The 230,686-nt window shown below is 42.9% G+C and carries 209 protein-coding genes, 23 tRNA genes, 3 rRNA genes, 2 pseudogenes and 4 riboswitches (2 of these 241 cut by a window edge); of the genes and pseudogenes, 41 read left to right on the top strand and 196 right to left on the bottom strand.

Annotated elements, in window-relative coordinates; translation table 11 throughout:
• The 12 genes from ACY8D0_RS23415 to ACY8D0_RS23360 all read right to left on the bottom strand — a co-directional run.
• Positions 1-394: the 5' end (the start) of a LysR family transcriptional regulator gene (locus tag ACY8D0_RS23415; protein ID WP_462413159.1), read on the bottom strand. Its footprint begins 524 nt before the window's first position; only the first 394 of its 918 coding nucleotides appear in the window; the start codon lies at positions 392-394; its stop codon lies off the left edge, out of view.
• Between the two features lie 98 nt (positions 395-492).
• A complete protein-coding gene (locus tag ACY8D0_RS23410; protein ID WP_462412856.1) occupies positions 493-1,311 on the bottom strand; it encodes a class I SAM-dependent methyltransferase in 819 nt (272 codons plus the stop codon).
• A 23-nt stretch (positions 1,312-1,334) separates the two neighbouring features.
• The gene (locus ACY8D0_RS23405; RefSeq protein WP_462412855.1) at positions 1,335-2,651 is read right to left on the bottom strand and encodes a glycoside hydrolase family 28 protein; all 1,317 of its coding nucleotides are present in this window, start codon (positions 2,649-2,651) and stop codon (positions 1,335-1,337) included.
• Between the two features lie 233 nt (positions 2,652-2,884).
• Positions 2,885-4,216: an amidohydrolase gene (locus tag ACY8D0_RS23400; protein WP_462412854.1), complete on the bottom strand. Its 1,332-nt coding sequence runs from the start codon at positions 4,214-4,216 to the stop codon at positions 2,885-2,887.
• A complete protein-coding gene (locus ACY8D0_RS23395) occupies positions 4,213-5,925 on the bottom strand; it encodes an adenine deaminase C-terminal domain-containing protein (RefSeq protein ID WP_462412853.1) in 1,713 nt (570 codons plus the stop codon). Before ACY8D0_RS23395 ends, ACY8D0_RS23400 begins: the two co-directional genes overlap by 4 nt.
• Positions 5,926-6,005: 80 nt before the next feature.
• A complete protein-coding gene (locus ACY8D0_RS23390) occupies positions 6,006-7,070 on the bottom strand; it encodes an ABC transporter substrate-binding protein (protein WP_462412852.1) in 1,065 nt (354 codons plus the stop codon).
• A 54-nt stretch (positions 7,071-7,124) separates the two neighbouring features.
• Positions 7,125-8,165, bottom strand: coding sequence for an ABC transporter ATP-binding protein (locus tag ACY8D0_RS23385; protein ID WP_462412851.1), 1,041 nt, complete (start codon positions 8,163-8,165; stop codon positions 7,125-7,127).
• A gap of 41 nt (positions 8,166-8,206) precedes the next feature.
• Positions 8,207-8,986 (bottom strand): ABC transporter permease, encoded by a 780-nt coding sequence (locus ACY8D0_RS23380; protein ID WP_462412850.1) that lies wholly within the window; start codon positions 8,984-8,986, stop codon positions 8,207-8,209.
• On the bottom strand, positions 8,979-9,815 hold the full coding sequence (locus tag ACY8D0_RS23375) for an ABC transporter permease (RefSeq protein WP_462412849.1): 837 nt from the start codon (positions 9,813-9,815) through the stop codon (positions 8,979-8,981). Before ACY8D0_RS23375 ends, ACY8D0_RS23380 begins: the two co-directional genes overlap by 8 nt.
• Positions 9,816-10,186: 371 nt before the next feature.
• On the bottom strand, positions 10,187-11,617 hold the full coding sequence (locus ACY8D0_RS23370) for a Na+/H+ antiporter NhaC family protein (RefSeq protein WP_462412848.1): 1,431 nt from the start codon (positions 11,615-11,617) through the stop codon (positions 10,187-10,189).
• 58 nt (positions 11,618-11,675) lie between these two features.
• Positions 11,676-12,719: an aldo/keto reductase gene (locus ACY8D0_RS23365; RefSeq protein WP_462412847.1), complete on the bottom strand. Its 1,044-nt coding sequence runs from the start codon at positions 12,717-12,719 to the stop codon at positions 11,676-11,678.
• Positions 12,719-13,063 carry a TIGR04076 family protein gene (locus ACY8D0_RS23360; RefSeq protein ID WP_462412846.1) on the bottom strand — a complete coding sequence of 115 codons (345 nt, stop codon included), beginning with the start codon at positions 13,061-13,063 and terminating at the stop codon, positions 12,719-12,721. Before ACY8D0_RS23360 ends, ACY8D0_RS23365 begins: the two co-directional genes overlap by 1 nt.
• 461 nt (positions 13,064-13,524) lie before the next feature.
• On the opposite strand from ACY8D0_RS23360, the gene ACY8D0_RS23355 reads away from it, so the two are divergent.
• Positions 13,525-14,121 carry a DUF485 domain-containing protein gene (locus ACY8D0_RS23355; RefSeq protein ID WP_462412845.1) on the top strand — a complete coding sequence of 199 codons (597 nt, stop codon included), beginning with the start codon at positions 13,525-13,527 and terminating at the stop codon, positions 14,119-14,121.
• Positions 14,122-14,250: 129 nt separating this feature from the next.
• On the opposite strand, the pseudogene ACY8D0_RS23350 reads toward ACY8D0_RS23355, so the two are convergent.
• The 6 genes and pseudogenes from ACY8D0_RS23350 to ACY8D0_RS23325 form a co-directional block, all read right to left on the bottom strand.
• A pseudogene (locus ACY8D0_RS23350) lies at positions 14,251-15,009 on the bottom strand (Gfo/Idh/MocA family protein); the annotation flags it as partial.
• Positions 15,010-15,257: 248 nt separating this feature from the next.
• Complete coding sequence (locus ACY8D0_RS23345) at positions 15,258-16,742, bottom strand: nuclease/transposase family protein (RefSeq protein ID WP_462412844.1); 1,485 nt, start codon at positions 16,740-16,742, stop codon at positions 15,258-15,260.
• 16 nt (positions 16,743-16,758) lie between these two features.
• Positions 16,759-17,157, bottom strand: a complete 399-nt coding sequence (gene tnpA / locus ACY8D0_RS23340) for an IS200/IS605 family transposase (RefSeq protein ID WP_462412843.1) — start codon at positions 17,155-17,157, stop codon at positions 16,759-16,761.
• Positions 17,158-17,252: 95 nt separating this feature from the next.
• A complete protein-coding gene (locus tag ACY8D0_RS23335; RefSeq protein ID WP_462412842.1) occupies positions 17,253-17,678 on the bottom strand; it encodes a Gfo/Idh/MocA family oxidoreductase in 426 nt (141 codons plus the stop codon).
• Positions 17,665-18,042, bottom strand: a complete 378-nt coding sequence (locus ACY8D0_RS23330) for a Gfo/Idh/MocA family oxidoreductase (protein ID WP_462412841.1) — start codon at positions 18,040-18,042, stop codon at positions 17,665-17,667. The genes ACY8D0_RS23335 and ACY8D0_RS23330 overlap by 14 nt, the downstream gene beginning before the upstream one ends.
• 276 nt (positions 18,043-18,318) lie before the next feature.
• Positions 18,319-18,978, bottom strand: coding sequence for a response regulator transcription factor (locus ACY8D0_RS23325; RefSeq protein ID WP_462412840.1), 660 nt, complete (start codon positions 18,976-18,978; stop codon positions 18,319-18,321).
• Between the two features lie 333 nt (positions 18,979-19,311).
• Here ACY8D0_RS23325 and ACY8D0_RS23320 point away from each other — a divergent pair, with 333 nt between their 5' ends.
• The 3 genes from ACY8D0_RS23320 to ACY8D0_RS23310 all read left to right on the top strand — a co-directional run bounded on the left by ACY8D0_RS23320 (position 19,312) and on the right by ACY8D0_RS23310 (position 21,463).
• Positions 19,312-19,932: a hypothetical protein gene (locus ACY8D0_RS23320; RefSeq protein WP_462412839.1), complete on the top strand. Its 621-nt coding sequence runs from the start codon at positions 19,312-19,314 to the stop codon at positions 19,930-19,932.
• 350 nt (positions 19,933-20,282) lie between these two features.
• Complete coding sequence (locus tag ACY8D0_RS23315; protein WP_462408624.1) at positions 20,283-20,576, top strand: transposase; 294 nt, start codon at positions 20,283-20,285, stop codon at positions 20,574-20,576.
• Entirely contained in the window at positions 20,573-21,463 is an 891-nt protein-coding gene (locus tag ACY8D0_RS23310) for an IS3 family transposase (RefSeq protein WP_462408623.1), read from the top strand. The genes ACY8D0_RS23315 and ACY8D0_RS23310 overlap by 4 nt, the downstream gene beginning before the upstream one ends.
• Before the next feature lie 168 nt (positions 21,464-21,631).
• On the opposite strand, the gene ACY8D0_RS23305 is transcribed toward ACY8D0_RS23310, so the two are convergent.
• The 8 genes from ACY8D0_RS23305 to ACY8D0_RS23270 form a co-directional block, all read right to left on the bottom strand.
• On the bottom strand, positions 21,632-22,831 hold the full coding sequence (locus ACY8D0_RS23305; RefSeq protein ID WP_462412838.1) for an IS256 family transposase: 1,200 nt from the start codon (positions 22,829-22,831) through the stop codon (positions 21,632-21,634).
• 169 nt (positions 22,832-23,000) lie between these two features.
• Positions 23,001-24,053, bottom strand: coding sequence for an inorganic phosphate transporter (locus ACY8D0_RS23300; RefSeq protein WP_462412837.1), 1,053 nt, complete (start codon positions 24,051-24,053; stop codon positions 23,001-23,003).
• 400 nt (positions 24,054-24,453) lie between these two features.
• Positions 24,454-25,107: a permease prefix domain 1-containing protein gene (locus tag ACY8D0_RS23295; protein WP_462412836.1), complete on the bottom strand. Its 654-nt coding sequence runs from the start codon at positions 25,105-25,107 to the stop codon at positions 24,454-24,456.
• Complete coding sequence (locus ACY8D0_RS23290; RefSeq protein WP_462412835.1) at positions 25,104-25,430, bottom strand: PadR family transcriptional regulator; 327 nt, start codon at positions 25,428-25,430, stop codon at positions 25,104-25,106. The genes ACY8D0_RS23295 and ACY8D0_RS23290 overlap by 4 nt, the downstream gene beginning before the upstream one ends.
• 151 nt (positions 25,431-25,581) lie before the next feature.
• Positions 25,582-26,193, bottom strand: a complete 612-nt coding sequence (locus ACY8D0_RS23285) for an FMN-binding negative transcriptional regulator (RefSeq protein WP_462413158.1) — start codon at positions 26,191-26,193, stop codon at positions 25,582-25,584.
• Between the two features lie 24 nt (positions 26,194-26,217).
• Positions 26,218-26,736 (bottom strand): spermidine/spermine N(1)-acetyltransferase, encoded by a 519-nt coding sequence (locus ACY8D0_RS23280; protein WP_462412834.1) that lies wholly within the window; start codon positions 26,734-26,736, stop codon positions 26,218-26,220.
• A 19-nt stretch (positions 26,737-26,755) separates the two neighbouring features.
• A complete protein-coding gene (locus ACY8D0_RS23275; protein WP_462412833.1) occupies positions 26,756-27,208 on the bottom strand; it encodes a MarR family winged helix-turn-helix transcriptional regulator in 453 nt (150 codons plus the stop codon).
• Between the two features lie 214 nt (positions 27,209-27,422).
• Positions 27,423-27,989, bottom strand: coding sequence for a DUF4256 domain-containing protein (locus ACY8D0_RS23270; protein WP_462412832.1), 567 nt, complete (start codon positions 27,987-27,989; stop codon positions 27,423-27,425).
• Between the two features lie 423 nt (positions 27,990-28,412).
• On the opposite strand from ACY8D0_RS23270, the gene katG reads away from it, so the two are divergent.
• Positions 28,413-30,629, top strand: coding sequence for a catalase/peroxidase HPI (gene katG / locus ACY8D0_RS23265; RefSeq protein WP_462412831.1), 2,217 nt, complete (start codon positions 28,413-28,415; stop codon positions 30,627-30,629).
• A 63-nt stretch (positions 30,630-30,692) separates the two neighbouring features.
• Here katG and ACY8D0_RS23260 read toward each other — a convergent pair whose 3' ends face one another.
• The 6 genes from ACY8D0_RS23260 to ACY8D0_RS23235 form a co-directional block, all read right to left on the bottom strand.
• Positions 30,693-31,604, bottom strand: a complete 912-nt coding sequence (locus tag ACY8D0_RS23260) for a PTS system mannose/fructose/sorbose family transporter subunit IID (protein WP_462412830.1) — start codon at positions 31,602-31,604, stop codon at positions 30,693-30,695.
• 18 nt (positions 31,605-31,622) lie between these two features.
• Positions 31,623-32,429 (bottom strand): PTS mannose/fructose/sorbose transporter subunit IIC, encoded by an 807-nt coding sequence (locus tag ACY8D0_RS23255; RefSeq protein WP_462412829.1) that lies wholly within the window; start codon positions 32,427-32,429, stop codon positions 31,623-31,625.
• Positions 32,430-32,457: 28 nt separating this feature from the next.
• Positions 32,458-33,432, bottom strand: a complete 975-nt coding sequence (locus tag ACY8D0_RS23250; protein WP_462412828.1) for a mannose/fructose/sorbose PTS transporter subunit IIA — start codon at positions 33,430-33,432, stop codon at positions 32,458-32,460.
• Positions 33,433-34,153: 721 nt separating this feature from the next.
• Positions 34,154-34,525: a DUF956 family protein gene (locus ACY8D0_RS23245; RefSeq protein ID WP_462412827.1), complete on the bottom strand. Its 372-nt coding sequence runs from the start codon at positions 34,523-34,525 to the stop codon at positions 34,154-34,156.
• A 194-nt stretch (positions 34,526-34,719) separates the two neighbouring features.
• The gene (locus ACY8D0_RS23240; RefSeq protein WP_462412826.1) at positions 34,720-35,736 is read right to left on the bottom strand and encodes an oxidoreductase; all 1,017 of its coding nucleotides are present in this window, start codon (positions 35,734-35,736) and stop codon (positions 34,720-34,722) included.
• Between the two features lie 136 nt (positions 35,737-35,872).
• Complete coding sequence (locus ACY8D0_RS23235) at positions 35,873-36,817, bottom strand: tRNA dihydrouridine synthase (protein WP_462412825.1); 945 nt, start codon at positions 36,815-36,817, stop codon at positions 35,873-35,875.
• Between the two features lie 304 nt (positions 36,818-37,121).
• Here ACY8D0_RS23235 and ACY8D0_RS23230 point away from each other — a divergent pair, with 304 nt between their 5' ends.
• The 4 genes from ACY8D0_RS23230 to ACY8D0_RS23215 all read left to right on the top strand — a co-directional run bounded on the left by ACY8D0_RS23230 (position 37,122) and on the right by ACY8D0_RS23215 (position 40,419).
• On the top strand, positions 37,122-37,817 hold the full coding sequence (locus ACY8D0_RS23230; protein ID WP_462412824.1) for a response regulator transcription factor: 696 nt from the start codon (positions 37,122-37,124) through the stop codon (positions 37,815-37,817).
• Positions 37,814-39,160 (top strand): sensor histidine kinase, encoded by a 1,347-nt coding sequence (locus ACY8D0_RS23225; RefSeq protein WP_462412823.1) that lies wholly within the window; start codon positions 37,814-37,816, stop codon positions 39,158-39,160. Before ACY8D0_RS23230 ends, ACY8D0_RS23225 begins: the two co-directional genes overlap by 4 nt.
• Before the next feature lie 86 nt (positions 39,161-39,246).
• Positions 39,247-39,969, top strand: coding sequence for a PepSY domain-containing protein (locus tag ACY8D0_RS23220; protein WP_462412822.1), 723 nt, complete (start codon positions 39,247-39,249; stop codon positions 39,967-39,969).
• 93 nt (positions 39,970-40,062) lie between these two features.
• Entirely contained in the window at positions 40,063-40,419 is a 357-nt protein-coding gene (locus tag ACY8D0_RS23215; RefSeq protein WP_462412821.1) for a hypothetical protein, read from the top strand.
• A gap of 87 nt (positions 40,420-40,506) precedes the next feature.
• On the opposite strand, the gene ACY8D0_RS23210 is transcribed toward ACY8D0_RS23215, so the two are convergent.
• The 16 genes from ACY8D0_RS23210 to ACY8D0_RS23135 form a co-directional block, all read right to left on the bottom strand.
• Positions 40,507-40,854 carry a c-type cytochrome gene (locus tag ACY8D0_RS23210; protein WP_462412820.1) on the bottom strand — a complete coding sequence of 116 codons (348 nt, stop codon included), beginning with the start codon at positions 40,852-40,854 and terminating at the stop codon, positions 40,507-40,509.
• A gap of 287 nt (positions 40,855-41,141) precedes the next feature.
• Positions 41,142-41,945 (bottom strand): metallophosphoesterase, encoded by an 804-nt coding sequence (locus ACY8D0_RS23205; protein WP_462412819.1) that lies wholly within the window; start codon positions 41,943-41,945, stop codon positions 41,142-41,144.
• A gap of 128 nt (positions 41,946-42,073) precedes the next feature.
• Complete coding sequence (locus ACY8D0_RS23200) at positions 42,074-43,663, bottom strand: NAD(P)/FAD-dependent oxidoreductase (RefSeq protein WP_462412818.1); 1,590 nt, start codon at positions 43,661-43,663, stop codon at positions 42,074-42,076.
• 233 nt (positions 43,664-43,896) lie between these two features.
• Positions 43,897-45,387, bottom strand: a complete 1,491-nt coding sequence (locus tag ACY8D0_RS23195) for an amino acid permease (protein WP_462412817.1) — start codon at positions 45,385-45,387, stop codon at positions 43,897-43,899.
• Between the two features lie 234 nt (positions 45,388-45,621).
• Entirely contained in the window at positions 45,622-46,137 is a 516-nt protein-coding gene (speG, locus tag ACY8D0_RS23190) for a spermidine N1-acetyltransferase (protein WP_462412816.1), read from the bottom strand.
• A 363-nt stretch (positions 46,138-46,500) separates the two neighbouring features.
• Positions 46,501-47,880, bottom strand: coding sequence for a 23S rRNA (uracil(1939)-C(5))-methyltransferase RlmD (rlmD, locus tag ACY8D0_RS23185; RefSeq protein ID WP_462412815.1), 1,380 nt, complete (start codon positions 47,878-47,880; stop codon positions 46,501-46,503).
• Positions 47,881-48,019: 139 nt separating this feature from the next.
• The gene (locus ACY8D0_RS23180) at positions 48,020-48,676 is read right to left on the bottom strand and encodes a potassium channel family protein (protein ID WP_462412814.1); all 657 of its coding nucleotides are present in this window, start codon (positions 48,674-48,676) and stop codon (positions 48,020-48,022) included.
• Positions 48,677-48,703: 27 nt separating this feature from the next.
• Positions 48,704-50,041, bottom strand: coding sequence for a TrkH family potassium uptake protein (locus ACY8D0_RS23175; RefSeq protein WP_462412813.1), 1,338 nt, complete (start codon positions 50,039-50,041; stop codon positions 48,704-48,706).
• A gap of 165 nt (positions 50,042-50,206) precedes the next feature.
• On the bottom strand, positions 50,207-52,534 hold the full coding sequence (locus ACY8D0_RS23170; protein WP_462412812.1) for a putative bifunctional diguanylate cyclase/phosphodiesterase: 2,328 nt from the start codon (positions 52,532-52,534) through the stop codon (positions 50,207-50,209).
• 509 nt (positions 52,535-53,043) lie between these two features.
• Complete coding sequence (gene guaC, locus ACY8D0_RS23165) at positions 53,044-54,027, bottom strand: GMP reductase (protein WP_462412811.1); 984 nt, start codon at positions 54,025-54,027, stop codon at positions 53,044-53,046.
• A 308-nt stretch (positions 54,028-54,335) separates the two neighbouring features.
• Positions 54,336-54,524: a glutaredoxin family protein gene (locus ACY8D0_RS23160; RefSeq protein WP_462412810.1), complete on the bottom strand. Its 189-nt coding sequence runs from the start codon at positions 54,522-54,524 to the stop codon at positions 54,336-54,338.
• Between the two features lie 115 nt (positions 54,525-54,639).
• Positions 54,640-55,230, bottom strand: coding sequence for a molybdopterin-dependent oxidoreductase (locus tag ACY8D0_RS23155; protein WP_462413157.1), 591 nt, complete (start codon positions 55,228-55,230; stop codon positions 54,640-54,642).
• Between the two features lie 138 nt (positions 55,231-55,368).
• Entirely contained in the window at positions 55,369-56,010 is a 642-nt protein-coding gene (trhA, locus tag ACY8D0_RS23150; RefSeq protein WP_462412809.1) for a PAQR family membrane homeostasis protein TrhA, read from the bottom strand.
• A gap of 259 nt (positions 56,011-56,269) precedes the next feature.
• Positions 56,270-56,467 (bottom strand): hypothetical protein, encoded by a 198-nt coding sequence (locus tag ACY8D0_RS23145; RefSeq protein ID WP_462412808.1) that lies wholly within the window; start codon positions 56,465-56,467, stop codon positions 56,270-56,272.
• Between the two features lie 225 nt (positions 56,468-56,692).
• Positions 56,693-57,199, bottom strand: coding sequence for a CBO0543 family protein (locus tag ACY8D0_RS23140; protein WP_462412807.1), 507 nt, complete (start codon positions 57,197-57,199; stop codon positions 56,693-56,695).
• Positions 57,200-57,219: 20 nt separating this feature from the next.
• Positions 57,220-57,681: a CBO0543 family protein gene (locus ACY8D0_RS23135; RefSeq protein WP_462412806.1), complete on the bottom strand. Its 462-nt coding sequence runs from the start codon at positions 57,679-57,681 to the stop codon at positions 57,220-57,222.
• A 202-nt stretch (positions 57,682-57,883) separates the two neighbouring features.
• Here ACY8D0_RS23135 and ACY8D0_RS23130 point away from each other — a divergent pair, with 202 nt between their 5' ends.
• Positions 57,884-58,387 (top strand): CBO0543 family protein, encoded by a 504-nt coding sequence (locus ACY8D0_RS23130; protein ID WP_462412805.1) that lies wholly within the window; start codon positions 57,884-57,886, stop codon positions 58,385-58,387.
• A complete protein-coding gene (locus ACY8D0_RS23125) occupies positions 58,377-58,838 on the top strand; it encodes a CBO0543 family protein (RefSeq protein WP_462412804.1) in 462 nt (153 codons plus the stop codon). The genes ACY8D0_RS23130 and ACY8D0_RS23125 overlap by 11 nt, the downstream gene beginning before the upstream one ends.
• 75 nt (positions 58,839-58,913) lie before the next feature.
• On the opposite strand, the gene ACY8D0_RS23120 is transcribed toward ACY8D0_RS23125, so the two are convergent.
• Genes ACY8D0_RS23120 through ACY8D0_RS23110 form a run of 3 tightly spaced genes read right to left on the bottom strand, consistent with a single transcriptional unit; the run spans position 58,914 to position 62,298 of the window.
• Complete coding sequence (locus ACY8D0_RS23120) at positions 58,914-60,284, bottom strand: sensor histidine kinase (RefSeq protein ID WP_462412803.1); 1,371 nt, start codon at positions 60,282-60,284, stop codon at positions 58,914-58,916.
• Entirely contained in the window at positions 60,262-60,975 is a 714-nt protein-coding gene (locus ACY8D0_RS23115; protein WP_462412802.1) for a response regulator transcription factor, read from the bottom strand. The genes ACY8D0_RS23120 and ACY8D0_RS23115 overlap by 23 nt, the downstream gene beginning before the upstream one ends.
• A gap of 45 nt (positions 60,976-61,020) precedes the next feature.
• A complete protein-coding gene (locus ACY8D0_RS23110; protein ID WP_462412801.1) occupies positions 61,021-62,298 on the bottom strand; it encodes a DedA family protein in 1,278 nt (425 codons plus the stop codon).
• A 248-nt stretch (positions 62,299-62,546) separates the two neighbouring features.
• Here ACY8D0_RS23110 and ACY8D0_RS23105 point away from each other — a divergent pair, with 248 nt between their 5' ends.
• Complete coding sequence (locus tag ACY8D0_RS23105) at positions 62,547-65,669, top strand: efflux RND transporter permease subunit (protein WP_462412800.1); 3,123 nt, start codon at positions 62,547-62,549, stop codon at positions 65,667-65,669.
• A gap of 151 nt (positions 65,670-65,820) precedes the next feature.
• Positions 65,821-66,477 (top strand): cysteine hydrolase family protein, encoded by a 657-nt coding sequence (locus tag ACY8D0_RS23100; protein WP_462412799.1) that lies wholly within the window; start codon positions 65,821-65,823, stop codon positions 66,475-66,477.
• Positions 66,478-66,617: 140 nt separating this feature from the next.
• Here the strand turns inward: ACY8D0_RS23100 and ACY8D0_RS23095 are convergent, their stop codons facing one another.
• Positions 66,618-67,778, bottom strand: a complete 1,161-nt coding sequence (locus ACY8D0_RS23095; RefSeq protein ID WP_462412798.1) for a DUF4317 domain-containing protein — start codon at positions 67,776-67,778, stop codon at positions 66,618-66,620.
• A 196-nt stretch (positions 67,779-67,974) separates the two neighbouring features.
• Between ACY8D0_RS23095 and ACY8D0_RS23090 the strand changes: the two genes are divergently transcribed.
• Entirely contained in the window at positions 67,975-68,889 is a 915-nt protein-coding gene (locus ACY8D0_RS23090) for a class I SAM-dependent methyltransferase (RefSeq protein ID WP_462412797.1), read from the top strand.
• A 138-nt stretch (positions 68,890-69,027) separates the two neighbouring features.
• On the opposite strand, the gene ACY8D0_RS23085 is transcribed toward ACY8D0_RS23090, so the two are convergent.
• On the bottom strand, positions 69,028-69,912 hold the full coding sequence (locus ACY8D0_RS23085; protein WP_462412796.1) for a PhzF family phenazine biosynthesis protein: 885 nt from the start codon (positions 69,910-69,912) through the stop codon (positions 69,028-69,030).
• Positions 69,913-70,101: 189 nt separating this feature from the next.
• On the opposite strand from ACY8D0_RS23085, the gene ACY8D0_RS23080 reads away from it, so the two are divergent.
• Positions 70,102-70,428 (top strand): hypothetical protein, encoded by a 327-nt coding sequence (locus ACY8D0_RS23080; protein ID WP_462412795.1) that lies wholly within the window; start codon positions 70,102-70,104, stop codon positions 70,426-70,428.
• A gap of 321 nt (positions 70,429-70,749) precedes the next feature.
• Here the strand turns inward: ACY8D0_RS23080 and ACY8D0_RS23075 are convergent, their stop codons facing one another.
• The 9 genes from ACY8D0_RS23075 to ACY8D0_RS23035 form a co-directional block, all read right to left on the bottom strand.
• A complete protein-coding gene (locus tag ACY8D0_RS23075; RefSeq protein WP_462412794.1) occupies positions 70,750-72,210 on the bottom strand; it encodes a nicotinate phosphoribosyltransferase in 1,461 nt (486 codons plus the stop codon).
• A 64-nt stretch (positions 72,211-72,274) separates the two neighbouring features.
• Entirely contained in the window at positions 72,275-72,820 is a 546-nt protein-coding gene (locus ACY8D0_RS23070; RefSeq protein WP_462412793.1) for a cysteine hydrolase family protein, read from the bottom strand.
• Positions 72,821-73,035: 215 nt separating this feature from the next.
• Positions 73,036-73,539, bottom strand: a complete 504-nt coding sequence (locus ACY8D0_RS23065) for a DinB family protein (RefSeq protein ID WP_462412792.1) — start codon at positions 73,537-73,539, stop codon at positions 73,036-73,038.
• Between the two features lie 137 nt (positions 73,540-73,676).
• Positions 73,677-74,618: a diacylglycerol kinase gene (locus ACY8D0_RS23060; RefSeq protein WP_462412791.1), complete on the bottom strand. Its 942-nt coding sequence runs from the start codon at positions 74,616-74,618 to the stop codon at positions 73,677-73,679.
• Between the two features lie 256 nt (positions 74,619-74,874).
• Positions 74,875-75,798, bottom strand: coding sequence for a hypothetical protein (locus tag ACY8D0_RS23055; protein ID WP_462412790.1), 924 nt, complete (start codon positions 75,796-75,798; stop codon positions 74,875-74,877).
• An 88-nt stretch (positions 75,799-75,886) separates the two neighbouring features.
• The gene (locus tag ACY8D0_RS23050; protein ID WP_462412789.1) at positions 75,887-76,966 is read right to left on the bottom strand and encodes a hypothetical protein; all 1,080 of its coding nucleotides are present in this window, start codon (positions 76,964-76,966) and stop codon (positions 75,887-75,889) included.
• Positions 76,963-77,463, bottom strand: coding sequence for an anti-sigma factor (locus ACY8D0_RS23045; protein ID WP_462412788.1), 501 nt, complete (start codon positions 77,461-77,463; stop codon positions 76,963-76,965). Before ACY8D0_RS23045 ends, ACY8D0_RS23050 begins: the two co-directional genes overlap by 4 nt.
• Positions 77,460-78,005, bottom strand: a complete 546-nt coding sequence (locus ACY8D0_RS23040; protein WP_462413156.1) for an RNA polymerase sigma factor — start codon at positions 78,003-78,005, stop codon at positions 77,460-77,462. The genes ACY8D0_RS23045 and ACY8D0_RS23040 overlap by 4 nt, the downstream gene beginning before the upstream one ends.
• A gap of 181 nt (positions 78,006-78,186) precedes the next feature.
• Entirely contained in the window at positions 78,187-78,966 is a 780-nt protein-coding gene (locus ACY8D0_RS23035) for a class I SAM-dependent methyltransferase (RefSeq protein ID WP_462412787.1), read from the bottom strand.
• Positions 78,967-79,068: 102 nt separating this feature from the next.
• Here ACY8D0_RS23035 and plsY point away from each other — a divergent pair, with 102 nt between their 5' ends.
• Positions 79,069-79,695, top strand: coding sequence for a glycerol-3-phosphate 1-O-acyltransferase PlsY (gene plsY / locus ACY8D0_RS23030; protein ID WP_462412786.1), 627 nt, complete (start codon positions 79,069-79,071; stop codon positions 79,693-79,695).
• A 45-nt stretch (positions 79,696-79,740) separates the two neighbouring features.
• Here the strand turns inward: plsY and ACY8D0_RS23025 are convergent, their stop codons facing one another.
• Entirely contained in the window at positions 79,741-80,289 is a 549-nt protein-coding gene (locus ACY8D0_RS23025; RefSeq protein ID WP_462412785.1) for a thioredoxin family protein, read from the bottom strand.
• A 213-nt stretch (positions 80,290-80,502) separates the two neighbouring features.
• Here ACY8D0_RS23025 and putP point away from each other — a divergent pair, with 213 nt between their 5' ends.
• The 3 genes from putP (at position 80,503) to ACY8D0_RS23010 (ending at position 82,844) form a co-directional block, all read left to right on the top strand.
• Positions 80,503-81,996: a sodium/proline symporter PutP gene (putP, locus tag ACY8D0_RS23020; RefSeq protein WP_462412784.1), complete on the top strand. Its 1,494-nt coding sequence runs from the start codon at positions 80,503-80,505 to the stop codon at positions 81,994-81,996.
• A 176-nt stretch (positions 81,997-82,172) separates the two neighbouring features.
• A complete protein-coding gene (locus ACY8D0_RS23015; RefSeq protein ID WP_462412783.1) occupies positions 82,173-82,364 on the top strand; it encodes a hypothetical protein in 192 nt (63 codons plus the stop codon).
• 33 nt (positions 82,365-82,397) lie between these two features.
• Positions 82,398-82,844, top strand: a complete 447-nt coding sequence (locus tag ACY8D0_RS23010) for a YfmQ family protein (RefSeq protein ID WP_462412782.1) — start codon at positions 82,398-82,400, stop codon at positions 82,842-82,844.
• A 69-nt stretch (positions 82,845-82,913) separates the two neighbouring features.
• Here the strand turns inward: ACY8D0_RS23010 and pdxR are convergent, their stop codons facing one another.
• The 3 genes and pseudogenes from pdxR to ACY8D0_RS22995 form a co-directional block, all read right to left on the bottom strand.
• Positions 82,914-84,350, bottom strand: coding sequence for a MocR-like pyridoxine biosynthesis transcription factor PdxR (pdxR, locus tag ACY8D0_RS23005; protein WP_462412781.1), 1,437 nt, complete (start codon positions 84,348-84,350; stop codon positions 82,914-82,916).
• Positions 84,351-84,418: 68 nt separating this feature from the next.
• Positions 84,419-84,955, bottom strand: a complete 537-nt coding sequence (locus ACY8D0_RS23000) for a DUF1697 domain-containing protein (RefSeq protein ID WP_462412780.1) — start codon at positions 84,953-84,955, stop codon at positions 84,419-84,421.
• Between the two features lie 104 nt (positions 84,956-85,059).
• Positions 85,060-85,308 (bottom strand): annotated as a pseudogene (locus ACY8D0_RS22995) (rhamnogalacturonan lyase family protein); the annotation flags it as partial.
• A gap of 131 nt (positions 85,309-85,439) precedes the next feature.
• On the opposite strand from ACY8D0_RS22995, the gene ACY8D0_RS22990 reads away from it, so the two are divergent.
• Both ACY8D0_RS22990 and ACY8D0_RS22985 read left to right on the top strand, forming a co-directional pair.
• Positions 85,440-85,871 carry a VOC family protein gene (locus ACY8D0_RS22990; RefSeq protein ID WP_462412779.1) on the top strand — a complete coding sequence of 144 codons (432 nt, stop codon included), beginning with the start codon at positions 85,440-85,442 and terminating at the stop codon, positions 85,869-85,871.
• 106 nt (positions 85,872-85,977) lie between these two features.
• Positions 85,978-86,397: a hypothetical protein gene (locus tag ACY8D0_RS22985; RefSeq protein ID WP_462412778.1), complete on the top strand. Its 420-nt coding sequence runs from the start codon at positions 85,978-85,980 to the stop codon at positions 86,395-86,397.
• A gap of 104 nt (positions 86,398-86,501) precedes the next feature.
• On the opposite strand, the gene ACY8D0_RS22980 is transcribed toward ACY8D0_RS22985, so the two are convergent.
• From ACY8D0_RS22980 to ACY8D0_RS22960, 5 genes are all read right to left on the bottom strand, one after another.
• A complete protein-coding gene (locus ACY8D0_RS22980; RefSeq protein ID WP_462412777.1) occupies positions 86,502-86,681 on the bottom strand; it encodes an SE1832 family protein in 180 nt (59 codons plus the stop codon).
• Between the two features lie 364 nt (positions 86,682-87,045).
• Entirely contained in the window at positions 87,046-88,473 is a 1,428-nt protein-coding gene (gatB, locus tag ACY8D0_RS22975; RefSeq protein ID WP_462412776.1) for an Asp-tRNA(Asn)/Glu-tRNA(Gln) amidotransferase subunit GatB, read from the bottom strand.
• Positions 88,474-88,486: 13 nt separating this feature from the next.
• Complete coding sequence (gene gatA, locus ACY8D0_RS22970) at positions 88,487-89,944, bottom strand: Asp-tRNA(Asn)/Glu-tRNA(Gln) amidotransferase subunit GatA (protein WP_462412775.1); 1,458 nt, start codon at positions 89,942-89,944, stop codon at positions 88,487-88,489.
• Between the two features lie 15 nt (positions 89,945-89,959).
• Complete coding sequence (gatC, locus tag ACY8D0_RS22965) at positions 89,960-90,253, bottom strand: Asp-tRNA(Asn)/Glu-tRNA(Gln) amidotransferase subunit GatC (protein WP_462412774.1); 294 nt, start codon at positions 90,251-90,253, stop codon at positions 89,960-89,962.
• Positions 90,254-90,396: 143 nt separating this feature from the next.
• A complete protein-coding gene (locus ACY8D0_RS22960) occupies positions 90,397-90,888 on the bottom strand; it encodes a VanZ family protein (RefSeq protein ID WP_462412773.1) in 492 nt (163 codons plus the stop codon).
• A gap of 97 nt (positions 90,889-90,985) precedes the next feature.
• Here ACY8D0_RS22960 and ACY8D0_RS22955 point away from each other — a divergent pair, with 97 nt between their 5' ends.
• A complete protein-coding gene (locus ACY8D0_RS22955; protein ID WP_462412772.1) occupies positions 90,986-91,435 on the top strand; it encodes an OsmC family protein in 450 nt (149 codons plus the stop codon).
• A 28-nt stretch (positions 91,436-91,463) separates the two neighbouring features.
• On the top strand, positions 91,464-92,117 hold the full coding sequence (locus ACY8D0_RS22950) for a lysozyme family protein (RefSeq protein ID WP_462412771.1): 654 nt from the start codon (positions 91,464-91,466) through the stop codon (positions 92,115-92,117).
• Between the two features lie 21 nt (positions 92,118-92,138).
• Here the strand turns inward: ACY8D0_RS22950 and fosM are convergent, their stop codons facing one another.
• A complete protein-coding gene (gene fosM, locus ACY8D0_RS22945; RefSeq protein ID WP_462412770.1) occupies positions 92,139-92,561 on the bottom strand; it encodes a FosM family fosfomycin resistance protein in 423 nt (140 codons plus the stop codon).
• Between the two features lie 181 nt (positions 92,562-92,742).
• On the opposite strand from fosM, the gene ACY8D0_RS22940 reads away from it, so the two are divergent.
• Complete coding sequence (locus ACY8D0_RS22940; RefSeq protein WP_462412769.1) at positions 92,743-92,961, top strand: hypothetical protein; 219 nt, start codon at positions 92,743-92,745, stop codon at positions 92,959-92,961.
• 235 nt (positions 92,962-93,196) lie between these two features.
• On the opposite strand, the gene ACY8D0_RS22935 is transcribed toward ACY8D0_RS22940, so the two are convergent.
• The 7 genes from ACY8D0_RS22935 to nirB all read right to left on the bottom strand — a co-directional run bounded on the left by ACY8D0_RS22935 (position 93,197) and on the right by nirB (position 102,174).
• Positions 93,197-93,628 (bottom strand): YueI family protein, encoded by a 432-nt coding sequence (locus ACY8D0_RS22935; RefSeq protein ID WP_462412768.1) that lies wholly within the window; start codon positions 93,626-93,628, stop codon positions 93,197-93,199.
• A gap of 232 nt (positions 93,629-93,860) precedes the next feature.
• Complete coding sequence (gene aceA, locus ACY8D0_RS22930; protein ID WP_462412767.1) at positions 93,861-95,144, bottom strand: isocitrate lyase; 1,284 nt, start codon at positions 95,142-95,144, stop codon at positions 93,861-93,863.
• Positions 95,145-95,181: 37 nt separating this feature from the next.
• Entirely contained in the window at positions 95,182-96,774 is a 1,593-nt protein-coding gene (gene aceB / locus ACY8D0_RS22925) for a malate synthase A (RefSeq protein WP_462412766.1), read from the bottom strand.
• A 517-nt stretch (positions 96,775-97,291) separates the two neighbouring features.
• Positions 97,292-97,909 carry a precorrin-2 dehydrogenase/sirohydrochlorin ferrochelatase family protein gene (locus ACY8D0_RS22920; RefSeq protein ID WP_462412765.1) on the bottom strand — a complete coding sequence of 206 codons (618 nt, stop codon included), beginning with the start codon at positions 97,907-97,909 and terminating at the stop codon, positions 97,292-97,294.
• Positions 97,906-99,357 (bottom strand): uroporphyrinogen-III C-methyltransferase, encoded by a 1,452-nt coding sequence (cobA, locus tag ACY8D0_RS22915; RefSeq protein WP_462412764.1) that lies wholly within the window; start codon positions 99,355-99,357, stop codon positions 97,906-97,908. Before cobA ends, ACY8D0_RS22920 begins: the two co-directional genes overlap by 4 nt.
• Positions 99,358-99,433: 76 nt before the next feature.
• A complete protein-coding gene (gene nirD, locus ACY8D0_RS22910) occupies positions 99,434-99,754 on the bottom strand; it encodes a nitrite reductase small subunit NirD (RefSeq protein ID WP_462412763.1) in 321 nt (106 codons plus the stop codon).
• A gap of 5 nt (positions 99,755-99,759) precedes the next feature.
• On the bottom strand, positions 99,760-102,174 hold the full coding sequence (gene nirB, locus ACY8D0_RS22905; RefSeq protein ID WP_462412762.1) for a nitrite reductase large subunit NirB: 2,415 nt from the start codon (positions 102,172-102,174) through the stop codon (positions 99,760-99,762).
• A gap of 204 nt (positions 102,175-102,378) precedes the next feature.
• Here nirB and ACY8D0_RS22900 point away from each other — a divergent pair, with 204 nt between their 5' ends.
• Entirely contained in the window at positions 102,379-103,530 is a 1,152-nt protein-coding gene (locus ACY8D0_RS22900) for an acyltransferase family protein (protein ID WP_462412761.1), read from the top strand.
• A 33-nt stretch (positions 103,531-103,563) separates the two neighbouring features.
• On the opposite strand, the gene ACY8D0_RS22895 is transcribed toward ACY8D0_RS22900, so the two are convergent.
• The 4 genes from ACY8D0_RS22895 to ACY8D0_RS22880 all read right to left on the bottom strand — a co-directional run bounded on the left by ACY8D0_RS22895 (position 103,564) and on the right by ACY8D0_RS22880 (position 106,665).
• The gene (locus ACY8D0_RS22895; RefSeq protein ID WP_462412760.1) at positions 103,564-104,055 is read right to left on the bottom strand and encodes a hypothetical protein; all 492 of its coding nucleotides are present in this window, start codon (positions 104,053-104,055) and stop codon (positions 103,564-103,566) included.
• A gap of 263 nt (positions 104,056-104,318) precedes the next feature.
• Entirely contained in the window at positions 104,319-104,585 is a 267-nt protein-coding gene (locus ACY8D0_RS22890; RefSeq protein WP_462412759.1) for a hypothetical protein, read from the bottom strand.
• An 846-nt stretch (positions 104,586-105,431) separates the two neighbouring features.
• Positions 105,432-106,418: a hypothetical protein gene (locus tag ACY8D0_RS22885; protein WP_462412758.1), complete on the bottom strand. Its 987-nt coding sequence runs from the start codon at positions 106,416-106,418 to the stop codon at positions 105,432-105,434.
• Positions 106,419-106,437: 19 nt separating this feature from the next.
• Positions 106,438-106,665 carry a hypothetical protein gene (locus tag ACY8D0_RS22880; RefSeq protein WP_462412757.1) on the bottom strand — a complete coding sequence of 76 codons (228 nt, stop codon included), beginning with the start codon at positions 106,663-106,665 and terminating at the stop codon, positions 106,438-106,440.
• Positions 106,666-106,901: 236 nt separating this feature from the next.
• Between ACY8D0_RS22880 and ACY8D0_RS22875 the strand changes: the two genes are divergently transcribed.
• A complete protein-coding gene (locus ACY8D0_RS22875; protein WP_462412756.1) occupies positions 106,902-107,711 on the top strand; it encodes a DUF8832 domain-containing protein in 810 nt (269 codons plus the stop codon).
• A 54-nt stretch (positions 107,712-107,765) separates the two neighbouring features.
• On the opposite strand, the gene pruA is transcribed toward ACY8D0_RS22875, so the two are convergent.
• From pruA to ACY8D0_RS22825, 10 genes are all read right to left on the bottom strand, one after another.
• Positions 107,766-109,313 (bottom strand): L-glutamate gamma-semialdehyde dehydrogenase, encoded by a 1,548-nt coding sequence (gene pruA / locus ACY8D0_RS22870; RefSeq protein ID WP_462412755.1) that lies wholly within the window; start codon positions 109,311-109,313, stop codon positions 107,766-107,768.
• 211 nt (positions 109,314-109,524) lie between these two features.
• A complete protein-coding gene (locus ACY8D0_RS22865) occupies positions 109,525-110,688 on the bottom strand; it encodes a CamS family sex pheromone protein (protein ID WP_462412754.1) in 1,164 nt (387 codons plus the stop codon).
• 12 nt (positions 110,689-110,700) lie between these two features.
• Complete coding sequence (ligA, locus tag ACY8D0_RS22860; RefSeq protein WP_462412753.1) at positions 110,701-112,707, bottom strand: NAD-dependent DNA ligase LigA; 2,007 nt, start codon at positions 112,705-112,707, stop codon at positions 110,701-110,703.
• A 108-nt stretch (positions 112,708-112,815) separates the two neighbouring features.
• Positions 112,816-115,071 (bottom strand): DNA helicase PcrA, encoded by a 2,256-nt coding sequence (gene pcrA / locus ACY8D0_RS22855; RefSeq protein WP_462412752.1) that lies wholly within the window; start codon positions 115,069-115,071, stop codon positions 112,816-112,818.
• Between the two features lie 71 nt (positions 115,072-115,142).
• Positions 115,143-115,832 carry a heptaprenylglyceryl phosphate synthase gene (gene pcrB / locus ACY8D0_RS22850; protein ID WP_462412751.1) on the bottom strand — a complete coding sequence of 230 codons (690 nt, stop codon included), beginning with the start codon at positions 115,830-115,832 and terminating at the stop codon, positions 115,143-115,145.
• 298 nt (positions 115,833-116,130) lie between these two features.
• The gene (locus ACY8D0_RS22845) at positions 116,131-117,021 is read right to left on the bottom strand and encodes an IS3 family transposase (protein ID WP_462408623.1); all 891 of its coding nucleotides are present in this window, start codon (positions 117,019-117,021) and stop codon (positions 116,131-116,133) included.
• Positions 117,018-117,311, bottom strand: a complete 294-nt coding sequence (locus ACY8D0_RS22840; protein ID WP_462408624.1) for a transposase — start codon at positions 117,309-117,311, stop codon at positions 117,018-117,020. Before ACY8D0_RS22840 ends, ACY8D0_RS22845 begins: the two co-directional genes overlap by 4 nt.
• A 268-nt stretch (positions 117,312-117,579) precedes the next feature.
• Positions 117,580-117,897 carry a YerC/YecD family TrpR-related protein gene (locus ACY8D0_RS22835; RefSeq protein ID WP_462412750.1) on the bottom strand — a complete coding sequence of 106 codons (318 nt, stop codon included), beginning with the start codon at positions 117,895-117,897 and terminating at the stop codon, positions 117,580-117,582.
• Positions 117,898-117,927: 30 nt separating this feature from the next.
• On the bottom strand, positions 117,928-118,983 hold the full coding sequence (locus ACY8D0_RS22830) for a DUF3048 domain-containing protein (protein ID WP_462412749.1): 1,056 nt from the start codon (positions 118,981-118,983) through the stop codon (positions 117,928-117,930).
• 69 nt (positions 118,984-119,052) lie between these two features.
• Positions 119,053-120,798 (bottom strand): adenine deaminase C-terminal domain-containing protein, encoded by a 1,746-nt coding sequence (locus ACY8D0_RS22825; RefSeq protein ID WP_462412748.1) that lies wholly within the window; start codon positions 120,796-120,798, stop codon positions 119,053-119,055.
• A 162-nt stretch (positions 120,799-120,960) separates the two neighbouring features.
• Here ACY8D0_RS22825 and ACY8D0_RS22820 point away from each other — a divergent pair, with 162 nt between their 5' ends.
• Complete coding sequence (locus ACY8D0_RS22820; protein ID WP_462412747.1) at positions 120,961-121,296, top strand: YgaP family membrane protein; 336 nt, start codon at positions 120,961-120,963, stop codon at positions 121,294-121,296.
• 231 nt (positions 121,297-121,527) lie between these two features.
• On the opposite strand, the gene purD is transcribed toward ACY8D0_RS22820, so the two are convergent.
• From purD to ACY8D0_RS22720, 20 genes are all read right to left on the bottom strand, one after another.
• Positions 121,528-122,796, bottom strand: coding sequence for a phosphoribosylamine--glycine ligase (purD, locus tag ACY8D0_RS22815; protein ID WP_462412746.1), 1,269 nt, complete (start codon positions 122,794-122,796; stop codon positions 121,528-121,530).
• A gap of 16 nt (positions 122,797-122,812) precedes the next feature.
• Positions 122,813-124,351 carry a bifunctional phosphoribosylaminoimidazolecarboxamide formyltransferase/IMP cyclohydrolase gene (purH, locus tag ACY8D0_RS22810; protein ID WP_462412745.1) on the bottom strand — a complete coding sequence of 513 codons (1,539 nt, stop codon included), beginning with the start codon at positions 124,349-124,351 and terminating at the stop codon, positions 122,813-122,815.
• Positions 124,326-124,928 carry a phosphoribosylglycinamide formyltransferase gene (gene purN, locus ACY8D0_RS22805; RefSeq protein WP_462412744.1) on the bottom strand — a complete coding sequence of 201 codons (603 nt, stop codon included), beginning with the start codon at positions 124,926-124,928 and terminating at the stop codon, positions 124,326-124,328. The genes purH and purN overlap by 26 nt, the downstream gene beginning before the upstream one ends.
• Complete coding sequence (gene purM / locus ACY8D0_RS22800; protein WP_462412743.1) at positions 124,925-125,959, bottom strand: phosphoribosylformylglycinamidine cyclo-ligase; 1,035 nt, start codon at positions 125,957-125,959, stop codon at positions 124,925-124,927. Before purM ends, purN begins: the two co-directional genes overlap by 4 nt.
• A gap of 5 nt (positions 125,960-125,964) precedes the next feature.
• A complete protein-coding gene (purF, locus tag ACY8D0_RS22795; RefSeq protein ID WP_462412742.1) occupies positions 125,965-127,374 on the bottom strand; it encodes an amidophosphoribosyltransferase in 1,410 nt (469 codons plus the stop codon).
• Complete coding sequence (purL, locus tag ACY8D0_RS22790) at positions 127,350-129,578, bottom strand: phosphoribosylformylglycinamidine synthase subunit PurL (RefSeq protein ID WP_462412741.1); 2,229 nt, start codon at positions 129,576-129,578, stop codon at positions 127,350-127,352. The genes purF and purL overlap by 25 nt, the downstream gene beginning before the upstream one ends.
• Positions 129,562-130,245, bottom strand: a complete 684-nt coding sequence (purQ, locus tag ACY8D0_RS22785) for a phosphoribosylformylglycinamidine synthase subunit PurQ (RefSeq protein WP_462412740.1) — start codon at positions 130,243-130,245, stop codon at positions 129,562-129,564. Before purQ ends, purL begins: the two co-directional genes overlap by 17 nt.
• Positions 130,242-130,496 carry a phosphoribosylformylglycinamidine synthase subunit PurS gene (gene purS / locus ACY8D0_RS22780; protein WP_462412739.1) on the bottom strand — a complete coding sequence of 85 codons (255 nt, stop codon included), beginning with the start codon at positions 130,494-130,496 and terminating at the stop codon, positions 130,242-130,244. Before purS ends, purQ begins: the two co-directional genes overlap by 4 nt.
• Positions 130,489-131,202 carry a phosphoribosylaminoimidazolesuccinocarboxamide synthase gene (gene purC, locus ACY8D0_RS22775; RefSeq protein WP_462412738.1) on the bottom strand — a complete coding sequence of 238 codons (714 nt, stop codon included), beginning with the start codon at positions 131,200-131,202 and terminating at the stop codon, positions 130,489-130,491. The genes purS and purC overlap by 8 nt, the downstream gene beginning before the upstream one ends.
• A gap of 288 nt (positions 131,203-131,490) precedes the next feature.
• Complete coding sequence (gene purB, locus ACY8D0_RS22770) at positions 131,491-132,786, bottom strand: adenylosuccinate lyase (protein WP_462412737.1); 1,296 nt, start codon at positions 132,784-132,786, stop codon at positions 131,491-131,493.
• Positions 132,787-132,789: 3 nt separating this feature from the next.
• Positions 132,790-133,944, bottom strand: coding sequence for a 5-(carboxyamino)imidazole ribonucleotide synthase (gene purK / locus ACY8D0_RS22765; protein ID WP_462412736.1), 1,155 nt, complete (start codon positions 133,942-133,944; stop codon positions 132,790-132,792).
• A complete protein-coding gene (gene purE, locus ACY8D0_RS22760; RefSeq protein WP_462412735.1) occupies positions 133,931-134,419 on the bottom strand; it encodes a 5-(carboxyamino)imidazole ribonucleotide mutase in 489 nt (162 codons plus the stop codon). The genes purK and purE overlap by 14 nt, the downstream gene beginning before the upstream one ends.
• A gap of 130 nt (positions 134,420-134,549) precedes the next feature.
• Positions 134,550-134,651, bottom strand: a riboswitch (purine riboswitch).
• Positions 134,652-134,737: 86 nt separating this feature from the next.
• Entirely contained in the window at positions 134,738-134,935 is a 198-nt protein-coding gene (locus ACY8D0_RS22755) for an NETI motif-containing protein (RefSeq protein WP_462412734.1), read from the bottom strand.
• A gap of 124 nt (positions 134,936-135,059) precedes the next feature.
• The gene (locus ACY8D0_RS22750; RefSeq protein WP_462412733.1) at positions 135,060-135,803 is read right to left on the bottom strand and encodes a response regulator transcription factor; all 744 of its coding nucleotides are present in this window, start codon (positions 135,801-135,803) and stop codon (positions 135,060-135,062) included.
• Positions 135,804-135,835: 32 nt separating this feature from the next.
• The gene (locus ACY8D0_RS22745) at positions 135,836-137,674 is read right to left on the bottom strand and encodes a sensor histidine kinase (RefSeq protein ID WP_462412732.1); all 1,839 of its coding nucleotides are present in this window, start codon (positions 137,672-137,674) and stop codon (positions 135,836-135,838) included.
• A gap of 83 nt (positions 137,675-137,757) precedes the next feature.
• Positions 137,758-138,792, bottom strand: coding sequence for a TRAP transporter substrate-binding protein (locus ACY8D0_RS22740; protein WP_462412731.1), 1,035 nt, complete (start codon positions 138,790-138,792; stop codon positions 137,758-137,760).
• A 57-nt stretch (positions 138,793-138,849) separates the two neighbouring features.
• Positions 138,850-140,145 carry a TRAP transporter large permease gene (locus tag ACY8D0_RS22735; protein WP_462412730.1) on the bottom strand — a complete coding sequence of 432 codons (1,296 nt, stop codon included), beginning with the start codon at positions 140,143-140,145 and terminating at the stop codon, positions 138,850-138,852.
• Positions 140,146-140,147: 2 nt separating this feature from the next.
• A complete protein-coding gene (locus ACY8D0_RS22730; protein ID WP_462412729.1) occupies positions 140,148-140,645 on the bottom strand; it encodes a TRAP transporter small permease in 498 nt (165 codons plus the stop codon).
• Between the two features lie 771 nt (positions 140,646-141,416).
• The gene (locus ACY8D0_RS22725) at positions 141,417-141,704 is read right to left on the bottom strand and encodes a hypothetical protein (protein WP_462412728.1); all 288 of its coding nucleotides are present in this window, start codon (positions 141,702-141,704) and stop codon (positions 141,417-141,419) included.
• Between the two features lie 81 nt (positions 141,705-141,785).
• Positions 141,786-142,328 carry a DUF2179 domain-containing protein gene (locus ACY8D0_RS22720; protein ID WP_462413155.1) on the bottom strand — a complete coding sequence of 181 codons (543 nt, stop codon included), beginning with the start codon at positions 142,326-142,328 and terminating at the stop codon, positions 141,786-141,788.
• A gap of 147 nt (positions 142,329-142,475) precedes the next feature.
• Here ACY8D0_RS22720 and ACY8D0_RS22715 point away from each other — a divergent pair, with 147 nt between their 5' ends.
• Positions 142,476-143,711, top strand: a complete 1,236-nt coding sequence (locus tag ACY8D0_RS22715) for a translocation protein TolB (RefSeq protein ID WP_462412727.1) — start codon at positions 142,476-142,478, stop codon at positions 143,709-143,711.
• 68 nt (positions 143,712-143,779) lie between these two features.
• On the opposite strand, the gene ACY8D0_RS22710 is transcribed toward ACY8D0_RS22715, so the two are convergent.
• The 30 genes from ACY8D0_RS22710 to ACY8D0_RS22565 form a co-directional block, all read right to left on the bottom strand.
• Positions 143,780-143,854, bottom strand: a tRNA-Asn gene (locus ACY8D0_RS22710).
• A 13-nt stretch (positions 143,855-143,867) separates the two neighbouring features.
• Positions 143,868-143,941, bottom strand: a tRNA-Ile gene (locus tag ACY8D0_RS22705).
• A gap of 31 nt (positions 143,942-143,972) precedes the next feature.
• A tRNA-Gly gene (locus tag ACY8D0_RS22700) sits at positions 143,973-144,046 on the bottom strand.
• 4 nt (positions 144,047-144,050) lie between these two features.
• Positions 144,051-144,135, bottom strand: a tRNA-Leu gene (locus tag ACY8D0_RS22695).
• A gap of 10 nt (positions 144,136-144,145) precedes the next feature.
• Positions 144,146-144,219: transfer RNA gene (locus tag ACY8D0_RS22690), tRNA-Cys, on the bottom strand.
• Between the two features lie 7 nt (positions 144,220-144,226).
• Positions 144,227-144,301: transfer RNA gene (locus tag ACY8D0_RS22685), tRNA-Gly, on the bottom strand.
• 7 nt (positions 144,302-144,308) lie between these two features.
• Positions 144,309-144,380, bottom strand: a tRNA-Gln gene (locus tag ACY8D0_RS22680).
• Between the two features lie 27 nt (positions 144,381-144,407).
• Positions 144,408-144,483: transfer RNA gene (locus tag ACY8D0_RS22675), tRNA-His, on the bottom strand.
• Positions 144,484-144,506: 23 nt separating this feature from the next.
• A tRNA-Tyr gene (locus tag ACY8D0_RS22670) sits at positions 144,507-144,591 on the bottom strand.
• Positions 144,592-144,601: 10 nt separating this feature from the next.
• A tRNA-Phe gene (locus ACY8D0_RS22665) sits at positions 144,602-144,674 on the bottom strand.
• A 38-nt stretch (positions 144,675-144,712) separates the two neighbouring features.
• Positions 144,713-144,786: transfer RNA gene (locus tag ACY8D0_RS22660), tRNA-Asp, on the bottom strand.
• Between the two features lie 2 nt (positions 144,787-144,788).
• Positions 144,789-144,862: transfer RNA gene (locus ACY8D0_RS22655), tRNA-Met, on the bottom strand.
• Positions 144,863-145,021: 159 nt separating this feature from the next.
• Positions 145,022-145,114: transfer RNA gene (locus ACY8D0_RS22650), tRNA-Ser, on the bottom strand.
• A gap of 8 nt (positions 145,115-145,122) precedes the next feature.
• Positions 145,123-145,196 (bottom strand) — tRNA-Ile (locus ACY8D0_RS22645).
• 15 nt (positions 145,197-145,211) lie between these two features.
• Positions 145,212-145,285: transfer RNA gene (locus ACY8D0_RS22640), tRNA-Met, on the bottom strand.
• Positions 145,286-145,305: 20 nt separating this feature from the next.
• Positions 145,306-145,378 (bottom strand) — tRNA-Ala (locus ACY8D0_RS22635).
• A gap of 9 nt (positions 145,379-145,387) precedes the next feature.
• A tRNA-Pro gene (locus ACY8D0_RS22630) sits at positions 145,388-145,464 on the bottom strand.
• 6 nt (positions 145,465-145,470) lie between these two features.
• A tRNA-Arg gene (locus tag ACY8D0_RS22625) sits at positions 145,471-145,544 on the bottom strand.
• Positions 145,545-145,553: 9 nt separating this feature from the next.
• Positions 145,554-145,628, bottom strand: a tRNA-Gly gene (locus ACY8D0_RS22620).
• A gap of 7 nt (positions 145,629-145,635) precedes the next feature.
• Positions 145,636-145,720 (bottom strand) — tRNA-Leu (locus ACY8D0_RS22615).
• Positions 145,721-145,730: 10 nt separating this feature from the next.
• Positions 145,731-145,806, bottom strand: a tRNA-Lys gene (locus ACY8D0_RS22610).
• 9 nt (positions 145,807-145,815) lie between these two features.
• Positions 145,816-145,891, bottom strand: a tRNA-Val gene (locus ACY8D0_RS22605).
• Between the two features lie 4 nt (positions 145,892-145,895).
• Positions 145,896-145,970: transfer RNA gene (locus ACY8D0_RS22600), tRNA-Glu, on the bottom strand.
• A 30-nt stretch (positions 145,971-146,000) separates the two neighbouring features.
• Positions 146,001-146,117 (bottom strand): 5S ribosomal RNA (gene rrf / locus ACY8D0_RS22595).
• An 86-nt stretch (positions 146,118-146,203) separates the two neighbouring features.
• A 23S ribosomal RNA gene (locus ACY8D0_RS22590) occupies positions 146,204-149,141 on the bottom strand.
• Positions 149,142-149,357: 216 nt separating this feature from the next.
• Positions 149,358-150,908, bottom strand: a 16S ribosomal RNA gene (locus ACY8D0_RS22585).
• Together the 16S, 23S and 5S rRNA genes with 23 tRNA genes alongside form the textbook arrangement of a ribosomal RNA operon.
• A 490-nt stretch (positions 150,909-151,398) precedes the next feature.
• The gene (locus ACY8D0_RS22580; RefSeq protein WP_462412726.1) at positions 151,399-152,529 is read right to left on the bottom strand and encodes an ABC transporter permease; all 1,131 of its coding nucleotides are present in this window, start codon (positions 152,527-152,529) and stop codon (positions 151,399-151,401) included.
• The gene (locus ACY8D0_RS22575; RefSeq protein WP_462412725.1) at positions 152,522-153,712 is read right to left on the bottom strand and encodes an ABC transporter permease; all 1,191 of its coding nucleotides are present in this window, start codon (positions 153,710-153,712) and stop codon (positions 152,522-152,524) included. Before ACY8D0_RS22575 ends, ACY8D0_RS22580 begins: the two co-directional genes overlap by 8 nt.
• A 14-nt stretch (positions 153,713-153,726) precedes the next feature.
• Positions 153,727-154,677, bottom strand: a complete 951-nt coding sequence (locus tag ACY8D0_RS22570) for an ABC transporter ATP-binding protein (protein ID WP_462412724.1) — start codon at positions 154,675-154,677, stop codon at positions 153,727-153,729.
• A gap of 153 nt (positions 154,678-154,830) precedes the next feature.
• Positions 154,831-156,159 carry an NCS2 family permease gene (locus ACY8D0_RS22565; RefSeq protein ID WP_462412723.1) on the bottom strand — a complete coding sequence of 443 codons (1,329 nt, stop codon included), beginning with the start codon at positions 156,157-156,159 and terminating at the stop codon, positions 154,831-154,833.
• A 102-nt stretch (positions 156,160-156,261) separates the two neighbouring features.
• Positions 156,262-156,363: riboswitch (purine riboswitch) on the bottom strand.
• Between the two features lie 227 nt (positions 156,364-156,590).
• On the opposite strand from ACY8D0_RS22565, the gene ACY8D0_RS22560 reads away from it, so the two are divergent.
• Positions 156,591-157,586, top strand: coding sequence for a quinone oxidoreductase family protein (locus ACY8D0_RS22560; RefSeq protein ID WP_462412722.1), 996 nt, complete (start codon positions 156,591-156,593; stop codon positions 157,584-157,586).
• A 78-nt stretch (positions 157,587-157,664) separates the two neighbouring features.
• Here ACY8D0_RS22560 and guaA read toward each other — a convergent pair whose 3' ends face one another.
• The 4 genes from guaA to ACY8D0_RS22540 all read right to left on the bottom strand — a co-directional run bounded on the left by guaA (position 157,665) and on the right by ACY8D0_RS22540 (position 163,861).
• A complete protein-coding gene (gene guaA, locus ACY8D0_RS22555; protein WP_462413154.1) occupies positions 157,665-159,185 on the bottom strand; it encodes a glutamine-hydrolyzing GMP synthase in 1,521 nt (506 codons plus the stop codon).
• Between the two features lie 135 nt (positions 159,186-159,320).
• A riboswitch (purine riboswitch) is annotated at positions 159,321-159,422 on the bottom strand.
• A gap of 81 nt (positions 159,423-159,503) precedes the next feature.
• Positions 159,504-161,705 carry a transglutaminase TgpA family protein gene (locus ACY8D0_RS22550; RefSeq protein WP_462412721.1) on the bottom strand — a complete coding sequence of 734 codons (2,202 nt, stop codon included), beginning with the start codon at positions 161,703-161,705 and terminating at the stop codon, positions 159,504-159,506.
• Positions 161,702-162,919, bottom strand: coding sequence for a DUF58 domain-containing protein (locus ACY8D0_RS22545; RefSeq protein WP_462412720.1), 1,218 nt, complete (start codon positions 162,917-162,919; stop codon positions 161,702-161,704). The genes ACY8D0_RS22550 and ACY8D0_RS22545 overlap by 4 nt, the downstream gene beginning before the upstream one ends.
• On the bottom strand, positions 162,920-163,861 hold the full coding sequence (locus ACY8D0_RS22540) for an AAA family ATPase (RefSeq protein WP_462413153.1): 942 nt from the start codon (positions 163,859-163,861) through the stop codon (positions 162,920-162,922). It lies immediately after the preceding gene.
• A gap of 289 nt (positions 163,862-164,150) precedes the next feature.
• Here ACY8D0_RS22540 and ACY8D0_RS22535 point away from each other — a divergent pair, with 289 nt between their 5' ends.
• The 5 genes from ACY8D0_RS22535 to ACY8D0_RS22515 all read left to right on the top strand — a co-directional run bounded on the left by ACY8D0_RS22535 (position 164,151) and on the right by ACY8D0_RS22515 (position 168,804).
• On the top strand, positions 164,151-164,711 hold the full coding sequence (locus tag ACY8D0_RS22535) for an RNA polymerase sigma factor (RefSeq protein WP_462412719.1): 561 nt from the start codon (positions 164,151-164,153) through the stop codon (positions 164,709-164,711).
• A complete protein-coding gene (locus ACY8D0_RS22530) occupies positions 164,692-165,462 on the top strand; it encodes a hypothetical protein (RefSeq protein WP_462412718.1) in 771 nt (256 codons plus the stop codon). Before ACY8D0_RS22535 ends, ACY8D0_RS22530 begins: the two co-directional genes overlap by 20 nt.
• Positions 165,459-166,331, top strand: coding sequence for an ABC transporter ATP-binding protein (locus tag ACY8D0_RS22525; RefSeq protein WP_462412717.1), 873 nt, complete (start codon positions 165,459-165,461; stop codon positions 166,329-166,331). Before ACY8D0_RS22530 ends, ACY8D0_RS22525 begins: the two co-directional genes overlap by 4 nt.
• The gene (locus ACY8D0_RS22520; RefSeq protein ID WP_462412716.1) at positions 166,328-167,446 is read left to right on the top strand and encodes a hypothetical protein; all 1,119 of its coding nucleotides are present in this window, start codon (positions 166,328-166,330) and stop codon (positions 167,444-167,446) included. The genes ACY8D0_RS22525 and ACY8D0_RS22520 overlap by 4 nt, the downstream gene beginning before the upstream one ends.
• 86 nt (positions 167,447-167,532) lie before the next feature.
• Positions 167,533-168,804, top strand: a complete 1,272-nt coding sequence (locus ACY8D0_RS22515) for an erythromycin esterase family protein (protein WP_462412715.1) — start codon at positions 167,533-167,535, stop codon at positions 168,802-168,804.
• Positions 168,805-169,450: 646 nt separating this feature from the next.
• On the opposite strand, the gene ACY8D0_RS22510 is transcribed toward ACY8D0_RS22515, so the two are convergent.
• From ACY8D0_RS22510 to ACY8D0_RS22485, 6 genes are all read right to left on the bottom strand, one after another.
• Complete coding sequence (locus tag ACY8D0_RS22510) at positions 169,451-169,585, bottom strand: BA3454 family stress response protein (protein ID WP_462412714.1); 135 nt, start codon at positions 169,583-169,585, stop codon at positions 169,451-169,453.
• A gap of 22 nt (positions 169,586-169,607) precedes the next feature.
• A complete protein-coding gene (gene spxA / locus ACY8D0_RS22505; RefSeq protein WP_462412713.1) occupies positions 169,608-170,012 on the bottom strand; it encodes a transcriptional regulator SpxA in 405 nt (134 codons plus the stop codon).
• An 84-nt stretch (positions 170,013-170,096) separates the two neighbouring features.
• On the bottom strand, positions 170,097-170,501 hold the full coding sequence (locus ACY8D0_RS22500) for an IDEAL domain-containing protein (protein WP_462412712.1): 405 nt from the start codon (positions 170,499-170,501) through the stop codon (positions 170,097-170,099).
• Positions 170,502-170,620: 119 nt separating this feature from the next.
• Positions 170,621-171,043 carry an RrF2 family transcriptional regulator gene (locus ACY8D0_RS22495; RefSeq protein ID WP_462412711.1) on the bottom strand — a complete coding sequence of 141 codons (423 nt, stop codon included), beginning with the start codon at positions 171,041-171,043 and terminating at the stop codon, positions 170,621-170,623.
• A 159-nt stretch (positions 171,044-171,202) separates the two neighbouring features.
• Positions 171,203-172,471 carry an NO-inducible flavohemoprotein gene (gene hmpA / locus ACY8D0_RS22490; protein WP_462412710.1) on the bottom strand — a complete coding sequence of 423 codons (1,269 nt, stop codon included), beginning with the start codon at positions 172,469-172,471 and terminating at the stop codon, positions 171,203-171,205.
• Positions 172,472-172,622: 151 nt separating this feature from the next.
• Positions 172,623-173,822: a CynX/NimT family MFS transporter gene (locus tag ACY8D0_RS22485; protein WP_462412709.1), complete on the bottom strand. Its 1,200-nt coding sequence runs from the start codon at positions 173,820-173,822 to the stop codon at positions 172,623-172,625.
• A 307-nt stretch (positions 173,823-174,129) separates the two neighbouring features.
• Between ACY8D0_RS22485 and ACY8D0_RS22480 the strand changes: the two genes are divergently transcribed.
• Entirely contained in the window at positions 174,130-174,594 is a 465-nt protein-coding gene (locus ACY8D0_RS22480) for a GreA/GreB family elongation factor (protein WP_462412708.1), read from the top strand.
• Positions 174,595-174,686: 92 nt separating this feature from the next.
• On the opposite strand, the gene crcB (ACY8D0_RS22475) is transcribed toward ACY8D0_RS22480, so the two are convergent.
• The 12 genes from crcB (ACY8D0_RS22475) to ACY8D0_RS22420 all read right to left on the bottom strand — a co-directional run bounded on the left by crcB (ACY8D0_RS22475) (position 174,687) and on the right by ACY8D0_RS22420 (position 189,171).
• Positions 174,687-175,052, bottom strand: coding sequence for a fluoride efflux transporter CrcB (crcB, locus tag ACY8D0_RS22475; protein ID WP_462412707.1), 366 nt, complete (start codon positions 175,050-175,052; stop codon positions 174,687-174,689).
• Positions 175,052-175,465 (bottom strand): fluoride efflux transporter CrcB, encoded by a 414-nt coding sequence (gene crcB / locus ACY8D0_RS22470; protein WP_462412706.1) that lies wholly within the window; start codon positions 175,463-175,465, stop codon positions 175,052-175,054. The genes crcB (ACY8D0_RS22475) and crcB (ACY8D0_RS22470) overlap by 1 nt, the downstream gene beginning before the upstream one ends.
• A 55-nt stretch (positions 175,466-175,520) precedes the next feature.
• A riboswitch (Fluoride riboswitch) is annotated at positions 175,521-175,580 on the bottom strand.
• Positions 175,581-175,633: 53 nt separating this feature from the next.
• Positions 175,634-177,496: a CocE/NonD family hydrolase gene (locus tag ACY8D0_RS22465; RefSeq protein ID WP_462412705.1), complete on the bottom strand. Its 1,863-nt coding sequence runs from the start codon at positions 177,494-177,496 to the stop codon at positions 175,634-175,636.
• Between the two features lie 214 nt (positions 177,497-177,710).
• Positions 177,711-179,129, bottom strand: coding sequence for a dipeptidase PepV (pepV, locus tag ACY8D0_RS22460; protein WP_462412704.1), 1,419 nt, complete (start codon positions 179,127-179,129; stop codon positions 177,711-177,713).
• Positions 179,130-179,151: 22 nt separating this feature from the next.
• Positions 179,152-180,132, bottom strand: a complete 981-nt coding sequence (locus tag ACY8D0_RS22455) for an ABC transporter ATP-binding protein (protein WP_462412703.1) — start codon at positions 180,130-180,132, stop codon at positions 179,152-179,154.
• On the bottom strand, positions 180,125-181,129 hold the full coding sequence (locus ACY8D0_RS22450; RefSeq protein ID WP_462412702.1) for an ABC transporter ATP-binding protein: 1,005 nt from the start codon (positions 181,127-181,129) through the stop codon (positions 180,125-180,127). Before ACY8D0_RS22450 ends, ACY8D0_RS22455 begins: the two co-directional genes overlap by 8 nt.
• Before the next feature lie 39 nt (positions 181,130-181,168).
• Positions 181,169-182,062 (bottom strand): ABC transporter permease, encoded by an 894-nt coding sequence (locus ACY8D0_RS22445; RefSeq protein WP_462412701.1) that lies wholly within the window; start codon positions 182,060-182,062, stop codon positions 181,169-181,171.
• Between the two features lie 21 nt (positions 182,063-182,083).
• Positions 182,084-183,025 (bottom strand): ABC transporter permease, encoded by a 942-nt coding sequence (locus ACY8D0_RS22440; protein ID WP_462412700.1) that lies wholly within the window; start codon positions 183,023-183,025, stop codon positions 182,084-182,086.
• Positions 183,026-183,200: 175 nt separating this feature from the next.
• Complete coding sequence (locus ACY8D0_RS22435; RefSeq protein ID WP_462412699.1) at positions 183,201-184,775, bottom strand: ABC transporter substrate-binding protein; 1,575 nt, start codon at positions 184,773-184,775, stop codon at positions 183,201-183,203.
• 63 nt (positions 184,776-184,838) lie between these two features.
• Positions 184,839-186,143 (bottom strand): aspartate aminotransferase family protein, encoded by a 1,305-nt coding sequence (locus ACY8D0_RS22430; RefSeq protein WP_462412698.1) that lies wholly within the window; start codon positions 186,141-186,143, stop codon positions 184,839-184,841.
• 280 nt (positions 186,144-186,423) lie between these two features.
• Positions 186,424-187,779, bottom strand: a complete 1,356-nt coding sequence (locus ACY8D0_RS22425; RefSeq protein WP_462412697.1) for an FAD-binding oxidoreductase — start codon at positions 187,777-187,779, stop codon at positions 186,424-186,426.
• A gap of 60 nt (positions 187,780-187,839) precedes the next feature.
• Entirely contained in the window at positions 187,840-189,171 is a 1,332-nt protein-coding gene (locus ACY8D0_RS22420) for a sigma 54-interacting transcriptional regulator (protein WP_462412696.1), read from the bottom strand.
• 374 nt (positions 189,172-189,545) lie between these two features.
• Here ACY8D0_RS22420 and ACY8D0_RS22415 point away from each other — a divergent pair, with 374 nt between their 5' ends.
• Positions 189,546-190,067, top strand: a complete 522-nt coding sequence (locus tag ACY8D0_RS22415) for a GNAT family N-acetyltransferase (protein ID WP_462412695.1) — start codon at positions 189,546-189,548, stop codon at positions 190,065-190,067.
• An 89-nt stretch (positions 190,068-190,156) separates the two neighbouring features.
• Here ACY8D0_RS22415 and ACY8D0_RS22410 read toward each other — a convergent pair whose 3' ends face one another.
• From ACY8D0_RS22410 to ACY8D0_RS22360, 11 genes are all read right to left on the bottom strand, one after another.
• Positions 190,157-191,356 (bottom strand): MFS transporter, encoded by a 1,200-nt coding sequence (locus tag ACY8D0_RS22410; RefSeq protein ID WP_462412694.1) that lies wholly within the window; start codon positions 191,354-191,356, stop codon positions 190,157-190,159.
• Positions 191,357-191,368: 12 nt separating this feature from the next.
• Positions 191,369-191,788, bottom strand: coding sequence for a MarR family winged helix-turn-helix transcriptional regulator (locus tag ACY8D0_RS22405; protein ID WP_462412693.1), 420 nt, complete (start codon positions 191,786-191,788; stop codon positions 191,369-191,371).
• A 279-nt stretch (positions 191,789-192,067) separates the two neighbouring features.
• Positions 192,068-192,895 carry an MIP/aquaporin family protein gene (locus ACY8D0_RS22400; RefSeq protein ID WP_462412692.1) on the bottom strand — a complete coding sequence of 276 codons (828 nt, stop codon included), beginning with the start codon at positions 192,893-192,895 and terminating at the stop codon, positions 192,068-192,070.
• Between the two features lie 80 nt (positions 192,896-192,975).
• Positions 192,976-194,415, bottom strand: coding sequence for a glycoside hydrolase family 1 protein (locus ACY8D0_RS22395; protein WP_462412691.1), 1,440 nt, complete (start codon positions 194,413-194,415; stop codon positions 192,976-192,978).
• A 77-nt stretch (positions 194,416-194,492) separates the two neighbouring features.
• Positions 194,493-194,813: a PTS sugar transporter subunit IIA gene (locus tag ACY8D0_RS22390; protein ID WP_462412690.1), complete on the bottom strand. Its 321-nt coding sequence runs from the start codon at positions 194,811-194,813 to the stop codon at positions 194,493-194,495.
• 150 nt (positions 194,814-194,963) lie between these two features.
• Positions 194,964-196,295 (bottom strand): PTS cellobiose transporter subunit IIC, encoded by a 1,332-nt coding sequence (gene celB / locus ACY8D0_RS22385; protein WP_462412689.1) that lies wholly within the window; start codon positions 196,293-196,295, stop codon positions 194,964-194,966.
• Between the two features lie 35 nt (positions 196,296-196,330).
• Positions 196,331-196,639 (bottom strand): PTS sugar transporter subunit IIB, encoded by a 309-nt coding sequence (locus ACY8D0_RS22380; RefSeq protein ID WP_462412688.1) that lies wholly within the window; start codon positions 196,637-196,639, stop codon positions 196,331-196,333.
• 287 nt (positions 196,640-196,926) lie between these two features.
• The gene (locus ACY8D0_RS22375) at positions 196,927-198,369 is read right to left on the bottom strand and encodes a 6-phospho-beta-glucosidase (protein ID WP_462412687.1); all 1,443 of its coding nucleotides are present in this window, start codon (positions 198,367-198,369) and stop codon (positions 196,927-196,929) included.
• Positions 198,370-198,419: 50 nt separating this feature from the next.
• Positions 198,420-200,345, bottom strand: coding sequence for a BglG family transcription antiterminator (locus ACY8D0_RS22370; RefSeq protein WP_462412686.1), 1,926 nt, complete (start codon positions 200,343-200,345; stop codon positions 198,420-198,422).
• A 190-nt stretch (positions 200,346-200,535) separates the two neighbouring features.
• Positions 200,536-202,005, bottom strand: coding sequence for an alanine/glycine:cation symporter family protein (locus ACY8D0_RS22365; protein WP_462412685.1), 1,470 nt, complete (start codon positions 202,003-202,005; stop codon positions 200,536-200,538).
• Between the two features lie 407 nt (positions 202,006-202,412).
• Positions 202,413-205,334, bottom strand: a complete 2,922-nt coding sequence (locus tag ACY8D0_RS22360) for a glycosyl hydrolase 115 family protein (RefSeq protein ID WP_462412684.1) — start codon at positions 205,332-205,334, stop codon at positions 202,413-202,415.
• Between the two features lie 183 nt (positions 205,335-205,517).
• On the opposite strand from ACY8D0_RS22360, the gene ACY8D0_RS22355 reads away from it, so the two are divergent.
• Positions 205,518-206,324 carry an AraC family transcriptional regulator gene (locus ACY8D0_RS22355; protein ID WP_462412683.1) on the top strand — a complete coding sequence of 269 codons (807 nt, stop codon included), beginning with the start codon at positions 205,518-205,520 and terminating at the stop codon, positions 206,322-206,324.
• 650 nt (positions 206,325-206,974) lie between these two features.
• Here the strand turns inward: ACY8D0_RS22355 and ACY8D0_RS22350 are convergent.
• The 10 genes from ACY8D0_RS22350 to groES all read right to left on the bottom strand — a co-directional run bounded on the left by ACY8D0_RS22350 (position 206,975) and on the right by groES (position 217,901).
• On the bottom strand, positions 206,975-207,229 hold the full coding sequence (locus tag ACY8D0_RS22350; RefSeq protein ID WP_462412682.1) for a replicative helicase loader/inhibitor: 255 nt from the start codon (positions 207,227-207,229) through the stop codon (positions 206,975-206,977).
• Positions 207,219-207,938 (bottom strand): conserved phage C-terminal domain-containing protein, encoded by a 720-nt coding sequence (locus ACY8D0_RS22345; RefSeq protein WP_462412681.1) that lies wholly within the window; start codon positions 207,936-207,938, stop codon positions 207,219-207,221. Before ACY8D0_RS22345 ends, ACY8D0_RS22350 begins: the two co-directional genes overlap by 11 nt.
• Before the next feature lie 868 nt (positions 207,939-208,806).
• A complete protein-coding gene (locus ACY8D0_RS22340; RefSeq protein ID WP_462412680.1) occupies positions 208,807-208,998 on the bottom strand; it encodes a hypothetical protein in 192 nt (63 codons plus the stop codon).
• Between the two features lie 36 nt (positions 208,999-209,034).
• The gene (locus ACY8D0_RS22335; RefSeq protein ID WP_462412679.1) at positions 209,035-209,481 is read right to left on the bottom strand and encodes a YaiI/YqxD family protein; all 447 of its coding nucleotides are present in this window, start codon (positions 209,479-209,481) and stop codon (positions 209,035-209,037) included.
• Positions 209,482-210,495: 1,014 nt separating this feature from the next.
• Positions 210,496-211,425 (bottom strand): SIR2 family NAD-dependent protein deacylase, encoded by a 930-nt coding sequence (locus ACY8D0_RS22330; RefSeq protein ID WP_462412678.1) that lies wholly within the window; start codon positions 211,423-211,425, stop codon positions 210,496-210,498.
• 89 nt (positions 211,426-211,514) lie between these two features.
• Positions 211,515-211,817, bottom strand: coding sequence for a hypothetical protein (locus ACY8D0_RS22325; protein WP_462412677.1), 303 nt, complete (start codon positions 211,815-211,817; stop codon positions 211,515-211,517).
• A 301-nt stretch (positions 211,818-212,118) separates the two neighbouring features.
• On the bottom strand, positions 212,119-212,673 hold the full coding sequence (locus tag ACY8D0_RS22320; protein ID WP_462412676.1) for a hypothetical protein: 555 nt from the start codon (positions 212,671-212,673) through the stop codon (positions 212,119-212,121).
• A gap of 161 nt (positions 212,674-212,834) precedes the next feature.
• A complete protein-coding gene (locus ACY8D0_RS22315; RefSeq protein ID WP_462412675.1) occupies positions 212,835-215,705 on the bottom strand; it encodes a UvrD-helicase domain-containing protein in 2,871 nt (956 codons plus the stop codon).
• 229 nt (positions 215,706-215,934) lie between these two features.
• Positions 215,935-217,563, bottom strand: coding sequence for a chaperonin GroEL (gene groL, locus ACY8D0_RS22310; RefSeq protein WP_462412674.1), 1,629 nt, complete (start codon positions 217,561-217,563; stop codon positions 215,935-215,937).
• 53 nt (positions 217,564-217,616) lie between these two features.
• On the bottom strand, positions 217,617-217,901 hold the full coding sequence (gene groES / locus ACY8D0_RS22305) for a co-chaperone GroES (protein WP_462412673.1): 285 nt from the start codon (positions 217,899-217,901) through the stop codon (positions 217,617-217,619).
• 371 nt (positions 217,902-218,272) lie between these two features.
• Here groES and ACY8D0_RS22300 point away from each other — a divergent pair, with 371 nt between their 5' ends.
• Both ACY8D0_RS22300 and ACY8D0_RS22295 read left to right on the top strand, forming a co-directional pair.
• Complete coding sequence (locus ACY8D0_RS22300) at positions 218,273-218,989, top strand: CPBP family intramembrane glutamic endopeptidase (protein WP_462412672.1); 717 nt, start codon at positions 218,273-218,275, stop codon at positions 218,987-218,989.
• Entirely contained in the window at positions 218,986-219,186 is a 201-nt protein-coding gene (locus tag ACY8D0_RS22295) for a YdiK family protein (protein WP_462412671.1), read from the top strand. Before ACY8D0_RS22300 ends, ACY8D0_RS22295 begins: the two co-directional genes overlap by 4 nt.
• 37 nt (positions 219,187-219,223) lie before the next feature.
• Here the strand turns inward: ACY8D0_RS22295 and ACY8D0_RS22290 are convergent, their stop codons facing one another.
• The 5 genes from ACY8D0_RS22290 to ACY8D0_RS22270 form a co-directional block, all read right to left on the bottom strand.
• Positions 219,224-219,931 (bottom strand): cytoplasmic protein, encoded by a 708-nt coding sequence (locus ACY8D0_RS22290; protein ID WP_462412670.1) that lies wholly within the window; start codon positions 219,929-219,931, stop codon positions 219,224-219,226.
• Between the two features lie 15 nt (positions 219,932-219,946).
• A complete protein-coding gene (locus tag ACY8D0_RS22285) occupies positions 219,947-220,663 on the bottom strand; it encodes a polymer-forming cytoskeletal protein (protein WP_462412669.1) in 717 nt (238 codons plus the stop codon).
• Positions 220,664-220,678: 15 nt separating this feature from the next.
• Positions 220,679-221,299, bottom strand: coding sequence for a YhbD family protein (locus ACY8D0_RS22280; RefSeq protein ID WP_462412668.1), 621 nt, complete (start codon positions 221,297-221,299; stop codon positions 220,679-220,681).
• A 104-nt stretch (positions 221,300-221,403) separates the two neighbouring features.
• Entirely contained in the window at positions 221,404-223,017 is a 1,614-nt protein-coding gene (locus ACY8D0_RS22275; RefSeq protein ID WP_462412667.1) for an acyl-CoA dehydrogenase family protein, read from the bottom strand.
• A 363-nt stretch (positions 223,018-223,380) separates the two neighbouring features.
• Positions 223,381-223,809: a DUF4395 domain-containing protein gene (locus tag ACY8D0_RS22270; RefSeq protein WP_462412666.1), complete on the bottom strand. Its 429-nt coding sequence runs from the start codon at positions 223,807-223,809 to the stop codon at positions 223,381-223,383.
• Between the two features lie 163 nt (positions 223,810-223,972).
• Here ACY8D0_RS22270 and ACY8D0_RS22265 point away from each other — a divergent pair, with 163 nt between their 5' ends.
• Positions 223,973-224,800, top strand: a complete 828-nt coding sequence (locus ACY8D0_RS22265) for a DegV family protein (protein WP_462412665.1) — start codon at positions 223,973-223,975, stop codon at positions 224,798-224,800.
• A gap of 115 nt (positions 224,801-224,915) precedes the next feature.
• Here ACY8D0_RS22265 and ACY8D0_RS22260 read toward each other — a convergent pair whose 3' ends face one another.
• Both ACY8D0_RS22260 and moaC read right to left on the bottom strand, forming a co-directional pair.
• Positions 224,916-225,581, bottom strand: a complete 666-nt coding sequence (locus tag ACY8D0_RS22260; protein WP_462412664.1) for a redox-sensing transcriptional repressor Rex — start codon at positions 225,579-225,581, stop codon at positions 224,916-224,918.
• Between the two features lie 5 nt (positions 225,582-225,586).
• Entirely contained in the window at positions 225,587-226,093 is a 507-nt protein-coding gene (moaC, locus tag ACY8D0_RS22255; protein ID WP_462412663.1) for a cyclic pyranopterin monophosphate synthase MoaC, read from the bottom strand.
• A gap of 173 nt (positions 226,094-226,266) precedes the next feature.
• Between moaC and ACY8D0_RS22250 the strand changes: the two genes are divergently transcribed.
• Positions 226,267-228,186 carry an ABC-F family ATP-binding cassette domain-containing protein gene (locus ACY8D0_RS22250; RefSeq protein WP_462412662.1) on the top strand — a complete coding sequence of 640 codons (1,920 nt, stop codon included), beginning with the start codon at positions 226,267-226,269 and terminating at the stop codon, positions 228,184-228,186.
• Between the two features lie 612 nt (positions 228,187-228,798).
• Here the strand turns inward: ACY8D0_RS22250 and tsaD are convergent.
• The 3 genes in view from tsaD to tsaB are tightly spaced (at most 10 nt apart) and all read right to left on the bottom strand, a layout consistent with a single transcriptional unit that may run on beyond the window.
• On the bottom strand, positions 228,799-229,818 hold the full coding sequence (tsaD, locus tag ACY8D0_RS22245) for a tRNA (adenosine(37)-N6)-threonylcarbamoyltransferase complex transferase subunit TsaD (protein ID WP_462412661.1): 1,020 nt from the start codon (positions 229,816-229,818) through the stop codon (positions 228,799-228,801).
• On the bottom strand, positions 229,818-230,267 hold the full coding sequence (gene rimI / locus ACY8D0_RS22240; protein ID WP_462412660.1) for a ribosomal protein S18-alanine N-acetyltransferase: 450 nt from the start codon (positions 230,265-230,267) through the stop codon (positions 229,818-229,820). Before rimI ends, tsaD begins: the two co-directional genes overlap by 1 nt.
• A 10-nt stretch (positions 230,268-230,277) precedes the next feature.
• Positions 230,278-230,686 carry the 3' portion of a tRNA (adenosine(37)-N6)-threonylcarbamoyltransferase complex dimerization subunit type 1 TsaB gene (gene tsaB, locus ACY8D0_RS22235; protein ID WP_462412659.1) on the bottom strand. The gene runs 299 nt beyond the window's last position, so only the last 409 of its 708 coding nucleotides appear in the window; the start codon falls outside the window, past its right edge; its stop codon occupies positions 230,278-230,280.

Genomic DNA, 230,686 nt, shown 5'->3' with positions numbered 1-230,686 from the left:
CAATAATTTCATAGGTCTTGGTTTCTCGTAAGGTGAACTCATATTCCTCCCGGTCATACTCCTGTAAGAGCCGGACAAAGGCACTTACCGCAAAGGCATAGTGCTGGGCGGATACAGAAAAGTTTTGCTGCGGCGACCGTGTATTGGTATAGCGATTCTCAAGGAGTTCTGCCTGTTCCACTACCTGCCTTGCGTAACCTAAAAACTCCGTTCCCTCAGGGGTAATCACGATTCCCTTATTAGTCCTCGAAAAGATCGTAATTCCTATTTCTTCTTCCAGCTCTTTTAGTGCGTTTGAAAGGCTCGGCTGGCTAATAAAAAGCCTCTGCGCCGCTTTGTTAATCGACCGGCTTTTGGCTACTTCAATCACATACTTTAATTGTTGTAATGTCATCATCATTCCCTTTTCTATGCACGGTTTTAAAAGTGCCTGTCACCGCTCGAAGTACGTCTTTGAGAATACGACCATTTACGGGTAGTGACAGGCACCTGCTAGCCTTTTATTCCTAATCGCATTCGGTAACTGAATAGAATATCTTTCGTTTCTCCCGAAAAAACCTCTTCAACATGGTTTTTAAAATCTTGGAATGCGGTTTCGAGCTCTTGTACACCCATTTTTAATGCCGTTTGGAGTCCACCTTGGCTTAATGCAATATTGGCATAACGGGCAGCATCACATTTTTCCCAGTGATGGAAGACAATTTCTTTTGTAAACGAAAATAAGCCGGATTGTTGGATTTGTTGCAGATGATTCTCTTTCTTCCATTTATGCGCCTGCCTCTCAGAAGGAAGCAATTGGGAAAGACGAGCGTCTGCAAGGTCATATAATTTCATAAACTGCTGTTCCAAATTCCAGTCGCAAGTTGGCGGCCAATCACAATCGTAAGCGGCGAATATTCCATTTGGGCGCAAGACCCGGGCAAATTCTTTTAAAGTGGGTTGCGGCTCCATCCAATGAAAGGATTGTGAGCAAGTAATAATATCTGCCGTTTCATTGGACATGCCAAGCTGATGTGATAATGCTTTGACAAATGTAAGTCCAGATGGCTTTTGGGCTTCTTCCCAGTGCCATTCTGCAACCTTACGCATATCATCATTCGGTTCTACTCCTATGACCTTTTCCGCTTCATCGAGCCAGATAAAGGTAGAAAGGCCGGAACCGCAGCCAACATCAACCACCAGTTTGGGCCTGTCTTTCAAGTAAGTGGTGACTATTTTTACCACTTCATTCGGTGCACTTGGACGATTTTGATCGTATAGCGAACTAAACCCGTTAAAACGCTCGACATTATTCCGATTCGATTCTGTCATTGACTTAACCTCATATTCTAACTCTATCTATTATCATAAGAGTCATTTTCTTCTTCCCTCGCACCAAAAACGGACACCGTCACATCTTCAAACCGGACTCCTTTTGTATAATTAATGACCCCATATTCCTTGCATGATAGGGACATATTTTTAAAAGTAAGACCCTCAATCGGTGTATCTTCAAAGCCTTCAATATGAAAAGCCCGACTGATGCCATCATACCCGCTTTCATTATAAGCTTTTACATTTTGAATGGTGATATCACTGACAGTTGTCTTAGGTGAACCTTCCGGCAGGGGTTCAGTCAACGTTTTCCAGTGTTTTGGGATTTCCCCGGTATAATCTTTTGGAAGTTCACAGTAACTATAAGCCGGGTTCCAATTTAAATACAAGTGGAACAAGTATTTGACATTGACCATTTCCAATCCGTCCACTAATACATTTTTAATATAGCCACTTCTGGTTACAGCTGATTTAATACGGAAACCACAGTCTGTTCCATGGTAGCGCAAATTTTTTAAAGTAATGTCGTAAACGCCGCCGGAAACTTCACTCCCAATGGTGACGCCAAAACCGGATCTAATCTCGCAATTTTGCACGGTAATATCATAGCATGGACGGTTTACCCGCAAGCCGTCATAGTCCCTTCCAGACTTGATGCAGATACTGTCATCGTTGCAGGAAGTGATACAATTTTCTACCAGAACATGCTGGCAGGAGTCAATATCAATACCATCGGTACTTGGGCTGTGAACATCTCCTGATGCTATTTTAATCCCATCTATATGAACGTGACTGCTGTAACAAACGTGGATATTCCAGAATCCAGAACGCGTGGACGTAAAATCCTTTAGGGTAATATTGGACGATTCCATCACGACAACATTTCTCACACGCATGCAGTCGTAGTCGCAGGCCCAGCGAAGCCCTTTCGCATCATACTCCTTTCGCATGCCGCCTTTCATATCATCGCCCCAATACTTGTTCCACCAGTACTCCCCTTGACCGTCAATGGTACCGTTTCCACTAATGGTTACATCAGTCTGGTGATTGCAGTTCAAAATTCCCGGATACCAGTCCATCTCAATGCCAGCCGCGCGGGTCGGGATAATAGGATAATAAGATTCGTCTGTGGTTCCTAGTAAGACAGCCCCGTCCTCAAAATGGAATTCCATGCTGCTTTTTAGAAATAAAGATGCTGTCAGGTAAATTCCTTTTTCCAGAACTAGGATTCCCCCTGCAAGCGCTGTCTCATCAATCAAATCTTGAAGCTCTTTTGTAACTAGCCTATTGCCAGTATTATCAATGCGTTTCTCCGATGATTTAAAAATGGGTTTCATTTCAAATTGACTTCCTTTTCATCGATATTTTCTAATCATAGTTTACTGCGATACTCCTTATATAAAAAAATACCACATTATGAAGGACTGTGTTGTGGCAAAATTTATACTTTTCAACTAAACAGGCTACAAAACTCTTGTTTAGTTAGAAAGTGCCTGTCATTCACCCAAATCATATCGATAAAGATTCAACAAATGACGGGTAGTGACAGGCACATTCTTCTCTATATTTCCTATTTACCTTCCATTGCTTTTAGGGCATTTCTTTTAAATCCGCATTCTTCCATGGCGTAATTTAGTTCCGCCCTTAATTGCTTTACATCAAAATCTACTAATTGTTTTTCTGCTACGACTTGCTTTCCCGCGATGAACACGTCTCTTACATTTCCGGCATTTGCAGAATACACTAAAGCCGAATACGGGTCAAAAATAGGAAACATATTGACAGAATCGGTTTCCACCAGAATAAAGTCAGCCTGTTTTCCTGCCTCAATGGAGCCAATTTGCTCCTCCATTCCTAAAACTTTCGCTCCTCCGATGGTTGCTAGCTTCACAATGTCTTCCGCTGGAAATGCACTGCGGTCTTGCAAATATGTTTTATGGAAATTAGCAAACAATCGCATTTGGAAAAATAAATCCAGCGTATTGCCGCTGCTTGGGCCATCTGTTCCTAACCCAACTGTCACACCCGCAGACAATAAATCCTGGACACGGGCAACCCCTTTAGCCGATTTCGTGTTGGCACCAATACAATGAGCCACCTTCACATCATACTTCTTCAACAACTCAATATCATGGTCTGATAAATGGATACAGTGTGCAGCAACGAGCCTTGAACTTAATACCCCAATCTCTTCTAAAAATTCAATCGGCGTTTGATTATGCTCATTGCGATACTTCTCCATTTCAAAATCCATTTCACTGACATGCATCATCCATGGCACATTGTACGTTCGTGACAGAGCATCCACTTGCTGGAGCACTTCAACGGTATTCGTGTAAGGAGCATGCGGTGCCACGGTTGCCCGAATCCTGCTATGTCCTTGCCATCTTGGCAGAAAACCTTCGGCATAGTCCAATCCGCCCATTGGCTCTGGCACATCAACGGTCACAGAGTCAATGACGGTTTCTGCTAAAAGTCCGCGGCTGTGCATTTCCTCTGCCGCTTCTGCCAATTGCTGCTCAAAGTAATACATATCAAAGAAAGTGGTAACGCCGGCTAGCTGCATTTCAGCAATCGCATATTTTCCGCTTGTGTACGCCAGCTGTTCATTCATGCATTCATTTTCCAATGGAAATAAGAAGCGGCGCAGCCGGTCTGGATAGTCATCACCCAATGATCGAAACGGAATCATGCCGATATGTGTGTGGGTATTGACCATACCTGGCAGCAAAATCGCCCCTCTGGCATCAAGGCAGCGGTCGAAGGTTATATCCTTTGGCAGGGAATCCATTGGACCGGCGTCAAAAATCTTTCCCTTGTCCACTATTAAATACCCGTCTTGAAACTGCTCCATACTTTCATTCATGGTTAATATCCATGCATTTTTAATGACTATTTTCAACTTTTTAAACCCTCCACCAATGGGATCATCATTTGAGAGCGCACATTCATCATCCCTTTGTCGGTAATTTTAATGGCAGGTGACACCGGTAAGGATAAAGTCGAGAACGACATAATTTCATTGGTATTATGATAGCCTAACTTGACCATCGCCTGCCTGACTTCCTTTAATTGCGCACCTAGTTCTTGGATCGGCGCATCGCTGATAATTCCGCCAACCGGAAGCGGGCAGATCGCCTGCACCTTTCCGTGCTGCGCCACAACATATCCACCCTGCATGTCCAATAATTGTTGCTGAGCCGCTATCATATCCTCGATACTTGTTCCCATGACCATCAAATTATGATGGTCATGCGCCCAAGTAGTAGCGACTGCTCCTTTTTCATACAAAGCTTTGTCAACAAATCCGTAAGCAAGATTGCCTGTTTTTCCATACCGTTCCATCACGACAATTAAGGCCAGCCCGCTATTCTCCCAATCTAAATAACCATCTGTAACCCTCATCTCCCGCTGTACATGTTCGGTAAAGGTACCCACTTCAGATATTTGGATCACATTGACCACAGCCTTCTCAGATGCACTTACCCTAAAATGTAAATCCTCTGGAGTTAGTGCCCTGCAATGTAAGGATTGATAAAAATGTTTCGGAAAGTCAGGTTTCGCAGCTGGGTACCGAATCAACTCTCCCCGTTCGTGCACCAAGTTTCCATCCTTATAGACTGCCGCAATATCAAGCCTTTCCATATCATCTACTAATAGAAAGTCCGCTTTGAATCCAGAGACAATGGCGCCGCGGTCCTGGAATCCCATTCTTCTGGCAGGTGTATAGGTAGAACAATAAATGGCCTGTTCTGCTGGCATGCCGCAAGCAATGGCCAATCGCACGTTGGCATCCAAATGCCCTTCCAGCAAGTCGTCCGCCATGACATCATCCGTAATGATTGCCATGTATCCATAGAATTGATTTTCAACAATGACTCCAATGTTTTCCGGTGTTATCGATTTCTTTTGAAATTCTAAAAACATCCCACTGGTGATTTTCTCATAAATCGATTCTGGCGACTGATGGGTATGGTCAGCTGTTATACCCGCATATAAAAATTGGGCTAGTTCTAATCCGGAAACCCTTGGTACATGCCCTTCTAACGGCATAAACGGCCGCTCTGTTTGAACAGTATGCAATATCTGCCGAATCAATGAATCCGGCTCATTGACGATACCGTTGAAGTTCATCGCTTCCCCTAAAGCGATGACTTTGGGATGCTTGAGAAGCTGCTTTACTTCTTCCACTCCAATAAAGCCGCCTGTGGTTTCAAGTTCTGGTGTCGTCGATGGCACCGAGGAAGGGATTGCATAGAAAATATCCATTGTACTCGGCTGGGAGAAGAACACCTCCAGCCCCTCCATCCCAAATACATTGGCAATCTCATGCGCATCAGCGGTAACGGTTGTTACCCCATGGGCCAACGCCGCCTCCGAAAAAATAGCAGGGGAGGTCATCGAGCTTTCAATATGCATGTGGATATCCATTAAGCCCGGAACCAGATACTGATTCTCAGCATCTATTACTTTTTCAGCTTGTAAATCCACCATTTCTTCTGCTGTCACATAATAAAATTTATCCCCGAGAATATAGACATTTTTCTCTTCAAACTTTTTGGTAAAAGTGTTAAAAACCTGCCCATTTATAATCGCCAAATCGACTTTCATTTTGATGTTCCCACCTTTTGAAGTTTCTTCTTAAAAGAAAAAGGCCAAGGATGATCCTCAGCCTCTTTTAAAACTTCTGCTTATTTGTTCAAAATTCTATTCCACTGATTAATCCAAGATTCAAGGTTTTTATTGACTAATGTTGAATCCACTTTGTTTGTACGTTCTGCCACATCACCGTACGTTTTATTTTTCGCTGTTTCTTCGTCTAGTTCGACTTTTTTATTGGTTGGAGCTTCATTTAGAGATACGGCCGTTTTCTCTTGTACTTCCTGGCTTAATCTCCAGTTGATATATTTATAAGCTAAATCTTTGTTTTTAGAGTTTTTGTTAATGTTAATGGTGTTGAAGTTAGCATATGTTCCAGATTGCGGTACAACATACGCTACATCAGGATTGGATTCTGTAATCATTGGAACAGCAAAGTCACCGACAACCGCTGCTGTGATTTCTCCCGATTGGAACATGTTAGCTAAATCGGAGGATTTGCTGTATGTTTTAACCACGTTTGGCGCCAAATCCGTAATACCTTTAAATGCTGCTTTACCATTATCCTTCGTAATATCACCATTTGTATGGTTATTTGCTAAATAAAGCATCGCAGGGCCAAAGGTTGTGGCAATATCAGGAATGGAAACTTTCCCTTTCAGTGAAGAATCCCACAGATCATCCCACTCTTTGATTTCCTTACCAGCTGCCTTTTTATTGTAGACAATCCCGATACTGTTCAACGTATAAGCCGGGCCAGAACCATCACTAGATAATTCTTTAGCACTGTCAATTAAGTTGTCCATGTTAGAAACCTTGCTGCTGTCGATTTTTTCAAAAAGGCCTGCTGATACCCCTTCTGCTGCGTTCGATTGGGACAACTCGATGACATCAACCGTTGAGTTTGGATTACTTTTCAATTTCGTTAAACGCTCAGAGCTTGTACCCGTTTCTAACACAATGTCTACATTGTATTTTTTCTCAAATGGTTTAAAGACATCTTCTTGCATTTTATCTTCTTCCAAACCAAATGTGGAAATCACCAATGTTTTCGGTTTTTCCTTGCCAGAAGCGCTATTTTCATTACCGCCGCCGCATGCAGCCAATACACTGGCAGCCGCCAAAGTTAAACTTACTAAACCTAATGCCTTTTTCATTTTTCCTGTCCCCTTTTCTTAGATGTAGTTTTTATGAAATATTTTTATGAACTATTAAACTATGATTAGCTTGTGAGCCGGGATGGTCAATGTAACCGTCTCTCCCACTTGATAGATCTCATCATCGGCTTTATTGACAAGTAATGTTCCTATTGTCGTTTCAACCTCATATTGGTAAGCTTTGCCCAAGAACGTACGGACCTTTATGCTCCCTGATACCGTGTTATTAGCATTCGGCTCAGCACTTTCTCTAACCTCAATATCATCTGGGCGAATGGTACCTGTACGTTTTGCCGGTCCCCATTTGCGGGTACTTTCGAAAAGCGTTCCATCTACCGCTTTATACTTCCAGTCTTCTGTTGGTGTTAACTCAAAAAAGTTATCAAATCCGATAAAACGGGCCACAAACTCCGTTTTTGGATTATTATAAATTTCTTCAGGGGTGTCAAATTGTTCAATCACGCCTTTATTCATAACGGCTACCTTGTCCGAAATCGAGAAACATTCCTCTTGATCATGCGTGACAAACACCGATGTGATCCCCAATTGACTTTGGATCCGTTTAATTTCAATTCGCATCTGCAGGCGCAATTTCGCATCCAGGTTACTGAGGGGTTCATCTAATAATAATAATTTCGGTTCAATAACTAAGGCACGTGCTAATGCTACACGCTGTCTCTGCCCTCCGGAGAGCTGCTTTGGATAACGATCGCCCAGCTCTTCCAGCCCCGTAATCGCTAAAATATCCTTTACCTTTTTTTCAATGGTCTGCTTTTTTTCCTTGCGTAATTTCAAGCCGAACGCAACATTTTCTTTAATCGTTAGATGGGGAAACAAGGCATAGCTTTGGAACACCATTCCAAATTCCCGTTTATGAACGGGCACTTTAGTTAAGTTTTGATTATCAACCAAGAACTCTCCATCATTTGGCTCAATTAAGCCGGCAATGACCCTTAAAGTCGTCGTTTTCCCGCAGCCAGATGGCCCCAATAAGGAGACTAATTCGCCTTTTTCAATCGATAAATTCAAATCTTTTAATATATTAGCTATATTATCATAACTGACACGAATATCTTTTAATTCAACATAGGACATAATGCTGTTATAACCCCTTCGCTGTTGGATTGTCTCTTTTCCTATGAAATACTGGCTAACCCTAATGTTTTTTCAATAATAAACATTAAAACAATCGTCCCAAGCATCAACACAACGGATAATGCCGAAACCGATGGGTCGTAGTTGTATTCAATATAATTCATTAAGCTGGTTGGCAGCATCGTAACACCCGGTCCGGATAAAAACTGCGAAACCGGGATGTTATTGAAGGAATTAATGAACGCCAGCATGAAGGAGGCAAAAATTCCTGAAGTAATGTTCGGCAGCACAACTTTGATAAATGCCTGTAATTTTGTGCAGCCTAACGTCCACGAAACCTCTTCAATTGAAAAATCCAGCTGCTCAATTGTTGAACCCACTACCCGAATGACATAAGGCAGGCAAACTAAGAAATGCCCTAATAGCAATCCTTGGATAATCGGGAATTGGAACTTAATGACAATAAATTGATACATGGCATATCCCACAACCAAACCAGGAACGATGGTTGGCGAAAGAAAAAAACTCTTAATCCAATTTCGTCCGAACACCTTATGGCGCGCCAAAGAATAGGCAGCTGGAACGCCAATAACCAATGCCAAGAGTGTCGCAAGAAAAGCTACTTTTAAACTGAGAAAAAAGCTGTCCATAAAGGATTCATTGCTAAACACCTTGCCATACCAATCAAAGGTAAAACCTTTAATCGGAAATTGGATGGTTGAATTGGTTCCAAAGGAAGTCACAATAATAATCAGTAAAGGTACTAGCAGGAACGCAAAAACCAGTCCCGCAAAGATTGTTAAACCAACATTTTTACGCACTTGCCTCACCTCTCTTATCCATGCGGCCCGCCACCCAGTTGAATAACTTCATCACGATTAATGTCGCGGCAATCATAATCAAAGCAATGACACTGGCACCTTGCCAGTTACCTAATGCCGTTGCATTTTGATATAAGAAGGTTGCTAACATAATGTTCCGGTTTCCTCCTAATAATTGCGGAGTCGTATAGGCTGTCATACTTCCTGTGAAAACCAAAATACTCCCAACTATAATTCCCGGCACACTTAATGGCAAAATAACCTTCATAAAAGCAACCAAGCGATTTGCGCCTAACGTTTCCGCGGCTTCCATAATTTCCGAATCAATGTTTTCTAATATACCCACTAAAGTAATCACCATTAAAGGTAAGAAGAGATACACAGAGCCAATCACAATGGCGAATTCTGTATAAAGTAATGTAAGCGGCTTTGATATGAACCCGAGGCTCATTAAAGTATGATTCACAATACCTGCTTGTCCTAAAATGGTGATCCATGCAAAACTTCGCACAACCGAATTCGTTAACAACGGAAACAGCGTAATCGACATTAACAGGCCACGCCATTTTTTTGGACTTTTTGAAATATAATAGGCTGTCGGAACTCCTATCAGCACACTAATCAAAGTGGCAATCAGTGAAATCTTTATTGTCCGCCAAAAAATACTAAAATTATATTCATCCAAAAAGAACGAAGTATAATTCGCCAAGGTGAATCCTCCATCAAAGAATGTTGGGAAAATGGCGGAAATAAGTGGTAACACCAAGAATACAATCAAAAGAATCAGTCCTGGAGCCAAGATGATGTAAGGGATTCTTCGTTGTGTCATATCTGGCCTCACTTTCTATTAAAAAAGCATTATTTAATGTTCGTTTTTTCTTCCCTTCGATACCTTTATTATTATAGTTAAATAGAATTTATTTTGCAACAAAAACACGAATATTATTATATGAAATAATAAAATCATTCGTAAATAGATAAATAAAATCAAGTTTATTCTTAGAATAAGGGCATAATCCCACATTTAACAAATGAAGCAATCAAAATGAGAATACTTTATTTTTTGTAAATCACGAACTTCTCTTTGCGTTTTTCGCTCATCGTTCGTGATTTGTTATTTTGAAAAAGCACCTGTCATCTCCTAGCAAAACAAAAAGGCTCTCACCATATGATGAGAGCCTGAATGGGTATCAAGTTTTGCTATTCTTGAGGCTGGCTGACCGCCTTCCCTTCCGCGCCTTCATATTCGCGGCCCCATCCCGTTATGATGGAGAACAATAGAACCAAGAACAACACCATGCAATAAATCATACCGCTGCTGACTTGAGTTAGTAAAAGCGGTGCGACAAAATCATAACCTTTTGACAACAAAGCACCCAGGAATACAAACACACTTAAAAAGGGAATTACCAGTACGATTGCATTAGCAAAACCATCAAGTAGATTGGAACGGCGGTATGGATGCAAACCAACACGTTTGCCAATCTCATTTTGTACTTTTCCAAATGTCGTCATCGATGCACTGGTCACACCACCGAAAATCAAAGTGGTAAACGAAATGCCTAACATCATCGCGATTTCAGCTCCGACAACCGTCTTGCCCATTTTGCTGTTAAGGATGGCATTTGTGACTTTCTCCAGCACTCCCGCACCGTTAAGCACACCCATTATACCGTAAACCGAAATCACCAAGGTGACTGTTGCCATCATGTTGCTGATGCCTCCCGTTAAAAATCCCTTCGGAGCCCCATCGACAACGGATATAACATTATCGAAAGTTAAGAGGTTAAACGACAGGCCAGTTATGGTCCCTAAAACAACACCTATAGTAATAGCTATATAAATATTGCGGGTTTTGACTGATACGATTAACATGACGGCTACCGGAACCAGCATGACCAATGTGGTTGGATTCATGTTCTTGGCAAGGATATCCGCAGCGCCCGCGCCTACCGTACCGCCTCCGCCGAAAATCCAGAACAGAACAAAAGAGATAGTACCTGCGACCAAGGAATATTTTAGCCGGGTAGCAACACAGCCGCCAACCTCAGCAAAACCCTCTTTTTTTGTGTATTCCTGAGTTCCTGCCGAGATGATGGTGGTATCGGATATTGGAGCCAAGTTATCACCAAAAATAGAAGCACTGACGATTGCACCCGCAAGAACAGCAGGATCGCTTCCCAACAATACTCCTGCCGGGTAAAAAATAGGGAAGCAGGTAAACATGGTTCCAATAGATGATCCAGTAGCAGTGGAAATGACACAAACTGCCAAGAATGTAAAGGCGGTAAATAATCCCCCATCTACGCCAAGCAAGCTGGCAAGCCATACGAAACCTGACGAAATATTAGTGGTTTTAATAAGCTCCGAAAACATCCCAATGGCGAACAGGAGGATTAAAATCGGTACAGCTTCCTTTACACCATCATAGACTGAATCCCAGAAGCGATCATAGTTACCTTTTTTTACAAAAACCGCACCCACCATAAGTGCGACGAAGGCGCCCATTGCAAGAGCATACATTTCAAACGCTTTAAAAACGATAAAATACAATATGCAAAAAAACAAAAAAATCACGACGGGAATAAACGCAGCTCCCCAGCCGCCTTTAAATTCAAGTCTCTTATTCATATGGCAACTCCCTCTCCTACACTAAGCTATCTCTCCTAAACTCAACATACACGCTCTCTTATTCTTCATTTAAGTTCATCTTCATAATATCCCGATATTTAGAGCCAATCGTACGCTCTAACTCAAAAGGTTCACCGTCTAATATTGGATAGTTGTCTAAGAATTGCTTTATTTCTTTTATATCGGAAGGTTCGAGTTCGAAAGAAAATATTTGCGCATTTGACTCAACATGCCTGCTATTTCTAACTCCAATAATAGAAGCCCCGACACCTTGTTGGCTCAATATATATTTTGTAGCGACTTGAGCGACATTGACTGAATGCTTTTTAGCTTGCTTTTTCAGCAATGACAATAATTCTTGGTAGCCGTCCCAACCCAAGGTATCCTCAATGACCTGAAAATATTTAACATGTGAACGTGTTTCGGGTTGAATAGTGGTTTGGCCAATCCATTTATCCGCTAATAAACCTCCTGATAACGTACCGTAGCATAGCAGGGATACCCCATTGTCTTTGCAAAAATCTAATAATTCTTTTTCTGGCCGTCTATCAAAAACCGAGTATTGACTCTGACAGGACACAACCGGTATACCGGCATCCACGAGTTCGGCTAAATGCTTCGTATCAAAGTTTGTCACGCCGATATTGCGGATTTTCCCTTTTTCTTTAAGTTTCAACAGGTCTCCTGCTGTCTCAATATAGCCAGGCACATCGTAATCCCACCAATGAAATTGCACAAGATCCAATACATCCTTTTTTTGACGTTTGAGGCTTCTGTCAATTATTTTTTCAGTGTATTGATAATCGACCTCCTTAAGCAAATTGATGTCCGGCACATACTTGGTATGAACCTGAACATCATGTGGCGAAAGGGTGCTCCCGTGTTTTAGCTGCGTTAAGAATTCACCCAGGAATTCTTCAGAACCGGTATAGATATCCGCGCAATCAAATGTTGTGAACCCTTCTTCGACAAGCATATGGAAGGCCTTCATGATATCTAGCTGGTCTAAATGAGTGAAGCTGTGGCCCTCCGATATTTGCCAACAGCCGTTGATCACCCTGCTGATCGTATAATCTTTTGCTAATTCGAATCGTTCTGCCATTATGGTTGATCTCCTTTGTGTATAGGTTCTATTGTGCATTCAGCATGACTAAATTCTTGGGTTCCGATACGGGTTATTTTAAACCTGGCACCACAGTTTGGATCCGGGCAGGCAATGAGGCTGTCAGACAACATCCAGTCATTCACGTGCAATGCTCGCTGCTTTGCAGGGAGTAATGGCAAAATAGCACTTAAGGCGTACATGGAAAATGTATTATTTTCTGGAAAGACAAGGTTTTCTCCTATAACTAAGAAATAGTCGCCTTCCTTATGACTGCATACCATTGGTTTATCTGTAGCTGCAACCTCTACTTTTAAGTTAAATAGCGTAAATTGATCATCCATGGCATCTACTCCTATTCTAAAAAAAAATAAAAAACACTTGTCCTTAAATAATAATTCAAGGACAAGTGTTAACTTGCGGTACCACCTTGTTTGATATGTATCAACATACCCACTCTGCAGAGTGCTCACACACCCTTAGCCCCATAACGCTGGCTTTGCGTCTAAGCTACTAAAAAATTTCGTTCACTTTGCCCTCTGAGGCCCATTTACTGCGACTGCATCTGTCCGGCTTACACCATCCCGGATTCGCTGAGAGACCGTTTAGCAGTTTTACTCCCTCGTCTACGGTTTATAAAAATGTTAGCATCCTGGTTTTCTATTGTCAATATTAATCAAATATTATGATAATTAGGTATACTACCTAACTACCATTCTGAGATGTTGCAAGTACCTTCCATAGCTGTATTCATTTTGTACCTTAACTGATAAAATAGAAACAAACCCTATTAACGGAGGATTTTATGGTTTGGTATTTACTGCTTGTCGGTCTATTTGCTTTTTTAATGGGTTTTTTCAATGTCCCCATTTGGATTATGTTTGGCCTATTGATTGTCGTGCTTGTTTTTATCGTTCTTCGAAACCCGCTTTTATTTGAAAAAGATCCTGAAAAAATGATAGAGCACCTAAAAAAGTCCAAAGCGCCTTATATGCAATTCCTCTATCATTTTCTTCAAGGCGACCTTTCTGCGGCAGAACAAGCGATAGGAAGAATTCGTTCCAAGAAATCAAAACTACACACCGAGTCTATGATCTTAATTGAGCAGCAACAATACAGAAAAGCAAAAGAGCTTCTTACGGAAATGGGCGAACATAAAACTAAGTGGTACGCTTTGGCAGATATCGCCATTAACGAAGGCGACAGTCAAGCATTCAAACAAAATCAAGAAAAGATCACAGATACCTTCTTATTAGAAATGTTGGAAGTCGACCAAGCAGTTTATGATGGAAAAAAGGAAGAGGCGATTGGGCTGCTCGATAACATGATTCCTAAGCTTAAAGGTTATAAATTGCTGACAGCCGCCCAGTATCGAAAGAGAATACTTGAAGGAAGAGTCTGATTGAAAAAATATGCCTGTCACCATCAGAAAAAAATTACTCGTTAAATTATGGGTGGTGATAGGCTGATATTTAAATACCTTCCACTATACTTTTGAATTCTGCTGTATCAATTATAAGAGGAAGTCTATTTAATTTGTTACTGCCTCTGTCCCCGTCTCAATTCTTATCGCTTGATCCTGAGCATCAATACAAAGTTCAGCAGCCTTAAATGCATGTTCTTGAGTCGTCGCATTTTCCGTTCCATTTAAGCAGTCTAAAATAAACTGGCCAAAGAATGGATATCCTACCTTACCGGATAGCTCAAAGTGTTTTTCGCCCTCTTGGTTCACTAAGTACAGATGATTGGAGGTATTGCTGCGAGCGATATCAATATACTTCCTTACTTCTATATAGCCTTCTGTTCCAAGGATTAAGACACGTCCATCTCCCCATGTTCCCAGTCCATCTGGTGTAAACCAATCCACTCGAAAAAAGAAGGTGGCACCATTATCCGCTACAAGGGTCGCATCTCCATAATCCTCAAAGTCTGGATAATCCTTAAAACTATAATTGGCCACTTTACTATGCAATACCTTTGCATCCTTCGCGCCTGCATAATGTAAAAACTGTTCAATTTGGTGACTTCCAATATCACATAGGATTCCTCCATAGTACTTTGGATCAAAAAACCAATCTGGCCGGCCGCTAGGATTTGCACGATGTGGTCCAAAGCCTGTTACTTGAATCACTCGGCCAATGGCTCCCTCTTCGATTAATTGTCCAGCAAATATGGCACTTTCCACATGCAATCGCTCGCTATAGTAGATGCCCCATTTCAAGCCAGTTTCAGCTGTTTTCTGCCGAGCTTTTTTAACCTGCTCCTTTGTTGTGAAAGCAGGTTTATCGCTGACAACTCCCACCGCTAAAGCAGTGGGGTTCTAGGGTATAATGGCAACCACTGCCTAGTGCACTTCTCACCGATACCCTTATCTTTCCTTACGAAAAGAGTTTCTACCGGAGCACTAGTGTACGTTCTCCTAGAACATTAACGGACGTATTGCATTTCGCAAGGCACTTCTCCAAGCAGGCGCTATACCCCTTGTATGCTTGTCGTTCCGCTTCTTTTGGGCGCTGTCACGACCAATCAGGTTTATTATCATGCGACAAACCAACGCAATAGTTTACTAGTTGATTTTTTTAATCGTTCAATCTCTTGAAGATGATAGTTAACAAAGCAATCCCATTGTGAATTGCATAAATCTATGTCTACGGACTGAAGATTTTCTTGGGTGTTGCAGATCAAGAAGGCACTATATAAATCACGTTGGATACGGAAATTCCCAAGGTCATTCCATCGTTCCGAGAGTGACTTTTTCTTATATTCCCCCGATAAATGGTCAAATTGACTGGCCTTTAAAGCATAGGTATCTATTTTCTTGATTGTACGCCCTTGATAACCAAGTTTGCGCTCAATGATGGATAGAAGCATGGCGGGTGCATGATTAGAAATCGAATTTCCATACCTTTTCTTTCGGTTTATTTTCCCATTTCTTTTATTACGGGTTGTTTTCTTCGCCCGCTTTTGCAGCGATTGAAACCTCATGGTTTCCACTCGGATATCAGAACCGAGTGCTAGAATATCGTTCGCCAACTTTTCGTGTGACATTTTCCGACGGACCGCCATTTTTCTGTATAGTTCTTTTCGTTCCCGGCGCATTTTCTCGTAGCTTCTGGAGTAGTTCCACTTTAATTTACCTTTCTTAACCGTGCCATTTTCATTGAAATGTTCCGGATTGGCAGCTCGTTTTGACCTGTCCATTTTCCGTTGAATCCGTCGCAGTTTGGCTCCATCTACCTTACACTCGGGTGCAAGTTCACGAAGCTCTACCCCTTGATTACTACATAGTGCAATGGTTGATGGACCAATGTCAATCCCTACGCGTCTAGTTTCATCATCTGCAATCTTGCGGTTACGTTTTGTTGGAGGATACCCTTCTTGAATGAGTTGGACGAAGTAGCGAATCTTTCGACGCACTTGTCGTTTTAAAATCCTCACATACTTTGTCTTATCCATTAAAGCCAGGTGGGCGTATTCATCTTTGGATTTCGGTACAACCGGGATACATAGCCAACTCTTGGGTTTGGGACGTTTCTTTGTCGGTTTATCACCCCAGAGAATATGGCCATCTGCATACCTCAAGCCCGTTGTATTGGATTTGTTTTCAACAGAAATGTTATCGTCCATTGATTTGAAATGAACTCTTTTGGCTTTTCCAAAATGGAGTCTCTCTACTGTTTGGAACGCTCTTGTGGCCAGTTTTTGTGCTTCAAAGCTTCCGATATTTTCTTTAAACTTCTGTTGGGTAGACTTCACAAAATGGTGCAGTCCGTATTCAGAAAAGCCGTACGATAAACGTATATCTGCGAGGCTCTTATCACGTTCTTTCGACTTGGGTTCATTAAGCAATGTGCGATAGGTTACATCTGCTTTTACGGCTTTGTGTCGTTTTAGAGCTTCACCTAGACAAGTATTGTAGACCATTCTAGCAATCTTCCATTTCTTTTCCAGGCGGTGTTGTTGCCAAACAGGTATGCTTAGAGGAAATTCTATCGTATAAGTAGGTGTACTCTTCCTTGCCATAGGTTACAGCTCCTTTCTAGTCATGTTTTTTCTGGTTTTCTACGTACCGTTTAATGGTTTCACTCGAAACATTCCCTGCGGTAGACACAAAATAGGAACGTGTCCACAAACTCTGCAAGTGTCGGAGGTGTGGGAATTCCTCTCTTAACTTTTTAGATGTCACTCCTTTTATTTTGGCCATTATGTCTGCAGGGCTGAATGTTGGCAATGCATTTAGGAACATGTGCGTATGGTCTTTGTCACATTCTAAAGCAATCACTTCAACGTTTAATGACTCGCATATGTCATGTACCAATTCTTTAAAGCGTTGTTCCACCCTTGAGTCTAGGAAAATTTTCCTTCTGTACCGAGGGCAGAACACAAAATGATAGTTTATTAATGAAACAGTAGTTTTGATTCGTCTGTATTCGTTCATACTTAAATTATATCAATCCCTCCCAAAAACTGCTAAATTCAAGCACAACAAAATAATAAGATTTTCAAATACTTGAAGTACCACAAACCTTTGGTTTACCAGTGGTACTCCGTATTTGACCTCACTTTCATCCCATGTCTAAAGACGGGCTGCGCCCTGCATGGGCTTTCCCGTTCGGAAAATCTGTAATGCTTTACGGAATCTAACACTCTAAGCCCCAGCTCACACCGGTCTACTGGAATACATGCACTTGCAACAAGATGAATCGATGAATTCTGCAGGATTTCCTGTTCAGAGGCTGCTGGCATTGCACTCGAAAATGTCTCGCAAAAAGCAGCTACTTTTTCCGAATCTAGGTCATATACAGCCACTAATTCTCCACCCGCTTCGATTAACCCATTACACATTCCATAGATATGGCCATGATCAAGACCCATTGCCGCAAATTGAAACTCACCTTTTTCTACCACCTTATTGACATTACCTTTAGGTGCATAATTCATTCCGTCATTTTTGCTCAACGTAATCGCCTCCATATATAAATTTTATAGTTTGCGAAATGAATAAAGAATTTAATCCTTCATACTTTCCACCGGTCGTAATCACATTATCTGAAAAGTTTTCCACTATATTTTTCTTTTCATCGAAATGCTTTGCATTTTTAAGAATTCCTTCTCTTGTGAAGGAAGGATCTTCTTTGGTTAACGGCAGTTTTACAGTCTTGCCGGTGTTAGCCGATTGATAGATGGCTGTAATCAATTCCAGTGTTTGCAGCCCCTGAATACCATCAACCAGAACTTCCTTTTCCCCATTTATAGCTAGAAGGACGTTATGAATTTGTCCTGTATGACCTTCATAAGGGATTGGCAGCTCTGCATCATACACTTTTTGAATCTCTGCTTCTAATTCTGGATGATCTACCGTTGGATTTGGAGATTATTCGACATTCTTTAAGGCATATCAAAAAATTACTGGCTTGTCTCCCAAAAAATATAATAGACAGTAATTGGCCATTTAGAAAAGCTACAGTTGATAGAGCTACTACCAAATTGATATATTCGAGGGGGTCAGTATTACCCAAGTAATGATTGTAAACGTAATGACTTTTGAATCGATTTAGCCATAAAAAATGAGGCCCTCCTTTTGGAAAGCCCCAGCGCTTTAGCGTTGATCCCGTGGCAGCAAGCATTCATCCATTGCCTTCATGACGGCCTCGGAACGGTTCTTCACCTCTAATTTCGAATAGATGCTCGAAATATAATTTTTGACCGTGCCCAACGATAAAAACAGTCTCTCGGCAATTGCCTTATTTTGCAGCCCCTGCGACAAATACCGAAGCACTTTCAATTCCTGTTGGCTCAAATCATAAGGATTATCCCCAATATCTTGCCCTTCCTTCGAATCAACGGCCAAACTTTGGAAAACCTCTTTAGCCAAATGCTGTGGGACAAGTGAACCGCCATGGTGGATTAACTCGATCCCCTTAATTAAAAACGGAGGGTCAACCGCTTTGAGGATATATCCTTCTGCACCAGCATTCAAAGCAATGCGTACATAATGAATATCTTCAAAGGTTGTTAGGATGATAACCTTTGAGTCCGGCCATCTTTCTTTTATGATTTTTGTGGCTTCAACACCATCCATTTCAGGCATTTGAATATCCATTAGGATGATATCCGGCAACTCCTGCTCACAATTTTTGATTGCCATCTGCCCGTTTTCTGCTAATGAGATGACTTTAAAGTCTGCCATGCTCTCTAAAACAATTTTTAAACTTTTTCGAATTAATTCCTGATCTTCCACAATCATGATCGTGATCATCTTTTTTTCACCTCTCCCGCGAGCGGGACGATGCAGGTTACCAAACGTCCCTTTTTTGGATCCAATTTGAAAACTTCCGTCAACTGTCCTCATCCGCTCTTTCTCGGAAAAATAAGCATACTGAGGAACCTCGGTCTCTTTTCTATATTATGGTATCTTTGGAATAGAACCGTCAATAAATAATGGTAAATCCTCCCCACAAGAATTAAGACATGCTTTAGTCAAAAAAGGTCAAATTAATGATTGACTTTATCAAGCGTAGGGTGTATAACAAAACTGTAGAAGGTCAAAGTTAGTCAAGGTCAAACAATTCACTTTTAGGAGGTATTTCATATGTTCCCATTTTTTAATAAGGACTTCTTCAAATCCATGTTGGATGTTCAAAAAGAATTGGAAATGAAGGCCCCAAATGGCGTTGTTTACCGATTTTCAACCAACGCCATCGATGAAAAAACGTTCGATAGCTTTCGAAAAAAACTAGAAGAAGCAGCTACAAATAAGGACCAATCTGCATTTGACCAAGCTTGGAATGAATTAACTGCTCAGAATCAGTTGTTACCCAATATCGAAAACGAATTTAAAATGCTTCAGGATCATGTTCAACAATTCTTCCGAGAAACAAGTCCATTCTTTAACAATGGTTTCTCTTTATTAAAAGATTCACTTTTCACAGAACCTAAAACATTATCGGAAGAATCAATTGATAAACAGATTCAACAATATCAACAAAAAATTGAAGAACTTCAAAACAAGAAAAATAATATGGATACGGAAAAAAGAAAACTGCAAGTCAAGGAAAAAATCACCAGTAAGAAAAGAAGCATCGATGCGAAATTGGATGAATTTGCGAAAAACCTTGATAATGATGAAATGAAGAAAAAGCTGACAGATGAAATGACAAGCTTAAATAAAGAAATTAAACAACTAGAAGACGAGTTACAAAAGTTACAATAAACAAGAAGGCCTTCTATAAACTAGAAGGCCTTTTTGTTTAGGGTCTGCGGAAAATCTTGTGTAAGTATTATTTGACAATCTTCGCAAGGCAAGAATAAATAGGTATAAAAAAACATCGTTTGTCAAAAATAATATTGGCTTTTACCATAAAACAGGATAGGGCAATGCAGAAGTGCAACCTGAGCGGTTTTATGGATTTTACCCTAAAACGGACGGACTTAGTGCGGTCCGTTTTTTTGTCCGTTTTAGGGAAAACAAAAGCGATAAACTGAGGTTAGTCTTAAAAGTGGACACGTTAAAATGAGATTTAGTTTATAATACAATCATCATTAATAAGGGACGTGTTCACTATGGGTAAGCACCATACTCAAGAATACAGGGATTATGTTTGTAAATTAATTGTTGAAGAAGGCAGGAAAGCTACAGATGTCGCATACGAGCTTGAAATATCCACTAAGACGATTAGCCGGTGGGTGACAGTTTATAGAGCGAAAATAAATGCTGGGAAGACAAGTGAGAACTATATTACACCCACAGAACTAGAAAAACTAAAAAAGCAACATGAGAAAGAGCTTCAACAGTTAAAAGAGGAGAATGAAATTCTAAAAAAGGCCATGCACATCTTCACGAAAAACCAAGCGTGATTTATAAATTTATTCAAGCCCACTCTGATGAACACACTGTGGCGAAGATGTGCAAAGTTCTTAAAGTATCATCAAGTGGCTACTATAAATGGGTCAAAAATCTGAACAATCCTCTTTCTGAGAAGGAGGACTATCGTTTAGAGCTCCAGCAGAAGATTAGTAAGTCCTATCATGAAAGTTTTGGAACGTACGGTAGTCCTAGAGTGCATTCTGATCTTCTGGACTGGGGATATATCATTTCCCAAAAAACGGTCGCTCGAATGATGAAAGAAATGGGATTAAAAGCCATTCCAACAGAAAAGTTTGTGGTTACTACGGATTCCAATCATGACTTAAATATTTATCCTAACCTTTTAGATCGCCAATTCAACGTAAAGGAGCCTAATCAAGCCTGGGTAGCTGATATTACGTATATTTGGACACTTGAAGGATGGGTTTATTTATCATCGGTCATGGATTTATTTTCTAGAAAAATTGTAGGGTGGAGTATGGCTTCACACATGAAGAAAGAGTTATCCATTCAAGCGTTAAATATGGCGATTGTTTCAAGGCAGCCTGGAGAAGGCTTAATTCATCACTCGGATCGTGGTTCTCAGTATTGTTCGCATGATTATGTTGATATTTTGAAAGAGAAAAAATTGCAAATCAGTATGAGTAAAAAAGGCGACCCGTACGATAATGCTTGTATTGAATCGTTTCACGCAACTATCAAGAAAGAGCTAATTTACAGGAGACGCTTTACTACAAGGGCTGAAGCTATAAAAGCCATTAATTATTATATTAGTGGTTTTTATAACGAAAGACGAAAGCATTCGACCTTAGGAAACCAATCACCGAATCAATTCGAGAGAAGTCACCAACAAAATGAAGTAGAAAAAATCTCGTAATATAGCCATTTGGTGTTAGAAATAGTCAATCATGTTTTTCGATTGACTACTTCTAATACGGACCAAACGAAGTGCGGTAGTGGTTTTGTTTAATAATGTCTCAAATTTTATTGTCCACTTTCTTGACAGAAGACCAAAACTTCAGGGGTTTGGGGACAGAGTCCCCAATTATGATGTTTGGTTCAGAATCTCAAGCTGATTTAAAATCATATCCCAGTTTCGATAACGCATGGTCCATTTTTTCGAAATGTTTTGAGATGCCAAGTAAAGCATTTTTCTTAAGCTATCATCAGTTGGAAAAATAGACCTGGTTTTTGTTACTTTTCTAAATTGACGGTGAAGTCCTTCAATAATATTCGTAGTATATATTATTTTCCTAATTTCCTGCGGATATGCGAAAAAGGTAGCTAAAATATCCCAATTTTCCTCCCATGACCTAACCGCAGAGGGATATTCTTTGCCCCATTTATCCTTAAATTCAATGAGTCTTTCTAAAGCAGACTCTTCGTTAATTGAAGAATATATTTTTTTAAGGTCAGCGACAAACTCTTTTAAATGTTTATAAGAAACATATTTGGTACTTGAACGGATTTGATGAATGATACAACGCTGAATACCGGCAAAAGGATACACAGCTTGGATGGCCTCTTTAAGCCCTGAAAGCCCATCCACACAGAAAAGATTGACCGTTTTGACTCCTCTGGTTTTCAAATCATTCAACACGCCTAACCAAAACTTACTACTCTCGTTTGCCCCAACCCAGATGCCAAGAATTTCTTTATACCCTTCATTATTGATTCCTAGAACAACATATGCTGCTTTCGAAACAATTTGATGATTATCTCGAATTTTATAATGAATGGCATCCATGAAAATAAAAGGATAATAGGCTTCAAGTGCTCGATTTTGCCACTCGTTCACTTGTGGCATAATTTTCTCACTGATTTTACTAACTAACTCGGAGGAAATCTCAATATTATAGAGATCTTTGACCTGTTCCTGGATATCTCTTGTGGACATGCCATGAGCGTATAGTGACAGTATTTTATCTTCCATTCCGTCGGTATTCCTTTGATATTTGTCCAAGATTTGTGGCTCGTACGAGCCCTTTCTGTCCCGAGGAACATTTACTTCCACTTCGCCAAATTGTGTTTTTAATTTCCTTTTGGTTGATCCGTTTCTGTAATTGTTAGGTTCATTACCACGACGTTGGTGTTTTTCGTATCCTAGCTGCTCTTCAATTTCACATTGGAGCACTTCCTCTAGGATATCTGCAAACATTTCTTTAATGGTATCCATGATTTGATTGGTGCTTGTGAACTTCTGTTCCTTTATGATTTCTTTGATCAATTCCTTTGGAATTTTCATGTCGAAAAATCCTCCTTAGCAAGTATTATTTATCCTAATTCTTGCCAGGGAGGATTGATAACAAACTTATTTACACCACTTTTTCCGCACTGTCCCCAAATAAAAAAACATCTGTCACATTTTGTGAAACGGATGTCTTCATGATATTTCGGTGTCGTTATTTCCCTTTTTAAAAAGCCCAGATGAACAGCTTTGCGATTAAGAACCCGACCAATCCACAGCAGGGGAATGTCAGCACCCAGGTCAGGACCATTTCACGAACAATGCCTAGATTGATATTCCTGACGTGCCTTGCAGCTCCAACGCCCATAATGGCAGTTGTTTTTGTATGTGTTGTGGAAACCGGTATCCCACTGGCAGTTGAAAGAAATAGACATATAACCCCAGCCAAATCTGCAGAAAACCCCTGATATTTTTCCAGCTTGACCATATCCATGCCTACAGACTTGATAATGCGACAGCCGCCAATAGATGTGCCAAGCCCCATAACTGCTGCACAAAGTACCATGAGCCATATTGGAATGATCACTTCGGCGGTTTTCGTCTGACCCTTTGCAAGAAACATTCCAAGTAAGAATACACTAATAAATTTTTGACCGTCCTGTGCACCATGCATAAAAGCCATGCCAGCTGCGGACAAAATTTGAGCTTTCCCAAAAAACCTGCTCGTTTTGTAATGATCCATACCCCTGCAGAAAAGTTCAACCAGCTTCACCACCACAGATCCCAACACAAATCCCAGCGCGGTGGAAAGTATTAACCCATAGAGAACCTTGACCCACTCATTGCCATTAATTCCAGAGAATCCTCCCTGTAATGCAATGGCCGCTCCTGAAAGCCCGGCAATTAACGCGTGACTCTCACTTGTTGGAATTCCAAATATCCATGCTGCTGTTGCCCAAAGTACAATCGCTGTCAATGCTGCACATAACGCAACCAATGCATCATTGACATTGCCGTGAAAATCAACCATATTGTAAATGGTCTCTGCCACTTTTTGAGTTACGATGGTCATGGTAATGACACCAAATAAATTAAATACTGCCGCCATGAAAATGGCTGAACCCAGCCGCATGGCACGTGTGGAAACACAGGTGGCGATTGCGTTAGGAGCATCCGTCCACCCATTGACAATGATTACAGCCAATGTAAGTACTGTCGTGATGATTAATGCCGGATATAGGCATAATTCAGAAATGAAATCCAAGAAAGTTATTTCCATATGATTCGACCTCCGTTCAAGCACAATTTCCATTGTGCCGTCCGAATTGCAAGCATCATCATCATCTTCCTTCGGTTCAATTTTCATTTTTCCGAGTTATGATTCTGTTTTGCCCGATCGTGTCGATCAAATGAAAAGCTAACCTTGATTCCTGAATATAGCCTAATATCGTTATGGGTAACCAGGAAGGCTATTTGAAAATAGTAATATTAAGTAAATTTGCTTCTACCAAAATTATACCATATATCCGCCACACAACTATGAATATTCCAATAAATGCATCGAATAGCTTTCACATTACTTTCGAAAAAAATTATTCAAGTGGAACTGATATTCAAGATTAAATTTGGATACATTGGTGCTTTACAATTACAATGCACAGGTACCTTACCCTCAACAATCAAATTGCTTTTTTTCCATTAAACAATTGATTCTTTCTTGGGAATACAAAGTTGAACAGCTGCCTGGCGAATAAATAGAGTACAGTTGAAATAGGGATTGCGAATAAATCCAGCCAAAATCCCTCCTGATAAGGTTCCGGATTTTCAATCAGAGTCAAGCTCTGGATACCGGCAATCACCAGTGCCGGCGGCAAGAAGACAAGCCACGGATTGGCCAGCCATCTCCATTTGAACAAGTCCAGCACCCCTTCATAAATGGCCTCAACCGCTGCCGCAATAAGGAAGATAATAAAGAAACCCATGAGAACACTATACAAAGGGACCGTATTTTCAAATTCCGGATGGTAATATTCTGTGACCAAATAAGAAATGAGACATAAGCAACCCGTAACAAAAACCACATTCCAGAAAAACCGTACCAGTTTATAAAACGGGAAAATTGCCTTTCTAAGCTCCCAATTTATTTGATCCTCATGTCCAAAAGCCTTCATCGCCTGCCGAATCGCTTCTTCCTCCGGGAGTCCCTTAACCATGAGTTCCTTCACATGCTCCTCTAAGTGAACGGAAAGCTCCTCCTGTAAATCCATTCTTTCCTCATCGGTCATCGGCAAATCCGAGACAATTTTTTCAACATACTGCTCCAGTTTTTTCATGAAAAACCCTCCAGCGCTTTGTCGATTAACTGATTGATTTGTTTCCAGCTGTGCAGCTTATCAGCCAACATCTTTCGTCCCGTATCCTTGATGGTATAGTACTTCCTCCTGCTGCCATCCAGCCCTTCCTGCCAATACGAAACCACGCAATCCTTCGTTTCCAGCCTCTTCAGGGCAGGGTAAAGCGTTCCCTCATTCATATGATACGTATCATCACTCAACTGCCGCAGCTTCTTGGTCATTTCGTAACCATAACAATCCTGCTCGGCTAACAAGGATAGCAATAATATCTCAATGCTCCCTTTCAAAAGTTCCCTGTCCATATGGATTCCTCCAATTTTTCCTAATACCATTGTATAACAAGGTATATTGTAAGACAATGCACATAATCATTTTCCTTACCATAAAAGGAACAAAGCATAAACAACGGCTTAGGTTGTTTGCCTAAGCCGTTGTTTATTGCTTTTCACTATTTTATTTTTGTAGATTTTTCCTCATCAATGATGCCACTTGTATGTTATCCTGTTGAGATGTGTTTTCCAGGTTCTTAATAATTAGCTCTTGCCGTTCCACAGGGTGATTTTGGCTTAATTTAGCTTTTGCTTCGATTTTTGTGATGTCTATTTTGAACGCTGCAATTCCTTTGCTCATTCCCTCGATAAAATCCGGGTCTACATCCTTTAATTTGTATGGACTATCTGGACGTTCATACTTAATGACTAAGTCATTCAAAGAATCAAATATTACCTTTTCATCTTCGATTATCTCCATCTTTCCATATACATGGATCGACACATAATTCCAAGTAGGCACTGCTTTTGTTGTTTCGTACCAGGATGGTGAAATATAACAGTGGGGGCCTTGGAAAACCACAAGAACTTGTTGGTTTTCAGCATCCTTCCATTGTCCGTTCGGACGGGCAAAGTGGCCATATAAAGCATATTCAGATTTATTTAGTATCAGTGGAAGATGGGTAGCATACGGCTCTCCATTATGCTGAGAAAATAAAGTGGCAAAGCTGTGCTTTTCGATAAAGTCATATATAATCTCTTCATCATCGATTTTAAAATGTTTAGGTATATACATCATGATTCCACCTTTTTAATACAATTATATGAGTACCTTGGTCATAATATAGTCCGTTTGTTCTTCATCCCCCATATAAAAAGAGTGGGCTCCAGTTTGAACAAATCCCATTTTCTTATAAAAAGCAATCGCATTTTCGTTTTTTTCCCATACGCCCAGCCAGACTTGCTTTTTATTGTTTTCCTTCGCCATTTCTAAAGCTTTATTTAGCAAAACCATGCCAAGCCCATGTTTTTGAAATTTTCCTTTTATATAAATCCTTTCCACTTCAAGTGATTCCTCGCCCATTTCTTCAGTTTGTGCCTCATTGATATTAACCTTTAGATATCCAGCCACTTCGTCATTAAAATAAACAAAAAAGAATCGCGAAGAAGGATTGGCTAATTCTTTTTCTAATTGTTCTAATTTATATGCCCTTTCCAAATAGGCATTTAGATTTTCGGGTGAATTCTGTTCCTTAAATGTCTCTACAAATGTTTCATAACTAATATCTTGAAGTATGCGTGAATCCTCGATAGTGCATTGTTTTATCATTACAGACATTTAATATGGCGCTCCTTTATCAATAATTTCTCTTATTTCCTTTTTTAACAAATTCCCAGTCTATCTCAATATTTTTTCTAACCCTTTGAAGAAGACTGAAAATGGTTTCTGCTTCTATTTCGGAAAACCCCTCTAATGCCACGCTATTAGAGTATTCATTTTCTCTTTTTATATATGGGTACACATGTCTCCCTTTTTCTGTTGGAAACAGCCTTTTAATTTTTTTGTTATGTTCATCGTCTTTCTTTTCAATAAAGCCATTTATTTCAAGTTTTTTTATCGCACGGGATGCTGTGGTTCGGTCTACTTTTATCATTTCAGCTACTTTTTCTTGAATGATTCCTGGATTTTCACATATTCGTACCAGGTATAAATACTGGCCTTTTGTAAGGTCATATTCTTTAAATTCTATATTGCTTATGGAATCTAATGCCCTTGCAATCATTCCAATTTCACGTAGAATCTCTTTCATAATGAACTCCCCATTATCTACTTTGTTGTAAATGCATTAAAAATGGAACATATTAAACTTACCCTAAATTGGTTGCATTTGCAATAAAAAAACAATAAAGATGCCTGTCGCCACCCTAATACTGTCGAGAGAAATTCGACGAATTACGGTTAGTGACAGGCACCCTTAGCAAGCACCCTATATAATATTGAGACACTTATACGTTCAAAAAAAATTAGATCCTTAGCGATCCACGGAAGCCCCTGGCGGCATAGTAGGATTCTGCACCATTATGGTACACAAAGATTGTGTCATAACGACGATCACAAAATAAGGCCCCGCCGAGTTTTCTAATAGGATCCGGTGTTTTCACCCAGCTCGATGTTTTCGAATCGAAATTTCCAAGTTTCTGCAGCTCCCGATATTGTTCTTCCGTTAAAATCTCGATTCCCATGTCAGCAGCCATATCCATAGCGTTGTTTTGCGGTTTATGTTGTTTCCTCGACTCCAGTGCTTCACGATCGTAACAAACACTTCTGCGTCCTTTAGGACTTTCCGCTGAACAATCATAAAAAAGGTATTCGTCTGTTCTTTTATCATAACCAACCACATCCGGCTCACCGCCGGATCGTTCCATCTCATGGAGCGACCAAAGTTTTGCCGTATTAGCTTCGAGCCTTGCTTGTACTTTGGCCCATTCAAGTCCTTCATGACGACTCATGTTTTTCTCAAAACGGGCCTTCAATGTATGGAGTATTTCTTCCCCTTGTTCTGGCGGCAACTTCCTTTCTTCCGTTTTCACACTAAAACCTCCTCAAATCGAAATTTTATTAAACTTCATTTTTTTGATTGATAAATCTACTTAAATTCAGTTATTAAGGATTTCATAAAGAGTATCTTTATAGCTTGCCTAATATCACTCCTTTTTATTATAATGTTAATATCTGGATTTTATATAAATTCTATAAGCTCCAGTGCAATATTCTCAGCAAGTTCTTCTAAAGTTTCCGTACATTTCTATTTTCAATTATTATTTTTATTTTCCTCTACGATTATAACTTCTTTTGTTAGATAAAAGTATGAATTCCTTTTTCTTTCTCATAGTTAGTGCTTCTTTGATTGGATTCATAACATTATAGGGATTGCATTATCATCATTATTATCATTCTAGTTTTCTAAAAACTAGTTTAGATACTATAAATTCCATAGGAGGAGAGATAAAAAAATGGATCATAAAGAAAACGCTAACATTGAAGGCTGCCCATTTCATGGTGGTGCTACTAGTAACAAATCAAGTGGTACGACAAATCGAGAGTGGTGGCCAAACGCGTTAAACCTGAGTATTCTCCGTCAGCATGACAGAAAGTCCAACCCTCTGGGAGAAGACTTTGATTATGCAGAAGAGTTTCAAAAGCTAGACTATGATGCTCTAAAGCAGGATCTTCAGAATCTAATGACAGAAAGTCAAGATTGGTGGCCTGCTGACTACGGAAATTATGGTCCCTTCTTTATCCGTATGTCTTGGCACGCGGCAGGTACATACCGTTCAGGTGATGGCCGAGGAGGCGGCGGCACTGGCAACCAGCGCTTTGCCCCGCTTAACAGCTGGCCGGACAACACTAGCCTTGATAAGGCCCGCCGACTCCTATGGCCGATTAAGCAAAAGTATGGCAACAACATCTCTTGGGCTGACTTGCTTGTCCTAGCAGGTAATGTTGCGATTGAATCCATGGGCGGCCCGACAGTCGGTTTTGGAGCAGGACGTCCAGACATTTGGCATCCGGAAGAGGACATCTATTGGGGAACTGAAACGGAATGGCTGGGTGATAATCGTTATACAGGCGAACGTGAGCTCGAAAACCCTCTTGCTGCTGTTCAGATGGGGCTTATCTATGTGAACCCAGAAGGTCCAAACGGAAAACCCGATCCTATTGCTGCGGCTCGCGACATTCGTGAAACCTTTGGACGCATGGGAATGAATGATGAAGAAACTGTTGCCTTAATCGCAGGCGGCCATACTTTTGGTAAGGCACACGGTGCAGGGGATGCGGCTCAAGTTGGTCCAGAGCCAGAAGCTGCTCCTATTGAAGCACAAGGTCTTGGCTGGCAAAACACTTACGGCAAGGGCTTTGGACGTGACACCATCACCAGTGGTCTTGAAGGGGCTTGGACTCCGAATCCTACTGAATGGGATAATGGTTATTTTGATATGTTGTTTGGATATGAATGGTGGCTTACCAAGAGTCCTGCTGGTGCATGGCAGTGGCTTGCTGTAGACCCAGATGAGGAGCATCTTGCACCAGACGTAGAAGATTCATCAGTTAAAGTACCAACCGTGATGTTTACCACAGATCTTGCATTGCGTCATGATCCAGATTACGAAAAAATTTCTCGCCGATTCCATCAGAATCCAGAGGAGTTTGGAGATGCATTTGCCCGCGCATGGTTCAAACTTTTACACCGTGACATGGGTCCTAAAGCAAGATATCTAGGTCCAGAAGTTCCAGAAGAAGATTTCATCTGGCAAGACCCTGTACCAACTGGTAATTATGATTTAACAGATAATGAAATAGCTGAGATTAAAGCAAAGATTCTAAACTCAGGACTTACGGTCAGCAAGCTCGTCACTACGGCTTGGGCTTCTGCTAGTACCTACCGTGGGTCGGATCATCGCGGCGGCGCGAATGGTGCCCGCATCCGTCTTGCTCCACAAAAGGATTGGGAAGTGAATCAGCCAGAGCAACTGGCACAAGTGCTTCAAGTTCTTGAAGGCATTCAAAAAGATTTAAATAAAAAAATAAGTATGGCAGATTTGATTGTACTAGGCGGTAGTGCGGCAATTGAAAAAGCTGCACAAGATGCAGGCTTTGATGTTACAGTTCCATTTGCTCCTGGACGCGGCGATGCGGCACAAGAGCAAACGGATGCAGAAAGCTTTGATGTACTAGAGCCTGTCGCTGATGGTTTCCGCAACTATCAAAAGAAACAGTATAGCGTAAGTCCAGAAGAGCTTTTAGTAGATAAAGCGCAGCTCTTAAACCTAACTGCACCAGAAATGACTGTACTTATCGGCGGTATGCGTGTTCTAGGCACTAACTATGGCGGCACGGGGCACGGCGTATTCACTGATCGTGTCGGCACACTTACTAATGACTTCTTTGTTAACTTGCTTGACATGGGAGTGGAGTGGAAGCCTGCAAGTGCAAATCACTATGAAGGACGCGACCGCAAGACAGGTGAAGTCGTGCGAACCGCTACTAGAGTGGACCTCGTGTTCGGTTCAAATTCCGTTCTACGTGCCATTGCAGAAGTCTATGCTCAAGATGATAACAAAGAGAAGTTTGTACGTGACTTTATCGCCGCTTGGGTCAAAGTCATGAATGCAGATCGCTTCGATCTGAAGGCGATTGACCGTAAGAAAATTCAACTTACCAGTAAATAAGCATAAGAAAAACCACCATCGTATTGTACCGATGGTGGTTTTTACTTTTGATTTTATTGAAAATTACATTAAGTGAATTAAGTGGAATACGATACCAACCACGAACAATCCAAGAATCATAACGATTGGAGAAACTTTCTTCTTAAGCAGCCACATGCAAAGGAATGTGATTAAGAGTCCAGCTAGTCCAGGAATTAAGCTATCCAAGTTGTTTTGTAAAGTGGTTACTTTAACAGGCGCTAATGAAAGACCCGCAGCTTGCTGTTCCAATGCAGTTCTGATGCCTTTTGCTCCCGCAGGTAAATTACTCCAGTCAATATAAGCACCTTTGGAAAGTTTAACCTCGGATACAACCGGCGTAAATCTTACAGATACCCAACGGTTAACTAATGCACCCAGGATGAACATACCCAGGATGGATGCACCTTTCGTAATATCTTGAAGTAGTCCGCCAGATAAATCGTCCGTAATTTTAGAACCAGCTTTGTAACCAAATTCTTGCGTATACCAAGTGAATCCCATACGAATGAGGTTCCATAATACGAAGAAAATAATCGGCCCAAGAATGTTACCTGTCAATGCAAGAGACGCACCTAATGCACCAAGGATTGGTCTAACCGTGAACCAGAAAACTGGATCACCGATACCTGCTAAAGGCCCCATCATACCGACTTTAACCCCTTGAATGGCTGTGTCATCAACCGGCGCGCCATTGGCACGTTCCTCTTCAAGCGCTAAAGTTACACCAATAATAGGTGAAGCTACATATGGGTGTGTATTAAAGAACTCTAGGTGACGTTTTAGTGCAGCCGAGCGATCTTCTTGTGATTTATATAATTTTTTGATTGCAGGAATCATCGTATAGGCCCAGCCGCCGTTTTGCATACGTTCATAGTTCCAAGAACCTTGAAGGAAAGTGGAACGCCACCAAACAGAAATACGATCTTTTTTTGATAATCTCAATTCATTTGCCATTTTTATGCGCCCTCCTTCTTAGTAACTATCAATAATATCGCCTAGTGGATCACCGGTATTAGAGTTTCCGCCATTACCTGAGCCGCCTTGTTTAGAAAGCGCTAAATAGATAAGTGCGAGAGCCACACCGATTGCACCAAGGCCGATAAGTGTAATTTGTGAAATACATGCTAATACAAAACCAATCACGAAGAATGGCCATACTTCTTTTGTAGCCATCATGTTAATAACCATTGCATAACCAACGGCTACGACCATTCCCCCACCGATTGCTAAACCATCTGTCAACCAAGTTGGCATAGAGGTAAGTAAGTCTCTAACCGGGCCAGCACCAACTGCTACGATTAAGGCAGCTGGGATCGCAATACGTAATCCCTGTAGGCAGATAGCAGCGATTTGCCAAAATTCAACTTTTCTGATGTTTCCTTCTTGTGCTGCAGCATCCATAAAGTGTACGATGGCTGTTGCTAGCGTACGAACGATGATGGTTAATAAAAGACCAGCAACTGCAAGCGGAACAGCAATTGCAATGGCAGAAGCCACACCAGCTTTACCTTGTCCACCTAAAACTAAAATAATGGCAGAGGCAACTGATGCTAACGCAGCATCCGGTGCTACGGCAGCTCCGATGTTAGCCCAGCCTAACGCGATCAATTGAAGGGTACCGCCTAAGATAAGACATGGTACTAAGTTTCCTGTTACTAAGCCAATTAACGTACAAGCAACGAGTGGTTGGTGGAATTGGAATTCATCCAAAATTCCTTCCATACCAGCTAAAAATGCTACGATAAAGACTAATATTATTTGAATCACATTCAAATCCATGTTTATTAATCCTCCGTTTTCTCTGGATTTATTTTTGTTTGTTTAACTCCTCTTGAGCCTTCTTGATGATTTCGTTCATGTCGCCTTTTGAATCGTTCGGAACTTTACGTACATCGAAGTTCAAGCCAAGTTCTTTCAACTTATTGAAAGTGTTAATATCATCTTGGTTAAAGGCCAACACCTTATTCGGTTGAACCTTACCAGGTGAGTGTGCCATCGAACCAACGTTAATTGTCTTCAATGGAACGCCGCCTTCAACCGCTCTAAGAGCATCTTGCGGGTTTTCGAAAAGAAGCAACGCACGCTGGCCGCCGAAGTGTTGATCATCTTTTGCAAGATCGATCATTTTTTTGACTGGAACAACGTGTGCCTTTACACCTGGAGGAGCAGCTTGTTGGATCAATTTCTTCCGAAGGTCATCCTTAGCTACTGCATCCGATACAACGATGATACGTGTAGGCTGCGTCGTTTTTGTCCAAGCAGTCGCAACTTGTCCGTGAAGCAAACGAGAGTCAATACGTGCTAGCACATATTCAAATTTACCTGGGGCGCCTGCATTATTTGCTGGCTTAGCAGAAGCGGCTGCTGGTGCTGATGCTGGTTCTAATTCTTCCGGTCTTACTTTAACCCCTTCTTTAGCTGGGCTTAAAATATTCGCAGCAATTTCATGCGCTGTATTCATGGAGAAGCGTGATGCAAAAGCTTCAATCAGCATTGGTAAGTTCATACCAGCAACGATTGCCCATTTATCTTTGTGTTCTTCAAACAAGCTGTTGGCTTGATTGAAAGGAGTTCCCCCCCAAAGATCGACTAAGAATAATACTTCGTCTTGGTTATCGAAAGAGGCGACTGCTTCTATCATTTTTGCCTTTACATCATCAGGTCCTTCGCTCGGCATCAATGTAACAGCTTTTACATTTTCTTGTTTTCCAAAGATCATCTCTCCAGATTGCAAGATACCATTAGCAAATTCACCATGACTAGCAATGATAATTCCTACCATCTTTTTACCTCCTATTATTTTTGTTACAGCTTAAATAATATAAATTAGTTCTAAAAACCTGTAACCCAAATTAATGAATGCAGTATCTTTCCTGTTTTGATCAGGAGTTCACAAAGGATTGACCCTCTTCATCATTCCCCCCCACTTTGCCTTCATAAAAACGCAGCCACCTGGCATTTACCGTTTTCAAATCAATCCCGCTTCAACTACTTATCATACCGCTGAGAAGAAGGATCAGAAAAACGCCAATCATAACGACAGCGGTTCCAATTCTGGGTGTTTTTTTGCTGCAGCCTCATAACATCAAGGCCGACGGCTAGTGGGCTTTTGATTGACGCCCGCACGTATGCCAAAACAATCATTGGTACCGTTTGCGAAACAATGGAATCAAGGATCTTTGCAAATTTTGTCGAAAAAACAAGAAAAGTACTTGTATATACTACCATGGCAGATTGAAATGTACAATACATTTGGCTGCAGAAAATGCTAATTTTTATACAGGAAGAGCTGCTGTTCATAAAATTGTTGATTTATTAGAAGCACCCCATCAAAATGTCGAATATCCCCGCTCCCAATAGGTATCTTTTTACTTCTTTCTTATTATGTTATCTTTTGTTTCCGTTTACATTTTTATTCCAAATTTGCTTTTTCAAGAAATAACACTTATAATTTGCTCCCAACAAAAAAAGACAAGTTTCAACCTGTCTTGTATGCCAAACTATTACTTGTTAAATTTACTCTTTAAGCCGCGTTTGATAACATCAAAGAAACTTAACGATTGGACCATATGATTCGGATCAACGTATTCACGAATTGCTCGCAAAGCTTTTTTCGGATCTTTTGAAGAAAATGTATACATCCCATTTCGCTTAGTTTGGATAGCATAACGTGGAATCCATTTCCCTTTGAACATGACTGAAGCGATTACGTTCTCAACTTCCTCCCAAGGAATTTGGATAAACTTACGAGCATCACGATCATTGAAGAATTCAAACCCTTTGTCTCCAATCATGATTTTACCATATTCCGCAATTCCCATATGTGAGGTTGCATTCATAACTAAATCGACTTTTGTATTGATTGATTGGACCATTTGTGGTACTCCATTCTCTCTTTTAATAAATCATTATTATACGGCCTTTTATCACTTTAAGCAAAGCATACTTGGCTCTGTTAAACTTTAATATAGACTTGTATATAGTAATGAGGGGAACCTTCATTTGCCGAGGTCCCCCATTCTTGTTCAACCAACGTTATCCATTAGTGACTTTTTTCACAATTCAGCCTTTAATTTAAGGTTTTAACCCCAGTTTCTAGTATTTCCATTTGCAGCAGTGTCTGTTCGTCTGTAATGGTTTTATCTTTACCATTGATGATGGCTTCATATAAATCATCATATACTCTTCCATAATCACCATTTGCGGATTTCACTTTTTCTTCGTGGAATGTACCTTCTTCATCCATATAAGTCAGTACACCATAATGATCTTTTGTATCAATACCAAAATCTTTGTTGTCAGGCATGTAAAATAACTTTAAATGTTCTTCCTGACGATCTTTGGTTTCTTTCACAAAGCATCCCTTTTTGCCGTAAACGACGAAGCTAGGTCTTTCTTTAAGTCTAAAATAACTGGATTTCACAGATACTTTTAACTTGCCATAATAGAGATCTAAATCGAAATAATCATTCATTCTTCCTTGTCCTAATAATTGCCTTACATCATAATGGATATGATCCGGCTTGCCAAAATAGCTGATTACCTGATCCAGTGTATGACAGCCATGTTGGTATAAAAATGACTCAACAGGGTTAAAAGAATGAGTTGACTCTGGTACTTCGGGACGATAATAGTCATAATGCATTTCCACTTCCAGCAAGTCGCCCAATTTTCCATCTTCAATGACCTTTTGAACGGTTAAAAAATCACTGTCAAAACGCCTGTTTTGATAGGCTTGAACAATGAGTCCTTTCTCTCTCGCCAATGCAAATATCTCTTTTGCCTGCTCCGAAGTTTCCATAAAAGGCTTCTCAACCAGACAGTTTTTATTATGTTCCAATACTGATTTTACATATTCAAAATGACTGTCCGTTCTTGTGCAAACCACAACGAGTTGGATGTCCTTGTCATTTAATAATTCATCTAAATCAGAAGTATAAGTTACTCCTGCAATCCGATCCCAGCTTTCATGCTTAGGATTTCTTTGGTAAATGGTTTTTACCTTTATATTCTCTCTTTGCAGTACGAACGGAAGATGATATCTGTTCGTACTTTTCCCGTTTCCGATATAACCAATAGTAAGCATAGCGGCCCCCTTAGATATATTTTTAATATCCTCTGATAATACTATTCCACCTGTGTTTCTTGCAATGGATTGGACTTCATTCAAAAATGCCCGCGGTCAGACTAATACCGTGCCTGCCCGTCCCATCAACACTCTTTCACTCAAAGTTATCTAACAATGCACGCACTTCATCAGTTGACTCTGTGTTCATCAACTGATTTCTTAACTCACTCGCGCCTCGAAAGCCTTTGACATATATCTTAAAAAAGCGATGAAGGGCCTTGAAAGAACGCAGTGAATATTTATCGTGAAGATCCAGATGGAGCCTTAAGAGATCAAGCAGTTCCTTACTGCTATGTTCTTTCGTCTCTTTTTCAAAGGCAAATGGATTATGGAAAATTCCACGCCCAATCATAACGCCATCAACACCATATTGCTGAGCGAGTTTTAAGCCCGTTTGACGGTCAGGAATATCCCCATTGATGGTCAAAAGTGTATCTGGTGCCACCTGGTCACGAAGTTTCTTGATCTCCGGAATCATCTCCCAATGAGCATCTACTTTGCTCATTTCCTTCCTTGTACGCAAGTGAATCGATAGATTGGCAATGTCTTGTTTCAATATGTGCGTCAGCCAGTCCCGCCATTCGTCTACTTCCGTGTAACCAAGCCTAGTCTTTACACTTACAGGCAATCCTCCTGCTTTTGCTGCTTGAATTAATTCGGCTGCAACTTCCGGACGAAGAATAAGACCGCTTCCCTTTCCATGCTGTGCCACATTAGGCACAGGACAGCCCATATTGATATCTATACCTTTAAAGCCTAGTTCTGCCATCCCCATACTCATTTGCCGAAAATATTCGGGCTTATCCCCCCATATATGGGCAACAATCGGCTGTTCATCCTCCGTAAAAGTCAAACGCCCGCGCACACTCTGAATTCCCTGCGGGTGACAATAACTCTCACTGTTTGTAAACTCTGTAAAAAACACATCAGGTCTGGCAGCCGCGCTCACTACATGGCGGAAAACAACATCCGTTACATCCTCCATTGGTGCCAGTACAAAAAACGGTCTTGGTAAATCATGCCAAAAATTATCCTTCATATTCAAATCCTCTCATATGGGACAACACGATAAGCCCTTGTCCCCAAAATAAAAAGCAAGGGACTCCCTGCTTCTTTTACACTTATATCGCACTAAAGCACTTTTTATCAAATTCATAGTAAATTTAAATCATTATACACTTTAATATTAACAAATTAAAAGTGCAAAGAAAATGAGGGAAGTTGAGGAAATATCGGACACAGGTATAGACATTGTCCAGGCTTCAGCGCTTTTATAAGCAGGAAAACTTGAAAGGAGCGTAGAATTATAGCACAAAATTAGCAGGTATAAAGGAGGAGCCCCATTGAGTAAACAATCCATTTTGGTGATTGAAGATGATGAAAAAATTGCCCGGCTGTTGGAAATTGAGCTGGAATTTGAAGGCTACGTTGTTTCAAAATCCACAAACGGGCATCAGGCATTTGAAGCATACCGCAACGGACAGTGGGATCTTATTTTACTAGACGTTATGCTTCCAGGGCAAAGCGGAATTGAGCTCCTTCGCCGAATCCGATTAAATGACCAGAAAACCCCTGTCATTTTATTAACTGCTAAGGATTCGGTAGAGGACAAAGTGACCGGTCTTGATTTTGGCGCTAATGATTATATTACCAAGCCTTTTCAATTTGAGGAATTGTTAGCAAGAATCCGCGCTGCGCTCAGAATAAACAAACGAGAAGAATCAAATGCACAGGATGCCTTGCTTACATTTGGTGATTTGACCATTAATCAAAAAACTCGCGAAGTTTTAAGGGGACCCGTCATCATTGATTTAACGCCAAGGGAATACGATTTGCTTGTGTATTTAATGATTAATAAACGACATGTATTGAGTAGAGAGCAAATTTTAGAGGCCGTTTGGGGATATGATTTCATGGGTGATACCAATATTGTGGATGTATATATCCGGTATGTAAGAAGGAAAATCGACCCGCCTGATAAACCTGCCCTCATTCATACGATCCGTGGTGTTGGGTACGTATTAAAGGACATTAAATGAAACTTCGAAATAAAATTAATCTCTATACTTCCTTTTTATTCGCTGTCTTATTGATTCTGATAAATAGTACAATTTATTTTTCCTTTCATAACTTAATCCTCGACGGGGAACTCCATACAGCCAAAAAGGAAATCGACAAAACCACTCGTGAATTTAGCGATTCCATCGGTACCATACCTGAAGATGATCTGCTTAGATCCTATGTCCCCATCAATGGAATGATTCAAATTGTGACAGAAAAGAATCAAATCAATACAGCCGTCACGAGTGCAACTGAGCAGGCTTTAATCCAGAGCAAATCTTCTTTTTATCAACAAGAAATTAGTAAATTAATGGTTTACCAAAACAAATCTTATGTCTTTGAATCCATGCCCATTATTCTCCCAGATGGAACCATAGCCAATCTACAGATGATAAAAGGCATTCAGACAGCGACTGACAATTTAATAATCCTCCGTTATGTCATGCTGGCTGTCTCCCTGATTGCTTTAATACCCATGATCCTTTCCAGCAAATTTCTTAGTAACCTTATTACCCAGCCTATTCTTTCGATGATTCATACCATGCAGGAAATCAGAGTGAAAGGTCAATTCAAACGATTACCTCTTGAGGGACATTCTAATGATGAGCTTTTCCAAATGGGCGAAGCCTTTAACCATATGATTGATTTACTTGAAGTGAACTATCAAAAGCAAACGGAGTTTGTATCGAATGCCTCACATGAATTGAGAACACCATTAACCATCATTGAAAGCTATGCAAGCCTATTAAAAAGAAGAGGATTATCTGACCCTGACCTCAGTTTAGAGTCGATTGAAGCCATACTCTCAGAAGCAATCCGAATGAGGGAAATGACGGAACAGTTATTATTACTTGCGAAGCAGCCTGAACAGTGGAATGTTCAAAAAGAAAATATAAATCTAATTGCCCTTGTGGAACAGACGGTAAATTCATTTAAAAGTGCCTATAATCTGGACATTGAATTTATACAGGACATCGGAACCCCGTTGTTCATCGAAACAGATGAAAAAAAATTAAAGCAATTGATGTTTATTTTTCTTGATAACGCTAGGAAGTATAGTGAACAGGCACTAACGGTTATAACCGGAATGAATAAAGAAAAAGTCTTTATTAAAATTATTGACCGCGGAATTGGTATTTCCGAAGAGGACCTGCTAAAAGTTTTCGATCGTTTTTACCGGGTAGATAAAGCCCGGAGCAGAAAACAAGGTGGTTCCGGTCTAGGCTTATCCTTGGCAAAAGAAATAGCGGATGCCATTGACGTCCATCTTCTAATGGAGAGTGAAGAAGGAATGGGGACCACGGTAACTCTCGAAATATAAAGCGGGTTATCCCTCTTTTTTATTTCTCAGCATTTTCTCATTTTTATTTAGGAAAATAATCTAATGAATCTTAGCGAGGTGAGGTCTTGAAAAAAAAATCATGGATTTGGATTTTGGTTATTTTCCTTTTAAGTCTAACTATTCTTATTTCTATACTGCAGCTTACCCGTTCTCCTGGTTCTAAACTTCTTACAACTAAGGAAGCACAGAATCTTATTCAAAATAGGTATCAGGGCACCGTTACCCAAATTCATTTTAAAAACGATCAATATTTAATCAAAATGGAGAAAGAAAAGCGCATTTACCAAATTAAGCTAAATGCCAATACAGGCGAAATTGTATCTATGGTAAAAACAGAAGACCAAACACCACAACAAGCCTTAACAGAAACCGAGGTTAGAGCCCTGATTACAGAAAAAATAAAAGGAACGATTATTTCAATTAAAAAAGAAACACAGGATGGAAAAGAAATCTATATCGTTTCAGTCAATGAAGGGACTCAACTCCAATCAATGGAAGTTGATTCGGTGACCGGCACGATTCTTTCCACTTCCCCAACGACAATAACCGAACCCTCCAAAAAACTAACCGAAGCGGAGGCAGTAAAGCTCGCAATCGAACAAGTGGATGGTACTGTTGATGAAGTCAATCTTGAAACAAAGAATAACCAACCCTATTACTTTGTAAAGGTGAAAACGACTGATAAGCAGGAAGCAATTGTTCAAATTCACGCGATAAATAGAAATGTCGTTTCAATAACATGGGATGATGATTCTAAACATAATTCAAATGATGACAATAGCAAATAAAGTCTCTCATTAATTTTTAATCTTTTTCTCTAATTCTTTCTCATTTTTTCTGGATAATCTGTAAATGTAACAAAGAATAAAGGAGGAAGAGAAATGAGAATGAAACTATTGATAGCATTATCGTCGGCATTTATTTTACTTGGTGGTACCGTTGTGGCAGTTGCAGCAAAAAATAAGGATGTACAATCAGAACAGCAGGACACCTCTCAATCAAACGGCCAGCTTCATGACATGTTTGATGACAGTCAAAACAGGATAAGCAGCAAACCTAACGATGATGGGGTCAATCATGATCAAAATGATGACAGTAAAAACTCACAGGTGGTGGGACGTAACGATGGTGGAATAAATCACGATCAATTTGATGACAGCAAAAACCGAACTGAAGACAATAGGCATCATGGACATGATGATGGTGCGGATCATGATAAATATGATGATAGCAAATAAAATCTAATAATTGTATCTGAAATAAAAGTTCGGGACACACATCCTTAAATGTGTGTCCCGAACTTTTATTTAGCGGAATTATAGAGATTATTTTTGATCCCATAAATATTTTACTACTGCAGTGTACTCTTCTTTGGATAAAGATCCTGGTGCGCTTTTTGGCATGTTTGAGCTGACAAAACTTGATAAATCCTCTTCCGTCTTAAAATCGTTATGAATCTTTGCTGAATCAAGCGTAGTTGGCCCACCTGTGATGTCCCCCGAACTATGGCAGGCAATACAGGACTTTTGGAATACCTCATCCCCTTTTACGTCAGCAGTAGCAGGGGTTGCCGTTTCCTTTGCAGGTTCTTTTTGGGAATCCGTTCCGTTACTGCATGCGCTTATCATTACTATAAATATAATGAGAAGGGCACCAATCGTTAACCTTTTCAAATATCCCACCTCTGTCCAATTAGATTCTTGGATTTGCACAATTATCAAATCATATTACCGAAGTCCTAAATTTATACTTTAGTAAATGGTGATATTTGGAGAAAAAGGTATACCAGTATTTATATAAATAGCAGACCAAGTCTTGAAAGATAAACCTGGTTGAATAACTATTAAGGAAAAGAAAAAGACGATTCTTCTATTCTAAGGTTGGAAGAATCGCCTTTTATTGTTTATCTAACTATCATTGCATGATTATCAGCTTCTTACTGAAAACTCAAGTACTTCTTTTAAATTTCAATGATTTTAATTGTGGAAAAGATCTCTTCTTCCGCCGTTTGATGGCTCCATTCGTGAGGATAATAGCCCAGCGGATTACAGATTACTTCGATTCCTTCTACTAGTTCAGAGTATCGGGTATGGATATGTCCGAAAATATATTTCTTCACCCCATATTTTAAAGCCAATTCTCCGAATCTAAAGCTTCCTTGCATTGCATTGAAAAAGTCCCATTTAGGGTCATCCTTGTATAAAACAAAATGCGAAAATGGAACAAAATGCGTGACCAATATGATATTTTTTTTACAATACTCGCTTAACCAGTTCTCAAGTTTTAAAATATACCGGTCCGTATGTTCACGGTCTGACCCTGGCCAGTGGGCGTGAATTTTATCCGGCCAAGTGAAGTCATGGTAGATACCGTTAGAAAATTGCTCTTGGGTAAACCCTGGAATTCCAAAGCTATAATCGTACCAGCCCCCTTCACCGATCACTACCCAATCATCATTTAATACAACGGGTCCATTGCCGAGGTTTCCCGGAAATTGAAGGAGCATTTCATGAGCAGCCATTGAATCTTCATGATAGATGTCATGATTCCCATGGACGAACAAAAACTTTGTGCGAGGAGAATACTGCTGAAGCTGATTTAACAAAGCAAGGCTCTTTTCTGGACCAGCCGTCATATCGCCCCCAATGATAAACACTTCGGGCATATGGGCCACCATCCATTTATGTAAAAGTCCCATCAAGTCCGTTTGGGTATTTTTACGATTAAGGCCTTCATGTATATCAGACAATACGGCTATTCTCATTCCCATCTCTCCTTCAACATCAGTTATTGATGCGAGGGTTCTTAGCTTCGCACTAAAGTATATACCGTTTTGTTAGATACAATTCTCCCTATTCAAGAAATTCCCCTTTTAGACAGCCACACTACTTCTTAAACTTCAAGCTCCATTACCGCTTCCGCACATTTTATGCCGTCAACTGCACTAGAAGTAATTCCTCCAGCATAACCTGCACCCTCACCACAAGGGTATAGCCCTTTGATGTTTGCCTGATATGTCAACGGATTTCGTTTAATGGTTACTGGCGATGAACTTCTACTTTCTACCGCTGATAAAACAGCATCATGTCTAATAAAGCCCGCCAGTTTTTTGTCCAACATTCGCAAACCGTCTTTCAAACTATCAACAATAAATTCATCAAGACATTCTCTTAAATCCGTTGGTGTAACACCCGGGGAATACGTTGGGATAATATCACCAAGTTGTTTACTACCTTTATTTTCTAAAAAATCGCCGACCAATTGTACTGGGGCAAAATAATTTCTGCCGCCAAGTTCAAATGCTTTTCTCTCTAGTTTTCTTTGAAACTCTACGGCCGCCAAAACCTCTCCATTGAAATCGTTTGGTTTGACCGAAACAAGCAAGGCACTGTTCGCATTTTCACCGTTTCTTGCACTATAACTCATACCATTTGTCACTACAGCGTTCTTTTCAGATGCGGCAGCAACCACATGACCTCCAGGGCACATACAAAACGTGTAAACACCACGTCCATTAGGAAGATGGGCATTCAACTTATAGTCAGATGCACCAAGTAATGGGCTATTTGCAAAGGTGCCGAATTGCTGTAAATCGATGTCTTTTTGGTGATGTTCAATGCGCACACCTACAGCAAAAGGCTTCGGTATCATCTCTACGCCTAAATCCTTTAACATATAAAAAGTATCTCGAGCACTATGCCCGATCGCCAATACCACCGTCTCGGTTTCTATTACCTCTGTTTTCCCGTGACACTCCAACAGCACGCCTCTCACTTCACCATTTTCGATGATAAGTTCCTTCATTTTCGTTTCGAAACGTACTTCTCCGCCTAACCGCTTGATTTTTTGACGAATATTTCTAACCACATCGATTAAAATGTCCGTTCCGATATGCGGCTTTGCTAAATAGGCTATCTCCGGTGGAGCACCTGCATCTACAAATTCCTTTAATACTTTCGGTATTTTAGTATTTTTTATGCCTGTTGTTAATTTGCCATCCGAAAAAGTCCCTGCTCCACCTTCACCAAATTGGACATTACTATTTGTTTCAAGCACGCCGTCTTTCCAAAACTTCTCAACAGCCCTTTTTCTTCGGTCAACGTCCATTCCCTGTTCTACAACAATTGGGTTTAATCCATGTTCCGCTAATTTCAAAGCACAGAAAAGTCCAGCTGGACCACTGCCTACTACAACTGGACGGGTGCTTTTTTGGGTTTTCTTGATGACATATTCGATTGGTTCAAAATAAGTAACATCTTTGATTCCTAAGTACGCCCTCTCATTTTCAATTCCCACATCAACAGAATAAACGAGCTGGACATTATTTTTTTCTCTTGCGTCGATTGATTTCTTAGAAATACGAAGAGACAATATCTTATCCTGCTTGACCCTTAGAACTTTTTTGATTTTCTGAACTAAAAGATCCTGTTCCTTGCTTGGGTCAAAATCAGCACGAAGCTTAATATTACTTATTCTTAACATGTTATATTCCATCCTAAATTTATATTTAAAGCCTTAAAATTCCCTTAAAAAAGACTCCTACCCCAAGGATACGAGCCTTAAAACAACCATTTTATTTTATCACGTGACAAGCCTATTGCTTCACCACTTCTTTTACAGAACTTTGAATAATCCGTGTCCAACGTGTAAAAAAAGAATAAAAGGAATCATGGGTGAAATAAAACAGCCCACATTATCAGCTGTGGGCCTTATCATTAATCATGTTGATTCGCATATTCAAAATCAAATTCACATTCTTCCAGTTTGACGACTTTTGTCTTCTTTATAAATTTATAGCCAAACCACAAACAAAGGAATAAAGGAATACCAAGATAGGCGGCAATCACATTTCCCCAATCAATTTTGGCGGAGAAAAACGCCTGATAGTCTTGCCCAAATGTCACAAGCAAACCAACGGCAAGCGCAAAGATGGGTCCAAATGGATACCATTTTGCTCGGTAAGGGAGTCTCTCAAGCGAATACCCTTGAGCCAAATAGGCTTTCCGGAATCGGTAGTGACTAGCCGAAATTCCAAGCCAGAAAATAAAACCTGTAATGCTGGCTGCATTCATTAACCATACATATACCATGCCATTACCAAAGATAGAAGAGAGAAACGTAAGCATACCAATAATGGTTGTGACAATCATGGCTGCAACAGGGACACCGCGCTTATTAAGTTTGGCAAAAATTCGCGGCGCTTGTCCTTCTTTTGCCATCGCATATAACATTCGGGTACAAGCATATAGACTTGAATTACCTGCAGACAAAATGGCTGTTAGAATAACAGCATTCATGAGTGCAGCTGCAAAGGCAATGCCGGCCTTTTTGAAGACAAGCGTGAAGGGACTTACCATAATATCATCACTAAGTAAGTTAGGATTATTGTAGGGGATGATTAGTCCTACAACAAAGATCGCCAAGACGTAAAAGATAAGAATTCTCCAGAAAATACTGTTAATCGCCTTAGGGACCGTTTTAGCCGGGTTTTCACTTTCTCCAGCAGCAACTCCCACAATTTCCGTCCCTTGAAAAGAAAAGCCGGCTGTAAGGAAAATCGCGAAAGTACCCAGCAATCCCCCACTAAAAGGGGCCTTTCCCACGGTAAAGTTTTTGAAACCAATTGTCTGTCCACCCATAATTCCAACAATCATTAGCAGTCCGATCACTATAAAAATAATAACCGCTGCGACTTTAATAATGGAAAACCAATATTCCCCTTCACCATACCCTTTAACCGATAAATAATTTAGTAGAAAAATTAACGCTAAAAATAAAAAACTCCACAGGAAAGATGGGGTATGTGGAAACCAAAATCGCATCACCATGGATGAGGCGGTTAACTCTACGGCAAGGGTGATGGCCCAGCTATACCAATAGGTCCATCCCAGTGCAAAACCAAATGCCGGGTCAATAAATTTACTCCCGTACGTGCTGAACGCACCGCTTGTCGGCATAAAGGCAGCCAGTTCTCCTAAACTTGTCATAACAAAGTACACCATTACTCCAATAATCAAATAAGCGAGCAATGCGCCTCCCGGTCCACCTTGGGAAATAGATGCACCGCTCCCAAGGAACAATCCCGTTCCGATTGCCCCACCGAGCGAAATCATCGTCAAATGGCGAGTTTTCAGTGTTCGCTTTAACATTTTGTCTTTTTGAGGTAATTGTTGAACCATTTCTATTTCTTTTTCAGATAAACTCATTATTCATAACTTCCTTATGTGGTCTTCTTAGTTGTAGTATAAAAATGCATGTAAATTGATTATAATGCGTTGGATCTAACAAAACAATACTAAATAAATACCTCATTATGTATGCATTAGTGGAATTTTGGAAATGGAAGCAAGACTATGGACACGATTGCAATCCATATTCCATAAATAAAATAAAGGGCCGAGATCCACAAAAGAGTCCCTTAACAAGTTCACGGTCTTATTTCAAGAATCCTTACTAAAATATTGACGTTGAAACATACACATCCTTATTGCATTATGATATTCACCGTCAACAAAAAACTCATCGATTAATTCTCCTTCAAACTGAAAACCGAGTTTCTTATAAATATGAATCGCTCTTTCGTTAGTCTTATCAACGATTAAATATAATTTATACATATTTAATACAGAGAACGCATAGTCCATTGCGAGATAGGTTGCAGCCTTCGCATATCCATGTCCTTGATGATTCGGATTAATAATAATTTGGAATTCAGCCCGACGATGAATATAATCAATTTCAACTAATTCAACCAACCCTACCATTTCAGTACCTTTTTGTACAATGAATCTTCTTTCACCCTGATCATGAATATGTTTATCATATAAATCCTGCAATTCAACAAATGACTCATATGGCTCCTCAAACCAATAGGACATGATGTTGGCATTAATATTTAATTTATGGACAAAGCCTAAGTCTTCTCTTTCTAATGGCCTTAATTTTACATCACTCATTACCTTTCCCTCCTCCTAATTCTTCTTTTAATCAGAGGTGTTCCCATTATGATATAGTTTAAAATCTTCCTTCTCCAAATGGATACTACCTATTGCAGCATTAGGTACCGACTTTTTAAGGGAAGACTAAATTGATTGTCCCAATATCCTCTTACCGCTTTTTATCGGCTCAAAGGATCAGAAGCTGGCTATAAAGCACCATGAATAATCAAAACCATGACTTTAGCGTGCCCTATATTGTTTCAATTGAAACTCTTTCTGTACAAAGGATTGAGAGATACATTTTTTACTCAATATATACAAAAGTACCCTATAGGGCAGACCTTTTTTAAGTGTCCACTCTATAGGGTACAGGTTAATGGGTTAGTTGCCTTCTTTTAGTATGAGCTGCGCCACACACTCTACATGAGTCGTATGCGGAAACATATCCACCGGCTGCACTTCCAGCGTCTTATATCCCCCATCCTCTAAAATCCGAAGATCACGAGCCAATGTTGCCGGATTACAGGAGACATAAACCACCTTTTTCGGCTTCATGTCAATGATTGTCTTGAGCAGAGCCTCATCACAGCCCTTGCGCGGCGGATCGACCACCAACACATCGGCTGTATTCCCTTCCTTATACCATCTTGGAATCACAACCTCGGCTTCCCCAGCGGCAAACTCGACATTGTCCATCCCGTTCAGCTCCGCATTCCGGCGAGCATCCTCAATCGCCTCCGGCACCACTTCCACCCCAAAAACCTTCTTGGCCTTTTGAGCCAAAAACAACGAGATGGTCCCGATGCCGCAATAAGCATCAATGACACTTTCATCACCTGTCAACTCCGCATATTCCAGTGCCTTGTCATATAGTACCTTGGTCTGGACCGGATTCACCTGGTAAAACGACAGCGCGGAAATGGCAAACTTCACGTCTCCGATATAGTCATAGATGACCTCATTTCCCCAAAGCACCGTTGTTTTTTCACCGAGAATCACATTCGTCCGTTTGGAATTTACGTTATGGACAATTGCTTTCACCTTAGGCAGCCGCTCAACGATTTGGTCAACCAACTCTTTTCGATGTGGCAAATCCGCTGTTCTTGTAATCAGCACCACCATCAATTCACCGGTCTGCTTTCCGTACCGGGCCATAATATGGCGCAGAACCCCTTTATGGGACTCCTCATCATAAGCAGGAATTTTCAACTCGTTGCAAATTTCCTTTACCGTTTGTACCGCTTCATTGACTTCCTGCAGCTGGATCAAGCTCTCATCCGTATCGACAATTTCATGGCTCCGCGGCTTAAAAAATCCGGCTATCAGTTTGCCGTCTTTTTCACCGACCGGCACCTGCGCCTTATTCCGGTAATACCAAGGGTTATTCATACCGATAATCGGATGGACCACCACATCCTCCAGCTTTCCAATCCTTGTCAACACCTGACGCACTTGGTTCTCCTTATATTTCAGCTGCCCCTCATAACTGATGTGCTCCAGTTGGCATCCTCCATATTTGTTCCGCTCGCTGCTCGGAATATCGACCCGATAAGGACTTTTCTCCTGAATCTCGATTAACCGGCCGATTCCGTAGCTTTTATTCACCTTAATGACCTTGATATTGGCCCGTTCACCAGGGAGCCCGCCCGCGACGAACAACGGATAGCCGTCTACCTTGGCAACCCCCGCCCCATCATGGGTCAAATCTTCAAATACCACATCTATGTAATCATTTTTGTTCACCGGCAATGTTCTGCTCATTCTCTTCTTCCTTTACTCCGTAATAACTAGACAGATTGTATCACAAAGCGGCTTGCAATGCGAAACAGCATGTAATATCGTGATTATTGGATTCCTCAGCATTTAAAATCAGGTCTTATCCTGCAACCTGTGTTATGGGCTATTTCAAACTTGAAAACCTGGACAAGTCATCTTTGTTACCAATCATGACTAATACATCCGTGGAATGAATCGTTTCATCCGGAGATGGCGGGACAATGATGTTACCATTTCGAACAAGGGCGATGACACTGACGTTATACTTAGCACGGATGTCAAGCTCCCGCAAACTCTTTTCAGCCATGCTCGAAGGGATGTTTAATTCTTCTATGTTATATTCTTTCGACAGTTTGATATAATCCAGCATATTAGGTGAGAGAAGCTGATTTGCCACACGTTCACCCATGTCTCTTTCGGGATAAATAATCCAATCCGCACCGACTTTTTCTAGCACCTGACCATGCCGTTTTCCTATCGCCTTGGCAATCACTTTTTTAACGCCCATTTCTTTGAGCAGCATAACAGTTAAGATACTGGATTGCATATCATCGCCTATGGCGACAATAACACAGTCAAAATTGGTAATGCCTAACGAAGCCAATGCCTTTTGTTCCGTCGAATCTGCCACCGCCGCATGAGTGACAAACAACTCCGCATCCTCTACCTTTTCTTCATTCAAATCAATTCCCAATACTTCCTGACCAGCCTCATTCAATTGCCGGGCAACACTTGTTCCAAACCTTCCTAGACCAATTACTGCATACTGAGTTTTTGCCATTGTCTTTCGCTCCCTGCTATCGTTTATTCAACCGATCATGATTTTTCCTTTTGGATAACCTACCGCATCCTTATTGCGTTTTTTTGTCATGGCGAAAGCCATTGTCAAAGGCCCCAATCTTCCGGCAAACATAGTAAAAATGATCAAAACCCGCCCAACAGGAGATAATTCGGGGGTTAGACCCATTGACAGTCCTACTGTTCCAAAGGCAGAAGCTGCCTCAAAAAGGTACATGATAAAGTCATGACCCGGTTCTGTAATACTCAGCACCATGGTCAAAACTATGACAATGATGATTCCAAATGTTGCTACCGTCATGGCTTTTAGGATGGTTTCAAACAAAATCTTGCGTTTGAATAAAACAATCTCCTCTTTCCCTTTCATTTGGGACCAGATGCTGGCGGCTAAGACGGACACCGTCGTCACTTTGATTCCCCCTGCTGTGGAACCTGGCCCTGCCCCGATAAACATCAGAAAAATCATCAGGAACAATGTGGGATGTGTCAGATCACCAATCGGCAACGTATTAGAGCCTGCTGTCCTTGATGTCACGGATTGATACAAAGAGCCTAATACCTTTCCTGTTCCCGTTAATGGGACTAAGGTTTTCTGATTTCCATACTCGAAAATAAAGATGAAAAAGGTCCCCAAAACGAGAAGAATAGCGGTGGCCATCAGTACAATCTTTGAATGAAAAGATAAACGATGGGTATGACGGTATTCATAAAGCTCATTTACGACCATGAATCCCAAACCGCCCAATATGATGAGTGCGCATATTGTTATGACCACGACTGGGTCATCGACATAACCCGTCAAACTGCTAAACTCACCCATTAAATCAAAACCAGCATTATTAAAATTAGATATGGAATGAAAAAATCCGTAGTAGATTGCTTTCCGTAATGGCATATCATAAGCAAATCGAATGGACAAAATAATACCGCCGACTACTTCAAATAAAGCGGTGAATATCAATATTCTTTTGACGAACTTTACAAGACCCCCAATAGAAAAGTCGTTAAACGCTTCCTTTAGAATCAGTCTTTGTTTTAAGGAAATTTTCTTGCCTAGTAACAAAAATAAAATGGTGGCAAATGTCATAAATCCTAATCCGCCTATTTGGATGAGCGATAAAATTACTAATTCCCCAAAAAGAGAGAATGTGTTTCCTGTATCCACCACAACAAGCCCTGTCACACATGTAGCGGAGGTAGAAGTAAAAAGAGCATTTAATAACGAAAGTCCATTTCCATCTTCAGTCGCGATGGGCAGAGTCAGAAGTAGGGCCCCGATTAAAATGACAATAGCAAATCCTAATACAAGCACCCTTTTGGGATTGAGATAAGTGGTTATCTTTTTCATAACTTTCTCCTATCCGGTTAAATAACTCACACAATTACACAAAATAAGTATTTTTAAATTTCCCCTAAGTTCCTACATAAATCACAAGTTTATTTATTAAAGGCCACTAATCTTAACCTCTCAACCCAGTTAACATAAAAAAGGACCACCGGAGTGGCCCTTAATTCAAGAGATTTTCGACGCAGTTTCAAATAGGAAATTCTTAACCTCCGAAGCCGGCAGCGGCTTGCTGAATAAATACCCCTGACCGACGAAACACTGATTGCTTCGTAAGAACGAAACATGTTCATGGGATTCCACCCCTTCGGCAATCACGGTGAAGTTCATATTGCGTCCCATATCGATGATCGTTTTGACAATCGGCCCGCCATCATGGTTGGACAGTTTATCAATAAACGCCTTATCAATTTTTAAACAGTTCACCGGCATGTCCTTTAGATAACTTAACGAAGAGTAGCCGGTTCCAAAGTCATCAATCGCAATCTGGATGCCCAAATCCCTTAATTCATCCAACATTTTTCTGGTTTTGCTCATGTTTTGCAAAATCGATTCGGTAATTTCAATCTTCAAGTATTTCGGGTCCAGTTTGGTTTCTGCGAGAATCATTTTGACATCGTCAATAAAGATTGGATTTTGGAACTGCCGGATCGAAGCATTGACCGACATCGACACTTCCCCCATCCCCATTTGCTGCCATTCCTTCAACTGCTGGCATGCCGTTTTGAGTACCCATCTTCCAATCGGCTCAATCAGCCCGGTTTCTTCTGCCACAGGAATAAAGTCCACCGGTGATACCATGCCTAGTTCCGGATCGCTCCAACGGATTAATGCCTCAAAGCCGATAATTTTCTCCGTACGTAAATCCACTTGCGGCTGGTAATACACGCTGAAATGGTCATCCTCTAACCCCCGGCGTAATCCGTTTTCCACTTGCATTTTTTTAGAAATTTGTTCATTTAATTGATGATTGAAAAACTTATATTTATTTTTGCCCTCTTCCTTGGCCAGATACATGGCGGCATCTGCACTCTTTAGCAGGTCGCCCGCATTCCGTCCGCCCTCTGGATAAATCGTAATACCTATACTCGGGGTCGTATAAAGCTCATTGCCACTGATGTTAAATGCTGGTTCAAACCGTTTAAGAATTTGATTGGCAATCTGCTCTAACTGGCTTGTCTCTGATTCTTTTAAAATAATCGCGAATTCATCCCCGCCAATTCTGGCCACGACTGCATTGGGCCCTGCCGCATCCTTTAACCGCTTTGCCACATGCTGCAGCAATAGGTCACCACTATCATGTCCCAAGCTGTCATTCACATATTTGAACCGGTCCATATCAATGTACATCAATGAAAACCTTTTTCCCTTTTCCTTTGCCCGTTTCAACTCCCGTCCCATGCTGATTTGAAACAAGTTCCGGTTCGGCAGCTCCGTTAACGGGTCATAATGGGCCAATTTTTCAATCTTGCCTAGCAATTTGGCCATCTCGTTATCATCGGTTTGCTTATCTGAACGGTCGGTGCCATCTGTTTGGGCAAGCTGTCTTAACTTTTTAAAAATCGCTTTATTTTCAAAAGTGGTAAGCATTTGCTGGGCTAACAGCAGGATCACGGTTAAATGAAGACCTTTTTCCAGTACATTGTTCTCTTGATTCCAGAATGTAAATACTAGAAGTGTACCTGCACTAAGAATTGTCAGGTAATAGTTTTTATACTCCAGCTTTTCTTCATCTTTTTGGGCATCCCATGGGTTCTCTTCCGCTAATACCGCCCCTAAGCCCATCAGCAAAGCGGATACCGGCCATAAAAGGAATAGCCAGCTGCCTACATTTTTCACATGGTTAATATAGAAAAAATCTCCGATGACTTGAATAAAAAAGCCGGCGGCAATCAAATATAAACTCATTTTTCGCTGCTGATGTTTCAGCATGAAAATAAGGCAGACACTAGCGAATAATAAGCTGATATTGACTACATGATTAATAGAAGAGATATAGAAACCGATATTGGTGATGTCTTTATTTCCCTCGAGGATTGGATGGACAATAAAATACCAGCTGACACTGTAGACAGTCGTAATCACAATAATGATATTGAGTAAAAACCTGATCATAGGCAGTGTACTTTTGATCACTTTAATCTCAAATATAAACCCCGCAAAGAAACAAAGATATCCTGATATTCGCAGGATGTCTTCCCAAAGGGAATGAGGCATTTTGCCTCCCGAAAACTGCTGGTAGCCAGACGCGATTTTAGACACGAACAAAAAGCAGATACCAAGGGCAAAAAATAGCCAAAAAAACCTCTGTTTTCCTTTAATATTTTTATAGGCATGAATCATCCACTCGAGTGCCGCCAAATAGGCTATCCCTGAAAAGATGTCGATGCCTATGTCCGATAGTGTTTGATTTTGTTCTGTTATGTATAACCAAGCGAAAAAGATGATAATAAACAGGGGGATAAACAAGCTTTTCCGAAGAACATGTGGTTTCATGGATAGACCTCCCGCAAGCTGAAAGAGCCATGACTCTCTGTCGGCTTCCCAATGATGTTCCCATTTTAACCGCTGATTCTTAAGAATTGATTAACTTAAAAAAGATTGAAGTAATTTACGGCAAATCGAATCGAGGTCCAATTTGATAAAACTTCATAGCTGGCAGGCTATACTAGGCACTTTCCACCACAAGCCCTCCCTTACCTCCCCCTCGCCACATTTCTTCCCCAGTTCAGTCGGTAATCGGCTTTAATTAACTCCTCTTCTATCCTTTCATTCCCTCCCTCGGTCGCCAATCGCCTTCATTACCTACCCTTCCATTCCTTTCTTCCCTCCTTCGGTCGCCAATCGCCCCGCTTACCTACCCTTCGTCACACTTTTTCCCCAGTTCAGTCGGTAATCGGCTTTGAGATCAATACCGTAGATTAACTAGAAAAATCCATCCTCCATCCCACCGCCATAACAAAAAAAAGAACCGCAACAGCAGAGCGGCCCTTTTACGAATCATATTAATAAATCCTATCACCATTAAAGATGGAATTCTTCACTACCACATAATCCACGTTTCGGATGGCGGAAAGCTTGTTCCCGCCGGCATAAGAAATAGAAGATTGCAGGTCTTGTTCCATTTCAATTAACGTATCCTTAATGGAACCTCTGTACTCAACATACATTTTCTTGCCTTCGACATTTTTTCTTTCGCCCTTTTGGAATTCAGAGGCCGAACCAAAATATTCTTTAAACAACTTTCCGTCTTTTTCAATTGTTTCCCCTGGTGATTCCTCATGTCCCGCAAATAAAGAACCGACCATCACCATGGCCGCGCCAAATCGAACAGATTTCGCGATGTCACCGTGAGTCCGGATGCCGCCATCCGCAATAATCGGTTTGCTTGCTGCCTTTGCGCACCAACGAAGGGCCGCCAATTGCCAACCGCCTGTTCCGAAGCCTGTCTTAATTTTAGTGATACAAACTTTACCAGGACCAATACCTACTTTTGTGGCATCCGCCCCGGCATTCTCCAATTCCCGAACCGCTTCTGGAGTTCCAACGTTTCCGGCAATCACAAAGCTTTCTGGAAGGAGTTTTTTAATATGTTGAATCATCTTAATCACGGCATTTGAATGTCCATGGGCAATATCAATGGTGATAAATTCAGGAGTCAGTTGTTCTTCTGCCAATTGTTCGATAAAGCGATATTCATCTTCCTTTACCCCAACACTAATTGAAACATACAGGCCACGTGCCCTCATATCCTTAGCAAAATCAATCCGTTTTTCCGGCTGAAAACGATGCATAATGTAAAAGTAGTTGTTTTCCGCCAAATAAACAGCGAGCTTCTCGTCGATAATGGTCTGCATGTTCGCAGGTACAACAGGCAATTTAAAAGTAAAGCCGCCAAATTTAACAGTTGTATCACACTCAGAACGGCTATTCACAATCGATTTGTTAGGGATCAGTTGAATATCTTCATAATCAAATACAGTATCCATTTTTCCACTCTCCTAAATCCATATTGGCGGACAACTGCAGCCCGCTATTTCCACGTATATTATTTTCCTATTTTTAGGAACCATTAATGCATTTTTTAATTTCATTTCCAGTACTTTGATTGGAAGCATTGTTTCCAAAACACATTTATGAGTATATAACACGAATATTTAATTGTCAATTAAAATTAATGTTCGTGTTTTAACCAATAACAATCTGATGATACATTTTCTGATACTATTTTACTATAATAATACGAACGTTATATACCACACAAAAAGCATAAAAAAAAGAGGCCTGTAAGCCCCTTTTATCCTTTATTCACATACGACATCAACGTTTCAGGGTCAAAGCCGAGGACCCAATGGCCATTTACCTTTGTCTGCGGCACGCCCATTTGTCCGGTTTCCCGAACTAGCCTTATGGCAGCTTTTTGATCTGTCTGTACATTTACTTCTTTATAGGTTAATCCTTGAGCCTCAAGGAATTGTTTCATCATTGTGCAATATGGTCATGTATTGGTTGAATACACTGTAATATCGTTCATTCCCTATTCCTCCTTAACTTATCCAGGGCCATTCAAGAATCACCACATGTGTCATGGTAAATCGATACTAGCGGTACCGTTCTTCCTTAAATGGATTTGCCGTCATCGAATAGCCAAGTTCTTCCCAAAAACCGGCATCATCTTCTTTCATAAACTCAATCCCTGATACCCACTTGGATCCTTTCCACAGATAAAATGTTTCCGGTGGAATGAACCGCAGCGGGTAACCATGTTTGGGGTCAATATCCTGCCATTCGTGGTCTTGATCCTTCCAACGGTACACAAACAAAGAATCGTCCCCTAATAAAGGCTCGAGCGGCAGGTTGGCAGAGTAACCAAATCTGTCCCCGTTATAGTATCCGTAAATTTTTATGTATTTTACACCTTCATTCAATTCCACAAATTTCAATAACTCTTTTAGCGCGATTCCTTCAAATGTGGTACCGAATTTCGACCAAGTGGTCACACAATGCATGTTAACCGTCGAAATGGTTTTCGGCAGATTCATGAATTCTTTATAGGATAAAGACTTTTCTTCTTTTACCTCACCAAAAAGCCTGAAATTCCATGTAGCGCTATTAAATTTGGGAACATCCCCTTTATGAAGTATTGGCCATTTTTCTGTCTCAAATTGACCAGGCGGAAGCTGTTTTTCCATCATGCGCCATCCCTTCTCCTCTTAGACGTTATTTTTAAATTATAGTATTTCCTATAGTGTGCTGCAAATTGTGCACAATTCTGCCTGATCAATAAAAAAAGCACTACTGCTGTAGTGCCATTTCGATCAGGCAGGATCTCAATGTAAAAGAGTGAGGACACTGAAAAAGTGCATAATGCTGCCGGCGATGACGAAAAGATGCCAAACAGCATGGTGGAACTTGAATCCTCTCCAAACGTAAAAAACCGAACCTAAAGTATATAAAAGACCACCAATAATCAAATACACCAAACCGGAATGAACAAGGGCTGCTGTCAGTGGTTTCCATGTGAATACAATTAACCAGCCCATTAATACGTACAACAGGGTGGAAGTGAACAAAAACTTTTTGACAAAGAAGGACTTAAATACAGTACCACCAATGGCCAATCCCCATACAATGCCAAAGATTGTCCAGCCTATCCAGCCTTTAACGGCCACGAACATATAGGGCGTATATGTGCCTGCGATGAAAAAATAGATGGAGGAATGGTCAAAGATTTCAAATAGATTCTTGACTCTGCTGCCTTCCGGGAAAGCATGCAACAGCGTGGATGAAGTATACATCAGGAGCATGGTAAATCCGAATAGAGCGAAACTAACGATATGCCATGCATTACCGTATAAGGAGGAAAAAACAATTAACAATACTAATGCTGCGATGCTAAGAAGTACACCTATCCCATGAGTAATCGAATTGGCAATTTCCTCGCCTTTGCTAAAGGTGTGTGTGTTAGCCATAAAACCATCTCTCCTTTTGGACCCTTACTTTATTTTAACAAAGAATGATAGTAAGTTAATAATAAACCATCCTGCTATTTAATGAAAAAAGCAGTTGACAAATGAACCGCAAATGAATAGAAAAAACAGCCCTCAAAAACATCGAGGGCTGAAAAAATATATTTTAGGGGGTCATGAAAAGGTTTTGCAAATTTCATATTGATATATTAACTCTTTAACCTTAACCTATTCTTAAATTTTACCCTAATGCAATCTTTGTCTATTTTTTATTTAATTTCATCCCAAAGGTTAAGATTTCAAAATTATTTTTAAGAATAAATCCATAATTTTTATTATGGTCAATCACGATATCCCCATCCAGATGACCAATGATCTCTGGGTCAATTAGGACTGTAACTTCACCGGTTGTAAAACCCTCGCCGTTTTCCGCCTGCTCCACCTGAGCAAGTTCGTACATATACGTGGCACCTCAACCAGTGGTCCTGACTTCATTAAGCCTTATAGCAGGCTTCGCTCCTAGTTCATTTATAAGTTGCTGATTGGCATCATTGGTTATTGTAACTTTCATTATTATCACCTCAACATTCCTTTTTTGCCCATGCCTAACTACAGCTGATTAAAAAATAGTTAGTAATACAAAGTATAGACCATTTAAGAAAGTTAAGAAAATGATTAATCCAGATTATTTCATGACCTTGAACGGAACATCAAAGTATGTGATTAAAAAGAGAATGACCGGCAGCGACAAAATATACGCTAATATCGGTCTGTGCTGGTGGATGGCGATAATCGAAAACATCATCAAATCAAACAAAAAAGAGTACCAAAATTTCCAACCGTTCTGATAAGATATCCTTTCAAAAATTAATAATATCCACTCAACCGCTATGTATATTCCCGACCAGACTAATATATATAAACATCTATGTTTCCATTTTTCGGGAAAATGGGAAAGAAAAAGAAAGACGCTTATCGGCATGGTAATCAGAGCATAGACAATGACCACCATTTCCAGTCCATAAAGCAAATCAGGGTGGAACTTCCATAAGGTATCTTCTTTTACAATATATTCATACAGTAAACCGCCGGTAGCAATGAAATACATGCTGGCATGGTATTGCCTCCAGTTTTTCCAATTCCCCCATTTAAGGGAAGCAAGGATGGTCAGGATGGAAATTGCAACGTGCATAGATACATCCCCTTTTCATATTAATCTTCCTTATACCTGCTTAGATAGTGAAGGGTCACCTTATGGAAGAACATCAACATGATATAGAGTATAGGATACAGGATGACCGAATACCCTCTCTTCCAACCATTTAAATAAAAAGTATCCGTCCATTGAAAAATAGTTTCATAAACCATGGCCAATACTCCCCAGGCTAAAATGTAGCCAAACTTGAAAATCAGTTTTTTTTCATAAGGATAGAAATTTAGAAAGACGATATTGATTGCTGGATATATTCCAAAGATATAGATTAACGTTTCCCAATCCACACCTTTTCCAAAATAACCGTACAAGTCATATTTTAAATCTAAGAATACGTCCACCATCATCTGTAAAAGCATGGCAAATATCGTTGTGGTTAAAAATTCAATGCCCGATAGACGTTTAGGTATAAAAATCACAATTGAATTAAACACGATGACCGTAAGGATAAGAATGAGCACGGCTGCCGCCCCCATTAAAATATGTGCTGCTCTTATTTTCTACTTTTTTTATTAGATTATTTGTTACTGAACAATGTTCTTCACGGTACGGATTTAATGAAAATTTACATTTTAATGGATGGATTTGACTTGCGCAATTGGATAATACCTTTATTGCTAATCAATACTAATACTATTCTTTTCGGGAAGGGAATTTTGCATTATGGTGATGGAGCATTGGATTCTGGCTGCCATGTGGCTGTTTGGCCTTTTAGGCTTTATTCTGTTTATTCCACGCAAAGACCGGCGCAAGGGAATCCTGGCACTACTTATGTTTCAAGCCATCATCTGGACTTGTGATATGCCCGCTTTTACATATGGTCTGTTAAGTGCGCCCGTCCGGTTGTTTCCTAAAGCTTCCAATCTCACCATTACCATCAATTACTTTTTTTACCCCGTATTGTTTTCCATCTATTACGTCCACAAGAAAGCAGCGGGCAGTCTATGGTATAGGTTCGTCTATTTTCTGGTTTGGGTTACAATCATCACGTTATATGATATTGCTCTCGAGAGATATACCGATTTAATAGAATATGGACGCCTGACCTGGTATGGGATGTGGATTTACATCGCACTTTTGTTTTATGTAAGTCAAGTCTGCTGTAATTGGTTCTATAAGAAAAAGCCAAATTACAGGATGCACGTTGGAGGCACTCATGAGAATTGAATGGTGGCTTTTAGCTGGGGTCTACGCAGCGGCAACCGGCATTTTGTTCTTCATCCCGAAAAATAAATTTCGACTTGCGGTCGTAGCGTTTTTGTTCACACAAATTATTACTTTTCTTGTCGGTTTGGTGGTTGTACAATTGGGACTCCTTAAATACCCTGTTCGATTATTTGCTTCCATCAATCGGACTAGCTTCACATATGAGCATTATGCTTTTCCCATCGCCTGTGCGGCCTTTAATATTTGGTACCCCAACAAACGGAGCACTTTTTTGCAATTCGGTTATTATGTCGGATGTAGTTCTGTGCTGACGATTGCCGAAGTCATCATCGAAAAATACACCTACCTGATCAAATACATACATTGGCATTGGTATATTACTTGGATGGCCGTTTGTCTTTCGTTTTATTTGGCCCGTTTATTTTGTGGTTGGTTTTTCTCTAAGGATTGAAGCGAAACAAAGCTGTGCAAACACACAATCCTGCGTGGAGCACAGCTTTGTTTGCGTCTGCATTTAAAAAATTTTTTACCTCTCAGACTTCTCAGCTGACAATGGTAGAATTAATTCAACCTTCGTGCCCGTTCCCTCTTTGCTGTTAATTTTTATTTCACCTTTGTGAAGTTTGATTATACTTCTGGCAATATGCAAACCTAATCCAGTGCCCCCTGTCTCACGACTTCTTGCTTTATCCACCCGGTAAAACCGATCAAAAATATGATTAATCTCTTCCTCAGGAATTCCGATTCCATAATCCTTGATATGGACCATGGCATAATTTTCATTCCTATCTAAGAGGACTTCGATTTTGTCATGGCTATATTTAATCGCATTGTCCAGCAAAATGATAATGACCTGTTTAATCTTTAATTCATCCGCATGAATGAGGATGGGAGACTCATCATAATGCAAGATAATTTCTCGTTTATAGACATTCTTCAATTGTTTTAGAATATCTTGACATAACGATACCAAGTTTACCTCCGTTATTTCTAATACATTTTCTTTTTCTAATGTGGCCAGCTCTAAAAAGGTTTCTGTCATTTTTTGTATTCTTGTAGCCTCCGAATGAATCGCCTGGATGGCCTCATCTGCCATCTCCCGATCCTCTAACCCATGCCTCCTTAAAAAATTCGCGTAGCTCTTTATCACGGTTAAGGGTGTCTTCAATTCGTGGGAGGCATCCGAAACAAACTGTGATTGTTTCTTCAAATTTTCTTGAATCCTGCCAATCATCCGATTAAAGGTTTGTGCCAATGTATGGAGCTCGTCTTTTGCGTTGTTTTGAACCGTTATCGTCTTCGGAATGCCGCTAGCTTCAATCTCCTCCATTGTTTTAATCATATTGGAAATGGGCCGCATGATGATATTAGCCAGCCATCTCCCTCCAAGTAAGGACAGTAGGGCAGCCACAATCGTCGACGATATTAAAATGGCTCGGAGTATTTCAATTCTTCCCTCGAGGCCTTTTAATCGCTCTCCAATTTCCAGACTCTTCTTTCCATTTTGAAAAGGAACACGCACAACCAATATTTGCTCCTCCCCGTGTTCTGCCGAAATAAGATGTGTTTGAGCCTGTCTGCCTCTGGTATATTTACCACTTATTTTTTGGGTAAGGAGCTTATCATTGGTCACTTCATGTATGACTTTGTTTCCTGCTTCCATGATTCGGATATAGGAATGTTCAGATAAATTATTTTTCAATTTCTCCTCAATGCCAAGGGATGATTGAATGGTATCAATGTCTTTTACTATATCGGCGGACTTTTGGTAGAGTAAATCCTCTTCCATATTTACGGTTGATTGCATAAATAGAAAGTAGACAACAAAATTTATGATAATTAATATACAGAGCATCCAGGCAGTAGCTAATAGATTAATTTTTGTTGTGATTTTCATTCGCTTTCTCCCTTATGGTAAAACCAATTCCCCTAATCGTGGTAATTAATGGCCTTTGGAAGCCTTCATCTATTTTTTTCCGAAGATGCCGAATGAAAACATCAATTACGTTCGTTTCACCCTCGTATTCATATCCCCAGACATTGATGATAATATTTTCTCTCGTAACCACCTTATTTTTATTCATGACTAAATATACGAGAAAATCATACTCTTTAGGGGTTAACTCTATGGATTTTCCCGCTCTTTTTACATCCCTTGCATCCGTATTAATGTTTAAATCATCAACGGTTAGTATGGATTCCTCTCTCATGGCATGATCTTTAGGAGAATTTCGAAGACAAGCCCGAATTCTGGCCAATAACTCTTCGATTTCAAAGGGCTTTGTTACATAGTCATTCGCCCCATGGTCCAAGCCGGATACTTTATCGAAGGTAGTATTCCGAGCCGTTAAAAGAATAACAGGGATTGTCTTATTCTCCTTTCTTAATCTCCTTAATACCTCCATTCCACTTAAACCGGGCAGCATGACATCCAATAAAATCAAATCCACATCCGTTTCCAGAGCCCTTTCAAGTCCTGCCTTGCCATCGTGTTCTACTGTTACCAGATACCCCTCATACTCGAGCTCCATCTTTAATACACGGGCGACTTGAGTTTCATCCTCCACTACAAGGATATGTGTTTTCACTTTACCCTCTTCCCTTCTAACAAACTTTTAAAAGCGAAAAATCCTTTAGTATTTATCCAATACAAGACGTAACATTTCAAACAACAAAAAATTAAAAAAGATCCAGACACCGCCATACACATAGCCACCGAAAATATCGCTTGGAAGTAAACCGGTTGAGGCAATCTTTACAATCGCCAATCCTAATAATAAAAATACACCTATCAGCGGGTCCATAATAGTGGCAAATGTGTTGGTCGAATGTCGGACAAGTAAAAATAGGCATGACCCATAAATAATGATGGCAAAAGTTGAACCTAAATCGGGAAAATTTGCTGAATGAATTTCCCCTACAAACCCTATCGATTGCAGATAGGAAAAAATCAGCACGATCGATTCATGATACAGTCTTGCCCCCAAAATAGGGACAATGAGGAGAAGATATTCCAATAGTCTGTTCTCTCCATTTTTCCAAATAATGAGTAAAGTAATCACTATCAAGGTACCCAAAACATACGGAGTTTGGAAGAAAAGAAGTCCTTTCATCCAACTCCTATAGATGGATGAAAGGACAATATATTTAGTTACTTCATTAAACTCATGAAACTCGCCAAATAAATAATCTTGAGCCATCCCGAGCATCAAGGTCACCAGACCGATTAATGCAACTGAGAGGCAAAAAAGAAAGACTCCTGTCGCTTTTATTGATTTTAGACGCCGCAGCAACCATTGAATGAAGCCAATAAAAAAGGCCTTTATTTGAACTTTGTAATAACGATAGGTGAAATACCCGGCCACCAAAACAACCAATCCAATGATGAAAATGATGAAATATTTTCTTGCAGCCTGATGGAACACTTCCCATTTAGGACCCAGCATTTTTCCTAACGTAACAAAGCAAACTCCCCATAAAAATGCACCTGTATAAGCAGGAACAATAAATTTTCGAAAAGGCATTCTGGAAATACCAGAAATATACCCCGTGAAATGCCGTATCCCCGGTATGAAATAGGCAAAAACCAACAGCCTATTTCCATACCGTTCTAACCAACCTGCTGCTTTCTTATATCTCTCGGGCCCCAGGTGGATAAACCTACCGTATTTTTCAATGAGTCTATATCCTCCTGCCCTTCCTATCCAATACGTTGCCGTTATTCCTGCTCCCCCTGATAAAAAGACCATCAGGAGTGCCAAAGGGTAGTTCATTTTCCCCTGATAGACAAAATACCCGGCATAACTCATTAAGAATTCCCCCGAAATAGGTAGAGCCATTAATTCTAAGAAAATGCCCAGAAATAATATCAGATAACTATATTGTTCAAACAGCGTGATTAAATGCGACATTTAAATGCCTCCAATGCTTCTAAAAGCAATTTCTATAAGAAACAGCCGTGTTTCATATCCAATTTAGCACGAAAAATCGGTTCATTTTCCATCTTAATGAATTATTAATGTTTTATTAAGTGAACATACATGTTGGCTTTGTATACTTTAAATTGCCCAATTTAATGGCCATGCAATTTTAAAAGCAGAAAACAAAAACAATTGTCATTTGGGTTTCATTGATAAAAAGTAATTGGGGAGGAAAACCAATGAAGAAGTTAATAGAGGCAACGATGCAAAGAGCTATTCTCATGATCGTATGTGTTGTCATCATTTTGGCATGGGGAGGCGTTTCGGCTTACCAGATGCAAAGAGATTATTTGCCTGGGATTAACAATACGACCCTTTCCGTCAGTATGAGGATTCCAGGTTATCAAGCTGAACAAGTCAAACAGCAAGTGACCGATAACCTTGCTAGTGCTGTAAAAGCAGTGGATGGCCTATCCAATGTGGAAAGCACTTCTTATGACGGCGGATTGTTTATGAGTTTGTATTTTCCAATGGATACCGATATGAAGCAAGCGGAAGATCAAGTTAACAAAGCTTTGGCAAATGCAGACCTTCCCTCAACCATTACAAGCACTCCTTCGGTAACACGTCTAACAACCAGTTCATTCCCGATTTTGACCTACAGTGTCACAAGTCCAAAATTGGATGAGCAAACACTGCGTTCGACTGCCACTCAGGAGATTGTGAAGAAATTAAAATCTGTGCCTGGTGTATCGGATGTATCTGTCATTGGAGGGGCAAAAGATGGATATGTTTTAACTGTTCGTATGAAAGACCTTGTGAAAAATGGATTGACTCTGGATGATGTCAATAAATCATTTGCTTTGGCCGTTCCATCCATGCCGCAAGGGAATATCGTCAACAATCAATTATCCATACCCGTATCCTTTGACGGCTTACGATTAACCGTGCAGGATATGGAAAATGCGACCATCAAGAATAAGGAAGGCAAACTGATTCCTGTATCAGCGTTCGGTACTATCACTCATTCTTTAAATGATGTTAAAACAGTCTCCAGAACAAACGGAGCAGCTAGTGTCACTTTAAATGTGATTAAAACACCTTCAGCCAATATCACAGATGTGGCGAACCAAGTAAAAGACCGTGTGGCACATCTCCAATTGGATACCGTTCATCCAAAGGATGTTAAGTTCCAAGTTTTACTTGACCGTGAAAAAGAATTAAACAGCTCTTTATTCGGATTGGTGCGTGAAGGCTTGCTTGGCTGTTTATTCTCCATGATTTGTGTATTCTTCTTCTTCCGAAATGTAAGAAGCACATTATTAATTGCAATTTCATTGCCCATTTCATTATTAGCCACAACGGCCTTCTTAAAATCAATGGGCATCACGTTAAATATTTTAACCGTTTCAGGTTTAATTGTCGCAATGGGTCGTATTGTTGATGACTCAATTGTTATTCTGGACAATATGTATCGAAAACGTGAAGAAGAGAAGGAGAAACCATTACTTTCCAGTCTTGCCTCATCTGTTGTGGAAATGATTCCTGCGATATTAGGATCAACCTTAACGACCATCGCTGTTTATATCCCAATCGCCTTTGTTGGTGGTGTCATCAGTGCGTCGTACAGTGGGTTTGCTTGGTCAGTTGTGATTGCCTTAATCATTTCATTCTTTGTTGCGATACTAGTGATTCCTGCACTTGCTTTTATGGGCTGGAAAGGCGGCAACGGTGAGAAACAAACCGTCAAACTTGATTCAAAAATGAAACCAATTCTTCAATCTGCTTTTAAACATAAGAAAGCCATGATTATTGTATCGGTTTTAGTGTTTTTAGCTGCTGGTGCTTATTCCGCTTTTCTGCCAGTCAGTTTACTCCCCAGTGGAAAAATCGGTCAAATTGCTATTAAAGCAGAGCTTCCAAAAGGAAGTACCTTAATTCAAGTGGACTCTGAAGTGCATAAGATTGAGAAAACATTAAAGACAAATCCAAAAGTCGCTGCGTATTCATCCAATTTTGGGTCTACCATGACACCTCAAAGTGATGATGTATTTGACCAAGGCGGGGGCTTTATCACCTATCCAAACGTAGCAAACCTTTCTGTTGTGTTAAAGAATGATAAAGATGCGGAATCTGTCATTAAACAGTTACAAACTGAACTACCGTCATTGTCTAAGGATGTTACTTATACGGTAACAAGCCAGAACATCTCCGGTGATGATTCTCAAATGCGGATTCTTTTTACTGGCTCGGACCAAGCAACACTCGATCAAGTGGCTCAAAAGGCGAGAACAGAGCTATCGAAAGTAGCCAACCTAAGCGTGGATGGAAAAGTCGATTTAACGAATGGAGCGCCTAAGTACAAAGTGACTTTTGATCAAAAGGCAATTGAGGAAAAAGGCGTGAAGGTATCGGATATTCTAACGGTTGTTAATCGTTATATGTCTTCATCAAAAGATGCCACCATAACAGTGGATCACCAAGCATTGCCCGTGGACCAATATTTAGATCAAATGGCATCTGGAACCAATTCCGCTATTACCCTAAACGCAACGGCGGACGATGTTTTGGCATCTCTGGCTGCTGAAACAGTGCCTGGAAGTAACGGCGAAATGATTCCATTTAACCAAATTGCTAAAATTTCAAAGGATAACACTCCTTCAACGGTTAGCGAAAGAGATGGCCAGCCATTCTCCCTTGTGACCGCCCAGATCACATCCAATGATATTAGCAAAGTTTCAAGTCAGGCAGAGAAAGCTTTAAGCGGCATAAAACTTCCAAAAGATGTAACGTACTCATTGGGAGGAATTACTGAACAAGTAAAACAAATGATTTTCGATATGTCTGTTGCCGTCGCATTCTCTATCCTTTTAGTCTTACTCATTACTTCTTCCCTGTTCAAAGGATGGAGAGCGCCATTATCCGTTCTTTTAAGCATCCCCCTGGCGCTGAGCGGTGTGGTCATCGCCCTCATTTTATTCCATGGAGAATGGAATTTGGCAGCCTTGATTGGGATTCTGATGCTTACGGGTATAGTCGTGACAAATGGGATTGTGTTAATCGATAAAATTGAGAAAAACCGAAGAGAAGGAATGCCCGTGAATGACGCAGTTTTACACGGCAGTCTTTCAAGGATTCGGCCAATTTTAATGACTGCAGCTGCCACCATCCTTACGCTGCTGCCACTTGCATTTTCTCATAATGCCGATACGGTTATATCTCAGACACTCGGCATTGTCGTAATTGGCGGCATGGTCACCTCAACCATTAACAGCTTTATCATTATCCCGATCATCTACGAGTGGCTGCATAGGAAGGCGGCAATAAAGAACCAAGTTACAGCTATTCAAAAGCCATATTGATTCATTTTGCGCTTATAAACACGGCACCTTATTTTATGGGGCGCCGTGTTTTAACGATTTTATGTTAGATTTTATCACCACTTGAATGTCAGGAGAGTGAAATGTTGTTAAGATAACCTAAAGATAAAATTTCTAAGGAGCGTGTCCACACATGGCTATTAAGGTTAATGAGCTAACTGCCAAGCGTACAGCTATACTAGTAATTGATATGGAAAATGATTTTATCGCAGAAGGCGCGCCATTAGAAACTCCAATGGGAAGGGAATTTGTGCCGGAAATGGCTTCTTTCTTAGACACCTGCAGGGACAAAGGGATGGAAGTTATTTATACAACACATGTTCATAGAAAAAATGGTATTGATATGGGACGGTTTAAAGATATTTGGGAGCCCATCGGAACAGGTAAGGGCTTAGTGGATAACACGGAAGGAATAGAGATTTATCCTGGAGTTTCGCCAAAAGAAGGGGAAATCGTCATTAAAAAACACCGTTATAGTGCCTTTTTCGGAACCGACTTAGATATTATTCTCCGTGGAAAAGATATTGAAACGGTTGCAATTGTTGGAGTGACAACAGAAAATTGCTGTCATGCATCTGCCCGTGATGCAATGTTTTTAGGATACAAAGTGGCATTCCTTTCTGATTTAACGGGTACATTTGATTACCCGGATATTGGGTTCGGTTCACTGCCTGCTGAAGAAGTTCATCGCGTTTCCTTGGGAATTTTAGGCGTATCAACGGCACATGTTATGACAAGTGAGGAATTTTTAAAAATACCTACGAAGAAAGAATCTCTTGAATACGTTTAACAACAGGATATCGTTTACGAACAAAGTTTAGGGCATCAGGAAATTGCTGGTGCTCTTTTAGACGTTGTACAAACAACAAAAAAGTCGACTCTGTGAATTACAGAAAGCCGACTTTTTCATGATGTTAGACCCTATCCCTGTTAGAGTGTTTCCGATTCCAAGCGGAATCCTTCGACGACTACCTCTTCATCCACTTCGAGCAACAAACACCGTTTGCCCTGATACGTAATATATTTTACAAATTTCAGGTCTTTCGGGTTAATGGTCACATTGGCTACCTTGGTTTCAATTTTTATGGTTTTCGGAACCAAACTGCTGGTCTTGATTTCGTGTTTTTCATCATTAATGACAGATTTGAAGGCATGCTCTACTTTGGCCGGCTCCACATTTTCCACGCCGCTTACCGTTAAGATGCGTTCGATGTCGCGATGATCCAGCGTAGGAATCTCACTTTCTTCTTTTTCCAGATTCTCCTGCACCAGCTTATCAATTTCTTCATAGACATTGGATATGACTTGGGATTCCACCTGATCTCCAATGACCTCTTTTAATATCAGGTCGAAGCTGTCTTTATCTTCTTGTGCCGTAATAATTTCTTCGCAATTGAGAACCTCGTCCATAAATCGGTAATCCGGCTGATTGTTTTTCCCCGCACAGTAGAGGACATGGTTCACATCGGCCGCATTGTCATTAAACGCCGGAAATAAAAATCCAGACAATGGTGAATCCAAATTAATAATCGGATCAAAGAAATGATGGGGTTTGAATTCCTTCTCCACATAATCAAACGTCAAAGCCTTTTTCGGCTGATCGGTCTTATTGAGGCTGCAAAGAATAAACTGGCTGTAGTAGACCTCGTCATCCCCGCCTTCTTCCGATTCCTGGCCCCTTTTTCGGGTCGGCTTCCGGTATTCCCCACGGATAAACGTCACCACGGTATCAAATTCATAAATCGTCATGGCAAACATTTTCGTTACGATTTCCAGCATGTATTCTTTCCAATCGTCTGACTCTGCCTGCAATCCTTCAAAAAGGAACATTTGGGTACTGTCTTCCACGTCCCGTTGGAATTTCAATTCAAACAATTTGGCATCGAGATGGCCGGTCAGGACCTTTTTAAAATTGGCCAGAAACAATTCCTGGGCTTCCTGGTCTAACATTTGAAATGGCTGACTGACATGGTGGTAAATCTCCCCTGTTTCTTTCTGGACATAGACATTGAAGATTTCCTTAATTTTTAAAATGTGTTCATTATCTAATTTAAATTGCTTGCGAATATTAGCGATGTCTTTTTTGTTCATCTCATTTCAACTCCCATCCCTGATTATACTGTTCAGGAGAAAAAGTTTCTAATTGATTTTTAAAAATTACTATGATGGATGCAATATATTTGACAAAAAAAGTTATTTATGCTATAATTTACAACTTAAACCTTACTATGTATAATAAGATTCTCCTGGCCAGGGGAATCTTATTTTTTATGTAGGAGGATCATTGATGAAACAAAATGAGTCCAGTTTAACTTCCTTAATCTCAGCTTTCGGCCGTGCCTATCACAGCACCTACGATACACCCAAAATTTTTGATGATTTTATTGCCAAGGATCTCATTACCCCAACAGAATTTTCCAATATAAGTAAGAATATGATTCAAGGAATTGAGTTTTTCAATCAAGAGATTGCCCAACATTATCGAGATGACCCGGATGAAGTCTTAAAGTGGATTACCCAAGTCCAGCTTTCACCCACACCATTAGCACGGGCCGCGTTTTGTGAAAAGGTGCTCATGAACGAAGTGATGCTGGGAGTAAAACAAGTCGTCATTCTCGGGGCGGGGCTGGATACATTAAGTCTCCGCCATCCCGAATGGAGAGACCGCATTGAGATATTTGAAGTTGATCATCCTGCTACACAAGAATTTAAAAAGCAAAGACTGAAATGGGCAAATTTAGAAGTCCCTAGTAATCTTCATTTTGTGCCCATGGATTTCACCGGACAGTTTTCCTATCAAAATCTTGAAGAGGAAGGGTTCCGCTATCATAAAACCTTCTTCAGCCTGCTGGGTGTTTCCTATTATTTAACCAAACAGGAGCTTTCAAGCCTGTTGCAGCATATATTTGCCAATATCCCGGAGGGAAGCTCGATTGTATTTGATTTTGCGGACGAAAACCTCTTTAAAGAGAAAGGCATGTCTAATCGAGTGGAAAATATGCTGAAAATGGTTGCGACCGGCGGAGAGCCAATGAAATCCTGTTACAGTTATCATGAAATGGAGAAAATGCTGGAGGAGTCGGGGTTATTTATTTTTGAACATCTAGCTCCAGAGGAGATAAACGATTCTTTCTTCCGCAACCGATCCGATTATTTGTCCGCATTTGAAACGATTCATTATATCCATGCTGTTAAAAAATAAGCTCTGGGGCTGTCGATAAGGGGTCTGACTCCACGCCTAGACCAATATATAGAACGGTATTTTTAGAAATACCCCCATATATTGTGGAGTGGTGTCTGACCCCTTTGCCTTTTGGACAGCCCCTTTTTCACGTAAGTATTAGGAAAGAAACCATTCTCCCTGTGCGACTTTTTCTACTTTTCCCCCTACATTGATCGAAAATTGCCCACCCTTTTCGGCTGCTTTTAAAAACAATAAAGAAGGCCGTTTTATTTCATAGCCTTGCTCGACTCGCAAGCTGATTTCACTCTTTCCAAAGTAACTGTATCTCACTAAGTAAGCAGCTAAGCATCCGTTCGCACTACCGGTTGCCGCATCCTCAGGTACGCCAAAGTAATCTGCAAAGTCGCGGACATTCAGATGATTTTCAGGATGATAGGTTTCCGGGGCAAACACCATGATTGCCTTTGCTTCCATATTTTCAATTAACTCGAAGTATTTTTCTTTGTTTATTTTTATCTTTTTAACGGCTTCTAACGATTTTAAAGGGACCAGTATGACAGGAAGACCAGTCGAAACCTCTTGGATTGGGAATCTTGTATCTATGTTTTCGTTCTCTAAGTTTAATACCTTCGAAACCGTATCAACCTGCACTATTCGGCCGAACGATGGTTTATTTTGTTGCATCCACAAAATTCCCTTGTTCTGGTCAAATGTTACGGGAATCTGCCCCGCTTTATAATTTAAGATCATTTTTTCAGAAGGTTTATCTAAAATTTCATTTTGAATCACATAAGCCGTTCCCAATGTCGGATGGCCAGCAAAAGGAACTTCTTCATTTGGCGTGAAAATCCGGACATCGTAACCGCCGTCTTTTTTTGCATCAGACAAGATGAATGTAGTCTCTGAATAATTGACCTCTTTGGCGATTTGCTGCATTTCAAAGTCTGATAGGTTTCCAGCCCTTTTAAAAACAGCCAGTTGATTCCCTGTGTATTTCCCCTGTGAAAAAACATCTACTATGGAATAATCTAGTTTCCCCATTCATTTCCATCCCCTATATTAGTTTTTTTATAGAATACCATTGATTCATGGTAATTTGACACAGCCATATTTGGGGAGTTTGCATATATTGATGTCACAAGGAATAGAATTATGTCAGAACATTTTTGTTTTCAAACATAAAGAAAGTGTTTATGATAAAAACAATCCCTCTAAAAGGAGTGAATAACGATGAAGATGTCAAGACGCCTCTCCATCATGATGCTCCTTGCCTTTTTGTCCTTTAGCTTCTTCCAGCAAAATCATTCACATTTACCTGCACACCAACACCCCGTTGCTAAGGCAATCATTAGCTTGGATGACTTAATGGAAAAGGCACAATGGGATGACAAGAAGAAGCAGCCGTTTGACCTGCCATTCTTATTCGTTACAGCTCTTATCGCAATAAGAATAGTTCAATGGGTTATTGCTAATCCTGTTAGTCAGTTCCGGCGCTTCACATTTTTAATCCCGATATTTCATCAATCTAATTACATCATTCCCCCTCTCCGGTTCTAAATAAAATTTGAACGAAGGGGAGGAAAGTATATGTGGTTCCGTTTATTAATGATTGGATTCTTTTCGCTATCAGCCGTCAGTCTGTTCACTTTTCAAGGCATAGAAATTACTCATGCTTTTATGGACTACTTTAAGCAAAAATAACCTAATAGGCAGAGAAAGGCTATGAGAATCGGTCTTCCTCTGCCTTATTTATTTTTGTATCATTGATGGAGATTCATCGTGGAATTTCCCGATATCATGGTGGTGTCTTACGATAGATAAATTTTTCCCTGCCACATGAAAAGACGCCCCTACTAGGACGTCTTCTTTGAATTACATCTATTCCATTTCTGCTACTTTTTCTTTCACTTCTTCGATATTCTTCATTTTGTTGTCCCAGCATTTCTGGCTTAAATCGACTGGGTAATTCTCTGGATTCATGGTCCGTTTGTACTCATCCCAAAGTGCATCAAGATTTTGCCTTAAGTATTCCCGTGATTCTTCCAAGCAAGGGACTTCGTAAACCAGCTGGCCTTCCTTAAAGATCTCTTCATGGAGCTCTTTGGCGGTAAAATTAGTCACGATTTTTTTCAAATACGTATGGGTTGGATGGAACATCCGCAGGCGTTTCTCCGGCAGAACCTCATCTTCCATGGCAATATAATCGCCTTCCGCATGGTTGTTGGCATTATTAATGATCCGATAAATCCTCTTCAACCCCGGGGTTGTGACTTTCTCTGGATTGGAGGAAATTTTAATCGTATCCTCTAATTGACCTGCTTCGTTTTCAATGGCAACCAACTTATATACAGCCCCAAGTGCAGCTTGGTCATAGGCGGTAATCAGTTTGGTGCCGATTCCCCAACTGTTAATCTTCGCACCTTGTGCTTTCAGGTTAAAAATCGTATATTCATCCAAATCACTGGAGGCAAAAATTTTCGCATCCTTAAAGCCAGCATCGTCCAACATTTTTCGAGCCGCCTTCGATAGATAGGCCAAGTCGCCGCTATCAAGGCGAATTCCAATAAAATTAATCTTGTCGCCCAGCTCTTTTGCAACCTTGATTGCATTCGGCACACCCAGGCGGAGCGTATCGTATGTATCCACGAGGAAAACGCAGTTTTTATGCGTCTCGGCATATTTATGGAATGCCGTGTACTCGTCCTTATATGCTTGCACCATCGCATGGGCATGGGTTCCTGATACCGGTATGCCAAATAACTTACCGGCCCGCACGTTACTGGTCGAGTCAAAACCGCCAAGGTAGGCTGCCCTCGTACCCCAGATGGCCGCATCCATCTCCTGGGCCCGTCTTGTCCCAAACTCAGCCGCTGATTCATTAGCAACCACTTGTTTAATGCGGGAGGCTTTAGTGGCAATCAATGTTTGGTAATTCACAATGTTTAGTAACGCCGTTTCCACCAGCTGCGCTTCCGCCAGCGGTGCATCTACCCGCAACATTGCTTCATTGCCAAAAACCAGTTCACCCTCTCTCATCGCCCGGATGGATCCGGTAAACCGCAAATTTTTCAAAAAGTCTAAAAAGTCGTCCCCGTACCCGACTTCATTTTTTAAATATTCCAGGTCATCCTCCGTAAAACGAAAGCCTTGAATATATTGAATGGCTTTTTCCAATCCGGCAAAAACCGCATAGCCGTTCCCAAACGGCAGCTTCCGGAAATACAGTTCAAATATCGCACGCTTATTGTGGATACCATCTCGCCAATACGTCTCTGCCATATTGATTTGATATAGGTCCGTATGCAGAGTATAACTATCATCTTGATAAATATGTTTCATAACAGGCCCTCCGTAAAAACTAGTACAGTTATCAACATTATTACCCATCATACCATTAAAGAAACTATTTCACCAGCGCGCCAAGCGATTGCTCAAAGTGCCCGAGGGCCCACTCATGTCCCGCTTGATTAAAAGACGCCACCGCATCTTTATAGACAACAATCTTAAACCCTTTGTTATAAGCATCCACAGCCGTATGAAGCACGCAAATATCGGTGCAAACACCCACGAGGTGGACCTCCGTAATGCCACGTTCCCGCAGTTTGATCTCCAAATCCGTGCCGGCGAATGCGGAATAACGGGTTTTATCCAAGTAGAGCACGTTCTCGCGTTGATTGTTGGCTTCATAAACCTCTTGAAGTGCGCCAAACAAATCCCGCCCCGCCGTTCCACGCAGATTGTGAGGCGGGAATAGTTTCGTTTCCGGATGGCATTGGTCGCCTTTGTCATGGACATCAACGGCAAAAACGACGTAATCGCCCTGTTCAATAAACTCTTTGGTAAGACCCGTGATTTTATCCTCAATCTCCTGTCCAGGCTTGCCGCAGGTTAACGCACCTGCATCTGCAACAAAATCATAGGTATAATCAATGTTAATTAAAGCTTTCATGGACCGAACCACTCCTTTACCCCTGTCATGACTACTGTCTTTTAACTCATTATACACAGGTTTCCAATTTCCGGAAAGGAAAAACAGTATCTGTAGATATCGCTTGGTGAGAGTAAATCTGCACCATCCGCGAGTATTCGCCGGTTATCCGAGAGTTATGGCTGCTTATCCGAGAGTTTGACCGCCTTATCCGAGACTAAAAGTTTTTATAACCATTAAAGCGGTGGATTTTCCACACCTAAATGAACCCAATCTTCTTTTGGGGGTCCATAAACCCCAAAAGGCTTTAACCCTGCTTGACGGATAAGAACGGTTAATTGACCTCGATGATGAACAATGTGTTTAATTAGCCCCATCAAAATTTGAGCATTTGTTTCTTCTCTTCCAAATGCCTTCTGTATTTGGCTCAAAGATTCGTCTGTCCACTGTTGTTCAATAGCTTGGGATGCTTCGTCACTTACTCTTTTAAATGTCTCCGCAATTACACTTGCAGATGACGGAACATTTTCTGCATTTTCAACTTTATTCATGTTTATCCCAAAGAGAGTTAAATAATCTGGGATATTTGTGGTGAAATGCCACGCAATTCTCCCTAAATTTCGTCCTTCTTGGTAAACTTTTTGGGTTAATGAGTCATCGGTTAGACCCTCTAAAACCTTTTGGGTTAAAGTCGCTTCTCGGTCCCACTCTCTAATGAAGTCTGCAATGGTTACATACATTTCCAATACCTCCATGATAATTCCATTGTATTTTTATATTGGAAAACAAATTAAGATATAGGACAGGTATTAAATATCACACTTACCTATATTAAATCGCAAACCAAAAAAGCCCGTCCCTTAGGGAACGAACTTTATTAACTATACCTTGTGCCCGGAACCCAGTCAGTCGGCATGTCGTTTGGCCGAATGTCAGCAAGCGGCACAAAAACCTCTAAGTGGCGGTAGAGATTAACAAATTCGGCCGGCGCCAAGCCGCCATACTCCCCGTCCAAATTCAACTGTACCTTTTCGTCCGATTGAACCTTCACCCGGTTCGCCTTTGTATAAATGACGTTGGGGTCATTCACATGCTCACCGCGTACCGCCAATGAGGCAATCCGAATAAACTCGGCAAGATTGACCTTTTTTAAAATTAATAGAGAAAACAGTCCATCGTTAATAGAAGCGTCAGGTGCCAATTTTTCAAAACCGCCGATTGAATTCGTCAGGCCAACCAAAAATAACATCGTTTCCCCTTCATAAAGCTTCCCGTCATACTCAATGCTCAGATTGGTCGCTTTAATGGAAGGCAGCATTTCAATTCCTTTTAAATAATAGGCAAGCTGGCCAAGCAGGGTCTTTAATTTGCTTGGAACTTCATAGGTAAGCTCAGTCAGTCTGCCGCCGCCGGCAATATTAATAAAATATTTGTCTTGAATCCGGCCAATGTCGACAGGAATGATGTCCCCCTTCGTGATGATTTCGACTGCGGATGGGACATCTCTAGGGATTTGCAGGGCACGAGCAAAATCGTTCGTGGTTCCGGCCGGGATAATTCCCAATTTAGGGCGGAACTCTTGTTCCGCAAGGCCATTTACCACTTCATTGATGGTCCCGTCACCGCCTGCAGCAATCACTATATCATATTGACGTTCTACGGCAATCCGTGCAGCTTTTGTCGCGTCACCGGCACTGGTTGTCGCATGGCAAGAGGCCTCATAGCCAGCCTTCTCCAGTTTTTCGAGAATGTCCGGCAGATGCCGCTTAATCATTTCACGCCCCGAGGTAGGATTGTAAATTAGTCTAGCTCTTTTCATCATCATCATCCTATATCTTGAAATCAAAAACCGTTCTTTTATTCAATATTTTACCAATTGTTGGATAAAGTTACAATGAACCTTGAAGTTTCCCAACATCCATCTCCTATCATAACGGTTTTTTATTTTTTTGCAAAAATTATGTAGTGACTTCATCATAGGACCTGCTATATGCACATTTCTCGTTAAATTCCCTTAAAAAATATAAGCGCCGGTATAGCACGACGCTTCCTAGTATTTGCTGCCTTTTGCTATTTTATTGCGCAGACTGGAGTGTAACTTGAAAGGCGTTCGCAATATTTATCCGGTACTTCCCTTCCCCCGACTGATAGACTGCACTTTTTTCACCAGTCCCTTGTCCCGGTTCATCAGGGGTCTCCGTTACCTTCCATTCACCGGCTTTTCCCTTGACGTCTTCCACACCTACGGCCTCCACTTTCATGTCCTTTGTTTCCGATGTATCGATTAAAACCTGTGATGCACTTTCAATATCCCAATTGTTGACCAGCATGCGCGGCTTTAGGGTGAGCTGATTCCCGCTTCCAATGACCTCCAGCTTCACATCGCTTGGCACCAGGATGGTTGCTGCAACTTCTTGAGTAGAATTGAACGGTCCCAATTTATGGGGCAAAGATTGCACGGTTACATAAAGAGTATCTCCTTTTTCGGTGGCCAATACGTACTCCTCCGCCTTTTTTAAAAGCTTGGTTTGTTTGGAGGTTTGAATCCGATAGGTTCCAAACATAGAGACTTCTCTTTCCTGTGCTGCTTCAACGGTCACATCATATCCCGTGGTTTTTACGACCACCCGTTTAATCGCCCCATCGACTGGGTACGAGAATTCCGGCAGTTCAAATGACCGTTCTTCCCGCGAAAATAACTCCTCCGCTTGGCCGAGGAGGCCGGATGAACTTAGCACCGCAAATCCGATCCCCACAGTTCCTATCAGTCCTACAAAGAAAATACTTAAAAAATCATAACGCAGCACAGGCGATTCCTGACGGGATAAAAACAAGTAGACCAATATTTCTATCCCTAAAACAATTAATAACACCGGCCACCACGCGGTTATGACTTGGAGAAAATTGAACCCAAGAAACCGGGCCATAAACAGAAACAAGCCGAGAAGGACTAACAGGGTACCCATGGAAAATGTTCCAACACGCCAGGTTCGCATCATTCAACAGGACCTCCTTTTCTTTTTCTAAGAAAGTATCCAATTCCTGCTCCAATCAGGATTGCGGCTGCCATACCGATGTTCCGCTTTTTCATGACTTCCCCTCCCTTTTCTGTTTGCTTCCGGATAAAAGCTTGATCCCCCCGCCAATGAGCAGCAGGCAGACGATTCCGGTTTGAATATAGCTTTGCAGCCAATACATGATGTCTGTATTAAAGTATCGCTGAACGATTGGCGATAAAGCCGGCATCAGGATGTTCATCACTAAATAGTACAAACCCATCAGGATTAGGCCGATACCAACCCATTTTTGATGATTAATGAAATAGGAAATAATCGGCGTGTCCTCCAAAGGCTCTTCCCCATGCTTGGAGATTTTTTGCAGGGCATCGAAAAAGCTGTAAAACCAGATAATGGGTATTAAAAACAGGAAGATCCCCAGACGTAACACATCCAAAATATAAACTGAGAACAAGAACGCAGCCATCAGCTGGATGCCGCGGCGCTGCAATCCCAAATATAGATGTCCTGCACCAGGGAAAATCGACAAGAACGTGGCGATGGATTTGCTTTTTTTCCCGTCCTGGCGCAGTTTTTCAAAATCTTCATAGATGGTCTTATCGACCAGTTCCTCGCCGCGCTGTTTTTTATTCACCTGCTGGACGGCATCGAAAAATCCGTAGATCCAAATAATTGGCAATGCGGCCAAAAACACTAGGAACTCACCACGGTTACTGATGACGGCAATGAAAATAATCATCACTGAGAGGCCGATAAAAGTAGCCAGAAGTGTTAGGCCACGGTTCATCAACCCAAGTTGGAAGTGTCCCAAACCAGGAAGAAACGACAACACAATCGTATAAAAACGTTCTGATTCTTGACCTAAGACTGGCACCGGTTGATTTTCCGAAACTTGAGCCAGCAGCTCCCTCTTCTGTTTAGAAATTTGCATTCCCATGTCAATAAAGCTTACTAGATAAACAAACACTCCTGCCAAAAACGCTAATACTGCCACCTCGCGTCCGCCATAGTTTACAAAGCCTGTAACCGTTACGAATGCACAACCCATGACAAAGAACAGGTATAGGACACCTCTGACAGGATTTCCGAAGTAAATATGCCCGAGGCCTGGAAATAACGATAATGTTAAAGCCTTCGTTGAACTTTTCATTTCTTATTTGCCTCCTTTTTTTCTAATGAATCCATCCATGCAAATGTTTTATTCATAACACCCTCGGTAACCGATGGCTTTTTTTCCTGTACGTGTTGTGTTTCAAAAGAGTCCGCATATTTGGCAAGGGTTTGAAACGCTCCTGAAAATGTCAGCAGAAGCGTGGCAGCCGCTGCCAGCAAATAATGGAACGCGGCCCGCTGGTAAAACCGTTTTGGTTTTTTGACCGCCTCCTGTTTTTCCGGAACCATTTCTATTTCGTCGTTCTGCATGGCCACAGGCGCTGCCATTTTGGGCAACGAGGCCATGATTTCATCGGCGAAGCCCGTTTCGTCGGTAAGGAGTGGAAGTGAAGATTCATGTATGGCAATCGCCTGCAGATAAAGCTCTAGACACTGGTCACAAGAATATAAATGGTCTTCCAGCTCGATCCGAGCCGATTCCGTGATTTCGTTTTTTACAAATTGCGTCCATTCATCCGTACTGTAATGTCTCATGAAAAATCATCCTCCTTCCAGTTTTTCTTAATCCAATGGCGGGCCCGGTATAGTTTGGTTTCAATCGTTTTTACTTGGACGTTCTGTTCCTCCGCCATTTCCTGGTAGCTTTTTTCAGCTATATAAAATCCATAAATCACGTCGCGGTAATTATCCGGCAACTCATTGAGTCTGTTTCGGACCAGTCTCCTTTGTTCGTTGTGGATGACCTGTTTTTCCAGACTATCCCGTGTGGTGGCCAGTCCCGGCTGCTCCGTGTCGTCGACCGTTTCCTCCAAAATCCTCGCTTGCTTCCTTTTAACATCGATGGCGTGATTAACGGCGATTCGTGTCAGCCAGGTTTTGAATCCTTGGTTTTGGTATTGGGGGAGAGAAGTGTATAGTTTGATGAAGACTTCCTGGGCAGCGTCCTCTGCCTCCTTTTGGTCGCGAAGGACGGCAAAGACGGTCCGGAACACATCGTTGCGATACTTCTCGACCAGAAGACGAAAGGCTTGGTCGCTGCCTTGCAGGACTTTTTCAATTAAAACGGAATCATCGATAGCGCTCTCCCCCTTTCTTGTTTGATAGTTTCATTTTAATAGACGACGGAATTGACCACTACCCCTACACAATTTTTAATAAATTTTATAGAAGCAAAAAAAATAGGAACATGCTGTTTGATGAGCATGTCCCTAATAGATATCACTAACTGTTGATTAATCGTTCTCGTGTTTTATTCAATTATATTAAACTCAAGATACAAACATTGCATTCATGGGGGATTTCATATGGTTCTTGGTCCGGAAGACAGTCCAATAATTCCTTGACCGCCTGCTCACGGACAGTCCCTTCCATTGCGGCGAACCAAGAAACCGACCGGACGCGATCAACCCACTCCTGTTTGGTAAACCGAACAGAATAATTCAACTTATAGAAATCACGCAATTCAAACCCGTTTTCCTGCCATTCGGCAAACCATTCGACCGGAAACCCATTGATTCGTTGCTTCGCTTCAGCCTTTGACCCAGCCGGCTTCAACCCTCCGGACACATGCTGTGACACAACAGCCAACGTTTTCCGTACAACATCAGGCCCAGTTAAAAATCCAGAATCAATCACAATCAGTTTCCCGTTTGGTTTTAAAATCCGCTTGACCTCTTTCATCGCCTTCTCCCGGTCAAACCAGTGCCAAGCCCGCATGGCGGTTACGATATCAAACTCGGAATCTTTCAATCCCGTTTGTTCCGCTGTAGCTTGCAAATAAGGAATCGTAAAATTTTTTGTTCTATTAAATGCTTTTGCGTATTCAAGTAACTCCGGAGATGGCTCAATCCCGACGATATCTGCCCTTCTCATGGATATTTTCCGGGTCAAAGCGCCTGTTCCCGCACCCAAATCCGCGACTTTTTTTTCATCAAAACGAATATTTCTGAACAGCAGACTCTCCATGAGCGAAACCGGAATATCTTCTCTTGAACGGGCATAACTATTAGCAACTTGGCCATAATCCATTTTATCCATTTTTAAGCGCTCCTTTAAATTTCCAAAACGTGAAAATTCAACAAAATAATACCATTTAACTATGGTAGAATAAAAGAAAAACTTCTAAAAGGAGGTGCAACAATGTTCTGGATTCTGCTTTTAGCAGCTTATGTAATCGGAAGCATCCCCACTGCACTGATTGTCGGCAAAGTCATTTTTGGTGTTGATATCCGCGACCATGGCAGTAAGAATCCCGGTGCCACCAACACGCTTAGGGTTTTAGGAAAAAAGTCCGCCATATTTGTCTTGTTCATCGACCTTGGGAAAGGGGCAGCTGCGGCTTCACTCCCAATCTACTTCAATCTTGACGCCGAACCTTTGTATTTTGGACTGGCTGCCGTCATTGGGCATTGTTTTCCGATTTTTGCAGGTTTTAGGGGCGGAAAGGCCATTGCCACCACTGCTGGAGCCCTTTTAGTGGCCAACATCCCCCTTTTCATCACGGCCTACGTGTCATTCTTCTTAATAAGTTTTTTAACCAAGTATGTATTTTTCGGTTCCATTTCAGTCGGCCTGAGTATGCTCATTTTTGACTTTTTCACGCCAAGTATTAATTCTGAACTGATTTTTTCATTATTCTTTTTCCTTTTAGTCTACCTTCACCGTTCGAATATCCGGAATTTCATTCTAGGGGTTGAGCCAAAAGTGAATGACAAACATTTGCTCAACGACCGGCTTCCGCCCAAACACAGCAACTTTAAAGCTTAAAAAATAACCCCGGCGCTCGCATTTTAGCCGGGGTTTAAGTTTTGATTAAAGTTTCGATATAATACTGGCAGCCACTGTCTGCCAAATGGCGGGGTCGGTTTGATAAGCCTTCCCTAACCGTTTATACAGTTGAATTTGCTGGTTCTGAAAATCAGGGTCATCCTTATCCGGCAACGCCATACGACCTTGATTAACCAGTTCCTGCATTTCAGGCGCGCGCGGTCCCCATTTACCTCTTTCATTGCCATCTTGGTCAATAAAAATAAAAATTGGGATTGCCCGTGAAGTTCCGTTTGTTAAGTATTGGTCCATCAACTCCAGGTTTTGGTCGCGAAGCAGAAAGTGAACTTCGATGCCTGCCGCCTCAGCTATGCGCAACAAGATTGGGTTATTCAACATCGCATCACCACACCAATCTTCTGACAGTACAATAGCCCGCAATTTCTGCTGCTTCAATTCCTCAAACCCGCTTTGATCCTGCTCCGTTAAGGTAAACTGGTTGTAAATTGACAGCATTTCCTCTTTATTTTTGGTCATCGAGTTTATATACTCTTCGGCTGACATTCCTTTTTCAAACCATTCATTTAAATTCATAAACGTGCACCCCTTTCTTTAATCCCATGATAGCGATTTTTCAAAGACCATACAAATTTGGCGCTTACATATCCTTCCATTGTTATCGTACAAGCATATTTTACTATCTTGATACAGTAATTCATTATGTCTGGAAATCTGAACAATCAATTGATAGAATATTGTTTATATAAAAAAAGTTTTTGCAATTATTATTTTATCAGGGGGATGATTATGTCAGATCAAACTTTACAATTGATTTCGATTAGCATCTATATCGCTGCCATGTTGTTCATTGGATGGTATGCCTATCGAAGAACCAGCAATCTTACGGATTATATGCTCGGCGGACGCTCACTTGGCCCAGCGGTAACCGCGTTAAGCGCCGGCGCTGCCGATATGAGCGGCTGGCTGCTAATGGGACTGCCCGGTGGGATTTATGTCACGGGCTTGGCGGATGCGTGGATGGCCATTGGCTTAACGGCCGGCGCCTATCTCAACTGGCTATTTGTCGCTCCGCGATTACGTTCTTATAGTAAAGTATCAGGAGATTCCATTACCATTCCGAGCTTTCTTGAAAATCGCTTTAAGGATCATTCGAAGCTGCTTCGAATTGTTTCCGGTATCGTTATACTTATCTTCTTCACTTTCTATGTTTCTTCTGGAATGGTTTCCGGGGCGGTCTTCTTTGAAAGTTCTTTTAACACAGGATATCACACCGGTCTTTACATCGTTGGAGGAGTTACCGTCGCCTATACCCTATTTGGCGGGTTCCTTGCTGTTAGTTACACCGATTTCATCCAAGGTTTAATGATGCTGATTGCTCTATTGCTCGTCCCGGCCATCGGTATTTTTCACACCGGAGGTCCGAGCGAAACGTTTGAAACGATTCGCGCGGTAGACCCGACTTTATTGGACTTCTTTAAAGGAACAACCTTCTTAGGTATCGTGTCGGCCACGGCATGGGGATTGGGATACTTCGGGCAGCCACATATTATCGTCCGTTTTATGGCAATTAAAACCATAAAGGAAACCAAGAGTGCCCGAAGGATCGGAATGGGCTGGATGATTTTTTCATTGATTGGCACCATTTTTACAGCATTCATCGGTATTGCCTTCTTCCATAATAACCCACAGGTTGCACTGGAGGATCCGGAAGCTGTATTTATTTCTTTGAGCCAGATTTTTTTCCATCCGCTATTCGCAGGATTTGCCTTGGCAGCCATCTTGGCCGCTATCATGAGTACGATTTCTTCACAGTTAATTGTAACATCGAGTGCACTGGTTGAGGATTTATATAAAGTGGTGATGAACAAAAATGCGTTGGATCGGCATCTAGTGTTCTTGGGGAGAATAGCAGTATTGATTGTCGCGATTGTGGCTGCTGCGCTCGCCTTTAACCAAGACAATTCCATCCTGGATCTTGTCGGGTATGCTTGGGCGGGCTTCGGGGCCTCCTTTGGTCCAATTATTTTGCTTAGCTTGTTCTGGAAAAAGACGACCAACTGGGGTGCCTTGTTTGGGATGATGATCGGAGCGGCAACCGTCATTCTATGGAAGAATTTCAACCTTGGAAAAGTATTCTTTGGCGAAAAGCTCTATGAAATCGTTCCTGGATTTATTTTAAACCTGATTGTCGCTGTTGTTGTCAGCTTGCTGACTTATCAGAAAAACGAAGCGATTGATCAAGAATTTGCGGAAAGCGTGCAGTTGGTAAAACAAAATTAATCGTTTGGAATATGGAATGAAGACGTGTGGTTTGGCACACGTCTTCTTTTTTTGATTAACAAGTGGATGGTTTGTTTCAATGCAAATTGGATGGTTAAATATTGGCCGTGTTCTGTTATCATATAGTAGTATAAAAATAGGCCTATAAGTGGATTGGCATAAATTCGAGGTGCTGTATGAATATATTGATTGGTTTGGTGATAGGAATCTTGTTAATTTCGGTGATTGCCACCCTACTAGTAACCGGGAAACCTGATGAAAACTATGGAAGTTCCACGAAAAAAAATACAACAAACTTAACCTTAATATATGCAGTCGTTATTTTCATTGCGTTAGCCTCATTAGGGATCTACATATGGCTGACATAGTGGAAAACACCCAATAAAGGGAGTTGATGTAAATTGGTATGGACCGTGATTGCTATTATTCTGATAAGCCTTGTAAAAATATTGATTACTTGTCTTCCCACCGGTGTGGTTGAATGGATTATGGGCAAGTTTGAAGTCCATTCAAAACTGAGTGAAGCGGATGTCACCATAACCATCGATGGGAACAGCATCGAAGGAGAAGCAAAAAAACAGCTGATTCACGATTTTAACGAGGCGATATTTTTAAAAAGGCAATATATTTATCCGGGAACCGAGGACTCTTATTTATATCCGGAAGGCAGCCAGAACCCCATCGTGATTGATGTGAAAAAAGGCAAAAAAGACGTGAGGTTATTTGTTTTTTGCTACAAAGACCAAGTGGACGTCGTAAAACAGGCCCAAAAGAAAGTAACGGCCTATTGCTTGCGCTCGGATATTATGCAAAAGAGTTCCATGCTCGCAAAAGAAGAATTAGCTTAGAAAAGACAGTCCGCATTGACTGTCTTTTTTTGTTTATGTTTATAACACCTTCAAGTCCCCCGGGGAAACTTAGGGTGAAACCGCTCCAAGGGCATCGGCAAATCTATGTATTCCTTCATGAATATTTTCTGGGTTTTCCCTAGCAAATGTAAATCGTGCGAAGCCCTTCTCCGTCCCCATCGTTGTTCCGGGTACATAGATGACCCCTCTTTTAATCGATTCCTCCAACAATTGCATTTCATTATAATCCTTTTTGATTCTGCACCACAAATGAATGCCACCTTCCGGAAGATGAAACTCCACTTGGTTTTTCAAAAAGGCATGAAGGCTGGCAGCCATTTGATCCCTGCGCTCCTTTAACTGCTTCACCAGATTTCCCATGTGCACTTCGAATTCCTTTGATTCCAAAAAATCATTGGCCACCCATTGTGAGTAACTGGCATGTCCAAAATCAATTTGCTGTTTGGCGTCTGCAAGCCTCTCGATTACCGTTTTGGGGCCAATAATCCATCCTATCCTCAGACCGGAGGCTACAATTTTTGTCAGGGAACTTATATATAACACATTCCCCTGCTCATCCAATGATTTAAGGGTTGGGATTCTTTGGTTTGAGAAACCGGTTAAACTGTACGGATCATCCTCAATAATGGGAATCCCAAATTCAGAAGAAAACTCCAGAATCTTTTTTCGCCGCTCTAAAGACAGTAACGTCCCTGTGGGATTTTGAAAAATTGGATTGAGAAAAATCATCTTGATTCTATGTTTTTTATACAAATCTGTTATATCGTTTGGATCAATTCCATCTCGGCCTACTTTTAAGTAATAGGTTTTGATTCCTGCCGATTGAAAGACTGGCAGATTGTAGTGATAGGAAGGATTTTCGATAGCGACAGCGTCTCCCGGCTTTAACAGGCATTGAACGACAAGATGCAACGCTTGCTGTGCACCAGATGTAACCAATATCTTGGAGGGATTCGTTTCAATTCCCCGAAACTGATCCACGTGATGGGTAAGGGTCTCCCTTAGAATCGCGTTACCTTGCGGATGGTCGTATCCCAAAGTTCCAATAAACGATCGATTGGAAGTAATTTCTCTTAAGGTGGACACAGGAAATAGATCCTGGGACAATTCCCCGCTGGCTAAATTAATTAGTTTTTGGTCTGCCATTTCTTTATGGATTCTTTGCGTGACAGGTAAATTGGGAAGAAACGAACCGGCCTCTATGTACCGATTCCAGCTGGGAATCCGTTTCTTGGCCATTCCCCAAATGTCCTTGCTGACGGTTGTTCCTCTGCCTTGATTTCTTTCAATCAGTCCATTCGATTCCAGTTCGTCATAGGCGGCAACAACCGTACTTCTGTTAATCCCAAGTTCGTTAGCCAATCCTCTTTCCGACGGCAAAAGTTTGTCAGGGGGAAAAGTCCCATCCGCAATGCCGTTTTCAATATATACAGCCAGCTGTTTATAAATTGGTATGTTCGAGTTTCTATCTGGTTTCCAATCCATCTGATACATCCCTTGAATTCATTTTGCTTTTTATCCTTTTTCTTTTATTATCATAGGCAGATACACTTCTATAGGGCTCTTGCCATGGATGCTAGTTTGATAACTGTTTTCCAATTTCGAACCGTTGCCGGAACGCCTAATTTTGGCAGCTTTGCCGCAAGTTTGGAATCCCGAAAGCTATGGCGGAAAAACAAATATACATCATTGTCCTTAATACTAAATTGCTCCTTCTCATTAGAGTAGGCCTTTAATTGGCCAATCCCATCCTGAGAAGGTTCCTCCGCTAAAAAAGCAACCTGCACACTTTCCCCTTCCTTTAGTGCCTCTGTCGAAAATGGGCAGTGACTAATAATTTGTTCCAATTCTTCTTGTGTACGCAAGACCACTGGTACCGGAAAACCGAAGGCTTCTTGTATTTCCTTTTCTAAGCTTTGTCTAAGTGATTGGGCATCCTGATTGGATTCAAATAGCACATTTCCGCTTTGAATATACGTTTTGACCTTCTGTAGACCCAGCCCTTCAAGAAGTCCCTTCAAATCTGCCATTTTGATAATATGATGCCCCCCGACATTAATCCCTCTTAATAAGGTAATATAAACCGTCATGATAGTCCTCCTCCGTTCAACACCTTTTCCTAATATTAACATTTGTTTTAACCTTCCACAAAAATAAAGGGAATCAGCCTGTCAATCGGCTGATTCCCTTCTTCTTATCGAATAACCTCACTGTTGCCGTGCTTAGCTAAATAAATATTTGGCCGTTTTGGGGTCTCCATGCCATAACCAAGGAAGATCTGGTGTGCGGCGGCTGGTTGTAAGCAACGTTCTGCCAGGCAATCCCTAAGCGGTAAACTAGATCATACACCGGCATGTAAATGCGATGTTCCGTTAGCTCCGTTGTGGTATACGCTGCTGTCCCCGGTACGCCATACCACTTCTTCCCGCCAGTTGCCTAACAGGTATCAGGTGTTGGAAAAACAAGAAAAATTGCCTGTGTAAAAAGGTGCTTAAAAACCGAAGCTGGGAAGGAAGGAAAAACAAAAGGGTTTGAAGAAAAGGTTCATATCAAAATTATTTGGGGGAATGGCAATTGGTACTACAAAGGGTTAGCCTGCTAACGATAGGTGCTTATGATTTACCAAAATTAAGGTCATTCTATCAATCATTAGGATGGGAAGAAACGGAATCTAGTTCAGACAGCTATGCTGTGTTTAAAACTGCGGGTGTCATCCTGTCCCTGTTTCCGGTGGAAGAATTAGCGAAGGATGCCGGTGTTGAACTCCCTGCTTCACCAGAAACCTACCGGCCGGTGACATTTGCCATTAATGTGGACACACCGGATCAGGTTGATTCTACCATGGAGCAGATACGGTCATCAGGGGCTATAATTCTGCGTGAGCCTAGCGATGCCTTCTGGGGTGGCCGGACCGCGTATTTTGCCGACCCAGAAAATAATCTGTGGGAAGTCGCTTGGAATCCAGGTGCCGTTTTTGATGAACGGGGAGCCATGATTTCTTTTTAATTGCAAGAGGAGATAGCATCGGTTGTCACTGATGCTATTTTTATTGGAACATTTCGGAAATGGATTCGTCTATATTTATAAAAGACAATCAGGGAGCAGGTATAAGATGAAACGGAGGCTCTTGTTATTATTCCTTTTAACTTTTGGTTTTTCTGTTATCGGATGCTCTAATGAAACTGGAAGCACCCAGTCCCAAAAACCTAATCTGATATTGGGTTCTAAACCTTTGATAATCGAAGAGAATAATGGCAACGATCAATATGTAGAATGGAAAACAATTTCCGATAAAGAAACGATTCATAAGGTATCCACTCTCCTTAATCATGCACATTGGCAGAATGCCGCCGTGTCAATGAATCATCCACCTGACTTAAAAATAAATCATGTTATTCAGATTTGGATTGGACCACAAAAAAACCTTCTTGAGGTAGTGATAGAAGGAAAAGACCAATATGCAAAACTGGCGGACAAGGACTCTGAAATCCTATATAAAATGATTACAGGCAAAGAACTCGGTGATAACTGATCATCCAATTAACAACCCACTAGCGATGGAAAAACAAAAAAAGGTTCGGATGAAGTTTTGCTTCAACTGAACCTTTTTTATTGATCCAGTTTAGATGTCTCTTTCTACTGCAATTCCCGCAACTTTTGATTAAGGATACTTAATTCCTTTTCGATTTCAGCAAGCCGGTTTTCTAACGGTGCCAGGTTTCCCTTCACAAGCTCCATTTTTTCTAGATTATGCTGCAATTGTAAGTATTCGTCCTTCAGCTCTAAAATTTGATATTCAATCTCTTTTTTATTCACTACTGCCTCGCCCCTCCCAGTTCCTGAAACTTCAGTCTTCAAGACTTCGTCATTTTTCACGTCTAGTAGATTTAAACAACCGTTTGTTTAAAATCACTGTTTTTTTGGGATTAAAAGCCTTCCCATAAAAAAGGGAACAAAAAATTTGTCAGCTTTTCATTAAATCGCTGGCAGACCTTGTAGAAGGAGGGGCCATCATCCCTTTTTCGACAAATCCCCTTTCTATTCGAACCTAACCAAACGTTTAATTAAACTCATGTTTTTTCACGATAAATAAAGAGTTTTTCCCGGGAAATGGGGTAAAAAAAGTCGAAGGTTGATTCGACAAAAAACAGCTGGCAGAGAATTTCCGCCAGCTTTTATTTTATCGTTTTTGCAATTCTTGCTGTAATAGTTGATTGACCAGTTGCGGGTTGGCCTGCCCTTTGGTGGCTTTCATAATCTGGCCGACCAAGAAACCAGTCGCTTTGGCTTTTCCGCCTTTAAAGTCCTCGATTGATTTTGGATTGTTATCCAGCACTTCGCCAATGATTTTAAGCAATGTTCCCTCATCGGAAATTTGCACAAGTCCTTTTTCCTTGACGATCTGCTCGGCATCGCCGCCGTTCTCAATCAGTTCTTTGAATACGGTCTTGGCAATCTTGGAAGAAATCGTGCCATTTTCAATCAATTTAATCATGCTGGCAAGTCCTTCCGGAGTCAGCGGAACTTGATCCAATTCTTTGCCTTCCGCATTTAAATAGCCGGACACATCCCCCATGATCCAGTTGGACGCCTGCTTTGCATCGGCACCTGCATGAACTGTTGCTTCAAAGAAATCCGCTGTTTCTTTAGTAACCGTAAGAACCTTGGCATCGTAAACAGGCAGACCGAGTTCTTCCACATAGCGCTTTTGGCGCTCATCTGGAAGCTCGGGAATTTCCGCACGGATGCGCGCTTTCCAGTCCTCATCGATATATAACTCCAGCAGGTCCGGTTCTGGGAAGTAGCGGTAATCATCCGAGCCTTCCTTGACCCGCATTAAAATCGTCGTTCCAGTCGCTTCATCGAACCGGCGTGTTTCCTGCTCGATTTTTCCGCCTGCAGAAACCACTTCCCGCTGGCGCTTTTCTTCGTACTCCAATCCTTTACGAACAAAGTTGAAGGAGTTGAGGTTTTTTAACTCAGTTTTGGTGCCGAACTCTTCTTGTCCAACGGGACGAATGGAAATGTTAGCGTCACAGCGCAGTGAGCCTTCTTCCATCTTACAGTCAGAAACACCGGTGTATTGGACAATAGACTTTAATTTTTCCAAATAGGCATAAGCTTCATCAGGCGTGCGGATATCCGGCTCTGACACGATTTCAATTAACGGTGTCCCTTGACGGTTAAAATCCACCAGTGAGTAGCCATTGCCATGGTTAAGTTTTCCGGCATCCTCTTCGAGATGGATCCGGGTAATGCCGATTTTTTTCGTATAGCCATTCACTTCAATCTCAATCCAGCCATGTTCGCCGATTGGCTGGTCAAACTGGGAGATTTGGTAGGCTTTCGGGTTGTCCGGATAAAAATAGTTCTTTCGGTCAAACTTGGTGTGGGTGGCAATCTCACAGTTCAAAGCCATGGACGCCTTCATCCCGAAGTCGACCACTTTTCTGTTCAATACCGGCAACACTCCTGGATAACCTAGATCGATAACCGTCGTATTAGCATTTGGCTCAGCGCCGAAGTGATTTGGGCTGCTTGAGAAAATTTTTGATTCTGTCTTTAGCTCTACATGGACTTCAAGTCCGATTACTGTTTCAAATTCCACTTTGGTTCACCCCCTACAATTCCGGCTTCTGATTATGATAATCTGTGGCTTGTTCGAAAGCGTGTGCCACACGGTAAATCGCCGCTTCATCAAAATGTTTGCCAATGATTTGCAAGCCTAGCGGCAGGCCGCTGTCAAAGCCGCATGGAATGGAAATCCCCGGAACTCCCGCAAGGTTCATTGGAATCGTTAAAATATCATTCACATACATGGTCAATGGGTCATCGATATTCTCGCCAATTTTAAAAGCAGGTGTCGGCGTTGTTGGCCCAATAATCACATCATATTTTTCAAATACATTTTCGAAGTCCTGCTTAATCAGCGTACGGACTTTTTGTGCTTTTTTATAGTAAGCATCGTAATAACCGGAGCTTAGCGCGAAGGTTCCCAGCATAATCCGGCGTTTAACCTCATCGCCAAAACCTTCCGCCCTGGTCTTTTTATATAGGTCAATTAAGTTTTCTGCATCCTTTGTCCGGTATCCGTAACGGACTCCGTCAAAGCGTGCCAGGTTGGCGGATGCTTCTGAAGATGACAACAGGTAATAGGCTGCTAATGCATATTTGGAGTGCGGCAGGGAAACCTCTTCCCAAACAGCGCCAAGTCCCTCGAGCACTTTAAGTGCATCGAGCACTGATTGGCGGACAGACTCGCTGACTCCCTCACCTAGATATTCTTTAGGAACAGCAATTTTTAAACCTTTGATATCTCCTGTTAAGGCGGCGGCAAAATCAGGCACCCCGACATTGGCCGAAGTGGAATCCATTGGGTCTAATCCGGAAATAGCCTGTAGCAGATAGGCATTGTCCTCTACGGTTCTAGTAATCGGCCCGATTTGGTCCAAGGAAGACGCGAACGCAACAAGCCCAAAACGGGATACCCGTCCATATGTAGGTTTTAAACCGACCACACCGCAGAACGCTGCCGGCTGGCGGATCGAACCGCCAGTGTCAGAGCCAAGGGAAAACAGGACTTCCCCCGCGGCAACGGCAGCTGCTGAACCGCCGGAAGAACCTCCTGGCACTCGGTCAAGGTTCCATGGGTTACGGGTCTTTTGGAAACCGGAGTTTTCGTTGGAGGAACCCATCGCAAACTCATCCATGTTTAATTTGCCGATCGTGACGGTTTCTGCTTGCTGCAATTTTTGCACGACAGTAGCATCATAGATTGGGTCAAAGTTTTCCAGAATTTTGCTGGCGCAGGTTGTCCGCAAACCTTTGGTGACCAGGTTATCTTTTAAGCCAATCGGCATTCCGAACAGCAGGCCTGCTGCTGGATCAGCCTCTAGCTTGTCATCCAATGATTTAGCTGTTTGACGCGCTCTTTCTTCATCCAATGTTAAAAAGGCCTGGACCTTGTCCTCCACATCCTGGATGCGCTTATACGATTCGTCCACAAGGTCCGCTACCTTCAGCTCTTTTTTTTGCAAGAGTTCATGAAGGTCGGAAACTTTATAATCAAATAAACTCAACGTTGTATCCTCCTCTTACTCCCCTAGAATCGCTGGTACTTTAAATTGCCCGTCTTGAGAGTCCGGGGCATTTTTTAACACTTCTTCCCGCGGCAGCCCGGGCTTTGGCACGTCTTCGCGCAGGACATTTTTCATATCAAGCACATGGTATGTAGGTGGTACGTTTTCAGTATCCAATTCGTTTAACTGTTCTGCGAATGTAATAATCGCATCCAACTGCTTGGTAAACAATTCGGCCTCTTCTTCGGTAATGGCTAATCTCGCTAAATTGGCAACGTATTTTACCTGATCGGTTGAAATTCGTGACATTTCGGTGACCTCCGTTCGTCCATATTCATAATAATGATGATACCAAACTTTTCCGCTTTACCGCAATGATTACTCCTTCAGTATGGACAAGATTTAAATTTATAAAAAAAATACGGAGAGGAAGTCTAGACTCCCTCTCCGTACTAGTTGATAACGGTGGTTTTATTTTTTTTCAAATGCCAGATAAACAGGGCCAGTTTAAAAGGAATATACCCCAATATCCCTCCGAGCGTGTTTAAAATTAAGTCGTCCACATCAAAGCTGCCAAATTTGAATAGGAGCTGGAGGACTTCAAATGTCAGACTAAGGATAAAAGTGGCGGCCGTTACCAATCCAAAGCTTTGAAACTTTTTCGCTAACAATGGTAAGATGAAACCGAACGGAATAAACCCGATTACGTTTCCGGCTAAATTTTTAATTTTTATATCCAGATTCACATCGGCCAAGAACAAGTAAAAATGAATTGTTTTAAACGGGACGAAATTATTGGAACGCCAAAAATATTCCTCATTTCTAAAATTAAAATGATGAATCATTTCCGATAGCGGGATGTATTTGAACAAAACCAATTTGGTCAAAATGGCTAAATAGACACAAAATATAATTGATAAGATAAATTTCTTTAAAAAATTCATTTCACTACTCCACTCGAGACTTATCTACCTTAACGATAACATATTTCCCAAATTATGTGGGGCAGAAATTGAAAACCAATAATTGGAGGGATACAGATTGGCAGAACATGTTTTTCATTTAAAAGCAAATTGGCCGGGATTACGAAATGATGTCGGAGAGATTGAAGCAGGGAATCTTAAGATCAAAGTTTCGATCCCTAGGGAAATGGACGGTCCTGGTGCCGGAACGAATCCCGACGAAATGCTCTTGGGAGCGGCCGCAACCTGTTATATTATTACTTTAGCGGCTATGATGGAACGGTCCGGTCTGGAGAAAGAAAGCTTAACGATGGAATCCGAAGGCATTGTAGACGTGACCAATGGTGTTTTTACTTATAAAAAGATCATTCACCGTCCATATATTGTTTTGAAAAGCAATGCCAGTGAAAAGGATATTGAAATGGCCCGCCGGCTTGCCCAAAAAGCGGAGACTTCCTGCATGATTACCCGGGCGGTCCAAGGCAACGTGGAAATCGAATTACAAGAAACGATAGAGAAAATATCTTAATTCACAGCAGTACATTGGGAGAGTATGAATGAAACGGAAGCAAAGGAAAAAATTGAAAACGTTCCTCAGCTTAATTCTGCTATTCTGCCTATTGGCAGGAGTCCAATATTATTTTCAGCATCCAAAATCGCTGCCGGATCCGGCAGGCCCTTTTGCTGATGCGATGAAATATCGTCCTGTGATCCAACAAGAATTGAAAAAATTCGATTTGGAAACTTATGCTCCGGTACTTGTGGCCATCATGCAGCAGGAGAGCCACGGAAAGGGCAGCGACCCGATGCAGGCATCGGAATCGGCCGGTTTGGCTAAGGACGCGATTACCGACCCAACTCAAAGCATACAAGCGGGAGTTTCCTATTTTCAACGGGTTCTTACTTACGGAAACGTGAAAAAAGTGGATTTTCCCACAATTATTCAGTCCTACAATATGGGGACTGGATATATCGACTATGTTGCCGAGCGCGGCGGAAAACACAATGAAGAGCTGGCGAAACAATTTTCACAGCTCCAAGTGCAAAGAAATCCCCAACTTTATAATTGCGGCGGCGATAAAACCAATTTTCGCTATCCCTACTGTTATGGCGATTTTACTTATAGCACCAAGGTATTAAAAAATATCGATAATCTGGCGGACACGATGCCAGTGGATGGTAATTCTAAAACAACCGGTTGGTCATTTTAATGATGCTCCGGTTGTTTTTATTTAGTCATAAAACTCCATGTGCGTTTTTTCCTGTCTGTAGTATGACAACCGGTCTTGTAGTGTCCCTGTGTGGAATTCGAATTTATGGCCGTCCGGGTCGGTGAAATAAATGGATTTCTTATCCTTTTCATTACGCTCACGGCCAGGCAGGATGTTAACCTTCAGCTGTACGAGCTTATCGTGGATACTTGGCAAGTCCTCCTCCGCTATTGAAAAAGCAATATGGGTATACGATTCATTTATTTCATTCCGCGGGATGTGTCTTTCTTCATTTAACGCAAGCCATATTCCGTTTAGTTCGAAATACGCGGTAGTCCTCCCTTTTACCAGCAGCTTAGCATCAAAAACCTTTTGATAAAAATGGATGGAAATCTCCAGATTGGATACGGAGAATAGCAAGTGATTAATCCCGCTAATGGACATCTTAAGACACCCTCCCAATGGTAATTTTCGGAAACTATTATAATATGAATTTATATACTTTTTCTAGTGTGAAGGGGTATCGTCGAAGGGAAGGATAAAGAAGGATAGCTGGAATGCCAATTTATATGATAACGAAAGGTTTCCGTGGTATTACCCAAGTATCGATGAGTATGCCACGCTCATGGAGGGAGCCGGTTTTAGGGTCTCTTCCGTCCAGCATTTTGGCCGGCTGACGAAACTAGGAGGGGAAAATGGGTTAAGGAATTGGATTGAAATGTTTGGCGGAAGCCTGTTTAAGGGAGTGTCCGATGAGCTAAAAAATTCTATTATTACTGGAGTAGAAGAAAGCTTGCGGCCAGTTTTATATCTAGATGGGGCTTGGTATGCGGATTATAAGTGAATTCGGGTAATTGGTATAAAAGAGTAACACGGGGTTTGAGGGTTTAAGGGTTTGAGGCGTCGGCATGAGGACAATGGTTGACTGTTTTCTTTGGCTTTTGTCCTCATGAACCCACCATGAGGACAAAACTTGCCCACTTCCTCTTGCTTTTGTCCTCATGAACCTACCATGAGGACAAAACTCGACTGCTTCCTCTTGTTTTTGTCCTCATGAAATAATTCGCGGATCCCGGCTGCTACCGGCCGAATAACTTTCCAAAAAACCCTTTACTTTTTTCCTCTGTTAGCAGTTCCATTTGCTTTTTTTCAATAAAAATCTCATCTTTCTCAATGGCGTAGTCCATGGCCAATACCAGGCCAATCTCTGTGTCATGCTCTTTATCGGTCACAATCGTGTGCCCGATGTTGTGCTTGGCAGCAAGCTTTACGTACTTGGATAATTCCTGGTAGTCCATATTCCCGTTTAAAAATAGATGGGCACCGGCGTGTTCCTTCATCGATTGCTCCACTTGCGGATACACGTCCTTCTCGGCCACTTGACCTTTTTTCAAGGCAATGACAATCCGTTCCCGTAAGGTCCCCAAAAACTTCCGCCGCTCCTCCGGTTTTGTTTCCATTGGTCCGTATATCCCCTGTTGCAGCACCTGTTCGACCGTTTGTTTTTTCAACCATATCAACTCCATATCAAAAGGGCTATTATTATGTATGTTGTTGGCGTTGGGATGGTTCCCAGAGGTAGATTCGCAAATAAAAGCCCAAAACTTCATTTAGAAACGAATTGCTTCCAACTAAACTTGGTACATCTTAAAAAACCTCTCTATTTCCTTAGTTTTATCAAAAGAACCTTCAAAAAGCAAAAAAGCCCCCTCTCTCAGCAAGGGAGAAAGGGGGATCATCCATCTATTTCGCGCTTGTGAACTGCTCTTCTTCTGTCGAACCTTTTAAAGCTGTAGTAGAAGACGTCCCTCCAGTGATGACCATGGAGACTTGGTCGAAATAACCTGTTCCGACCTCGCGCTGGTGGCGGGTAGCTGTATAGCCATGTTGTTCAGAAGCGAATTCGGCTTCCTGCAACTCGGAGTATGCCTCCATGCCACGATCTTTGTAGCCGCGAGCCAGTTCGAACATGCTGTGGTTCAGTGCATGGAAGCCAGCAAGCGTTACGAATTGGAACTTGTAGCCCATTTTTCCAAGCTCCTGCTGGAAATTGGCGATCGTTTCCGGATCCAATTTCTTCTTCCAGTTAAATGATGGCGAACAATTGTAGGCAAGCAGTTTGCCTGGGAATTTCTCATGAATAGCCTCAGCAAACTTTCTAGCTTCTTCTACATTTGGCTCAGAAGTTTCACACCAAATCAGGTCGGCATATGGAGCATAGGCGAGTCCGCGGGCAATTGCTTGGTCAATGCCGGCTTTCGTACGGTAGAACCCTTCAGTTGTGCGTTCACCAGTAATAAATGGGGCGTCATTCTCATCAATATCACTCGTAATCAAATCAGCCGCATTGGCATCGGTACGGGCAACGAGTACAGTCGGAACGCCCATTACATCAGCAGCCAACCGTGCCGCAATCAGGTTACGGACAGCTGTTTGTGTCGGAAGCAGGACTTTTCCACCTAAGTGGCCGCATTTCTTTTCAGAAGAAAGTTGGTCTTCAAAGTGGACGCCAGAAGCTCCGGCTTCAATCATGCCCTTCATCAATTCAAAGCAGTTTAACTGACCGCCGAAACCGGCTTCCGCATCTGCCACAATCGGGGCAAACCAATCAATGGAATCATCGCCTTCCATATGGTGGATTTGGTCAGCACGCTGCAACGCTTGATTGATCCGTTTGACCACGCTAGGAACGCTGTTGGCAGGATATAAGCTTTGGTCCGGGTACATATGGCCGGAAAGGTTAGCGTCCGCAGCAACTTGCCAGCCGCTTAAGTAAATGGCTTTCAAACCGGCTTTGACTTGCTGAACCGCTTGGTTACCGGTTAAGGCGCCAAGGGCGTTAATGTAATCTTCTTCATGAAGCAGATTCCATAGTTTTTCAGCGCCTTTGCGTGCCAAAGTATGTTCAATATCGATTGATCCGCGAAGCTTGATGGCATCCTCCGCTGTGTAAGGACGGGTGACTCCTTTCCAGCGCTTATCCATTTCCCAGCTTTCCTGTAATTGTGCAGCTCTTTCATTTGTCATTTTCATTTCCTCCTAGTAATCTATTATTTTTTTAAAATTAGATTAATTTATAACCTGGCAGGGTTAAGAAGTCGGCAAACTCATCGCTTACAATTAACCGGTCGAACAGTTCGGCGGCATCGGCAAACCGGCCGTTTGCATAGGCCTGCTCTCCCATTTCCTGCTTGATTTTTTCCAATTCTTCAACCTTAAATTGCTGATACATTTCAAAGGTTACCTTCCGGCCGTCATTTAAGACGCCTTTTGGATGGCGGATCCATTGCCACAGTTGGGCCCGAGAAATTTCAGCCGTGGCGGCGTCCTCCATCAAGTTGTAGATTGGGGCGGCACCTCTTCCAGATAGCCATGAAGCGACATACTGAATGCCCACGTTAATATTGGTGCGGACCCCTTGCTCCGTTACTGTTCCCCCTGGGACTTCAAGCAAGTCCTCAGCTGTAACAGTAATTTTTTGCTGTTTTGCCGTATGGATTTGGTTTGGCGTCGGCATTTCACGGTTGAACACTTCCATGGCGACTGGAACTAAGCCAGGGTGTGCCACCCACGTGCCGTCATGGCCATCGCGGGCCTCGCGTTCTTTATCGGCGCGCACCTTTGCGAATGCTTCCTCATTGGCTTCCGGGTCATTTTTAATCGGAATCTGCGCTGCCATGCCGCCCATAGCCGGTGCCTTGCGGCGATGGCAGGTTTGGATCGTAAGTAAAGAGTACGAGCGCATGAACGGTACCGTCATCGTCACTTGGGAGCGGTCCGGCAGGATCACGTCCGGTTGATTGCGCAGTTTTTTCAAATAGCTAAAGATATAATCCCAGCGGCCGCAGTTTAAACCAGCCGAGTGTTGTTTTAATTCATAAAGGATTTCATCCATTTCAAAGGCGGCCATGATGGTTTCGATGAGGACAGTTGCTTTAATCGTCCCCTGGGCCACACCCAGCTTATCCTGCGCCAAAACAAATACATCGTTCCAAAGCTTGGCTTCTAAATGGCTTTCCATCTTTGGCAGGTAGTAATAGGGACCTGAACCTCTGGCCATCAATTCTTTTGCATTATGATAAAAGTAAAGTCCGAAATCGAGCAGGCTCCCCGAGATCGGCTTCCCGTCTACTAAAATATGTTTTTCTTCGAGGTGCCAGCCACGCGGTCTTACCATTAGTACAGCTGTCTTTTCGTTCAATTGATATTTTTTGCCGTTCGGATTTTCAAAACTGATCGTCCGTCTCACGGCGTCCCGCAGGTTGATTTGGCCTTCGATTACGTTTTGCCAAGTAGGCGATGTGGCATCCTCGAAGTCTGCCATAAACAGTTTGGCACCGGAGTTTAGCGCATTGATGACCATCTTCCGGTCGGTTGGCCCGGTGATTTCCACACGCCGGTCCTTCAGATCCTCGGGTAGCGGAGCAATCGTCCAATCCCCCATGCGAATATGTTTGGTTTCCGGCAGGAAAGTTGGCAGCTTGCCCTTATCGATTTCCTTCTGGCGTTTCTTTCTGTTTTGTAACAGTTCCACTCTTCTCGCACCAAATGTCCGTTCCAGCTCTTCGATGAATTGCAGTGCTTCAGGAGTCAAAATCTCGTCATACTGGGCTTTTAGAGCCCCTACTACTTCAATACCCCTTGTTTGCGTCGACACTTACCAGTTCACCCCTTTGTTATAATACAGTAACTCGCTTCGTTTTGTATTATATAACACAGCTTTCAAAAAAGAAACTATTTTTATCAAAAATTTTTAAAAATAGGTAAATTTATCCTTCGGGTTAGAAAAGGAACTATTCCTCTTATAAAAGTAGCTTCAGATAACGGAGAGGAGATCCGCAAAACAGCCGAATGATAGCCCAAAAGGGAAGGCAAGAGGGTTTTAATCAAGCGGATGAAGAATTGAGAGTAAATTTTAATACAGTAAAGATTAGTTTGTTATTTATCTATCAAATAGTTTCTACTTATAAGCTTTATTAACGACAGTTTTAATAGTGCCCGGCTATATTTTGTCGTTAAGACCAGGAGAATTCATTGGCAGCTGAGTCCATCCCGAATAAGAATATCTCACTGGTTTTATTACGAACATTTCACCGAACAGAGATTGATAAGTTTAGAATGTACCTTTTCCTAGCCGATAAAAAAAAGGCACCAGACAAATGCTGGTACCTGCTTTAAGTCCATTTTTTATATAATTTCTTAAATACGGCCTCGCGATCGGGACTGTCGAGAAATTCCGGACCGGTAATCGCCTCCAGCAGCTTGCTTTTTAAGGATGGATCCTCTACATGGCTTAAAATCCATTGCCGTTTCAAAAAAAGAAATTCGAGAAAGTCTCCATAATCAGGATCAAACTGTTCTTCCAATTGTCGGCGGATCTTTCTGGCAAGGGTGGGGCTGGCACCCCCGGTAGAAATAGCGATGCTTAATCGGCCGCGATTAATGCGGGCTGGCACGTGGAAATCCGAGCTGTCCGGGTCATCAGCAATAGTGACCAGTTGGCGGGGCCCGCAGGCATCCTTTACGAGCTGATTAATCAGTGAATCATTGGATGCGGCAAACATCATATCCACTCCTTGCGTATCTGCCGGCTCAAACGGCCTCTCGTGCCAAGTGACCTTTCCTTCAACCGCAAGTTTTTGGATATTTTCCCCCGCCTCCGGACTAATCACGGTGATATGGGCTCCCGTCCCTAGCAGACCTTTGACTTTTCGCTCCGCGACTTTACCGCCGCCTACCACCACTACTTTTTTTCCTTCGAGGCGCAGCATAATCGGATAATACGAGCTCATGATTCAACCCCGCTTAAAAATTGAACTAACGCACCCTTAGTTGGCTGTTCCGGCATACCATTGGATGGGAGACCTGCGGAGACGACCGCTTCTGACGTTTGTTTTCCCATACTAACCACCTGGACATCATGCAAAAACTCGCCAGAATCCATTTCGCAACTCTTAAGCCCCTCCAAAAACGGCTCCACAGAGGCGCTGCTTGGGAAGATGACTGTATTCACATGAGCTTCTCCCAGCATTCTTTTAAAAATTGGCCCATATTGAAGGTCCATCTGCTTTTGGTGTGTCACCCATAAGTCGGCTGACTTCTCCTGATAGGTTTGCAAGCTGGTATCGTCACCGACAACCATTAATTCTCCTTCTGCCGGCATTTCCGCTGCCAACTTCGGCAGGAACCCGCGTGCCTCTAAGGCATTCATCGTTTTTCTGGAGATGCCGTAAACATCACCGGTCAATTGGCGAATGTCCACTTTATGGTTTCTGAGGGCAAGGAAAAATTCATCTACACTCTCCGGAGAAGTAAACAACACTTTTTCATAGTTTGGCAGCCGGTCGATCAGTTTTTGATTAACCGGTACCAAAATCCTGTTCCATTTAGGGAATTCTATCACATCCGCTCCCTGGTTCATTAGCTCTTTGGCCAAATCACTAGGACTGGTGCCGGTCCGGGCCAATAGGATTTGCCGGCCGTGCAATGGCTTTTTCTCAAACCAACTGATCGTTTCCCTTAGTGAAATAACAGACCCGACAAGGATAATCGAAGGATTGCTGAACTTGGCCGCTGCTACTTTTTCTGAAATATCCGCCAGCGTTCCCTCCAACGTTTTCTGCCGGCCAAACGTGCCCCATTGGATGAGGATCACCGGCGTATCGGACGGTTTCCCGTATTTTATCAGGTTTTCGCAGATGAACGGCAAATTTTTTACTCCCATGTAAAATGCGATCGTATCAACACCGCGGGCAAGGCCTTCCCAGTCGAGAACCGGGCGGCCATCCTGTGATTTGTCGTGGGCGGTTACCACCGCAAACGATTCAGCATGCTCCCTATGGGTAACCGGGATTCCTGCATACAACGGGGCTGCAATCCCCGATGAGATTCCGGGAACCATTTCAAAAGAGATACCTGCTTCAGCAAGGGCTGCCGCTTCTTCCCCGACACGGCCAAACACACCCGGGTCACCGCCCTTTAACCGGACGACGATGTTTCCTTCCAAGGCTTTTTCGACCAACAGTTCATTGATATGCTCTTGCCTTAACGTATGGCGATCCGGCAATTTGCCGCAATATATCAATTCACAACCCACAGGCGCAAACTCCAACAGTTTTGGATTTGCCAACCGATCGTATAAGATCACTTCCGCCTGTTTAATGGCTTCCAAGCCTTTTACGGTAATTAAACCGATATCCCCCGGCCCTGCCCCAACTAAAAACACTTTCCCTGGTTTCATCTTTGCAGCCATCCTTCCCTGTTGTCCGTCTTTATAGCGGAAGCACCCTAGCGACTAGAGTGCTTCTGCTTTTTCACTATAATACTATAAATACAATGCCATCGACTATATCCACAGAATAAGTTCGTACTTTTCCTGTATCAGGAGCCTGCACAAGTCCATCGACTAAAGAAATTTTCCAGTCATAAACCGGGCAATACACAAATTCTCCGCTGACCAGCCCTTCCGAAAGGACTCCTCCCTTGGGATGTGGGCTGCGGTTTTCCAAGGCAAAAATTCGACCCTTGGAGGTTTTAAACAAGGCAATCTCTTTGTCATCAATTTTGATGGCATATCCTGCCCTTGCCTTTAGATTCGAAAGGTTGGCTACTGGAATCCTTGTTATCGTCTGCACCATTGTGATCACTCTCCGACCTTAATTGTATGCTTGCTATAGTATTTATCTTTAATTTCTTCGTTTTCAATTGCTTCGGTCCAAGGCTCGTTATATTTTTTCAACGTTTGATCCATCCGCTCGTTTAGAGCTTCCACTGTTTTTCGATCACCCAGAACTTGTCTCACATGATCCAACCCGACACGTTCGAGCCATTTGGAAGTACGCTCTAAATAGTTGGCCGTTTCACGGTAATATTGCAGGTAGGCACTGGTGATTTCCATGACTTCCTCTTGGGTTTTAACAGTCGTTAGCAAATCGCCGGCACGGAGATCCACCCCGCCGTTTCCTGCCACATAAATCTCCCAGCCGCCGTCGACGCCAACGAAGCCGATGTCCTTAATTCCGGCCTCGGAACAGTTTCTTGGGCAGGCAGATACACCCATTTTCACTTTATGCGGAGTATCCAGACGCTCGAACTTCTTCTCAAGTTCAATGCCGAGTGCCATGGAATCCTGTGTGCCATAGCGGCAGAATTGCGCGCCGACACAAGTTTTAACTGTCCTTAATGTTTTACCGTACGCATAACCGGATGGCATGCCGAGGTCTTCCCATACGTCTGGCAGGTCTTCTTTTCTGATGCCGAACAAGCCAATCCGTTGTCCTCCAGTTAATTTTACTAAAGGTACCTCATATTTTTCAGCTACTTCAGCAATTTTTTTCAAATCTGCTGCGGTAGTCACGCCGCCGTACATTCTTGGCACAACGGAATAAGTTCCGTCCTTCTGGATGTTGGCATGCATTTTTTCATTGACCAGACGGGAATCGCGGTCGTCCTTGTACTCATCCATGTGAATCATGCCGAGATAGTAGTTAATCGCCGGACGGCATTTGGTGCAGCCTTCCTCGTTGTTCCACTCCAGCACATTCATGACTTCTTTGACGCTGGTTAAACCTTTTGCCTTAATTTCAGCCACTAATTCTTCACGGCTTAATGTCGTACAGCCGCAAATGCTTGTCTTTTGTGCAGCCGCTGCATCAAATTGGTCGCCAAGGGTATGGGCGAGAATCTGGTTAACCAATGGCTTGCATCGTCCGCAAGAGCGGCCGGCATTGGTGCAATGGCTCACTTGGTCGAGCGTAGTCAATCCTTGTGTATGGATGGCTTCGACAATTGTACCTTTGGTCACGCCGTTACAGCCGCAGACCAGTTCGTCATTTGGCATGGAGGCAATATCGTCCGTTTCTTCCGTGTTATTGCCCATTTGGAAAACGGAAGTGCCGCTGATGTCTTCTTTTTTCGAAAGCAAACGGTACAACCTTGTGCTATCCTTTGTATCTCCATAAAGGACAATCCCGACAATCCGGTTGTCTCTTGTTAAAACTTTCTTATAAACTCCCTCAAACTCATTATAAATCATGATGGATTTGGTGGAGGTACCATCTTCAAAAATTTCTCCTGCGGAATAAAGGTCAACTCCGGCCACTTTTAACTGGGTTCCCGTAACAGAACCTTCATAAGGTTCTCCTACCTTTCCGCAAATCCGGCTGGCCAGCGCCTTGCCTTGCTCATACAAAGGCGCGACCAAACCATAGACGATTTCCCGGTGCTCAGCACATTCTCCGACGGCATATACATGCGGCACACTTGTTTCTAAAAAGTCGTTGACGACGATGCCGCGGTTAACGTAAATGCCGCTGTTTCTTGCTACTTCCACATTTGATTTAATGCCAATCGCCATCACCACTAGGTCTGCTTCCACTTCTGAACCGTCCTTGAACCGTAAGCCAGTGACACGCTCGTCGCCCAAGATTTCGACAGTTTCTTTTTCCATCAAGAAGTTCATGCCTTGACCTTCCAGTTCTGTCTTCAACATGGTGGAGGCAATGGGGTCAAGCTGTCTTTCCATCAGATGCGGCATTAAATGCACAACATCGACCTGCATGCCCAAGTTTAACAGCCCCCTTGCTGCCTCCAAACCGAGCAGCCCGCCGCCAATGACCACAGCCTTTTTGTAGTGATTGGCTGACTTGATCATCATTTCACAATCTTGGATGTCTCGAAATCCAGTGACGCCTTGCTTGTCCGCACCAGGAATTGGCAGGATAAACGATTTGGATCCAGTGGCAATGATTAACTCATCGTAAGCGACTTCGCGGCCTTGATCACTGATGACCGTCTTGGATTCGACATCCATTTTCACCACGGATTCACCTGTGTACAAATGAATATTGTTCTCTTTGTACCAGTCCAAGGGGTTAATAATGATTTCCTCAAAGCTTGTATCGCCTTGTAGGATGTTTGATAGTTTAATTCGGTTATAGTTTGGATGTGGTTCTTGTCCAAAAATGGTGATTTCAAATTGTTCTTGTTCCAGCTTTAAGATTTCCTCTATGGTTCTTACACCAGCCATACCGTTTCCAATCATCACTAATTTTTTCATGCTGGTTCACTCCTTTATATATAATCACGTCATTGTCATTTAATTGGTTTTCTCTATAGCTATATTGTAATCTCACATGACCGATAAAATTGTGACGTTCGTCACTTTTTTGCACTATGTGTGACTGGTTTCACATTATTGTCAAAAACCATTTTTTGCTAGATAATTAGACCTACTGGGTTAATTTGTATAATGAGGTGATTTATGGAGAAAAAGATGACTCAACGGCAGTACGACTTAGATTGGATAAGGGTACTGGCCACACTTGCCGTATTTCTATATCACTGCTCGATGTTTTTCAATCCCTGGCCGTGGCATGTAAAAAATAATCAGCTGGACCATTCTGGTATTTTGGTATTTTCACTTTTTACAAGTTCTTGGATTATGCCCCTCTTTTTTGCTGTATCAGGAATCAGTGTTGTCTATACCCTGCAAAAACGGCCGGCCGATGCCTATTTTAAGGAGCGGTGCATAAGGCTTGGGGTGCCTTTGTTGTTGGGGGTGTTTATTTTGTCCCCGCCACAGGTTTTTATCGAGAGATTGACTCACAACCAATTTAGCGGGTCCTTCTTGGAATTTATCCCCCATTATTTTGACGGGGTTTATTTAAGTATCGGAGGAACTGGAAATTTCGCCTTTATCGGCTTACATCTATGGTACTTGCTAGTGCTTCTGATCTATTCTTTTCTTACTTTTCCTTTATTTAAAAAAATAAACAGGCAACGCCGTTTTAAGCCGCTTCATCTGTTCGTTCTGCCCTTGTTTCTTGTTCTCATCGGCCCTATTAAAACAGTGAACCTTGGCGGATGGGACTTGCTTTTTTATCTGGTTTTCTTTGTTTATGGGTACTATTTTTTCTCAGACAGCGAATTTAAAACGGTTGTTAAAAAGACCATCCCAGTTCATTTTAGTCTCGCGATCGTGACTTCTATTGTGTACATCTCCTGGTTTATGATGGGGAGTCCAAAACCTGGCTCCTACGCAGATATCATCTTTTATGCCATTCGAACGGTCAATTGCTGGAGTTGGATATTATGCATCTTTTATCTTGCCGGTCGGTATTTAACGGCTTCAAACCGTTTCTTGGTCTATGGCAGCGAGGCATCTATGCCGTTCTACGTCATCCACCAGCCGGTCATTGTGCTGCTTGGGTTTGGATTTTATGATTCATCGTTACCGGTGGCAGGAAAGGCACTGTTTTTAATCGGGGCCTCTTTTTCCATCATTATGATTTGCTATCATCTAGGGATTCGGCGGACAAAATTTATTCGGGTACTCTTCGGTATGAGAGCCAAAAATGGCCGAAAATTGGTTACTCACGCCGTTGGAGTGACAAGAAGAGGTTTCCATAAATAATGGTAGATTATTTTTGATGGTGCAATTATACTTTTAACACCAAACTATCATTCTATAGGGTGTGGTTTGGGCAGGGATGCTTTTTGTGGCAGGTCCATACATCACAATGAGATTTCGGTTCGCAGGGTTTTTGGTAAAAGGCTGCCCATTTCTTAATAGGATTTGGGTATATGGTGATAGATTTAGTCGTAATTTCCCATCACTGCTCTGAAGCTGATGGTCAAAGTAATCTACCTTAACATTTTGATAGGGGCTTTCCTTCACTATTATAAGGGCTTGGTATTGCGTCGGATAGATGAGCGGAACGGGTGCATTCCCATCATAGTAACCAGTCACATTATCCCCCACAGCCACCACTTCATGGTTTAGAAAGTAAGTGTCAGGAGAAACCACGAAATTCACAAGTGCTCCTAATCCGTTCTCTACAGACATTAATTGATAGCAGCCCTCCTCTTCGACATTTTGACCTACATAGAAATCACTTATCATGGTTACGGTGCCATGAAAAGAATAAAAGTTTACCACACTTATACCTCCATTCATTTAAGGTAACGGCATAACAAAAGATCATTACTTTTGTTATGTGTACTATATGTAGGTAATAACCTATATGACTGTGTGGATGCCCATTCAGAAGGGAAAGTACGGAAAACAGTGAGGGTGAGTGACAAAATAACAACTGCATTCCGGTAAAAATTATATGGGTAAATGCACATTTATAAGAGTACAATCTGATAGGTGAATGACTAAAGAATAGGATAGTGTGAGATTAAGTAAAGGAGCGTCATTTATGTATCATATACCAATACCTCTGTATTATAGCGATCCATACAGCCAACCATCCTATTTATACTCATCTCCATTCCTAAATGAGAATTATTACTACGAAGACTCTGTTGACAGACTATTTGACCTGTTTCAACCTCCATTTGGGCCTCCAGGCCAAGGGCAGCCAGGTGGACTGCCTCCGTTTGGGCCTCCAGGCCAAGGGCAGCCGGGTGGACTGCCTCCGTTTGGGCCTCCAGGCCAAGGGCAGCCGGGTGGACCGCCTTCATTTGGACCACCTGGCCAAGGGCAGCCGGGTGGACCGCCTCCGTTTGCTCCGCCTGGCCAAGGGCAGCAGGCCGGACCGCCTACTTCACCACCGCCATCTTTTATCCCCCAGGAACAGGTATCCGCTTTTGCAGTTGACCCAGGCGGCATTGCAAGATGCTTGTTCAGATACACCTATATATGGCTGAGAGGCTTTGACCAATTTTGGTTTTACCCCATTTTTGTAGGCCGAACCTCTGTCGCCGGCTGGCGTTGGACTGGATTTAGATGGATTTATACCGGTATAAGTTTACGTCAGATTCAATCTTTTTCGTGCTTTTAATAAGAAAAGCGTAAGCGCCCTGGTCAGCGCCGTGTGGCCTCCTCCAAAAAGCTAACGCTTTTTGTTCTTGCGATGCCTATGCTTCCGAAGCCTTCCTTGTGGAGCGCTTCAACTGAGATAAGGTGAAACTTCAATCAGCGAAAGTTTTTCTCGCTGATTGATAGTTGAACCAATCGGGTTCTTACGGGCAGTTGAGAATCTACTGCCCGTTGAACGGGATAAAGGAAACACGATAAGCCGGAGGCGAATCGATGTTGACTTATCGTAGGGCGGAGAGCGAAGGACACTAGGCGCTAGGGCGCTGGAGCTAGACAATTCCAAAGTTGAAAATCATAAGCGTAAGCGCCCTGGTCAGCGCACGACAGGCCCGATATCCTGAATTAACGATGCTTTAAAATAAGGCATCGTTTTTATTTTTGGTTTTTTTATAAAAAAAGGCAGAGTCACTTGTATTGCAACGAGTAACTCTGCCCTCATGTCGTCCTTCATAGGAGGCCGCCTATTTGGTTTGGCATTTCTTGGTGAACTACGAAACAGTTTGCGGCCGGTCGGCCTGCCGCAAAAAATGGAGCCGCGATACCACGACGGGAATAAGAGCACCAACAAGTAAAGTTGGTATAGTTTCCCATAACACCAAGGGAGGTGTGACGAGCAGCCCTGACTGTTGAATCGCGTACAAAACGAGAAAGTAACTTAATCCTCCAACAAGCCCTGCCGCCCAGTTTGTCTTTTTAAACAGAAAATAGCATAACGGTATAAGCAGCAGGGTAATCGGTACATAAGATGTCGGATAGTTGACGGCGAAAAAGGCTCCTTTAAAAATAAACCGAATCAGAATATAAAGCCCGGCCGCCATTACTGGCAGGGTGTAATCCCGAAATATTTTAATCATAAAAACCGTCAAAAGCCCTGCCATTAAAACCGAGTAAATGGGATATACCCACTCAGGAATACCGCCAAAAATTTGCGATTTTGGATCAGAAATCAATTCTAAAATTTCCTTTGACGCGATCGATTTCCCTTGAATGTACTGGGCATAGGATATCGCCCCGTTCTCCTGCTGCATGTTGGGGAACATGAAGCATTCCAGCAAAAACATCGCAAACCAGGTGTGCAGCGACTTCCAAGTCGGACGCACGCCTCGGGTATGCAAATAATAGCCGCGCCAAACGCCAAAGATCATAATATCGGTGGCGATATAATAGATAAAATGGGTTGGGCTCCATGTCGTCAGATCAATCCCATAGGCAATATGATAAGTAAAATCCAAGGGAATCCCAATTAGGAATAATGCATATCCAATGGTAATCAAGTTTCGCGATAACTTATCCATATGCCGGGATTGCCTCCATTCCTTGAACAGCAGCCAGGCTCCCAAAACAAATCCAGTAAAGTTCACGATATGCGGAATCGAGTATTCTTCAAAAAGATATTTAAAATGATACGACGCATCCCAGGCCGAACCGATAAATTTTAATAAAAAGGCAATAACCCATAACCGGTAATACTTCATTTACTCACTCCTCTCATTTTTAGCCTAGCAAATCAAACGGGTCGCCAAAAATGGCGATAAGGATGTAATTCACTGCCAATGCGATACCGAATGTGATTGCCGGAACTCGAACGTTTTTCTGTTTAAACAACCTATACATAAACACTATTCCAGACGTGACCACAATCAGATTGATGCAGACAAACATGCCAAGCAATCCCTCGCTATGTTCGACTGCTGTCACGTGCAATAAATATAACGGTATCAAATGAACAATACCTCCACTAATTAATAGATATGACCTTCGACATAGTCCTTCCGAAACAAATGGCTCATTATATATAACGGTTTTTGGGAAAAAAAGTTTCTTACCCTCCCCGTTATGTTTATATTATCATTATTTTCCCTTCACACGCCTAAAGTTATTACAAAAAAATTCTTGCTCTGTCACAAAAAGGTAATGTAAAGTATAGGAATGAATACCCATTGGAAAGGAGAAGTTTTATGCGACATCTGATTTTGGCTATCATTCTAGCAGGTTCGATCCTGCTTCCCGCCTGTAATTCGTTAAAGGTCCCCAAGACCATGATGGACCATAAAATGAGTGCCAGTCCAGTTGATGCCGTGCCGACGAACGCAGAATGGGAAATACCTGAACCCGTTAACACAAATATGAATACTCCTCTTTCCATCATAATCAAAGATTCATCCAATCAGCTGATTACCTCTTTTGAAAAAGTTCACGAGAAGAAGATGCACTTATTTATTATCAGCAAGGATTTGTCCTATTTTTCTCATATACACCCAGATTATAAAAAAAATGGCCAGTTTGATTTCGCGACTGATTTTCCTGCTGGCGGGGATTACAAACTGATTGCTGAGTTTACGCCAAAAGGCGGCGGGGATAGCAGTGTGGAGAGCCAGTGGCTCACGGTTGTGGGAGAGCATTCTGATGGTGAGGCCCTCGTTCCGGACAGGCAGCTGACCAAAGTGGTTGATGGAAAAGAGGTCACGCTTTCTTTTGACCGGCTCATACCAGAGATGACACTTCACATGACGTTTACCATCCGCAATGCAAAGACGAAAAAGCCGCTAAAGAACCTCCAGCCCTATTTAGGGGCCATGGGCCACACGGTCGCCATTAGTGCGGATGCTGAAAAATACCTGCATATCCATCCCATGACAACCGAGGGGAATGGTCCTAAGGTTACCTTCATGACGATTTTTCCTGAAAAAGGACTTTATAAGATTTGGGGCCAGTTCAAGCATGACGGGAAAGTGTTTACGGTTCCGTTCGTGGTGGAAGTGCCTTAACTGATTTAAAAAAACCTCTTCCCTTAGCCATGGGAAGAGGTTTCTGCTATTCTACTAAAATAATTCTGAAGTTGTTTTCGCCTGCATATGGAGCAATAAATAATCAGGTCCGCCGGCTTTGGAGTCGGTACCGGACATATTGAAGCCGCCAAATGGCTGATAACCGACAATGGCGCCTGTGCAGCCGCGGTTGATATACAGGTTACCCACATGAAAATCTTCACGCGCTTTTTCGATATGGGCACGGTTTCTGGAGATTACTGCGCCAGTTAGGCCATACTCTGTGTTGTTGGCGATTTCTATCGCTTCATCAAAATCCTTTGCCTTTGTAAAGCCGACAACCGGCCCGAAGATTTCTTCCTGCATGATGCGGGCTTTCGGGTCAAGGTCCGCAAAAACAGTGGGTTGGATAAAGAAGCCTTTGGAGTTATCTCCTTCCCCGCCTGTCATTAACTTGCCTTCTTGTTTTCCAATCTCAATATATTCCATGATCTTTTTAAAGGCTCCATAATCATTAACCGGCCCCATGAAGTGGCTGGAATCGGCTGGGTCGCCAACCGATAATTGATTGGTTAATTCAACCACACGGTTCAGCACTTGATCATAAACTTCTTGCACCACTATCGCCCGGGAGCAGGCAGAGCATTTTTGCCCGGAGAAACCGAAGGCAGAAGCAACAATGGATTGGGCTGCAAGCTCAAGGTCTGCCTCACTGTCGACGACAATCGTGTCTTTTCCTCCCATTTCTGCAATCAGGCGTTTCATCCAGATTTGCCCTTCGCTAATTTTCGAAGACCGTTCAAAAATCCGAAGACCCACATCACGGGATCCGGTGAAGCTGATGAAACGGGTATCTTTATGGTCCACTAAATAGTCACCGACTTCCGCGCCGCTGCCTGGAACAAAGTTCAGCACGCCTTTAGGCAGGCCCGCTTCTTCCATAACTTCGACAAACTTAGCCGCAATCACTGGTGTTGTGGACGCCGGTTTTAATAATACGGTGTTACCAGAAACGATAGCAGCTACGGTAGTGCCTGCCATTATCGCAAATGGGAAATTCCATGGTGAAATGATGATGCCGACACCAAGTGGAATATAATTATACCGGTTAAATTCATTAGGCCGGCTTTGGACCGGCATGCCATCTTTAAGAGAGAGCATCTGACGGCCATAGTATTCCAAGAAGTCGATTCCTTCTGCTGTATCGGCATCCGCCTCTTTCCACGGTTTGCCGGCTTCCATTGTCATTACCGCAGAGAACTCGTGCTTGCGGCGGCGAATAATCGCTGCTGCTTTAAACAGCACATCTGCACGGGTCTCCGGCTTTGTTTTTTTCCAAGTCTTGAACGCTTCCACTGCTGCCTGCATGGCTTTTTCCGCTAGCTCCTGATTCGCCTTGGATACACGTCCAATCACTTCTTCTTTTTTGGCTGGGTTCACGGAGATGATTTTATCTTCTGTAGAAACTTTTTCGCCTCCGATAATAAGGTCATAATCCTTGCCAAGATAACCTTCTACCGTTTTTAAAGCCTGCAGATAGGCCTGGCGGTTTTCCTCAATGGAAAAATCAGTTAATGGTTCATGCTTGTATGGCTGCACCATTTTTCTACCCCTCCCTCGCACATGTAAAGCGTTTACATCTAATTTTCATTCTACTTGATAATATTCATTGCATCAATCGTTTAGGAATCAGGGGGAATAATTAGGCCTTAAAACTCATTTTGGGAAGATTTCCACCGTTTTTTTAAGCCCGTTTATGAATGGCAATTTTGTCCGTTCAAAACAAAAAGACCCGGCCGCAGCCGGATCTTATTTATTGATAAACATATACAAATGGTTCGTCGGCATCAGCTTTGCGGACGATCAGCGCTTCAGGACCGTCTACGGATGTCACACTGACAGAAACGGAGATATACTTAGGGAAGTGCTCCATCACCAATCCTGTTACATATTGTGTAAAGCCGACTCCTTCGGTTTTTCCATAGAATTGAATCGGGATCGTAATATTTAACTCCTGGAGCTGGTCGCCCCCGTAAAAGGCTCTTCCAATCACTCCATTAAAGTTTGGAAAATATTCCTCGACGTCTTGTTTAAAATTAAGGAAAGCCGTCTCATCATCCCGATGGTCCTTCTCGGCTTCGGTGGATGGGAATAAGTAATACTTTTCATTGACCTTTTCCCAGTCATTCAAATTGGAGCTTCCTTTATCAACCGTTGAGTAAGCAATAAAATTCCCCGGCACAACGGAGTTTTTGCTTTCCTGTGCAAATAGCGCAATTGTAATCGGAACATCCGCGAGATCTTTCATGCCTCGCATCCGCTTGATGACTTCCTCCGCTATTTTCCTGCCTTGGTTTTCCATTTCAGCCGCATCAATTTTTTGCTCTTTTTGAATCGTTCCGTCGCCCTGCTGGACCTTATAATAATAAACGGAGTTTAAAGCAAGACCGATCGTAATGCCCCCTAAAGAAACATTGCCTTTATCGTCTTTTGTTAGATAATCATGCTCCAAAATATGGGCCAAATAGATTGGGGAGCTTGGGTCTTCAGCTGATCCTGTATTAACCGGATTTAGCCCGACGTTATCTTCTGCCTTGATATTTCCCGCTTTTAACTGTTCAGGCGTGTATTGTCGGTTAAGCCAAGCTTTAATGGTTTTGGAATTAACTTCTTGGCCTTCGCGAAAATAATATTTCTCCGTGTCAAAGCTATTTTGGGCAATCCTCATGAGACCCATTTCAAACTCGTTCAAGTCGTAGCGTGTATTGATGTTATTCACGACCAGTCCACGAGTTTCACTTGGCTCAAATGGCAAGATTGTCCGATAATAGCTGTCCGAAATGTTGTACTTTGGAATAATCGCCTTCCCCTTGTCCTCCTCTTTTGTTTGGACGACTTCGTTTTGCTTGCCAAAATTAGGAGCACAGGCAGTTAGCAAAAAGACAAGGGAGAGAGCGAGAACCGAGAACTTTCTCACATCTTCCACCTCTTACTTATTCAACTCTTCCAAGAGCTTCTCTTCATCCCAGATTTCAATACCAAGTTCTTGTGCCTTGGTCAGTTTCGAGCCCGCATCGGCGCCGGCAATCACTAAATGGGTTTTCTTGCTGACACTGCCAGCCACATTGCCGCCGAAGGCTTCAATCTTTTCCTTCGCTTCATTTCTTGATAATTGTTCAAGCTTTCCGGTGAGCACGACGGTTTTTCCGGCAAAAATAGAATCTGATTCCGCTGCCGACACCGGTCTTGCTCCTTTGTATTCCATGTTCACCCCGAAGGATTTTAGTTCCTCAATCAATTCTTGGGCTTCTTCCATTTCAAAATAGTTCACAATGGAATCGGCCATTTTATCGCCGATTTCATTGATAGCGGTCAAATCCTCTTGGGAGGCAGCCGCCAGCCGTTCCATGGTCCCAAACTGCTGGGCGAGCGTTTTAGCTGCTTTCGCCCCGACCAAACGGATCCCCAGACCAAATACCAGCTTTTCAAGCGAATTGGCTTTGGATGCCTCAATGGCTTCTAACAGGTTAGAAACCGACTTTTCCCCCATCCGTTCAAGTGAAATCAGCTGTTCACGGGTAAGTCTATAGATATCGGCCACGTCGCTGATTAATTGTTCAGCAAACAGTTGGCTGATGACCTTTTCCCCAAGTCCTTCAATGTTCATCGCATCTCGTGATACAAAATGAATTAAGCCTTCGCGAATTTGCGCCGGACATTTGGGATTGATGCAGCGCAAGGCCACTTCCCCCTCAAGCCGGACTAACTCACTCTCACACTCCGGACAATGGGTTGGCATATGGAAGTCCATTTCTTCCCCGGTCCGTTGGTCAGCCAGCACATTGACAACCTCAGGGATAATGTCACCCGCTTTTTTCACGACCACTTTGTCGCCGATTTTAATATCTTTTTCCCTAATTAAATCTTCATTGTGCAGAGAGGCGCGTTGTACGGTTGTACCCGCCACTTTTACAGGCTCAAGAATCGCCGTCGGGGTAATAACACCGGTCCTTCCGACACTAAGTTCAATGGCTAACAAAGTCGTGACGACTTCTTCTGCCGGGAATTTATAGGCAATGGCCCAGCGCGGGCTTTTGGCCGTAGTCCCGAGATCTGCCTGCTGCACAAGGGAATCGACCTTGATTACAATCCCGTCAATCTCATAGGCCAAATGTGGGCGCTTCTCTGTCCAGCCGCTTATATACTCGAGCACCTCATCAATGGTGGCACATTTTCTTCGTTCTTTATTGGTTTTAAAGCCTAGACGATCTAAATAATCAAGACCTTCGCTATGGGAATCTACGCCAATGACTTCCGGATTGCCGATGGCATATAAAAATGTATCTAATTTACGGGATGAGGCAATTTTCGGATCCAACTGGCGCAGCGATCCGGCTGCGGCGTTCCTTGGGTTGGCGAACAGTTCTTCGCCCCGTTCCTTTCTTGTCTCATTCAGGGCGTTGAAGGAGCGCTTCGGCATGTAGGCCTCACCGCGCACCTCTATGGAAATGGGTTCCTTTAACCGGAGCGGAACCGATTGAATCGTTCTTAAGTTGGCCGTAATATCCTCGCCAATCGTGCCATCGCCGCGGGTCGCCCCTTGTACAAACAAACCGTCTTGATAGCGCAGGGAAACGGCCAATCCATCAATTTTCAGTTCGCAGACATAGGAAACATTGTCACCGACCGCTTTGCGGACCCGCGCGTCGAAGTCCCGCAAATCCTGCTCGTTAAAAGCATTGCCGAGACTTAACATCGGAATGTTATGCTCCACTTTTTCGAACATATCGAGAACCGCGCCACCTACCCGCTGTGTCGGGGAGTCTGGTGTTTTTAATTGCGGGAACTCCTCTTCAAGCTTGATTAGTTCCTGCATTAGCTGGTCATACTCCGCATCCGGTACAGACGGCTTATCAAGCACATAATATTCATAACCATATTGATTTAACAAGTTTTGTAATTCCTTGACACGCAGCTCAGCGCTTTGAAGGTCCATAACTCCAGCCCTTTCATCAAAAGATCATCAGTTTAACGCTTTAGTGTGATGGGGGCCTGTCCCCCATTGCATTACCGCTTTAGCGCGGTGGGGACCTGTTGTCCCCGGTTATGCTTTTTTGATTGGTGCGAATTTCGCCAGTAGGCGTTTGATGCCGGTCGGGCTTGGGAAGGCGATGTCGAGTTCGGTTCCTTCGCCTTGGCCTTTGACACTGACGACGGTTCCGATTCCCCATTTGCCGTGCTCGGCTTTATCGCCGACCTTCCAGCCGAGTTCATCCCCGCCGGATGCAGCGGCAACCGGTCGGGTCACAGGTTTTCTCGGTGCCGGAGAAGTTCCTCCAACTGAACTTCTGGCTGCACCCATGGACGGACGTGATGGAGAACCAAACGGCCGTGATCCAAATGAAGTGGATTCCCGCTCCATTCCTTCTAGAAGATCTTCTGGAATTTCCTTAATGAATCGGGAGGCAGGATTCATATTGGTGCGGCCAAACAATGTTCTCATTTGAGCGTTCGTCAGGAATAGAGTTTGCTCCGCTCTGGTGATTCCGACATACGCGAGCCGGCGTTCCTCTTCCATTTCTGCCTCTTCCATAAGGGAACGGCTATGCGGGAAGACGCCCTCTTCTAAACCGATTAAGAAGACAACCGGGAACTCCAATCCTTTTGCCGAGTGCAGCGTCATCAAGACAACAGCATCGGACTTTTCCCCGTCATCGTCCATCGAGTCGATGTCAGCGACAAGGGCCAAATCCGTCAGGAACGCAACAAGGCTCTTATCTTCACTGGATTCCTCAAAGTTTTTGGTAACCGACAATAATTCCTCAAGGTTCTCTAAACGGCTCTGTGCTTCCAGTGACTTTTCTGCTTTAAGCATTTCTGTGTAACCTGTTTTATCAAGAACTTCTTCGACTAATTCGGTAACGGATAAGTATTCCTGCATTCTCGTGTAATTAGTAATTAAATCACGGAATTCCCTGGCCGCTTTGGTGATTTTTGGGCTTAATCCCAACAGTTCAACCGAGTCGAGGGTCTTAAAAATGGAAATATCATGCTCCGCCGCGTAATTCGCAATCTTATCAAATGAGCTTGAACCGATTCCCCGTTTTGGAACATTGATAATCCGCTGCAAGCTGATATCATCATCCGGGTTGGAAATTAACCGCAAATAGGCCAGCATGTCCTTAATTTCTTTCCGATCATAGAATTTGGTGCCGCCGACAATCGAGTAACTGATAGTCGATTTTAACAGCACTTCCTCCATTACACGGGACTGGGCATTGGTCCGATAAAGGATGGCGATGTCCGACAGACGGGTCTTGTTATCGCGGGTTAATTCTTTTATTTTTCCGGCGACAAACTGGGCTTCTCCCTGCTCACTGTCGGCACGGTAATAGACGATTTTGTTGCCTTCCGGGTTTTCTGTCCAAAGATTTTTAGCCTTGCGGTTAAAGTTGTTTTCAATCACTTTGTTGGCGGCCAGCAAAATCCGTTTGGTCGAACGGTAGTTTTGCTCAAGGAGGATCACCGTTGCATTCGGGTAATCCTTTTCGAATGACAGGATGTTGGCAATGTCCGCTCCCCGCCAGCGGTAAATCGATTGGTCAGAGTCACCCACGACACAAAGGTTTTTAAACCGGGCTGCCATTTTTTTAACTAACATATATTGGGCACGGTTGGTGTCCTGATACTCATCCACGTGGATATATTGGAACTTTCGTTGGTAGTATTCCAATACGTCCGGAATGCGTTCAAACAGTTGAATGGTTTTCATGATCAGGTCGTCAAAGTCGAGCGCCTGATTTTTCCGCAGCCGCTTTTGATATTCCTTATACACATCGCTGACGACTTGTTCAAAATAGCCACCCGCTGTTTTCTCATACTCTTCGGGATCAATCAATTCATTCTTCGCTGAACTGATCGCCCCTAACATGGCCCGCGGATCAAATTTTTTCGGGTCAATATTTTTATCCTTTAGAATCCCTTTAATGACCGATTGCTGGTCGGTTGTATCCAAAATCGTGAAATTACGGTTGAAACCGATGCGGTCAATGTCCCGGCGCAGGATTCGCACGCACATCGAGTGGAACGTCGAAATCCAGATATCGTCTGCTGTACCGCCCATCATTTTGCCAATCCGGTCTCTCATCTCACGGGCTGCTTTGTTGGTAAACGTGATGGCCAGGATATTATAGGGATTTACCCTTTTTTCAACGATTAAATACCCAATCCGATGGGTAAGAACTCTGGTCTTACCACTACCGGCACCAGCCATAATGAGCAGCGGCCCATCCGTCGCTTTGACGGCATTTTGCTGTTCCGGATTCAACCCATTCAATAATTTATCTGTTAAATATTGCATGTTTTCACCCCAAAACCAAACATTTGTTCTTACTATTTATCATATCGTTCTTTCCGTTTATTGGCAAATTCCTATTGAACACTCTTTACGGTTGCTAGTGCTGCTTCAAAATTTTCGTAGATGGCATTTCCAACGACAATGACATCCGAATGCGCGGCCATTTCTGCTGCTTGCCCAGGTCCCGAAATTCCTCCGCCATAAAACAGGGTCGTGTTAGAGTTCGTGAGAGTTTTTTTTACTTCAGCCACCAAATTGGGGTCCCCGTATGTTCCGCTGTATTCCAGATAAAAAATCGGCAAATGGAACATTTTGTCGGCCATCATGGCATAGGCTTTTACGTCTTCGGTGGTTAAATGGGTCTTAGCTGAAGTGAGTGCAGCGGCTTTGCAGTCTTCGTTCAAAATGCAATAGCCCTCCATCACAATCTCGTGCCAATCCATAATTTCGCCGAATTCCTTCACTGCCTGATGGTGCATGCCAGTAATCCATTCAGGATTACGGCTGTTTAACACAGTCGGGATAAAATAGAGATCAAATCCGGGCGTAACTGTCTCGATGCTGGAAACTTCAAGCACACAAGGAACCGTGTAACGCCGGACTCTTGCCATTAAGTGCAGCACGTTATCGAGAGTCACCCCATCTGTTCCTCCTATGAGGACAGCGTTGGTACCTGATTCGCAGATTTCTTCTAATTGATCATCCGAGATCTCTTTATTGGGATCTAATTTAAATACATGGCGCCATTCGCGAACATCGTACATGAGAGGAGCCTCCTATATTTCTTTCCATTTCACCATTATAGCATTGCATGGACAATTAAAAAAAGGAAACAATACATCTAGAAATAGAAATAGTATCCAATGGCCTGCTAAGTTTCCTGACGGCCTATTTTTTGACCATTACGGCCTGCTTTGCGGGAGTTATGGTCTTCTGTCAAGAAAGTGGACAATAAAATTTGAGACATTATTAAACAAAACCACTACCGCACTTCGTTTGGTCCGTATTAGAAATAGTCAATCGAAAAACATGATTGACTATTTCTAACACCAAATGGCTATATTACGAGATTTTTTCTACTTCATTTTGTTGGTGACTTCTCTCAAATTGATTCGGTGATTGGTTTCCTAAGGTCGAATGCTTTCGTCTTTCGTTATAAAAACCACTAATATAATAATTAATGGCTTTTATAGCTTCAGCCCTTGTAGTAAAGCGTCTCCTGTAAATTAGCTCTTTCTTGATAGTTGCGTGAAACGATTCAATACAAGCATTATCGTACGGGTCGCCTTTTTTACTCATACTGATTTGCAATTTTTTCTCTTTCAAAATATCAACATAATCATGCGAACAATACTGAGAACCACGATCCGAGTGATGAATTAAGCCTTCTCCAGGCTGCCTTGAAACAATCGCCATATTTAACGCTTGAATGGATAACTCTTTCTTCATGTGTGAAGCCATACTCCACCCTACAATTTTTCTAGAAAATAAATCCATGACCGATGATAAATAAACCCATCCTTCAAGTGTCCAAATATACGTAATATCAGCTACCCAGGCTTGATTAGGCTCCTTTACGTTGAATTGGCGATCTAAAAGGTTAGGATAAATATTTAAGTCATGATTGGAATCCGTAGTAACCACAAACTTTTCTGTTGGAATGGCTTTTAATCCCATTTCTTTCATCATTCGAGCGACCGTTTTTTGGGAAATGATATATCCCCAGTCCAGAAGATCAGAATGCACTCTAGGACTACCGTACGTTCCAAAACTTTCATGATAGGACTTACTAATCTTCTGCTGGAGCTCTAAACGATAGTCCTCCTTCTCAGAAAGAGGATTGTTCAGATTTTTGACCCATTTATAGTAGCCACTTGATGATACTTTAAGAACTTTGCACATCTTCGCCACAGTGTGTTCATCAGAGTGGGCTTGAATAAATTTATAAATCACGCTTGGTTTTTCGTGAAGATGTGCATGGCCTTTTTTAGAATTTCATTCTCCTCTTTTAACTGTTGAAGCTCTTTCTCATGTTGCTTTTTTAGTTTTTCTAGTTCTGTGGGTGTAATATAGTTCTCACTTGTCTTCCCAGCATTTATTTTCGCTCTATAAACTGTCACCCACCGGCTAATCGTCTTAGTGGATATTTCAAGCTCGTATGCGACATCTGTAGCTTTCCTGCCTTCTTCAACAATTAATTTACAAACATAATCCCTGTATTCTTGAGTATGGTGCTTACCCATAGTGAACACGTCCCTTATTAATGATGATTGTATTATAAACTAAATCTCATTTTAACGTGTCCACTTTTAAGACTAACCTCAGTTACGACCTATGTCGGGACATTTACGACATTTTTTTAAGTACTTACGTCCGATTCTCGAGTATTTACGACTTATTTTTGGAACAAAATGGAATATCCTCAGCCAGAGTATTCGATTCACAAATACCAGAAAAAACATAAAAAAGCACATGAGGTTTATCTCCCCCATGTGCTTCACTCTTCTATTATCACTCCGCTGCCTCAGTCGCTTCTTCCTGCCCATTCAGGCGATCTAACACCATTTCATAGCTGTCATTCCCGAAGTTCAAGCAGCGCTTCACCCGCGATATCGTGGCCGTACTTGCGCCTGTTTCCGATTCAATTACGTGATAGGTTTTCTTCTCGCGCAGCATCCTGGCTACTTCAAGACGTTGGGCCAAGGCCTGAATCTCATTGATGGTACATAAATCATCAAAAAAACGATAGCATTCTTCTAAATCTTTTAGCGAAAGGATCGAATTAAACAATTGATCAAGTTCTTTGCCGCGTAATTTATCAATTTGCATCTTTTTATACCCCTTCTTTTCATAAAATAATCAATTTGCTTCAAATGAAACGCTTTGGGCAAGCCCTGGGTTCGAAGGAACGACATTGACCCATGTTTTGCCTGGGACCAGCCCGGCCTCTTTCCCGTCTTTCACCGGAACGATTTCGCCGTTTTTGTTCATCCAGTTCACTTCATTGACTTTGCCCATTTGCAATAAATAGCCTTTGCCGCCCGATTTTAAATCAATGGACAAATGGCCCGTCGAATCCACCACTTTGTGATTGGCTTCAATAATGAAAACATTGTCTAATAAAACTGGTTCATTGGTATCTAGCTCAACGGTTTGCTTGGCGCCGTTGAACCGTTTATATTTGCCCAAAGCAGGATCGAACTCATACATGCAATTGGAGATTCCGCCATGGGAATAAACAATCATAACAGAGTTCCCTGGGTTTCCTGTTAAGGCCTGCTTTTCCTCGTCTGTTAAAAACTTAAAGCTTGGCGGGGTTTGGTCCATCGAGTATTTTTTCATTTCCGCACCCTTTAAAACATTCTCATAGGTGATATAGGAGTTGTGAGGCGCTTTTCTCGTGCTCGACCGCTTGAACAAAGTTCCGTCATAATCCATGCCGTTTATGTTATCCACATAATTGCTCACAAGCATCTGCCTGGCTTCTTCGCTGTAGCCATGGGCCACATAAAAAGCATTCAACCCTTTTGCCAATTCGATATAATACGCCCTTGCGCTGCGTACAGGCCCGATATTTGTCGGCTTTTCACTTTGAAACACGGCCAGGAACCTTGTGACGTCCCCTTCGGCAATCATTTCATAAACAATATCGGCTTTCGATAAACCAGATTGCGGCCTTGCCAGCGGATGGTTGTTGACCATAACGGCAACCGCCCTTCCTTCCGTACTGGCATCCGACTTGATTCCTGTCAACGGATAAACATTGGGACTTTCCTGTTCTTTCACTGCCGGTTTTTGCTCTTTAACTGTCTCTTCCTGATTTTGTTTCGATTCGGGTGCCTTTACTGTTTCTTTCTTGCTGCAGCCAGTGAACAATAAGAGGACAGCGGCTATGGCGATAGCCCATTTTCTCATGAATGAACCCCCTATATATCATTATAGCCCCTTTTACTTTCACGCGTTAGTTCTTTACTCAATTACAGTTTAACGCATTATTGACGGAAAGAGTACTGTTTTATTCATGACATCATACATTCCTTGCTGGGTAATGCGAATGTAGGGCAGATGAGTGGCGGAGAAGAATAACATACTGTAAATCGGATTCAAATACGAATACCCTCTGGCCGCCAGTTCGTCTGTCAGTATTTGTTCCTGCTCTGCCAATTCTTCCAACGGGAGGTCGGACATCACTCCGCTTAACGGGAGAGGAAGTTCAAAAACCACTTCGCCTTTTTCGACTATCACAATTCCCCCGCCCAATTCTTTCATTCTATTAAAAGCAGCCAGCATATCAGGCTTGCTTTTTCCTATTAAAATAATATCTCCCGTGTTGGAAAACGAACTCGCTAGAGCAGAAAGCTTGTTGGTAAAGCCCTTTAACATCGTATTAATCCGCCATTTTCCATCACGGTCCATCAGGGTAAAGAAACTCTCATCATGGGTCATCGGCAATTCATCATTAGAAACATCAATCGATATCGAGTATGGTTTCGTGATGACCGCATTAACCATTTCAATTCCAAACGGCATGGAGAATTGCAAATCATCCATAGTTAACTTCCAGTCCAGGTTCATCGGTGTCAGTCCGTATTCATCCCAGTTAAACTTTGGATAAGCCCCGTCGACCTTAACGCCGTCGCGCTTCACCCATTTTCCTTTCGCCAATACCGAGACAGGTGTCGGATTATCAATGCTTGCTAGGAAGTTAATATTTGCCACACGTCCGGTTGCGATATTGCCATATAAATGATCAAGATTATAATATCTGGCAATATTGACGGTGGCCATATTATAAGCATCGATAACCGGGATGCCTTTTTCGATCATCATCCGAATCAGCAGGTCGGTCACCCCTTGACGGTAAAACAACGGCGTCGACCCGTCCGTATTTACTAGCAATCTATCATACGCTTCAATTCCCAGCCTTTTCATATCATCCAAAAGGTTCGGCAGGTCCGGGCGAATCGACGAGTGCCTTAATGACACAGTATAGCCCTGCATCAAGCGATTGTATACCTCTTCCCCATTGATGGCTTCGTGGTCACAATCGGCTCCAAGCAGCATCATTTTCGCCAAAGTCTTTTCGGAGGCTCCCGGAAAATGGCCTTCGATTTTTTTGCGTTTTCGCTTGGCTTCCTGAATCCAGTGCAGCATCATGTCGTCGCCATCCAGCAATTTTGGCCATCCGGTCAGTTCCCCGCCTTGAAGCACCCCATCGTAATCAAGCCATGATTTAATATTACTGTGTGAAAAAACCTCGACTTCATCCAAAATTTCTGTCTGCGAATCAAATCGGCACCACCAAAACATCGTAGTCGGCATCGTTCCGAACTGATTCACCAGTGAAAACGCTTCCTCTTTTGGCAAATGCAAAGCAAGCGCCATATTGTCATTAATCATCATGGTCGTTCCAAATTGGGACGCATATTCGGCGAGTGTTTGGGGATTATAAAGTTGAAATGGATGAGCATGTGGTTCAATGTATCCTGGTACGAGTATTTGGTCCGTGCAATCCAGGACTTCACAATTGTCCAGTTTGGCTGGCAGCTGGTCGCCAACATAAACAATTCGATCTTGATAAATCCATATATTCGCTCTCATCCATTTACGGAATGTTTGATTTAAATACAGCGCATTTTTCAATAACATGGTGGGAGCGGTACTCCCATCCAGTACAGATACATGCGTGCGCAAATGTTTATTTTTCCATCTGTAGCGTTGTTCTAGCACACAAAGCCCTCCTTTAAAACAGTTGTATATCGTAAAAAGTTGATTTTATCATAAAGAAAGCCCTTACAAAATTTCTTTAGTTATTATACTATCATATTTTATTGTTTAACGCAGTAAAGAATTTCAAAATTTCACCAAAAAAATTGTGAAGGAGTGAACAAAATGAAAGTAAAACAAAATATCGGAATTTTGAATGCATTAATCCGCATTACGCTTGGGCTGACCTTGCTTTCTTGGACCACAGCGAAAATGGTAAAAAAACCATGGCGGGATTCCTACTTGCTTGTGGCAATTTGCGCCGCAATGAAAGTGGCGGAAGGTATCGTCCGATATTGTCCGGTTACAGCATTATATGAAAATTATCAGGGCAATATGAACAGTGGTTCATCTGGGGGCGGCCATCAATCTGAAGGACAGCATTCCCGCACAACAGATGGTACCACCGCATCGCGCGACAGCATGGAAGGGGTTGCCGAAGGTCAGACTCCTCCGAACTAATTTGGAGAAAAGTCTGCGATATCAGGAAAAATTGAAATATATCGGGAAAATTTTCAATTTATCAGTAAAAAAATAAATATATCAGGAAAATTTTCAATTTATCAGGAAACATAGTGAATTTATCAGAAAAACTCCAAGAACGTATAAATAGGGCTGCCCCAATAGGAGCAGCCCTTGAAAAGTATGGGAATGGTTTTCCCAACCTTCGATTTGGCGTATTTGTTGCCCGCTCTAAAGAACGGGCTGTATAGCTTTTGCACCGATATCTTTCCGATAAAATACCCCGTCACACGTCAATTTTTGCAGTTCGACGTAGACCTTTTCCTGGGCATCGAGCAAAGTCTGGCCCTTCGCACCAACGAGAAGAACCCGTCCGCCATCCGTGACAAATTCATCCGACTCATTTTTACGCGTACCTGCGTGAAACACATGAACTGAACTTCCCAACTGATTAAGCCCGCTCAGTACCGCACCCTTTTGATAGTCACCCGGATACCCTTTAGAAGCCACAACCACACCCAACATCGATTGAGGATCCCATACAAGCTCCGGAGATTTGCCGTCTAACAATTCCAAAATGACTTGTACTAAATCAGAGTTTAATCTAGGCAAAATAACCTGTGTTTCCGGGTCGCCAAACCGGGCATTAAATTCAATCACCTTTGGCCCGTTCACTGTTTTAATCAGCCCAGCATACAGAATGCCGCAGAAGCTTCGGTTCTCCTGAACCATCGCTTTGGCCGCCGGAATCAATACAGTTTCCACAGCTGTTTGGATCGTTTCCGCACCGATATGGGGGACAGGTGAATAAGCTCCCATGCCACCGGTATTCGGCCCTTGGTCCCCGTCAAATGCCCGTTTATGGTCCTGGGCAATCTCTAAAGGCACCACCACTTCGCCATTGACAAAGGCCATTAAGGAAAACTCTTCTCCTGCCAAAAATTCTTCGATGACCACCTGAGAAGAGGCATCTCCGAATTGCTTGCCCACTAACATGTTCTTCAGGCTTGCCAGCGCTTCCTCCACTGTCAATGCCACCGTTACCCCTTTACCGGCAGCCAGACCGTCCGCTTTAATGACAATCGGGGCGCCCTTTTCCTTTACATATTGGCTTGCTTCCTCAAAGGAAGTGAACACAGCATATTCAGCTGTTGGAATTTCGTACTTTTTCATCAGTTCTTTGGCAAATGCCTTACTGCCCTCGATTTCAGCAGCCGCCTGCCGCGGGCCAAATACCTTTAGCCCCACCGCTTCAAACCGGTTTGCTAAGCCCGCCAAGAGCGGGACTTCCGGTCCGATGATAGTTAAGCCGATACCCTCTTGCTGGGCAAAATCGATCAGCTGGTCTTGGGCTGACTCATCAATGGAAACCAATTCTGCTACATCCTTCATGCCTGCATTGCCTGGCGCAACATACACCTTTTCCACAAGCTCACTTTGGCTGACCTTTTGGCAAATCGCGTGTTCTCTTCCTCCACGGCCAATCACTAAAACCTTCACTCTAAATCACCTCCGATTAGTGTTTAAAATGTCTGACCCCAGTAAATACCATGGCAATACCGTATTTATCCGCCATATCAATGGAGTCTTGGTCTTTCTTCGAACCTCCCGGCTGGATGATGGCCGTAATACCCGCTTTAGCGGCTGCTTCTACGGTATCGTCCATTGGGAAAAAGGCATCAGAAGCTAATGCTGCGCCTTCTGCTTTGGCACCTGCCTGCTTAAGGGCGATTTCAGCCGAACCGACACGGTTCATTTGACCGGCACCGACTCCAAGCGTCATTTCATTGCTGGAAACTACAATCGCATTGGATTTCACATGCTTTACCACTTTCCAGCCAAGCTTCAACGCTTCCCACTCTTCAGGTGTCGGCTGTCTTTTGGTTGGTACGGTGATGGTGGCATTCTCAAGTGAATATGCATCCCGTTCCTGGACGAGCAAGCCGCCTTCAACAGTGGTCAATTTCACTTCCGGTTTTCTGCCTTGTTCAAATGGAATGGTCAGCAGGCGGATATTCTTTTTGCCGGTTAAAATCGTGACGGCTTCCTCTGAGTAGGATGGTGCAATCACAATCTCCAAGAATATTTCATGAAGCTTGCTTGCTGTCTCGGCATCCACTTCGCGGTTAAATGCGACAATGCCTCCAAAAATGGAAACCGGATCGGCCGCAAATGCTTTTTCAAATGCCTCAAAAGTGCTTTTGCCCACTCCGACGCCGCATGGATTCATGTGTTTCACAGCTACGGCTGCCGGCTCGTCAAACTCTTTGACAATTTGCAAGGCCGCATCGGCATCATTGATGTTGTTATAGGAAAGCTCTTTTCCATGAAGCTGTGTGGCATAAGCAATAGAAAATTCCGAACCGAGCGGTTTTTTATAAAAAGCGGCCTTTTGATGCGGGTTCTCGCCATAGCGGAGCGGCTGCTTTAATTCATAGGTAACCGTTAATTTTTCCGGTGTTTCTTCTTGTGCCAAGTTGGTCATGTATTCAGCAATCAAGGCGTCATAAGCGGCTGTATGGCGGAACACTTTTGCAGCAAGCTTTGTTCTTGTTTCAAGGGAAGTTTCCCCGTTCGCCGTTAATTCTTCAATAACTGTGCCGTAATCCGCCGGATCCACAACAACCGTTACATATTGGTGGTTTTTCGCAGATGAACGCAGCATGGACGGACCGCCGATATCAATATTTTCAATCGCTTCCGCCACCGTCACATCCGGTTTTTCAATCGTCTGCTGGAATGGGTACAGGTTGACACAGACCACCTGGATTGGATCGATTCCATGCTCCATAAGCTGCTGTTTGTGGCTCTCATCCTCATGTTTAGCCAGCAGCCCGCCGTGAATAAATGGATTGAGTGTTTTGACGCGGCCGTCTAAAATTTCCGGAAATCCAGTTACGTCGCTGACACTGATGACAGGGATTCCCTGCTCCTGGAGCATTTTTTTCGTCCCGCCGGTTGAAATGATCTCAAAGCCGAGTTCAGCTAGTTGTTTGGCAAATTCCCCTACGCCATTTTTATCTGAAACACTAATAAGTGCCCGTTTTTTCGTCATGTTTAACCTCTCCTCTTGTTAGCAGCATTTGCAGAATTTCCGGGTAAAGTTTATGTTCAATCCCCTGGATTTTTTGTTGCAAACTCTCTTTTGTTTCATTTTCCTCGATGCGTACCCGCTCCTGGACAATAATCGGGCCGGTATCCATTCCCTCGTCGACAAAATGAATGGTAACCCCGCTCCATTTTGCTCCTGCGGCCAGAGCTTGACCAACCGCATCCTTGCCAGGGAAGTCTGGCAGCAAGGAGGGATGGATATTCAGAATCCGCCCCCTATATTCCGTTAACAATGTGGGGCCGACCAGCCGCATATATCCCGCGAGGACGACCCATTCCACTTGCAAGTTCCTTAATTGCCGGCAAATTTCCTCTTCAAAGGCGTCTTTGCTTGGGAAATCCTTTGGGTTAAAAACAAAAGACGGGATTCCCGCCGCCTTTGCCCGGCCGGCGCAAAGTGCACCAGGCCGGTCGCAAACCAACAGCGAGATTTCTGCCTTCATATCACCTGCTTGAACACGATCAATAAACGCTTGAAAGTTGCTTCCGTTTCCCGAGGCAAAGACGGCTATTTTCTTCATCGGCGGCCTCGAAATCCGTTGATTTGAATTCCTTCCTGTTCGGTCACGACGCCGATTTCATAGGCCGTTTCGCCGCATTCACTGAATAACTCAAGGACTGCCTCGGCATCGGTTGGTTCCACAGCGATGACCATGCCAATTCCCATGTTAAAAATATTATACATCTCTTTGTATTCGATTTGTCCAACCTCAGAGATGAGTTTGAAGATATTCGGGATTTCCCAGCTCTTTTCGTCGAGTTCAGCCCCCAGCCCATTAGGCAGCATCCGCGGGATATTTTCAATAAACCCGCCGCCTGTGATATGGGCCATGCCTTTGAGGTTGAATTTTTGAAGAGCTGATAAAATGGACTTGACGTAAATCTTCGTTGGCTTCAGCAATTCCTCGCCCAAGGTGCAGCCAAGTTCGTTTACATGTTCAATCAATGACCAGTTGTTAAAGACTTTTCTGACCAGGGAATACCCATTGCTGTGGATTCCGCTGGAAGCAAGGCCAATCAGGACATCGCCCGGCTTGATGTTCTCCCCGGTCACCAATTGTGATTTTTCACAGGCTCCGACCGAAAATCCTGCCAAGTCATATTCTTTTTCGCGGTAAAGCCCGGGCATTTCTGCTGTTTCCCCGCCAATTAAGGCACAGCCGGCTTGCTCGCAGCCATCGGCCACGCCTTGGACAATCGCCTCAATTTTTTCAGGAAGCGCCTTACCGCAGGCGATATAGTCTAAAAAGTAAAGCGGCTCCGCGCCTTGGACGACAATATCATTTACGCACATGGCTACAGCATCAATGCCAATTGTATCGTGCTTATCGAGCATAAACGCCAGCATCAACTTGGTTCCGACCCCGTCCGTCCCTGACACCAAAACTGGCTCTTTCAAGTTCAGTGTGGAAAGATCAAACATGCCGCCAAAACCGCCAAGGCCCCCAACTACACCAGCCCTTGCTGTTCTTTGGACATGCTTTTTCATTCGGGCGACTGCTTCATAGCCTGCCTCGATATTGACTCCCGCTTCTTTGTAGGCATTCGCCATGATCGTCATCCCCTTTGGTAATAGTATTGTAGTGTATCTGGATAAATCTCGGTTGGATAATTTCCGGTAAAGCAGCCAAGACAGAAGCCGTTCAATCCTTCCGTTTGGGTAATAGCCGTCGCCATTCCCTCAAGACTTAAAAACGTCAATGTATCCGCCCCGATGATTTGACGAATTTCTTCAACGGTTTTATCTGAAGCAATCAGTTCTTCTTTCGATGAGGTATCGATGCCGTAAAAACAAGGATTTTTAATCGGTGGCGAACTGATGACGACATGGACTTCGGTTGCGCCCGCTTCTTTTAGCATTTTGACGATCCTTCGGCTGGTGGTGCCGCGGACAATCGAATCGTCGACCATGACGACCCGCTTGCCCTCCACCACTCCGCGGACGGCGGACAATTTCATTTTGACGCCCTGTTCCCTAAGTGACTGCGAAGGTTGAATAAATGTCCGTCCGACATATTTATTTTTAATCAGTCCCATTTCATAGGGGATGCCAGAAGCCTCGGCATACCCGATGGCGGCGGAAATGCTCGAATCCGGAACCCCGGTTACGACATCGGCTTCGAATGGCGCCTCAATCGCTAGGCGTTTCCCCATATTCTTACGGGCCGTATGAACATTGATTCCGTGAATGTTGCTGTCCGGTCTGGAAAAATAAACATATTCCATCATGCAGATGGCTTTGGTCGAGCTGTGAGAAAACCGCTCGGAAGTAATTCCGTCGTTGTTAATGATGAGCAGTTCACCGGGCTCGATGTCACGGATGTACTCAGCACCTATCACGTCAAAGGCACAGGTTTCGGATGCCAGCACATAAGCATCTCCCAGGCAGCCAAGTGACAGCGGCCTGAGTCCATGCGGGTCCAGCGCCGCCATTAATTCGTTTTCGGTCATGATTAAATAGGCATAAGCCCCTTTTAGCATCGAAAGCGCATTTTTCACCTGATCCTTGATATGCGGGAAGCCGCTTCTTCTGATTAAATGGGCTAACACTTCCGAATCGGAGCTTGTTTGAAAAATGCTTCCCTGTGCTTCAAGCTGATGCTTCAACGAATTAGCATTGACTAGGTTGCCATTATGGGCAAGGGCCAGGCTGCCAGTTTGCGAATGGAACAAGAGCGGCTGGACATTTTCATAGCCTCCGCCTCCTGCCGTCGCATATCGGACGTGGCCAATCGCAGCATTTCCAGGTAATTCCTTGATGGTATCCGCTGTAAAAATTTCCGTAACCAGTCCTTCGCCCTTTTTTCCTTTAAGGGTATTTCCGTCAGAAACCACAATGCCGGTGCCTTCCTGACCGCGGTGCTGCAAGCTATGAAGCCCATAATAAGTCAGCTGGGAAGCATCCGGGTGTCCCCAAACGCCAAAAATGCCGCACTCCTCATTTAATCCCTTGATTTCAGCAAGCATGGGATCGCTCCTCTCCAAGCGGCCTTTAATTCTGCAACCGGTGCCGCAACGACCGTTTGACCTTCATCCGTAACAGTTAATGTTCCAGAATTGTTGATTTCACCAATTAGCTGGGCTTCTTCTACTAAACCTTCAAACTCTGCTTGTTGGTCTTTTTTCACCGTTAATAGAAAACGAGATTGGGTCTCACTGAATAAGGCTGTAACAGGATTTCCTTTAATGCTGATTTCCGCTCCAAGTGTTTCACTGTCGAATAGACTTTCAGCTACGGCCACACCTAGACCGCCCTCAGACAGGTCATGGGCAGACTGAACCACTCCCGCGCGAATCGCCGATAGGATTTGCTGTTGTCTTGTTTTTTCTGTTTCGATATCTAGCTCCGGCGCTTTGCCAAAAATACGCCCGTACGTCAGCTTTTGCAGTTCACTGCCGCCGAACTCCTCTTTGGTTTCCCCGACAAGATAAATCAAATCGCCGTTGTTTTTGAAATTCTGGGTAGTGATATGATCCAGGTCGGTAACTAATCCGACCATGCCAATAACTGGTGTCGGGTAAATCGCCGTACCGCTTGTTTCGTTATATAGTGACACGTTACCGCCAATGACTGGAGTTTCAAGCACACGGCATGCCTCACTGATTCCGTCGGCCGCTTTTTCAATCTGCCAAAATACTTCTGGTTTTTCCGGGTTGCCAAAATTGAGGTTATCCGTAATCGCTAACGGCTCGGCACCGGAACAAATGATATTGCGGGCAGCTTCAGCCACTGCAATTTTTCCGCCTGTTACAGGATCCAGGTAAACATAGCGGGAATTACAATCGGTCGTCATGGCCAAGGCCTTGCGGGTTCCCCTGATGCGGGTTACCGCAGCATCCGAACCTGGAGCGACAACGGTGTTAGTGCGGACCATGTAATCATATTGCTCGTAAACCCATTCTTTGCTGGCAATCGTTGGCTGGCTTAACAGCTGTAACAATGTTTCTTTCAAGTCATCTACTTGGGGTGCTTCATTTTCCATCGCTTGGAATTCCGCAAAATAAGCCGGCTCTTCTGATGGTTTTTGGTATACCGGTGCATCTTCTGCCAGTGCATCGACTGGAATGTCGGCCACTACTTCGCCTTTATGGAACAGGCGGAACTGCTTGTCGTCGGTTACTTGGCCGATGGCGACGGCTTCTAGGTCATATTTTTTAAACAGATCTTTGATTTCCTGCTCTCTGCCCTTTTTCACGACAATCAGCATCCGTTCCTGTGATTCGGAGAGCATCATTTCATAAGCGTTCATGCCGGTTTCCCGCTGTGGAACGAGGTCCAGATTCATCTCAATGCCCATTCCGGCTTTGCTGGCCATTTCCGAAGACGAACTGGCAAGTCCTGCTGCACCCATATCTTGAATCCCGACAAGGGCATCCGAATGGATGAGCTCAAGGCAGGCTTCGAGAAGCAATTTTTCCATGAAGGGGTCACCGACTTGGACGGCCGGACGTTTTTCATCGGAATCCTCTGTCAACTCTTCAGACGCAAAGGTTGCCCCGTGAATCCCGTCACGGCCTGTTTTGGCCCCGACATACATGACGGTGTTGCCAAGTCCATGCGCTTGCCCTTTTTTAATATCTTTATGGTCAATCAGACCGACACACATCGCATTGACGAGCGGGTTTCCTTCGTAGGAAGGATCGAACTGTACTTCGCCGCCTACGGTTGGAATCCCGATGCAGTTGCCATAGCCGGCAATGCCTGCGACGACTTCTTTAAATAAATAACGAGTTCTTGCTTTATCCAATTCGCCGAAGCGAAGGGAGTTCAACATCGCGATTGGGCGGGCACCCATGGAGAACACATCCCGGATAATTCCGCCAACGCCGGTTGCGGCGCCTTGGTACGGTTCAATCGCCGATGGGTGGTTATGGCTTTCAATTTTAAACACAACGGCCTGGCTGTCGCCGATATCGACAATCCCAGCCCCTTCTCCTGGGCCTTGAAGAACTCTTGGGCCGGAAGTAGGGAATTTTTTTAAGACAGGCTTGGAGTTTTTATAACTGCAATGCTCCGACCACATAACCGAGAACAAACCCGTTTCGGTGTAATTCGGCGTCCTGCCGAGAATCTTTTCGACCATCGCAAACTCTTCATCGGACAAACCCATTTGCTGATAAATTTTCTCTTGTTTAATTTGTTCCGGATTTGGTTCAAGCGTTGACAACATGTGCTTCCCTCCAAGATTTTACGATTGATTGAAAAAGTTTCAGCCCGTCGGCACTGCCTAACAGCTCATCGACGGCCCGCTCAGGGTGCGGCATCATGCCAAGGACGTTGCCTTTTTCATTCGTGATGCCGGCAATATCGGCAAGGCTTCCGTTCGGGTTTTGCTGGTAGGTAAATACAATCTGGTTATTCGCCTTCAGCATCTCGAGCGTCTCTTCGTCACAATAGTAATTGCCTTCGCCGTGGGCCACTGGGATCGTGATGGATTCGCCTGGCTGGTACTCAGCCGTAAACATGGTTTGATTGTTTTCGACTATTAGCTCGACTGGTTTGCAGATAAACGATAGACTTTCGTTCCGTCTCATCGCTCCAGGCAGCAGGCCTGCTTCAAGAAGGATTTGGAATCCATTGCACACGCCAAGCACCGGCTTGCCGGCTTCCGCCGCTTTGACGACTTCCTTCATGACTTTGCTGAAGCGGGCAATCGCACCGGTACGTAAGTAATCTCCGTACGAAAAACCACCCGGCAGGAGGATTCCATCGAACCCTTCTAAGCTTTCGGTATCGTGCCAAACGTACTCTGCTTCTTCGCCGAGTTCATCTTTGATGCTATGGTACATGTCGACATCACAGTTGGATCCAGGAAAGACGATGACCGCAAATTTCACTGTGCGACACACTCCTCTACCTCATAGCGATAATCTTCGATAACCGGATTGGCTAATAGTTTGGTACAAATTTCGTTGATAACCTCATTCAGGTCACGCTCTGATTTTTCAATGGTGAGTTCCATATATTTGCCGATACGGACATCGGTTACTTCCTGATAGTTTAATGAGTTGAGAGATTGTGTAACAGCCTTTCCCTGCGGATCTAGAACACTTTCTCTTAATGTGACATACACCTTTACTTTAAACATGCTGATGCCCTCCAAGTCTTTTTAAAATCGTTTCATATGCATCGGTTAAGCTTCCTAAGTTGCGGCGGAATACATCTTTATCCAGCTTTTCATTGGTTTCTTTGTCCCATAGGCGGCAGGTATCAGGAGAAATTTCGTCAGCCAATAAAATTTGTCCCTGTGCGTCCTTGCCAAACTCGAGTTTGAAATCGATCAGGTTAATGCCTAATTCTGCAAAAAAGCTCGATAAAATTGCATCAACTTCTAACGCCTTTTCTTTTAAAATAGCAATCTCTTCCGTTGTAGCAGCTTTTAGTTCGAGGATATGGTCGACGGTTACGATTGGGTCTCCCAGTGCATCATCCTTTAAGTAGAATTCAACGATTGGCTGCGACAGCGGCCGGCCTTCTTCGATTCCCAACCTCTTAGAAAAGCTTCCTGCGGCTACGTTACGAACAACGACTTCCAGCGGGATGATGGATACGCGTTTCACCAGCTGCTCTGTTTCGGAGACGCGCTTGATGAAGTGCGAGTCGATTCCTTTTTCTTTTAGCATGGAAAATAGCAAACTAGTAATTTCGTTGTTGAGACGACCTTTGCCGGTGATTTCAGCTTTCTTTTCTCCATTAAAAGCAGTGGCAGAATCTTTGTACTGCACCAAGACCACTTGTTCTTCGTCTGTAGCATAAATGCGTTTGGCTTTTCCTTCATACAACAGTTGACTCATTTGGATTGCCTCCTAATTAGCAATATTGGGAATCTTCAGTCTGTAAAAATGCAAGCAGATACTGTTTTTGCTGCCCAGTACGATTTTTTGTCTTGGGTATGGCAGGCCTTCTACGTTACCCTGTGCTTGCCTCTTCTTTGATTGGGGTCACGTAGAACCCTCCTACGTGACCGTAAGCTCAATTTTTCTTTGGTTTCGGTCACGTAGAGCCTTTCTACGCGACCCAAAACCTGCTATATTCTCGGGTTGGGTCACGTAGAACTTCTTGCGTGCCTTCCCCCTCATTAATTAATTCAACCCTAACCGTTCAAATATCATATCCACATGCTTGAGATGGTAGTTATAATCAAAGCAGTCCGCAATCTCGTCAGCAGACAGCAATGAGGTAATCCTTTCCTCACCCTCAATCAATCCGCGGAATGGGACTTGTTTTTCCCATGCCTCCATGGCCTTAGGCTGTACGGTATCATAAGCTTCCTCACGGGATAATCCTTTATCGATTAACGCAAGCAGTACCCGCTGAGAGTAAATCAAGCCAAGCGTACGGTCCATGTTGCGCTTCATATTCTCTGGATACACCGTCAAATTCTTAATGATGTTGCCAAAACGGTTCAACATGTAATTCAAAGCAATCGTCGCATCCGGCAGAATAATCCGCTCAGCAGAAGAATGCGAAATATCGCGCTCATGCCATAATGGCACATTTTCGTATGCTGTCATCATGTATCCGCGGATCACGCGAGCCATTCCGGTCATGTTTTCGGAACCGATTGGATTTCGCTTATGCGGCATGGCAGAAGACCCTTTTTGGCCTTTTGCAAAAAACTCTTCAACTTCACGCGTTTCACTCTTCTGCAAGCCGCGGACCTCAACAGCAAACTTCTCGATGGAAGTCGCAATCAAAGCGATCGTGGACATATAAGCCGCATGGCGGTCACGCTGCAGGGTTTGCGTTGAAATTGGTGCTGCCTCGAGTCCTAATTTTTCACAAACATACTGCTCTACAAAGGGGTCAATGTTGGCATAGGTTCCAACAGCACCGGATATCTTTCCAAATTCGATGCCTTTTGCCGCTTGCTTAAACCGCTCTAGGTTCCGTTTCATTTCCTCATGCCAAAGAGCTAATTTCAGCCCGAATGTGGTCGGTTCCGCATGCACACCATGAGTCCGGCCCATCATGACGGTGTATTTATGTTCATGAGCTTTGTTCTTCAATATCTCAACAAAGTTTTCCAGGTCTTTTAGTAAAATGGCATTGGCCTGCTTTAATACATAAGATAAGGCAGTATCCACGACATCTGTGGAAGTTAATCCGTAGTGCACCCATTTGCGCTCTTCTCCGAGCGTCTCTGAAACCGCACGGGTAAACGCGACCACATCGTGCCGAGTTTCCTCTTCGATTTCTTTAATTCGGTCGATGTTGAAAGAAGCATTTTCTCGAAGCTTTTTCACATCTGCCTTAGGGATTTCACCCAACTCCGCCCATGCCTCACAGGCGAGAATTTCAACCTCCAGCCATGCCTTGAAGCGATTCTCTTCTGTCCAAATCGCTCCCATTTCCGGTCTCGTATAACGATCAATCATGTTTTATCCTCCGATCTTTTCCTTCACAGTATTCCAAATGCGACTGTCTCTAACTTCTTCAAGCGCATCTTCTACATTATCTCGTAAAATCGTCACATGGCCCATTTTTCTTTTGACTTTAGGCTCTTTTTTACCGTACAGATGAATCTTCCAATCACTTAACTGAGGAATCTCCCCATAAAGGGGTTCCAGATGCTCCCCTAATAGGTTGACCATAACCACCGGTTTTAATAGCTCTGTGCTGCCCAGCGGCAGGTTACAGACAGCGCGGACATGCTGTTCAAATTGCGATGTCTCACACGCCTCAATCGTATAATGGCCGGAGTTGTGAGGCCTTGGAGCAAGCTCATTGATATAAATATCCTCATTTCCCGTCACAAACATCTCGACCGCCAACGTCCCGACTAAATTTAAGGAATCCGCAATAATTTTCGCCTGTTCCACAGCCCTCATCTGCAGGCACTGGGAGATTCTTGCGGGAACGATGGTTTCATGCAGGATGTTCTCCACATGGATGTTTTCTGCTGCCGGAAAATAGGTCGTATCCCCGTTTGCTTTCCTTGTTACAATGACCGAGATTTCTTTTTCAAACCTGATCCATTTTTCCAGCACACATGGGCCTGATTCGACCAGCGGCTCGGCCTCAGCCAAATCTTGGTCAGACCTGAGAACAAGCTGGCCTTTTCCATCATAGCCGCCCCGCGCTGTCTTTAATACAGCTGGATAGCCAATCGCTTTTATTTTTAAAAATAAATCCTCAAGAGTAAGAATCACTTCGTATGGGGCTACCTCAACACCGGCACTCTGGATCGCTGCTTTTTCGGTAATCCGGTTCTGCGTGATGGTCAGGAGGATTCTGCCCTGCGGCACATACGCCCGGTCACAAATCCAGCCAAGGGTATCGGCATCAATATTCTCAAATTCATACGTGATGACATCACTGATTTCCGCCAGCCGGCTGATGGCCTCTCGATCATCATAAGCGCCGATCACTTCCACATCGGCCACTTGGCCGCACGGGGAATCGGGAGTCGGCTCCAAAACGGCAATCCGATAACCCATAGCCTTGGCAGAGAGCGCCATCATCCGGCCCAGCTGTCCCCCGCCAATGATTCCGATTGTTGCTCCCGGCAATATCACTTGGTTATTCAAGATCATCACTACTTTCTATGACTTCCGCTTTGGTTGCCTCGCGCCTGGCTTCCAACCGTTTTGCCAGCTCAGCATTCTCCACTGCTAAAATTTGCGCAGCCAAAAGGCCCGCGTTAGTGGAGCCGGCTTTGCCAATGGCCACTGTTGCCACCGGCACTCCTCCCGGCATTTGCGCTATCGACAGCAATGAGTCCAATCCGTTTAACGCTCTCGATTGAACGGGAACACCGATCACCGGCAGGATGGTTTTTGCTGCCACCATTCCAGGCAAGTGGGCTGCCCCTCCTGCACCGGCAATGATCACTTTTAATCCTCTATTTTTAGCCTCCTCGGCATATGTAAACATTAAATCTGGTGTTCGATGGGCTGATACCACTTTCTTTTCATAGGCCACTTCGAGCTGATCTAGAATTTCGCAAGCATGCCTCATGGTTTCCCAATCCGACTTGCTTCCCATAATCACGCCAACTAAAGGTTTCATCCTTCTCCCCCTTTTTAACCAAACAAAAAGCCCGGACAAATGGTTCTCAGGTTAAGAGAAAGCCATTTGTCCGGGCATACTGAAAAAAATAGGCTGACAAAGCGTAAGGGCTGAACCTTACTGAGTGCCGAACATATAGACTTTCCCTCATAGTCCAATAATTTACGGTTATTGGGTAGAAACTTATGGGCCATATTCCCATTGATATACGAGGGTAAGATTAATTCACATCCACGTACCTATCTTACCAGTCCTGTCGAATGTATGTCAACCAATATGTCGAACGTTATTTTTAATGATTGAATTATTGTTCGTGTTTTACTCAGATAATTTCCCTTCAAAGAGTATTTGCCGGCCAATCGGCTCATAAATTGTTTCACTGCCCTTTTTTACCTCTTGAAAAATCGGCTTTTCCATACGGCGGACGGGAAGGTATCCTTGTTGTTTCATTCTATTCAGGCATTGCTCAATGCTTTCATTTTCTTGGACTTCAAACATCATTTTATTTTTACCCATTAAATTATCCTCGCTTGTCATTAGTTTCATTGCATCGCTATTACTATTTTACAGCTTTTCTTATTTTGTTACGCAATGCGTTTTTTCTTTTGACAACAGGAGATGTATTTTTGCCATGCCCGCCTTATCGTTGTTGGCGCTTGCGATATTCCGATGGCGGCACGCCTGTTTTACGCTTAAATATATTACTAAAATACGTAATATCTGAGTAGCCTAGCCGCTCAGCGATCTCTGTCACCCTTAAGGAAGTCCGCTCCAGTAATCGCTTTGCTTCATTCATACGGATATCGAGAACAAAGTCCACAAAGTTTTGGTCCATTTTATCCTTAAACAGTTTGCTTAGGTAACTGGGATTCAATTGTACATGTTCCGCAGCTTCTGATAAGGTAATTTCCCCCGGTACCTTGCTTTTGACATACTGAATGACTTTTTCAATCGTGGACAATCCTGTTGAGTCCAGGTTGTTTGCCACTGAATCTTCATTGCTTTCCAGTTTCAAACGAAACTCCAGCCATTTTTCCAGACAAGCTTTCATATCTTCCAGCTCTACAGGCTTAAGCAAGTAGTCAAATACCCCAGAACGAATGGCATGCTGGACATATTTGAAATCATCATAACCGCTGATCATGATGCAGTCAGTCGGATGCTCTCCATCGGCCAATTCTGTAACAAAAGCTAACCCATCCATCACGGCCATCCGTACATCCGTCATCACCAAGTCTACAGAATGTTCCTTTAAAAAGTCTAATGCTTCCAATCCGTTGGTGCATTCTTGAACCACTTTGAAAGGCAGCCCTGTCCTTGCGATCATGTGCCGAAGGGCAGTACGTACCCATTTCTCATCATCCACCAGAAGTATGTTATACATGCTATTCCCCCTTAAAAAGCCAAAGCATGTGATTACTTACTTTCATTAATCTCTAATGGCAGTCGAATCCTTATTATTGCACCGTTTCCATCACTGCTTTGGATGCTGATGCCGTATTCCTCGCCAAACAGGTGGATAATCCTCCGGTGAACATTCACCATGCCGATTCCCGGCCCCCCTGCCATAACATCCTTCTGCTGCAAGGTTTGAAGGATTTCTGCCAGTTTTTCTTGTGAAATCCCCATCCCATTGTCCTGAATTTGAATCACATATGCATCATCTGATTCCTTTTCAGCTGTTACGCTGATTCGAGAAATGCCAGCCGTTGGCTCAATCCCATGTTTAAATGAATTTTCCACAATCGGTTGAATCGAGAATTTGGCAATCTGCTGACCCTTCGCCCAATCAGGTATCGAAAATTGGTACTCCAATCTTTCACCAAAACGGAACTTTTGAATCCGCAAGTAGACCTCCATGATTTTAATTTCTTCCGCCAATGTAACCGTTTGCGATTTATTGTTTATATTATAACGCAATAACTTGGCCAGCGAAGCAGAAATATCCGATATATCATCCACCCCGTACTCCAATGCCATGCCGCGTATGGTCTCAAGGGAATTGAACAAAAAGTGCGGATTGATTTGGGCCTGCAGTGCTTTTAGTTCTGTTTCCTTTTGCTGGAGCAGTATTTCCGTTTCTCTTATTTTTGAAAAATAAACTTCATGGACCAGTTCATTTAAGTGGATGAGCATTTTATTAAATCCGTTCGATAACATACCAATCTCGTCTTTGGACAAGACTTCCACTTGTCCGCTAAAGTCGCCTTTCTCCACCCGTTTAACCATCTTTTGCAAGCTTCTTATCGGTTTAATAATACTGCTGGCTAAACCTAACCCAAGCAGGGCAGCAAGGACCAGGGTTAAAACTACGGTAATCATAATCGTGTTTTTAATATAAACCGAGCTGCGAATTAGTTCATTATAAGGAATGGAGGTAATGACCGTCCAACCAAGAAATCCCGAATGGGTGTAGGTGAGTAAATCTTTTTCCTTACCCTTTGTGACAAATGAGCCGCTTTCACCGCCAAGAATTTCGGTCAAATTTTCAAGTTCCGCTTTTTTACCTAACTTAGAAAAATCGGGATGATAAACGTAGTTTCCTTGTGAATCCACTATATACATAAATCCTGAATGACCTATATTAACCTGACTGGCGATTTCCTTAAACCGCTTAAAGTTGACGTCCATCACGATATAGCCGATAGGCTTTAAGGTTTTGGGGCTAAATAATCTTCGTGCAATCGAAATAACATGCTCCTCGTTTTCCGTGTCCGCCAGTGTCCGGGTAAAAATCACCGGTTCGGCATTGTCCGGAAGAATTTTGTCAAAGAACTCCGGCTGAAACGACTCAATGGGATAGATCCGATTGAACCGGACATCCAATGCGTCAACAGTCGCAACATTTTCATGGTAGAGGGTAATATTGGTTATATCCGATCTGGAGTAGGCTGCATTTTGCAACACCTGCTTGACTTTCTCATTCATTCCCCTTGACTCAAAGTCTTCTTGGCTACTGGCTTGGAGAAACCGATCAATATTCTGGTTGTTTAAGATTTTTAATATCTCAATTTCAAAATCCCCCACATAATATTCGATATGTGTATTTACTTGCCTAATAATTTGCCAACTGTAGGAACCTGCCTCATTTTCAAGTACTTCCGTTGATTTGATATAAGAAAACGCAGCAATAAAACTGATCGGTATCACAACCAGAAGCGCAGAAAAAACAAGCAGCTTGAGTCCCAATGGCTGATCCCGCATCAGCACCACCCGCATAGAACGTTCCCATGCATTTTTACCGAACTTTTGCACTGCACACCAAATCCTTTTTTTGACATCAAAAAGGAAAGACTATGCACAAATGGTAGGCATAGTCTTTCTTTCTATCTATTATTTTACTTTCTAAGTTTGTCAATTGCATCAAGAATATCACCATAATCGGCACGATACTTATCGATGACAGGTTTAACCTTTTTCTGCCATTCCTTCATATCCTTCACTTCTACAATATTGACCCCAGCCTGTTTAATTTTAGCTTCGGAATCCTTCTCCATTTTGTCCCATTCTTCGCGTTCTGTTTTAACGGATTCTTCAGCAGCTTCCTGGATAATCTTTTTATCCTCATCACTTAGTTTATCCCAAGTCGCTTTACTGGCAATCAGCGCTTCAGGCACACGCTGGTGGCCATCCAAGATCAAGTTCTTGGCCACTTGATAGTGGTTAGCGGAAACATAACTTGGTGTATTGTTTTCAGCTGCATCAATAACACCGGTTTGCAGCGAGCTAAAAACCTCGCCGTACGCCATTGGAGTAGCGTTGGCGCCAAGAGCATCCATCAAGGCAATATTAATCTCATTTTGTTGCACCCGGATTTTCTGACCCTTTAGATCATCCACACTCTTGACTGGCTTAGTAGAATAGAAGCTGCGGGCGCCAGAATCATAGTAAGCAAGTCCAATCATTTTGGATGATTCCAAGCCTTTTAGCAAATCTTGCCCTTCCTTGCTTTCTAGGAACTTCCATTCATGTTCTGAATCGTCAAAGATGTATGGAAGGCTGAATATACCAAGCGGCTTACTGAACTCGGCCAATGGACCAGTACTAACACGTGTGAATTCCACTGCCCCCAATTGGACTTGTTCAATGACAGATTTCTCATCACCCAGCTGGCTGTTTGGAAAAACAGTAATTTTGATGCGTCCATCTGACTTTTCGTTAACCAGCTCCGCAAATTTCTTATCCCCCAATACGGTTGGATAATTGTCAGGGTGCGTGTCGGCCAAACGGAACGTATAGGTTTTTCCTTCTGTGGCCTTCTTTTCTCCTCCTGACGTTTTGGCTGTATCCCCACCGCCACATGCGGCAAGAATTAGACCTGACCCAAGGACAACACTCAACACAAAGGATAATTTTTTAGATGATTTGTTCATTAAAATCCCCTTCCCCTACTCTAAATTGATTTATTTTATAAACTATTAAACCCCCTGTTATTTACCTAACAAGTGTGGCAGCCACAATGAGATATCAGGTACATAGGTTAAAACCATCAGAGCAGCAACGAGAATCAATCCGAAAGGCGCCATGGCCTTTGCACCTTTCATAATCGGAATGTCGCTGAGGGCACACCCTATAAATAAGACAGTACCAACGGGAGGAGTTAAAAGCCCAATTCCTAAGTTCAACATTAAAATGATTCCGAAATGGACTGGATCCATTCCCAGTGCTGTGACAACCGGAAGTAAAATGGGGGTCATGATTAAGATTAGCGGTGCCATATCCATCCCGCAGCCAAGAATAAGTAGCAGTATGTTGATAATTAATAGAATGATAATCGGATTGTCAGAAATATTTAACAATGCGTTTGTCACCAGCGAAGGAATTTGCAAGAACGCCAGGACATAACTTAATGCGTTTGAAGCGGCAATTAAAAACAGGACCATCGAAACGGTGCGGAATGTCTTGATGAGTATCCCCCACATCCGGCTGAAGGGAATTTCTTTAAAAACGAAGAATGTGACAATGATGGCATATAATACAGCGATAGCGCCAGACTCTGATGCTGTAAACCATCCTGAGAATATCCCGCCTAGGATAATAACAACTGGCATAATGGAAATAATCCCATCTTTTATAACCTTGGGTACATCTTTTCGGTCAATAACCTGCGTTTGAGTAAAACCTTGGCGAATAGCCATAAAACGGCTGGCAATCATAAGGGTAATACAGATAAGAATCCCTGGTACGACACCTGCCATAAATAAGGAAGCAATCGATACACCGCCCGAGGCCAAAGAGAACAAAATTAAGTTATGGCTTGGTGGAACCACAACCCCTTGAATTGCAGCAGCTGTCGTTAAACCTGTGGCAAACTCCTTACTGTATCCTTTTTTCTTCATCATGGGAATCATAACGGATCCAATTGAGGATACGTCAGCAGCCGCTGACCCTGAGATATTTCCGAATAGAAGACAGGCGAGAACGTTAACCATGGCCAAACCGCCGCGAACCCGGCCTACCACCAGCATAGCGAGGTTAATTAACCGGATGGCCAATCCACCCTCATTCATCAGCTGCCCCGCTAAAATAAAGAATGGAATCGTAAGCAGTGCGAATGAGTTAACCCCTTGAATCATCCGCTGTCCAACCACTTCAAGTGGGATGTTTAAGTATATCATGGTGATTACGGTGGAGCCTGCTAAAGAAAGTGCCACTGGAAAACGAAATACCAACATGAGAACAAAGCAAGCCAGCAGAATAATGATTGCGATTGTAGAAGTATCCATCGTTAGTGCCCGCTCCCTTCCATCTTATGTCGTCTTGTATCAATACCGATGAACTGCAAGAAGGCATAAACGATCATCATGAAACCTGTTATTGGCATAACTGCGTATGCCCAGCTGTTAGATAGCTTCGTAGCCGGAAGGGTGGAATCCTTCATTAGTACAGTGAAATCCCATCCGTATTTCAACAAATACAAACCGAAAGCGATGGTCGCAAGCAGTACGATTTTATCGATCACTTTGAGTGCGAAAGGAGGCAATTTCTCAGTAAAGGATTCAATTGATAAATGCAATTTTTCACGTACCCCTATGGCAATCCCCATAAAGGAAAACCAGCAAAGCAATAACAGTGTCACTTCTTCGGACCAAGAAATAACATAATTAAATAATTTTCGGGTAAAAACCTGAAGCGTTACGATGACAATCATGACGATGAGAGAACCGATAGCCACTTTTTCAAAGAGACTATCTAAAAACAGAAATACCCGTTTAAGCCCATTCACACATAAAACCTCCCCCTCTTATGGATATTTCACCTATTTACGTTTCTGTAAGTGCTTACATATATATTGTAAATGTTTTCAATTTTAGAAAAAACTGTGCCAGTTTTAGATTTTTTTGTAATTTTTTTAGGTGTGTTCATGGTTTTAAATAACAAACTATCCATTTTTGTATTAAAGCGGTTTTCGTAGATATTATTGCTTCTGTTTTTAAAAACCATATTTGGCATCCTAAACGACCTGTCAGACGGTTTTCCTATGTGTCTGGTCGTTTAGCAGGTTATTAACGACCGTTCTCCCGGTTTTTCCATGCGTTCGGTCGCTTATCAGGGTTATTAACGACTGTTCTCCTGGTTTTTCCATGCGTTCGGTCGCTTATCAGGGTTATTAACGACTGTTCTCCTGGTTTTTCCATACGTTCGGTCGCTTATCAGGGTTATTAACGACTGTTCTCCTGGTTTTCCCATGCGTTCGGTCGCTTATCAGGGTTATTAACGACTGTTCTCCCGGTTTTTCCATACGTTCGGTCGTTTATCAGGGTTATTAACGACCGTTCTCCTGGTTTTTTCATGCGTTCGGTCGTTTATCAGGGTTATTAACGACCGTTCTCCTGGTTTTTCCATGCGTTCGGTCGTTTATAATACACAATAAGTTTTTTAGGTAATCTATTAATGCAGAAATAGCAACAATCCTTTAGAAAAGAGCCTATAAAAAAGGAATGGGATAGTGTGACACTTCCCATTCCTTTAGCTTATCATCTCATTCTGATCTCGTTCACCTATCGATTTCATCTATATGGCAGGCTGCTATGATTTCACAATTAATAATCCTTTCATCAAAAGTGGTTGCATTACTAGTGACTCTTGCAGAACCATAAAATTTGCGTCCTAGTTCCATGACCTTTACTTTTAATTCCTCATTTTTAGGATTTTGCTCCAATTCAGATAATGCCCGATAATATTCGGCTTTATTTTTCAAAATAACTGGTTTTCTAATCATATAAAAGGGAACAAACACGATACATCCAGCTATAAACATGGTAGCTACGTATAATAGACTCATCAGTGATTGCTCTCCTCCTTTATCATCAGACTTAACCGTTTATTCTCGATGGCTGTAACCACTAACGCCTTTTTATCATCTTTACGAAAACAATTTGCCCTTTCTCACAGATTTTACCCAGAACCCTCCATGAATGGTTTTAGGCTCATAGGATATTATGAACGCCTTAGGATCAAAATTGTTGATGGTCTCATAGAGCTTTAATTCAAATTTTCTCGGTGTCAGGATCTGCATTGCCATTCGGCTGCCTTCCCGGCCATGTGCCTCCCAGTCGGTCACGCCGTATCCGTTATCGCGAAGTAATTTGGGCAAATCTTTATCCCATTCCGTCGTAACCACATTGACCATGATGTACCCCAGGGCCAGCTTTTCCTCAATTTTCATCCCCATTATCACTCCGAGCCCGTAACCAACCGCATAGGCAATAAGATTTTGAATTTCATTCAGGTTATTCAAGACTAGCCCGAGTCCAAGAACATAAATCACCACTTCAATCATGCTTAGACCGGCGGCTAAGTAGCGCTGGCCCTTTAACGTTAAAATCATCCTTATCGTGAAAAAGGATACATAGACGATGTTGATAACCAGAATGATGGCAACCATCATAAAACTATTCTCCATCAGAGAAACCCCCTTACCATTAAGCTCCCCATACTTTAACATAAATTACTTCCACTTTGGCCGTCCCATCCAAAAATAAGACTTTCGTCGCCTCTCATAGCAAAGTTATTTTTCCACAAACTAACCATAAAAACTATAGAGGTGAACGGTTTGATAAGAAAAATAATGATCATCCTGTTTATAGGGGTATTGTTGCCTATTTATGAGCCCATTCATGCAGAAACGTCTGATAAAGGGCCTAAAGCCGCTTTTATTCGAAACAATGACCTGTGGATTAAAAAAGGAAATGCGGAACAGCAAGTCACAAACGGCGGTTATATCCGTTATCCGAAATGGTCTCATGACGGCAAGTGGGTTGCCTATCAAAAAGGAAAAGAAGTGGAAAACGGCTACGGAGAGTTGTGGGTATATCATCTAAAAGAACGCAAGCATTTTCAAATCCATCCCAATACCAGGTCTAATTTTCAATGGTCCCCAAATAAGAATATACTGGGTTTCATGGTCAATCAAACCCTGAATGTAGTTACGGCTCAGCTTCCAAAGCCATTGCGTGCCCAGCAGATGGCAGGAAAATTGGATAACTTTTCTTGGCTTCCAAAAGGAAACGGACTGCTGGTTTCCAAAAAGGAATCCAGCGAACTCCATTCCGATATTCTTTTATTAAAGATTTACATGTACAGAAAGCCAAGCATTGAGCACTTTTACAGAATACCTGTTGGTAAAAACGAATACTATGTAGGTACCAGTCCATTTAAATGGTCACAGGACCAAAAATGGATTAGTTTTCTGCTGACACCAACCGCTTCACTTTCAGCAGACGGCAACACCCTTTGCCTTTTGTCGGATAATAGACGGGTATTTCACAGAGTGGATGAGATGTTAAATTACCCAGACTGGTTTCGCTGGGCCCCTTCCCAAAACCTTGTGGGTTATATTAGAGGAACCGGAAGGGAAGCAACCAGCAATAAACAGGCAGCCGTCTTGAGTGCAGCCAGTCTCCATAAAAAGGGCATGACACCTAATGGTTTTGTAGACCGTGATTTGACATGGGCAAACAATCAAACGCTTTTTGTTTCCCGCTCCAAGGCGTCTGAGTGGACGAAGCTGAAGGATAGACCTCTGCCCCGTTTAATCAAAATAAACATCCATACAATGGAGCAGAAGCCGATTACTTCCCCCGCAAAAGATGAAGGCGACTTTGCACCGGACAATGATCATAACCAGCTATATTGGATTCGGACAAATCGTGAAACAGCTTATGTATATGTAACCCGACTCGATCAATTGAAGGAAAGACAGTGGATCAAAAATATCAACATAGGCAGTTATTATTATGAAAGATGGAATTGGGAAGAGGTTTTTTCTTTGTACACCGGGGAAAATTGAAGAAGACATTAGATGGTATCTTTGGGCATAAAAAAAAGGCCCAACGGCCAGTAATTGTAATATGTAAATGGCTCCGCAGGTAGGACTCGAACCTACGACCGATCGGTTAACAGCCGATAGCTCTACCACTGAGCTACTGCGGAATAATCAAAATGATGGGCCTAAATGGACTTGAACCATCGACCTCACGCTTATCAGGCGTGCGCTCTAACCAGCTGAGCTATAGGCCCATTATAATATATTGCTTTGAATTAATCAAGATGGAGCGGGTGATGGGAATCGAACCCACAACAACAGCTTGGAAGGCTGTGGTTTTACCACTAAACTACACCCGCAAAATGGTACCGGTGGTCGGGGTCGAACCGACACTCCTTACGGAACACGATTTTGAGTCGTGCGCGTCTGCCAATTCCGCCACACCGGCATATTATTACTGGAGGCAGCAACCGGATTTGAACCGGTGGTGAAGGTTTTGCAGACCTCTGCCTTACCACTTGGCTATGCTGCCACACTTTTGGAGCGGAAGACGGGATTCGAACCCGCGACCCCCACCTTGGCAAGGTGATGTTCTACCACTGAACTACTTCCGCATATTGACTGGGCTAGCAGGATTTGAACCTACGAATGACGGAGTCAAAGTCCGTTGCCTTACCGCTTGGCTATAGCCCAAAAATAATAAAAAGAAGAAATGAAAAATGGGGCGGCTGATGGGAATCGAACCCACGAATGTCGGAACCACAATCCGATGCGTTAACCACTTCGCCACAGCCGCCATATTTTTAAGAATGAGATAAATGGTGGAGGGGGACGGATTCGAACCGCCGAACCCCGAGGGAGCGGATTTACAGTCCGCCGCGTTTAGCCACTTCGCTACCCCTCCACGAGAAAGGTGGCTCAGGACGGAATCGAACCGCCGACACATGGATTTTCAGTCCATTGCTCTACCGACTGAGCTACTGAGCCAATTATTGATATATTTAAACAATAAGCTTATTGAGAAACGGTCTGGACGGGACTCGAACCCGCGACCTCCTGCGTGACAGGCAGGCATTCTAACCAACTGAACTACCAGACCAATTGCGGGGGCAGGATTTGAACCTGCGACCTTCGGGTTATGAGCCCGACGAGCTACCGGACTGCTCCACCCCGCGGTAATAAAAAATATTTAGATGGTCCATGCTCATAGTTTCATGGACTGTCCCCATCTCAGAAAGCTTATTCAAGCAGCTGTTCGATGGGTACAACTCGCAGCGTATTCATCGAAGCAACGCTCGTTGCTCCACCCCGCGATAATAATAATTGTGTTTTTATGGAGGAGGAAGAGGGATTCGAACCCCCGCGCGGTATGACCCGCCTGTCGGTTTTCAAGACCGATCCCTTCAGCCAGACTTGGGTATTCCTCCGAAATAAATGGACCCTGTAGGACTCGAACCTACGACCGGACGGTTATGAGCCGTCTGCTCTAACCAGCTGAGCTAAGGGTCCATTATGAACTTTTAGTAGCGGCGGAGGGGATCGAACCCCCGACCTTACGGGTATGAACCGTACGCTCTAGCCAGCTGAGCTACACCGCCATATTAATATAGAAACTAAGTGGAGCCTAGCGGGATCGAACCGCTGACCTCCTGCGTGCAAAGCAGGCGCTCTCCCAGCTGAGCTAAGGCCCCATTATTAGATGGTCGGGAAAACAGGATTCGAACCTGCGACCCCTTGGTCCCAAACCAAGTGCTCTACCAAGCTGAGCTATTTCCCGATATAGCGCGCCCGAAAGGAGTCGAACCCATAACCTTCTGATCCGTAGTCAGACGCTCTATCCAATTGAGCTACGGGCGCATTTTTTATTGGAGCGGAAGACGGGATTCGAACCCGCGACCCCCACCTTGGCAAGGTGGTGTTCTACCACTGAACTACTTCCGCAAATAAATGGTGCGGGTGAAGGGAGTCGAACCCCCACGCCTTGCGGCGCCAGATCCTAAGTCTGGTGCGTCTGCCAATTCCGCCACACCCGCATAATTCAAGTGGTGAGCCATGAAGGACTCGAACCTTCGACCCTCTGATTAAAAGTCAGATGCTCTACCGACTGAGCTAATGGCTCAAAAACATATGGTGGAGGATGACGGGATCGAACCGCCGACCCTCTGCTTGTAAGGCAGATGCTCTCCCAGCTGAGCTAATCCTCCATAATGGTGACCCCTACGGGATTCGAACCCGTGTTACCGCCGTGAAAGGGCGGTGTCTTAACCGCTTGACCAAGGGGCCATTTCTTTTATAAATCCCCAAAAGGGGCGAGCCTGGCAACGTCCTACTCTCACAGGGACTTGCGTCCCAACTACCATCGGCGCTGAGAAGCTTAACTTCCGTGTTCGGTATGGGAACGGGTGTGACCTTCTCGCCATTGCTGCCAGACTATCTTGCTTGAGAGATCGCTCCCTCAAAACTGGATAATCAGAAGAAACTTTTTTATAAAACGAGTTCGCATTTTCATATATGACTTGGTTAAGTCCTCGATCGATTAGTATCAGTCAGCTCCACACGTCACCGTGCTTCCACCCCTGACCTATCAACCTGATCATCTTTCAGGGATCTTACTAGCTTGACGCTATGGGAAATCTCATCTTGAGGGGGGCTTCATGCTTAGATGCTTTCAGCACTTATCCCGTCCGCACATAGCTACCCAGCGATGCCTTTGGCAAGACAACTGGTACACCAGCGGTGCGTCCATCCCGGTCCTCTCGTACTAAGGACAGCTCCTCTCAAATTTCCTGCGCCCACGACGGATAGGGACCGAACTGTCTCACGACGTTCTGAACCCAGCTCGCGTACCGCTTTAATGGGCGAACAGCCCAACCCTTGGGACCGACTACAGCCCCAGGATGCGATGAGCCGACATCGAGGTGCCAAACCTCCCCGTCGATGTGGACTCTTGGGGGAGATAAGCCTGTTATCCCCAGGGTAGCTTTTATCCGTTGAGCGATGGCCCTTCCATGCGGAACCACCGGATCACTAAGCCCGACTTTCGTCCCTGCTCGACTTGTAGGTCTCGCAGTCAAGCTCCCTTGTGCCTTTACACTCTGCGAATGATTTCCAACCATTCTGAGGGAACCTTTGGGCGCCTCCGTTACTCTTTAGGAGGCGACCGCCCCAGTCAAACTGCCCACCTGACACTGTCTCCCATCCCGATAAGGGATGCGGGTTAGAATTTCAATACAGCCAGGGTAGTATCCCACCGACGCCTCCACCGAAGCTGGCGCTCCGGCTTCTCAGGCTCCTACCTATCCTGTACAAGCTGTACCAAAATTCAATATCAGGCTACAGTAAAGCTCCATGGGGTCTTTCCGTCCTGTCGCGGGTAACCTGCATCTTCACAGGTACTATAATTTCACCGAGTCTCTCGTTGAGACAGTGCCCAGATCGTTACGCCTTTCGTGCGGGTCGGAACTTACCCGACAAGGAATTTCGCTACCTTAGGACCGTTATAGTTACGGCCGCCGTTTACTGGGGCTTCGATTCAGAGCTTCGCTTTGCAGCTAACCCCTCCTCTTAACCTTCCAGCACCGGGCAGGCGTCAGCCCCTATACTTCGCCTTGCGGCTTCGCAGAGACCTGTGTTTTTGCTAAACAGTCGCCTGGGCCTATTCACTGCGGCTTACCGAGGCTATTCACCCCAGTAAGCACCCCTTCTCCCGAAGTTACGGGGTCATTTTGCCGAGTTCCTTAACGAGAGTTCTCTCGCTCACCTTAGGATTCTCTCCTCGCCTACCTGTGTCGGTTTGCGGTACGGGCACCTTTTATCTCGCTAGAGGCTTTTCTTGGCAGTGTGGAATCAGGAACTTCGGTACTCTATTTCCCTCGCTGTCACAGCTTGAGCCTTACGGTGAACGGATTTTCCTATTCACCAGCCTAACTGCTTAGACGCACATAACCAGCAGTGCGCTTACCCTATCCTCCTGCGTCCCCCCATCACTCAAACGATAAAGAGGTGGTACAGGAATATCAACCTGTTGTCCATCGCCTACGCCTTTCGGCCTCGGCTTAGGTCCCGACTAACCCTGAGCGGACGAGCCTTCCTCAGGAAACCTTAGGCATACGGTGGATGAGATTCTCACTCATCTTTCGCTACTCATACCGGCATTCTCACTTCTAAGCGCTCCACCAGTCCTTACGGTCTAGCTTCAACGCCCTTAGAACGCTCTCCTACCACTGACATCGAAGATGTCAATCCACAGCTTCGGTGATACGTTTAGCCCCGGTACATTTTCGGCGCAGAGTCACTCGACCAGTGAGCTATTACGCACTCTTTAAATGGTGGCTGCTTCTAAGCCAACATCCTGGTTGTCTAAGCAACTCCACATCCTTTTCCACTTAACGTATACTTTGGGACCTTAGCTGGTGGTCTGGGCTGTTTCCCTTTTGACTACGGATCTTATCACTCGCAGTCTGACTCCCACGGATAAGTCTTTGGCATTCGGAGTTTGTCTGAATTCGGTAACCCGATGGGGGCCCCTAGTCCAAACAGTGCTCTACCTCCAAGACTCTAACTTCGTGAGGCTAGCCCTAAAGCTATTTCGGAGAGAACCAGCTATCTCCAAGTTCGATTGGAATTTCTCCGCTACCCACACCTCATCCGCGCACTTTTCAACGTGCGTCGGTTCGGGCCTCCATCCAGTGTTACCTGGACTTCACCCTGGACATGGGTAGATCACCTGGTTTCGGGTCTACGACTGCATACTATTTCGCCCTACTTAAGACTCGCTTTCGCTGCGGCTCCGTCTCATCAACTTAACCTCGCATGCAATCGTAACTCGCCGGTTCATTCTACAAAAGGCACGCCATCACCCATAAACGGGCTCTGACTACTTGTAGGCACACGGTTTCAGGATCTCTTTCACTCCCCTTCCGGGGTGCTTTTCACCTTTCCCTCACGGTACTGGTTCACTATCGGTCACTAGGGAGTATTTAGCCTTGGGAGATGGTCCTCCCTGCTTCCGACCGGATTTCACGTGTCCGGCCGTACTCAGGATCCACTCAGGAGGGAACGAAGTTTCAACTACAGGGCTGTTACCTTCTATGGCTGGCCTTTCCAGACCGCTTCATCTACCCCGTTCCTTTGTAACTCCATGTTGAGTGTCCTACAACCCCGAAAGGCAAGCCTTTCGGTTTGGGCTGTTCCCGTTTCGCTCGCCGCTACTCAGGGAATCGCGTTTGCTTTCTCTTCCTCCGGGTACTTAGATGTTTCAGTTCCCCGGGTATGCCTTCAATACCCTATGGATTCAGGTAAAGATGCTGCCCCATTACGGGCAACGGGTTTCCCCATTCGGAAATCTCCGGATCAAAGCTTACTTACAGCTCCCCGAAGCATATCGGTGTTAGTACCGTCCTTCATCGGCTCCTAGTGCCAAGGCATTCACCGTGCGCCCTTTCTAACTTAACCTAAAATGGTTTAAAACCTAAAATGGCGATTACTCGGTTTTACTTGGTTTCTTCTATATTACGATTATCCAGTTTTCAAAGAACGATTTGATTGAGAGAATTGTTTCGAATTATACCTTACGGTATAATCCTCACAGAAAAAGATTGCTCTCTCAAAACTAAACAAACAAATAGAGGTCAACGTCTTATCAGTCCGTAAGGACTGCATATTCCTTAGAAAGGAGGTGATCCAGCCGCACCTTCCGATACGGCTACCTTGTTACGACTTCACCCCAATCATCTGTCCCACCTTAGGCGGCTGGCTCCTTACGGTTACCCCACCGACTTCGGGTGTTACAAACTCTCGTGGTGTGACGGGCGGTGTGTACAAGGCCCGGGAACGTATTCACCGCGGCATGCTGATCCGCGATTACTAGCGATTCCGGCTTCATGCAGGCGAGTTGCAGCCTGCAATCCGAACTGAGAATGGTTTTATGGGATTGGCTTCACCTCGCGGCTTCGCTGCCCTTTGTACCATCCATTGTAGCACGTGTGTAGCCCAGGTCATAAGGGGCATGATGATTTGACGTCATCCCCACCTTCCTCCGGTTTGTCACCGGCAGTCAGATTAGAGTGCCCAACTGAATGCTGGCAACTAATCTCAAGGGTTGCGCTCGTTGCGGGACTTAACCCAACATCTCACGACACGAGCTGACGACAACCATGCACCACCTGTCACTCTGTCCCCCGAAGGGGAAATTCCTATCTCTAGGAGTGTCAGAGGATGTCAAGACCTGGTAAGGTTCTTCGCGTTGCTTCGAATTAAACCACATGCTCCACCGCTTGTGCGGGCCCCCGTCAATTCCTTTGAGTTTCAGCCTTGCGGCCGTACTCCCCAGGCGGAGTGCTTAATGCGTTAGCTGCAGCACTAAAGGGCGGAAACCCTCTAACACTTAGCACTCATCGTTTACGGCGTGGACTACCAGGGTATCTAATCCTGTTTGCTCCCCACGCTTTCGCGCCTCAGCGTCAGTTACAGACCAGAAAGCCGCCTTCGCCACTGGTGTTCCTCCACATCTCTACGCATTTCACCGCTACACGTGGAATTCCGCTTTCCTCTTCTGCACTCAAGTCCCCCAGTTTCCAATGACCCTCCACGGTTGAGCCGTGGGCTTTCACATCAGACTTAAAGGACCGCCTGCGCGCGCTTTACGCCCAATAATTCCGGACAACGCTTGCCACCTACGTATTACCGCGGCTGCTGGCACGTAGTTAGCCGTGGCTTTCTGGTTAGGTACCGTCAAGGTACCGGCAGTTACTCCGATACTTGTTCTTCCCTAACAACAGAGCTTTACGACCCGAAGGCCTTCATCGCTCACGCGGCGTTGCTCCATCAGACTTTCGTCCATTGTGGAAGATTCCCTACTGCTGCCTCCCGTAGGAGTCTGGGCCGTGTCTCAGTCCCAGTGTGGCCGATCACCCTCTCAGGTCGGCTACGCATCGTCGCCTTGGTGAGCCGTTACCTCACCAACTAGCTAATGCGCCGCGGGCCCATCTGTAAGTGTCAGCTAAAAACCGACTTTCAGCCTTTCCTCATGTGAGGAAAGAAATTATCCGGTATTAGCATCGGTTTCCCGATGTTATCCCAGTCTTACAGGCAGGTTGCCCACGTGTTACTCACCCGTCCGCCGCTAATCAAAAGGTGCAAGCACCTTTTGATTCGCTCGACTTGCATGTATTAGGCACGCCGCCAGCGTTCGTCCTGAGCCAGGATCAAACTCTCCAAGAAAGTTGATATAGCTCATAAAAGTTAAAACGTTGGCTTCGTTTCGAAAGAAACGAATGTTTATTTGTTGACGTATTTGTTTGTTTAGTTTTCAAAGAGCAATTGCTTAGCCGCTTTTCAAAAGCGACTCTACTAATATATCACGCCATCAACTCGAAGTCAACAACTTTTTAATTTTTCTTAAGTTGTTTGTCCGTCATTAACGACTGCTTATGTATAATATCACCGACTAAGAGGGAAGTCAACGTAAATATTAATAAAAGAATTTTCTTTTAATTAGTTTACTATGATAATAGATGGTCTACTTTGTCTTCCCCTCTGCGCCAATCATTTTGGTTTCAATTTTCATATGATTTTTTCCACAAACATAAAAAGGGCTGTCCAAAAGGCAAAGGGGTCAGACGCCACTCCGCAATATATAGAATATCATCAAGAAAACCTTCTATATATTACTCACGGCGTGGAGCCAAACACCTTAAAGGACAGCTCATATTTATTCAAAACGAATTCCCCTTAACCCGATCGTAAAAAACAAAGCGGTGAATAAAGTCAAAGCCAGGACGTCTTTTCCTATGGTCGGCATATGCAGGCTGCCACTGATAATTTCTTTAAAACCCGACATGGCCCAGCTTTGCGGAACAGCAAGCGCTAACTTCTGCATAACATCAGGAACGAGATCGAGCGACCAATAAACTCCGCCCAACATGCAAGTACTCACCACCAAAACCGCGGTTAAGGCGGCGGCTTGCTGCTTGGTTTTCACCAAACCCGCAATCATTAACCCAAAACCCACCACACAAATAATCACCAAAGAGGCAAAGGGAAGAAAGTAGCCTAAATGGCCCCAGCTTACATCAAACAAAATCACCATTACCGCCATTAATATGGTTAACTGAATGGCCCCCATCATAAAGTAGGATATAAGGTAACCTAGAATGATTTGAAGCTTTGTGGCCGGGCTGACCAAAAGCCTCCCCCATGTGCCGCCTGCCCGTTCCTCTAGAATCGTCGATGCAGCACCGGAGAGCCCAAACATCATGAACATGATGGCGAACCCCACGACCATTAGATTGATTTCAGAACGATTATTTTGCTCCTTCTGAATAACTTGTCGGTCCACTTTCACCCCTTTATTATTAGCAACAGCATGCAATAGTTGCGGGAATGCGGCAGAATCGGCTGGATCTGTTGCTTGTAAGGATTGGGTGATCAAACTTGCCGTCCCTTGGAGAATCGGCTCGAGGCTGTAATATTGCTCTGTCTTCCTTTCTATGAACACGTCAAACAGCGGCTCCTTTTGAGCCATTCGTTGCTCGATATTCTCAGGAATCACCACTGCGGCAATGCTGTCCTGATTCGAAACGTTACTTTTTGCTTCCTTTAGAGACACTTGCCTCCAGGAAAAGTCATCGCTTTTCTTCAAGAGTTTCAGGATTTCGCCGGTTCCTTGCCCGTGAGTTGGCGCCACGACGTTCACAACGGGTTTTGACGTTTCTGTACTAGCCGCCATTCCGCCAAAAATAAAACTAAACAATGCCGGCATAACAAACATTAACACGATGGTACTGGGAGATTTAAAAAACGTTTTTAGCTGTTGCCATACGATGGTAATGACCTTATGCATAACGACTTCTCCTTTCCAATGAAAGGCGGAATAAGCCTAATGCAAAAAACAGCAGGCCCATTCCCAACGCCCCAAGGACGGCAGGCCATATATCGGCAAGACTGGCGCCCGTCATTAGTTTTAAATAGGTTTGCAGCGCTAGTCCATTCGGCAAATACTTCACAGCTGAATTCACCCAGTCAGGAAAGAGATACATAGGGACCATACTTCCCCCTAAGACAGCCATAATTTGTGTGCCCAACATTCCAGCGACCGAAAAGGCTTTTTCTGTTTTCACCAACGATCCAATCAGCAGGCCCAAACCACAGGCATCCACAACAAAAGCGATTGTCATGATGATCACCCCGCCGGTTGAATTTCCCCAATCGACTCCAAAAATGAGATTTGTCCCGATCAGAATCACAGAAGCTTGGGCTAGACAAATAACCACTAACCCCAACAACTTGCCAAAAAGGTAGTGGGTGTAGGTTAAATGGGTAAGGAGCAATCGTTTATATACCTCTTGTTCCTTCTCGAGAATCATATTGGAGACACCTTGCACGACCGTCATTAATAAAAACATGACACCCATGGCCGCCGCGTAATATTGAAAGGAACCAACCATCTTCGTTTTTGCGTTGACGGTGGTTTCTTTGAGGAGAGGCATTTCTGTAAAGTTAGACTCTAAAGTGGTATTCCCTGCAACGCTAGTTCCAGCAGCCTGTGCCTTCTTTGCAGCAGCCACTCCGATAGGAACGGAGTCCGCAAACCGTTCCACTATACTCCGAACGATTACAGGTTTTACGCCTGGGTCCGGTACGGTCAACAGCTTCACTTTTGCCTGGTTTCCCTCCATTAACGAATCTGAGAACCCCGGTTCAATAATCATTCCCACAGATAAGGTATGATCGGTTATTTTTTTCCTGAGATCCTCTTCTTGAAAAAGCTTGATATCGATTTGTTCTGCCATTTGCTTTTCAAAGACCTGTTCCACTAACACTGTACTGAGAGGTCCCTTGTCGAGATTAACGACTCCCAGCGTGAATTTTTTTATGACGGGATCGTCATCCTGCTTCATGATGTTTCCAAACGCTGCTCCTAATATCGATATTAACAATAATGGCATTAAAATTAGTGTCAACAGCGCTTTCCTGTCACGGGCTATCATGGTTAAATCTTTCCAGGCAAGCCACCAAAAACTCATTGAAAATCCCTCCCTTAATCCCGCAGGCTCCGGCCAGTCAAATGAAGGAAGATGCTTTCCAAATTCGGCTCCACAATTTCCACTGATGAAATCTTTACCCCGTCGTTTGTGATGCGTTGGATCAAGCCGCCCAAGATGGTTTGGGGATCCTTATGGAAAACGGTCAGCAGATTCTCTTGGAAGGTGATATCTTTCTCCATTGAAAGCCCTGTCCCGTTCAAGTGGTTCACTATTTCGTGCTGATTTGGCATTTGTCCTTCAAACGAAATCATGATTCTGGAACGGTCGCCAATCGACTCGCGCAGATCCCTCAATGTGCCGCAAGCAATCAATTGGCCATGATCAACGATTCCAACCCGTTCACATAAATACTCCACTTCTTCCATATAGTGACTGGTATAAATAATCGTCATCCCTTCGTGGTTTAACCGTTTGACCGTTTCTAAAATATGATTTCTCGATTGCGGGTCAATTCCGACGGTTGGCTCGTCCATGATTAACAGCTCAGGCTGATGCAAAATCGCAGCTCCTATATTCACCCGGCGTTTCATGCCCCCGGAGAAGGCAGACACTTTGTCTTTCGCGCGATCGGCCAAGCCAATTATTTCAAGGACTTCATCGATACTTTTTTCGAGTGCCTTTCCGCTAAGGTTATACATCCTTCCCCAAAACTTTAAATTTTCCCTGGCGGACATTTCTTGATACAAGGCGATATCCTGCGGGACCACACCAATTGTTTTTTGCGCTTGTTTGGGCCGTTTGACGATATCAATATCCCTTAGCTTGATTTCACCAGACGTTGGTGGAAAAAGCCCGGTTATCATATTGATGGTGGTCGACTTCCCCGCGCCATTTGGACCAAGCAATCCGAACGACTCCCCTTTTTCCACAGAAAACGATAGACCTTTTACCGCCTCAAACTGACCAAAGTTTTTGCGCAGGTCCCGTACTGCCAATAAGTCCACTTTCACCACTCCCAATCCGTTCTCACACTTTCACCTCTATCATACAAAAGTACTATGGAAAAAAATATATATTTTTAAAAATAAAGGAAATAGGTATCAATAAAAAAAGAGCCGCAGAGAACAATCTCCACAGCTCATGAAATATTAGTCCTGTTATTTTAAGAAAATGAAATATAATACAAAGATCACAAAGAATAAGTACATGATCGGGTTAATTTCTTTCGCACGGCCCTTTACAATCATGGTGATTGGGTAGAAGATGAAGCCCATCGCAATCCCGGTTGCAATGCTGTATGATAACGGCATTGCAATGATTGTCAAGAATGCCGGAACAGCTATCTCAAATTTCGTCCAATCAATTTTGCCTAAAGAAGAAACCATTAAGACACCGACAATAATTAACGCTGGTGCGGTCACCGGAGAAGTGACAACAGATAATAACGGGAAGAAAAAGATAGATAAAATAAAGCACCCGGCTGTAACTAATGCAGCAAAACCAGTCCTTGCACCAGCAGCAACCCCTGCAGTCGATTCAATGAAAGAAGTTGTCGTTGAAGTACCAAGAATCGCACCAACACTTGATGCAATGGAATCAGAAACTAACGCTCTTCCCGCACGTGGAAGTTTATTGTCTTTCATAATACCAGCTTGACCTGCTACGGCAACAAGCGTACCTGCATTGTCAAAGAAATCTACAAACAAGAAGGTTAATACAATTCCGAGCATGGCTGTTGAATAAAACGAGCTGTCGCCGAAGGATGTAAACGCTGCTCCAAAGGTTGGCTCTAAGCTAGGAACCTTTCCGATAATTTGATGAGGGACATCAATCAAGCCAAAAATCATACCAGCAATAACGGTAATCACCATTCCATAGAAAACAGCGCCGTTCATTTTTCTGGTCATCATGATGACCGTTACGAAAATTCCAAAAATGGTAAGCAGCACGTTCGGATCAGACAGGTCGCCCAGACCTACCAGGGTTGCGTCATTATTGACAATGATTTTAGCGTTTTGCAAACCAACAAACGTGATAAACAAGCCAATCCCTGCACTAACTGCATACTTGAGCTCTATTGGAATTGCATTAATCAATTTTTCACGAAGTCCAGTTAAGGTAAGAATAAAGAAGAAAATACCTGAAATTAAAACCGCTCCTAGAGCATGTTGCCAAGGAATACCGCTGCCCAATACCACGGTATAAGCAAAGAATGCATTTAGTCCCATACCTGGTGCGAGCGCCAGCGGATATTTACCAAGAAGGCCCATGACAATCGAACCGAGCGCGGAGGCGAGTGCCGTCGCCACAAACACCGCCCCATGGTCCATCCGAAGCGCATCCGGAAAGTCCTTAATGGAGGCGAGCGACAGTGTTAACGGGTTGACAATCAAAATATAGGCCATGGCCAAGAATGTAGTGAAGCCGCCGATAAATTCCCTGCGATAATTTGTACCATACTTTTCAAATTCAAAGTACTTTTGCATGTCTTTTCCCCCTAAGATTCTATTTTTAAAAATAAAAAAACGTTCCGGCTTTTCTACCAGAACGCTGACTAGGGTAATGTGCTATAAAAGACAATCTGCCTTATATATCAACACTTACCTCGTAGTCAAGCCATTTACGGTGGCTCGGTAGAAACTTTTGGGCCTTATTCCCAATATTATACGACGTAAATCGACAACATATTCAATATGCTATTATAATATCAAGGAAGAAACTATTCGTCAATAGAAAACACGAACATTTTTTGTTAAAAAATATAACATTGTTCGTGTGAAATTCACCAGCTTCCTCCAAGGAAACAGGAGACCGGACCGATGCTTGGCGCCCAAAAAAGGGTCACCATCAGCAGGTTTTGCCCAAAAACTGGAGAATAATTTAATGCAGCAAATGAAATTTTTTAGGAGGTTATGAGATGAAAGCTCTTGTACATTACGGCAAACAAGGCCTGGAAGGATTGCGATTGGAACAGGTGCCAACTCCTCCCCTTCAAGACCATGAGGTAAAAATAAAAGTGAAGGTCGCCGGGGTAAATCATCGGGATCTTTTTACCTTGCAGCAACACGACCCGAATGGCGAGCCCTTGATTATTGGGTCCGATGCCGCCGGGGTAATCACGGAAATCGGGAGCAAAGTGACGAAATTCAAGGTAAACGATGCAGTCATGATTTATCCTGCCGTTGGATGGGATCAAAAGTCCGACGCACCGGATGATGATTTTAAAATACTCGGCAACCCCCTAAACGGCACCTTTGCCGAGGAAGTCATTGCAGCAGAATCGAATATTGTCCTTAAGCCCAACATTTTCACGTGGGAAGAAGCCGGGGTAATTTCATTGGCCGCTTTGACTGCTTACCGTGCTTTGTTTTCACGGGGGGAAGTTGCAACAGGGAACAAAGTATTGATTCCAGGAATAGGCGGCGGGGCAGCCAGCTTCTTATTACAATTTGCCAAAGCCGCAGGTGCTAACGTCACGGTTACGTCACGGTCTGAGGAAAAATTGGCGGCGGCCATGAAACTCGGGGCCGACAGGGGAATTTTAACCGACGAGGATTGGGGAGCTAAGTTAAATGGCGAAAAAATGGATTTGGTCATAGAGTCGGTGGGCGCGGCCACTTTCCAAAAATCTTTGGACATCTTGCGAAAGGGCGGCACAGTTGTAATGTTTGGCTCTTCAACTGGAGACACGGTGAACTTCAACTTAAGAAGCTTCTTTTACGGTCAATACAACCTGAAAGGCACCACCATGGGCAGCTTTGAGGAATATAAAGAAATGCTTCATTTTGTGGAAGAACATCAACTCCATCCAATAGTGGACAGGGTGTTCGATGCAGCGGATTATCAAGAGGCGTTTTGCTATTTGGAGAACGCAAAGCAGCAAGGAAAGATTGGATTGAGATTCGCTGATTAAACAAAAAGGTTGACCGTTGAGGGTCAACCTTTTTTGGGTCTTTGGGAGTTGTCTAGCTCCAGGGCGCTTACGCTTTTCCTATTCCCATTCAATCGTTGCTGGCGGCTTGCTGGTGATATCATACACCACGCGATTTACATGGGAAACTTCATTGACAATCCGTGTGGATATCACTTCAAGAACCTCCCACGGAATGCGTGCCCAGTCTGAGGTCATGCCATCGATGGATGTAACCGCGCGGATACCGATTGTATAATCATACGTTCTGGCATCGCCCATAACCCCCACGCTGCGGATATTCGGCAGGACGGTAAAATACTGCCATATGTCGCGGTCAAGTCCAGCCTTTTTGATTTCTTCACGGAGAATCCAATCAGATTCGCGGACAATTTCCAGTTTGTCTTCGGTAATTTCTCCAAGGACACGAATTCCGAGGCCTGGGCCTGGGAATGGCTGGCGCCAGACAATTTCATCCGGGATTCCAAGCTCGGTGCCAAGCGCACGGACCTCATCCTTGAACAAGGTATTCAGCGGCTCAATCAAGGTAAATTGCATATCCTCCGGCAGTCCGCCCACATTGTGGTGGGACTTGATGGTTTGCGCTGTAGCCGTGCCGCTTTCAATCACATCGGTATAAAGCGTTCCCTGCGCCAAGAACTCAATGCCCTCAAGCTTGGCTGCTTCATCATCAAACACATAAATAAATTCGTTGCCAATAATTTTCCGCTTCTGTTCCGGATCGGAAACACCGTTTAATTTATTCATGAACCGTTCTTTGGCATCCACTTTTATAACATTCATATGGAAGCCTTCCGTGAAGGTCTTCATGACACTGTCTGCTTCGTATTTCCGCAGCAAGCCATGATCAACAAAAATACAGGTAAGCTGGTCGCCGATGGCTTTATGAATCAGTACAGCCACAACAGAAGAATCTACCCCGCCGCTTAACGCGCAGAGAACTTTTTTCTCGCCCACTGTTTCACGGATTTTGGCCATCTCCATTTCAATGAAGCTTTCCATCGACCAACTGCCGCTGCAATCACAGACCCGGAACACAAAATTCTTCAACAGCTCATTCCCATAAACGGAGTGGCGTACCTCGGGATGGAATTGCACCGCATAAAGATTTTGTTCTTTATTGCTCATCGCCGCTATCGGGCAGGATGGGCTGGTCGCGTCAACCGTGAAGCCTGGTGGTACCTCGACGACAAGGTCGCCGTGGCTCATCCATACAATTTGCTCGTTTGGAAGACCCTCAAACAGAATGGACTCCTGTTCCGTGGTCATGGTGGCTTTACCATATTCCCGCTGCTTTGCAGGCTCCACTTTTCCGTCAAATTTCACCGTCATTAATTGCATGCCATAGCAAATTCCAAGAATCGGCAATCCTAAGTCAAAAATTGCCTCATCACAACGGAAGGAATTTTCATCATATACGCTGTTAGGACCACCGGAAAAAATAATCCCTTTTGGGTTCATGCGGCGGATTTCCTCCGCGGTAATTGTGTGCGGATGCAGCTCACTATAGACGCCAAACTCGCGAATTCGGCGTGTAATCAGCTGATTATATTGACTTCCAAAGTCTAAAACAACAATCATATCCTGCTTTCCCGTCAAAACGGCCACCTCAATTTTTAAAAGTTATTTTATTTTTTACAAAAAGAGCACAAAAAAAACTAGAATTCTCTCCCTGGAACCAGGAAGGCAGAATTCTAGTTTTCTTGCAAATCACTATTTTAAAAATCCTGCCTTCATAGTCAGGCCATTTACGGCAGCCTGGTAGAGACTCTCGAACCCTATTATCGAGGATATATGAAGATGAGAACAGCTAAAGCGCTTGTTTAGATGCAGCGCTTTTCGCCCGCCCGTTATCCTTATCAAATTACCTCATATTGTAACAATAGGTGGATTTTTAGGTCAAGCAATTGTCTTTTTAATTAAATTTTCCCACAATTCCCGTGCATCTTTCCAGCTTCCTTCCGGGAGGGTTTGATGGTATAGATATTGTTCGTAACGGTCGGTTAACCGTGTCATTTCCCTGGTCGAGAAGAAGGAATCCACATAGCGTGCATAATTTCGCAGGGTTTGATTGTCCTTTCGCTTTAAACCATAGCGTTCCAATTGGCCAAGCAAACTCATATATGCGGCACTGATGGTGTCATCCTGTTTCTTAAAGCGATACCTCAGCATGATCACATATGGGAACCACTTGCCGCGGATTCGATAAAGGCCAGCCGCTAATAGGAAGAGAATGATCACTGCCAATCCTGCCCCCAGCCAATGGTCGGAAAAGAACGATTGGACATTATTCCAAACCGTGCCCCAATCAAAGGAGGACTCCTGCTTGTTTTCTTTTGTGTCATCGGCTTTCTCTTGTTTTGGTTTTTCAACCGTTGGCGTGACCGGTGTCTGGCTGCTTGACGATGATTGGCCAGTCGTATAATCAATATTGATGCCGCTATAAAACCCTTTCGTCGGTTCAAACGGCACCCAGCCTTGGCCGGGCAAATAAACTTCCACCCATGAGTGGGCATTGTTATTTGTTACCTGGTACAGCTGCATCGAGTCTTCTCCTACGTTGTATTGAATAAAATCCCCGCCCGTGAACCCTTTTATCCACCGGGTCGGAATGCCGATGGTACGGAGCATGACCGCCATAGACGAAGAGAAATTATCACAGTAGCCGGTTTTTGTGTCAAACAAAAACTGGTCAACGTAATCGTCATCCTTTCCAGGAAGCGCGACGTTTTTTTGGTCATAGATATATTGGCCATTGCCAAAGTATTCTTCAACCGCCTTTGCCTTATCAAACCAATTGGTCTTTCCTGCTGTAATTTCTTCGGTCAGCTGTTTGATTCGGGAAGGAAGTCCTTCCGGAAGCAGCGTATACCGGTTATAAAAATCTGCGCCCATTTCGGAGGATTGATAGGCGGTCGTTTTTCTCAAATTGACGGCTTTATAGGAGGGTTCTTTAAATTGAACGGCATAGCTGGTAATTTTCTTTTCCCTTGGAGAAATTTTCTCCTTTGTTGTATCGATATTGAAGACCGTTCCTCCTGACGGTTTAATCTGCTGAAATTTTTGAATTCCAGCCGGATATACCATAAAGTCCGCCGTAAAGAAGCTTGGATCGAAAGTGACTCTGGCTGTTTCCGCTGAGGTTTCTACCGTATCCGGAATCGAAAAAACGGGAACGGTATCACTTTCAGAAAAGGTAATGGGCGTGGACCCCTGTGGAATCCAGCCCTTTCCGGTATAGACATCCTTGGTTTCAACCTTCCAATAGGTCTTTCCATAGGCTTCATACTGAAATACCGGATTATCGTCTCCAATGAACGGCCCCCCCAGCTGTTCATCATTTGTCCCATACCCAATGCGGCTGATTCCGGTATTGCCGCCATCATTGCCCCCTTTATTGGCCGCTGTCTTTAAATAAGGAACCGGGTCCGGCCAAATCGGCGCTGCCTTCGGGGCCGCAATCCCGATAAAGACACTTAGGGCAATCATCCCGGCAAGCGGAGCAATCCATTTTTTTAAAAGTGAGGAGTCGGAACTGACCAGTTCATGATGGAAGATACGTAAATAGGTCAGTATCCCCATGATTGTAAAACCCACAACCACTGTCCGGACAATGGCCGTTCCGGCATCGTATACCGTAAACGTATCCAAAATCGTAATATAAATCAGGGTCATGAAGAAAAACAAGAAAATCCGCTGCCGCCTGAGCAGCCAATAATGGACCAAATACACCATCAGCCATAGCAAAATAAACAGCAAAAGAGTGCGAAACCCATTGGATAAATGAGTCCAGTCCCGTGAAGCAATCAATCCGAGGTTGTTTAGGAAATCCCCCAAGAACGATATGAGCCAAGAGAACTGAAAAAACGGTTCTTGATAATGAAACCGGTTAATCGCAAACAAAATAAACAATATCTGTATGACGGACTGCCAATACCATTTGACATTCAGGAATGATAATGCAAAGGCAATGAGCAGGAAGATGATAAACGTTTCTATATGATTGGTGTTCGTCAACTGCTCGATTGGCCTCAGCCATTCCCATAGCAGCAGAAATCCAAGTCCATATAATAGCAATGTAGGAAAATTTCGCCTTGTCATCGTATATTCACCTCCGAAAAGGCTGCGGGAAAGTCACCTTCATGAACCAGAACCACCCTTACACCACGGGCGTTCGCGACGCTAATCAGAGACAGTTCGCCAGCACTGGGCGCCTCTTTTTGCCCCTTAACCAGAAAAACCGTCATTCCTCCCTTTCTCTGTCCAACAAAACTGGTCTTTTCAACTAAAGTTTTGGTCAATTGCCCCGTCACCAACATGAACGATACCGTCTGCTGCACAAACAGGCCATCAGTTTCAATGACTTTATCAAGCGACGTGAAGCTTTTCGCCTCGATTTTGGCCAGGTGATAAAACAGCTCCTGCAGATGCTGCTCCCCACCCCGAATCGGAAACGACACCCTTTCTTTGCTGACCGAAAGCAAACCCGATTGGGCCCCTTTTTTCAAAACGGCCCTGAGCAAAGAGGCGGTAAACGAAACGATATTTTCAAAGTTTCGGTCCGGAACACAATCCATGACGACAAACACATCGTGGGATTGCCTTTGCTCAAATTCTTTCGTCATAATGTCGTTTCGCTTGGCGGTCGCTTTCCAGTTAATCCAGGAGAATCGGTCGCCCGGCTGATAATCCCTGACACCGACCGCCATGGTGGTGTCACGCTGCACCCGTTCCCGGGATGCCGTCAGCCCTTGATCAAACTGATTTTTCAGCGGCCGGTAAAACATCTCCGAAAAAGCCGGATAGACAATAATCCGGTTTTGGGCGGCTTGTATCTTTTCTTTTTCAAACAGACCTAGCGGGTCGCCGGTTTTGACCATAAAAGATTCAAAAAAATGCTCGCCCCGCGGCAATTCTCCAATCAGGTAGTCATAGGATAACTCTTTTTTAAAACCAGGAAACAAAACGGTTTTGCCCCCCCGGCCCTGACGTGCATATTTCAATGAGTCTTGCAGTTGGTCTTCAATGATCAGATAGAACAAAGGAAAGGCTCTTCTGCGTTTGACCGTGATTGTGACCTTCAAAGGCTCACCCGCATTGTAATCGGCTTTGGGCAGCTCCCTGGTCACTTCCAGCTCATTTAAGGAGTAGAACGCTAGTGCCAAGCAATAAATGGCAAACGGGAGGAAACTGTAGAATAAAAACCAGCTGACGAATCCCCCCTGGAACATGGCATAGGAAAAGCTAAGGAGAATCAGCACAACCAGCAATAGGAATCTCCACGCCTTTTTCAGCAAATTCCGGGTCTTTTCCATTTATTTCACTAACCTTTGAACCGGAACAGGCACTCTGGCCACCACACGGTTTACGACATCTTCCGCAGAAATGCCTTCAAACTTGGCCTCGGATTTTAATATAATCCGGTGGGACAGCACAAACGGTGCCAAATATTGCACATCGTCCGGCAATACATAGTTCCGGGCAAACATGAAAGCATAAGCCTGCGCCGCTTTCATTAAGGCAATTGAGCCCCTCGGACTTGCCCCAAGATAAACACTGCCGTACTCCCGCGTGCGATGGACAATATCCACGATATACCGCTTAATCGTGTCATCCACGTAAACCTCTTTGGCCTCATTTTGCAGTTCCTGCAAGCCTTCCAAGTCGATGACAGGCTGCAGGTCCTCAATGGGCGGAACTTTTTGGGCCCGGTTCAAGACCTCCATCTCTTCGTTTATGTCCGGATAGCCCATTTTCATTTTTAATAAAAAACGGTCTAGCTGGGCTTCCGGAAGCGGATACGTCCCTTCATATTCAATCGGGTTTTGCGTAGCCATGACAAAAAACGGCTTTTGCAGTTTATGGGTGACCCCATCGATCGTGACGCTGGCTTCTTCCATTGCTTCCAATAAGGCGGACTGGGTTTTGGGCGAAGTCCGGTTGATTTCGTCAGCCAAAATGATATTCCCCATGAGCGGTCCTGGGCGGAATTGAAACTCCATTTCTTTCGGATTGTAGATGGACACCCCGGTGACGTCGGATGGGAGCAGGTCTGGAGTGAACTGAATTCTTCGGAAGTTGGCATTCACGGATTTGGCCAGCGCCCGTACCATCATGGTTTTTCCGACACCCGGGACGTCTTCCAATAACACGTGTCCTCCGGCAAGCAAGGCGGTCAGGCTCAATTCCGCGACATTTCTTTTTCCGGTCATGACTTTTTCTATATTAGCCAATATCTTATCGATTGCGGGATTCATTTGTTCGGCTGCCAAGTTGACTCCTCCTCTGTATAAAACCAAATAATCTACCTATCTATTCTATTTTCGCAAAATAAATTCCTGTATTAAAGTCACATATTATTCAAAAGTTGGTAAAAATTCGACATGAACGAAAGGAAATATTACAACCCATTCATCATCTATTATTTTTTCAGCCTATTAGTAGGAATATAATGGTAGTAGCCAGATCTGTAATATTGAAAAAATTTTTTATTAAAAGCTAAATCCTTTTCCACTCGATTCTCGTTTCCTATTCGGAGGTGAAAGTATGACAGACTATGAGCTGATTCGTGATATCAAACATGGCATTGTTTCCAGCCAGGAGGTTCTGGTGCGGCGCCATTACAAACTCGTATACAGCTTCCTTTACCGGATGACCGGCGACAAAGAGTTAGCCAAAGACTTGACCCAGGAAACCTTTATTAAACTGTTAAAAAACATCAGCAAATACCAGCCTTCTGCTGATTTCAAAAGTTGGTTGTTGACCGTGGCCAGCAATCATGCCAAGGATTATTTCAAAAGCCGTACCCATAAAGACCGGCAGCATACATACGAACTGACAGATCAAGACACCAGGACCGAAAAAGATGTGCCATCGATTTTTGAAAAAAACGAAACACGCAAGGAAATCAAACAGGCATTAGAGAACCTTCCAAGCTATCAACGCGAAGCGATTCTTTTAAAATACTTCAATGAGTTGAAAATAGCGGAAATCGCAGCCATTACCAACAGCAGTGTGCCAACAGTGAAATCTCGATTAAAACAAGGCTTAGGCAAGCTCAAAACTTATCTATACAGAGGTGAGCAGGATGAAAGAAATACAAACTGACACGGAAATCAGCGAATTCCTAAATGCTTATACAGTCGATTACCCCAATGAAGAGGAAATTGAAACGTCCATTGAATACATTCTTTCCCAGGTTCCACAAAGGAAAAAGCGGATGGCCCTTCTCAAAAACAGTGTCCAAACCATCATTTCCAACAGTTTGCGGGAGATGCTGATGTTCAACTGGACCTTTTGGGCTTTAAACAGTGTATTCCTGTTTTTCGGAATCTCGAGCCTAACCATTTTCCAATCAAATCCCTATCTGACCCTGTTTACGCTGGCCCCTATGCCGTTTATTGCGGGGATTTTTGAAATCCTCAAAAGCCGGAATGCCGGAATGGCAGAACTTGAAATGACATTAAAATACAACGCCCAGCAAATCGTTACTTCACGTCTGCTAGTGGTTGGCTTGTTTAATCTAATCATCAACGCGGCTGTGACGGCAATCTGCTTGCAGATTCATCCGGACCTTATTTTTTCCAAGCTCCTCATCGCCTGGACGATCCCTTATGTGCTGGTGACCGGCATCGCCTTTTTGGCAGCCATGAGCTTAAAGAGCAGCATGGCAAGCAGCGTCTTATTGGCAGGTTGGTTTGTGTTTTGTTATGTCATAATTCAAACACCCACTGCCCAAGCCTTCCTGATTGAATTGAACGGCACTATAGCTGCCGCTCTTCTATTGGCCGGAATGATTATCTGGATTGTTCACATTGTAAAAATTAAAACCTTAAACGTGAGGAGCCAAGGAATATGAAATTAATACTTGAAAATGTGACAAAAACATTTGGTGATAAACGTGCTGTTGACGGTGTAAGCACGGAGTTAACAAACGGTGTTTACGGTTTCCTGGGAGCGAACGGCTCTGGAAAAACGACCTTGATGAGGATGCTGGCTACGGTCTCAACCCCAACATCCGGACGGATTACCTTAAACGGAGAGGATATTTTCCAGTTAGGGGAAAGATATCGTGACTTGCTGGGCTATCTTCCCCAGCATATCGGCTATTACAAGCATTTTACCGTAGAGAAGTTCCTGGCTTATATCGCCAGTTTAAAAGGAATCGACAAATCCACTGGCAAACAAAAAATCAAGGAATTGCTGGAAAAGGTCAATCTATCCGAAATGTCAAAGGCGAAAATCGGCAAACTTTCGGGCGGGATGAAGCAGCGGGTCGGAATCGCCCAAGCCCTGCTGAATGACCCTAAAGTTCTCATCGTTGATGAACCGACAGTGGGCCTCGACCCTAAAGAAAGAATCCGGTTCCGGAACCTGCTTTCTGAAATTGCACACGACCGAATTGTCCTGCTTTCCACCCATATTGTCTCAGATATTGAATATATTGCAAAAGAAATACTCATTATGAAAAACGGCAGGCTGATAGAGAAAAACACCCCACAAAAGCTAATGGAAAGTATTCAGGAGCATGTATGGATGGTCCACGTGAACGATCAGGAGGTACCTGATTACCAACGTTCCTATAAAGTGGGCAGCATGATGCGCGGCAGCAACGGTGTGGATCTAAGGATTGTCTCTGAGAAAAAGCCGACAGGGAAGGCGGACCATACTCCGGTTAATCTGGAGGATTTGTATCTATATTATTTCGACAAGGAGGCGGGGGCATGATTAAGTGGGAATTAATCAAGATCCTTAAGCAAAAGAGCCTTTATTTTGCCGGCATCTTTATGTTTGGCTGGCTGACACTGGTATCCTTAACCAATGTTTGGGACACTAGCACCACACGGGATGTATATAGTGAATGGGAAGGTCCCCTTACCCAAGAGAAAATTGAAAAAGCCGACAAAGTTCGGACAGAATTGGACCATTCTGATTTTAAAAATGGCTATGACGCCAGAACCAATGCCCTGTCTGGGGTTATTGCGGACATCACTCTGGCTCACACGGTCCAAACAGAAAATCAGCAAAAAGTTGCTGATTTGGACCAATTAATCAAAAAGGCAGATCAAAAAGGGGACCAGCTTGAGGTTAACCGCTTAAGCCTTGCAAAAGATATGTTCAACGATGTAAAAATTGATAAAATTTCCTATCATGCCGCCCCCCGAGAAGCAATAGATTTTATCAACGTATTTGGGCTGATTTTAACCGGTATGTTTTTGATCATCGGACTGTCGGGAATTTATTCGAACGAACATTCAACAGGCGTTGAAAACTATATTTTAAGCACCAAAAATGGACGGCAAGTGACGATGAAAGCAAAATTGATTGCCTCGTTTATTTTTACTATCATGGTCGTGTTCGTATGGGAAGCCTATAACCTGATCATGAAAACGATACTTTACGGAACCGAGGGCTGGGATTTGTCGATTCAATACGCCTATAAGTATCAGGCCTCTCCATTTAGCTTGACGTTTTTGGAATATCACCTGATCCAGCTTGGCCTGCATTTGCTAGCTGCGTTTGCTTTTGCCGGATTAATTGTGGTGATTTCAACTTTAGCAAAGTCATCGGTACTTTCCTTCTTCATTTCAGGTCTATTGTACGGAGTTCCGATTTTAGCCCAAAGTATATTGAGCCTCGACATCCGATGGATGGACCGGGTATTGGCCCTCACGTTGACCAATATCATGAAGGTAGAAGCATTGTATATGAATTTTATTACGGTCAATATTTCGAATTTTCCTATTTTGTTACCATATATCGGCATCATCATATGTATTGTGATGTTGGTCATTGCCGTGTTACTGTCCATGTCTCTGATCAAGAGGAAACAAATCGCCTAATTTGAAACGGGAATCCTTGATTCTCGTTTTTCTTTTTGAAATGAAGTGGTCTCCCGTGGTTCATACTACTGTTGAGGTGAAGTTCCTTGTTAAAAACAGAAACATTATTAGATCAAATTCGAAAGGATGCGGTTCGTTTTTCACAGCCTTCTGAGCTGGCTCCATTAGTGAAGGATGCGGGTAAAGCGAAATATGTGCTAATGGGCGAGGCGAGCCATGGAACGAGTGAATTTTATACGATCCGCAGGGAAATGACCAAGCAGCTCATTCAGGAGCACAACTTTTCCTTTATAGCCGTTGAAGGCGATTGGCCGGCCTGTTATGAAGTGAATCGCTATGTTAAAGGCCAGGCTCCCGAATATCAAAGTGCCGAAGAGGTGCTGAAATCCTCCTTTAACCGCTGGCCGGCTTGGATGTGGGCCAATGAGGAAATCGTGGAGCTGGTGGAATGGCTGCGGACATATAATCAGTCCCAGACCGGAAAGAAGATCGGCTTTTATGGGCTGGATGTGTACAGTTTATGGGAATCAATGGATGCCATTATTGATTATTTGAAAAAAATCGAATCACCCGATTTGGAAAAGGCCCTTAACGCGGTCAGCTGTTTTGAACCGTTTCATCGGAAGCCGGAAATGTACGGGATTTCGGCTGCTTTTTACGGGGAAAATTGCATGAGCGAGATTATGGATTTGCTTCAGACGATTAGGGAAAATAAGAGAATTCATCAGAATGATCCGGAAGCGGCACTCAACATGAATATCAATGCGCTTGTCGCCTCGAATGCTGAATTTTACTATCACACGATGGTCACCAATGACAATGAATCCTGGAATATAAGGGACCGTCATATGGTCGAGGCGCTTGATACAATCGGAAACTTTTATGGTCCTGAAGCAAAAGGAATTGTTTGGGAGCATAACACCCATATCGGCGATGCCAGGGCTACGGACATGGCCAGAGAAGGCATGGTCAATACAGGGCAATTAATCAGGGAAAAGTACGGCTTGGAGAAAGTGTATGCAATTGGCATGGGGACCTATCGCGGCACGGTGATTGCCGCCGAGAAGTGGGGAGTGCCTCATGCAGTGATGAAGGTGCCTGAAGGGGCGGATGGCAGCTGGGAAAAAGCGGTCCATAGTGCCGGTGCTTTTAACCAATATTTGATGTTTACAGAAGAAAATAAGGATGTGTTCCGCGGGGAAATGGGGCACCGGGCTATTGGGGTCGTGTATGACCCTGCCTATGAGCATTATGGGAATTATGTGCCTTCCCGATTATCAGAACGGTATGATGCGTTTATTCATGTGGATGAGACAAAAGCGTTGTCCCCTTTGTCCGAGGGGGAGTTTGAGGAATAGGTTTTGGATTTAGCAACAGTATTAATGCCCGATTTCTTAAAATAGAGCTCTTTTCCAAAGGAGTGCTGGTTTTTACATTAATAGACTGCTGGAAGATGTAATATCGGTTAACGACTGTACGCTCGGAAAAATCACCAGAACCGTCGCTAATAGCCTTTATTAGCGACCGTACGCTCGGAAAAATCACTAGAACGGTCGTTAATAGCCTTTATTAGCGACCGTACACTCAGAAAAGGCGCCAGAACGGTCGTTAATAGCGATTTATTAACGACTGTACGCTCGCAAAACTCGCCAGAACGGTAGCTTATTTATATTACAGAATCCCATTTGATTAACGTAAGAAGGAGTTGATTTTCGGGTTGGTGTGATAATTCATAGGCGGAGTATTTCCGGCTAATGTATATAGAGGAAGCTTATGAAGCAATATAGGCGGAGATATTCCGATTTACTGCTCTAAAATAAGCAAAATCCAAAGATTTGGATCATATAAACGGAAAACCTCCCTTTATTTTTAAGGAAATATCGGTATTTCCCGATCTAAACGGAACTTTTCCGTTTATTTTTTAAACACATTGAATTCAATATTCAGGTATAACAGAGCCATAATAAAAAGACTGCCTCCCGCGTTCGGAAGCAGTCTGATTTATTAAATACCCCATTGTTTCATCACTTGTTCTTCAGCGAGGCGCTGAATATCTTGCTCACTTATCCCTTTATGAACAATGACATTGGTATTATAATTCCTGTCTTTTAACTTTACTGTTATCATGACTTCAATCATCGTTCTACAACTCCTTTCTGGTTTAATTAGCCATTTTCCGCATTTCTGTTCTTAAATAGGCCCGGAGGCGGCGGGGCAGGAAGCTGCGGATTTCCTCCTCGTTATACCCGATCTGCAATCGCTTTTCATCCTGGATAATCGGCCGGCGCAGCATTTTTGGATTATCGATAATCAATTTATACAACTCATGCAACGGCAATGAATCAATATTTTCAATGTTTTGTTTCAGTTCTTGAAACGCTTTGGAATTAGTAGAAATAATCTCATCGGTTCCTTCTTCAGTCATCAACAAAATCGATTTAATTTCCTGCTCCGTCAGCGGTTCAGATAAGATGTTTCTTTCTTTAAAATCAATTTGATGTTCCTCCAGCCAGGCCTTTGCTTTCCGGCATGAAGTACAGCTTGGGGTCGTATACAGATTTATCATTTTCAAACACACTCCCTAAGAACATGAGAATTTCAAATTGAACTATCACGAATTCGAGACATTCGCTAAAAAAGCTCCAGAGGCCTACCCTCTTTCACTCTCGCTTTCTTTTTCTGATGTGCTGGCCTTATTGCAAGCAACCGGTCTTACCGTGTTCGATGCTGTACCCGGATTGGATTTCTTGGTTATCGTGGCCAGTTTCTCCGATAATTCGGTAAACCACTGCTGGTCCTTGGTTGCTAGCGCCACATCAATCAGGTCTCTAATTTCACCTTCGGCGACGGTTTCGGACCCTTTTAGCCTTTCGACCCTATTGACAACCTCAAGTGTTTTCCCAATGTTTCTTTCATTATCACTGGCGATTACCTTTACTTTTACCGTTCCGTATAAATGATCCATGGCCTCGATGTAACCATGAATAAACGCTCCGTCCCTTGTTTCTCCTTTTACCCAGTCGCCAATTTCTAATTTATACTTCTCATTGATCACTGCTTCTCACCTACTTACCGTTTAAATGTGTTAAAAAAAAGTACAGTTTGGAGCCGAACAAATAAATGAGCTATTAATAATATGTTATTAAAAAATATACAGTTTAGTTCCAAAGAAATTTAAGATTCGCAACGTTTTATGCGTTCTAGAACACTGCTAATCGTGATTTGATTCAAAAACGATTGCATATGCCGTTCCGCCTCATTAAAGATTTCATCCATCACACTTTGAGTATTGGAAGAAATCACACACTCCTGGTCCGGGTCACCCGTACACCAGTGAGGTTTCAATGATCCCGAAGAGACCGCCAGATAAATTTCCGACAACGTGGTGGTTTCTGGGTCACAGGCTAACAAATATCCGCCGCCTATGCCCTCTTTCGTTTTAACCAATCCTTGTTTCTTCAAGGTACTCATGATTTTTCGAATCCTTGCCGGGTTCGTGCACACATTTTCCGCAATCGTTTCGCTATTCGCCATATGATCAGGCAAATTCGCTAACAAAACCAAGCTATGGGACGCGATGACAAAATCACTGTTCATGACATTCAATCCTTCCCTGGAAGTACATACTGTAATCTTAATATATACAGTTAAAAAAATCAATAGTTATTTTAATGCGTTAAAGGGGTGGGGGCCTGTCCCCCACCCTGGTAATGCGTTAAAGCGTCGGGGGACAGACCCCTCTTCAGTCCCCTTCTTTCAGCCGTCTATATCGTCGAATGAGCCAAAGAATTCGTAGTGGATGTCTTCGGCTGGGACGCCCCATTCTTTTAGGGCGTTGTTCACGGCTTTCATGAATGGAGTTGGTCCGCAGAAGTAGAATTGTGCTTCCTTCGAGGGAAGGGTGCTTTGCAGCCATTCTAGGGTGATATAGCCTTCTTTATCGTAATTTTTGGCGCTCCGGTCTTCGTCTGTCGGGGTTTCGTAGATGACAAACGATTTGACATTTTCCTTGGTGGACGCCAAATCTTCGACATACCCTTTGAAGGCATGTACCTTGCTGTTGCGGGATGCATGAATATAATATACTTTTCTCTCGGGCTGTTCTTCGGCAATCGTATTTAGCATGCTCATCAGCGGCGTCAACCCTACCCCGCCGCTGATCAATACGACTGGGGTCTTGCTTTCCATATCCAGATAAAAATCACCTGCGGGCGCGGACACAGGGAGAATATCCTGCTCATTAAAAAACTTGTGCAAGTCATTGGAAACCACTCCTGGCGGATAGCCTTCCCCCACTGGGTCCTCCCGTTTTACGCTGATACGGAAATAATCGCGGCCCGGCTTGTCCGATAAACTGTATTGCCGAAGCTGAATGAACTCTTCCTCGGGAATATCAATTTTCACCGTGATATATTGGCCCGGAATAAACCGCGGCAGTGCCGCCCCGTCTTTAGGTTTCAGATAAAAGGATGTGATCACGTCACTTTCCTGAACTTTCCGGTCAACGGTAAATTCTTTAAATCCTGCCCAGCCGCCAGGCTGTGCTTCGGTGGTTCTATACAGCTTATCTTCCATCCGGATAAACACATCGGCAATCACCTCGTAAGCATCCGCCCAAGCGTCTATGATTTCGTCAGTGGCCGCGTCCCCCAGAGTCTCTTTAATGGCCGCTAACAAGTTCTCCCCGACAATCGGGTAATGTTCCGGCTTAATCTGCAGGCTGCGGTGCTTTTGGCCAATCCGCTCGAGCACCGGCATAATCTGGCTCATATCTTCAATATTGGCCGCCGCACCGTAGACGGCATTCGCCAATGCCCTCGGCTGGTGGCCCGTTTTTTGATGGGTCATGTTAAAAATATTCTTTAATTCCGGGTGCTTTTCGAACATCCGCTTATAAAACCGGGATGTAATCGCCTCGCCGTGTTCCTTGACCACCGGCAAGGTCGCCTTGACTACTTCCAGTTTTTTCGGATCCAATTGTTTTATTGATTTCAACACATCTTCCCAAACATAATTAGAAGCCATGATATTTCCTCCCAAACCAGAATCAAAATCCTGTAATACTTTTCCCTATTCGGCAATGGAATATATACCCCCTATAAAAGAAAAAGACTACCTCCATAAGAAGTAGTCTTGTATGTGTCTCCCTGTGAAAAAGCATTGTGAAACGGTGCCGTCAAATATATCGATTACGCCCCGCCAACATTCCAAACAGCATCACAATGAATGAAATGACAATCAGGATAACGAGCGGAATGGTCCATGAAGAAGTCCTATCAAATATATAGCCAATAAACAACGGCCCGACCGCTGCCAGGATATAACCTGTTGATTGTGACATTCCGGATAGCTCGGCAGCTTGACGGGCATTTTGAGTACGGAGTCCCATAAGGCTTAGAGCTAAGGGGAAAATTCCTCCCAGCGCAACCCCAACCAAGATGATGCTAATGATTAAAACCGGATACGAACTTCCCAATAGCAGCCCGCCATACCCTAAAACGGAACATAAGCTTAAAAAGAAGGAAACTCCCACTTGTGACCGTGACCTCGAAGCGAGAACAGGAATAAAGAAGCTGGCCGGCAACCCCACAAGCTGAGAAAAGGACAACAGCCATCCTGCCGCGCTTAAACTGATACCATGACTGTGTAAAATTTCAGGCAGCCATGAGACCGTGACATAAAATAAGAACGACTGAAAGCCCATAAAGATGGCAATTTGCCAAGCGAGCGGCGTGCGCCACATCTTGCTCGGCCCTGAAACAGCCTTGTTATCGATTTTTTCGCTCTCCGGGCTGGATTTCAGTAGAAATATCCACACCAGAATCGCCACCATCACCGGGATCGCCCATACAATTTGCGCTCCCTTCCACCCGAAGTGTAATCCTTCCGCCAATGGAACACTGAGTCCGGATGCCAACGAGGCAATCAATCCCATCGATGTGGAATAAACACTGGTCATTAAGCCGAATTTCTCTGGGAATTTACCCTTCACCACCGCCGGCAGGAGGACATTCCCGATGGAAATTCCCAGTCCGGCCAAAAGGGTGCCCGTGAATAAGAAAAACATCGTCGGGATCGACCGGATGGCAATGCCGACGAAAAGACATGTCAAACCTAAAAGCAATGTCCGCTCATTCGATAACCGATGGGCAATCTTCGGGACAAGCGGGGACATGACGGCAAAAACCACTAACGGCAGACTCATTAACAGTCCGGCACTCCAATGGGCAAGACCGACATCGTTCTGAATCATTCCGACTAACGGGCCAAGCGAAGTAATGGCCGGACGCAAATTAAAGGCAACAAGGATAATGCCGGAGATAAGCAAATATGTATAGGTGGATTTAGTTTGGACCTTTGAATTTAATAATTCCAAAACAGCTGCTCCTTTCAGTTCAAGACCTTATTAAGTATAGCATAGCAGGCACGAAATAGAGCTTCATCCTTCATCCCTCCAGATCGATGCATTTATTCCTATATATGGAATGTGCCTGATGAAAATGTTATGATTACAATACGACCTTCCATTTGATAAACGGGCTGGTTTTAGTCCGGGGGAGCAGAAAAGATTGCGTTTCTGTTTCCCTTAATGGGAGGCTTATTTTTATATTCAGGAGGAATGGAAATGAAGCAGCCAACGAAATTCTGCAAACGGTTTAATCCAAGTTTAGGGGTGACTTTCTATGAACCATAGTTTCCCCCAAAGCCAAGAAGATTTCGTGCAACAATTGGTGTATCTGGATGAAAATATCAAGGAGCTCACGAACCTCTATATCTCGTCCACTCCGATCCAGGAAAGATTAAAACACTTTTTCTCCCTTTATTTAATGGAAGTGGAGGAGCTTTTAAAAATAAATAAAGAGAAAAGCTTAAAGTCCTTTTCGAAAGTGTATATCGGAACGAAGGTTACCGTATTGTACGATGATGAACATGAAACAGAAGATTATGTGATTTGTTTTCCGGAGCACTCTGACCCGGACTCTGGCTGTATCTCATTTTTATCACCGGTAGGGAGGCAGCTTCTTCTTAAAAAGGTTGGTGAAAAGCTAAGCTTAAAGATTCCGACAGGTGATCTTCCGGTAACGATTCAAGAAATCACGTATGCTGGCAGCACGCTGTCCTTGGAGGGAAACTTGAAACAGGCTTAGGCTTTAGTCAGCGGTGGTAATAGGAGAATCCATTTTCGGGTTCTCCTGTTTTTATTCGGTGCCGATTTTTTTAAAAATTTCATCCATGGAAACTATGCCAAGAAGTCGCCCACCCAGATTCCTAAAAACGCCAGCAAGATCCCGCAAGAGTAACTGATTGCTAGATACAGCCCCGCCACTTGCCAATTCCCCTTTTCAAGTAACTGGACATTTTCCAATTTAAAGGTCGAGAATGTCGTAAACGCCCCCATAAATCCGGTGCCCAACAGCAATCTCCAAAGATTGGCCGCATTGACGCCAAAAATAACCCCCAGCAAAAATGAACCCAGCAGGTTGATCCATAATGTGGCAAATGGAAAAGTCGAGGGATACCTTGATTTAATAAATTGACTGATTCCAAAACGGGACATCGCCCCAAAAAATCCCCCAACTGCCACCAATATGATAGGAAAAAACATTAATGACCACCTCCGTTCGGCGAGGCAGCATTCCCTGTCACTTCAGCTTTCATTCCCAAACGATAGCCCAGCCAAGAAAAGAACAGGCCGCCCCATAAACTGGATAGCACGTAAAGAACCGCCGTTCCCCACTTGGCACTCTCAATTAATAGGACGGTTTCGACACTAAAAGTTGAAAAGGTTGTAAAAGATCCGATAAGTCCAGTGCCCAGGGCTGTGATGATATAGGGAGGCAATGATTTAAACCGAAGCAAGAAATGGGTAAACCATCCCAAAACAAAACTTCCGGCCATGTTAATTAAAAAGGTTGCCAACGGAAAGTCATGAAACCACCAATGTCCAAAATAAATGCCCAGCAGATAGCGAAGCATTGCCCCAACAATTCCGGCGATGCCCACCCATAGATAATTCACGAAACCTCACCTCCATTTTAAAATTCCCCAAACAAATAGACTCCTACCAGATTTTTTCCTGGTAGGAGTCATCAGCATTCAAGCGTTTATGGCGAACTCCATCGCCCGTTTAATAATGATAATTTATTTTAACAAAATATATTCCGCTCCGCCATATGGCAGATGCAATTATTCCACAACAGGAAGTACCACCGATGACGGGTGGCCTTTATCAGAAAAAATGGTCGCCACACCAAGCAGGCCGTTCAATAACGATGGCAGCGGCGCCACCGTATGCGGGAAATCGCTCGGTCCAATCGCCAACCGCAAACTATGCCCTTCCTTAATCACCGCATTGGTCGGGAATATCTCAACATTCAGCTCCATCACTTCAAATGGGTTCACCACCTGCTGGGCTTCCTTTGTGAATGGATGCCACGGCTGAATGTTTTCCCCACTTAAGTAACGGCTTTTGGACGAATCGACCGCCCGGTGCGATGCGGCCAGCCACCCGGCCGTCAGCTCTGTGGAGGTGCCGTCAGGAGCCACGTCGGTAATCCGAACGGACAAGACTAATTCCTTTGCCGTGGTCTTGGCAAAAATGTTCGCTGCAATCGGGCCAGAAATCCTGAAATCATTGGACATCGGCGGCGTCGTGTAGGTCACTTCCGTCAACTCGGTCAAGCGGTTGTCCTTTGTACAAGGAATGACACCGAGCAGGCCTGCCGTCCATTGCGACGTGCTTTGCGAACAAGTGCCGTTTACCGGTTGCTGTGCCATGGTTTTTGAAGCTTCAAGGGTTGCAGGCGTTTCTTTTGTGAGCGCTTGGTTGCCCCGGAGGTAATACTTTTGAGCCTTGGCTTTTGCGTTCGGCCAGCCAGGCTGGACTTGATAATGATCATCCCCCAGCACGAATTGGGTCACATCCGGAATGTCCCCGATATGGGTATTGATGTTTTTTAAATATTGATCAAACCATCTTAACGCGATTTGGTCCAAACTCGGAACATCATCGGCTGGTAAACCGCTTCCAAAATTACCGTGAGTCCAAGGCCCCATCAACAGCTTTGCTGTGACGCCATTTGCTTTCAGTTTTTCAAATAGAAGCGGTTCCCCGCGCTGGAACAGGTCATGCAGGCCTCCGGAGATAAACGCAGGCACGTCCACTTGGTCGGTAATATAATACGGAGAGCGAATCCAAGCCGCCGGTCCATCATAGGCAAAGTCACCCCCGGAAAGGGCCGATGTCAGGGCTGTTGCCGGAAAGTCGGTGAGTCCCCCGGCATGGTTTAGCAATACGGAAACCGCCCCAAGGGGATCTTGCCATGTATAGGTGGGCGGCTGCAGACCCATGCCTGCGACAAGCCCCATCCATAACGGGATAAAGCCGGTATTGACAATCCCGCCGGACATCACAATGTCGCGGTATTCATCCGCCATCGGGACAATCGGAAAAATGGCCTTCAAGCCTTTCGGGTGCTGAGCGGCTGTGAAAAATTGGTTGATGCCCATGTAGGAGGGTCCATAAAGTCCCACACTTCCATTACTCCATGGCTGGCTGGCGGCCCATTCCACCAATTCCTTGCCGTCCTGCTGCTCGGCAAGGCCAAAAGAATCCCATGTTCCTTGGGAGGAGCCAGTTCCGCGCACATCAACGGCAATATGCACATATCCGCGTTTAATCAAATACTCGTTATCATGGTAACTCACAGGGGTGTTTTTATTGTAAGGGGTTTGCGTCAGGATGACGGGAAACGGGCCATTGCCGTCCGGGATATGAACATCGGCATATAAGACGATTCCGTCCCGCATGGTAATCTTGACGTCTTTCATGGTGGTGTAACTGGAATATTGTTCTGCGCGGTCATAGATGGTGTTGTCCCACTTTTGGACAGGCTGAGTGATGGCGGCCTGTTGGGTTATGAGGGCGGCCTTGGGTGTAGGTGTTGGGCTTGCAGCTGCTGCGGTTGACGCATTCGTTAATGCCGGGGACAGGATGGCAGCCGACATCGCCAGAACCAGGAGCCCCTTGCGAAACTTCCTCCCAAACATAGAATTCCTCCTTGAACATTTTGTACGGTATCGTACTGTAAAATTTTACAAATTTTTAGAAAATATTTAAATACGAAAAAATGTCTAATTATAGTAGAGCTTTAGTAGTAGGTTCTATTGCAGGAGTGCAAACAGGCAAAAAAGGCCCTCCACCCGTTCATAGAACAGATGAAAGGCCCTTTCAGATTGCTTGCGAAATTTACTTATAAACACCTTATTTTGCTAATTCATAAATGGCTTGAGCATAGATGGCGATTGCCCTGTTCATGTTTTCGAGATCGATGTATTCGTCCTTTTGGTGGGCGGTATCGACTTCACCAGGGAAGAATGGGCCAAACGCTACACCGCTTTTCATGGCACGGCCGTATGTACCGCCGCTAATGGCCAGCAGCTCTGCAGGTTCTCCCGTTTGCTCCTCATAAACCTTTTGCAGCGTTTGAATTAATTCATGGTCCTTATCAATATGGTGTGGCGGTTTGTTCACAAAATCCGGGGAAATCATATAGCCATATTCCCCCGCCACTGCTTGCAGGCGGCTCATGACGCCGTCAAAATCGGTTGTCACAGGATAACGGATGCTCAATCCGACTTCGGCATTTGCTTCAGAAGAATAATAGAAAGTTCCAGGGTTTACCGTTAACCTTCCACTTATCTCGTCCTCTACCGAAATCCCCAGTTTATCCCCGAAAAAGCCGTCAACAAAATGATTGGATAAAAGGGAAATGAATTGACGGCCTCTTTCATCCAGCTCCATCGTCTCAAGGAATCGGGCCATAGCTAGACCGGCATTTAACCCTTTATATGGCTCCATTGCATGATGGGAAATACCTACTAAGCTTAATGAAACTTTGCCATGTTCCACTTCGACCGTTCCTTGAATACCATAATCCTTTAAAAATAAAGCAAAGGCATCTGCCACAGCTTTCGCATCTTGATCCCCAACGAGGACTGCCTTCACTTGATCAGGCACCATATTCACACGGTCACCTGCAACAAAGGACTCCAGCTTCCACCCTGGTGTACTCTCACTTAAAGATTTATAGGTTTGTGTCAAATGGCAGGATAAGATCCCTTTTTCCGTTGACACAATCGGAAAGTAAGCATCAGGAGAAATGCCCATTGTAGGAACAGGCTGTTTTTCAAAATACTTTTGAATTCCCAGCCATTCGCCGTTTTCCTCATCCGTTCCAAAAATGAGGCGTATCCGCTTTTTCAACGGGAGGCCCAGTTCCTTAATGATTTTGACGGCATAGACAGCTGCCATACTCGGTCCCTTGTCGTCATTGGACCCGCGCGCATACAATCTTCCGTCCCGTATTTCCGGCTGAAATGGAGGAGAGGTCCAATCATTTCCTGCCGGGACAACGTCCACGTGACACAGAATGCCAATAAATTCATCCCCTGTACCATAATCCGCATGCCCTGCATACCCTTGTTCATTATGCACAGCAAACCCTAACTCTTTGCAAAAATCTAAGATATGTTCAAGCGCATCCGCGATGGGGCGGCCAAAGGGAGCATTTTCCCCAATGGTAGTTTCATCTAACACACTGGGAATCTTTAAAAATTCAATCGTGCTTGCCAAATAAGCTTCTTTTTGATGTTCTGCTTCTTTTTTCCAGTTGATATCCATGGTCTTCTCCCTTCCTCCTTGCCTAATCATACAAATGGCATGCAACCGTATGACGGTCTTGAATTTGTACCTTTTCAGGCACCACCTGCTTACAAACATCCATTGCAAATGGGCATCTTGTATGGAAAATACAGCCTGAAGGAGGATTCAAAGGGGACGGGATTTCACCTTTCAGAACAACGCGCTCCCGCTTTCTTCCCACTTTGGCAATCGGAACTGCCGAGAGCAATGCTTTGGTGTACGGATGGGCAGCGTTTGAAAATAACGTATCCGTATCCGCCTCTTCCATTAGTTTACCTAAATACATGACGCCAACCCTGTCCGAAATATGACGGACAACACTCATGTCATGAGAAATAAATAAGGAAGTCAGCTTAAAGTCGTTCTGCAGATCCTGCAGTAAATTGAGTATTTGCGATTGGATGGAAACATCCAGTCCTGATACCGGTTCGTCTAAAATGAGCATGCTCGGATTGGCGACTAACGCCCTGGCCAAACCAATCCGCTGCCGTTGTCCGCCAGAGAATTCATGCGGAAATCGGAAGTAGTGATCAGGCCGCAGCCCCACTTTTCTCAGGATATCCATCACCATTTCTTCTCTTTCGTTCCAGGGTGCAATGGAATGGATCGTCAAGGACTCCTTAATGCTTTCGCCGATCCGGAGTCGCGGATTTAGAGAGGAAAACGGATCCTGGAACACCATTTGCATGTCTTTTTGAACCTTGCGAAACTCTCTCATCGGCTTTTTTAAGATATCTTCGTTGTTGTATAAAACGGTTCCGGCAGAAGGCTCGATTAACCTTAGCAGGGCTCTTCCCGTCGTACTTTTGCCGCAGCCAGATTCCCCGACCAATCCTAGTGTTTCACCTTTATATAAGGTAAAGGAAACATCGTCGACTGCCTTCACTTGCTGATTTTTTGATTTTCTTCTTAATCCTTTTACGGAGTAATATTTTTTTAATCCTTGTACCTCTAAAATCGGTTCTGCCTGTTGGTTAGGCATGTTTGACTGCCTCCTTTCCGGCAATGGCTGCATAATGCCAACATCTTACTTTATGATTTTCTTCATGCAATTCGAGGTCAGGAGCTTTTTCCCTGCATAGGTCATTGGCAAACTCGCAGCGTGAGGCAAACCGGCATCCTTTTGGAACAGCGTCTAAGGCTGGAACTGTTCCCCCAATGACATTCAGCTTTTTGGAACGGTCCCCATCCATTTGCGGAATGGATTTCATCAGCCCTTTTGTATAAGGGTGCAAAGGTGTTGTAAATAAATCCTCGACATTCGCTTCCTCGACAACCTGGCCAAGATACATGACCACAACGCGGGTACAGATCTCGGCGACAACTCCTAAATCATGGGTGATAAAAACCACTGCCATTCCCAGCTCTTCATTCAATTCCAACATGAGATCAAGTATTTGCGCTTGGATGGTTACATCTAAAGCCGTTGTTGGCTCATCTGCAATGAGAAGCTTCGGCTTGCAGGCAAGCGCCATGGCAATCATCACACGTTGTCGCATCCCTCCGGAAAGCTGGTGGGGATATTCGTTTACCCGCTTTTCCGGTGAAGGAATTCCCGTCATCCGGAGCAAGTCGATGGCCATTTGATGGGCTTCCTTTTTTGTGCGTTTTTGATGAATTCTAATGGTCTCCATTAATTGAAATCCGATGGTAAACACGGGGTTCAATGAGCTTAACGGGTCCTGAAAGATCATGGAAAGCTCATTCCCCCGGATTTTTTCCATTTCAGCTTTTGATAGCTTCAGCAAATCTTCGCCTTGGAGCTTGATTTCCCCATCATAAGAGGCTGTGTATTTTTCATCAAACAGCCTCAGAATGGATTGGGCCGTCACACTTTTTCCGCATCCAGACTCCCCCACGACTCCAAGGATTTCTCCTTTTTTCACGGCAAATGAAATTCCATCCACAGCCGTCACCCGGCCACGTTCGGTGTTAAAATGGGTTTTTAAATTATTTATTTCAAGAAGAGGTTGTTCCATTGATAATTCCTCCATTTTCTTTCACGGAATGACGGTAATCTATTTCGTGCTAGATTGCGGGTCGATTAAATCCCGCAGTCCGTCACCAAGTAAATTCAAGCCCAGCACGGATAAAATAATAAAAGCCCCTGGAAACACGGTCATCCACCAACCCGTATAAATCACGTCTTTTCCATCGGACAAAATATTCCCCCAGCTTGGGTCCGGCGCTGGAACACCGGCTCCTAAGAAGCTCAATGTTGCCTCCACAATCACTGCTTCTGAAAAAACAAAGGTCGCTTTTACAAGCAGCGGTGAGATGGTATTTGGCGCGATATGCTTCCAAATAATCCGCGCCGCGCTTGCCCCCTGGCTCCGGATGGCTTCAATATAAGTTTCTTCCCGGACAACCAGTGCCCGCGACCGGACAATTCTCGCGACCTCCGGTGAAAAGACAATGGTCAATGCGAAAATGACATTTTCGGTTTTTGCCCCGAGCACTGCCATCAAGGCAATAGCGAACAAAATGGCCGGAAACGCGAGCAATCCGTCGCAAATACGCATCAGGATATTGTCCAGGTAACGATAATAACTGGCTGTCAATCCAATAGCTAATCCAATAATGGACGATAAAAGGGCGGAAGCAAACCCGACCCACATCGAAACCTTTGCTCCATAGATGATGCGCGTTAGCAAGTCCCGGCCAAAGTTATCGGTCCCAAACCAATGATGGGAACCAGGTGCCTTCAAGCGCTCCTTTACCACCATTTCATAAGGGTCATACGGAGTTAATTTGGGGCCAAGGATAGCTAATAATATCAGCAAGGCAATAATAATACTTCCTGTCACCATTAATTTATTTGAAAAGAAACGCCGTAACAACAGCGCACGTTCCTGTTTCTTCAAGTCCTGTTTTACTCTTTTCGGGTTCACATTTACCTCAAAAACGTTCATGTCTTATCCCCCCTGATGTTCCTAATATCCCACACGAGGATCGATGAGCATATATAGCAAATCAATCACCAAGTTGATCAATACATAGAAGAACGCCACCAATAAAATAACACCCTGGATGACGGCATAGTCCCTGCTTTGAATCGAATTCAAGACCAATTGGCCGATGCCAGGAATATTAAAGATTGTTTCAATGACGACGGCCCCCGCTAACAACAGCCCAAAGGATTGACCAATAACGGTCAAGATTGGAAGCAAGGCATTCCGCAAGGCATGAATATAAATGATGGCACGTTCCTTCACACCTTTCGAACGAGCCGTTTTAATAAAATCAGCATTTAACACCTCTAACATGGATGACCTGGTCATACGGGCAATCAGGGCCGATTGAATGATTCCAAGGGCAAGCCCCGGCATTAGCAAGTACTGCAGATAATTCCAAAAGCCGCTGTTTAGGGGCTGATATCCTGCCACAGGCAGCCAGCCGAGGTTTACACCCAATACGAGCATCAGCAAGAGACCAAATAAAAAACTTGGGATCGCCATACCTGTTAATGTAAAGCCCATCACCATTTGGTCCAACAACGAACCCCGGTGCTTTGCTGCTAAAATGCCAACAGGCAAGGCAATAATAATGGCGATTAATTCAGCAAGAACAGCAATCGAAAGAGTAGGCCCTAAGTGCTCGACAATGGCTGTCGTTACAGGCATATGCATAAAATAGGAATCTCCTAAATTCCCCTGCAGCACATTAAGCAGCCAATGAAAATATTGAATATATAATGGATCATTAAACCCCATTTGTTCACGTAATGCTTCAATTTGCTCTGCTGTTGCTTCTTGCCCTAGCATAACGGAAACAGGATCACCTGGCGTTAGATAGATCAGCAGAAAGGCAACAATTGAGACAACGAATAAAACGGGAACAAGAGAAAAAATTCGTTTTAATATGTAAGTAAACACGTTCTTCCCCCTCCTCATCTATCATTTCACTCGCAATTACATAACACGGGGCTGTCCATTAAGGGGCCCGACTCCACGCCTAGACTAATATATAGAAGGGTATTTTGAAAAATACCCTTCTATATTGGGAGTGGTGTCTGACCCCTTTGCTTTTTGGACAGCCCCGCAGCTAAAATTATTGAACGGATGTATTCCAAACCACTGGGCCTTGGAAAATCGTAAAGCCTTTTACATTGCTTCTTGCTGCTGCAACGAGGCTGTAGGTTCCGAATGGAGTGACAGGAACATACTCATTTGAAGCATACTCTTGCAGTTCAGCCCATAGTGGCTGTGCTTCTTTAACAGAAGGAGCAGCGTTGATTTTTGCCAATAGATCGGCAATTTTGGCGTCATTTGTCCAGCCATGGTCATTTGGATTTAGGTATAAAATTTGCGCAGGAGTGGTAACCGTTGAGTAGCCTGTCACCAAAATATCCCATGCTGCCGGGTCTTTTCGTTTCTCCAACAATGTCGGCCAGTCAAATGTCTCAAGCTTAGCATTTACGCCCAGCTTATTTAATTGTTGCTGTAACACGACCGCAGAATCATAGTGTTCACTGTAATCACTTGTGGCAATGATTTTAATTTCCTGGCCATTATAACCAGCTTCTTTCAACAATTCTTTTGCCTTCTTGGCATCATTTTGGTTATAAGATTCCAACCCTTTTTTGGTGTACCAGTCCTTTTGGTCTTTGCTCATGTAACCATGGTCTAATTGGAACAATTCCTCATGAGAGAATGTCGCTAACATGATATCTTCTGCATTGATGGCGGTATTGATGGCTTGTCTCATTTTCTGGTCTGTGAATAAACCGCTTTTCTTATTGTAAACAGCCATTAAATTACCGTATTGGTCCGGAAAAGTTGTAATATTCTTGTCCTTTTTCACGATGTCATATTGCTCAAAATAAACATCGGTATTGATATCGTACTCGCCTGTTTGGATAGCTGATAAACGGGTGGCTGCGTCTTTGACAATGTAGAAATACACATCATCAACAAGCGCTTCTTTTTTGCCTGCCAATCCGTCGGCCTTTCCTTCTACTGGCTGGTAGTCTTCATTTTTCGTTAAGTGAATGAATTGGTTTTGTTTTACTTCTGCAACCTTGAAAGGACCGGTTCCGATAAATTCCGTCACACCTTCAGGGGTTGCTTTTTCAACGATTTCCTTAGGCATAATCGCCGGGAACTGCTTGGTGGATGCTAAGATATTTAGCAAGCCTGATGATGGCTGCTGAAGCTGCAATGTCACCGTGTACTTATCTTTTGCTTCGAATGCAGCATCACCAAGAAGGCCCTTAGCCACAACAGATGCTTCTTTCCAACGGTTCATGGATGCCACGACATCCTCTGATGTCATTTCTTTGCCATTGTGGAATTTGACACCTTGTCTTAACACAAACGTATAGGTTTTTCCATCATCACTGATATCAACTGATTTTGCCAACATGGGTGTTGGTTGAAATTTAGAGTTTGGTGTTACCAGCGTTTCAAACACATTTCTTGCCACTGTTGCCGAGTCTACTGAATTCGTTGCGACCGTATCAAGAGTTGGCGGCTGTGCCGACAATGTAAGCTTTAACTCACTTTTCCCTTTGGCGCTCTCTTTGGAACCTTTAGAACTTGATGCCGATTCGCCTTTACTGCATGCAGACACAGCAAAAAGCAAAACTAATGTAATAAGAATTAACAGCTTATTTTTTACTTTCACGTGAAATCCCCCTTATTTTTAAAACTAGTATTTTATTTTTGGGCAATGCTGCCTTATTCCTGTTTAAACTGTTGCTAGAACCTCTTCCAGCACATCAAGACCGTGATCAATTTGTTCCTTTGTAATCGTAAGCGGCGGAATCATACGAATGACTTCACCTGAGTTGCCGCACAGGTAGAAGAGAACACCCTTTTCCAGGCATTTATTTAATACTTCCATCACCTTAGCGCCGCTTGGTTCCCCTGTTTCAACATCCTGAAGGGCAATTCCAATCATTAAGCCAATGCCGCGGACATCTGCTATGACCGGGAACTTTTCCTGCATTACCTTTAACCGCTTTAGGGCATATGCACCCATTTCTTTTGTATTGTCCAACAGTTTTTCTTCCTGGATCACAGCTAGCGAAGCTCTTGCTGCTGCACAAGCGATTGGGTTCCCGCCAAAGGTTGTCCCGTGTGAGCCTAATGGCCATTGGGACATCAGCTCCTTTGAGGCGACGGTTGCACTTAATGGAAGCCCTGCTGCAATTCCTTTGGCAATCGCCATGATATCAGGCTTTACATCAAATGTTTGCGCTGCAAACCAGTTTCCTGTCCGGCCAAACCCTGTTTGAACTTCATCAAAAATAAGCAGGATGCCGTGCCGGTCACAGATTTCCCTCACCTTTTTCAGCCAGGCTTTTGGAGGGATGATATATCCGCCTTCACCTAAAATTGGCTCTACAATCATGCAGGCAACTTCTTCCGGGTCAACTTGATGCTTAAATAGAGTTTCCGCATCCTTTTCTAGCTTCTCCTGAAAGAATACCTCGGGATCTGCCCCTTCTGGCAAATAGTCTGGGTGGGCATATGGCAGCTGGTATGTAAGCCATGATGGCTGTTGATACTTTCGATACTTGCTTTTAGAAGTGGATACACTCAATGACCCGATGGAACGGCCATGAAAGCAGCCTGTAAATGAAACAACATATGGCCGTCTCGTCACATACTTGGCTAATTTCATTGCCCCTTCGATCGCCTCGGTTCCGCTGTTTGCAAAGAAGAAATTATCAAGCTTTGGAGGCAATATCGTCTGCAGCTCTTGGGCCAATTTTAAAATAGATTCATAGATAATAACCCCGGATGGCCCATGGACTAAATGATCGACACTTTCCTTAATCGCCTGTACGACTTTGGGATGCCTGTGCCCGACATTTTCAACCGCAATCCCTGATGTAAAATCGAGATATTGAACCCCATCAGCTCCGTAATAATAGCAGCCCTCTGCTTTGACAACCGGCAAATTGGGATGATCCTTTGCCATACTTGGAGCAAGAAAATTGCCAATTGAATCAACTAGCTCCACCCAATTTGTTTCTAGCTTTTCCATTTTAAAGACCCCTTTGATAAAACATTGTCATTTCATTGTGTTGTGTAAATTGATAGAAAACTATTAACTATATAACTATTCATAATTGAATAATTATACAAAATTGTATAGACATTATACGACAAATAAAACAATTCCACAACATCATTTTTAAATTTTCAGTGATTTATTTTTATACATATTTAAATATGAATATAAAAAGAAGCCAAGCAAATGCTGGGCTTCAGTGAAACAATAAAGTATTTTTATGTATTAGGGTCGATTTTAATAGATTTCTTCTTTATGAAAAGATTTTTCCAGGATTTAAGATTTCCATTGGGTCCAATAGCTGTTTTATATTTTTCATGACAGCAAGGGACGCACCATGCTCTGCCATTTGAAATTTTATTTTTCCAAGTCCTACTCCATGTTCCCCCGTACAAGTGCCTCCTTCTTCAATGGCACGCAATGCCAATGTGTCATTGATTTGTTCCGCCTTCTCTCGTTCCCCTGCAGCGTTTGGATGAAAGACAATCAAAGTGTGAAAATTCCCATCGCCGATATGGCCCCATACGCCACCTTTTAATCCGCTCTCGTCTATCAGTTGACGGGCATATGCCACTAGGGCCGGCACCTTTGATAGTGGGACACAGACGTCGGCCCCCACTTCATCAATCCCGCTTTGATGCATAAAAGCGTATGTTAATTCATGCCTTGCCTTCCAAATCTCCCTCTGCTTAGCCGGGTCACTTGCCGCTTGCCAATTTTTTGCCCCAAGCTCTCCCAGGATTTCAGCAGCTAATGCGGCTTCTTCCTTCACCGTACTTTTCGAGCCTGCGAATTCGATAAATAAAGAATGACCCACCAGAAAATGATAATCATTATACCGATTGATTTCATTGATACTTGCTGCATCAATGAGTTCCATTCTCATAACGGGAATGCCACTTTGCAGCATGTATTGGGCAGCTTGTCCGCAAAGCTCGAGTGTATCAAATGTGCAGGTTGCCATCATCGTATGCTCTGGAATTCCGTGAAGGCGCAGCGTAATTTCTGTCATGATTCCAAGTGTCCCTTCTGAGCCTGCAAAAAGGCCGGTTAAATGATAACCAGAGGATGACTTCTTTGCTCTTGTACCCGTATGGATCACGGTCCCATCTGCCAAGACCACTTCTAAATCCAATAACTGGTCTCTCATTGACCCATAGCGAACGGCTGTTGTACCGCTAGCGTTCGTTGCTGCCATTCCGCCAATCGTTGCATCGGCCCCAGGGTCGATTGGAAACATAAGTCCATGGCGATTCACGATTTTGTTTAGCTGCATACGGGTCATTCCAGGCTGCACGGTAATGAGCATATCCTCAGGGGAAAAGTCGATTACCTTGTCCATGTTTTCAAAGTTCAAGGAAATCCCTTTCTTCACCGGAATGGCTGCCCCTTCTAACCCCGACCCAGCTCCAAATGCAGTAACCGGAACTTGATATTTTCTAGCAATCTCTAATATGGCCTCCACATCCTCACGGCATGCAGGGAAACATACGGCATCCGGTTCTGCCGGAGCATGCGGTGATTCATCATGGCTATGACGGAACAATTGTGTTTCATTCTGACTGACTTTTGCACTGCCAAGCTTAGCAATGAGCTGCTGAATATACATTTACATCCACCTTACCTATTATTGGCCCTAAAATTTTGTAAAGCAGCCTTGAGTTAGGGCTTATTCATTAAAATACTTCTTCATTTTCCTGACAATGGAAGGCTGGCTAATCCCTAATGCTTTTGCCATTTCCGTCGTGGTTTTATATCGTTTTTGCGTGCTGCGCAGGACTCGTTTTTCAACTTGATCTAAAATGGTTTGAAGCGACCGTCCCTCGATTTCAAGTCCGTCCATTTGGGAAGGCTCTTTTTGGTACTCGAGTGGCAGGTCATCCTTTGTAATGATGGGCCCGTCGCTTTGGACTACCAGCCTTTCAATGACATTTTTCACTTCCAAATGATTACCGTTCCACTCCAGATGCAGTAATTCGTGAAATAAATCGTTCGATAATTCTTTTTGCACTTGATATTTATCACAAAATTTTCTGAAGTACTGGTGAATAACTTCTGTTAAATCCTCCAGCCTCTCACGCAAAGGCTGGATCCGGATGGGAACCACATGGATGAGATAGAACAAATCTTCTCTTAACTGTTTCTTGCTCATTAGCTCTTCCAAGGGTTTTTCCGTTGAGCTAATCACTCTAAAGCTGCCCTTTTGCTGCCGGAGCGCTTTTACCAAGATGGTTTGGGAGGCTAATGATAGCTCATCGATGCCTTGCAAATACAAAGTTCCATTATGAGCCATTTGCAAATAGCCGATCTTTTTCGTGGTATCCGGTTTTGATCCGCCCAGCAGCTCATATTCAAAAATCGCCTCGGGTATGGTTCCGCAATCTACCTCGATAAAAGGCCCGTCGGACCAACGGCTTTGTTTGTGAATCAATTTGGCCAGCAAAGATTTTCCGACCCCATTTTCACCGTGCAGCAATACTGATACTTGGAGAGGGGCGACCTTAACGACGGTCTTTAAAACTTGTTTCATAAATTTGCTTTCAGCAATAATGCCATTCACACTTAAGGTTTTCTCCCGCAATAATTCAAGCTCTTCCTTTACCTTGGTCATCTCGCCTTCAAGTTCATTTAAGTAATCTTGAATAACTAGCAGCTCAGACACTTCATAGGAATAACTTAAAACGTATTCCACCTCATTGCTTTCGTTGAATAACGGAATCCCGGTAACCAGGATTTTCCGCTGATCCAGTGTCGTCTGAATGACGACAATCTTCTTTTTTTGCTGTAAAACTTGTGGAGTGATTGCAGGAGAAAAAATCCCTCTCTTTTCTAAATCATAGACAGATTGCCCCAGCAAATCCTTTGAGGATATTCCATATTGCCGCCCGCTGATATGAGTCACCTTAATGACTGTACCAGCCCTGTTTGTAACAATGATATCCTCGTCATATGAATCTATTATTTCTTCTTCGGCATTTGGAAGGAGATATAAACCATCCATAACACCCCTCCTTACAATGTTCCCTTGAAACTTTGGACTCTTCTCCAGCCCCAAATCATTCCAATTATTAAATAATTATAAATTTTATTAAATAATTATTTATTTTTGTATATTATAGTGTACCCTCCAATTTCATAATATTCAAGTTTGTTACTATCTTCAGAAAATAGAACTGATGGGGTAGCTGACTGCAGCGAGAACGATTGTGTGGCATCTACATCAAGTGATTCTGTTATTGATAGGTCTTCCTCTAGACGATTAGAACCTCCAAGCAGACTTTTGCCGACAAATGAGAATTCCAACAATGGAAGAGGACATAATATCCTATAGATTTAATATTTGTCAGTAGTGGGATGATAAAGGAGTTTTGGTATATGGCCGAAGAACAAATCGTAAGGGCAGACTATCACGATCTTCAGGTCGTGATGGACATATTTGAGGATTGCAAGTCCTATTTAAAAAGCAGAGGCATCCTGCAGTGGGATGAAAAGTATCCAAACCAAGCGTACTTCGAAACAGCATTAAAAGGCGAAACTTTATTTGTGTTAAAAAAAGAAGGCCAAGTCTTGGGAGCCATGGTCCTTGATGAGTGGCAGACCCCAGAATGGGAAACTGCCCAATGGACGGAAGTCAATGGTAATCCGTTGGTTCTCCATTCTTTCTGCGTACACCCTAATGCCCAAGGAGGCGGGTATGGTGGTAAAATGCTGCAATACACCGAAGACTTTGCGAAAGAACAAGGCTATCCGGCACTTAGGCTCGATTCGTTTTCCGGGAATGAGTCTGCGGTAGGATTCTACGAAAAAAAGGGTTATAAAAGAACAGGAGTCGTAAAATTAAAAGGAAAACCACAAGGTCACGATCAATATTATTGCTATGAAAAATTATTTAGATAAAGCAAATGCCTGTTCAGCACTCGAAAAATGCCGAGAGCAATTTTCGAGTAGTGACAGGCACTGCAAATGAACAACTAGTTCCGTTCAAATCAAGCCGCATCCATTTTGACTTCAGAAGCGGTTGTTCTTTTTCCATGCATGAAGTAATAAAGGATCGTGCTGGCTAGAACGATCACCGCCATGATGAGATATAGCTGGCGATAGCCGGTTAGCGGGATGATGAACCCTAGAACGTATGGCCCGAATCCTAAGCCGGCATCTAGAGCGATAAAGAACGTAGATGTCGCTAAGCCCATTCGCTCCCGCGGTGTCACTTTCACGGCAATGGCCTGTGTGCAGGACTGCATATTACCAAATCCAAGTCCAATCAAGACACCGGCAATTAATAAGCTAATCCCCTGGTTAGCAGTGCTTAATAAAAATAAGCCTGCTGCAAAAAGAATAAAAGTGGGATACATGACATAGTTGGCGCCTTTTGTGTCCAATAATTTTCCCGTAAAAGGCCGTGATACCAAGATTGCTACCGCATATACAATGAAGAAGAAACTTGCCACTTCCACTAAATTGATTTCAATTGCATAAAAGTTGATAAAAGATAAGACGCTTGAGTAACCCAGGCTGACAATTAAGGTAACCAAGGCAATCGGCAGCGCTCTGGGCTCAACAAAGTCAGAAAGCTTGAAGCCCTTGGACTCCGATTTTTTGGTTGATGCTTTCATTTCCGGCACATTCATAAACAGGGAAATGACGAAGCTGATTAAACCTAATACTAAACAAAAACTAAAGATTGTTGTGAAGCTGGCATGCTGGCTCATGTAGATTCCGATGAAGGGACCGATGGCGGTTGCCAATGTGGTACTCATGCTGTAGTAGCCAATCCCTTCTCCTTTACGTACAGTTGGAATAATCAGAGCTACGATGGTTCCCGTTGCCGTACTGGCAACACCTAAAGCTAAACCATGTACAAATCGGGTAAACAGTAAAAAGTTAGTCCCTAAATCAATGAAGTATAAACCGGATGCTAAAATACAAAAGATAAGACCGAAAAACATGGTTTTCTTTGTGCTGACTGACTCGATGATACGGCCGATGATGAGGCGGCCAATTAAGGTCCCAATAATGAAAATCCCTGTCGCCAGGCCGGCTTGGCTTTCACTGGCATGATAATGATTGACTGCGTAAACCGCAATGGTCACCAATAATAAATAAAAAATTAAGTATAAGAAAAAGTTTACAGACGAAATGATGATGAAATCCTTCGTCCACAATTTGGGTCGTGCTTGTTCCAATTCCACCGTCTCCTATTGAATAATATTTTTTCGTATTTCATCCATCACACGGATGGCTGTCAGCTGATCTTGTTCTGAAATTCCCTTCAATATATCTTTTTCGTATTCATCAACTGTCATTCGGACATTTTGATACAACTGTTTTCCAGACTCTGTCAGCTGCATTTGCCTTTTGCGTTTATCCTTTCCAGGAACTTGTTCGACCAAGCCTAATTCTTCTAATTGGCTGACGGTCCTGGTGATCGTCGGTTTCTCAACACCTTGGTAATTGGAAAGTTCAACAAGTGTGGCTGAGCCGAAGTGTTCCAAGTAATAAATGATCGTCCATTGTGCCCGGTGCAAATTATGCTTGCTCAGCTCTATATTTAGTCGCTTTTCGAAAGGACGATAGAGCATTAATAGTTGATGAAAGAATTTGTGGGAAAGTTTCATGATCGTCACCGCCTAAATTAGTTACCAAAGGTAATAGTTATCATAGGTAACTTTATTACCTTATCAGAATGCACTAAATGTGTCAATACTATGAACGCTGTTTGAATATTCCATGTCCTTTTCGCCAAAACGGGAAAGCCAAACAAAAAAACACTTCCTAAAATCTCTAGGAAGTGGTGATTTCTATGGGCAATAATCTTTTTAAACATTTTCAGCAAAATACCGGTCTGTGTTTATTCATGATACCACCCGGTTATTCATATAAAGGAAACCACCTGCCTATGCGGCAGTCTTGGTTTGAACGCCTTCTTGTTTTTGCCTTTTTTGGCCAGAAAAGTAAGAAACCAATAATACCAGAATGCCTACCCCAAGCGTCAGAAAAAATTGGGGAATACTCTTGCCGAGAAAAGCAGCATTATAAAAGGCTCCCCCAAGACATCCGCCAATAACGGGCCCTGCCACAGGAATCCACGCATACTTCCAATCCGAATCTTTCTTTCCATGGATTGGCAGGATAAAATGCATGATTCTCGGTCCCAAATCACGTGCCGGATTCAATGCGGCCCCTGTCGTGCCACCCAATGACAAACTAAGTGCAATAATCAAAAATCCAACAATTAACGGATGCAGGCCATCTGTGAATCTATTGGCTCCTATGGAAAGCAGCGCCAATATCAAAATAAACGTCGCCAGCATCTCGCTCACGAGGTTGGAAAAAGTATGCCGAATGGCTGGTCTGGTAACAAAAGCCCCCAGTTTGGCAACAGGGTCTGCGGTCTCTTTCCAATGGGGCAAAAATTGCAAATAGACGGCTGCTGCCCCCATCATCGCACCTAGAAACTGGGCAGCCATGTACGCTGGTACCTGGCTCCATGGAAAGTTTCCTGTAAAAGCGAAGGCAAGGGTCACAACTGGATTCAGATGCGCACCACTATATTTCCCGACAGCATAGACGGCAATAGCGACAGCCATTCCCCATGCAAACTGGATGGCCAGCCAACCCGGATTATATGAAAAGGTTTTCTTTAAAGAAGCGCCAGCACACATGCTGCATCCTAAAAATATCATAATGGCGGTGCCAACTAGTTCACCCATAAATGAGGTCATCTGCAAACTCCTTCTTTACTAATAAGCTCTGTGTAGAACAAGTCCGATATCAAAAAAGATGCGGCAAAGCCGCATCTCTTTTACAGTTTTTCGCCGTTCGTTTCAATAACATCCTTATACCAGAAATAGCTCTTTTTCTTCAAGCGGCGCAAATCATGTTCGCCTTCCTCATGCTGGTTAACATAGACAAATCCGTAACGCTTTTGGAAGCCGTTCAGCCAGCTTAAAAGGTCGGTGAAGCTCCAAGTGCAATAGCCCATCATATCCACGCCGTCGGTAATGGCTTCTTGTATCGCTTTGAGATGCGCACGAAGATAATCAATTCGATACTCATCGTTGACCACATCTCCCTGCTCCACCTTGTCGTACTCCCCTAAACCATTTTCACTGATTAAAATCGGTAAGCGGTATCTGCTTGTAATGCGTCTAAGACCAATTCGTAATCCGGTCGGGTCAATCGCCCAATCCCAGTTGCTAGTCTCCAGATTAGGGTTAGCAAATGTTTTGTATAATCCAGGGATTCCAGTCGCTTGAGTCGTTCCTTTTACCCCTGTCCGATTCATGATCCCTTCTCCGCCCACTCCATTAAGAGGGTTCACTTCATAGGTTTTCGTTTGGTAATAATTCACACCCATAAAGTCTGGCTTGCCTGATTTTAATAATTCGGCATCCCCCTCTTCAAGCACAGGGGCAAGTCCTTTACGTTCAAGATAGTTCCACACGGCGATTGGATATTCTCCCCATGCGTATACATCCATCCACCAATGACTCAAGAAATCTTCTGCATTTTCAGCAGCTAAAATATCTTCCGGCTTTGAAGTGGCTGCATATGCCGGGGCATAGGCAAAACTCGGACCAATTTTTCCATCTGGAACATATTGCCTAAATGCCTTAATCGCACTTGCATTCGCTAGGTTCGCATGGTGATTGACTTGATAAAAGAGTTTCTCATCTTTCTTTCCAGGTGGGTGTGTTCCATCCTTCCAGCCATGCGAAGTAAAGATGTTTTGCTCGTTTAAGCTAACCCAATATTTTACCCGGTCGCCGTACCGCTTGAAAAGCGTGATGGCATAGTTGGTGAAATCCTCAATAATTCTTCTCGATTCCCAACCGCCGTATTCATCTTGCAGAGCCTGCGGCAGATCCCAGTGATAAATGGTAAGGACTGGTTCGATGTTGTGCTTTTTCAATTCATTGATGAGGTTATCGTAAAATTGAAGCCCTTTTTCATTGACTTCGCCGTTTCCTTTTGGAAAAATCCGTGCCCACGCAACCGAGAAACGGTATGCTTTTAATCCCATTTCCGCCATCAGCTGCACATCTTCTTGGTAACGATGATAATGGTCGACTGCTACATCACCAGTGGTCCCTTTAAACGTTTTTCCAGGGATACGGACAAATTCGTCCCAATTAGAAATCCCTTTTCCATCCTCATCCCAAGCACCCTCCACCTGGTAAGCAGCAGATGCAGACCCCCATAAAAAATTTTTGGGAAAGGATTTTTGTTCCTCATGTATCATAATTAACACATCCTAGTAGTGATTTTCCGTTTATTTGATAGTTTGACTGAATAATAAAGGTTTCATTCCCTTTGTCTTTATGCCTTTTTGATCAATTTGTGCAAATCAATAATTTCTCTGGCTAATTCTTTAAGAGTCAGTGAAGTCATCAAATGGTCTTGTGCATGAATCATAATAAGAGGAAGATCGAATTCCGCTCCGCCTGCTTCCTTTTGGATTAAATCAGTTTGAACATGATGTGCTTCAGTGAAAGCGGAGTCTGCTTCGGTTAGTTTTGCTTCCGCTTCATCAAAATTGCCTTCTTTAGCTGTATACATGGCTTCCATCGCCAGGCTTCTTGCGTTCCCAGCGTGAAGGATTAATTGAAATGCAAGATTGTAAAGCTCTTCTTTATTCATAATACTCACCTTTCATCTGATTTATTAGGAAAGGAACCTTCCCGTCTACTGATTAGAACGCCGATTCAATTTTTAAAACAAGCTAATTAGTACTGTCCTATTAAAGTGGAAAGAGACGGGCATTAGCCAAACTAATGCCCCAACCCTTTGTTATGCGATGTTTTGTTTTTCTGTCATGGCATTTTCTTCTTTTCTCTTTGCGTTATCCCACATCTTGAAGAATGGCACGTAGACTACAAACGAGATGGCGATATTTACGATTTGCATGACTGCGCCGGAAATATGTCCGCCAGTAGCCAGATAGCCTGAGATAACCGGAGGCATGGTCCAAGGTACCGCAATACCTGCAGGTTTTGCTACCCATCCTAAGTCCATTCCAACGAAAGTAGCCGTTACTGTAAGCAGTGAAGTTAAAATAAATGGGATGATTAAGATTGGATTTAACACGATTGGCATCCCGAAAATAATCGGTTCGTTAATATTAAAGATGGCTGGTCCAATTGCCAGACGGCTAAGTTGTTTCATTTGTTGAGATTTAGCAAATAGTAACATGGCAATCACTAGACCGAATGTTGCACCCGTTCCACCAATGTGGATGAAGTTATCAAAGAATTGTTTTGTTACAACGTGTGGTAAAGCCTGGTGAGCTGCAAAAGCAAGGCGGTTGTCGTCCATCATGCCATACCAGATTGGATCCATCACACCAGCAACGATATTTGTTCCGTGTAATCCACAAGCCCAAAGAATGGCTACAACACCTTCAGCTACTAAGCTTCCACTAAGGGTAGCACCTACAACACCAAGCGGTTTTCCTAATACAGTCATAACTAAGTTGTTGATGTTCTCGTATGGAGTCATTTCAACCCCTAAACGCACTAACCAAATGACAAGGAATACGGCGAAAGCTGGAATTAAAGCGGCAAAAGATTTACCAACACTTGGCGGTACACCATCCGGCATTTTAATGACGATATCTTTTTGAATAATCCAGCGATAAATTTCAGTTGATAATAAGGCAATTAAAAGTGCTACGAACAAGCCCTTACTGCCTAAAAATCCTTTACTAATGGCTCCCGATACCATAATTCCTGCTTTAGCTCCTGCTGGAGTGAACAAGAAGTTCATTGGAGTTGCTAAGAGGAAAGCGGCTAATGAAATGGTACCAGCACTCAAAGCATCCACCCGATAGGATTCTGCTAATCTATACGCTACTGCAAAGGCAGCGATTAAAGCCATAATATCAAAGGAAGCATTAACCGGATAACCTAGTTTTGCTGCCCAGTTAGGCCCGAAAACCGAACTCATCCAGTCCGCATAGCCCGGAATCGGCAAATTTGCCAAGATCAAGAACAGTGAACCGACGATGATAAATGGCATTGTTGCGATAATACCATCCCTTAGTGCCAATAAATGTCTTTGTCCAGCGATTTTTGCTGCAACCGGCATGACTTTCTCTTCTAGAAAGTTATTGACTTTACTCATTCTCTTCTCTCCCTTTCCTATTCGTCGATGATTGATTATTTATTGTTTACTAGATTCTGAGCGGTTTTTAATACCTCCGGACCATTACACATACCGTAGTGAACTGGATTGATTGCATCCACCGGAATGCCTTTTTCTGCCCCCAGCTTTTTCATGTTTGCAAGCAGGTATCTAACTTGCGGTCCTAAAAGAAGAACATCCGCCTTGTCAATGTGTTGATTGATTTCATTTGCTGGAACTGCCCAGATTTTTCCTTCTACACCTTGTTCCTTTGCTGCTTTTTCCATTTTGGTCACTAGCAAACTTGTACTCATTCCTGCTGCGCAACATAATAAAATATTCATTGATTTATTCCTCCTATTATCGGTAAAAATTATTTTTAAATAACAGTCAGCCAATCGTCTAAACCTGTTTGATTTGGCAACTGGTTGAAAAGTGGTTTAATCACTTTCTGTTTATAATATACTTTGAAAGCGCTCTATTTTACAGAAAGGTTTTTTCCGTTAAGCAACGGAAAAATGATAGATAATTAAAATGAAGGTTTTGTTAGGCGGATTTATTATCCTCCGATAATGTGTCCCATACCTCGAAAAAGGGTACCCCTTTTGGGATACCCTTATTGGAGCTCCTATTAAATTTCTTCTCCATTGGTCGCTATCACATGTTTATACCAGTCAAATGATTTCTTTTTACTTCTCTTTAAGGTTCCGGAACCATCATTGTTTTTATCTACATAAATGAAACCGTAACGTTTTTTCATCTCGCCCGTGGTAAAGGAGACAAGATCAATGCATCCCCATGCTGTATATCCCATTAACTCGACCCCATCCAGCTCCACGGCCTTCTTCATTTCTTTAATATGGGCCCCTAAATAGTCGATGCGGTAATCATCATGAACGCTGCCGTCTTCTGCCTTCACATCAATCGCACCAAAACCATTTTCAACAATAAATAATGGCTTTTCATATCGTTCGTAAAGGGTGACTAATGAGTATCTCAATCCAACCGGGTCGATCTGCCATCCCCAATCACTGGCTTTGACATAGGGGTTAGCAACAGAATGTTGTGTGGCTCCTTCCATGGACTTGCTTGTATCTGTCTTCGCATCTGCCTTAACGGCGTTCGACATGTAGTAACTGAAACCAATATAGTCTACTGTGCCTTCTTGAAGAATGGTTTTGTCTTCAGGCTCCATTTTGATTTCGTATCCTTCTCTCTCCCACAATTTAAGTGCATAATTCGGGTAATGCCCTCTAACGTGGACATCCGGGAAAAAGAAACGATCATGCATGGATTCAGCTGCAATGATCATATCATCAGGATCACAAGAATACGGATAAAAAGGAACAAATGAGCACATACAGCCAATTTGGAAATCAGGGTTGATCTCATGGCCTTTCTTTACCACCAAGGCACTGGCAACCAATTCATGATGGGCAGCTTGGTACATAGCCTGCTTCTTATTTTCGAATTCCGAAAACTTGATTCCGGAATTGGTCCAACCAAAAATATCAGTAGAAGTGTTGGTCTGGTTATTGATCTCATTAAAAGTCATCCAATACTTCACTTTATTTTTATACCGTTCCATTACCGTGGTGGCATAACGTACAAAGAAATCAATCAGCTTCCGATCCATCCAGCCGCCATATTCTTTTGCCAAATGATAAGGCATTTCGAAATGACTCAATGTAATAACCGGCTCAATTCCGTGCTTTAACAATTCATCAAACATATCATCATAGAATTGCAAACCTGCTTCATTTGGCTCTAATTCATCTCCCTTAGGGAAAATTCTTGTCCAATTTATACTTGTTCGAAAACACTTGAATCCCATTTCGGCAAATAACCTAATATCCTCTTTATAATGAGTGTAAAAGTCAATTGCCTCATGGTTTGGATAGTTTTCTCCTTCTATAACACCATCGGTAATTCTTCTTAGTACGCCATTTGCCCCAGCGGTCATCACATCCGCAATGCTTACACCTTTTCCCCCTTTATTCCAGCCTCCCTCTAATTGGTGGGCAGCGACAGCCCCACCCCATAAAAAGTTTTTAGGAAAACCTGTACTTGCCATATTGAATATCCTCCTCTTTTTTGGTCGACACGATTATCTTGTTCAATCCGTTACTTTTCACTTAAGATCTTAATAATCTCTTCTGCTGATTCACTCTTTAAAATCTTCTGGACCGTTGTACTTTTTTCAAGTATAGAAATGAGCCTTTGATACATTCTTTCCAAATCACCCTTGGGTACTTTTCTTACATTTAACAAGCAGATAAATTGAACCATTTGCTGATCCGTCCATTCAATCGGCTTTTTTAATGTACACACAGTCCAAAATGTTTCCTCTGTTACGGGTGTAAGCGGATGAGGGATGGCCACCAGATTCCCAAAATTCGTGGGAGCGATCGCCTCCCGTTCCAGCACCGAATTTACATAATCTTTGGATACGAGTTTTTGCTTGGATAATTCGTCACACATAAACCGGATGACACTTTCTTTATCTTCAAAGTCTTTATGAATAAAAACTCTAGATTGATCTAAATAGTTTTGGTCCTCACTCTCTTTTACAGACGATAGGCCCCCCCGGATATGGGCAATATCTCCTTCTCCTAAAAAGGTATTCACGACTTGTACCGGAACACTCAAATTTTCCTTTATGGGTATCGTGCTAATTATAAAATCGATAGTGGATAGGTCGTACTTTTTTAATTGATAATAATTGGTGGTAGCGACAATATCAATTTCATTTTTAAATTCATTTTGCAAACGATAAAACAGTAACCTTGCGCTTCCAACACCAGAAGCACACACCACAATGACCCGTTTTGTTTTTTTCTGCCTGGTCTTCATTCTTTCCAAAGCCACGCCTATATGTAAGGCAATATAAGCTATTTCGTGTTCCCCTGCCTCATTCCCCAAATATTCCTCGATGCATCTGCTGGCAATGGCGGCCCCCTCAAAGGCACTGGGATAGTTCCTTTTAATTTCGTCTAATAATGGATTCCGAATGTTCAGGTTATAGCGCAATCGGTTCATTGCCGGCCGGATATGCAGAGTCAGCGCTTGAATGAATTCGTAATCATCATGAAAATCCCAATTTAATTCGGTTTTCAATCTGTCCAGCATGCAATGAATGATGGTACCTAACTCATCAAATTTACTAAATTCATCGAGCGTATTCTGGTGAATTAATTTGGTCCCCAACAAATGGACAATAATATAATCAATCTCTGATTCCGGAAATTGTAAACCGGTAAACGCCTCAACTTCTTTGACAATTTCATTGGCAACTATTTTTTCAAACGGGTGTTTTTTTATTAAATCGTGTTCGAGATTTTCTATGACAAATCCTTCTTCAATTCTCTTGCATCCAATCGTGATATGGGTTGCCAGATTTTCCAGAGCGATGTCAGATATCTCAATTTTGTATTCATTGACTTTTTTTATGATGATTTCCTTTATCTTTTCAAACAGTTTTTCGTCCAAAATTTGAAAGGAATGACTCTCCATATTTAAGCCGGTATTCCGGCTTAATAGATAATTGGAAAAGCACAGCCGTTTCATATATTCATCGCCTTCGACCTGCGTGCCATGATGCGGTCTGGAAACCAACTTCAAATGATAACTTTCCAATAGCTCACGGACAGCTTTTAAGTCATTTTGAAGCTTAGGCCTGGAAACAAATAGCTCTTCCTCAAGATTTTCTAATTTGATCGGTTCCTTTTCCAATAAGAATCGTTTTAATAGATACGTTACCCGGTTTTCTTGTGCGGAAAAGTCAGATTGACTTTCATCCATCGCCTCATTCGCGTTAGGATGAAACTCCTTCTCAAATACTTCATAATCCTCTATATCTAATAGGTATCCTTTTCCTCGAGCTGATTCAATAACGATTCCTAACGAAGAGGACTGCGATTGAAGTTCTTTGATTTCGGTGCGGATAGTCCTGTCACTCACACCAAGCTCTTTTGCGATCCATTCGGCTGTAACAGGTTCTTTCTCCTTCATTAAAGACAACACGATGTCTTTCTGCCGTTTCGAAACCACTCTTCGACTCACCTTTCTTAATGAGTGATTTAATAAAAATAGTATCTTTTTTAGTGTGTTCACTTCTCGCACCGTTGACTCCAAAATATATATAAACGTTACTTGAGGGCGAAAAAAAAAAGCACCCGTATGGATGCATGCGGGTGCTTTCCGATTTTAGTAGAAGCTCTAAACGGATGAAAGTTTTACATCATGAAACGTTCTGTTTCTTCTTTTTGGATTTTTCGTAGCCATTTTTCCAGAAATCAGCATTCTTAATTCCATATTTAGAAGAATTGAATTCTGGGTCTTTCCCTTGCTTCAACTGCTCTTCATAGTCCTTCAAAGCAATACTGGCTGGTTTAAATAACAAGACAATCGCAATTAAGTTCAGCCAAACCATGATGCCAAGTCCGATATCCCCCATGGCCCATGCCGTTGTTGCCGTTTTGACTGCTCCATAGAAAGTAGCACCGATAAGGATGAGTTTTAACAAAACAAAAGCCTTTCCTCTGTGTTTGCCACGTACTAGATAAGCGAGATTGGTCTCTGCTATATAGTAATAAGCATAAATCGTCGTGAAAGCAAAGAAGAACAGGGCAATCGCAATAAATCCTGGTCCGAATCCTGGAAGGATTGTATCAACGGCCGCTTGAGTGAAACCAGGTCCTGGGTCAACGCCTTTAAGGTTTTCCGTTATAAATTTACCCGTTTTCTCATTTATGACATTGTATTGATTAGTAAATAAAATCATCATAGCGGTCGATGTCACAACTAAGAATACATCTAAATAAATGGAAAACGCCTGGACAAGCCCTTGTTTGGCTGGATGGGATACCTCGGCCGCCGCTGCTGGGTGAGCACCCGTACCCTGACCGGCTTCATTTGCATAAAGACCGCGTTTTACTCCCCACATGACCGCTGATCCAATAATGCCGCCAAATACTTCTTCTTTCCCAAAAGCGCTTTTAAAAATAAGTCCAAATACTTCGGGAACTTTTTCAAAATTAATCACGACGATGGCGATGGCAATTAACAGATAACCGATTGCCATGAACGGAACGAGAAATTCTGCCACTCTAGCAATCCGCTTCACACCGCCAAAAATAGTTAAAGCAAGCAGTACGACCACCACTAGACCCGTAATCGTTTTGTCAATGCCAAAAGCGTTATGTACGCCATCTGCAATCGCATTTGCTTGGATTCCTGGCATTAAAACAGCCATCGCAATTAGTGTGGCCACTGCAAAGACGACACCGAACCACTTCCAGCCCAGTCCCTTTTCTATGTAGTAGGCCGGGCCTCCTCGGTACTCTCCATCCTGCTTTTCTTTATAGATTTGAGCAAGTGTCGACTCTACAAATGCAGAAGCGGCGCCGACAAAGGTAATGACCCACATCCAAAAGACGGAACCTGGTCCTCCAAAAGCGATACCAGTTGCGGTTCCGGCGATATTTCCAACACCGATACGGCCTGATAAAGACATCGCTAAGGCCTGGAACGAAGAAACGCCCTCATCGGAACCTTTCCCTGATGCCAGCAGTTTCACCATTTGTTTGATGTGGCGAATTTGCAGGAATCTGGTGCGAAAACTAAAATACAAACCGCATAAAACAATGAAACCAATCAATACTGGACTCCACAACCATCCGTTAATGGTATTTACAATTTGATCGACCATGAAACTCCCCCTATCAATATTTTAATAACCTATGTTTTATTATAATTTTGACAGAAAGCTATATCAATTATTTTTTAGATAAATATGAATTTTTACAATATTTTATACAAATAAGGCGTTATTGTAATTAAAATAAAACGCTCTGTTAAATTTAGGTTGTTGATTTCCGCTCCAGGCGCTCAGCGAATCCGCGGGCGTGCCGGGGAGCCTCCTCGGCGCGGGAGCGCATGCGGGGTCTCCCCAGCCCCGTACCCCCGAGGGAGTCAATCTTTTCTGTTCCAATCAACAGAGTTAAAAAATCTACATCATATTCATTAAACAGAGCCAAATAAAAAAACGCTTCCCAAAGGTTCAGTGAACTTGTGAGAAGCATGTTTATTATCCTGCGAGTCCTTTGATTGATTGCCTTATTTTCTGTTGAAAGTAGAATTATAGCTCTCAGGTGCGCCAAAGTAGGACTTTTCTTTATGACCCGTTGTAATGACCATTTTATCTATTATAATTCCTGGGTCGACATAATAAAGTCTTAGAGTATGGAATCCTGGTTCAGGCACGGTGATGGTCGTAGTAAGTGTTTCATTGTTTTCATAAACACCTTTGCCCCATCCCTCCGTACCAGGTGAATCGTTGACATAAGCCCTTGTTCCTGAAAGAATAGTGGGTGTTTCGTCGTCGATTCCTATGGCAAACCTTACACTTCCTCGTTCGTTAAGTGTAGGGATCCGATAGATATCTACCTCAAAGGTCCCAGTGGATTCAAAGTAAATATAGTAATCAACATAGGCAGAATTGGTTTTATCAGGGTCAGCTACACTAGGGGCAAGATTGGGATATGCCTTTATGCTGTCTCCATTCCTGCCAAGATACTTCTCCACTAACCAAGCAAAATCTCCGTTTGCTGTCATTGAGGAATAATGCTCTGCTTCGATGGAAACATAGCCATTCGCCTCTGTATAAGTTTTTTCAGGCAAATCTACAGCCGTATTGGTTACTGTAATAGGAATTTCCTTTACACTTATAACCTTTCCACCTATTTGATGTGTAATTGTCACAGTGGCGGTTGTTTTACCCTGCGGTGCTTCATCACAATTGATTCCAACCCAGATGCGATCGTCACTATAAACGGTGCCAGAATTCCTGTTAAATAGAATCCAGTCATGTTCAGCCGTGGCTTTCCAATCAAGGTAACCACTGCCTGTATTATAGATATCCAAAAATCGGATATCTTTTGCATACCCCGAGAAATGCATGTCCTTTTCTGATGTGACACCTAACGCAGCATATCCTACTTCTATAGCAGAAGACGTTTGAAGTAAATTGGATAACTTGGCACGCCTTGATCTAAAATAGGGCTGGAACGGGTCCATGATTAAATCCCACTTACCGTCCAACAATGAATTATACCTTTTGGTTTCTTCTACAATCCTATAGTACGAATCCTCGGAAGCCTTCGCATATTGATTCGCTGCAGAGCCTCTGCCTTGACTGTCATACAGATTGGATTTATCAGCACAAATATATTTCCTGGCGGTATGATAGCTAGCGGTCAATGGATAAAGCTGCAATTCATAGAATGCTGGCTTTACTGCTTCATCGAGTTCTTGATAAAGAGCTTCCGAACGCTCCACTAAAGCATGATATTTGTTAAGATATCGTTGTCCCTCATCACCGAAGGCCTCGTAATGAAATAAGTCTGATGCGAAATGCTCCGGTTTTCTTGCATAGGCGGCTTCTTGAAAGTGAAGTTCAATATCGGCATATTCCATAGCTGTATCTTCGCTGAAACCAAAATCACGAATGGCTTTGTGAGAAATATAGTCCTGTAAATCTGTTTTTCTTATCTTTTGTACATCTCTGGCCAAATCAAGAAAATACTCTATTTGCTTCTCGGCCGGCTTCAAATCACCCACATTCACAACCCATACCTGTTTTGCACCGTAGTCATATGCTTTCGACATTTCTTCCCGTATGAGGGAGAGTGGGGTCGTACATAACCAGATATAACTATTCGGACTCCCATGATAAGAAACATGATAATAGATCCCTGCTCCGCCTGATCTGTCTCGATTGTCATTTGTTGGCAGTTGTCTGATATACCCATAATTATCATCGGTCCACATCAAGGTTACATCGTCGGGTACATCCATACCAGAATCGTAAATCTCCTGAATCTCTTTGTAAGGAATAAACAGCTGCGGTACCTCCGACGGCTTTTTATGAAGCACATCAGCAAAAATGCCGCGCTGAACAGCTATGATGTCTTCTAGTAACGCAGCTTTTTCGGCATTCGTTACGGCACCCTCCGGACTCCAAGTGGCATCATGAAGGCCTCTCATCCCGATCGTATACAAATTCTCATAAGAACCATAGAGTTCAACACTTTCACGCCAGTATGCCTGCAATAATTCCTTGTTATATACACGTTCTCCTGTTTTTGGATGGGCATCAACATAAACATAGGCACATGGAGTCGGAGAATCAGCCAATTTCTTTTTGTATAATGCCTTTTCCGGGTTTTCGCTTTCCCATCTTGCCTCAAACCCGAAATATTCACTAACATTATTTCTTAGCATCATTTCACAATGTGATGACCCCATGACAATTCCATACATATCAGCATTGGCAGCATTTTCAGGGCTTTTATGAAAATACGGCGAGTACTCGTGCATTGCAGGCCACATAAAGTTTGCCTTTAATCGGAGTAACAGTTCATAGATGTGCTTATAGGTTTCAATATAATCGGAATCACCCTTGCTAACAGCCCACTTGTTAAAAGCATATTCATCATTGATAAAGATTCCGCGATATTTTACGGAAGGTTCGCCTTCCATATAAGGCACATCAAGACTAATATAAAGTCCATCCGCATGGCCCGGAACAACATCCGCCCACCATTTCCAAGGGGATACCCCTATTTTTTCACATAAGTCATATATGCCGTAAATCGTTCCGCGTTTATCAGAACCAACAATGACAAGCGTTTGATCGACGATTTGTATTTTAAAACTTTCCCATTTGCCTGACAGATTGGATACATTTAATTTCCCCATAGAAATAAGTTTATCGATTGCTTTGCTTTTTCCAATTGTGCCTATGATGACATCAGCTTCGGACCCATCCCTATTCTGTATTTCTGGTGTTATTATGTTGGTGACAGCGGCTATGTCAGTACATAGATCCTTGGCCGCACGAATAACACCCCTATCATCCGCCAAGTCCACATAAATAACGGGAGTTTTTGCCTTGTCTGCCAGCGTGAAATCACCGCGAAGTGATGAAACATACCCTGAAACGGAAGCCGTTTTTGCAGGAGCAAACTTGATATCCATGACCTAAATCATCCTTATATATTGAGATATTGAAAAAATTATCAACCTGAAATAAGTTTTATGTTACTATCGGTTTAACCATATATCATATTTATATAGATTTCATTGACTTTATTGATATTCAGATATCATTTCTTAAATTATTTGCTGTTTTTAACGAGAAATTTTAGGAGGGAAAATAAAATGCCGCAGAAGATTGATAGCCCTCTATCAGAAATTCAATTCGGTTATTCTAATTCAACGATTATTGAAACCAGCTATCATTATCATGATAATTATGAAATTTATTTTCTTATTTCCGGCAGTAGTGAATGTTTTGTAAAAGATAAAACGTATTCTGTTTCTAATCAGGAGCTGCTTTTTATTCCTAAAGGAACATTACATAAGAATCATTATATTTCGGAGAGTTATGAGCGGGCCGTCATTAACTTTACAGAGGAATATATAGGTTTAGACTACATTTGGAAAATGGGACATCTTTTTGAGAATTGTCTATATAGACCACAAAATCCGGAGCTAATTAAAAGACTTTTCTTGATGATGGGAGAAGAAATGAGTAAAAATGATGATTTATCCGCTGACCTTATTAAAAGTTATTTCATCCAATTACTTTCCTATTTCATTAGAAATCGTTCAGAATTCGTGTTGGATGGCAAGAACACTGCAAACCCCACTATAGAAAGACTGATCCGTTTCATTAATGAGAATTATCATTTATCCATCACATTAGACTCTGCGTCTGATATGCTTCATTTAAGCAAAGCCCATCTTTCGAGACTTTTTCTTAAAACGACAGGATTTGGCTTTAAAGAGTATGTACAGATTACTAGAATAAACAACGCAAAAAATAGGTTAAAAACGACCAATCATTCTGTCAGGCAAATAGCGTTTGATTGCGGGTTTAATGATAGCAATTATTTTTCAAAAGTTTTTAAAGAATCAACAGGGATTTCTCCTTTGCAGTATAGGAAACATAAACAAAATGGTTAGTCACTGAAAAATAGGACTGAGGAACTGAAGAACAATATTGATGAAGCCATACTGCTTCATGAAAGGTTTTAAAAAAAATGAACCGGCCTTAGCTCCATGAAATGGGCTAAAACCGAAAGTATAGTTTATTTATTTCAAGTGTCTACCTGACAGAGGGCAGTTCAAAACTGATGGGAGACCTTTTTCTTTTAGTTCCCCACAAAGCTTTCCACCATTTTTACTAGATCCTCTTCACGACAATATTCTTGGTTTAAAACAAGATAAAACACAGGCTTAAAAGCAATGAACGCTTTTCTAATCAAACGTTTAATTAAATCCGATTCAACTCATTAAATGTTTGATTAAATTGTGGGAAAGCTCTTTTATTAAGCGAACATTAGGTTGTTTTCTGGTGAATTAATTGTCGCATAAAATTTATGGCTGTTAGGAATTAACTTAAAAACCAACAATAGAAACTAGAAAAATACAAATTCTCACAAGTACAGACACGATGGTATACTAACTAATCGTTTGATTAAAAGTGAAGTAACTCCTTTTAAGCCAAGCTTTTACCCTTTTTCTAGAAAAATTAATTGTCGAAGAAAACTCTTATGTAACAAATCTAGAATACAAGAATTTTCATGGAGTGATTGGGACTGGCATACTCCCTATCAATCTTCTTCTCCTGCAGTTATATCGAGTACGAACATAACAGGGATTTCGCGCACCCTTTGGACCAAATCACTAATCTTTGGAGCATGCGGTGAATCTATCACATATTTCAATAGACTCTCATGCATTTTATCATATGAATATTTTTGCAGGACCATATGCCAGGCATCCAGCTTATGTTGATCAAATTGAAAATTTTCATAATAGGCTTGAATGAGAACCATTAACTGATAAATCTCTTTCTTAGTCATCAAAGTTAAAATCCTCCTCCGTCAGTCTCTTCTTAGGTTCCTGCTGATTGAGATACGATTCAAATTTACTCCCAAACAAGGTCTCCGGCCGCAGGAATTTATTCCAAACAGGATCAGACTGCCAATCCGCTGACTTCCTATCAATCACTCGATGAAAATCCTCAAGCAAAAAACCTTCTCGATATCTAGCCTGAATCAGCTCCCTTGTTTTAATCGAATTGAGTTTAAAGTTTTTTCCCGTCTTCTCATTCAAATAGCCAATGATTTCAGCATAGGGAATCTCCGTTTTCACAGGAGAATGGATTGCAGGTTCCTGCGTCTTTTTTGCCTCCTTCTCAGGTGCTATCTCCTCTATAGGAGGGGTAGATTGTCCCTCGGGCAGGCTATCTTCAAACTCCTGCAGTTTTTCATAATCAATGCTGTACCATTTGGTCTTATCCATTTTCATCTGATTATAATTTTCAGAAAGAAGTAAGCCTAACATCTCTAACGAGCGAATCGTCCGCTTAATCGTACTCACGGACCAAAATGGCAGCTGCTTTTGCCAATCTTCATATGTATTATAAACCCAGGTTCTCCCCTCCATATGATGCTTACTGATCCCAAGCCAATAATGAATTTGCTGCAATACCACTGCCTCGTTTAATCCAATCTTAGCTGCCAAACTAGGAATGATCATGACCGGACTTTCATTGATTAATAACCTGCTCAACTGAATCTCTCCCTTAATGGATGTATGAAAAGGAACTTGACTCAGTCGTAAGCCACGAGCAGCCCACCGATTGGTTTACGTTCCTTCACCTGTTATATATGAATAAAATCGGAAAAAGGATAGGTTATTTAAAAAATATTTATACTGTATTGATGGAATTTGATAGGATGAGGACATATTATTTTTTTCTTTGAAGTAATCTTTGAAGTACTCTAATGAAGAAATCTATGGTATTGCTTGGGTCAACACGAGACTCTCTGCTAGTCATTCTGACCCTATCTAAACGTCAGGATGATCGAATCAGCTAGATCACTTTGCACTTATGCTTGTTGCCATAAAACCTGGCAACAAACGGTCCTCAGTGTGAAATGGTAGTTACTTCATGCGTAAAGTTGAAGCTCCAGGTCATGGAAGACACGAAAAAAGAGGCTTCTTAAAAGTTTACTCAACTTTTGAGAAGCCTCCGTTAAAACCTCTATGTTAGGGGTGAGGCAGCTTATTACATCAAACCGCCCCTAAGGTGAGAGTATGAAATATCTTTTACCTGGTGTGCGTAGAGTGCAGTATATCAATGTTCTGTTAAGTCCTGTCTGTAACATCTTTAACGAGTTTTTATTCTTTTTTACTGGATTGCGTTAGCAAAATGTTAGCAATTTGTTAGCCAGGTTACGACCACGAAATTTACAACTTGCTATTAACGAATTTACCATATAGAAACGTCAAGAGGTTTTGAATATCATTTTTTAATAAATCGTATCCTTGTACTACGTAGCAACCAACTTCATATTTTGGTCACTACCTTAATTCACTTATAACCATACAGAGTTTATAACAGCATTTTTTGTAAGTATAAATAAGATATAAGAGTCTACTTTTTGGGCTGATCAAGTGCTTGGTAAGCTACCTGATACTTTCCTCCATCCGCAACTTCTGAATGGTACAAGGCCTTGAGGGCATTGTTTTTCTCAAGACCATGCTCAGACTTCAGTTCTTTAAAGCGTGTATGCAGTTCTTTATTTTCCTTAATTAATTGTTGCATTTGCGATTTTAAATACTTCAAAATATTTATCTCCTTTCTGAATCTCTGAGTTTCGCTTTATTTTTCTCGAGAAATAACCTGTTTAAAAAGATCCCTAAATTGCTCCCGGTCTTCTGCTGTAAAAGGCTTTGGTCCCTTTGTTCGCTGTCCGCTTTTTCTAGCCATTGCACTTAAATAACGTGTTTGTAATAATTGGTCAATATTTTCATTTGTATATCTAAATCCTTTATGGTGGAGGACGATAATTCCTTTTGCTAAACCTAGTGACGCTAGACCATAATCTTGCGTCACGATAATATCTCCTTTTTCCACTAACTTTACAATCCGATAATCTGCAGCATCTGCTCCAGAATCAACATAAATTGTTTTCACTCCTGATGGCTGTTCTGCATTAGAAAAATGAGAAAAGCTTGTAACAAGGATTACTGGAATTTCAACATCCCTTGCTTCCGCAATAATAATATCTTTCACCGGACAAGCATCTGCATCCACATAAATTTTCATCTTTCCCCTCCTGTTAAGAAATTCGACTTACTATTTAACTTAATCATTTTCAACTATAAAAGGGACTGGTGACTTTGTTTAAAAATAACCAAGAGTTCTTCCTTTTGCTGTATTTTTCTATCCTCATATTATACTTTATAGAATTTTGTTGGCAAATGGTCGTTCAATTGCCTACAAAATAGGTTGCTAAGGGTCGTGCCTGTCACTCCCCGAATTTTCTTGTTTCACATATTGTTCCATTATTATATAGATCAAATATTCTTTTTTACTTTTTTCATCAAACATTTGATTAAATAAAAAAGGGCCTCTCAAAAGTCTAATGACTAATGAGAAGCCTCTTTAATATTTGTTACCTAATGTTACCTTTTTGTTAGCAAATCATCTAAAAGCCCTTATATATCAAGGGGTAAAGCGGCTTATTACATCATGCCGCCCCTAAGATGAGAGTGTGTAATATCTTACACGCTGTGTGTGAAAAGTGCGGTAAATCAAGGTATTGTTAATATCTGTCTGTTATATCTTTAACGTGAATTTATCGTTTTTTACTGGATTGCGTTAGCAAAATGTTAGCAATTTCAAGTAGTTTAGACTTTTACGGTTGTTCACACATTCCACATGGCTTGAGTGTTGATGGCAGACATAATGATGTAGTAGTGGTTACCTTATAGTAGAAGATTCTTATTGTACAAATAGAACAATTTCCAAATATCATTTAGAAAATATGCATCTTTTACAGGAATATTCTTATTATTAGTAATCAGAGATAGTAGTATGTTCAAACAAAATAATTAAAATATCCTTTATAAAAAAATGTAATTGAATGTTATTATTGCAAAACAGGTATTTCTGCATATTTTTTATAATCGTAAACACACAACAACTTTTTATAATCTGTATTCCGTTTATTTGGTAAGCTTTTTAAATACTGTTCTAAATCCTGTAATTGTAACCGATTAAAAAGGATTCCTTTTACAATAGCCCGTACTTTATTAGAATTTGCAATAGTAACGTCATTTAGTATAGAATCAATAGTATTATGTGTGTAGTACCTAGCTCTTCAAGCTCTTCTATTGTTTTTATTTTACCTAATTGTATTTCCCTAAGTTGTTCAAAGTTAGAAATCTCTGGTTGTACTTGACTGAAACCAAAAATAGGAAAAAACTGATTTCGTTGTATTTTATGTTTCTCTACCAACTTTAATAATTGATGATTTGACTCTTCAATTAATTTAAAATAGTTTATCATCATTTCTTCTGCAGTGTGATATTCATATTTAATAGTCTTTAGGGAACCTATTGCTAAGATTTTCTCTCCATTCTTTAAGGTTTCTATATCTTCAGTAATACTAACTTTAATATCTCCACCTGCATATATTTCTTTTACAACATTTTGAACCTTCCTAATATCCATAGCCGATACTGGGAGACTTAAATTACCCAGGTGTCCGTAAATTTCTTTAAAATTATCCGTTTTAATTTTATTTATTCTTATTGTTGCTATTCCTTCTATGTCAATATCATGTTCAACAACCTCAGTGTTAGATGAACCCTCTTCATATTCTACCAACAAAAAATTATTTCTTATTTTTTCTGCCACTTCTGAACCCGTATCAATATAAGTAAATATAGTCTTTAAAATACTCTTTATATTCTTATCTCCTAAGTTATATCCTAAAAAGATAATTGGACTATGGATAAATAAAGATAATAGCTGTGCTCTAATTAATTCATATTTCTCATTAAAAGTTTTGTAATCATTATCTGTTATAATTATTTTACCCGGATCCTCTACACAACCATGAATTTTATAGGCTGCACCATATGGATTACTTAATAATATTTCATTGCCTATTAGGGGTTTAAATTCAAAAATATCCTCAATAAATGTATCATAATTAGTTGTAATTACCGAACCGATGTTTTTTCTAACTTTTTGTAATTCCAATACTTCTTCCTTTTTCTCTTCTTTTAGTGAGTAATCTTTTAATAACTCAGTAATAAATAATTTAAATCGACTAATATTTATATCTTTTTCTATATTTTTTCATAGAAAAGATCATTTATTTCTTTAAATTTCCCATTTCTATCTCTTTGCAATTCAGTTTCAAATACATCTTCAATATCTGAGGCAATCTTAGGATAATCATACTCACCATTGGTATGATATTTAAACTTTAAATCATAAAAAAATTCATTATTACCCTTCAACTCTCTACATATATATCCTAGTAAACCATCCCAAGTAAATGAATTATTTATATACCTGAGACTCATTCCAGTACCAATAAAAAGAACAGGATGATTTGTGAATTTGCCTATGAATTCACCAATTCTCATTTCTACCACTCCTATTGTTTTAATTGTTCTTAATTAAGGTTTCTTTTTATTCTTCATTATTTTCTTCTTGTCATATTCGCGCTACTTATACAAATCCATTGGTCTATAAGGTAATTTACTTTCCTATTATTTGCACATTAATTTGGACATCTGCGGAGATTAAAGGTTTATTCAATAGTTTTTTAATGAAATTGTTTAACCCATTTATCTTGGTGCTACTTGTATTCACTTAATTTTTTTTAGAATTTTTCAACTTCGATTTAAACCTATACCTGTCAGTTCTTCAACCATTTGCATGTATTTATCCAAGTTCTTTTTTAGCTATTTCTTTGGCTATTTCTTTCTTAAGTCCTTCTAAATCCATTTGTTTAACAACTTCTTTTGCTATTGCCTTCTTAATAGAATTCGAATTAATCTTTGACGTTAGATTATGAGCTGTTTTTTCCGTTAATTGGTCTCTAATTGCTTGTGGGGAGGATTGGTTAAATAATAATTTTAGTATATCCTGTGATATTTTTCCAGATAAATCTCGTAATGCAAGTTCATTTTCCAAACTCTGTGAAGATGATAATGCTAATGAAAGTCCAATAGCAATTAAAGTTGTGGAAGTTGCAGCAATACTTGAAAATAGTGCGGAATCTTCTTTATAAATCTTGTAAGAATCTAATAAGACAAATACACCTGCGAAAAATATGCCTATAAAGAATGCCATGTTAAAGATTCCCATTAACCTAGTAAACTTATATTGAATTTTTCTATAAAGAAAATAGTAAATTAGGAAGATGATAAAACAAATTATTCCTGAAATAATAAATGCCCAAAAACCTTTATCAATTAATTCTTGTATTCCCATCATATAAAACCTCCAAAACTATATTATTTTACGTATTCAATATTAGTTCCTGACAAATTATTTAAGGTTGCATACTTTACAACGTCATGTTGGTTTATTATAAAATCTTGAAAGTTATTAATCTCTTAGTAGTTATCGTTACCTTAATAGAAAATATACATAGTTTACATTTCTACTATATTTTCCCCACTAATTTTAAAACTACATATTTTATTTCCAAATTCATCCTCAACATGAATTAAGATATCATTGGCATATTTAACCCAAGGTTCTTTTAACAGGCGTTCCTTAGTAAATGCATCTACTGGAAAAGACTTTTTCCAAGCCTTTTTCATTGAATCCCAAATATATTGGTTTGCTGCTAGATATTGCCTTATATTATAAGTTCCCTTAGTAATCTCAATGATGTAATATGATCCTTTTTCTTTAGGATACTCCAGTCTATTTATATCAAGCTTATCTTGAAATAACATGTATTTGAGATTCCCATCTAGAAATGGAGATTCATTCTCTTTTTCGGTTAATATGATTAGAGCATTAGTTGGACGACTCATTGCGACATAAAGGAGCCTCTTTTCCTCTGAAATTACTTTTTCTACAGTTTCACCTAATACTGAAAAGAATATGTGGCTAGGGTGAATAAGGGGATAACTTCTATGTACTGCGTCCACCAAGATTACTACCTCTTCTTCTCTACCCTTATAAGAATGTGCCGTACCCATTGCAACAAGATTCCTTTGGTTTTTGGGTAACGCACTCTTGATAGTACCCAGAAAGTTAGTTTGAAAATGTCCACTTTTGCTTACACTTTGAGTCAACCAAGGTAAGCCACTATTCTTTCTACTTATTAACGCTACTCTTTGCCCCTTTTTTGTAAAAAAATACACCATCCTGATTAGTGCTGGAATTATTTTATCCCCTTGATAGAGCTCTTTCTCAACAGGATTAGGCTTAAATTCATCTAGGTAAGAAATCCCTACAATCCCTTCTTCATTTGAAACTGATTTGGAGGGGATGCCTTCACCGTCCATTAAATTATTCCCTATATTAACAATCTTTTTAGTGGAACGACGGTTTGAAGAAATATTGAATCGCTTGGAATTAGGAAAGTACGTTTGGAAATCTCTAAAAAAACAAAGGTCAGAGCCAGCAAAGCCATTAATTGCTTGCCAATCATCACCAACACAAAATAATTTTAAGCTTTCATTTTGAAATTTAATACTCTTTACTAATTCGTAAAAAAGTATCGAGAAGTCTTGATATTCATCAATAAAAAGAAACTTAGTTATGACTAATTCTCCAGAACCCTCACCTCTTTCCCAACTGCTTTTCCCAGAATTCACAAGTTTTATGGCATCCATTAGTAGGCCATTGAAATCTTCCATTTCTTTTATTCGAAGATTTTTTAAATATATTGAATAGATTTTTACAATGATTTTTAGAAAATCAAATTGTAAATCTGAAATTGCATGACTTTGGTTTTGAATTTTTTCTTCTAAAGATTCTAGTGAAATCATGGAATTTCGACAACGATCAATAAAATGACTAACAATTTTGCTGAAATTATCTACAGCGTAAGGCTTAATAACATTCCATATTTCATTATCTGTCAATTTTCTTTTCAAATCACCGGTACTCCGTAAGTATTCCCCTAGTGATTGGTCGAGCAATTCAAATGAATCTGCTTGTCCAGGATATAAATCCAATAGTTTGAATCCCTTTTGACGTTCCCAAAAATGTTTTTTTTCGATTATTTGCTTATCATAATTTTTGTCTCCTAACATTCCGAAATACTCAACAATTATCCCTTTTATTTGTTTATTAATTGAAAAAATAGTGAAATCAGGCCTATAGTTTCGAGAACCCCACCTATAATTGTATTCATACTTATACTGTATTCTATGTTCAAACAAAAAGTCTGCAATACGTTTTTCCCCCATCGACTTATAATAAACTCCATCAAAACCAATATATGGGAGAGAACGACGATATTCAACAATCTCCTTAGGGCTTAGCTGTTCTTCAAGTTTTTCAAAATCCCCACCCTCACCTCGAAAATACCGAATCATAATATCTGTAACAATATGTAATTTTTCTTGATTGTATAAATATGAATTAATTATATTTTGTATAAATTTACTTTTTTCATATCCATTTTTTTCACTGTCATATAATATCTTTTCTTTAGGTTGGACAATTGCGTGAGCAAGCGCATGAAAAGTCATCGCTTTTGGAGCATCTTCTCCTAAAAACTCTTGCAATCTTTTATTAATTTCTTCAGCAGCCTCACGATTAAAAGCAAGAAGGAGTATTTTACCCGGGTCGACCCGACAATGTTTTACTAAAAATGCTGCTCTACTAACCGTAGTAGATGTCTTTCCGCTCCCTGCCCGTGCATAAACTTGTAAATCATCCCATAATTCAGTAATGCACCTAGCCTGTTCCACATCTGGCACTTTCCATCCCTGCTTTGAAAACCAACTAATCACAAAGTTGACTGACAACTCAACAAATTCTTCCTCACTAATTAGGTTTGATAGTTCAGTTTCCCACACTCGTCTACTCTTCAAGTAATTATTGATGAAAAGACTTTCTAACCTTTTAATAGCCAGCTTTTTAGCTGCTTCTTGTTTCTGCTGTTTTAGTTTTTCTTGTTCTTTAGCTAAAATAAGTTTTTGTTGATTTAGTTTTTCTTCTAGCATCTTTTTCTCTTTGTATTCTTCAATTTTTTTCTTTCTGTATTCTTCCTCTTGAATCTCTTTTGATATCCTAGCCTGCTTTTCTTCCTCTTCCCTTTTTTTCTCAATCTCCAAGAATCCTTCAACATCTTTTAAAATCTCATCTATTTTACTCTTTTCAAAAATTTCATCATTTCTATATACCGTTCTATACTCCGTAGTTAAAATCTGCAGATTACATTTTATGCAGGTGATCCAACTTCCTTGATCAAAGTTATATTCTTGATCAAATTTAAAATATATACCTTTACATCTAGGGCAATGAGATCTGACAATTCTTAGCACTTTTTCACCCATTTCCTTTTTATTTATACCTAAAGTTACATCAAAAGGGTCGTGCCTGTCACTCCCCGATTACAAAGAACGTCTATCTACACGTAACAAAAGAAATGAAAAAAGAGGCTTCCCACAAGTTTGCACAACTCATGAGAAACCTCTAATTTTAGGAGAGAAATGTTAGCAAAATGTTAGCATTGCGCTCCCCTCTTACATAAAACCCTCATATATCAAGGGGTTTGGGCGATGATTACATCATGCCGCCCATTCCACCCATGCCGCCCATGTCAGGCATAGCAGGGCCAGCTGGTTCTGGCTTGTCAGCCACAACTGCTTCAGTAGTCAAGAACATAGCCGCAACAGATGCAGCGTTTTGAAGAGCGGAACGAGTAACCTTAGTTGGGTCAACGATACCAGCTTCGATCATGTTTACCCACTCGCCAGTAGCAGCGTTGAAACCTGTGCCAACTGCTTCACGCTTTAAGCGGTCAACGATAACAGATCCTTCAAGACCAGCGTTTTCAGCGATTGTGCGAACTGGAGATTCAATGGCACGAAGAACGATGTTGATACCTGTTTGAACATCACCTTCAGCTTGGATACCAGCTACTTTATTGTATACGTTTAGAAGCGCAACTCCACCGCCGGATACAATCCCTTCTTCAACTGCAGCACGAGTTGAGTTAAGAGCATCTTCAATGCGAAGTTTGCGTTCTTTTAATTCGGTTTCAGTTGCAGCACCAACTTTGATAACTGCTACACCGCCAGCTAATTTAGCTAAGCGCTCTTGTAATTTTTCACGGTCAAATTCAGAAGTGGTTTCTTCCAATTGAACACGGATTTGGTTCACGCGGCCTTGAATTTCTTCAGTAGCGCCAGCGCCTTCTACGATTGTAGTGTTTTCTTTTGTTACCACAACTTTAGCTGCACGGCCTAAAGAAGCAACTGTTGCAGATTTAAGGTCACGGCCAAGTTCTTCTGTGATCACTTCACCGCCAGTTAAGACAGCGATATCTTCAAGCATAGCTTTACGGCGGTCACCGAAGCCAGGAGCTTTAACAGCCACTGCATTGAAAGTTCCGCGAAGCTTGTTCACTACTAATGTAGAAAGAGCTTCCCCTTCGATATCTTCAGCAACAAGCAATAATGGCTTGCCTTGTTGAACCACTTGCTCTAATAATGGAAGGATTTCTTGAATGCTAGAAATCTTCTTGTCAGTGATTAGGATATATGGATTGTCTAGAACAGCTTCCATTTTTTCAGTGTTCGTTACCATGTAAGCTGAAACATATCCACGGTCGAATTGCATACCTTCCACAACGTCTAGTTCAGTTGTGAAGCCTTTAGATTCTTCGATGGTGATAACGCCGTCGTTACCAACGCGCTCCATTGCTTCTGCAATCAATTGGCCAACTTCGTCGTCAGCGGAAGAAATGGCAGCAACTTGAGCGATAGAAGATTTGCCTTCGATTGGTTTTGAAATGGCTTTTAGCTCTTCAACAGCAGTAATCACCGCTTTTTCAATCCCTTTACGGATACCCATTGGGTTAGCGCCAGCTGTTACGTTCTTTAAGCCTTCGCGGATCATCGCTTGAGCAAGAACAGTAGCAGTAGTGGTACCGTCACCGGCAACATCGTTTGTTTTGCTTGCTACTTCAGCAACTAGTTTGGCACCCATGTTTTCGAATGCATCTTCTAATTCGATTTCTTTTGCGATGGTTACACCGTCATTTGTGATTAATGGTGAACCAAATTTTTTCTCAAGAACCACGTTGCGTCCTTTAGGTCCAAGAGTCACTTTTACAGCATTTGCTAGAGTATCGACACCGCGAAGCATCGCGCGGCGAGCTTCTTCACTGAATTTAATCTCTTTAGCCATTGTAAAATAACCTCCTCATATGATATAAAAGCTTAATTATTTAAGAGACGTGACTAACCAACAATCGCAAGAATGTCAGATTCACGTAAGATTAAGTATTCGGCTCCTTGGTATTTAACCTCAGTACCAGCGTATTTTGAGAAGATAATGCGGTCGCCTTCAGTAACTTCAAGTGCTACGCGCTCACCATTGTCAAGTACACGGCCTGTACCAACAGCAACTACTTTTCCTTCTTGAGGCTTTTCCTTAGCTGTGTCTGGCAATACAATACCGCTTGCAGTTTTTTCTTCTGTTTCAACTAGTTCGATGATAATGCGATCACCTAATGGTTTTAACATACAAATAACCTCCTCAAATATGTTATTCGGTCATTATTAGCACTCGGTACTAATGAGTGCTAACACAATTATTATAATAATGAATCTAAATATCTTTTGCAAGTACGAAGCATAAAATTTTTAAAAAGAATTCTGTTTTTTTCCACCTTATAAAGTATGTGAGGAACATCCCAATCTATACATTATTTTCCTGCAAAAACGAAATGTTTCATTTCGCTTCCCCTTAAAAAGCATTCAAAATTGAAAGTTACCCTTATTTAACGGTAGAATGAAAAAGAATTGCCTAAGTACCTATCTAACAGCTTTCATATCCAAAACGAGTATAAGATTATCTTTCTATATGAAAACTAAAGGTTAAAGGAGACGAAAGATTGAAACGGGAATATTGGATTATATTAATGGTTTATATCGGGATGCAATTTTCCAGTCTTGCCGGAGTTCCCCTGCTTGCGCTGGTTTTTCCTTTGATCGGGGTCGACAAGCAGCAAGCTGTTCCTGTTTGGCTGCTCATTAGTTTCCTGGCCGCCTTGCTCATTACGCTTTTCCTCCTGCGAAAAGAAATGAAAAGCGAAAGGGCGATGGGCAGTTCTTGGGGCCAATCGGTCCAATGGGCCATCCTAGGATTTTTCCTGGCTCTATTTGCGCAATACGCGGCTGCCATTGTAGAGTCGATACTAGGCATCCAAACGGGCTCAGAGAATACGCAGCAGATTATTCATTTAATTAATACCTTCCCGCTGGCGATTGTGGTCACTTCGATTTTTGGCCCGATTCTGGAAGAAGTCGTCTTCCGGAAAATTATCTTTGGAAGCCTTTATAGACGTTATAACTTTTTTATATCCGGCTTAATCAGCTCCGTCATCTTTGCTCTGGCCCACATGGAGCCGGTACATGTGATCCTGTACTCGGCCATGGGCTTTACGTTTGCCTTTCTCTATGTAAAAACCAAACGGATTATCGTGCCGATTTTTGCCCATGTGACCATGAATACCATGGTTGTATTGGTCCAATCGGTTTATCGGGATGATATAGAAAGACTGTCGAAGCAAGCTGAGGCGGTGCAAAACTTTATCGGAGGATTTTTATGAGACGTTCACCTTTTGTTTCCGGTCTGATTTATTTTTTAATTGGCGGTCTGTTTACCTTCTTTGCCATCGACGATGTCCAAGAGAACGGCTGGGGCTTTTTTAGCTACCTGCTTGTTATTCTGGCAACCTTTGACTTTGGCTCCGGTATCAAACTAATCGCCTTTCATTTTAAATATAAAGACCAATTGAAAAAATAGAGCAAATCCCCTAGATGTGATCCAGGGGATTTTTGTTTTATACCTTTCTAAACGTTTTGATAGTGGCCGACTTTTCCTGTATTAGGTTTTCTGTATATTCGACTATGCCGATGTCACAGCCCTTGCCGATTTTCACGAGCTTTCCCCGCACAATCTCCGCCTTTGTATTTTCAAGAGAAACTTCATCGCCTTCGATGACTTTTGCCGACAGATGTCCCGCATCCTTCACAAACGGAAGAAAGGAAGATTTTCTTTTAATGATAATTTTTTCCCCGCCGATTTCCGCCACTGAACTTTCACCAAAATGGAGACCGATTTCAATCCGGTCCGCATTCAGCAGCCCTTTTATCTCAAAACCGCCTTTGAGGTTAAAAGTTTCATATTCTACATCCCCATTAACGGAAATACTTCCTTTCACATTCGCCATTTCGCCTTGCAGCCTTTCCCCGGCAGCAAGCGTTCCAAGGATTTTCATTTGGTTTAGAACGGCGCTGCCCTCTATGGCCATATTCCCCACCACGAGGATGGAACCTGATTCTAAATTCCCTTTCACTTCCGCTTCCCCGATTACCTTTATCGAATCTGCTTGCAAACCATCTACTACTTCACTTGTGCCATAGATATTGAATACAGAACAGTCAACATGGGATTCGATGGTCGCCTCGCCCCTAATACGCACTTTATCATAATGGCCGCCAGGGTAGTTCCCCGAGCCATTAATTTTTAGATCGTGACTTGCCTTCATCAAGATTCCCCCCTTTTATACTTTCCTGTATTCTTTTACGGTGGCTTTTTTATCGATGGTCAGGTTTTCTTTATATTCCACAAGCCCCACCTGGCATTTCGGTCCGATGGTCACATGGTTTCCGCGAATGACGGCTGCCTTGGTATTTTCCACCACTATTTCGTCCCCTTCAATACACTCCGTCTCAAGCTGTGTGGTGATAAGCGATTTAAATAATCCCAAGAAGGCAGCTTTTTGTTTGATAAAAATTTTCTGGCCGCCGATTTCTTTCACCTTACACTCTCCAAAAAGGGTCACCTCCACAGAGTCGGCATTTAGCAGCCCTCCGATAGAGAAATGGGATTCCGCTTTAAACCGATCGGCTTCACAATCCTTTTGCACAATAAGCTTCCCTTTTATATTGACTTCCTCTGCCTGCAGTTTCCCGCCAATGACCGCTTTACCAGACACCTTTGCCGTTTTGGCCAATACATTGCCGCCAACTTTTGCTGTCCCTTCGACCGTAAACAGGTTGGTTTCTAACGACCCCTTCACTTTCCCGCTTCCGCTAATCTTCGCTTTATGGGAGATCACATTTCCATTGACGCTGCCTGAACCGTTGCATTCGAATTCTGAACAATCAATATCTGTGTTAATCGTTCCCGTGCCGTTTATCGTTACATGGTCAAATTGGCCCCCGTTGGCAGAGCCGAATCCATTGAGTGTCAAGTCGCCTCTTTTTTTCAGTTCCATACTGATTCTCCTTTATCATAATTTCGATTTAATTTCTTCGGCACATGCCATCAGCTTCAGTTGGGCCGCAACCTTTGTTCCAGGCTCGAAGTAAAAGCTTTCTGCGTTGACCACCAGCAGACAGGAAGAGATCCCTAGTTTTCTCATGATCACTAAATCACAGCTCTTCTGCTTGATCACAGTCCGATTTTCCTTCATCACCTGAAGCAACAATTTCCCTTCATCCATGCTGATTTCCCCTGACTGAAGCAGCTTCTCTAAAACATACACTTCAAGGATGCGGGAAAAATCTAGAACAGGGCCGCCTTTGTCGATATCTATATAAATGTTCATAACTGTTTCCGAAACAATGTTACGTTTCAATAACTCGTCTTTGCTTAATTGTAAATCGGATACATTTGGCGAAAGCATATCTGCCAGCTCATCCAAGGAAAGATTCTCTTTCATGGTTTGGATTTTCTCAATCCGCTGCAAAATCTTGTCTTTCGGGAAAAAGGTTTCCTGTCCGGTAAAGGTTGATTTCCTTATAAACCACTCTTCCGGAATCAGGTCCTTTCGCTTCCAGCGATACAGCTGACCGTACGAAATTCCGGCAAGCTCCAATAAATCTTTTTTGGATATTAACTCCTCGCTCATAAGTAAAACCCCTTTCTTAATCACAGTGTAACATAACACTGTTACGCTTGTAAAACCCATTTCAAAAAAAAATGGCGCCAGCAACCTGCACCAATTTCCCTAGTTTATTGTATTTCCGCTAAAGCCACTTGCTGGTAGGCCTTAAAGAAAGAGTCACAGAATTGATCCCACGCTGCGGCGGCTTCCATGGATTCCTCACTCACCTCACCGATGACTGGTTTTTGTAATAGGTCTTCAAGCTGATGGGAAAATGACCTGATCACCTCTTCCAGGGCACCTTCTAAGACACCGGCCACAAAATCCTTCGGCGGATACCAGTCGGCCACGCGCTGCAGGTCACGAAAGATTTGCGTTAACAACAGGTTGCGCGGTCCCTCCCATTGTTCGTTGACCACCACATCCCGGAAAATCCGCGGCAAGGACGAGAATTCTTCCATGACCCCGTGGCCGGCAAACACAGAGATTGCGTCACGGAGGATCTCCGCACCTTCATTGGTCGCACAGATTTTTTGCAGCAAGACAAGTTCCCTTAGATTGAATAATTTTTTCCGAATTTCGAGTGGCTGGTCGGAATGAATCCCGGGATTTAGAGGCTTTTCCAGCTTTAAAAATGAGTCATAGATTTTAAATGCCCCCGCGGTTGTCCTGTGGGCAGCGTTTTCGATTTTCTTTAGTTTGCTGGCAGAGAGCGGATAGTCTTTCACCTTTTTCCCGAACACGGTCCGAAAATCTCCATAGAGCTTGGCTTCTCTTGCAGCCCTTAGCATAAAGCCGGCACAGGCAATGCCGATTTCTAATCTCGATAAAGTTAAGACAATTCCCACTGCGACAGCTATCCCCTTGTCCTTAGGCCCAATTGGATAGGCGAGCGCTCCGTTATATTGGATTTCCGCCGTCGGGAGTTCGGCTGTACCAAGTTTCCATTTGATCCGGTTGATGTCGTAACTATTGCGTTTTTCCTTTTCTTTATCGCCTGGAAGCCAGGACGGAACGATAAAGGTGGAGACCTTAGTGGTGCCGGCTATTTTGGCGGTGACCACGGAATAATCAGCATGGGCAGCTGAGCAGAAGAATTTATTGCCATATAGCCGATAATGGCTTCCTTCTGGCACCGCCTCCAATACATTGGCCGGCAAATCGGACCCGCCCTGGATTTCCGTCATAAACTGAGCACCGATTGCAAACTCCCCGTTGATGCCTTCTTTTGTATGTTGGAGGATTTCTTGAAGCTCGGGGATTTCATCATTTGGAAACTGCTCTAATAGGGCGACTAAGCCATGGGTGCAGGTTAGCGGACAGGTCACGCCCGCTTCTCCAAGCTGATGAATTAACATTCTTTTGACAAAGCTTTCCCAAGGATGCCTTTTGCTTGAAAACAGGCCTTCTCCAAATATTCCTTGTTCGAGTTGAAGGGTTTCCATCGGCCGGACGATTCGATCAATCCGGTGGTTAAACGCGTCGTAGTGAAGCATGTAGGGACGGACTTCAGGGCGGGCAATTCGTTCGGCCAATTGATTCCATTTGGTTGATACAGTTGGGGAGAAAGTTTGCAGGGTTTTATGGATATCTTCGTACTGGGATGCGGCGAATTTTTTGACGGCTTTCTGTAAGAATGGCTCGTCCCGGTACCAGTCAAGGCTGGCACGCTTTTCGAGGAATTCATCAAAGCTATAAGAATTGGCTCCTCTTGTGGCAGCGTCCTGGGAAGCGATGTTCATTGAATGTCACTCCTTCTTATTGGGAAATTTTACAAATATTCAGTTTTATTTTAAGCTGGGAAAAGGGTAGACGTCAATGTGAGGAATGAAGATGGGGTTTAACAGGATGGGGAATTTTCTTTATAGTAAGGTTCTGGGCGGTTCATGAAGACAAAACTTGCTGATTTCCGTGATTCTTGTCCTCATGATGGCTTTATGAGGACAAAACTACGTTCATTACTGCCTTTTCTGTCCTCATGACGGCTCCATGAGGACAACATCCTGTTTATTTCTTTATTTCCTGTCCTCATGACATAATTAGGACTGATCAGCTCGCCATTAAAAAAGGAGCTGCATAAAAACAGCTCTCTTCCTAAATTCTCTCTATTGTTGCTGGGTTCTGCGATACTGGTATTGTCTCCATTGGTAGTGAATAAAACAGCCGATGCAAAATCCCAGGATAGCGACAAATGCAGCAATCATCACCAGCGCTGAAAACACATAACCGAGTGTAGTCCAGCCCAGCACAAAACTGAGAAATCCTATCCCGAGACAAGACACGGCAATCTTTTGGTTAAACTGCTGCTGCTCCCAGTCCTCCGGAATATAGGATTTGGGATCCTTCTTCAAAAAAAGCTTTGCTATTTGCATAACCGGATTAAATCCGAATAAAAGACCAAGTATTCCTGCAGTAAATGGGATCAACAAAATCCACTCATAACCAGTCACCCAGGTTAAGAGAACACTAATCACAATCACCCACTGATTGGTTTTCACAAGCGGACGTGGGATTGAACGAACTGCTTCTGCCATTTTAATCCCGACCTTTCTTATTTGTTTTATAGGTTTATATATATTTTAATCATTTCCCCCTATTTTGTATAGAAAAACTTATCGCTCAAATTTTAAAAAATACATACAATCCTACTAACTGTTATACTTAAATAAAAGATACAAAGTTAAGGACGGGGTCTCTATGATCAAAATTATCACCGATAGCTCGGCTGATTTGCCGAAACATTTAATCGAAAAATACAATATCACTGTGGTCCCGTTGACCATCATGATCAACAACGAAACCTATTCGGAAGGGGTCGACCTGACACCGGATGAGTTTTTTACAAAAATGTTCAACTCCAATGAGCTGCCAAAAACTTCTCAGCCTTCACCAGCCTTGTTTGCTGAAACCTTTAGCCGATTCAACAGTGATGACCAGCTGCTTTGCCTGACCATCTCATCCGGCCTGAGCGGTACCTATCAATCCGCCTCGCTTGGCAAAGACCTGTCAGATGCGAACGTCACGGTGTTTGATACTCTTGCCGGATCGCTAGGACATGGATTGCAACTTATCCGCGCCGCGGAACTCGCCCGTCAAGGACGGACAATGGACGAAATCCTGAAGGAGCTTACCGATTATCGTGAAAAAATGACCATCCTGGTCCTTTTAGATACGTTGGAAAATATCGTTAAGGGCGGCCGCCTCAGCAAATTCCAAGGCTCGTTAGCCAAGATTCTGAATATCAAAGTGATTTTAGAAAGAGTCGAGGGTGGAAAAGTGGAAATCAAAGAGAAGGTTAGAGGCAAGAAACGGTTTCACAACCGGACGATGGAGCTCATCCAAGAGCAAAGCAGCGATTTCTCCCATACCGTATTCGGGATTACCCATACCGGAAACACAGAAGAAGCCGAAGCGATTAAGCAAGAGCTTATCGAGAGATTCCATCCAAAAGAAGTCATTGTGAACTACATGGGGGCCACGATGGGAACATATGCCGGTAAGGGCGGCATGATTATTTCTTTCTAAAATGCTTTGTTCACTGATTTTTTTTACTCTGTTGATTGAAGTGGAAATCAACAGCCATATTGAGCAATGCCTTCAAAAAAAAAACAGACCTTTTCCGAAAAAAGGCCTGTTTTTCCTATTCTTCCTCTGCCTCTGTCTCATTCGCATTTGGATAATGCTTTAAAAAATAAACCAATGACTGCAGTTCGACCGCTAAATCGATATGATGAACCCGGATTGACGGCGGCACATTCAACCGCGCCGGTGTGAAATTTAATATCCCCTTCACATTGGTTTTCACCAGCCGGTCTGTAATTAGTTGAGCAACCGGAGCAGGAACGGTTAATATGATAACAGGGATATCTTCCTCCACTAAGTATTTTTCCAAATCATCCATGGAGTGAACGGGAACATCCCCTATGGAAGTCCCGATTTTATTCGGATCCACATCAAATGCACATTGAATTTTCGTATTATTGTTTTTCATAAAATTGTAATGCAAAAACGCCGTTCCCAGATTACCGACCCCAACTAGGGCAACCTTGGTCAATTCGTCCTGATCGAGGGTTTTACGAAAGAAAGTCAGGAGATAATTGACATTATACCCGTACCCTTTCTTCCCTAAAGCTCCAAAATAGGAGAAATCCCGGCGGATAGTTGCTGAGTCCACTTTTACGGCTTCACTTAGTTCTGCCGAAGACACCCTCTGTTTTCCGGAGGCATGCAAATTTTGGATAAATCGATAATATAAGGGCAGCCGTTTTGCTGTTGCCTGTGGTATTTTTGCTGTCTCGTTCGCCATACTCCTCACCTCTCTAATTGATTTATCTCTTCTCTAATAAAGTCTCCGTTTTTTCCTCCGGTTTTCTTTACTAAATAGGTTGGACCGATAACCATCCCTTTATCGACGGCCTTGCACATATCATATACGGTTAAAGCACAGGCCGACGCAGCTGTTAGCGCTTCCATCTCGACGCCAGTGCTTCCTTTGGTCTTTACTTCGGTTTGTATCGATAATTTATACTGATCCGCATCCTGTTGCTCCCATGAGAAGTTAACATTCACTCCGGTCAGAGGAATCGGGTGACACATCGGGATAATGTCCCATGTTTTTTTGGCGGCCATGATAGCTGCTACCTGGGCAACTGCCAAGACATCGCCTTTCTTCATTTCATTATTGGTCACTTTTTGGTAAATCTCTTTGCTGACAGTAATGCTGGAGTTGGCAAGCGCGGTACGAGCTGTTTCCGGCTTATCACTAACGTCCACCATCTTTGCCCTGCCTTCTTCATTAAAATGAGTAAATTCAGCCATTTAAAAAGCCTCCCAAAGGAATAATACTATATTTTCACGATTCTGTCTGTGAAACTTTGCACGAAATCGCTTATTTTTTTTTCCAAAAGAAACACATTCCCGAAAACCCGCCGTTTATTGCCGACCTTTTCGGAATAAGGTACACTATTTATAGGTAATTGAGGTGAAAAAATATGATTTTATTACAAGTGAACCAACTGGAAAAATATTATGGCGCTGAACTTATTTTATCGAATATAAAGCTCGAATTACAAACCCGTGACCGTGTTGCCCTTGTTGGACGCAACGGTGCCGGGAAATCGACATTGCTGAAAATCATTGCCGGCCATCTATCGCATGACGGCGGGGAAATCATCAAACCGAAAGATGTTTCCATCGGCTATTTAGCACAAAATACGGGTTTGGAATCGAACCTGTCGATTTGGGAGGAAATGCTGACTGTATTCGAGGACCTGCTTACCATGGAAAAGTCGTTAAGAAGACTGGAAGAACAAATGGCCGATCCTGATATTTTCAACAATCAGGGAAAATACGAACGGATCCTTAAAGAGTACGATCTGCTCCAAGTGAGTTTCAAGGAGCAGGGCGGCTATCAATTTGAGGCCGATATCCGTTCCGTGCTTCACGGACTAAATTTTCATGACCAGTCGCTCATCATCTCCAGCCTGAGCGGCGGCCAAAAGACCCGGTTGGCCTTGGGCAAACTGCTTTTAACTAAACCTGATATTTTAATATTGGACGAGCCTACCAACCATCTGGATATCGAAACGCTCTCCTGGCTTGAGCAATATTTACAGGGATATGACGGAGCCATTTTAATCGTTTCCCATGACCGGTACTTTTTAGATAAGGTCGTGACCCAAGTTTATGAACTGTCGCGCCGGCAAATGCAAAAGTTTACCGGCAACTATAGCGCCTATCTGGATCAGAAGGCTGCCAATTACGAACGGGACATGAAGTTGTACGAAAAGCAGCAACAAGAAATTGCCGCCCTTCAGGACTTTATCCAAAGAAACCTGGCACGGGCTTCGACCACCAAACGGGCCCAAAGCCGACGCAAGAAACTGGAGAAAATAGATGTCATGGATCGTCCGGCAGGCGATGAAAAGTCGGCCAACTTCTCCTTTGATATTGAAAAACAGAGCGGAAATGACGTGTTAACGGTGGACTCCCTTGCGGTCGGTTATCATGGGGAAAAAGTGTCAGAGGGAATTTCCTTCCGTGTATTTCGCGGGGACAGCATTGCCCTTGTCGGACCAAACGGGATTGGCAAATCGACCCTGTTGAAAACCATCATTAAAAGGCTGCAGCCCCTCGCAGGGACTGTCCAATATGGGACCAATCTTTCCATTGGTTATTATGATCAGGAGCAGGCGAACTTAACTTCCAATAAACGTGTTTTAAACGAGTTGTGGGATGAATATCCGCTCAAGCCGGAAAAAGAAATCCGTACCGTTTTGGGTAACTTCCTGTTTTCCGGTGATGATGTTTTAAAAACCGTCACCTCATTAAGCGGCGGTGAAAAAGCCCGGCTGGCCCTCGCCAAGCTGATGATGGAAAAAGCCAATCTGTTAATCTTGGACGAGCCTACCAACCATTTGGACCTCGACAGTAAGGAAATTCTCGAGAACGCCTTGGTTGAGTATCCAGGAACCATTTTATTTGTTTCCCATGACCGGTATTTTATCAATCGGATTGCCACTAAGGTATTAGAGCTTAGTCCAACGGGCGGTACCGAATATCTTGGCGATTATGATTACTATTTGGATAAAAAGCTGGAACAGGAAGAGCTCGCTGCATTGGAGGCCCAAGCTTCCTTGCAAAAGGCCGTTGCCAATGACCAGGCTGATAAAACGAGTTATCAACAGGATAAAGAAACCAAGAAGCTAGAACGCCAACGAAAGCGAAGACTAGAGGAAATCGAACAAAAGATTGAGCAATTAGAAGAAGAAATTCAAGACTATGAACAGCAATTATGCGACCCTGAAGTGTTTCAGGACCATGAAAGAGTATTAGAAATTAATAGCAAGAATGAACATGCCAAAGCCAACCTGGATCAATACATGGAAGAATGGGCTGAATTGGCGGAATAAGTGGATCAACCGGGCTATTTGTCCGGTTTTTTTATATTTTCAAATAAAATTATAGAGATATAGAAGGTTTGCTTTTTCCACAAGCTTATTCACACAAAGGATGGCTTTACTACAGTAATCCACCGACTTTTCCACATTATCCACAGATTATATCAAAAATATCCACATTATCAACATAATTCAGCACTTATCCACAACCGTAACCATTTATATTCCTGAATTTTATCCACAATGATCTTTTAAACAAACGTTTGTTTAAAAAAGGGGGATAATTTAATCAAACGTTTAATTAAACATAAACAAACGTTTGATTTATTCCAAAAACCCTGAAGGATTCTAAGGTTTTCCAAAGTTAATCAAATGTTTAATTAATATTAATCAAACGTTTGGTTAACTAGAGTTAAAATTAAACAAACGGTTAATTAAAATGCATTGTTTTAGCCAGAATATTTTTTTACAATAATGCTCCTTTAAATTTGATTTCCGCCTCAGTCGCTCAGCGAACCTGCAGGCTCACCTCGGCGCTAAAGGTGTTAACTGGGGCTCTTCAGGCCCTGTACGCCCGCAGAAGTCAGGGGCTACAATAAAAAAACCCTTCCGATTGGAAGGGACTTAATTAAATTTTTCAATATCCAGCCCTGGGTTTGCATTCAAGTTCAGTTCAGCTCGAATTCCTTTTTCATACATGACACTGCCCGCTGCAGCAATCATAGCCGCATTGTCGGTGCATAACGATAAAGGGGGAATCACCAATTCCACGTCAGAACCTTTGGTAAAGGTTTGTTCCAGTGCTTCCCTTAATCCCTTGTTGGCTGCCACGCCGCCGGCCACCAATAATTGTTTGACTCCATATTGATCAACAGCCCGCTTTGCTTTGGTAACCAAAACCTCCACGACGCTCGCTTGGAAGCTGGCCGCCAATTCCCCAGGAGCAATCGTTTCCCCTCGTTGTTCGGCATTGTGGACTGTATTAATCACAGCCGACTTCAAACCGCTGAAGCTGAAATCATACGAGCCCTCTTCCAGCCAAGCGCGCGGCAAATCAATTGTCGGACTGCCTTCATGAGCCAATCGGTCAATGTGCGGGCCGCCAGGATACGGCATACTTAACGTTCTCGCCACCTTGTCATAGGCTTCGCCTGCCGCATCATCACGCGTCTCGCCAATCACCTCAAAATGGACATGCTCTTTCATGTAAACCAGCTCCGTATGCCCTCCGGAAACCACTAATGCCATCAACGGAAATTGAAATTCTGTCACCAGCCGGTTCGCATAAATATGCCCTGCAATATGATGCACAGGAACAAGCGGCTTTTGATTGGCAAAGGCAAGAGCTTTGGCGGCATTTACCCCGATTAACAGGGCTCCCACCAGGCCAGGGCCTTCCGTTACAGCTATGGCATCAATATCTGCCATTGTTAGATTGGCCTGATGCAGCGCTTCATCCATGACAATGGTGATTTGCTCAACATGATGGCGGGAAGCAATCTCCGGAACGACTCCACCGAACCGCTTGTGGCTTTCGATTTGCGAAGCTACCACATTGGCAGCAATTTCCCGTCCATTTTTGATAATTGCGACAGCCGTTTCGTCACAGCTTGTTTCAATTCCTAATATTAATTGATCCTTCATTATAAATTCACCCACATTACCAAGGCGTCTTCCTGAGTATCCGAATAATAATTTTTTCGAATTCCGCCATTTTGAAATCCCATTTTCCGATAAAGGGACTGTGCCACATAATTCGTGACCCGTACCTCGAGGGTCATGCTTCTGGCCCCCATTTCCCTCGCCGTTGCCATCAATTGGCGCATCAACGCATCCCCAAGCTTTCTGCCCCGGTATTCTGGCAGAATGGCAACATTCGTAATATGCGCCTCATCGAGGACAATCCATACGCCGCAGTAGCCGACCAGTTTATCGCCGTGTTCTAGAACGATGTAGACAGCAAATTTATTGTTGTTCAGTTCATTATAAAAAGCTTCCCGGCTCCACGGCATCGTAAACGACGCATGTTCAATCTCTAAAACTTGGTCAATATCCTCTTCCCTCATATAACGAAAACGAAATGTGTCTTCCATATCTCTGTTCCTATCCTTTTACGATTTTCCCCTGCTTTTCCAGCCACTTTGCCTCCGCTTCTGCCAGCCGGATATAATTCGGGACAAAAGTATGGATATCTTCTCCCGGTTTATCCAGTCCCAGTAACCCCAGTTCCGCCGGGCGGGGATTATGCTCGGTCATCCGGGCAAAAACAGCTTGTGATTCCAGCTTTTCTTGGAATACAGACTGATGAAGCGGCAGGTCATTGCCCACAAATAAAATGCGTTTGTTCATTTTTGAGAGCCGTTCCGCCCAGTCAACTGACATGGCAAGCTGATCCGGCTCCACAACGGTCAATACGCCATTTTGGTACTCATAAAGACCTGTGTATATTTGTCCTCTTCTTGCGTCAAATAACGGGGATACATAGCCATCAAAATAACTGCCTGTCCCGGCT

Source organism: Neobacillus camarae (assembly GCF_054950115.1).
The sequence above is the reverse complement of the archived record's forward strand: the minus strand, read 5'-3'. Positions and strand labels throughout refer to the sequence as shown.

Coding starts and splice junctions, on each gene's coding strand:
- purS (WP_462412739.1), bottom strand. CDS start 130,496: ATGTTTAAAGTAAAGGTGTATGTCACATTAAGAGAAAGTGTTCTAGAT.
- ACY8D0_RS23100 (WP_462412799.1), top strand. CDS start 65,821: ATGGCTATTAAGGTTAATGAGCTAACTGCCAAGCGTACAGCTATACTA.
- ACY8D0_RS22375 (WP_462412687.1), bottom strand. CDS start 198,369: ATGGCAAGTACAGGTTTTCCTAAAAACTTTTTATGGGGTGGGGCTGTC.
- ACY8D0_RS23315 (WP_462408624.1), top strand. CDS start 20,283: ATGGGTAAGCACCATACTCAAGAATACAGGGATTATGTTTGTAAATTA.
- ACY8D0_RS22940 (WP_462412769.1), top strand. CDS start 92,743: ATGGAGGGAGCCGGTTTTAGGGTCTCTTCCGTCCAGCATTTTGGCCGG.
- ACY8D0_RS22270 (WP_462412666.1), bottom strand. CDS start 223,809: ATGGCAGAAGCAGTTCGTTCAATCCCACGTCCGCTTGTGAAAACCAAT.
- ACY8D0_RS22315 (WP_462412675.1), bottom strand. CDS start 215,705: ATGGGTGAAAAAGTGCTAAGAATTGTCAGATCTCATTGCCCTAGATGT.
- purF (WP_462412742.1), bottom strand. CDS start 127,374: ATGCTTGCTGAAATCAAGGGATTAAATGAGGAGTGCGGCATTTTTGGC.
- ACY8D0_RS23095 (WP_462412798.1), bottom strand. CDS start 67,778: ATGAACAAAAAAGACATCGCTAATATTCGCAAGCAATTTAAATTAGAT.
- ACY8D0_RS22510 (WP_462412714.1), bottom strand. CDS start 169,585: ATGATTGAAGTCATGATAACAGTAAAGTTAAAAGACAGGAATTATAAT.
- ligA (WP_462412753.1), bottom strand. CDS start 112,707: ATGGACCTTCAAAGCGCTGAGCTGCGTGTCAAGGAATTACAAAACTTG.
- ACY8D0_RS22740 (WP_462412731.1), bottom strand. CDS start 138,792: ATGAACAAATCATCTAAAAAATTATCCTTTGTGTTGAGTGTTGTCCTT.
- trhA (WP_462412809.1), bottom strand. CDS start 56,010: ATGGCTAACACACACACCTTTAGCAAAGGCGAGGAAATTGCCAATTCG.
- katG (WP_462412831.1), top strand. CDS start 28,413: ATGGATCATAAAGAAAACGCTAACATTGAAGGCTGCCCATTTCATGGT.
- ACY8D0_RS22250 (WP_462412662.1), top strand. CDS start 226,267: ATGATTTTATTACAAGTGAACCAACTGGAAAAATATTATGGCGCTGAA.
- pepV (WP_462412704.1), bottom strand. CDS start 179,129: ATGGATATCAACTGGAAAAAAGAAGCAGAACATCAAAAAGAAGCTTAT.
- ACY8D0_RS22985 (WP_462412778.1), top strand. CDS start 85,978: ATGAAACGGAGGCTCTTGTTATTATTCCTTTTAACTTTTGGTTTTTCT.
- purC (WP_462412738.1), bottom strand. CDS start 131,202: ATGAGTCAACTGTTGTATGAAGGAAAAGCCAAACGCATTTATGCTACA.
- ACY8D0_RS22755 (WP_462412734.1), bottom strand. CDS start 134,935: ATGGGTAAAAATAAAATGATGTTTGAAGTCCAAGAAAATGAAAGCATT.
- ACY8D0_RS23035 (WP_462412787.1), bottom strand. CDS start 78,966: ATGGATAAAATGGATTATGGCCAAGTTGCTAATAGTTATGCCCGTTCA.
- ACY8D0_RS22420 (WP_462412696.1), bottom strand. CDS start 189,171: ATGGATGGTTTATATCTCCTTCCAAATGCCGAAGAAGAAATAATAGAT.
- ACY8D0_RS22480 (WP_462412708.1), top strand. CDS start 174,130: ATGAACCATAGTTTCCCCCAAAGCCAAGAAGATTTCGTGCAACAATTG.
- ACY8D0_RS22355 (WP_462412683.1), top strand. CDS start 205,518: ATGCCGCAGAAGATTGATAGCCCTCTATCAGAAATTCAATTCGGTTAT.
- ACY8D0_RS22840 (WP_462408624.1), bottom strand. CDS start 117,311: ATGGGTAAGCACCATACTCAAGAATACAGGGATTATGTTTGTAAATTA.
- pruA (WP_462412755.1), bottom strand. CDS start 109,313: ATGGTGCAGCCATACAAGCATGAACCATTAACTGATTTTTCCATTGAG.
- ACY8D0_RS23280 (WP_462412834.1), bottom strand. CDS start 26,736: ATGTCTGTAATGATAAAACAATGCACTATCGAGGATTCACGCATACTT.
- ACY8D0_RS22820 (WP_462412747.1), top strand. CDS start 120,961: ATGAAAGTAAAACAAAATATCGGAATTTTGAATGCATTAATCCGCATT.
- ACY8D0_RS23320 (WP_462412839.1), top strand. CDS start 19,312: ATGTTCCCATTTTTTAATAAGGACTTCTTCAAATCCATGTTGGATGTT.
- ACY8D0_RS23120 (WP_462412803.1), bottom strand. CDS start 60,284: ATGAAAATCACAACAAAAATTAATCTATTAGCTACTGCCTGGATGCTC.
- ACY8D0_RS22290 (WP_462412670.1), bottom strand. CDS start 219,931: ATGAAGGCAAGTCACGATCTAAAAATTAATGGCTCGGGGAACTACCCT.
- ACY8D0_RS22725 (WP_462412728.1), bottom strand. CDS start 141,704: ATGAGTCTATTATACGTAGCTACCATGTTTATAGCTGGATGTATCGTG.
- ACY8D0_RS22365 (WP_462412685.1), bottom strand. CDS start 202,005: ATGGTCGATCAAATTGTAAATACCATTAACGGATGGTTGTGGAGTCCA.
- ACY8D0_RS23385 (WP_462412851.1), bottom strand. CDS start 8,165: ATGTCCTATGTTGAATTAAAAGATATTCGTGTCAGTTATGATAATATA.
- ACY8D0_RS23375 (WP_462412849.1), bottom strand. CDS start 9,815: ATGACACAACGAAGAATCCCTTACATCATCTTGGCTCCAGGACTGATT.
- ACY8D0_RS23360 (WP_462412846.1), bottom strand. CDS start 13,063: ATGGATGATCAATTTACGCTATTTAACTTAAAAGTAGAGGTTGCAGCT.
- ACY8D0_RS23275 (WP_462412833.1), bottom strand. CDS start 27,208: ATGAAAGAGATTCTACGTGAAATTGGAATGATTGCAAGGGCATTAGAT.
- ACY8D0_RS22580 (WP_462412726.1), bottom strand. CDS start 152,529: ATGCATAAGGTCATTACCATCGTATGGCAACAGCTAAAAACGTTTTTT.
- ACY8D0_RS22360 (WP_462412684.1), bottom strand. CDS start 205,334: ATGGATATCAAGTTTGCTCCTGCAAAAACGGCTTCCGTTTCAGGGTAT.
- ACY8D0_RS22575 (WP_462412725.1), bottom strand. CDS start 153,712: ATGAGTTTTTGGTGGCTTGCCTGGAAAGATTTAACCATGATAGCCCGT.
- ACY8D0_RS22835 (WP_462412750.1), bottom strand. CDS start 117,897: ATGCAAATTGATAAATTACGCGGCAAAGAACTTGATCAATTGTTTAAT.
- aceA (WP_462412767.1), bottom strand. CDS start 95,144: ATGACAAATGAAAGAGCTGCACAATTACAGGAAAGCTGGGAAATGGAT.
- nirD (WP_462412763.1), bottom strand. CDS start 99,754: ATGGTGCAGACGATAACAAGGATTCCAGTAGCCAACCTTTCGAATCTA.
- purB (WP_462412737.1), bottom strand. CDS start 132,786: ATGATTGATCGTTATACGAGACCGGAAATGGGAGCGATTTGGACAGAA.
- ACY8D0_RS23355 (WP_462412845.1), top strand. CDS start 13,525: ATGGTTTGGTATTTACTGCTTGTCGGTCTATTTGCTTTTTTAATGGGT.
- ACY8D0_RS22285 (WP_462412669.1), bottom strand. CDS start 220,663: ATGGAACTGAAAAAAAGAGGCGACTTGACACTCAATGGATTCGGCTCT.
- ACY8D0_RS22550 (WP_462412721.1), bottom strand. CDS start 161,705: ATGACAAGGCGAAATTTTCCTACATTGCTATTATATGGACTTGGATTT.
- ACY8D0_RS22450 (WP_462412702.1), bottom strand. CDS start 181,129: ATGGAACAACCTCTTCTTGAAATAAATAATTTAAAAACCCATTTTAAC.
- ACY8D0_RS22495 (WP_462412711.1), bottom strand. CDS start 171,043: ATGAACAGTGATTTTGTCATCGCGTCCCATAGCTTGGTTTTGTTAGCG.
- ACY8D0_RS23155 (WP_462413157.1), bottom strand. CDS start 55,230: ATGGAAAAACAGCTTCCGCCTGGTCAATTTGAGACAGAAAAATGGCCA.
- cobA (WP_462412764.1), bottom strand. CDS start 99,357: ATGAAACCAGGGAAAGTGTTTTTAGTTGGGGCAGGGCCGGGGGATATC.
- ACY8D0_RS23050 (WP_462412789.1), bottom strand. CDS start 76,966: ATGAAAAGTTCAACGAAGGCTTTAACATTATCGTTATTTCCAGGCCTC.
- ACY8D0_RS22540 (WP_462413153.1), bottom strand. CDS start 163,861: ATGAATCCCGCAATCGATAAGATATTGGCTAATATAGAAAAAGTCATG.
- speG (WP_462412816.1), bottom strand. CDS start 46,137: ATGAGTGATGTAAAATTAAGGCCATTAGAAAGAGAAGACTTAGGCTTT.
- ACY8D0_RS23205 (WP_462412819.1), bottom strand. CDS start 41,945: ATGAGAATAGCCGTATTGTCTGATATACATGAAGGCCTTAATCGTAAA.
- ACY8D0_RS23290 (WP_462412835.1), bottom strand. CDS start 25,430: ATGGACAGGGAACTTTTGAAAGGGAGCATTGAGATATTATTGCTATCC.
- ACY8D0_RS22425 (WP_462412697.1), bottom strand. CDS start 187,779: ATGTATATTCAGCAGCTCATTGCTAAGCTTGGCAGTGCAAAAGTCAGT.
- ACY8D0_RS23235 (WP_462412825.1), bottom strand. CDS start 36,817: ATGAAGGATAATTTTTGGCATGATTTACCAAGACCGTTTTTTGTACTG.
- ACY8D0_RS23045 (WP_462412788.1), bottom strand. CDS start 77,463: ATGAGACATTACAGTACGGATGAATGGACGCAATTTGTAAAAAACGAA.
- ACY8D0_RS22390 (WP_462412690.1), bottom strand. CDS start 194,813: ATGAATAAAGAAGAGCTTTACAATCTTGCATTTCAATTAATCCTTCAC.
- plsY (WP_462412786.1), top strand. CDS start 79,069: ATGTTCTGGATTCTGCTTTTAGCAGCTTATGTAATCGGAAGCATCCCC.
- ACY8D0_RS23260 (WP_462412830.1), bottom strand. CDS start 31,604: ATGGCAAATGAATTGAGATTATCAAAAAAAGATCGTATTTCTGTTTGG.
- ACY8D0_RS22295 (WP_462412671.1), top strand. CDS start 218,986: ATGAGACGTTCACCTTTTGTTTCCGGTCTGATTTATTTTTTAATTGGC.
- ACY8D0_RS23245 (WP_462412827.1), bottom strand. CDS start 34,525: ATGGTCCAATCAATCAATACAAAAGTCGATTTAGTTATGAATGCAACC.
- rimI (WP_462412660.1), bottom strand. CDS start 230,267: ATGGAAGACACATTTCGTTTTCGTTATATGAGGGAAGAGGATATTGAC.
- ACY8D0_RS22530 (WP_462412718.1), top strand. CDS start 164,692: ATGAAAGAAATACAAACTGACACGGAAATCAGCGAATTCCTAAATGCT.
- ACY8D0_RS22455 (WP_462412703.1), bottom strand. CDS start 180,132: ATGCCTAACCAACAGGCAGAACCGATTTTAGAGGTACAAGGATTAAAA.
- ACY8D0_RS23000 (WP_462412780.1), bottom strand. CDS start 84,955: ATGACGGTTTATATTACCTTATTAAGAGGGATTAATGTCGGGGGGCAT.
- guaA (WP_462413154.1), bottom strand. CDS start 159,185: ATGATTGTTGTTTTAGACTTTGGAAGTCAATATAATCAGCTGATTACA.
- purE (WP_462412735.1), bottom strand. CDS start 134,419: ATGAAACCTTTAGTTGGCGTGATTATGGGAAGCAAGTCGGATTGGGAA.
- ACY8D0_RS23240 (WP_462412826.1), bottom strand. CDS start 35,736: ATGCTTACTATTGGTTATATCGGAAACGGGAAAAGTACGAACAGATAT.
- ACY8D0_RS23395 (WP_462412853.1), bottom strand. CDS start 5,925: ATGAAAGTCGATTTGGCGATTATAAATGGGCAGGTTTTTAACACTTTT.
- ACY8D0_RS23295 (WP_462412836.1), bottom strand. CDS start 25,107: ATGAAAAAACTGGAGCAGTATGTTGAAAAAATTGTCTCGGATTTGCCG.
- ACY8D0_RS23025 (WP_462412785.1), bottom strand. CDS start 80,289: ATGAATTTAAATGAATGGTTTGAAAAAGGAATGTCAGCCGAAGAGTAT.
- ACY8D0_RS23015 (WP_462412783.1), top strand. CDS start 82,173: ATGAATATATTGATTGGTTTGGTGATAGGAATCTTGTTAATTTCGGTG.
- ACY8D0_RS23325 (WP_462412840.1), bottom strand. CDS start 18,978: ATGATCACGATCATGATTGTGGAAGATCAGGAATTAATTCGAAAAAGT.
- ACY8D0_RS23180 (WP_462412814.1), bottom strand. CDS start 48,676: ATGGCAAAAACTCAGTATGCAGTAATTGGTCTAGGAAGGTTTGGAACA.
- celB (WP_462412689.1), bottom strand. CDS start 196,295: ATGAGTAAAGTCAATAACTTTCTAGAAGAGAAAGTCATGCCGGTTGCA.
- pcrB (WP_462412751.1), bottom strand. CDS start 115,832: ATGTACGATGTTCGCGAATGGCGCCATGTATTTAAATTAGATCCCAAT.
- ACY8D0_RS22405 (WP_462412693.1), bottom strand. CDS start 191,788: ATGAAACTTTCCCACAAATTCTTTCATCAACTATTAATGCTCTATCGT.
- ACY8D0_RS23130 (WP_462412805.1), top strand. CDS start 57,884: ATGGTGATGGAGCATTGGATTCTGGCTGCCATGTGGCTGTTTGGCCTT.
- gatC (WP_462412774.1), bottom strand. CDS start 90,253: ATGTCACGAATTTCAACCGATCAGGTAAAATACGTTGCCAATTTAGCG.
- ACY8D0_RS22395 (WP_462412691.1), bottom strand. CDS start 194,415: ATGATACATGAGGAACAAAAATCCTTTCCCAAAAATTTTTTATGGGGG.
- ACY8D0_RS23070 (WP_462412793.1), bottom strand. CDS start 72,820: ATGAAAGCTTTAATTAACATTGATTATACCTATGATTTTGTTGCAGAT.
- ACY8D0_RS22325 (WP_462412677.1), bottom strand. CDS start 211,817: ATGAGAATTGGTGAATTCATAGGCAAATTCACAAATCATCCTGTTCTT.
- ACY8D0_RS23085 (WP_462412796.1), bottom strand. CDS start 69,912: ATGGGGAAACTAGATTATTCCATAGTAGATGTTTTTTCACAGGGGAAA.
- purM (WP_462412743.1), bottom strand. CDS start 125,959: ATGGCGAATGCCTACAAAGAAGCGGGAGTCAATATCGAGGCAGGCTAT.
- purH (WP_462412745.1), bottom strand. CDS start 124,351: ATGACGAAAAAACGGGCACTTATTAGTGTTTCAGATAAAAATGGCGTA.
- ACY8D0_RS23160 (WP_462412810.1), bottom strand. CDS start 54,524: ATGATGAAACAATTCCTTGAGGCTCAAGGATTAACCTATAAAGAAGTA.
- tnpA (WP_462412843.1), bottom strand. CDS start 17,157: ATGAACGAATACAGACGAATCAAAACTACTGTTTCATTAATAAACTAT.
- ACY8D0_RS23125 (WP_462412804.1), top strand. CDS start 58,377: ATGAGAATTGAATGGTGGCTTTTAGCTGGGGTCTACGCAGCGGCAACC.
- ACY8D0_RS23080 (WP_462412795.1), top strand. CDS start 70,102: ATGAAGATGTCAAGACGCCTCTCCATCATGATGCTCCTTGCCTTTTTG.
- groL (WP_462412674.1), bottom strand. CDS start 217,563: ATGGCTAAAGAGATTAAATTCAGTGAAGAAGCTCGCCGCGCGATGCTT.
- ACY8D0_RS23285 (WP_462413158.1), bottom strand. CDS start 26,193: ATGTATATACCTAAACATTTTAAAATCGATGATGAAGAGATTATATAT.
- ACY8D0_RS23390 (WP_462412852.1), bottom strand. CDS start 7,070: ATGAAAAAGGCATTAGGTTTAGTAAGTTTAACTTTGGCGGCTGCCAGT.
- ACY8D0_RS22920 (WP_462412765.1), bottom strand. CDS start 97,909: ATGAGCTCGTATTATCCGATTATGCTGCGCCTCGAAGGAAAAAAAGTA.
- ACY8D0_RS22545 (WP_462412720.1), bottom strand. CDS start 162,919: ATGGAAAAGACCCGGAATTTGCTGAAAAAGGCGTGGAGATTCCTATTG.
- ACY8D0_RS22445 (WP_462412701.1), bottom strand. CDS start 182,062: ATGAACGTTTTTGAGGTAAATGTGAACCCGAAAAGAGTAAAACAGGAC.
- purL (WP_462412741.1), bottom strand. CDS start 129,578: ATGTTGTCAACGCTTGAACCAAATCCGGAACAAATTAAACAAGAGAAA.
- ACY8D0_RS22750 (WP_462412733.1), bottom strand. CDS start 135,803: ATGTATAACATACTTCTGGTGGATGATGAGAAATGGGTACGTACTGCC.
- ACY8D0_RS23215 (WP_462412821.1), top strand. CDS start 40,063: ATGAGAATGAAACTATTGATAGCATTATCGTCGGCATTTATTTTACTT.
- ACY8D0_RS22415 (WP_462412695.1), top strand. CDS start 189,546: ATGGCCGAAGAACAAATCGTAAGGGCAGACTATCACGATCTTCAGGTC.
- ACY8D0_RS22535 (WP_462412719.1), top strand. CDS start 164,151: ATGACAGACTATGAGCTGATTCGTGATATCAAACATGGCATTGTTTCC.
- ACY8D0_RS22560 (WP_462412722.1), top strand. CDS start 156,591: ATGAAAGCTCTTGTACATTACGGCAAACAAGGCCTGGAAGGATTGCGA.
- ACY8D0_RS23410 (WP_462412856.1), bottom strand. CDS start 1,311: ATGACAGAATCGAATCGGAATAATGTCGAGCGTTTTAACGGGTTTAGT.
- ACY8D0_RS23060 (WP_462412791.1), bottom strand. CDS start 74,618: ATGAAAAGAGCTAGACTAATTTACAATCCTACCTCGGGGCGTGAAATG.
- ACY8D0_RS23145 (WP_462412808.1), bottom strand. CDS start 56,467: ATGTACGAACTTGCTCAGGTGGAGCAGGCGGAAAACGGCGAGGGTTTT.
- ACY8D0_RS23075 (WP_462412794.1), bottom strand. CDS start 72,210: ATGAAACATATTTATCAAGATGATAGTTATACTCTGCATACGGACCTA.
- ACY8D0_RS23170 (WP_462412812.1), bottom strand. CDS start 52,534: ATGAAACCACATGTTCTTCGGAAAAGCTTGTTTATCCCCCTGTTTATT.
- ACY8D0_RS22525 (WP_462412717.1), top strand. CDS start 165,459: ATGAAATTAATACTTGAAAATGTGACAAAAACATTTGGTGATAAACGT.
- pdxR (WP_462412781.1), bottom strand. CDS start 84,350: ATGGATTGGAAACCAGATAGAAACTCGAACATACCAATTTATAAACAG.
- ACY8D0_RS22275 (WP_462412667.1), bottom strand. CDS start 223,017: ATGAACATCGCTTCCCAGGACGCTGCCACAAGAGGAGCCAATTCTTAT.
- ACY8D0_RS23200 (WP_462412818.1), bottom strand. CDS start 43,663: ATGTTAAGAATAAGTAATATTAAGCTTCGTGCTGATTTTGACCCAAGC.
- ACY8D0_RS23105 (WP_462412800.1), top strand. CDS start 62,547: ATGAAGAAGTTAATAGAGGCAACGATGCAAAGAGCTATTCTCATGATC.
- ACY8D0_RS22885 (WP_462412758.1), bottom strand. CDS start 106,418: ATGAAGTATTACCGGTTATGGGTTATTGCCTTTTTATTAAAATTTATC.
- ACY8D0_RS22400 (WP_462412692.1), bottom strand. CDS start 192,895: ATGACCTCATTTATGGGTGAACTAGTTGGCACCGCCATTATGATATTT.
- ACY8D0_RS23225 (WP_462412823.1), top strand. CDS start 37,814: ATGAAACTTCGAAATAAAATTAATCTCTATACTTCCTTTTTATTCGCT.
- pcrA (WP_462412752.1), bottom strand. CDS start 115,071: ATGCAATATTTAACAGATAAATTATTGAATGGGTTGAATCCGGAACAG.
- tsaD (WP_462412661.1), bottom strand. CDS start 229,818: ATGAAGGATCAATTAATATTAGGAATTGAAACAAGCTGTGACGAAACG.
- ACY8D0_RS23250 (WP_462412828.1), bottom strand. CDS start 33,432: ATGGTAGGAATTATCATTGCTAGTCATGGTGAATTTGCTAATGGTATC.
- ACY8D0_RS22380 (WP_462412688.1), bottom strand. CDS start 196,639: ATGAATATTTTATTATGTTGCGCAGCAGGAATGAGTACAAGTTTGCTA.
- ACY8D0_RS23065 (WP_462412792.1), bottom strand. CDS start 73,539: ATGTATGTAACCATTGCAGACTTCATTAGAGAGTGGGACCGAGAAGCG.
- ACY8D0_RS22465 (WP_462412705.1), bottom strand. CDS start 177,496: ATGTTTGGGAGGAAGTTTCGCAAGGGGCTCCTGGTTCTGGCGATGTCG.
- ACY8D0_RS22520 (WP_462412716.1), top strand. CDS start 166,328: ATGATTAAGTGGGAATTAATCAAGATCCTTAAGCAAAAGAGCCTTTAT.
- ACY8D0_RS23090 (WP_462412797.1), top strand. CDS start 67,975: ATGAAACAAAATGAGTCCAGTTTAACTTCCTTAATCTCAGCTTTCGGC.
- ACY8D0_RS22890 (WP_462412759.1), bottom strand. CDS start 104,585: ATGAAGGCGGTCCACCCGGCTGCCCTTGGCCTGGAGGCCCAAACGGAG.
- ACY8D0_RS23055 (WP_462412790.1), bottom strand. CDS start 75,798: ATGATGCGAACCTGGCGTGTTGGAACATTTTCCATGGGTACCCTGTTA.
- ACY8D0_RS23255 (WP_462412829.1), bottom strand. CDS start 32,429: ATGGATTTGAATGTGATTCAAATAATATTAGTCTTTATCGTAGCATTT.
- putP (WP_462412784.1), top strand. CDS start 80,503: ATGTCAGATCAAACTTTACAATTGATTTCGATTAGCATCTATATCGCT.
- ACY8D0_RS22735 (WP_462412730.1), bottom strand. CDS start 140,145: ATGGATACTTCTACAATCGCAATCATTATTCTGCTGGCTTGCTTTGTT.
- ACY8D0_RS22335 (WP_462412679.1), bottom strand. CDS start 209,481: ATGAAAATTTATGTGGATGCAGATGCTTGTCCGGTGAAAGATATTATT.
- fosM (WP_462412770.1), bottom strand. CDS start 92,561: ATGTCCATTAGCGGGATTAATCACTTGCTATTCTCCGTATCCAATCTG.
- crcB (WP_462412707.1), bottom strand. CDS start 175,052: ATGTTTTTTCCTATCATATTGGTGGCAGTTGGGGGATTTTTTGGGGCG.
- nirB (WP_462412762.1), bottom strand. CDS start 102,174: ATGAAAAAATTAGTGATGATTGGAAACGGTATGGCTGGTGTAAGAACC.
- ACY8D0_RS22960 (WP_462412773.1), bottom strand. CDS start 90,888: ATGAATTTTTTAAAGAAATTTATCTTATCAATTATATTTTGTGTCTAT.
- groES (WP_462412673.1), bottom strand. CDS start 217,901: ATGTTAAAACCATTAGGTGATCGCATTATCATCGAACTAGTTGAAACA.
- ACY8D0_RS22280 (WP_462412668.1), bottom strand. CDS start 221,299: ATGAGCGAGGAGTTAATATCCAAAAAAGATTTATTGGAGCTTGCCGGA.
- ACY8D0_RS22950 (WP_462412771.1), top strand. CDS start 91,464: ATGAAACGGAAGCAAAGGAAAAAATTGAAAACGTTCCTCAGCTTAATT.
- ACY8D0_RS23110 (WP_462412801.1), bottom strand. CDS start 62,298: ATGTCGCATTTAATCACGCTGTTTGAACAATATAGTTATCTGATATTA.
- ACY8D0_RS23365 (WP_462412847.1), bottom strand. CDS start 12,719: ATGGCAGAACGATTCGAATTAGCAAAAGATTATACGATCAGCAGGGTG.
- purN (WP_462412744.1), bottom strand. CDS start 124,928: ATGAAGAAAATAGCCGTCTTTGCCTCGGGAAACGGAAGCAACTTTCAA.
- guaC (WP_462412811.1), bottom strand. CDS start 54,027: ATGGATACTGTATTTGATTATGAAGATATTCAACTGATCCCTAACAAA.
- ACY8D0_RS22260 (WP_462412664.1), bottom strand. CDS start 225,581: ATGGCGAACGAGACAGCAAAAATACCACAGGCAACAGCAAAACGGCTG.
- ACY8D0_RS23345 (WP_462412844.1), bottom strand. CDS start 16,742: ATGGCAAGGAAGAGTACACCTACTTATACGATAGAATTTCCTCTAAGC.
- ACY8D0_RS22265 (WP_462412665.1), top strand. CDS start 223,973: ATGATCAAAATTATCACCGATAGCTCGGCTGATTTGCCGAAACATTTA.
- spxA (WP_462412713.1), bottom strand. CDS start 170,012: ATGATAAATCTGTATACGACCCCAAGCTGTACTTCATGCCGGAAAGCA.
- ACY8D0_RS22430 (WP_462412698.1), bottom strand. CDS start 186,143: ATGGAAAAGCTAGAAACAAATTGGGTGGAGCTAGTTGATTCAATTGGC.
- ACY8D0_RS23300 (WP_462412837.1), bottom strand. CDS start 24,053: ATGGAAATAACTTTCTTGGATTTCATTTCTGAATTATGCCTATATCCG.
- ACY8D0_RS23370 (WP_462412848.1), bottom strand. CDS start 11,617: ATGAATAAGAGACTTGAATTTAAAGGCGGCTGGGGAGCTGCGTTTATT.
- ACY8D0_RS23140 (WP_462412807.1), bottom strand. CDS start 57,199: ATGCACGTTGCAATTTCCATCCTGACCATCCTTGCTTCCCTTAAATGG.
- ACY8D0_RS23405 (WP_462412855.1), bottom strand. CDS start 2,651: ATGAAACCCATTTTTAAATCATCGGAGAAACGCATTGATAATACTGGC.
- rlmD (WP_462412815.1), bottom strand. CDS start 47,880: ATGAGCAGAACATTGCCGGTGAACAAAAATGATTACATAGATGTGGTA.
- ACY8D0_RS23305 (WP_462412838.1), bottom strand. CDS start 22,831: ATGAAAATTCCAAAGGAATTGATCAAAGAAATCATAAAGGAACAGAAG.
- ACY8D0_RS22875 (WP_462412756.1), top strand. CDS start 106,902: ATGCGACATCTGATTTTGGCTATCATTCTAGCAGGTTCGATCCTGCTT.
- ACY8D0_RS22900 (WP_462412761.1), top strand. CDS start 102,379: ATGGAGAAAAAGATGACTCAACGGCAGTACGACTTAGATTGGATAAGG.
- ACY8D0_RS22320 (WP_462412676.1), bottom strand. CDS start 212,673: ATGATGGGAATACAAGAATTAATTGATAAAGGTTTTTGGGCATTTATT.
- ACY8D0_RS23195 (WP_462412817.1), bottom strand. CDS start 45,387: ATGAGTTTATCTGAAAAAGAAATAGAAATGGTTCAACAATTACCTCAA.
- ACY8D0_RS22565 (WP_462412723.1), bottom strand. CDS start 156,159: ATGCAAAAGTACTTTGAATTTGAAAAGTATGGTACAAATTATCGCAGG.
- ACY8D0_RS22830 (WP_462412749.1), bottom strand. CDS start 118,983: ATGAGAAAATGGGCTATCGCCATAGCCGCTGTCCTCTTATTGTTCACT.
- moaC (WP_462412663.1), bottom strand. CDS start 226,093: ATGGCTGAATTTACTCATTTTAATGAAGAAGGCAGGGCAAAGATGGTG.
- ACY8D0_RS23175 (WP_462412813.1), bottom strand. CDS start 50,041: ATGAAAAAGATAACCACTTATCTCAATCCCAAAAGGGTGCTTGTATTA.
- hmpA (WP_462412710.1), bottom strand. CDS start 172,471: ATGGCTTCTAATTATGTTTGGGAAGATGTGTTGAAATCAATAAAACAA.
- purK (WP_462412736.1), bottom strand. CDS start 133,944: ATGATCTTGAATAACCAAGTGATATTGCCGGGAGCAACAATCGGAATC.